Origin of the sequence: Alteromonas sp. OM2203, from assembly GCF_048517045.1 — a bacterium.
Taxonomy (GTDB): domain Bacteria; phylum Pseudomonadota; class Gammaproteobacteria; order Enterobacterales; family Alteromonadaceae; genus Alteromonas; species Alteromonas gracilis.
This window is the reverse complement of sequence record NZ_CP183209.1, coordinates 4,265,721-4,496,406: the sequence shown is the minus strand read 5'-3', so window position 1 is coordinate 4,496,406 and position 230,686 is coordinate 4,265,721. Positions and strand designations below refer to the sequence as shown.

The following is a 230,686-nucleotide window of genomic DNA, read 5'->3' as shown; positions in this document are numbered from 1 at the left end:
CTTGTAGTAGCACTTCGTTGAAATCTTCATTGGGGTTACCAATTTCTGAAAACTTAGCTTGTATATCCTCTTTATATATACCGTAAATGTTGAGAAGCGCTTCGTTATTAAACGATTCCAACATGTCTACATAAGGCGTGTATCGTTTGTAGCTTGCCGCATCTATCCATTGTTTACCCGCTTGAGAATATACGCGGAAATTCTGCTCGGGAGGCGTAAGCAACTGGTGATTAGGGGCCATTTCATCATTGGCTAAATTTGTTACTGATACCACGAAGCGCTGAATAAGTCCTTCGTTTACTAGCATGCGATTTACCGTTTCTTCATCGGCAGAAGAACTCTCAATTAACGAGGCTTTTACTGCAGGATCGCTAGTATCAAGAGGTTCAGGGTCTGGCTCTACAGGTTCTGGAAGTGGCTCTACTTCGTCTTTTTCATCCAACTCCACCGTTGGTGCTGGTTGAGACGGTTCAAAGATTTCTGGTTCTTCGGAAGGGGTTACCTCTGGCTCAGTGATTTCTGGCTCAGGATTGATAACTGTCTCTGGTTCATCCTCGCTGGGCCAAAAAACTACGGCCAGAATTACGATAAGAAGAATGCCAACAATAATAAAATGTGGGCCTAACGATTTCTTTTCTGACGATTCGCTCATAATGACTCCGCTACAAAAAATATCCTTTGGATAATACTACCAGACATAACACTTAAATTTAGAAAATCAATCAAGAGAATTGTTCCCAAACGTTGCAAATTCCTTATTTAGAACATCTTTTTAACGTGAAAAAGTCAGTTTTCGATTTGTTTAAACATAAAATCAGAGAGATTTACTTATTTCGGCAGAGCTTGAGCCTTCTTAATATGTAAACAAGCGCTGTGTTTTAAAAACAATTGTTTAACAAAGCCTATTTATGTACTAATGTGTTGATTCGTAAACCTTAAACGTCGGCTATCTGCGATATTTATAGCGAGGCGACAGAAAAGCGGATGCGAAAGTGTTCAATGTAAGTTGCAGGAAATTAAGTGTGAATAAAATTAAGCAATATCACCCAAAACTCCACTTCGCCGTAAAGCGTTATAGCTTTTTGCAATATTTAATCATGCTTGTTATCACTGCCTATCTACTGGTGAATATGACTAGCTTGAGCGCAGAACATCAATTAATCGCGGTTGTTACTGTGGTGATTATGAGTATTCAAAATGGGTTTATTTTGTTTAGAGCTAAACTCGCGCTTGCAATGGAAGGACCACGATTACTCGTGTTTCCGCTTTTGTGGATAGCCTCTGGAATGGGCATGGCGGCAACACTATACAGCGCGTCATCGATAGTTTCATTGTTTGTTTTAGCGAATGCGGTGCGGCATCGCAACCATAGACGGCCTTTTAACTTATCAAATGAACCCGAAAACATTGCTTAGCGTATATATGAAGCTTTTTTATCGATAGTGTGTTTTTGACGGTGACGTAAAAAAAGATAACGAACTACCGCCGAACAAGATAAAAAGCATAGAGGTAGAAAGCACAAACGTGCAAGCTTTGTTCTAGAGGTAGATAATGCATAAATTTTATTTTCGGGATATAGAAGATACGCCAACGGTTATCGAATACTTAGAAGTTCAATCTTATGAAATGAATGTGTATCTGGTCTATCTGTCAATTGGTAATCAAAGCGGCATGCTTTACGACAAGAAAGATAAACCTATGCGCTTTTTCAGTGCTGGGCACATACGTGAAGCCTTTGCGCACTGTCATGTTCAACACGCAGTAATGAAGCACGATACGCCTTACGATGAGATGATTGGAAATCCTCCGAAAAGTAAAGAGCAGATGGCACTACCTTTCAGTATGGACCTGCCTTATTAGTATGTTCGCCGCTTAGCTTTTAAGCCATATGCTGGCGGCTTTACGCATGTTCACCTGGGCTTTCAGTCGTTTAGCGAGAAGAAACAATCCTCCCAGCTTTCTGTGAATGAACAAAGCGTCTACCGGTGGCGTGTGCCAAAAGTTGTGCTCCATGGTAAGCGTCATTCCTTTTTCGTGAAGTCGAGAAATCAGATCGCTTTGTCCAAAATCGTAGGGGCCTTCATACCTGATAGCTTCACAGGCTTCCATACCAATACTAAGTACAGCGTCTATTTGCCCTTGTGAATGACTGTCATCAATCAAGCCAATTGATAATGCCGCTTGTTGCATGGCAGTTTTATCGCTTTGAGCTGCGCTATTTAACAGAGATTGGTACGCTGTAGAAATCGATTCAGGTATTTCTCGCGTGGCGCCAAAATCTAGCAATACCACTTCCTTGGTGTCGGATTTAAACCGATAGTTGGCTAAATTGGGGTCGCTTTGAAGCAGCTTGAAGTTGAATATTTCATGAAAAAATAATGTCATCAACGCTGTCATAACTGCATTTCTTGTTTCTTGAGACTCTTGCTCCAAAACCTCTAATTTTTGGCTTTCTATAAAATCCATCGCCAATACCGTATCGCTGGTAAGGGGCGAATAGGTTTTTGGAATAACAAAGGCTGAACCAAGCTGCAAATTAGCGTTATGCTCTTGAACCAGTTTACGATAACGGTCTAGCATTTGGGCTTCGCGCTCATAATCCGCTTCTTGATGAAGTTGCTTTTTAGCGTCTTCGAGCAACGGGCCTATATCAAGGGATTTAGGCACTAATCCCGTTAGCTTTATAAGGGAAGCAACATTGTCAACATCACTATCGATACTCTTTCTAACGCCGGGATATTGTACTTTAACCGCTAACATTGTGCCGTCCATGGTAATCACTTTGTGAACCTGACCAATAGACGCGGCAGCAATGGGCGCAAATGAAAAATAGAGTAAATCGTCTTGCCATTTTTCACCCCATGCTTTGCTCAATGTTTCTATCAACTGATCTTTAGGCATGGGGTCGGCGTCTTCTCGCAATCTACCTAGAATAACAGCGAGCTCTTCAGGTAAAAAATCACCGGCATCCATTGATATTAGTTGGCCAAGTTTCATGGCCGCTCCACGCATACTAGCAAGCTGGTCTGCAATGTTTGAAACGTTCTTAGGCGTAAGGAGTAGCGAAGACAGCGCCGGCTTCTCCCCTCGCAAGAGTTGACCCGCACCTTGACTTACAACGTTTCCTGCTATTTTCCCGGCCAAAGCGCCTAAACGACCGATGCGAGAGAGTCGCGACGAAGGGATAGCTTTGCTAGGGCGTGGTGCTGGACTGTCAACAGAATCAGGTTTCTGTGCCATAAACTCACTCTGGTTTGGTTAAGAGGCGAGACAAGAGCATGCATGACTCTATGCATGCAAAAGAAGATATGCTCTTAATTATACCAGTCCGCATAGATAATTACCCATTCAGCGAGAGTTAAAATGTTCGTAATCGCGGCGTGTTACCGCAGGTATAGTGGTTCTACATCAAGGTGACACAACAAAGAGTACGGACATTTTAAACTCGCCCTTCGGGAAGGTCTGGCAAGCTTCCTAGCTTCATTCTGGGAATTTGAAAGGGAGCAGCCATTCCTGCATTCCCACGCTTCGCTAGGAAACTTGCCAGCGCCTTCTGAGTGGGCACTTATCTATGCGGATTGGTATTACAGTATTAATACTCAAAGATTAGCATTCTGGATCGTGGAAGCCGGTGATAGTTTAGTATGATTCACCTTATCGTCAGCACGCGTTGTTATATCCCGAGAGCTATTTGTTTGCTGTTGGTGTGTAAAGCAACCACTGCGAAAAAAGGAAGCAATGGTTACCATGCTCTAGATGATTTGAGAAATGAACTGAATAATTAAGCCAACTACGCTTCCATAAGCGAAACCGGCCCAGCCATTTGCCGCTCTGTATCGCCAAAGCGATGCGCCAAAGAAACCACACCATAGCATCGCCGCATAGGTGGATATAAGGCCGCCGCCCATACCGGTATCTGGCAAAAATAGCATGACGACAAAAGTCAGAGCCATAGCGCCACTGAGTAACACCCACATTACGTTTTTCTTATCCGCAAATGCGTTGCTTTTTGTATTCATTGAACCATTAGCATCTTGTGACAGCTTAGCGTCTTGCACTTGATCGGCACGGAGTGCCGCTTTTGCGGACCGCATTTTTCGCTCACTGCGCTCGCTTCTTGATTGGGTTTTCTTGACCTGTGAAGGCAACGTTGTTGCAGTGCTATTGGTCATGATTTACCTCATTAACTGGTTTTCAGTAATATTTTTATCCACATCCAAGATAGAGCATGATTGCAAAAACCACTATAAGACTTCGGTCTCACATGGAAAGTAGTGGCCATGGTTTTTGGGCTTCTATTTAGCACTCAATTTAAACGAATGAGCATAGATAAAACACAGGGGTAATGGTTAAAACTGCAAACAAAAAAGCCCACCTGCGCTCATAGTTATACAACAATGAAAGCGGGTGGACCTTTTATAACTTAATACTGCTAGGTATCAGTGATGGTCGCTATTCTGGCTTTTGAAGCTTACTTCTAGCAAGTTTACGCTATCAGCAAAAGTCAGGGTTTTAATATCCCCCCTACCTTCTACATTCAGTGTATTCACTTGCTTCGGCCACAAATCGCGTAATGCATCGTGGCGAATTTTTATGCCTTCAAGCACCGGCGGTTCAGCGGTTTCCTGATAAACCCAAAAGTGCTTACCTTCAACTTCAAAGCCCACATCAGCAAGCTTTAACGGCTCACCCGCTGCATTTAAAATTGCGAAGTGATGGGCAACGTAATCAGCAAATTGTTGCTGCGTGTCCACGTCATCCATAATATCGGCATGTTTATCAAACAGCGCCTTAACCGCATGTTCAGCATCATGCAAATTAAAGCGGTGCATCACTTCAATATTTTCTGTTCTAGGATTAAACAGTACTGTAGTAATTGCAGCTTTTATTTGATGTGCGTGGGCGACGTTGCTGTATGAAACAGCGCTAACAAATAGTGCAGCCATGATAGCGAATGCACTTACGCTTGCGAGCAGAGCATTAGCGCTCTGCTGCAAACGGGTCAAAGACAACTTACTCGTCATCTTTGTCCTCGTCGTCGGTTTTCAGTTCGGTCTTTGAGTCGTGCATAAGGTCGCGGTACTCGTAAGTGTTACGCGGCTTATTCTTATACGCTTCAATACGCGAAGGAATGATACGGCGCGGGTAGTGGTTATTTTCCACATCTACGTCTGCGGTTTCCCAGTGCGGATCAACGGTTACGCTTACCAGCTCTTTGTCTTTGTCGGTAACAATAAGCTTGCTTACCGCTTTAGGCGTACGACGCCAGATTTCCGCAGGAATACGCATTTCTTCTTTCGTACCGTCTTCAAAGGTTAGCTCAAGAATGATCGGCATCACCAACCCACCCTTGTTGCTGAAATCTAGCACGTAGTAGTTCTTGTCTTCTTTAACCGCACGCTCAAACGCTTTACGCTCCCAAGGCTCAAGATCTTTCAAGAATTTCTTGTACTTGTTGCGCTCTTTGTTAGTTACGGTGTAACGATCGTTTTCGTCGTAGAAATCACTGATATCTTCAAAGCGATCTACCCAAAGTTTTTTGCCTTCTTCTTTATTACGAAGGTCGGTAAGTGACTTCGGTTTTTCCATTTCTGCTTCGCGTTCGCGAGCAAAATCGATATCTGGATCTTCAGTGTCTAAACGAAGCTTATATACGCTGTCTAGGCTAATATCTACATGGTCTGTGGTGTAAAACCAACCACGCCAGAACCAGTCTAGATCAACGCCTGACGCTTCTTCCATAGTACGGAAGAAATCTGATGGTGTAGGACGTTTAAACATCCAACGCTGCGCGTATTCTTTAAACGCGAAGTCGAAAAGCTCGCGGCCAAGAATAGTTTCACGAAGAATATTAAGCGCTACCGCTGGCTTGGTGTAGGCATTAGGGCCAAGGCGAAGTACCGAATCAGACTGGGTCATAATTGGCACCTGTGTCTGAGATTTCATGTAGCCTGTGATATCACGTGGCTCAACGCCCCAAGGAATCGTAGGATCCCACTCACGACCGGCAACGCCGTCTAGGAAGCTGTTAAGACCTTCATCCATCCATGTCCACTGACGCTCGTCAGAGTTAACCGTCATAGGGAAATAGATATGACCTACTTCGTGAATAACTACGCCAATAAGGAAACGTTTCTCAGCAAGCGAGTAAGTGCGTGAACCATCGTCACGAAGCTCTGTACGCGGTCCGTTGAAGGTGATCATGGGGTATTCCATGCCGCCAACCGGGCCATTTACTGACTGGGCTACTGGGTATGGGTAATCGAAGCTGAAGCGGCTATAAACATCCATGGTGTGGATGATTGATTCTGTAGAATACTTCTGCCATAGCTCGCCACCTTCTTTCGGGTAGAAAGACATGGCCATTACCAATGGTTGAGTGTCACCGCCTTGCTGATAACCACGCGCATCCCACGCAAATTTACGCGAAGAGGCCCATGCAAAGTCACGTACGTTTTCTGCCTTAAAGGTCCAAGTTTTAAGCTTAGTCGTGCCTTCTTTTTCGTTCTCAATCGCTTCTTCTGGTGAAACGATGAATACGATACGGTCAGCTTTTTCTGCCTTTTTCAGACGGTCACGCTGTGTTTTAGTTAACACGTCTTTCGGGTTTTGAAGCACACCCGTTGACGATACGATGTGGTCAGCAGGAACCGTAATATCTACTTCGTAGTTACCGAACTCTAGCGTGAACTCACCACGGCCAATAAATTCTTTATTAGTCCATGCTTCGTAGTCGGTGTATGCAGCTAGGCGTGGGAACCACTGTGCTAGCAAGAAGATGTCGTTACCACCTTCACGTTCGTCATCAGGGAAGTGCTCGTAACCTGCACGTGCTGAAACAGCGTCTTCTTCAACAATGTTAAACGCGAAATCGATATCAAAGGTAACTTTGCTGCCTGGCTTCAACGGTTGAGCAAGGTCAACACGCATAAGCGTACCTACAACGGTATGGCGCAAGTCGTTACCCGCTTTGTCTTCTACGCGGGAAATGGTGTAGCCCAGCTCGTTGTCGTCAACAAACTGCTGACGGCGCAAAGCACCCATGCTTAGCTTCGCCGGCGCATCGCCGCTAGCAGCTTGCGTACCCGGCCCGCGGTTACCGATACCGCCAAACGTGGTAGTAAGCGCAGACATTGAATCGTCGCGGAATTTGTTTTGGTCAAGCTGGATCCACAAGTACTTAAGCGTATCTGGCGCGTTGTTGTGGTAAGTAATGGTTTCGCTTGCTTCAATGCGGCGTTTGTCTTCAAGTAGTTTTACGTCAATATCGTAATCTACTTGTTGTTGCCAATATTGGTGGCCTGGCTCACCAGCGGCGTTACGGTATACGTTTGGAGTAGGAAGAACTTCGTCCAGCTGACGGAATTTATCTTCGAAATCGCCTTTAGTTTGTTTAATAGCGGCGGTACTAGGAAGAGAAATCAGCATAGACAACACTGGCGCTAGCCAGAAAAAGTGTCGTTTTGCGGTGCTCATGCAGTTTCCTTGCAACTTGTAAGTTAGAATTGTTATAAAATAACGCATTCAAGTATATAAGTATGCACGGCACAATCCAATTTTTTGACCGTAAACTAACCATGTTTTAACGCAAAAAAACTGTAACAGAACGTTTTGTTTCCCGCTTTAACTGTCGTATTCTTAACGCCTTGTTTTCTTTTTTCTTCCCCCCTTTATGAACCGTTTTAGTTGGCAACGTGCCGTTATAAAAGTAGGCAGCGCGCTCATTGCGCCAGAAGGTAATGAATGCAGTGGTCGTTATTTACTGTCTCTCGCTCGGTTTATTACCGCCAGTCGTGAAGCTGGAAAAGACGTTATTCTGGTTTCATCTGGAAGCGTCGCGGCTGGCAGAAGTAAAGTGAAGGTTCGTCACAATGCATCTATTGCAGAGAAACAAGCCATGGCAGCCATAGGTCAGAACTTGATGATGGCAAACTGGCAGCGATTTTTCGATTTCCCCTGCGCACAAGTATTGCTCACGGCTGATGACTTACGAGATAGAACGCGCTATGTAAATATCAAAAACACCTTGCGCGAAATTTTGAATCACAATGCGTTACCCATTGTGAATGAGAACGACACCGTAGCGGTGAACGAACTTAAGGTGGGGGATAACGACAACTTGGGTGCCTACACAGCATTGGTAGCACAAGCTGACACCTTAATTATCTGCTCAGACATCGACGGCTTATTTACCGCAGACCCAAGAAAAGACCCAACTGCGACACTCATTCCACAGGTAGATAAAATAGACAGTACAATTTATCGTCTTGCAGGTGGTGCTGGCACTTCGGTGGGTACAGGCGGTATGCGTACGAAAATCGAGGCGGCAGAGAAGTGTACCAGTAGCGGTATTCAAACCCTTATTGTAAATGGTAGAAAAGGGGAAACCTTTGACGCGCTGCTTGAAGGTAAAGTGCCTGGTACGCTTTTCAATGCACGTAGTTCACCGGCAAGCGCTCGTCGCTTATGGCTTACCCATACGCTAAAAACAGCGGGGCAAATTGAAGTCGATAATGGCGCGAAGCAAGCTTTGGTAACTAAGGGGGCGTCTTTATTACCTTCCGGCATTATCAATGTGACGGGACACTTTGAACAAGGTGATGCGGTAGAAGTGATGTGCGAAGGCGTAATCATCGCCAAGGGACTTTGCTTGTATAACGCAAAAGACTTAACCGTTATAAAAGGGAAAAAGTCGAAAGATATCGCCAGTGTGTTAGGTTATGAAACAACGGATGTTGCCATTCACCGTGACGATATGGTGCTTTACTCATAGCGCTACCCAAAAGAATCGCTGCAATAGACTACCGCACATTAAACATTAATTGGCGTTAGTCGTTCATCGATTTTCATTGTTTGCGCCAACAACAAAGCGATACATTTATTCACTAAGGGACGATCATGACTGATATTACACCAACACTCGCAGACTACCCTTACAAAGTCACGATAGCTACGCGATGGCAAGACAATGACGCTTATGGACATGTCAATAATGTTGTGTATTACGGCTTCTTTGATACCGCAGTAAACCGCTTTCTAATTGAGGAAGGTGGGTTAGATATTCACAACGGGCAAACAGTGGCCTATGTGGTGAGCAGTCAATGTCAGTACATCGCGCCGGCAGCGTATCCTGAGGATATTTTTGTGGGGCTGCGCGTTATAAAAATTGGCAGAAGTTCAGTGACATACGGTTTGTCTGTTTATGCAGGAGACAACAAACGCAGGGTAGCACACGGCCAATTTGTGCATGTGTTTGTAGACCGAAAATCTGACAAAGCTATCCCTATTCCAGTGAGCATTAAAGCCGCCCTCGAATCCATCGTTGAAGTCATGTAGGTAGCGCTGTAATGGTTAAAAAAGTTGTCTTTCTTGATGCCGAAACTATGGATTTGTCTAGCCTCGATACAAGCGCGCTCGACAGCCTTAATGCCGATGTTACCCTTTATCATCAGACTCAAATGAAAGACGTGAGTAAGCGTATTCAGAGTGTCGATGCTGTGCTGGTCAATAAGGTCGTGTTGCGAGCAGATGATCTCCGGCAAGCGAAACAGCTTCGCTATATCGGTGTGACAGCCACCGGCATGAACAATATCGATCATGATTATTGCCAACACGCTGGTATTACCGTGCAAAACGTAGAAGGTTACGGCACCGACAGTGTAGCCCAGCACACGTTAACCTTAGCGCTCAATTTGGCCACAAACTTTGTGGTTTACCAGCAAGATGTGCACAAGCAGGCGTGGTCCGCTTCACCTCATTTCTGTTTGTTGAACCATCCTGTGATAGAACTTGCGGGTAAGAACGCGGTGATTGTAGGTCATGGCGAGCTTGGTAAGCGTGTAGAAGCATTGTTCAAAGCTATGGGTATGAAAGTGAGTATTGCTGCTCGTCCCGGCAAAAAAGACGATCCTCGCCCTAGCCTAGTTTCTCTTTTACCCCATGCTGACGTGATAAGCCTTCACTGTCCGCTTACGGAAGATACCGATAAACTCATTGATGCCGATATGTTATCGCTAATGAAGCCAACGGCCTTCCTTATTAATACGGCCCGCGGCGGGCTTATTGATGAAGAAGCGCTTTATCATGCGCTTAAAAACAACCATATTGGTGGCGCGGGCCTAGATGTGCTAAGTGTGGAGCCTCCGCCTGTAGATCATATATTGCTTCAAGAGGCGTTACCTAATTTGCTGGTAACGCCGCATAATGCGTGGATTGGTAATGGCGCTAGGCAAAAACTGCTCGACAGAGCCCTTGCTCATCTAGCCGATTTTTTGGGGTAAAACGCCGCTATGAATAACGCGACCTTATTTGCTCTGTGCTGCCTGATTTGGGGCTCAACCTGGATAGCCATAACGTATCAAATAGGGCACACCTCTGAAACTTTTGCTATTGCACTGCGTTATTTATTAGCGTCGGCCTGTTTAGGAATTTACTGTGTTATTAGGCGTTTGCCGCTAAAGCTGCCGTTGCATGTTCATGTGAAAATGGCCGCGGTGGGGCTTTTTCTATACAGTTTAAACTACACCTTGCTGTATATGGCACAGGCACACATTATCAGCGCGCTGTTAGCGTTGATGAGCTCCTGCATTATTTATATTAACGTGGTGCTTCGTCGCTGGTGGCTGAAAGAGCCTATTAGAAAAGAAGTCGTTATTGGCGCAACGTTTGGTCTAGCAGGCATTATATGCTTGTTTGTACCTGAGTTTTCCAAGGTAACGATGGATGCTGCTCTTGCTACTGGTCTTGCCATAGCGTTTGTGAGTTTTTTCTGCGCTTCAACGGGCAATGTCATTTCAGAACGTATTTTGACTTCGGGAACGCCCGTGATCCAAATGAACTTCTATGCAATGAGTTATGCCATGGTGCTGCTCTTTATCACTTCTTTGGCGATGCCCGGTGAGCTAATTATTCCAACCGATACCGCCTTTTATTTATCACTATTGTACCTAGCGGTCTTTGGCTCAGTATTCGCGTTTGGGGCGTATATGAAGCTTTTAAAACAAATGGGCGCTGACAAGGCTGCCTATGTTGTGCTGGTATACCCTATGGTTGCGCTGGTTATTTCTACCTTTTTTGAAGGCTATACCTGGAGCGTGTTATCTGTGATTGGCGTTATTATTGTACTGGTGGGCAACGCCGTTGCTATGGGAAAAGTGCCCCGCTTTATGCGTCGCCCACCGGTGTCGAGCTAGAGTCTGTAAACCAAAGAACAATAGACCTTGATATAACCTTTTATTTGAGCGCGTTGATTTTCTTGTTTAGCTCATAAGCTGGCTCAGTGACAATAGTTTCTAGGGTTTCAATACGCGCCATCAAAGCGGTAATTTGTGCATCTTTCTCTTCTAAACGCTGCTGCTGTTTATCGGTTACGCTTTTGACAAACGGGTTGCTGCACTCGCCGTTCATCCAGTCGTTTAATCGCCACTGAAATTTTGCGTCTAGGTAGCTTGCCAAAAGCACAAGCGACGTGATGCTGCCAATTAACAATACTAAACTTAGCGTAGACATAATGTTTTCCTCATACAAATCCAAAGATTTTTAAAATTTGCTACTACAGTTGGTGAGCTTTTTGGGCTATGGCATCAAAAAGCGCGTTTATGCATGTTTAATTTAAGTAGTCAGACGCTGTTCAAAAAAATTACAACGTTTAAGAAAAAGTTTGTAATAAAAACGGGTTTGGGCAGACTGATAGAAGTAACATAATAAAATAACAACAATTTTTGCGATTAGGGACGTAACGTTGGTGCAGGAGTTTGAGGATGTTTTTGCGCAATACGGGGCGTTACTTAGCCGCGTAGCCAACAGCTATGAAGCCAACGAGGCAATGCAGCAAGAATTATTACAAGAGATCGCTATTGCCGTTTGGCAGGGATTGTCTCGCTTTAAAGGCGACAGCAGCGTGAAAACTTATATTTTGAAGATAGCCCACAACCGCGCAGTGACTCACGTAGCAAGCCAAGTGAAGCGCCTTGATACACATCAGTATGACCACGATAACATAGGGTCTGATGGATTTTTGAGCACGACCAATTCACCAGAAGAAGTGTCCAGTCAACAACAGTCACTTGAGCGTTTACTGCACGCAGTACGGGCGCTACCTCTGCAGCCACGACAAGTGCTTACCCTTTCTCTTGAAGGCTTAAGTTACGATGAAATTGCAGATGTATGCGGCCTGACTAAAAACCATGTTGGGGTGATATTAAAGCGCGCCAGACACAGTATCATGCAGGAGCAACCGCATGCATAATTCAGATAATGAAAAACTGAATAAACCCTCAGAAGCCGTTAAAAATGAGCCAAACGATGCATTATCTGCGCTATGGCAAGCTCAAACTGTTACCACTATTAATTTAGATGAAGTAAAAGCCAGCCTCGGTAGCGAGCGAACAAAGCAGCGTTGGTACATGGTATTGGACTTATTAATGATTGTTCCTGGTATTTATGTTTTCTTTAAATATTGGGACAACATGTCGTACATCGCGCAAATGATAATTTTGTTTATCTCAATCTCCTCTCTTCCTTTTCTTGCTTACCAACTATGGCTAAGAAGCGAAGCTGCATTTTATAAAAATGCACAAACTGCTGATCATCTCGCAAAACTTACTAAGCAAATTAAGAACAATGTCAGGATCGCTTATATGACTAAACACTCAACGTGGATAGGCATGGCTTTTGGGGCAGGTCTGGCTTTAGAGCGTCTTTTCTCTGGTGAACTTACATCTGAAAAATTAGCGAGAATGGTTGTTGTAATGTCTTCAATAAGCATTGTGATGCTAATGTGGTATGTGTGGGCACACAAAAGACAGAAGCGCTTTGAACGTCAATTCGAAACGCTCAAAAGTATGGCGCAGCAGCGTTAAACGCTGCTGTAGAATTGGCACTTTGTGAGAAACAGGTGTTGCAAACAAGGAGATAGTTAAGAGCGTCTAGTTGTCAGACGCTGTGCTCACCGCTTCATTTTGTTCTGCGCTCTCACTCTTTTCGTCAGCTTCACCGTCGTCTTCATCTTTACGGGTTCTATTATCGCCTAAGAAAAACTCATAGTAGAGGTCTAAGGCGAACTCTGATTGGTCTTCCAACGTGGTTTGGATAGCCTCTAAATAAAGGCTAGGTAACAATTGGTATTTGAGCGCCAGATCAGGGGGAAGTTGTCTGCGCCTTAAAGTGCTATTGGCGTCGTTGTTACTTAGTCCAACGTCCACATTATATTCCACCGATAAACGTTCGTTTATTTGACCAGTAACCGATAACCTATTTTCATTAGTACTTAAGCTGAAGTCATCAATGCCGAGTGCACTGCCTACTTGCCCCGTTAGGGTTTTGGTGTTTGACAGACCAAACCCTAAAAGTAATGCTGCATAGTTGGGGTCGGATGAACCCGAAGCATTGGGGCCTGAGCCTGTTAATAAGTAAGACAACACCCCCTGTTGATCCATCGCGGGTTCAGAAAATAAGTTAATGCTGGGTGAGTCGGCTGCGCCATCTATGCGAATACCTGCAATTACGTCATCATCGGTTTTAGCTGGGTCGCGAATGGCTTCCACCAGCAACAAAGGTTGATCGATAGGGCCGTTAAACTGTACCTCACCGGTTTGGATTATTAACTGTTGACCGTAAGCATTATAGCGGCCATTAATGATCTGTAAGTCACCATAGCCAACTAAAGCTGGCTGCGTATTGACTTTAATTCCACCGAATAAGCTTGCTGTTAACCCAAAGGCTTCAAGCTTTACCTCTTCGGTTTTGTTCTTGTCGATATTCACCATAACCGAGGCGTGAACAATATCTAACGGCTCTTCTCTTTCTGGTTCTCCACGCAAGTGAACGTCTTTTGACGGCGAAACTGCACTTTCAGGCAATGACTCTATTTCAATTCGCGCCCATGGAATATTTACTTCACCTTTTACATCCACTCGCTCTTGGGTAGCGACAATATCAATATCAGGTGACACTCTTAGTCGCACATTAGGTTGCCGGATTTCGAAGCTGTTACCTTTTAGATTGAAGTTGGCACTGGGTTTGGAAGACCAATCTAGCTCACCGGTTAGTGCGCCTTCACCCCCACCCAATACAAAGGTGCCATCTAGCGTGGCGGTTTGGTTATTTAGCGTCACTTTTTGGTTCCAATCTGCTAAAGAAACCGGCGTATCTTGAATATCAATCGCACCGTTTGAAACCGTAAGCTCACCGTTTAACGCAGGGTCGTCAATATAACCACTAAGCGTAATATTGCCGTTGAGCAAACCTGTTAGGGTTCTGATTGCAGGAGAAAGTGGCTTAAGAGGCGCTACATTTAGCCCCTCCATCACCAGCTTACCATCAAGGGGGATTCGCTGGTCAAAAGGGCGCGTATTTAGAGAAAGCGTTGCATCACCAATATCTTGGCTGGAGATAAGAGACGTGGACTCAAGCTGACCTTGCTTAATATTTCCTTTGGTTTCAATGGAGTTTATGGTGAGCGAAAGAGGCCTCGTTTCCCCTAACTGCCAAGCTGCAGAGGTCATTGATGCAGTAAAAGTCGCATCGATAGGGTCTTTAGCGGAGTAGCTGCCTTTAGTTTTAACCGTCAGTGTTGCTTCCGACGGGCTTGAAACGACGGTAGGCGCTAACTCATTTGCCCATAACCCTAGCGGTAGTGCGCTTGCTGTTACATCCCAGCTGGCTTTATCTTCTTGATAGTTTATGTTTGAAATACACAGTTCGCCTTCCTTCCGCGACGTCCAACAGTGCTGTCCAATCTTTGCTGTTGTCGGTGCAGTGCCGATATCAACGCTAAATGGGCTTGATAATGTCCACTGCATATTCGCAAGTTTTAACGCCGTATCGCTAATTTCAGCTACCCAATGGTTGTTCGACCATGCACCTTTGAGTGAAAGCGCTATATGATTGTTTGGTACCGCAAGTTCAATGTCGGCCTTGTGGTCGGAATAGGTTCCGTCAATAGTTATGTCGCCATTTAACGGCCCTTGTTGTGCAGCAGAAGCATTGATATTCGGCGTTACAGTCACACCCGAAAGGGCTAGCGTGCCGTTAGCGCGTGGGTTTTGCCAAGGGCCCGTCGCCTTTATATTGCCATTAATTGCACCAGAAACGTCGGGGTAAAGTCTATCAATGGCATTTACGTTAATCGCGATATCAGCATTTAAGTGCCGTTTATTAAGTACCTGAGCAATTGCACGAATGGCATTTTTTTCCAGTTCGTCTTCTTGAACAATATTGATATTCGTGACAAATAAATCACTGGGACCTGCATATACTGCATTGCCTTTCACTTTAAGTGGCCTACCTTGCAGGACACCAGAGATATTCAAATCTCTTAGGCTCATGTGTAGGCCGCCGGGCTCGGAGTATTGCAAAATACTGTCGATTGCGCCGTTCAGCTTTTCAGGAGCATAGGTGCTGAACTGTCGACCCGACACATTCTTCAGCGTTGTTTTGCCTTCCCAAGCAATACTTTCATTTAAATACAGGGTGCCTGTATTGGTTAAGCTGCCTTCTAATGTTTTCACGTTGGCTTGGTTAACATAAATATTGTTCTTTTTAAGCACCACATCCACAGACACCGGAACATCCCCAATGTCGGGTAAACTTGCCGCGCCATCGCCTTTTAGCGCATAGTCGCCCATTGTGCCGGTAAGGGTTAGTTGACCCTCTTTCAACGTGGCATTTTCCACTGTGGGTATGGCTTGCTTTGGCCAGTTTGCGGTGAATTCTATGGGCAGTTTGCTATCTAGCATATTGGCTATTAAATTAGCATTTGCCGTTATCGCTCCTTCGGAAGTGACTGACAGTGTTAGGTTATCTAGCGCTCCAGAGGCTGCTAGTGTCACTTTTTGTGATGTATCGTTTACCTTCGTTTTCGCATCTACAACAACATCTAACGGGTAGTTGCCGTCAAGTGTGGCGCTCACCTTTCCCTTCACTTCACCTTGGCTGTGTATCACGGCTATTTCATCAATGGCAACGTTGCTTTCTTTGAAGTGGGTTTCTAGCAGTGATATGAGTGAAATTTGCTGTTGGCTGTCTCCCTGAATGATCTGCAGGTCTTCTACAAGCAGCGTACCTAGCGAAAACGGAATAGGCGTAGCGATGGTTGGTAGTTCAGGTACCTCGTAATTTAAAGAGTAAGACGTGGGCAATGCGCTATCAGTATTCGGTGAATCTTCTTCTGCTTTTCCGGTTTTGGGGGCAGGGCTTTGAGACGCTGTCTTAGGGGCTGATTGCTGTGTATTGTTGGCAGAAGCAGTTGACGCGCCTTCCTCTGTATCTTTCGCTAACAAAGCTATACGAATGCCCTTAGTGGCTAGGCTGTCTAATACAAGGGCTTTATTTCCTTCAAAATCAACCAGCTCTAACTCGTCAATCTCAATTGTGGTGGTAAGCAAGGCAAGTTTGATATTTGAAAGCGCTAAGTAGCCAATATCAATGGGTAACGGCAGTTCAAGTTTATCGTTAGGCGATGTTTCGTTTTCGTCTGCGGGGGCGCTTGAACGCTGCGTTAGCGTCGCATTTTCTAATGTTAGTTCATTTAAGCAAACCCTAGGTTCAAATAAACAGCGCCAGGTAATGTCGATAAAGGCGTATTGCGCCTCAACTTTCCACTGAGGGTTCTCCCATTTAAGGTGATGAACTTCAAGGGTATCTGCAAATCCGCCGTCTATTGCGTCTATAGATAAATTATCAACGAACGTATTTGCCAGTAGCTTAACCGTTGGGCCACCTAATGGGCTAATCAGCAGAGCATATATGGCCACTAATAAAAAAATGGGAGAGAGTAAAATAGTAGAGAGCGTACGTTTTCTCATAGCTCAGGCCCTAACATAATGTGGAAGCCCCATGTTTTTTCATCTGGAGAAAAACCTCTGGCGATATAAACACGCACAGGGCCTATGGGAGAAAGCCAGTGAATGCCCGGACCAACGCCGTAAGTGAGCGTGGTGCTGGTATCATTAGTGGCAGTACCCGCATCAACAAAGGCTGCTACCCGCCAATTGTCTGCTACGCGATAAGCGTACTCTACGCTTGTGGTAACTAGATACTTTCCACCGATTGAATCGGGAACAAGATCACCGGTTTCTGGGTCTATAACATCTGCGGTGGGCGATATTTCTCTGTAGTCAAAGCCTCTTACGCTTTGGTCACCACCAGCGTAGAAACGCAGAGATGTAGGGACTTCATTGAAACTATTGGTTTTTATTGCGCCTGCTTCACCCCGTAACGATATTCTATGCACATCGTTGAAAGTGCGGATGAACATTGCTTCTACGACCGCTTTAGCAAAGTCAATATCTGAGCCATAGCCTTCTCTGCCAACTTGCGCCAACATCTGAATATAGCTCCCGTTGCTGATGTTAAGATCGCTGTCTTTTTCGCGATAAGTTAACGAGTAGCCCGGCAAGACAAGTGAAGTGGTGTTGGTATTAAGCTCACCTTGGTCGTAAGTTTCTCTTAAGTACGTTACAGAGCCATCATGCTGCCACGGTGAATCGTTTTTCTGCCAGTAGCGATGTGCAGATAATGAAAGTGTTTCACTTTCAAAAGACGTGTTGCTGTACTCAATAAACTGATAGCCCGCTTCGATACTGGCATAATCGCGAGTGATATTTTTCATGGGAATGCGATAATCTGCAGTAACAGACTGCTCGGGCTCTGAAATAAATATGTCAGATGAAATTGAGTGCCCTTTACTGTTTACCCATGGGCGCTCCCAGCCAAGGCGAACTCTTGGGCCAGTATCTGTGGCCGCACCAAGGGAGACATTAAAAGAGTCGGTAGGCCTGTGTTGAAGCGATACTTCAACCGGCACAAGTAAGCCATCGGCTTCACTCACCACAGGTCTGGCGATAACTCGATTAAAATATCCCGACTGATTCAAACGACGATTAAAATCAGACAGAACAGCAGACGAATAAGCGTCTCCTGATTCAAATGGTTTGAGGCGCTCTATAATCGCTTTTGCTTTGTCTTCACCAACAAACTTAAGCTCGCCAAATTGATATTGAGGGCCACTTTGCGCTATCAACAAAACGTTGGCTTGTTTTTCATCACGAACCAAATCCAGTCGAGTAGCTTGCCAGTGGAAGTCAAAATACCCATTTGAAAGAGCATAATTAAACATGGAGGACTTGAACGACTCATAGATAGTCTGGTTGAGTACATCGCCCTCTTTAAGCTTTAGTGAATTAAAACGCTCTCTAAATGCTTTGTCTTCACGACCAGCACCAATGATCTCACGGGTCACTTTGTTGATAGTTAAAGGCGCGTTTAACGTAATCTTTACCGAGACCTTGTCATCTTTCTCTATAACGACTTTCGTTTCACTATTGTAATATCCATAAGGTTGAACTGCCGTCGCAACGGTTTCACCCACTTCGTCTTGCCAATAAGGGTCGGTAAGTAGCGCCTTTTCTACATCTAGATTATTTAGATGAAGCTGAATATTGTTGCGCAGCTTACCGTTTTCTACGCCTTGTATGTTATAGGCAATCGGCTCTTGAGCATAAGCCACCGGCAACATAAAGCACGTGAAAATACACACAAATCCATATACCGAAAAAGAAATAGATTTGTGCATTCCCGTTATAAATTGTCGGAAAGGTTGGTCTTGCAAATTGGCAAGCCTGCTCCAAATTGAAGGCATGAAAAGGCTAAATCCTTAAGGTAACGCTAGGCTAAGACGCATACCGCTAAATGGTAAAGTCCGTGTACTGTACGCGATTAATAGTATCACAATTGCAATTTGTATCCCCAAAGTACGACGAGAGATCAAATAATTACGGTCACACCCAATGCATGAACGTAATGAAGCACGTTTTTTGTACATTCTTCGCTAAATTTGTATACTCGCTTTTTACCTTAGTTCGAAGCTAACCTTTGAACTAAGTTCCAATAAGAATAAAAAACAACAAGGGAATGTTATGTCTTACAAGAAGACGCAGTTATCTATCTCATTTTTTGCCGCAATTTTGCTTGCTTTGCCTTTGTCCTTAATAGGCGCAGAGCCTAGCGAGGGCAAACCTGCATACGAAGCTTTTAGTTCCTTGCCCACATACTGGACGCCGTCACTTTCGCCTGATGGTACAAAAATCGCGTTTGTGCAGAATGTTGAGCAAGAAGAAGCGTTTGCCATGCTTGCGACCTTTGATTTAGAAAAGGGGGAAAAGCATTACTTGCTTCGCTCTGACAATGAGCGAGTTAAAATAAACTGGTACAACTGGGTGAATAATGAACGCCTGGTGGTCAGCGCTCGCTATGAAACCCGACGCGGCACGACAAAAGTGCACGATACTCGCTTACTAAGTATAAAATTCGACGGCGAGGGTGGCGCATTCAATATGGTTGAATGGGAACGAATAAAGCGCCGCGCTGGAAACCCAAATCACATTCCACAGTTCCATGATGACGTTATCGACTGGCTTCCGGATGACCCAGACCATGTATTAATCGCATTAGATGCTGAGGTATTAGGGTTGCCTTCTGTATATAAAGTTAACGTTAATAACGGTAGTGTAAGTCGCATTATTCGCGGAAAAAAGCGCATTAGAGACTGGCTTACAGACCAACAAAGTAACGTACGTATTGGTATTTCTCTTAACTATGATACTGGCGAACGCGAGGTGTTCTTAAAGGAAGGTGATGATTGGCGAACCTTATTTGCCTATAACGCCATGACCGAAAAAGGTGAGTACCCTGTGGGCTTTGCGAAAGACCCCAATATACTCTATTTCAAAGGCTATAAAGGCGACTATCGCGCATTGTATACGTTAAATCTTAAGACTAATGAGCGAACAGAGGTGTTTGCCGATGACGGGTATGATGTAGACGGGAGTCTTATTTACTCACCCGTTACGCGAGATGCAATCGGTGTACGTCACGACGGCCGTTTTTATTGGGATGAGCGATATGTTGCCTTACAAAATGGTATTGATAGAGGGCTACCCGATTACGATAATACCTTGGTGAGTTTTAGCGACGATGAGCAGCGATATATCGTTTATTCAGAGTCTGACGTATTGCCTGGCGTATATTTATTGGGCGATCGCAAAAAAGGTAAGCTGGACGTGCTGTTTCAGCAATACAGTCAAATAGATTCTACTAAGTTGTCAGAGCATACCCTTATAGAGTACGAGGCGAGGGATGGCATTAAGATTGAAGCATACTTGACCTTACCAAAAGGCGAAGGCCCATTTCCAACGATCATTCACCCTCACGGCGGCCCAGGAGCACGAGACTTCAGCGGCTTCGACTATTGGACTGCGTACTTCACGTCAAAAGGCTATGCGGTCCTTAGACCAAACTTTAGGGGCTCAAGGGGGTATGGATATAGTTTTGCACAAAGCCAAATGAAAGGCTGGGGATTGGCTATGCAAGACGACATCACGGACGCCGCTAACTGGATGGTAAAACAAGGGCATGCTGAACAAGATAATATGTGTATTGTTGGCGCAAGTTACGGCGGTTATGCGGCGTTGATGGCAACGGTCAAAACCCCCGATTTATTTAAGTGCGCCGTAAGTTTTGCAGGTGTAAGCTCACTTAAACATGTCATCATTCACTCTCGCCGCTTCCTCAATAACGAATTTGTTAAAAATCAGATTGGCGATGATTTTGATGATTTGGAAGCGCGCTCGCCCTATTACAATGCAGAAGGCATTAAGACGCCTATTCTACTCGTGCACGGCGAAGAAGATCGCATCGTTCCGCCTCTTCACAGCCGCTACATGGCTGACGAATTAGAAGGCTATGACAAAGTCTTTAAGTATGTAGAACTTGAAAGTGGCGATCATCATCTGTCTATCCAACGTAACCGACACTTATTTTTCAAAGAAATGGATATGTTTTTAGATCAGTATTTGAAACCTGTTTCAAAGGACAATGCGGTGAAAGCTGGTGTTACCGTCGAATGATACCCGTTAAACGTGGCAGTATTTGAGACAAGCAAATCTAAACTGACGGCTTTTTGACCAGGTTTCAGGTATACTTGCTAAGGCGCGATTATTTCGCGCCTTTTTAATTTCCCTCATTCTATTTCATATTCGAGACTTTATGCCCCAGACATCTAATGGCGTATCTGAAGATACGGCAGTTGTGCAAAAGCCCGCCCTTGGCCTTGTTGAATTTGTTGCGTTAATGGCGACCATGACATCGCTAGTTGCTCTTAGTATAGATGCTATGCTGCCCGCACTTATCCAAATTGGTGAGTCACTAAATGTCGAGGAGGCGCATCATACTCATTTAATTGTAACCGTGTTCTTTTTAGGTATGGCGTTTGGACAAATGTTCTTTGGTCCATTCTCGGATAGCCGTGGCCGTCGTCTAACTATTCTGGTGGGCCTGTGTATTTTTGCTCTTGGTACCTTTGTATGTATGCTGGCCACCAACTTAGAGACCATGCTGGTGGGGCGGGTTATTCAAGCGTTTGGTGTTTCTGGTCCTCGTATCGCTTCAATGGCCATTATTCGTGACTTATACGTGGGTGATGCCATGGCAAAGGTCATGTCGTTTATCATGATGGTGTTTATATTGGTCCCTATGTTGGCGCCGATTATCGGCCAAACTGTGATGGAACTAACCTCTTGGTTCCATATATTCACTCTATTTTTGGTAGTCGCTACTATGGCTGGAATTTGGTTCTTCTCTCGCCAGGGGGAAACCCTGCCACGGGCAAGGCGCAGGAAGTTCTCGCGGGCACACTTTGTTAAATCATCAAAATTTATTCTGACCCACCCAGAAGTAATGGGTTACACCTTTGCCATGGGCTGTATTTTTGGGGCGTTTTTAGCGTATTTAAGCGCGTCACAAACCATATTTACCGTGTTTTACGATGTAGGTGAATGGTTCCCCTATATCTTCGCTACCCTTGCCTTTTCTATCGGTCTTGCCTCTTATTTTAACGGTAAAATGGTCATGCGGTTTGGTATGCGAAAGCTCTGTCGATTTGCCCTTAAAGGTGTGAACGCTTTTGCGGTGGTGTATTTAGCGCTGCTGTTTGCCTACGATGGTCTGCCGCCATTAATTCCTACCGTGGCTGTTATGTTTGTTGGCTTTTTCTTTGTGGGTATTTTATTTGGTAATTTAAACGCAATGGCCATGCAGCCGCTAGGGGATATGGCAGGTTTGGGTGCCGCAATTATTGGCTGCTTTTCAAGCTTGTTCTCGGTTCCCGTAGCGCTTGTTGTCGATAGTTTTTTGGATGGGAACTTGATGCCAATAGGTTGGGGCTTTCTGATCTTTTTTGCGCTGGCTTATGCATCAGTTCGTTTCGCTGAGCGCGTTCGCGAAAGTGCGGTCTAGAATATGTTGTAGAGGTTTGCCAATATAATGGTGGTGTGGCTAAAAGCACAAGTAAGAGCTGCGCTCAGTTATTAACAGGCATAAAAAAGCCCGACCAAAATGGTCGGGCAAGAGGGCTTAGTTAAGCACCTAACGACAGAAACTGTCCTAACAACTGTCTTACACTACAATAGCTTTCATGTCAGTCATGTAGCCACGCAAAGTCTTACCTACTGATTCCACACCGTGTGAACGGATGGCTTCGTTAATTTCAACAAGGCGTTTGTTCTCTACTTGATTTGAAGTAGTCGCTAAACCCTTACCGATAACGCTGGTATCAATGCTAGGCATAAATTTCTCACGCAAAATCGGAATTGCTGCGTTAGCAAACAAATAGTTTCCGTACTCTGCTGTATCTGAAATAACCACGTTCATTTCATACAAACGCTTACGTGCGATTGTGTTAGAAATTAGCGGTGTTTCATGCAGTGATTCGTAGTACGCAGACTCAGGCAGGATTCCAGCTTCTACCATCACGTCGAACGCAACTTCAACACCACATTTGATCATGGCAACCAGTAAGATGCCGTGGTCAAAAAATTCTTGTTCGCTGATTTCACCTTCGTAAGCTGGTGCATTTTCAAACGCGGTCTCACCGGTTTCTTCACGCCACTTAAGTAGGTTCGCATCGCCATTTGCCCAGTCTTCCATCATGGTGCGAGAGAACTCACCGCTGATGATGTCGTCTTGGTGCTTTTCAAATAGCGGACGAAGTAAATCAGTTAGCTGCTCAGAAAGCTCAAAAGCCTTTACTTTTGCAGGGTTTGAAAGACGGTCCATCATGTTAGTAACGCCGCCAATCTTAAGTGCTTCAGTAATGGCTTCTAGACCGTACTGGATTAATGCACCTGCGTATCCTGGGTCAATGCCGTCATCAACCATTTTCTCGAACGCAAGTACCGCAGCAACTTGTTGCATACCACATAAGATGGTTTGCTCGCCCATAAGGTCAGATTTAACTTCAGCCACAAATGATGACTCAAGTACGCCTGCGCGGTCACCGCCGGTAGCACTAGCAAGTGCTTTCGCCTGCTCCCAACCTTTACCTTCAGGGTCGTTTTCTGGGTGCACAGCAATTAGTGTTGGTACACCAAAACCACGCTTATATTCTTCACGTACTTCAGAGCCTGGACTTTTCGGCGCACACATAATTACTGTGATATCGCTACGAATTTGCTGGCCTTCTTCAACAATGTTGAAGCCGTGTGAATAACCTAACGTTGCACCTTTTTTCATAAGCGGCATTACTGCCTCTACTACACTTGCGTGCTGCTTATCAGGTGTTAGGTTGTAAACTACATCAGCTTCTGGAATAAGCTGCTGATATGTACCAACAGTAAATCCATTGCTTGAAGCGCGTTTGTAAGAGTCGCGTTGCTCATCGATGGCCGCTTGACGCAGCGCATAAGAAACATCTAACCCTGAGTCACGCATGTTCAGGCCTTGGTTAAGGCCCTGCGCGCCGCAGCCTACAATGACAATTTTCTTGCCTTTTAAGAACTGACAGCCGTCAGCGAATTCATCGCGTGCCATGAAACGGCAGCGGCCAAGCTGGTCTAACTGCTGGCGAAGTGACAGGGTGTTGAAATAATTAGCCATAAAAATTTCCGAACAACATTCATTTTTGTCAATATCAAACACCGACCTTGGCGTTGACAGACCTCGTCTATGACGACTTGGTAGTGAGACTAAAAGATTTCTTTTGTTTTGGAAAATGATATATTTGCAAGATAATATTGCAAATAGTGAAATGTTCATGGATTTTCGTAGCCTTCAACTCTTTAACCACTTGGCCACTAGCCTACATTTTGGTGTTACTGCAGAGGCCATGTATGTATCACCGTCTACCCTTAGCCGTGTGATACAGCGCCTTGAAGACGAGTTGGGCTGTAGCCTATTTAAACGTGATAATCGCAAAGTTGCGCTTACCCATAGCGGCCACAAGCTCCTGTCGTTTTCTAAACAAGCATTGCAAGAATGGCAGCAATTAAAAGTAGATTTAAAAGAAGATAACGACGCACTACAGGGTGAACTCAGCGTATTTTGTTCGGTGACGGCCAGTCAAAGTCATTTGCCCGCTATGCTAAGGCAGTTCAGGCAGCAGCACCCAGGCGTCGATATTCGCCTTATCACTGGCGATCCAGCTCTTGCGATAGAAAAAGTAAAAGGTAAACAGTGCGACCTGTCTATTGCTATCTACACACCTGATATGCCCACGGATTTACATTTTACCGCGTTAGACAATGTACCTTTGGTACTTATAGCCCCGCGAGAGTGGCGATTGACTCAGCTGAATCAGTTAGATTGGACCAAACACCAAGTTATCATGCCTGAAACGGGCCCTACGCGCCGCACTGCCTATCACTGGTTTGCCGAACACGGTATTCGCCCTAACGTTTATGCCTATGTAGGCGGTAACGAAGCTATCGTAAGCATGGTGGCACTAGAATGCGGTGTAGGCTTTGTACCTAAAGTGGTACTTGATCACTCCAGTATGGCCAACGCAGTAACACAAATTCCAGTAGCAGATATAGAGCCTTACGCGCTCGGATTGTGCTGCTTGCAAGATAAACAAAACGAGCCGCTTATTAACGCTTTTATGCAGCTTAACGTTTAATATGCCGTAACCGTAATTAGCTCGTACTTAACTGTTTAATGAGGTTATCAAGCGCGCGATAGCCCAATGCTTCTGCAATATGTGCCCGCGATACCGCTTTTTCATCTTCAAGGTCCGCAATAGTTCTGGCGACTTTTAACGTGCGATGGAATACCCGCATAGACAAATTGAGTTGCTTTGCTGCAGCTTGAAGAAAGCGCAAATCAGCCTCATCAAGAAGGCAGATATCCGCCAGTTCTCCAGCATGCAGCGCACCGTTTGGCTTTCCTTGACGTTGTTCTTGTTTATACCTGGCTGCGATAACCCGTTCTCGCGTGGCGTGCAGGGAGTCATCTGGCCTATTACCACGCTCTGGTAAGTCATAATCAGGCAGCCGAGGCACTTCCACCTGAATATCTATTCTGTCAAGAAGCGGGCCCGATAACCGGTTTAAGTAGTTAAGCTGCTGCTGCGGTGTCAGCCGGTTGTCGTCAATATCGCCTGTGGGGCTTGGGTTCATCGCTGCTACCAACTGAAAATTAGCCGGATACGTCGCACTTCCTGAAGCTCTAGACAAATGCACGTCGCCAGTTTCAAGTGGTTCGCGCAGTACATCCAACGCTTTGCGGCCAAATTCGGGAAGTTCGTCTAAAAATAAAATACCGTTATGGGCCAGCGATATTTCGCCCGGTACAGGATTGGACCCGCCGCCAGTTAACGCCACGGCAGAACTTGTATGGTGTGGCGAGCGCAAGTGGCGTGTGAGAAATCGTTCAGCATGCAGTTTTTCGCCTTTAACTGAATGAATGGCGGCGACTTCCAGCGCTTCTTCCTCGCTCATATCCGGCAGTAGCGACAGCATTCGGCTAGCGAGCAGGCTCTTTCCCGTACCAGGAGGGCCAACCATAAGTAAATTGTGTGCGCCACTTGCTGCAATAATTAGGGCCCGTTTAGCCTGTTCCTGACCGATAATGTCATCCCATCCGGTATTAGAGATACCCGATGAATGTGAGGTAAAAGGCTGACCCTTTGCGAGCTTTTTATTGCCAGTAAGGTGTTCATAAACAGAAAGCAAGTCAAACGCGGGAAAGCGTGTTGCATGGGAAACCAAAGCGGCTTCAACATCATTATCACCTGGATACACCAGCGCGATATCTTCGTTAGCCGCCGCCATTACCACTGGAATAAGGCCATTAACGGGCTTGATTTCACCATTCAAAGCAAGCTCGCCGACAAAGGCGATATTTAATAAGCTGATATCTGAAATATAGCCCGAGGCGGCTAAAATGCCTACGGCGATAGGAAGGTCGAATCGCCCGCCGAATTTGGGAATATCTGCAGGTGCTAAATTTACGGTTATTCGTTTGGCGGGAAATTCAAAGCCACTGTTGATTAAAGCGCTGCGTACCCGCTCTCGTGCTTCTTTTACACTGGTTTCTGCCATCCCGACCAGTTGAAAAGCAGGTAGGCCATTAGCCAGGTGAATTTCTACACTTACCTCTGGTGCAGACACGCCCTGCCCCGCAAAGGTTTTAACCACAGCCATTCCCATAGGTAAGCCACCCTCTTCTGTACGCTTATTGTTAGAGATAATGAAAATTAAAAACGGCAAGGCCAACATGTTTCGCTCTCGCCCGAATTGGGTAAACTCTAGTGAGAGCGCAACAAAGATGTAACTGTACTTACGGCGGGAATGACGAGAGGAAGACGCTAAGCACAGGTCGAAAACACCATACTTAGCAAAGGCAACCTAAGTGCTAGTGATGATCGTTGTAGAAAACAGGAAGCTGCCAGTGCCAACGCATGGCGCCGAGTCTAAACAATACGGTTGTAACAAGGGCGGCGATACCGCACCACTGTGTTGCAAGGTCAAACTGTAAGCCTATGCCGTAAACGATGCCGCCAGCAATACAGGTCATCGCATAAAGCTCGCCGTTTAGTACGAGCGGTACCTCGCGGCAGATAACGTCTCGTAATAAACCACCAAACACGCCCGTAATGGTGCCCATAGCAACTGCCACTGCCATACCTGTGTCGTTGGCTAAGGCTTTTTCTATACCTACGACGTTAAATAACGCGAGCCCAAAAGCGTCGGCTATTAGTAGGTAGTGAAAGGGAAAGCGAGGGCTTATTCGCAGCCATATGATAGGAATAAAAGCGGCAATAAGCGTGGTGTATAAATAATCGGTGTCGGCAATCCAAAATACGGGAACATCTAACATCACATCACGAAGCGTACCTCCGCCAATGGCGGTAGCACTAGCGAGGACCACCACGCCAAACCCATCCATACGCTTTTGATAGGCCATAAGGGTGCCGGAAATTGCACATACAGCAACACCCGCTAAGTTAAGCCAATGAAACCAATCGAACATGTTTTCTACCCTTTTACTGCCCTTAAGAACTCGCTTTTTCTACCGCAAAAACTTGATCGAACCGTACATTTCATGCTATTTCTTTGCCCAATAACAACACGTCGTTTAAACGTGTGTTGATATAAGGGGTAAAGCCATAACCTCTTACGAACAACATTTCATTTTTATAATACCAATGGAAAGCGGTATTGTAAGTCAAATATATTATTAAAAAACAAAGCGCTACCAATAAGTTAGTAGTTATGCTTTGTCGCCCTTCGCTTGAAAGACCTAAGATGATTTAACACATCATCATTATGACACGCAATTACGAGTAAAACAGCGCGTATTGGAACGACCCAACGCAAGGCTGGTTTGCCACTGTTTTTTCAAAGTTTCACAAAAAAGGTCTAGCATTTAAACCTAGACCTTAAATTAACGGGAAGGATTTATGCCCAAGTTACGTTCTGCAACTACCACGCAAGGTAGAAATATGGCCGGCGCTCGCGCGTTATGGCGCGCAACTGGAATGAAAGACTCTGATTTTGGAAAGCCTATTATTGCAATTGCAAACTCATTTACGCAGTTTGTACCGGGGCACGTTCACCTTAAAGACCTCGGTCAGCTAGTCGCGCGCAGCGTCGAGGAGGCCGGTGGTGTAGCGAAAGAGTTCAACACTATTGCGGTGGACGATGGTATCGCCATGGGGCACAGCGGTATGCTGTACAGCCTCCCTTCTCGTGAAATCATCGCTGATGCAGTGGAATATATGGTAAACGCGCACTGCGCTGATGCCATAGTGTGTATCTCTAACTGCGACAAGATCACGCCGGGAATGTTAATGGCGTCTATGCGTCTTAACGTTCCAGTTGTCTTTGTATCGGGCGGCCCGATGGAAGCCGGTAAAACTAAGCTTTCCGATCAGATTATTAAGCTTGATCTAGTAGATGCTATGGTAGCCGCGGCCGACGATAAGGTAAGCGATGCTGATACCGATGAAATTGAGCGCTCGGCCTGCCCTACCTGTGGTTCATGCTCTGGTATGTTCACTGCTAACTCTATGAACTGCTTAACTGAAGCGTTAGGTTTATCACTGCCGGGTAACGGCTCTATGCTGGCTACTCATGCCGACCGCGAAGGCTTGTTCAAACAAGCAGGTAAGCAAATTGTTGAGCTTTGTAAGCGTTATTATGGCGATGATGATGAAAGCGTTTTGCCGCGCAATATTGCAAACTTCAAAGCCTTTGAAAATGCTATGAGCTTAGATATTGCAATGGGTGGTTCAACAAACACCATTTTGCATTTGCTCGCAGCGGCAATGGAAGGTGAAGTGCCTTTTACTATGGCAGACATCGATCGATTGTCTCGTAAAGTGCCTCATTTATGCAAAGTGGCGCCTTCTACGCCAAAATACCACATGGAAGATGTACACCGCGCGGGTGGCGTGCTAGGTATTTTGAACGAGCTAAATAAGGCGGGCCTGCTGAATACTGATGTTAATCACGTTTTAGGTAAACCGCTTACCGACGTTATCAGCGAATGGGACATCACGAACCCAGAAAACAAAGACGCGATTACTTTTTATCGTGCGGGCCCTGCGGGTATTCGCACAACTAAAGCCTTTAGCCAAGATTGTCGCTGGGATGAAGCCGATGACGACCGCGAAAACGGCTGCATCCGCTCTGTAGAGAATGCGTTCAGCCAAGAAGGTGGTCTTGCTGTGCTCTATGGAAACTTGGCCGAAGATGGCTGTATTGTTAAAACCGCAGGTGTGGACGAGTCTATTCTAAAATTCAACGGAACTGCCCGTATTTATGAAAGCCAGGACGATGCGGTAGCAGGTATTTTAGGCGACGAAGTAAAAGCAGGTGATGTGGTTTTTATTCGTTATGAAGGCCCTCGTGGCGGGCCGGGTATGCAAGAAATGTTGTATCCAACGTCATACTTGAAATCTAAAGGACTAGGTAAGCACTGCGCCTTGGTAACCGACGGGCGTTTTAGTGGCGGCACTAGCGGCTTGTCTATCGGGCATTGCTCACCAGAAGCCGCTAGCGGCGGTGGTATTGGTCTTGTCGAAGATGGCGATAAAATCGAAATCGATATTCCTAACCGAAGTATCAATATCGCCATCAGCGATGAAGAACTTGCAGAACGTCGCGCAAAAATGGAAGCAAGCGATAAGCCTTGGAAACCTAAAAACCGCGTGCGTGAAGTTTCCACATCACTTAAAACCTTTGCCGCGTTAGCAACCAGTGCCGATAAGGGTGCAGTGCGCGATGTCAGTAAGCTGGAAAATTTGTAATGACAGCAACACACGTTAGCGATCACGAGTACTTAAAGAAGATTTTGCTTGCCCCCGTTTACGATGTTGCTGTGGCCAGTGAGCTTTCTTATATGTCTTTGCTTTCGGCTGAACTGGGTAATGAAATCTTTCTAAAACGGGAAGATCAGCAGCCAGTAAAAAGCTTTAAACTGCGCGGTGCGTATAATCGTATTTGCTCGTTAAGCGAAAAACAGCTTCAAGCTGGCGTTATTGGCGCATCAGCGGGTAATCATGCCCAAGGCTTAGCGTATAGTGCAAAAATGAAAGGCATTCAGGCGACCATCGTCATGCCGGAAACCACACCCGATATCAAGGTCGACGCAGTACGCCGCTTTGGCGGTGAAAACGTCAATGTGGTATTGCACGGTACCAGCTTTGACCAAGCAAGCAATCACGCCAAAGCACTATGTGAAACCCATGGTTATACCTTCGTACCGCCCTTCGACGACCCTGATGTTATTGCAGGGCAAGGTACGGTTGCACGAGAGCTGCTAGAGCAAAATCCAAATCTTGATATTTTGTTTATTGCCGTTGGCGGCGGTGGCTTAGCCGCGGGTATTGCGGTGTACCTAAAGCAATTAAAGCCAAGCATAAAAATTGTTGCGGTTGAGTCGGAAGAGTCGGCTTGTTTTATTAAGGCAAAAGCACAAGGCGAGCCTACTGAGCTCGAAAGCGTCGGCATCTTTGCCGATGGCGTTGCCGTTAAAATTATGGGTCAAGAGACCTTCCGCCTGTGTAATCGTTTAGTGGATGAAACCATCACCGTTACTAACGATGAAATTTGTGGCGCAATCAAAGATATCTTCGATGATACGCGTGTTATTGCTGAGCCTGCGGGCGCGCTTTCGGTGGCGGCAATTCGCAAATATGCCAAGCAGCACGAGCTCAAGGGTAAAAAGCTAGGCGGTATTCTGTGTGGGGCAAACATAAACTTTCATACACTTCGCTATGTATCTGAACGCTGTGAGCTCGGTGAACAAAAAGAAGCGGTATTTGCGGTTAAAATTCCTGAAACTAAAGGTGCGTTTAAACAGTTTTGCGAGTGCGTTGGGGCTAAAGCGATTACCGAATTTAACTATCGCTATGCAAGTGAAAGCGAAGCGCACATTTTTGTGGGGGTTAAGCTTAAAGGCGGACAGCAAGAGTTTGCTGCGCTGCAAGGTGACCTTGAAAGCAAAGGGTATGACTGCGTTAACTTAACCGACAATGAATTAGCAAAACTTCATGTTCGACATATGGTGGGGGGCCGCCCGCCAACCATACTCAACGAACAAGTGTTTAGCTTTGAGTTTCCAGAGCGACCCGGTGCCTTACTGAATTTCCTAAACACATTGGGCGAACAGTGGAACATTACGCTGTTTCACTATCGCAACCATGGCGCAGCGGAAGGTTTGGTATTGGCTGGATTTGATATTGCCCCTGAGAGCCGTGACGACTTTAATCAGCACGTCGCAGAACTTGGTTACAAGGTAGAAGAGGTAACAGATAATCCGGCTTATCGCTTTTTCTTGTCTCAACCTGCCTAGAAATATTGCTAAGTAAATGCTTGGCTGAACCCGTTTTCGCTTTGCATTGTTTCACGTTAAGCCCAGGCTTACCGAGGAGCGATGCAAAGCGACATTACGCGCAACCTCACCTAATTTAAAAGCCAATGTGTAATCACGCTGGGTACGCTTAGACCTAGGTTTATTTGATGTTGTCACAAAGAAGTCCTCTTTATGTCAACCTATTTCAGGATGGGATATGCCGCATAAAAAAGCCCATGTTTCTACATGGGCTTTTGCTTTTAAAAGCGAATATCCGTCGTGAACAGTACTACTCAGCCGGACCGTTAAGCGCTACGTTTTCTAAGTGCTGCATCATTTCAGGCCAAATGAGGGCCATGACGTCTTGACGAAGGGCCTCACACTCTTCTGAGTATTTGAGACTGCCATCTTTTTCAGAATCTAACCAATGGTTTTCTTTAAGTGCACCAATGAAACTAGACAGTACATTCTTGTCGTAAAACTCTGGTGAGCTTAGCCCGTAAAGCGCAGACAAGCGCTCTGCAACTTGCTTGCTCTCGCGCTCTAGTGCGCTACGGCTTATTACTTTTTCTTTATCAAGAATAGTCAGTACTACGGCATAACGCTGCAATGTTTCCTGCATACAACGGCTCAACAGCCATGCTGAATGGAATTCTTTACAGTGCGCATCCGGAGGAAGAAGCTCTCCTTCTTTTTGACGTAAAAGTCCATTATCTAACAGAGCCGTGACCAGTGCATCGGTATGGGCAAGGGCTTCATCTTGGGTAAGGTGCAAAAACAGTTCTTTTTGCAATAAAGGGTAAAGCGCTGCAATAAGCTGCAGTATTTCGTTCTTCGTTGCCCCTTTCTTCGCGAAAACAGACGCCATAACCAAGCCTGGAATTGCAAACAAGTGCAAAATATTATTTCGATAATAGGTAAGGTAAACCGCTGACTTAGGCTGAGGACTAATTAGCCTGCCATAATCGTCTTCTTTTATATCAAAGCGACCGAGTTTTAGCGTATCGCGCAGCAATTCTTCCGCCGTCGATTCTGGGATTGTTGCATCTTCACTAAAGGGGACTGCCTTAAACAAATCCATAAAATCGCCGATGGCTTGTTTTAACTCAGACTCGCTCATAGTTTGAGTTTTTGAAGACAACAAACACAGCGAGGTTAGCGCCATGCCGTTTAACGCAGCAGCGCGGTTTATGCGAGTCATAACGTTGTTTGCTAATTCATTAACCGCTGGCGTTAACCACGCAGGCTTTTTCTCAGGCTCAGCATCGCGACAGTCACGCCAGTTTGGCACATGAGTTTCGAGAAACTGGTTGAGCGCGATTGGTTCACCAAAGTTAACATAACCGTGGCCGTAGTTTTTTAGTTTACGAATGGCTGAGAACACCTGAAGATTAGACTCTTTTTTCTTCTTAGAGCCTTTAAGTTCATTGAGGTAACTCTTTACTTCCATTACATTTTCGTAGCCAATGTAAACAGGCACGATGCTGACTGGGCGATTAACCCCTTTAAGCATGGCTTGAATGGTCATGGCTAGCATGCCTGTTTTCGGCGGTATCAAACGACCGGTGCGGCTGCGGCCACCTTCTGGGTAATACTTTACTGAATAACCCTTATTGAACAGTAACTCTAAATATTCTCTAAATACGGCAGTGTATAGCTTGTTACCTGCGAAACTGCGGCGTAGGAAGAACGCTCCGCCACGACGAAACATTTTGCCCACAGGCCAAAAATTGAGATTTATGCCCGCTGCAATATGTGGCGTTACCATACCTTCATGATAAATCACGTAAGTCAGCAACAGGTAATCCATATGGCTACGGTGACAGGGCACGTAAATAATCTCGTGGCCGTTTGCGGCTAGCTCACGAATACGGTCTGCATGACCTACGCTAATACCGTTATATATCTTGTTCCAAATGCGGGTGAGCAGCCTATCACCGAACCTGATCAGTCCCTCACGGTAATCTGCAGCGATTTCCGTGATATAGCCTTGAGCTGTCTCTTTTGCTTTCTCGTGAGACACTTTCTTGCTTCGTGATTCTTCAGCAATGGCTCGACGAACTGCATCAGAGCCCAACACACTATTATTTAGTTCTTGCCGCTCTAACAACGTAGGGCCAGTCATACTTTGGCGTTTGCGCTGAAAGTGAGTGCTTGCTACTCGCACTAGTTTGTGAGCAATGCTTTGATCGCTGCCATGTTGGTTAGACATCGCTCGTGCTGACACTGCTTTGGAATAGTTGATGAAGTTATCACGGCCCAAAAATAACACGATGAATAACTTGCGAAGCCAGCTTGGTGCTGCGGCTTCTGTGATCAAGTCACTCAAGCCTGGATTACCACGACCGGGAGCTCTTCCCCACGTTACATATACAGGCACGACCTGCAAATCCAAGTTTTCATGGTCTCTGTGCAAATGAAAAAGGTCAGTAAAAACCTCTTCGATACCCGTATCTTTCGGTGATGAGCGAAAAATGGGTTGGGTTTTTCGCAGAAACAGTGTCGATGAATATTCCCTGCCCGCTAGCGTGAGCGTTTCGGTTGGACTAGGTAAACCTAGCGCTTCGGTCGACATTCTCAATGCGAGCTGGTCTGTCACTGAGTTTGAGGGAAGAAGATAAACAATCGGCTTGCTTTTATCTATTCCAAGTTCGGTCTCAACGTTTACTGGGATACTGTGGGCTTTTACCAGTAACTTAACAGGATAATGAAATACCGACAGGAGGGCTTTTCGCATCCACGACATGAATTGTGTAATCCTATGAAATAAAAACGGGTGAAGTGTAACATAATCGCTTTACGATCTCGCGATATGCCATTTTCATTGCTGTAATGACTAGATCATAGCGCACAAGTTCAAAAACTTGTCCTCCTTTTATTTAGTAAACGTTTTTCACTACTCCGCTTATACTTTTTTACTACCCATAATGCCCCGTATTTTGTTGCTATACCGAGTCACTGTTACTACTTTTTATATAGGTAAAAATTAATGAGCTACACGTAGTGAACGATCAATCTCGTTTAAAAACCATTGACGATTTCATGCTGAACAGTGAATTACCTTTGGACTTAGATGACCTAATGGTGATTCTTGCTGAGGCATATCAAGTTCCGATAGCGCTTATAGGTATTGTAGGTCAATACGAAGAAACGTTTAAAGCCAAATTCGGTACAGATTTAGCTCGTATAAATCGAGAGCATGCTTTTTGCAGCCGCGTGGTAGACGAAAAGAAACAACTTGTCGTGTGCAACGCCAATGAAGATCCCCGTTTTTCAGATAACCCTTTGGTTACTGGCGAACCCAATATTTGTTTTTACGCGGGAACTCCCTTGAAAATAAATAACCAAGTGGTTGGCGCGGTCTGCCTGATTGATAGTAAGCCGCGGGAGATGGACGAGAAGCGTTTGAAGTTATTAGAAAGAGTGGGTGCATTAGTCAGCCAGCACATATCTCTTTCACGAGAACATGAAGTGCTGAAGAGGGAGCATGGCCTAATAGAAAAGTCTCCTATTGTTTTAGCGACATGGCGATACGACACCTCATTACGGTTAGTTCATATATCAAATAACAGTGAACGAGTGTTGGGCATTTCAGCCCACGATTTGCTTGAGGGCTTGGTTGAGCTTAGCGATGTTATAACACAGGAAGCGGATAATGCGTTTACCTTTGCTATGCAGGCACACATGGAAGGGGTTGAATCTCATTCATGTCGTTTACAAATCACTACGCCTAGCAGAACTATTTGGGTGAGTATGATCTCGACTGCGAATTTTAGAGAGGATGGTGCGTTATATTCCGTACAGGCATTTCTATTTGATACGAGTGATCAAAAATACGTCGAAGATAAGCTGAATAAGACAAACCAGAGAATGCGTTTATTGTTAGAAGCTTCGGAGTTAGGTACATGGGATTGGAATTTAGCCGCCGACGTTAATCAAGTAAATAAGCGATGGTGCGATATTGTTGGTATTGAATATGAATATTACGATACCAGCGCGCGTTTTTTTCGGCAGCTTATTCACCCTGCTGACTACGTTAATGTAGAAAAAATGCTTCACGATCATTTGAAAGGCAAAACAAGTATTTTCAATACGACGTTTCGTATGAAACATACTAATGACTCATGGGTTTGGGTGGAAAGCTACGGGAAAACGGTAGAAACCGATGAAAGAGGAAGGCCAGTCCGTATTGCAGGCATTCATCGCGATATTACCGAGAGGATGGAGCGAGAGCTTCACGAGAAGAAAAAGACCCAGCTACTTCAGTTTATCAATAAGACCCGAGCGTCTTACCTACAAAATAATGATTTGACCTTGGCCTGCCAGACAGTACTGCCTGAATTAATTGATATTTCTGACAGTCAATTCGCATTTATAGGTCAAATGAAGGGAGAGGGGGAAACGTCACGGCTTTTCATACATGCCATATCCGAAATAGTGTGGGATAGCAGTAGCTTCACTCAATATAATGAATACAAAAAGCGAAATTTGTATTTTAGTAATTTCAATAATCTTTTCGGAACCACCATTGTGACGGGCGAAGTGACCATTAGCAATGTATCGGGAAGTCACCCTAACTCTAAAGGGGTACCTAAAGGCCATCCGCGAATAAGTCGATTTTTAGGATTGCCGATAAAGATTAAAGACAGAGTGGTGGGAATGATTGGGCTAGCGAACAAGTTTGACGTTTATACCGTCGAAGATGCTGAGTTTTTACAGCCCCTGTTAGACGCCCTTGCAGGGCTTTTCTATGCTGTCGAGCAAGAAGAAGGAAGAGCCATTGCAGAAGAAAAGCTGCGCCGGTTAGCGATGACCGACTCTTTAACAGGGTTGTACAACCGCCGTGCTTTTTTAGATGAATGTGATACGGTGTTACAAAGGCACGGCAGTGGCTGCGTTGCCATCATCGACGTGGATCATTTTAAAAAGGTTAACGACACCTACGGGCACGATGCCGGCGATCAAGCGCTTATCATGATTGCAGGTAAGATTGCTAAACAAAATCAGGCGCCTGGCGTGGTAGCGCGACTTGGTGGGGAGGAGTTTGCGCTCGTCGTTTTTGGTGAAACCAAAGAAGAAATACATGTCCAATTAGAGGCTTTGCGCATCGCTGTTGAGGAAAGCACGCTCACCTATGAATCGGACAAAATAAGCCTAACTATTAGTATAGGGGCTGCATTCATTGAGGACACGTTTGGCATAGACTTTAGCTCGCTTTTATCTGATGCCGATAAATCACTGTATTTAGCGAAAGAAAAAGGAAGAAACAAGGTGGTTTGGGTGAGTTAAGGGCAAAAGACAAGGCAAGTGCTTGTTATTTGTTTTTAGGTGTATATACTTACAGGAACTGTATGAACAGACAGGTCTTTTATGCGCCCACTCACAGCTCGACAAACTGAAGTTTTAGAACTAATCAAGACAACTATGCAAGAAACGGGTATGCCGCCTACCCGTGCTGAAATTGCTCGTCAACTTGGCTTCCGATCTGCTAATGCAGCCGAAGAACATTTAAAGGCGCTGGCGCGAAAAGGCGTGATAGAAATTCTTCCGGGCACGTCCCGAGGCATCAAGCTAAATATTCCTCTTGAGAGTGAAGCGGCTGAGGAAGAAGGTTTGCCGCTTATAGGGCGCGTTGCCGCTGGTGAGCCTATTCTGGCGCAAGAGCATGTCGAATCGCACTATAAGGTAGACCCAGCGTTGTTCAAGCCTCAGGCTGACTTTTTACTTCGTGTAAACGGCATGAGCATGAAGGACATCGGTATTTTAGACGGAGATTTGCTAGCGGTTCATCGCACGACGGATGTTCACAATGGTCAGGTTGTTGTTGCCCGTGTAGACGAAGATGTTACGGTTAAGCGCTTGGAAAGGCGAGGCCGTGAAGTATTGCTACATGCTGAAAATGAAGAGTTTGCGCCAATTAAAGTTGATCTCGCTAACGAGCCGTTTGCCATTGAAGGTATCGCGGTGGGCGTTATTAGAAACGCAGACTGGATGTAAGGTTTTAGCAACTTTGATTAAAAGCGGCGCATTAGCCGCTTTTTTTATGCCTCTTTATCCCCTCCCCACTCATCGTATTGGCAACTTAGGGTTTAATGTCTTGGTAAAAGTACTCAGCATTACTGCTCTATTTTTGATTAATTTCGCCGGTATTGAAATTGCTATTTGTTGCTGAGACAGTCAATTCCGAATTCGAGCGCTGTTTGAAAGTGATGTTTACTCGCTAAATACTTTCCTATTTTTTAGTAATTTAGAATAAAAGTATCGCCGACCCCGTGTTCAAAATGAGCGTTTAATCTCAACGCCCATCAAGTTATGGCGGCCTCAACGTTACTCGCCTTATGTCATGCTATGCAATTCTCAAATGATTAAATTTTGACCGTTTCATTAAATTTTTAATAGAAAAGACTAGACGGCGCGACATTATTGAGCAATTCTTATACAGAGATTAACAAAATAATAACAATGACTCTAAATTTGTTTTACAAGTTGAGGTAAAGGGTCAAGCGTTCGCAATTCATTTGGTAGGGTATCGCGCTCAGAGAAGGCGTCTTCAGTCCTACCATTACGGAGGTGCTGAGTGAAACAACAAACGACCATATTGGCAAAGTGGTGTGCAACCATATCAGCTTTGCTTTTCTCTTCATTGCTTTTCGCACAGGAAACGGCAGAAGAAGTTTCTTCATTGAACTTGAGGCGCGGCGCGACCGATATCAGTGGCCAAGTATATGACCTTCATATGCTGATGTTTTTCATTTGCGTCGGCATTGCGGTAGTGGTTTTTGGCGTAATGTTTGTTTCTATGTATTTACATAGAAAATCTCGAGGCGCCAAGCCAGCAAATTTCCATGAAAATGTAAAAGTGGAAATTGCATGGACAGTTATCCCCTTTCTCATACTTATCTTTATGGCGGTTCCCGCAGCGAACACCCTCATTGCCATGGAGGATACCACTGAACCCGATATGACGGTGCTAGTAACGGGTTCGCAGTGGAAATGGCACTACAAGTACATGGATAGCGACGTGGAATTCTATTCACTTCTAGCTACTCAGCGGGAACAAATCGAAAACAAGTTTGCAAAAACAGATAACTATTTGTTGGAAGTCGATCGCCCGCTTGTCATTCCTACGGGCAAAAAAGTTCGTTTTCTTATTACTTCTGACGACGTGATTCATTCTTGGTGGGTACCTGACTTCGCCGTGAAGAAAGACGCAAATCCCGGGTTCATCAATGAGTCGTGGGCGAAAGTAAACGAACCGGGAATTTACCGCGGACAGTGCGCAGAACTTTGCGGAAAAGATCACGGTTATATGCCGGTTGTAGTTATCGCCAAAGAGCCTGCTGAGTTTGATAAATGGATGGGTGAACAAGAGGAAAAGGTTCGTCGGGCGAAAGAAGAAGAACAGCGATTACTTTCAATGAACATGTCAATGGATGAGTTGATGAAAGAGGGCGAGCGCGTCTATAACGCTACGTGTGCCGCCTGTCATATGCCTAACGGTGAAGGTTTGCCAGGCGTATTTCCTGCGTTAAAGGGCAGCAAAATGGCCCTTGAAGATCAAAAAGGCCATATTGATATCGTGCTTCACGGTAAATCGGGCACGGCGATGCAGGCATTTAACAAAATGCTTAGCCTAAAAGAAATAGCGGCGGTGGTTACCTATGAACGAAATGCATGGGGAAACAATACCGGAGATATGGTTCAGGCCAAAGATGTCAACGCTGTGGCAAACGGAAACTAGGAGCAGATCATGAGCAAAGCAACTGAAGTTATCTCGCCAGATACCTCTGCGCCCCACGCTGGCCACGGGCATGATGAGCATAACCATGAACACCACGATCACATTCCAAAGGGGATAACTCGCTGGCTGTTTACCACTAATCACAAAGACATTGGCACACTCTACCTATGGTTTGCTTTTATTATGTTTTTAGTGGGTGGAGCGATGGCGATGGTCATTCGAGCCGAACTCTTTCAACCAGGTCTACAGATAGTTGAGCCGAACTTCTTTAATCAAATGACCACGGTACATGGGCTTATCATGGTATTTGGGGCGGTGATGCCCGCCTTTACAGGACTGGCTAACTGGTTAATTCCAATGATGATTGGCGCGCCAGATATGGCACTGCCTCGAATGAACAACTGGAGTTTTTGGATATTACCGGGTGCGTTTTTAATCTTGCTTAGCTCGCTCTTTATGGAGGGAGGCGGCCCTGCGTTTGGTTGGACTTTTTACGCTCCACTTTCAACCACTTATAGCGGGGATTCAACGGCGCTTTTCGTGTTTTCTGTTCATATCATGGGTATTTCGTCAATCATGGGAGCGATTAACGTAATCGTTACCATATTTAATATGCGTGCGCCGGGTATGACGTGGATGAAAATGCCCCTGTTCGTGTGGACATGGCTAATAACTGCGTTTTTACTTATAGCGGTTATGCCGGTGCTCGCGGGGGCGGTAACCATGGTATTAACTGATAAGTTCTTTGGCACGAGTTTCTTCGATGCTGCTGGTGGTGGCGACCCTGTTATGTTCCAGCATATATTCTGGTTCTTTGGGCATCCTGAAGTTTATATTATGATTCTGCCAGCGTTTGGCATTATTTCTCAAATAGTCCCTACCTTCTCTAGAAAGCAGCTCTTTGGCTATGCGTCGATGGTTTATGCTACCGCGTCGATAGCTCTGCTATCGTTTATTGTATGGGCTCACCATATGTTTACGACAGGGATGCCGGTGTACATGGAAATGTTCTTCATGTTTGCCACCATGCTTATTTCTGTGCCAACAGGTGTGAAAGTGTTCAACTGGGTTGCGACAATGTGGCGGGGCTCTCTAAGCTTTGAAATGCCGATGATGTTCGCTATCGCTTTTATTGTGCTTTTCACTATTGGCGGTTTATCAGGGTTAATGCTTGCGATTACGCCCGTTGACTTCCAATACCACGACACGTATTTCGTTGTGGCTCATTTCCACTATGTTTTGGTTACAGGTGCTGTCTTTTCCATTATGGCTGCTGTCTATTATTGGCTGCCTAAATGGACAGGGAAAATGTACGACACCACACTTGCAAAGTGGCATTTCTGGTGCTCGCTCATTTCAGTAAATGTTCTGTTCTTCCCCATGCATTTTGTTGGTTTGGCAGGTATGCCTCGCCGTATTCCAGATTATGCACTGCAGTTCGCCGACTTCAATAAATGGATAAGCTTGGGCGGCTTTGCATTTGGCCTTTCTCAACTGATCTTCTTGGCGCTACTTATCAAGGCGTGTAAGAAGCAGGGGGAGGCCGTGTCATCACAAGTATGGGATGGCGCAGAAGGTCTAGAATGGGAGATTCCATCGCCTGCTCCTTATCACACATTCGAAACACCGCCCGTTGTGAAATAAGCAGGCAGTTGTTGCTATGAATGTGGACAGTGTGGATAACAATCCACACTGTCTAGATGGTGGAGTAATTAGATTTTTTTTTCACACGTCTAATTGCCCTCACCTTTGGATTTAACCGGAGGTAGCGTGATGTCACAACAAAGTGCAAATAACAAAATGGTGATCAAGCTAGTTGCGATTGTCATCGGCATGTTTGGCTTCGGCTTCGCCCTGGTGCCCCTTTACGATGTGTTTTGCGACGTTACAGGGATTAACGGCAAGACAGAGGGAAGCGCAGCGGTTTACCAATCAGTAGAAATTGATGAATCCAGGGAAGTCACGGTCGAGTTTATAACCCGAACCAACTCTGGAATGCCTTGGGTATTTCGTGCTGAAACCAAACGCGTAAAAGTTCATCCTGGTGAACTCAATACTGTCTCTTTCTACGTGAGAAACCCAGCGTCGAGTAATATTGTGGCGCAAGCAATTCCTTCTGTATCTCCTGGTATGGCAGCGCTCTACTTAAACAAAACCGAATGCTTCTGCTTTAACCAGCAGCCTCTGGATGCAGGGAGTGAAGCGTATATGCCCATGCAGTTTTACGTCGACCCTCAGCTACCAAAAGATATTACATTTTTTACATTGCAGTACACACTCTATGACGTCACAGCGCGAGCAAGTGACCTAACGACAACACCGAATCCCTTTATGACTTCAGCACCGTCTGCCGGTGAATAGACGCAAGGGGTAAGGAGAAAAAAATGCAGTCCGAAATTCAGAATAACGACTATCAAAAATATTATGTACCCGCGCAAAGCCCTTGGCCAATTGTAGGAGCTGTTGCTTTATTCCTCATCGCCGTAGGCGCAGGCAACTTTGTGGTTGAAGCAACGAGAGGTGAAGCCGGCTATGGAGGTTATATTCTTTTAGCTGGTATTGCTGTTTTACTCGTGATGTTGATTGGCTGGTTTAAAAATCAAATCGATGAATCGATGGCGGGGCTTTATAGCGATCAGTTGGGCCGTTCCTATCGACAGGGAATGAGCTGGTTTATTTTCTCAGAAGTCATGTTCTTTGCCGCGTTCTTCGGTGCACTTTATTACGCGAGATTCATTGCTGTGCCATGGCTGGGTGGGGCATCAAACAACGCCATGACCAACGAGGTGTTATGGCCAACCTTTGAGGCGATGTGGCCCCTTGTTACTACGCCTGGTGGCATTACCACACAAGAGATGAGTGCCGCAGGTCTTCCAACTATAAATACTGTCATTCTGCTTATTTCTTCAATTACCCTGCATTTTGCGCACGTAGGGTTGGAGCAAAATAAGCGTAAGCAATTAACTTTGATGCTTGGCATAACGATTTTACTTGGGTGTGGGTTCTTGTTCCTTCAGGTGGAGGAATATATCCATGCTTATCGCGATTTAGGGCTAACACTTCAGTCAGGCATTTACGGAAACACCTTTTTTATGCTCACTGGGTTTCATGGTATGCACGTCACCTTGGGTACCATCATTCTGATCGTACTATTTTTCAGAGTGTTAAAAGGGCACTTTTCGCCAGACAACCATTTCGCGTTTCAAGCGGGGAGCTGGTACTGGCACTTCGTAGACGTAGTGTGGGTAATGCTCTACATCTTTGTCTACGTGCTATAAAAAAAGCCCCCAGACTCAATAAGGTCTTGGGTTTGGGGTAATCAAGCCTGTACCAATAGCGATAAGGATAAGAATGACAATGATGGCAGAAGTGAGGACACGTCGACCAATATATTTACTCATGGGGCCTTTTGTCGTGTCATTTTTAATCATAACTCGCATTGCCATGAACAAGTTCACAATCATAAATAGCACTAAAGCAATAAGGACGATTTTTATTAGCATACGGACCTCTATTTTTATTCTAATGTGCCACGGAGCCAGATAATCATGTTTTCTCGCCCACGCCATTTTATACCCTGGTTACTTACGGGTATTAGTGTGGCAGCTATGTGCGGCTTGGGATACTGGCAACTTGAGCGCATGGTCCAAAAGCAGCAACGTTTAGCTAGCATAGCGCAAAAGCAAAGTAATGGAACCTTGAGTTTAGAAGCAGCGCTGACGCATTCAGACCCTCGTGACATTATTGTATCGGTAAAGGGGCAGCTCGATGGTAATCACGTTCTTCTTTTAGATAATCAGATACACAATCAGCGCGTTGGCTTTGATGTTTTGGCACCGGTTTATACAAACGCGGGATGGTTGCTCGTCAACTTTGGCTGGTTACCAGCGCCAGATCTAGTAAGAACCCTACCGAACATAAGTTTATCGAGCGAAACACGGGCGTTCGAAGGCGTTATTAGTGTGCCTGGCGAAAACCCGCTGGTGAGAGAAACGAATATGTCGCTTTCTACCAGCCCAACACTTATTCAACACATAGACTTTTCTGCACTTGGCAGTGCGCTAGAGCGAAAGTTTTTACCGTTTATTCTTCACCTTACAACGCCTGATCCCACCTATGTGCGCGAATACAAAGCCGTTGTAATGTCTCCAGAAAAGCACCTTGGTTACGCCGTTCAATGGTTTGGGTTAGCCATCGCGGCAGCGGCCATCGGCGGCTATGCAATTAGTAAGAAAGGACGAAGTTATGAGTAATACTGCTTCAAAGAAAACCTTAATAATTATGGTGGCAGTGTTTGTTTTGCCGGTGGTATTGGCAAAGCTAGCACTTGAAAATGACTGGTTTACCAAAGGCGCTACCAATAAGGGGCAACTGTTGTCGCCCACTATTGATATGGGGGCTTTACTTGACGACGCAGATCCAAAATGGCGTTTACTCTACGTTATGCCAGACGAGTGTGATGCCGTATGTGAGAATGCACTGTTTAGCATTAATCAAGTGTGGCTGGCACTGGGAAAAGAATCTGACCGCGCTCAAGCACTAGTTGTCACCACATCCTCCAGTGATAAACGTGCAGTAGCTGCCCTACGTGAATACCCTTTCGTTGAGACAATGAGGGTTACCACACCCACCTCTCTTGCCTCAAGCAGTGTTTACATTGTAGATACGCAGAATAATGCCATGCTCTTTTACGAGATTAGGGATGATAGAAAAGATGCTGTGATGGAAAGTCGCAATATGCTGGCCGACATGAGAAAGCTCTTGAAATTATCACGCATAGGGTAATCGCTATGAAAAAGTTAACACTATTTAGTATTTTCCTTGCAGCGGTTGTCATAATTTTAGGTGCCTATACACGTTTGACCGATGCGGGCCTTGGTTGTCCCGACTGGCCTGGATGTTACGGCAACCTTACCGTGCCCTTAAGTGAAGAGAAAGTGGCTCAGGCAAACGCAGCCTATCCAGAGCGTCCTGTCGAGGCATTCAAAGCGTGGAATGAGATGATTCATCGTTACTTCGCTGGGACCCTAGGGCTTTGTGTGTTGGCTATTGCTATCATTGCGGTAAGACAGCGTCATAAAGGTACGCCGGTGAAGCTTCCTCTGCTTCTACTTGGATTAATAATTTTTCAAGCTGCCCTTGGCATGTGGACAGTAACGCTCAACTTACTCCCTGTCGTCGTAATGGGGCATCTACTGGGAGGCTTTTCGGTTCTATCCTGTCTTTTTGTGCTTTATTTACGTTTACGCAATCGCACTTACGAAGCATACCATTTGGGTCTAAACGATGTCCCAATCGAAAAGGCAGCCTCAGATACGTCACAGAAAGCTAATTCATTTCAGTCATCCCTTAAACTTGCAGCTTTTATTGGCGCAGGCGTTCTAATAACGCAGATTGCGCTTGGGGGTTGGACCTCTGCTAACTACGCCGCACTTGCGTGCACAGAGATGCCTGTTTGTGAGAGTGGTTGGCAAGACCGTATTGATATCCCCGGAGCCTTTAGCGTTCCTGATGCACAAAACTATGAATTTGGCGCTCATGATTATGGTGAGCGAGTCACTATGCATATTGTTCATAGGTTAGGTGCTCTCATTACCTTTGTGTATTTACTCGCCTTGGGGATTAGTGTTTTAGTAAGCCGCTACGCTACATCAAAACAAAAACATGTAAGTGCATTTATGATACTAGCGCTATTCACACAGGTGGCTTTAGGTATCAGTAATGTAGTCTTCATGTTGCCACTCGCCGTGGCCGTTTTGCACAACGCGGTGGCTGCGATACTGCTTCTATCGTTGATAAATCTAATTTTTACGCTAGTGACAAGGACACAGCATACGCGTGCCCTCAACAATGATAGACAAAATAGTCATGCATTATCAGGTTCACGTCCATTGCATAGTGCTGGCGCATTCAGAACGGACGCTTCGACACCTAACGCTATTGCTGGGTCAACGTCTTCTCATATTCTCCCTAGAGCTCCAGGAGGTTTCTATGGCTAAATCGGTTTCGCTACACGCTCGTTCATCTCGCCAACATCAGGTCGTAACGTGGCGTGATTATTATGAAATGACTAAGCCTAATGTGGTTATGCTGCTCCTATTAACCGCCCTTGTGGGTATGTGCTTAGCCACGCCATACTGGGTCAATGCAAAAATTCTGATAGGTGGTTTGTTAGGCATTGGCATGCTGTCAGCTTCTGCAGCAGTTATTAATCATGTTGTAGATCATAAGATTGATAGTGTTATGGCGCGTACCTTTAACCGACCGGTAGCTAAAGGCAAGGTGAGTATTAACCACGCGCTATGGTTTGCTGGCACCTTGGGAGTATTGGGCTTTGTTGTGCTTGCTCTTTTCGTAAACATGCTAACAGCGTGGTTAACCTTGGCCAGTTTGGTTGGCTATGCGTTCATATACACAATGTACCTAAAGCGCGCTACGCCACAAAATATCGTTATTGGTGGGTTAGCGGGGGCTGCTCCTCCTCTTTTGGGGTGGACCGCGGTAACAGGAGAAGTTCACTCTCACGCATTGCTGCTCGTACTCATCATTTTTACATGGACTCCACCCCATTTCTGGGCGCTGGCCATTCACAGAGAGAAAGACTACGCCAAAGCCAAGGTGCCTATGTTGCCGGTAACCCATGGCGTTGCCTTTACTAAAACTTCTGTTCTGCTGTATACCGTATTGTTAGGGCTCGTTTGTTTACTTCCTTATCTGACAGGAATGAGCGACCTTATATACTTGATAGGCTCAAGTCTTCTCAATATTGGTTTTTTGTATTATGCGTTAAAACTTAAATTCGATGCGCAACCTGAAACTGCAATGAAAACTTTTAGGTTTTCAATTATTCATCTCATGGTATTGTTTGTTGTACTACTCTTAGATCACTATGTACCATTGAGTTTATGAATCAACGAACTATCGTCGGCCTTGTTGCATTTTTAGCACTATGTGCGGGCATCGTCGGGGCGCTTTATATCGCGCCCCCATCGGTTGAAAGCCAACCTGAATACTTTCAAGCCTATCCTGAACCTCGTGAAATCACGCCGTTCGAATTAACATCACATGATGGCGACGTTTTCAATAACGCATCGTTGAAAGGGCAATGGAGTCTTGTGTTTGTGGGCTATACCTTTTGCCCTGATATCTGCCCTACCACCATGGCTGAATTGAACGGTATATACCCTGAACTAAAAGCCCTAGAGAGTGTCCAACCTATTAGAGTTGTTTTTGTGTCGGTGGATCCAAAACGCGATTCAGTAAAACGACTCGCAGAGTACGTAAACTATTTTAATGAGGAATTTATCGCCATAACCGGTGAGCATAAGGCGCTTTTTCCCTTCGTTCGCAATTTGGGAATGATGTATGCTATCGCAGAAAGCACCTATAACCCCAATTATTTAGTTGATCACAGTGCTTCTGTTGTACTTGTCGACCCTGAAGCTAGGGTGATAGGAAGATTTAAACCGAAAAGAGAGCCAGGGAAGCTATCGGTAAGTGATCCTCAGCAAATATTGGCAGACATGCCAGTAATTATTTCGAAGCAGTAATATGGAAATCAAAATCAGGCAAGGCATAGCATCTGATGCGGCGCAAACTACGCCGCTTATATTAAACGCGGCACAGTCATTGTTAACGTCTATTTTCGGACACAATAAAAATAAAACAGCCGATGGCTATCTTGCTCACGCTTGGGAGTTAGGTGGTGGCCAGTACGGTTTCAAGAACCACTGGGTAGCGAGTAAAGGCAACGAAGTACTGGGTGTTGTCACTTCATGGCATAGTAAGCTAGGAGCTGCGTTCGATAGAGCGACGCTTGATAGTATCACGTCATATTTCACTCTTGACGAAGCCATGGCGGTTCTAATGCGCAATCAAACGGTTGCTGTAAATCTTACTCCTCCCACAACCAGTGAGTTAATGATAGGGCACCTTTCTGTTGCCGAAAGCGCGAAGCGCAGCAAAGTAGGCTCTCGATTAGTCGATACCATGCATAAGAGGGCGGAAAAGCTGAAAAAGCGTAAGCTGGTGCTAGATGTTGAAGTGTCGAACATTCCGGCTATTCGCTTTTACCAGCATCATAACTTCCAAGAAGAGTCGATAAACAAAGGCTTTATACGGTTTGCAAAGCCTGTATAGGTAAACGTTTTCTTATATAAGTGCGGGCTTAATAATACTCGCTCGCACCTAGCCTGAGTCTCGCTAATAATTGCGCCCTAGTCAGGATAATTACCCTTTTCGTCTGCCACAAAAAAAGGTGTTGAGTACCAATAATAGCGCCCTGCTTGTGTTTTTGACGGCGCCGTACAGTTCACCCGTGAACGTCCCACCGGAAGTGTTTCACTCAGATTAAAAGAAAGCACGCTGCCTTCAACGCTTGTCTTTATGGTATCGCCACCAAAAAAACAGTTCACTTGGGCAAGGCGCACGTCGTCACTGTTTATCGTTAAGCTGATAGGTGATGATAGCTTTCGTGTTGTCATGCGAGGGTTTTCATGTGAACTGTGCGTTACCGGCATAGCAAGGCTATTTAACTTAGTTTTTAGTGTCGCTAGATTGGCATATGGGCCTGCCGCCGGAAAACGCGGAAGCGCCTGCATGTTACTCGTTGGGCCTACTGCCCCTGAGTGTTGGCCGAACCCAATGTAACCTTCCGTTTTAAGCTTGTTAGCGAGTGCCGTATTGTACTCTCCAAACGGATACGCTAGATATTTAAGGCTAATATCCAATTTGTCTTCTATTTTCTTCTCAGCGCTCTCTACGTTTTGCCATACTTTGTCGAGCCATGCACGTTCGTCCATTGCTTGCTCACCGTTAAGCATATGCAAATGATCTAGGGTGTGATTGGCAAAAACGACACCGTCGTTATGCATAGCAATCACCTGTTCCCATGTTAGTTGCTTCGGGCCTACGCCAATTTCATCAGGGTTTATGAAGATGGTATACGGAAAGCCCAAGTCAGCGAGTATGGGATGCGCATTGCTTAAAATGTTTGCGTATCCATCGTCAAAGGTAATAGCCACCGCTTTCTCTGGCAGTGTAGTATTGTGTTGTATCGCTGAAACAACATCTTGCAGTGGCACAACTGTGTGGTGAGCGTCTAAGTATTCCATGTGAGATTTAAAAGCCTCAGGTGAAATACTGGTACTGGCTGGCGTGGAAGAAGAAACGTGGTGATAAAGTAAAATAGCTGCGTTAGGTACGGTTCTTATACTAGGCTTGCTGCTCGTCCCTCCCTCATCCTGCATATTGGATGTAATAGATGAAACAGGATTTGCAGCAGTATGTGGGGCAGCACCTGAAGCAAAGCTAGACCCGAAGAACAGCGTGCTGAAAACCCCCACTAACATCGAAGATAAGACGTTTAGATTAATGCGATTCTTCGCTTTATTTTGAATCAAGGTGTTGGTTTTCATATCATCATCCACTGAGTGCCCGATTAAATTCGATAGCATGGTAAACTTCCAAACAAGGCGACTTGCCAGTCTTTTTTGTTTGGTCAAACAAGTACGCCTTTCACTTATGCTGTTGCATAGGTTGATAGTATATAGCGAAACCAACCCCTACTGAGATCATTTATGTCCCGTGCCCCAGTAACTCAGCGCTCATTTTTTGATGATCATACTCGTCTTTTGGCTTTAGCGCTTCCCATGATCCTAGCGAATATTACCACGCCACTTTTAGGGTTAGTGGATACCGCAGTATTGGGCCATATGTCGCTACCTGCAATGCTTGCGGGAGCGTCGGTAGGCGCGCTTATCTTAACGCAAATATACTGGGTTTGCGGTTTTCTTCGCATGTCTTCGACAGGGCTTAGTGCACAGGCTAAGGGCTCGCCGAACAACACCCTTGAATCAGCAAAAGTATTGTGGCAAACGGTTGCAGTAGCCGTACTATTGGGGGGGGCCGTACTTGCTCTTCAATCTCCAATTCTTTCTTTAGGCTTAACGTTAACTCAACCCAACAGTGAAGTTGCCCTTCACCTTCAAAGTTATTTTTCAGCGCGAGTATGGGGCGCGCCGGCTGCCATGCTTAATCTTGCATTGGTGGGATGGTTGGTTGGCCAGCAGAAAACGCGCAGCGTTATGGCAATACAAATAGTGGGAAATTTGTTAAACGCCGCACTCGATGTGGTGTTTGTGTTCGGGTTCAACCTGTCGGTGGCTGGCGTTGCGCTGGCGAGTGTAATCGCTGAATATACCATGGCAATAATGGCGTTAGCAGTAGCGTTCAAGCAGGTTGGCGGTGTGACGGTAAGTGCGTCATGGTTCAACCGTGCAGCTCGAAAAGTACTGATGAAGCTAAACGGTGACATGCTGCTAAGGAATTTAGCATTGCAAGGCTGCTTAGCGTTTCTTACCATTCAAGGTGCTCGCTATGGCGAAACGTCGGCGGCGGTTAATGCCATACTCATGCAGTTTTTTGTTTTAATTGCGCTGGGGCTTGATGGTATTGCCTATGGCGTTGAAGCGCTGGTGGGGGAAGCTAAGGGGGCGTCTGACAGCAGCGAAGTGAAACGACGCACCTACCAAGGGTTAGTCTGGTCGAGTATTTTTTCCCTCATTTATAGCTTGATATTTTTCGTAGGCGGTGAGGCCATTATCGCGCTGCTTACCGAACATAGTGACATTGTAAAAGCTGCGCTACCTTATCTTGGTCTTATGGTATTACTTCCTCTATTAGCGCATTGGTGTTTTTTGTACGATGGCGTATTTGTTGGTCTTACCCGAGCCAGCGCAATGAGAAATACCATGATAATAAGTGCGTTAGGGGTGTATTTCCCCGTTTGGTATCTTACGCAAGATCAGGGTAACGTCAGCCTTTGGTATGCTCTCCTTGCCTTTTTACTCGCTCGCGGTGTGACATTGGCCTGGAGCTTTCATCGTTTAGATAAACGCGGTGAGCTAGCGACACCGCAAAGCTAGTGTTTTATACGCTTCGCTGACCTTACTTAGGGAAGGCGTGCTGAGCACGCTGACTCTCTCAGTTTTTCTAGGGCATCATTCAGTATTATTTTTTTTTGCTACTGTGTTTTTTGCGCGGTTCTTTTTTGCACAATGATAATAGTGTGTAGTTCAGGGTGCTGATCGAATTCAACGTGACGAACAAACCCGCCTGCTTCTATCAATATTTCTATGTATCTATGTAGCCCCAGCGAGGCGTAGTACACTTCTGGGCCCATCACTTCGTTTGTGTGTTGGCCGCTTTCATCTGTACCCCCACAGCTAAAAAGCAACACTCCGTCATCGTTTAAATGATCCACTAGCTTCTTAAGCAAAGGCTCTTGCTGCGTTAGGGGAATATGCCAAAAGCTATCCCAAGCGCTAATAAACGAATAGTGCTTGGGGATAGTGAATGTACACACGTCGGCGCAATAGAAGGTATGAGCGGGTAATTGGGACGTCGCAATGGCCAGCATATCTTTGGAAACATCAATGCCTTCGTAAGCTAGCCCTGCGCTTTCGATAATCGGAACAAAACGATTGGTGCATCCGCAACCTATGTCTAGTGCGTAACCTCGTTTCTTTGGTTTGTCTTTATTGCTCGCTTCACCCTTACCAAGCGCTTCGCTAGGCACTGTATCAGGCTCTTGTGATGGGGTGTCCGCTAAAAATGACAATGCTTTTTGGTAGGCGGTTAACCCATTTTTCTGATTAAATTCAGGACGAGTCCAAAGGTGTGTAATGGTGTCGTAGGCCTTGCCAGTTTTTTCAGGTGTCATATTCCCTCTGTTAGCTACGCTTTTACTGGTTCAAGGTTAATTCATCTAGCAACAATGTATAGTGCAAAGTGCAAAGTGCAAAGTGCAAAGTGCAAAGTGCAAAGACAAGAAAAGGCGAAGCCCGTTTAGGATATTGAGCGGCCAGACAGTAACACCTATGCAGTTTCGTTTGGTTAGGGCTTATATGTAGACTTAACTAGGCATTACCCAAAGCGCTATTACTCAAAGGGCTTTGGCCCAAATAGAAAGCTAAAAGCGAATAGCCTGCAAAAAGAGCGTGAGCATTTAAGCAGGCAGCACTACAGCTATTTTCTTACGATGTGCGTTGCACAGAGCTTGTTGCCCGCGGGGTCTCGCAGATAAGCAAGATACAGTTGGCGTTCACCATTGCCTCGAATACCCGGTGGGTCCTCGCATGGCACGCCCCCATTCTCGCTTCCCACTTTATGCCATTCATCAACGATGTCTGGTGTTCGAGCGGCAAGGCCGAGCGTGGTGCCATTACCGTGTGTGGCAGTCTCTCCGTTAATCGGCTTTGTTAGCGCTAAAATACCTTTCGGCGTATAGTAAAATACCCGTCCGTACTCGTCAAAAACGCCTGGCTCGTATCCTAATACTCCTAAAATAGCATCATAGAATTTCTTTGAAGCTTCAAGGTCGTTCGCACCTAACATAACGTGGCTAAACATAGTTGTGTCCTCTGAAAATGGTAGGGGCAAAACCCCTTTATCAAAATTAAGTTACACGCGATTTAGTCGGCTAGCGCAAAATCTACTGCCGCTGAAGCATGGATAGCCGTCGTATCGTACAACCTAACATTGGTGTCTTTTTGTTGAACTAATAACGCGATTTCAGTACAGCCTAGAATAATACCTTCAGCACCCTTAGCAGCAAGCGCGTTAATCACTTCAATATACGCGTTACGAGAGTCAACACAAATCACGCCCTTGCATAATTGTTCATAAATAATGTTATGAACCGTGTTTCTTTGCTGATCATCAGGAACAACAACTTGAATGCCAAAAAGCGTTTCAAGACGAGAAGTATAAAAGGCTTGCTCCATGGTAAAGCGCGTACCTAACAGCCCAACTTTTTTAACCTTGTTTTGCTTTAACACGCGCCCTGTGGCGTCAGCAATGTGAATAAGAGGAACAGAGATATTTTGCTCAATATCAGCTGCAACTTTGTGCATGGTATTGGTACAAATTAATATGGCCCTTGCACCCGCCGTTTCTAAATGCTTTGCCTCGCGAATTAGAATGTCAGCAGTTTTATCCCATTCTCCTTTATGCTGAAGCTGTTCTATTTGTGCAAAATCAACGCTGCTTATCACAAGCGGTGCACTATGCAGGCCGCCAAGTCGCGCATTTACGCCGCGGTTTATCGCTTGATAATAACTTACTGTAGATTCCCAACTCATACCGCCGAGTAGGCCAAGTTTCTTTATCGTCTTCACCACAGGTCACCTTCCATTTTTAGATACTTAGCACGACCTCTAATCTAACGTTTACATCCATTTTTGACTACTGGCGCGATGAGGTAGATTGTGGATTGAACAAACGTAGAGAACGTGATTTTAGGGGGGGCTACACAAATTTAGCGTTATACGCGGCACAAAAGTTGACGTCGTTAATCTCCGTTTTTCGTACGTATTTACGGGAGGCAGGCAGGTAAAGCGAACGTGAAGTCAGAATTTGGGGGGCGGCTTTTTGTTTTTCAAAGAGGAAAAACGCGCTAGAAAAATGCCGATATAGCCAAACATGGCAATGACAAAACCACCAAATAGCACAGTCATACTGAGAACATATAGCGATATGTGTAAATGGCTTAATGTAAATAGTAGCAAGACGCCGACAACGAAAATAGTTAAGCCTATTTTGAATCGTTGCCAGCTTTTATGAATGTCTTGCGTCTGCATAGGTTAAGATACCTAGAGGGGCCTAGCTAAACTCTACTTAGTAGTATGAATGCTCGCCAGCTTGGTGTTCAGTTGCATCGCGCACGCCCTTGAGCTCGCCAGCAAACTGTTCAACCATTTGCTTTTCAATGCCTTCTTTAAGCGTTACGTCAACCATTGAACAGCCGTTACAACCGCCACCAAATTGCAGTATGGCGTAACCATCTTCGGTTAGTTCAGTAAGCACAACGTTGCCTCCATGGCTTGCTAGCTGTGGATTGATTTCCGACTCAATCATATAGTTGATTCTTTCAATCAACGGTGCATCGTCTGCTACTTTACGCGCTTTTGCGTTAGGCGCTTTAAGCGTTAGCTGAGAGCCCATTTGATCGGTAACGTAGTCAATTTCTGCTTCATCTAGATACGGCGCGCTTTCTTCATCGATTACGGCATCAAATCCATTAAATGGCAAACGGGTGTCCGTCTCTTCAACAGCGTCTGGCGGGCAATAGGACACGCCACACTCTGCCGATGAAGTGCCTGGGTTTACGACGAATACACGAATATTCGTGCCAGACTCTTGTTTACTCAACAGTTTTACGAAGTGAGCCTGGGCTTCTTCTGATATAGTTATCATCAGCAAGTCCTACATATTTTGAAATTTGGATGATTGTATCAAATTTACCTGAGTAAAACAGTCAGGTATTAATTAAATAAATTATTCCAGTAAATCGAATTTGTTGGGAAAGTTGCAAAGCGCAACGTATTTTCAACCATAACAACAAGACGGGAAGCGCTATGTTAGCGAAATTGCAAAACTCCGCCAGAAACCACCCACTATCACTTACTTCATTGTTAGCCCTAGGCACTATTGCATTCGGAGCAACTACCAGTCACCAAGCTGTAGCCCAACCAGCGTTAGCATCAGCTGTTAGTATTGCACCTGATGTAGGCGGGCAGCCGGTGACAGCATACTTACCTGACACGGTATCCTACAACCCAGCTATTCCCACGCCTGAATCGATACTAGGCGCCAACATTGGCGAGTGGCATGTGCGTCACGACCAAGTCGTCAATTATATGAAGCTACTTGCCGAGAAGTCTGACCGTATCACCATTGAAGAAACCGGCCGTACTCACGAAAACCGCCCACTTCTGTTACTGACAATCACAGCGCCCTCAAATAGAAACAATATTGAAGCTATGAGACAGCAACACATTGATGCCATGGAAAGCGGCAAGAAAGTAGGTAGCGATGCTCCCCTTATTTTCTACATGGGCTACAGTATTCACGGTAACGAGCCTTCTGGTACCAATGCTTCCCTAGCGCTGGCTTATTTTTTAGCCGCCGCCGAAGGTGAAGAAATCGATGCCTTGTTAAGTAATAATATTGTGCTATTTGACCCGTCTTTCAACCCTGATGGACTTTCCCGTTTTGCTCAATGGGCTAACATGCACAAGGGTAAGCAGCTGGTTTCTGACAGCCGTCACCGTGAACATGATGAGGGGTGGCCTTCAGGCCGCACAAATCATTATTGGTTCGATTTGAATCGCGATTGGCTATTACTGGCGCACCCAGAATCCCAAGCACGCATAAAACAGTTTCACAAGTGGCGCCCGCATGTACTGACCGATTTTCATGAAATGGGCACAGACAGTACCTATTTTTTTCAGCCTGGCGTACGCTCGCGTAAAAATCCGCTAACGCCGGACGAGAACGTCACCCTTACTGAGGCACTGGCGCAATATCATGCTGCTGCGTTCGATGAACAGGGCGAGCTATATTTCACCCAAGAAGGATTTGACGACTTTTATGCAGGAAAAGGGTCTACATATCCAGATTTACACGGCAGCATAGGTATTTTGTTTGAGCAAGCCAGTTCACGAGGTCACCTGCAGGACTCTATTAATGGCAAGCTTGCCTTCAAAGACACCATCGCAAATCAAATTACTACGTCTTTGAGCACTTTTAGAGGCGCATTGGCAAATAAAGCTGCTATTCTCGATTATCAATCGGGTTTTGTTAAGAGCACACAGTCACTGGCTGAAAAGGATGAGCAGGTAGGTTTTGTTGTTAGTGCATCGAATGATACTGCTCGCTTTAATGCTTTTATCGCGCTACTAGAACAACATCACATTGAATATAATGTATTAACAAAAAACTTTGAGGCTGACAAAGTTCGTTACGGTGCAGGAAAGGCGATATATATTCCTACTAGCCAGTCTCAATACCGCTTAGTTAAATCTATTTTTTCAACCCAAACGTCGTTTGAAAACAACACGTTTTACGATGTTTCAACGTGGAATTTAGCGCTCGCTTTCAATTTAGATTACGCGCCCTTAGACAAGAGCGATGTGCGAAGCCTTGAGTTAAGTGGCACCTCCGCACTAGCCCAAATAGCACCCAACGATATTCATCCTGACGCTTATGCTTACGCATTCTCTTGGCAGCATTATTATGCCCCAGCCATGCTGCAAACCTTATTGGAAGCAGGTGTAAAAGTGCGAAGCAGTGAAGAAGCGTTCTCTGCCATTAAATATGACGGGAAAAACGTTGAGCTTCAGCCAGGCAGTATTGTTGTACCGAAAGGCTTGGGTCAGCCTGAAAACTTAGCGTCCATTTTGCGTGAAGCGCAACAGCAACTTCAGGTACCTGTGTTTAGTTTACGCAGTGGGTTAACTCCCACAGGGAATGACTTAGGCAGCCGAAGCATGGCACCAGTGGCGTTGCCGCAAGTGTTGATCGTAGGCGGTGAAGGTACCAGCGAATACGAAGCCGGTGAAATGTGGCATTACTTCGACACAAAGGTGGGCCTAGCGCCTAGTATCGTAGAGCAACAACACCTGACAAGGGCGCTCAGTGATCCAAGCGCAACTTACACTCATCTACTATTTCCAAGCGGTAGCTATCGTTTTACGGAGAGCGAGAGAGCACAAATTGAAGAGTGGGTGAAAGCGGGTGGCGTGATTGTCGGTCAGAAATCCGCGCTGCGTTATTTTGCTCAGCATAAATGGTTAGATGCAGAAGTGGTTAGCCGAGAAAGTATTGATAACGCTTTCGATGAAAGTGAATTAAGTTACAAAGACGGCGCATCGTTATACGCCAGAAAGCTCGTGGCAGGTGCCGTATTTGAAGCGAACATCGATAATTCTCATCCACTGTTTTACGGGTATGACGATGACACGCTGCCCATGTTTAAAACTAACAATATGATAATAGAAGCAAGTAGTTCACCTTTTGTGACGCCAGCGCGTTACACCGACGAGCCTTTGATGGCTGGGTTTAGTGATAATGCAATGGTAGCGCTAATGGCGGAATCAACCGCTGTAACTACACAAAAAATGGGGCGTGGTGTGGTCATTGGCTTTACCGACAATACGCAGTTTAGAGGGTATTGGTACGGTACCAACAAGATGCTGGCCAATGCGATTTATCAGTCACATTTTATTCGCTAAATCAGTTTTAAGAGCGCGGTGAATGCCGCGCTTTTGAAACTAGTTCTCGCCATTGCGTTTTCCAAGGCCTACACCCTGTTAACTTCAGGCTGTCTGATAAAGGCTGCTTTTGGGCGGCGGAGTAAATGCCGCTACCCATACTTGAATGGCTATATTGGGGTAGCGCTGCTTAAGCCTTTTGCTAAGGGTATTTACGGTCACGCCGGTGGTAAGAACATCATCAACTATCGCGACGGTGAAACCGCCTCCATCTGCTTTACTTTCCGCTGCTGCTATCTGTTCATCAATACACCATTTCGTTAAGCCAAATGCACGGCTTGCGTTTTCCGCTCTGGCTGCTTTGGATAAATGGTGCTGCACGCTAAAGCCTTTTCGTCTAGCCCATGTTTGATTAACCGGTATGTTTAGCTCACGACTTGTGCTTTCACAAAGTAGGGTCGCCTGATTGTAGTGTCGCGTTGCAAGGCGCCATGCACTAATTGGAACCGGAAGCAGTAAATCGGGCACTGATAAAGTGCACTGTCGCTTTTTATGGACAAACCAGTTACTTAATACTTTTCCTGCTGTAAGGGAATGCGTAAACTTCAACTGGTGAACCAGCGATGACATGGGCCAAGTATGAAGCCCTAATACACTCAACGCATCATAGTGGCTATGCTTGACGTGGCCTGCTACCGGTCCGTATTGAAGTAGATTACTTCCATGCAAAGTGGTATCGAAAAAAAACATGTCATCTTCACACCAGTGACATACTGGCGTAGGACTTGCCTGATAACATAGTAAACATGAAAGGTTCATAATGTTGATTCCATCAACTTCCTTGAATTGTCGAACGTTGACCTATTTTCATCATTTCGTGTTGCCTCAAAAACACGTCACTGCCTAAGGAGGTGTAAATGGAAATGTTGCATACAAACGGCGAGCTTGTCACCCGTACTCAAGGTACAGGCGTAGATGTGGTATTTCTTCATGGATGGGGGATGAACAGCGGGGCGTTCACATCTTTCATTCCTTACCTTAGCGATAATTTTCGCGTCACTACCATTGATCTTCCCGGGTTTGGAGAAAACGCTGAGACTATTCCTTCACCTTATAACGTTGAAACCCTTGCTCAATTTATTGTTGATTCATTGCCCGACCAATGTGTATTAGTTGGGTGGTCGTTAGGCGGTTTGGTAGCACAGAAATTAGCGCTTTTGGTCCCAGAAAAACTTACTGGGCTGGTGACCATTGCTTCAACACCTCGTTTTATTGCGGGGCCTTGTTGGCCGGGTATAGCTGCCGATTTACTTACTATGTTCGAGTCCCAGCTTGAAAAGAATTACCAAAAGACACTGGAGCGTTTTTTAGCAATTCAAGCCATGGGGAGTGAAACGGCCAAGCAAGATATTAAAGCAATTAGAGAGCAGGTTACCCAATACCCAGACCCTGCTGAAGAAGCGCTCAAGAAAGGCTTACGTATATTGTCGACTGAAGACATGCGTCAAGAAGTCGGGCGGATAACCACACCAACTTTACGACTGTATGGCCGATTAGATAGCCTTGTACCAACTAGTGGTATCGATAGAATTTGCGAGCTACACCCACAGGCTGATACGGTTGTTTTGCCTCATGCGTCGCATGCTCCGTTTATTTCCCACCCTCAGCAAACTGCCGACATTCTTTTTCGTTTCGCCGCCGGTGTTTATCAGCGAAAAGCGTCTTAACCTTTTCTTTAAATAAAGCTTCAATCCAATGTTTACCTTTGGTTTGAAGCTTTTTAGCAGCATCTCCCGTCATTAAAAATCGACTGCTTACAAGTAGTTACTGCCGGGCAGTAATACACGACTTTTCATTTATGCAAAATTGGTCAATAATTGCACATGAGAGGTTAGAGGTAGTGTATGACAGGTATTGATGGTGTAGGCTCTGCGTTTGCAGCCGCCCAATATGGTTTACAAAGTGCAAGCGATGGCATTTCGCAAGCGGCATCGAATATTGCTCAGCGTACCGCTGAGGATGCGGTTGCGCCCGCTCAACCTATCGCAGCTAACACTGACATAAATAACGCGACACCTAATTCAACATCTTCCACCTCACGTTTAACTGACGATTTAATTGCGCTAAATGTAAGCGAGCGCAATGCACAGGCTTCCGCCAAAGTGCTCGGTGTTGCCGACGAGATGCTCGGCACTATTATTGACGTGCTGGCGTAGACGGAGAAGTCGCAGTGAACATCGTCACACCAATTCTAAACACCATTGCATACCCTACTGCAAATATAAATACAGAATCTGCGCGCAGAGATAACGTGCAGCGGGAAACTATTCCCCAAACCTCAGATTCACAACAGGGTGCCTCTCAGAAAGGCTTAGGGTCTGAAGCCGATAAGGCAAAAGCCCCTGGGCAGCCGCCAGCACCAGTTACTTATGAACGTCCTCAGGTACAAACTGAGCTTCAAGCTGCTTTTCAAAACGTGTTTGGTCAAGAAAAAGACAACGCGCAGGATGAGAGTGCAGGCAAACAGGACGCGCAAGATAAGCAACAAGAGCAGCAAGAAAAACAAGACGCCGCTGAGATTGAACAGTTAAAAGCCCGGGATCAGGAAGTAAGAGTTCACGAGCAAGCGCATGCGGCAACAGGCGGTCAATACGCTGGTGCACCTCAGTATGAGTACACTACGGGCCCTGATAATAGGCGTTACGTCACCGATGGTCAGGTATCCATCGATGTTTCAGAAGAAAAAACACCTGAAGAAACGCTGAAAAAAATGGAACAAGTGCGCGCAGCCGCGCTCGCGCCAGCGGAACCATCCTCACAAGATTTAAAGGTAGCTGCTGAAGCCTCTCAGAAGGCCACCGAAGCTCGAAGCGAAATTGCAAAAGGTCAGGCTGAAGGTTTTTCTACCGAGCAGATTTCAGTAGAAGGTGTTTCTACTGAGAGTGCTAATAACGTTTCGGGCAATGGAACGATCGCACAGCCAGAAGCGAGCCCAGGTACCGTTGGTGACGCGGTGCTAGAGGCCCAGTCTAGGTTCTCAGACACTACAACTTCACAGGGGCTTGGGGCCAACGAATCTGATTTTATGCAGGCGCGAATTGGCCGAATTCAAAGCGCTTATTTACAAGCCTATACGCCATCAAGAGAAGGCTTATCGCTTCAAGCGTAAAGGCTTGTAATGTTTTTAGCTGGGTTTAATAGTCAAGTATCGCCTTCGTAAAGGGGTACTTGGGTGAATCGCCAGTAATGTCTGAAAGCACCGAGTTCATGGTGTCTACATCGCTGTCGAACCCGCCATGAGATGTTGCAGCCGTAGCATCGCCTTCTTTCCCTTCGCTATATTTAAATGTCACGTTATCAATCGGCTGATTAAATATGGCCATACCTAACAGCGGCATCTCCGGTTTAGATTCAAATGCATTTGAGACTAAATAAAGCAGCGATTTTTGGTAAATGCGCGCCACATGATCATCCTTTTCCAACGCTTCAGATAAATTGTAAATTGTGGTCGACTCAATACTTTTTCCCTCTATAAGAGCAGAGAGCCTTTCACTAAATAAGGGAGTGCTAATGGCGGGTGCCAGTAAATGAAGGCTTTTAACTTTTATATTTTCGTCAATTTTAAACAGCCTTGATAGGCTGTGCGCATGAAAGATAGAGCCAGCTGAATGACCCACAACGTGCAGCTGAATATCCGGGTTATCTCTTAAATAGGCGGCTAACTGCGTAAGAAAGTATGTACCATCTGACGTGGTACGGGTAAAAGGCGTGCACGCATCCGATTTCATTTCACGCCACAATGCGCCGCCTACTTTACGTGTTGCCCATTCCAGAATTCTGTCAGTATAGTCGGTGAAGGCGCCTACTTTATTGCTAATCTCTTTATTTTTGAAACCTAAAATATCCTTTAACTCTTCTAGCATGCCAGTGTCATACATGAAGTGAATAGGGAAAACATCGTTTTTGAGAAACGTATCTTTCATAGCGGCGATGCGCTTAGCTGAGGCTTTTATGCTATTTAAGCCCCCGTGAGCATATAGCATCACATGGCGATGGTTACTGTCAGATAGTTTCTCAATAATAGTATCTACGTGGTTTTTGTTGCTCCAATATTTGCTTCTTGTATCGAAGTGCCCGTCGTCGAAATGAACAAAGTGATCTTGAATACTCACGCGCGGCGTCGAACGGGTGAATAGCCCTTGTGCAATAGAGCGTGTCGCTTGATGGTAGGTACCGGTACCTGAGATAGGCAGCGCAAGCTGGACAACCCAGGCATCCATAACATTTAATGCCCAGTCATCGTAGCGCCAGAGGGCCAGCCCTGATTTTTTCCAATCCGTACCCCACGAGTTTTGGATCCAAAAGCCTTCGTCGTTATAGCCGACAATGGCGAACGCATGGCCCCCTATGGGTTCTGGTCTTAAGTTTATTTTGTCCCCTTCACTGTCTTTCCAGCCTTCATGAATTCTGGCAGACACAAAGATAACGCCCACTTCGTTAAGGGCTGCATGAAAATCACTAATTTCCCGTTCAATACGGTAGTAGGCCCCTAGTCTGTGATTGCTAGCGTTATTAGCAATGGCAAGGGTCATTTCGAATTCGTTGCTGTGCTCTATATCTTGTGTTAGTGAGTAATTACATACCCCACTGTTGTACCAGCCTTTAATTGCTCCGCGGCAACTCGAACCCTCGTAGGCTTCGTCCAACCATTCATCGTGACGCTTGGCCATAGCATAAAGCATCCACGGACTGACAGTCTGTTTTCGGCCCTGCTGACGATAAATGAAGTTAATGGTTGCCGCCAACGCAAAGCCCGTACAGGCACCATCTTTACCTTGGTCCAAAATGACCAGGTTACCAGGTGGGTCGATAAAAGGCTTAAGTGGAGTGAGGTTTGGTTGATAATAACGGTCCCGAAGGTCGGGGTAGTCGGCGCTGACATTCAGCATGTCTTTTGAAACAGGTAAATTCATAACATCATCCTTTGATTAGGGCTGATGAACCTTGTTGCACGATTAGATAAAAATTCGTACACCAAAGGTCAATGGCTCCAGTTCACTATAGTCGTCCGAAAGTGCTACCTTGAAAAAGATTGGGGTCAAAAGAGCGACATTACGTTCGTTAAACGTTACGAAATTTCATAAACATCAACTGACTCGCTAAACAAGAACAACAAACAAACTTTCGTTTCGGTATGACCAATACCTTTTCACTGTTTCGGTTTCTAATTTGACACTCTTTATTCTGGGAATTTGAAAGGGAACAGCCATTCCTGTATTCCCACGCTTCGCTAAAAAACTTGCCAGCGCCTTCTGAGTGGGCACTTATCTATGCGGATTGGTATAATGTAGCAAAAACGAGCAGTCAAATGGAAGTGCGAAAAAAAGGGCCTGTCTAATTGACAGGCCCTTTATAAGATAGGATAAGCAATCGATAAACAGCTAACGTTTATTTTTTCGCTTTAGCAAACGCATCGGCAAAAGCATTACCCATGGCGCTGTTTTGCGGCTGGCTATTGCGGTTGCCGCCACCTTGATTTGAACGTGGATTGGCGTTGGAACGGCTAGACGCTTTGTGCTGCGCTTTGCCTGCACCTTGGTTATTAGCCCCTTTACCTGAACCTGATTTTCCGCCAGCATTGTGGCCTTGCGATGGCGTATCGTCTAAACGCATAGTGAAGGATATACGCTTGCGCGGTACATCTACTTCAAGCACCTTTACTTTAACGATATCGCCCGCTTTAACCACCTCGCGAGGGTCTGAGATAAACTTGTTAGTCAGTGCGGAAATATGCACGAGTCCATCTTGATGCACGCCCACGTCAACAAATGCACCAAAGTTAGCCACATTGCTGACCACACCTTCTAAGATCATACCTGGCTTGAGGTCGTTTATGGTTTCAACGCCTTCTTTAAACGCGGCAGTTTTAAACTCTGGGCGAGGATCACGCCCTGGTTTATCCAGCTCTTTTAGAATGTCTTTAACGGTGGGTAAACCGAATGCATCGTTGGTAAAGGTTTCTGGCGACAGACTTTTCAGTAACTCTGTGTTGCCAATGATGTCGTTTACCGCAACAGCGGTAGTATCTACAATTCTATCTACCACTGGGTAAGCTTCCGGGTGAACCGCAGATGCGTCAAGTGGGTTTGAGCCGTTTACAATGCGAAGGAAGCCTGCCGCTTGCTCAAAAGCTTTTGGACCCAAGCGCTCTACTTTCAATAGTGCTTTGCGGTCTGGGAACGCACCGTTGGTATCTCTGAAATTAACAATATTGTGGGCTAATGTCTTGTTGAGGCCTGACACATAGCTTAACAGTGCCGGCGATGCGGTATTTAAATCAACACCCACCGCGTTCACACAGTCTTCGATAACACGGTCAAGGGATTTGCCCAACTGACTTTGGCTAACATCGTGCTGATATTGACCCACACCGATGGCTTTAGGCTCAATCTTAACCAGCTCTGCAAGCGGGTCTTGCAGGCGTCGCGCAATTGAAACCGCCCCACGAATTGACACGTCTAGGTCAGGCAATTCTTTTGAAGCAAGCTCAGAAGCAGAATATACCGATGCGCCCGCTTCGCTAACCATAATTTTCTGTGCGGTCAACTCGCTGTTGTTTTTAAGCATTTCGCCAACCAGTTTGTCGGTTTCGCGAGAGCCTGTACCGTTGCCAATGCTGATTAAATCGACTTTGTACTGCTTACACAGTGTGGTAAGCGTGCGAATAGACTTATCCCACTGATTTTGTGGCGCGTGTGGGAATATGGTATTGGTTGCGACTACCTTACCTGTGCTGTCTACCACAGCCACTTTAACGCCGGTTCTCAAACCCGGATCGAGACCCATAGTGGTTTTTGCACCTGCAGGCGCTGCCATTAGCAGGTCGTTCAGGTTTTTGGCAAACACTTCAATAGCTTCTTCTTCAGCGCGCTCTCTAAGTGCGCTGAATAGTTCTGTTTCCATATGTAAACCAATCTTTATTTTCCACGTCCACTGTACTACCTGAGCGAGGAAGTCGTCTGCACCACGACCGCGGTGCATAATATCGTAGTGGCTCGCAATAATATGTTCGCAGTGCGACGGGCCTTTTTCTTCTGACTGGGGGTCGGCATCCAACTGAATGTGAAGCATACCTTCATTACGGCCCCTGAACATGGCAAGAGCGCGGTGAGAAGGTACCGTTTTATATTTCTCACTGTGCTCGAAGTAGTCTTTATATTTCGCAGCTTCCTGTTCTTTACCTGGTGCAACCGTACTTTTCACATGTGCGTTTTCGATAAGATAATGACGTACTTTTGCAAGGAGTGAGGCGTCTTCTGCAAACCGTTCCATGAGGATGTAGCGAGCGCCCTCCAGTGCTGCTTTTGTATCTGCGATACCACCGTCAGCATTTACGTATTCACTTGCTGCACTTTCAGCATCAGTGTTTGGGTCGTTAAATAACGTATCTGCAAGAGGCTCTAGGCCGGCTTCTATCGCTATTTGACCTTTTGTGCGTCGACGAGGCTTGTAAGGTAAGTACAAATCTTCAAGCGTCGTTTTACTGTCTGCACTGCCAATACTTTTTTTCAGCACATCGGTAAGCTTGCCTTGTTCTTCAATCGATTTGAGAATGACGTCGCGGCGCTCTTCCAACTCACGTAAGTAGGTTAAGCGTTGTTCGAGAGTACGTAGCTGCGTGTCATCAAGACCTTGAGTCACTTCTTTTCTATAGCGAGCAATAAACGGTACGGTAGCCCCTTCATCAAGAAGCTTTACGGCGGCGGTTACTTGCGAAGGTTGAACGCTAAGTTCATCTGCAATTTTATTGATAATCATAAGTCGCTCTAAGATACTAAAAATTCGCGCAAGGCGCTGGCGAATAAACGGTGTGTGAAAGGCTTATATACACAGCGTCGGTAGTGAAAATAGGAGCGGTGAGTATATCACCGCCGTGTATGGGAAGTCGTCTGATCATTGGGGTTTAAAGGGTAAACAAGTGGCGTTTGTCATTGGTTAGAGTTTGTCTGTTGCATCGTACCAAATTCGATTGATCCACCATTCTTTTACTCCCGCTTCTGTTTTAACAGTAAACTCATCGTCTTCTTCTTTTCCAAGAAGCGCGCGGGCCATAGGAGAATCGATAGAAATGTAGTCCTTGCGGCCAAATATTTCATCATAACCGACTAACCGAAGCTCCATTACTTTTCCTGCCTCATTCTCAATTTCAACCCACGCACCAAAGAAAACTTTCCCTTCTTGCTGCGGATCGTAGTCCACAACTTTAAGGTTTTCCAAGCATTTGCGAAGGTAGCGAACACGGCGGTCAATTTCACGCAGTTTTTTTTTGTTGTACTGGTAATCGGCATTCTCGCTTCTGTCCCCGAGGCTTGCAGCCCACGTCACTTTGCGAGTAATTTCTGGCCTTTCTTCACGCCACAAGAAGTCTAATTCTTGTTTAAGCTTTAAGTAGCCCTTTCGAGTGATAAGCGGTGTTTTCACAATGTTCTTTACGTATCCCTGCTAGTTACCCCTACTTTATGTGGGTAATGCGGTAAAACGCAATCTTTGGCTGTCGGAAAAAGTGACAAAATGGGTAGTTTGAATAATTATTGAACATAAACCTTTTAACGAATGTCACAGTATAAATAAATGTCAAACCTGTAGGGGAAGCGAATGCGCAATGAGACACCTGTGTTGTACCGCCGAAGGTCGGGAAAAGAACCTCTTCAAATTAGCGGTACTATCATTGGTTTTATGCTGTTTTTAAGCGGCGCGCTGTTATTGCTGTATGCGTTACTTGATATTGTTGTTCGCTTAAACAGCTTGAGAACCGTGTTATACCTAATTCTGGGCTGTACTATGTATAAAGTGGGGCAGTCTTTGTTAAACCACTTTGCCACATTTAAAGTGCACACCGAAAGGCGGCGTGCTCCTCAGCGTTAAAACCTTTAGTTGTAAGCTGTGATTTTTAAGTCGAATTTGTTACAAGAAAATTGCAGTTTGGCCGTGAATAAATGGCATTTTAGACTAAACTTAATAGTGTAATTCGAGGCACCAAGCATATTGAATAACCCACTTTATTATTTGGGTACGCGCGTGGTGAAAATCCACTGGCTCGTAGGGAAAAGGTAAGCAAGGATCACGCTGACTCACTAAAACAAAAAAGCCGACGCTATGCGTCGGCTTTCTCTTTTCTAAAGCGGTTGCTTATTCCGCTGGTGCTTCTGCTTCAGGTTTAACTACTTCTAATAGCTCAACATCAAAGATTAGCGTTGAGTTAGGAGTGATAGCGCCAGTAGAGCGCTGACCGTAGGCAAGTTCAGATGGAATGTGGAAGCGATATTTCGCGCCTTCTTTCATCAACTGCACGCCTTCGGTCCAACCAGCTATAACACGGTTAAGTGGGAATTCAGCAGGTTCGCCACGCTTGTATGAAGAGTCGAACTCTGTACCGTCGAGCAAAGTACCACGGTAGTGAACTTTTACCATGTCTGTCGCTTCTGGGCTTGCGCCTTCGCCTTCTTCAAGTACTTCGTACTGAAGACCAGACTCTGTAGTCACTACGCCTTCCTTCTTACCGTTTTCTTCTAGGTAAGCTAGGCCTGCTTCAATGTTTTTCTCAGCGGCTTGCGCAGCCATTTCTTGCTGCTTAGCTCGAAGTACTTCTTCGCCTTGTTGAGCGATTTGCTGAATTTGCTCTGGCGTAAACTTAAGGGTGTCGTTAAGGCCGTCTTTAAAGCCTAGTTGCAGCGCATCTTGGTCTAAAGTTAAACCTAGCTGTTCTTGCTGCTCCGCACGGTTGCTAACAAATAAACCCATGCTTGCGCCCATTGCATAAGCTTGCTTTTGTGTATCTGTCATTTCTTCTGCTGCAACAGCAGTGGTTTTTGCACTATCAGCGCTAGTAGAAGCGGCCTCATCAGATGTATTTGGCTGGCAAGCGAAAAGGCCTAGCGCAGCGATAGTAGATAAGGCAACGAGCGACTTCTGCATAAAAACGTCTCCATTAATTATTATCATCATGCGTCTATGTCTATACTGCTGCATCTAAGGCAGTGTGCACGATAGTTAAAGATGCGTGATCCATGCTATGTTAAACCTAGCGTTTACAAAGCGAAACCCATTTGATTATGTTTAGGCCTCAAATGTTCCAGAGAATAGTGTTACTCATCTTACTTATTGGCAATTCCATGGGATGTTCTGTCCCTGATACTACGCCAATACAGCAGTGGCGTCATGTAGAAGAAGGTGCTTATGCTGCCGATATTTCAACGGATGGCACCTTGGCCGTGGTATCTGGCGTAAATAATGGAATAAATGTATGGCGAATAGGACAAAGCGAACCCTTGTTTCATTGGAGCCATCAGGGTGAAGGCAACAATTTAGTTATGTCGGTTCACATCAGTGCAGATAAACGCTATGTAGTTACTGCCGATAGAGAGGCATTTGCCCTATGGAGCTTAGAGACTGGAGAACCAGAAGGCTTCTGGCGTATCGATGAAGCGTCTATTCGAGATGTTGCTGTGACTAACAATGGCAACGGGATATTAGTAGCCCGTTCAAATGGTAAGGTTATGTATTTCGAACCTCGCACTTCCCGACGCCTAGAGTTCTTTGGGCATCAAGAAAAAGTCAATTCAATTGATATTTCTCCTAATGGAAAGTACGCCCTTACTGGCGGCAATGACTATATTGCATACTTATGGAGTACCGACACGGGCCAGATAATTCATACGTTTACTCACCCAACCCGCGTCACTAAAGTAGCGCTAGATGATGAAGGGCGGTACGCGTTTACCGCAGACAGTCAAAGTAAATCCCAAGTATGGGACGTACAAACAGGGCAGCCAGTGACGGCCCTTAAATTTGCTTCTCGGCAAAAAATATTTACAGACGTTGAATTTTCAAAAGACGGTCGTTACTTACTTACTGGCTCTCCCGCGAGAAAAGTCTATTTGTGGGATTTGAAAAGTGGAGAGCAAATTCAGTCAATCCAAGTTGCCTCTAGAGAGTCTATTTCGCCACCTACCGCAGTTGTGTATGGCGTCGCCTTCCTCCCCAATGATAATATAGTGTCTATTAGCAGTAGTGGTCTCGCCGAAGAATGGCAGCGAGAGAGATAGAGAATATTCATGACAGACAAAAGTGCTGAACAGTTACAGCAGCAAATTGACAGTGCCAATGGGTACATTGAAGAGCTGCAAACCAAACTTGCGTTTCAAGAGCATACAATAGAAGCGTTAAACGATGCATTGTCCTCGCAACAAAAGCAGCTAGATGAATTAGCCTTTAAAGTACGTCACTTGATTGACCGTATTAGATCCATAGAACCTTCTAATATTGCCAAACAGTCGGAAGAAACACCGCCTCCGCACTATTGATAAAGGGGTAATGTATTCAATGCATTAAAGACGCAGGGGCTAGTCTATCTCGTTATGACTTAGGCTAACTCTTCATTTTGGCTATTTACTATTATGCAATACACTGCGTCCATCATTTACAAGGCTCCGCTTAAGGAGTTGTTTTCAGAAAATTTAAAGAGTTAGTTATGAGCGATTTTGATATGGATGCATTTGACAGCATCGACTTTGATTCATTAGAACAGTCAGTAGCCGAAAAGCAGGCTGAAAAAGAGAAACAAGAAAGCCAAGAGATTGAAAGCATGCGCGATGGTGCAAATGATTGTGGTGATAGCTGCACCATATGACTGTTTGATTTACATCATCCAGCCTATTCCCTTAGGACTGGGTGTCGCGAGAACACCGCTTTTGCTACCCCTCAGCGGTGTTGTCTACCTCTTCTAATCGCTCAAGCTCTATACTTTCTTCCACATTTCCCTGAAACGCTTTTACAAATGCGTTTTTCAAGATGGCAGTAAACGCTTCCCAGGTCTCTGTGTCTGGGCTAGATAAATCCCCTTCGATAGGAATACGGGTAGCGACCTGATCTTCACTTTGATTTTCAAAAAGCTCGGTGACAAACGCTGATAGGGCTTCGATACTGCCTTCAATTAAACCGTCGCCATCACGCTCAATATCGCCTTTCCAAGAAAACACTTCCACGTTGTGTAATATAGGTTTGATATAGCCTTTAACCTTACCCTCGTTGGAAGCAACTTCTGCCGCAAGGGTAAGAGTACCTGCTTCTAAATCGAAGGGTGCATACGTATCGAGAAGGTTTTTAAAATTAACTAAGCCCACGTTATCTGCTTGTATATCGATATCAAAAGTAGGGGCTTTGGTGTCCGGGTTAAGTTTAGCATCAAGTGAAATAGTGCCCTGTTCGGCGGTTTGACCGGTAGCTTTAGCGGTAGCAACTCGTGTATCGGATAGATTATCGCTGTTTACCAAGTTATTAATTTCAAGCTGAATATCGTGAAGGGCGATATCAATCACAGGCGACGTATCAGGATTATAAAAAGCAATTTTCCCGTCATTAATAGCCAGCTTGTCTATTCGTAGTGGGAAAAGTTGGTCGGCGATAGATAGCCAATTTTCATCTTTTCCTGATTGACTGGATTCACTGGTGTTGCCATCTACAAAATTGATCTCGGGCCCATTGACGACGACCCGGCCGACTGCTGCTCCTTTCATAAGCTGTGACCAAGAAAGTGTAAATTCCACATAGTCTGCTTTAAATAAGGGCCTTTCAACTTCGCCGTTTGCTTTATAAAGCAACACATATTCTAAACTGTAAGCACCGCGCCACAGCATAAGGTCAACATCACCAACACGCCCGTCGTACTTGTCTGACTGACTTAGCGTCGTGTTGATATAATTGGCTGCGGCGTAAGGTAGATATAAACGAACGGCGATAAGTGCCAGTAATAACCCCGCTAAACTATATCCAATACGTTTTTTTACCTGCTTCATAATTCACTCCTTGTGACCTGTGGATACAAAAAGTATACCCAAAGTGCCGATGGTGAATGAGAAGTAGCAAAAGCCCTATTGGCGTGCTATCAAGTAAATAATAACGCTAGTGCGGCGCGTTGATAGCGCACGCAAGAAGGTTTAAGAGGTAAGATTTACCGAATAACAGGTAAGAACGCTAGTGAGGTTTAAAGACACCTATCACATTTTCGTTTGAGCGAGTTGCAGCACTCACTTTCTCGTCGGTTTGGGCTTCGTTGTAGCCACACGCTACGCACTCTAACTTTTCAACATTATTTTCATAATAAAGTGAAATAGTGTCTTGCTCTTGGCATTTTGGGCAGGTTGCTCCAGCAACAAAGCGGCGTTTTACACGATTTGACATACATACACCTTTAAGAAATTTCGTCGTTATTATACCGTGAAATACTATGCGTTGATCAGCTTTTACCTTAAGTTTTTGATATTATACGCGCCCTTGTTTGTTCCATCACAGGTTACTCATGATTAAGCTTTCTAACGTATCGTTACTGCGCGGTCGTAAAATGCTGCTAGAAGACGCGTCTGCGCAGGTTTTTCCGGGCCATAAAGTGGCGCTAATTGGCAGTAATGGTTGCGGGAAATCCACCCTTTTTGCGCTATTACGCAATGAGTTAAGCGTAGATGCGGGTGATTGCAGCGTGCCGAGTGACTGGCGTATTGTGAGTGTGGCACAGGAAACACCGGCTACTAACAGAACTGCGATAGACTATGTTGTTGATGGCGACAAACATTTACGTTCATTACAGGCTAACCTAGAGGCCGCTGAAAAAAGCGGTGATGGCGTTCAAATTGGCCAAATACACGGTCAATTAGAGCAAGCTGGCGCGTACGATGTTGAATCCCGAGCGGCGACGATCTTGTCAGGCCTAGGATTTACCAATACCCAGTTGAGTGCGCCTGTAACAGACTTTTCCGGCGGGTGGAGAATGCGCTTAAATCTGGCGCAGGCACTACTTTGCCCGTCAGACCTTCTGCTGCTGGATGAACCAACAAACCACTTAGATTTAGACGCCGTTATATGGTTAGAGAAGTGGTTACAACGCTATGCTGGCACTCTCCTGTTGATATCTCACGACAAAGCTTTCATTGATAACACCGTTGCTCAAATTATTAGTGTAGAGCAGCAAAAATTGATTACTTATACGGGTAACTACTCAGCCTATGAGACCCAGCGTGCAGAGCGTATTCGCTTGCAGAATCTAGAGTATGAAAAGCAGCAGCAAAAAGTAGCACACTTGAATTCGTTTATTACGCGATTTAAAGCGAAGGCGAGTAAAGCAAAGCAGGCGCAAAGTCGTATTAAGCAGTTGGAAAAAATGGAAACTTTATTGCCTGCGCATATGGCTAGCCCCTTTAGCTTCTCTTTTGCCCCACCTACTGCGTTGCCCAACCCGCTCGTGCAAATGGAAAAGATCCAGCTGGGGTATGATGATCATATCGTACTGCAGCAGGTGAAATTAAACTTGGTGCCAGGCAGCCGGATTGGGCTTCTAGGGCGCAATGGACAAGGTAAATCGACGCTTATTAAACTACTTGCTGGTGTACACTCGCCTAAGCAAGGTATTTTCAATACTGCTAAGGGTCTAAAAATTGGCTACTTTGCACAGCACCAATTAGAAACATTGGATGCGAATGCCACGCCGCTTTTGCATTTGCAGCGTATTGATGAAAAAGCAACAGAGCAACAATTACGCGACTATTTGGGCGGTTTTGGATTTAACGGTGATGAAGCGTTAGCCCCTGTAGCACCCATGTCGGGCGGTGAAAAAGCGCGTCTTGTGCTGGCATTAATTGTTTATCAAAAGCCAAACTTGCTGTTGCTGGATGAGCCTACAAACCATTTAGACCTAGAAATGCGCCATGCGCTTAATATCGCCCTTCAAGGTTTTGAGGGTGCCATGGTACTGGTATCGCATGACCGCTTCTTGCTTTCATCGGTGTGTGAAGATTTCTACTTGGTAGATAGCGGCGAAGTAGAGCCCTTTACAGGTGATTTAGATGATTATCGAGATTGGATTTTAAAGCAGCAAGCAGCAGAAAAAGCTAAAGCTAACAGCGAAGCGAAAATTGCAAACAGCGATGATAAAAAAGCAGCGCAGCAAGAAAACGGCGTGCAAAATAAGCCGGAACGTAAAGTAGACCGTAAGGAAGAAAAACGTCGGGAAGCCGAGTTTAGGCAAAGTGTCGCGCCGCTTAAAAAAGCCATTGAGAAACACGAGAAGGCGATGGAAAAATACAGTGCAGCACTTGCGGAAGTCGAACAGTCTTTAAGCGATACATCCCTTTACAGCGATGATAAAAAAGCAGAGCTTTTAGCCTTGCTCGACAAGCAAACTCAACTCAAGCAGCAGCTTGAAGAGGAAGAGATGGCCTGGTTAGATGCCCAAGAACAAATTGAGCTAAAGCGAGAAGAGTATGACAATGCAATCGCTTAATCTCGAACCTGGTGTGTTTTGGGACTACAGTGTGTCCCGCTACACCAAGGGAAATATGGCGCCACTTGCAATATTACTGCAAGATAATCACAACGTTAATGTAAACGTATTACTGCTAGTAGGCTGGTGTCTTGAGAACAACTTCATTATAAACCTGCCTCAACTTAAGGCGGTAATAGAGGCCTCAAGTTCCGTTGAAGAAAAACTTAAGGTTCATAGAGCCAAACGTAAAGCGGCTCACCCTGACAAGGGGGCAGGCCCGGCCGTTTACGCTGCGCTGAAAGCTGAAGAGCTTGAGCTTGAGCGCGAGCAGCAGCGCGATATCGTAGCTGCTTTTAATGAACAATCAGTGGTTCATCTAGGGCAAGCTCAGTTGACGACAGGGTCGGTATTTAATGCGTCTGTGGCCGCGTTTATCAATGCATATGGTCTTCGCGATAATGCTGAAGCCCGTCGTCTTGTCAGCCTAGTGATTAAAGAATTATCGTAAAAGAATAAGAAAATAGAATGAGTAAATCAGCGCTTTCACATGGAAAGATTGTAAAAAGTAGCTTTAAGGTGCCTGGATGGGCCAAGAACCGCCATGTGCAGACGATTTGGCCGCGCTTCATTCAAAAGCGTTTACCTTTGTCTTACCACATGGAGCGATTAACACTACCTGACGATGATTTTGTCGATGTTGCTTGGGGGCCTAAGCCACAAGAAACCTCGGGGATCGTTGTTATGTTTCACGGTCTCGAAGGCAGTATAAGGTCGCATTACGCTAACGATATGATGGCTCAGCTATCAGTCAATGGGTGGCAGGTGGTGATGATGCACTATCGTGGCTGCAGCGGCGTACCGAATCTTAAAGCAAGAGCGTATCACAGTGGTGAAACGGAAGACCCGAGCTTTTTCTTAGAGTGGCTGCACGAGAAATTCCCACGAATCCCAAAAGTGGCTATTGGTTTTTCTCTTGGCGGAAACATGTTGCTGAAGTTACTCGGTGAGCATCCAGCTCAAAAATGGCTAAAGGCCGCTGTTGCTATATCTTCTCCGCTCAAGCTTTCCGAGTGTGCAAAGTCTATTAACCAAGGCTTTTCAAGGGTATATCAGAAGTATCTGCTTACCAGTATGAAAGACACACTGCGCAAAAAGATGGAGTACATCGACTATCGCAAACTCATTCAGCTAACGAAAAGCGATGTAAATAATATTACCAGCTTTACCCAGTTTGATGAAAAAATCACGGCACCCCTTCACGGTTTTGCTGACGCCCAAGATTATTATGAAAAGTGTAGCGCTTATCATTTCTTAAGTGCAATTCACTGTCCCACGTTAGTACTGCACAGCATTGATGATCCGTTTATGAACCATCTTATTGTGCCCAAAGAAGAAGAGCTTGCCCGCAATGTAACGGTAGAGCTGAGCGAGCGTGGTGGACATGTAGGGTTTATGCAAGGCTCTATACTGAACCCGAAAGTGTGGCTGCATGAGCGTGTGAAACGCTTTGTCAGCGAAGCGTTGCCCGTTAATTCCACCTGTAGTTATGTAAGCCGCTAAATCGCGATGTTTTTGTCGTAAAAATTGCAATCTACGTTCTTAACGAGGAGTTTTAATGATAGTTCCCATCGACGCGCTAGAAGCCGATACGCTTTACAGCTTGGCCGAATCTTTTGTACTGCGCGAAGGAACCGACTATGGCGAAGAAGAAGTGTCTTTAGACGTTAAAGTCCAACAAGTCTTAGAGAGACTTAAGTCAGGTGAAGCCGTGCTAGTTTACTCAGAACTTCATGAAAGCGTGGACATAAAAAGAAAAGAAGATATTCAGCCGAGTGACGAGACTGAATAAACAAAAAAGCCGGGTCGAGCAACCCGGCAACCTTCCTGAGGAGAGGGAGGCTTAAAACGCGTATCGTGCAGTGACCTGCATAATATCCAAATCATCAATAATGCGGTAATTCGCACCGACTGCCCATTGAGGGGTGATATAGTAGTTAGCGCCTACTCTGAATGTAGCTTCGCCGTCGTCAACATCGTAGTAACCCACTTCACCCGCTAGCTCTACTTGCTCTGTAATCATTGAGCGAAGACCTGCGTTAATGCTGTAGCCTGTTTCGTCGTTTACATCACCGTCAATGCGCTCTAAGTTTGCGCCGAAATACGCGTCGGTAGTGGCATTTACAGGTAAACGATAGCCGGCGCCAAGGGTTAACATATCGAAGTCGAAGTTACCCTCTTCAAAGAAGCTGTATTCACCGTTAAGGTACCAGTTGCTGTTTAAAAGGTACTTACCGTTAACGGTCAAACCATCTGGCTCGAATGACTCGTTGTCATCAAAGTCCATCTTAGTGTAACCACCTTCCACATAACGCCAGTCTGGTTTGTCTGCCATAGCTGAAAGAGGAAGTGTAGCTGCAGTCAGTGCTGCCGTGATAAGTGTGATTGCTTTGCGCATGTGATAACTCCTTAAATGTTCAGCAGCCCGCTTAATATTAAAAAGCGTGTTTAGCACGCCCTAAACCGGACGTTGCGAACTGCCGGATTGATGAACACAAAAAACAAATTTCCTTTTGTGACATCGTTATTCTTTCCATAAAGAACTCGCATCAGATTTGATCATCAAGATGACGTTCACTAGAAACTTTGCAAAGGCTTTGCCAACAGCAGCATGTTGCTCAGAATTTTTTGTGTGAATTTCTCATAAGTAATTGATTAAAAAATAAAAAACACCCTGTGGTTTAAAGGGGTACCCCATTGATTTATGTAAGGAAGCTAAGAGATTGTGCATTCTCTAAACATTTTGGCATGACTAACTGTCTCTAAAAAACAACAGTTATCCTTTTGTCTAGGTCATCGGACGTTCTTACACACTGGTAATAGGGCCAGGTTTAAAATAAGTTTTTTCGCAAATTGTTGTAAGTAAAAGCAAAAAATCACTCCTGGCGCTCACACTATCGTGTTGGAACGCCTTTTGCTGATATGCCTACGAGTTATCCAATTTTCACCTTTGCCATTTCGGCATGGAATTCGTGGGAATTCGTGATTAAAAAGCAGGTAATCACGAGGGTGGAAGGAAAGTAGTAGAGCACCTTTTCGAGTTTGAGCAGAAGTAACCACGTTGGTTTTGTGCACTTATCCGCTGGGAAGCGACGAACCACACTTATGTTCACCATCACTTGGATGACTATTGTTTTCAAAAGGAGAGGACAAATGGCTAAGCCAGTTTTATTTTTCGACCACGTTTCACAAAAGAGTGCAAAGCATTCACGTAAACACGTGCTATCACGCATTCTTTTAGCGATGACCAGTGTTATCGCACTCGTTAATTTTCAGCAAGTCATGGCAATCGAGGTTAACGACAGCAATCAGCCTCAAAAAACGTCACCGGTTTTACAGTCAATTATCGATGCTGCGCGCGATTCGGCAACGCAAAGCTATGAGCAGGATGATCATGGATTAAACAGTAAGTTAAAAGAGATAGATTACACCACCTATCGGTCGATCCGCTTTAAGCCAGAACAGAGTTTATGGCACGGCGAGAACGACTATGAACTGCAGTTTTTTCACCCTGGCTTTTTATATGAATACCCAGTCACTATTCACACTATTGGTGGGGATAACAAACCAGAGCGACTTGCGTTTAATAGTGAGATGTTTAACTACGATGGTTCTGCATCGAACTTGGCTGGATTGACCGACGAAAAGTCTGGTTTTGCGGGATTTCGCGTTCATTATCCAATTAAGAGCGAAGGGTACAAAGATGAATTCGCGGTATTTCTAGGTGCGTCATACTTTCGCCTTGTGGGGAAAAATCAGGTTTATGGCATTTCAGCTCGAGGCTTGGCTATTGATACGGCGTTGGCGAAAGGCGAAGAATTCCCTCATTTCACCGAGTTTTGGATAATTGAGCCTAGCGAAGGTAAGCCGATAACAATTTATGCACGTCTTGAAAGCCCCTCAGTAGCTGGCGCGTATAAATTTGTCATTCAGCCAGATATTGACACTAGTGTAAAAGTGGAAAGCTGGCTATTTGCTAGAGATGATGTGAGTAAGCTTGGTATTGCACCGTTTACCAGTATGTTCTTGTATGGCGAGAACACTGAAAAGCGTCATGATGACTATCGCCCCGAAGTACACGATAGCGATGGTGTGCTTATGGTCACTCACGCAGATGAAGAAATTTGGCGACCGCTTACTAACCCAGCCCGCTTGCAGGTTACCTCTTTGAGCGATGCAAATCCTAAGGGGTTTGGCATGCTTCAACGCGATGATGAATGGGATAATTATCTAGATGCCGAAGCCAATTATCATCTACGTCCAGGCCTTTGGGTAACACCTGAAGCTGGTTTTGAGAAAGGCCGGTTAGAAGTGGTAGAAATTCCCACTAAGTCTGAGATTCACGATAATATCGTCGCCTTTTGGACCCCCGAAAAGCCGTTTAAGTCAGGAGAGTCCCTCTACTTCGCTTATGAATTGAAGACCGTAGAGCAGAATCCATTTGTAAGTAAACTCGCGTCTGTAGTACGTACCCGTCAGGGCAAAGCTGTGCTACCCGGCGACGAGTTCAAAAACGACAGTTTAAATACTACTAGACAGTTCAGTGTAGACTTCAGCGCTCCTTCTTCAGTGTCTTTTGATGACAAGTCAATGAAGCTTATTGTGCAGGGCACTAACGGCACAATTTCAAAGCAGCGTCTTTATCCTGTTGCTGATGGTCAAGAATGGCGTGCCACGTTTTTCGTAAAACCTAAAGAGAAGCAAACCGTTGATATGCGTGCATATATTGAGCACGACGGTAAACGTGTAAGCGAGGTTTGGAACTATGTCTATCAACCAAAATAACCCCGTGAACACATCATCTAACGAGGCTAAAGCCGTACCTCAGGTTAAAAGTGACGGCGCGGTGCGTCAATCACATTTCATCTTAAAAGGAGAGCATATGCGTTTGTTCATCATGGCAATGCTGGTTATTCCAAGTACGGCGCTGGCCGGTTGGAGTTTGTACGAAATATTTTTACCTAATGGGCTGACTAATTTAGAAATTGCGCAGTTAGGATTAGGGCTTACCCTGTTTGCATGGCTATGTATGGCTTTTTGGACCGGTATAATCGGTTTCTTTCTACAACTTTTTAATATCGACCCGCTTAGCTTACGGAAAAAACAAGCGCAGCCTAGTGCTGATATGCCACTGACGCAGAAACACGCTATCGTAATGCCGGTGTATAATGAAGATACCCGTCGTATTATGGTGGGGTTCGAGGCCTGTATTCGCGAGCTGATGGAAAGCAAAAATAGCGCTCAGTTTGATTTTTACATGCTAAGTGATACCCGTGATATGGAAAAGGCCGATGCTGAACTGCGCGCTTTTACCCGTCTAAAGAAACGCTTAGGTGCGTTCTCAAATCAGGTTTTTTACCGTCGCCGCGAGCAAAATCTTCATAGAAAAGTGGGCAATCTAAAAGAGTTTTGCGAACGCTGGGGGGCTAATTACGAGTCAATGATTGTGCTTGACGCGGACAGCGTTATGACCGGAGAGCGGATGCAAGATCTTGCTCGTCGTATAGAAAAAAATCCAGATACCGCGCTAGTGCAAACTATTCCAATGCCGGTGCGCCAGAACACATTTTTTGGTCGCTTTGTACAGTTTGCGGCCCATTTATATAGCCCAATGCTTGCCACTGGATTGTCATTCTGGCAGACCGATAGCGCCAACTATTGGGGGCACAATGCCATCATTCGTATTGCGCCTTTTATGCAGCATTGCGGGCTTCCTACACTTGAAGGGCGAGCCCCATTTGGTGGCGAAATATTAAGTCATGACTTTGTAGAAGCCGCTTTATTGCGCCGTGCTGGGTGGCAGGCCTACTTGCTTACCGATACAACAGGCAGCTACGAAGAAGTACCAAGCAATATTGTTGATTACGCCATTCGCGACCGTCGCTGGGTGCAGGGCAATATACAGCATTTGGGGCTGCTTAATGTGAAAGGCCTTAAAATGGCGAACCGTCTGCACTTTTTATTTGGTGCTTTCGCTTATATTTCTTCACTCATTTTATTTTGCATGTTGGCGTTGGGCACGGCCGATGCGTTAATACGTGCAACGTCAGTACCGGAGTTTTTCGTCTCTGAGTATCAACTTTTCCCAAGTTGGCAAGTGGCTCGTCAAGACATGATGATGGTGACGATGTGGGGAACCGCAGCGCTTCTGTTTTTACCGAAAGTGCTGGGTATTGCATTAGCGTTAATTAAGCGTCGCAGCGAGTTTGGCGGAGCGTGGTCATTGATCAAAGGCGCCGTTGTTGAACTGGCCATGGCTGTGCTTATTGCTCCCCTTATGATGTTCTACCACAGCTATTTTGTGATCAGTGTTTTTGTTGGTCATTCCGTTAAGTGGGAAGCGCAAGAGCGTGAAGGACGTAAGGTACCTTGGAGCGTTGCAATTAAACATACGCAAATCATGAGTTGTCTAGCAGTAGCGTGGGGAGTCACCACATTCTACTTTACGCCCTCGCTGTTTATGTGGCTGCTACCTGTGTTAGTAGGCATGGTATTGGCCGCGCCTGTTATTCGTTTAACAAGCAGTGACAAGCTAGGCGTAATTATGCGGAAGTGGGGAGTATTCGTTATCGATCAAGAGGTTTACGAGTGCAAAGCCCTCAAGCGTCTACGCGTAGCGATGCACTATTTTGCAATTACACAGCATAAAGCAGAGGTGCCCACACTGCCAGATAATGTATGGCAAAGTATGCCGGTGCAGGCGCTTGGTGAAAAGCCTTTACCTATGCGTTACAGATTGCCAAATAGCGCCCACTAAGTATTGAGTAATACGAGCATAAAAAAACCGCACTCAATGTGCGGTTTTTTATCTATGCGGACTGGTATCAGGGAACAACAACCTTAACTGAAAGTAGTGCAGGCAAAAGCTGGGTTTCTTCCCCCAATTTGCCAACCTGTTACTGTTCAAATGTTACTGAAAATGTCACAGGAACCGTTGTTGTGATGCTTTTAAGGCCAGCAATTTTTTGAAGTGCAGCTACGCCATCAGCAAGACCGAAAGATTCAGCTTTGATAAGCGTAGGTGCTGTGGTTGATACTGATAACATATCGTCACTGACCTTACTGGCTTGCACAGAAAATGAAGTAGGTACCGCTTTACCATGTAGCGTTAGTATACCGTTCACTTTTCCATTAACTACATCACCTGTCTGAAGATTCATCATCGATTCAGGTAAGCTTGCTTCAAAGGTCGCTTGTGCAAATTTCGTTACGTTAAACAGCATCTCCTGCATCCGCTCGTTACGAATATCAATTGCCGTATTAACCGACGACAAATCCACAGCGACGCTGAGTTTACCGCTATCAGACAACGATCCCTCGAAGCTATCAAATTTATGAATTTCTGTAACTTGGGCGTTTTTCGTTGATAAAAAATGTAGCACACTGGTTTCGCCGTCAATTGACCAATCGGCTGCAGCAGGGAACGCTAGCCCACAAGTCAGCAATGCTGCCGATAACGTGCGAATACGTGTAATAATCATAGGTTACTCCTTCTACTATTGGGTTCCATCTGGCTTGATTTAACCACGACCAGAGTAATGAGGCCCAGCAACATTACCACGCTATTATACGTTGGTTAGCACGCTGCGCTATCAGTTTGATACGCGCTAATGCCGATGCGGGTTTACAAAATCATTATACTGGACAACATCTTGCCATGGCACTCGTTGATCGCCCATTACCACAAAATCTGGGTTCTCTAGCGAATGACGTTGGTTATAGGTGAGAGGTTCAAAATTTGCAGCTGCAATACTGCCGCCTGCTTCAGAAACAATACACTGAGATGCCCCCGTGTCCCATTCGCCAGTGATGCCAATACGCATAAACACGTCTGCTTTACCTTCTGCGATAAAGCACGCTTTCAGCGAACAACTTCCAAGAGGGAGGGTTTGATATACCCGTTTTGCGCACATTCTACTTAGTACTTTTTCTCGCGACTGACGACGACTGATAGCGATCATAACAACGCTATTTTTAGGGTCGTCTAACTTACGCACTTTGATCGGGTGATCACCATCTGGCGATGATTTAAATGCGCCCTGGCCTTTTTGAGCGTAATACAGTGATTGTCCGGGAGGCCAAAATATAACGCCAATGGTTGGTTCGTTATTTTCGATCAAGGCAATATTTACGGCAAAGTCGCCGCTTCGTGCAATAAACTCTTGAGTGCCGTCGATCGGGTCTATGAGCCAATATCGCGGCCAATGCTTTCGCTCTTCTAAACTTGCGTGTTTATTTTCTTCAGAAAGAATGGGGATATCAGGTGTAGCGGCTTTTAGGCGCTTGTTAATGATATCGTTTGCCAGGTAGTCTGCGCTGGTGACAGGGGATTCGTCTTCTTTCTGGTAAGCGTCAAACTCACCTTTGTCGTACACTTCTAATACGGCTTCGCCAGCTTCAACGGCAATTTTTTTTGCAAGTTCTAGTAGGTCGGCATGGGCGTCATCGGGCATAGTTTATTGTTCCTTAAACCACTTTTGAGCTAAAAACAGCGCAGCTATGCAGCGTGCTTCTATAAAGTCTTCTCTAGCAAGTAAAGCATCTGCTTCATCTAAAGGCCAATGAATCACCTCGAGAGGTTCAGGCTCATCACCTTCTAGTTGCTTAGGATACAAGTCGCGGGCTAGTACGATGGTCATGTTGGCATTAAAGAAGGTTGGTGCCATACTCACTTTATGAAGCTCAATAAGGTCGTTGGCAGCAAAGCCTGCTTCTTCTTGAAGCTCGCGATTAGCTGCTTCAATGGCGGTTTCGCCTGGGTCAATTAAACCTTTCGGAAAACCAAGTTGATACGAGTGCGTTCCAGCGGCATATTCACGAATTAACACCATGGTGTTTTCATCTAGCATTGGCACAATCATCACCGCGCCTCTGTTACCCCCAGCCATGCGCTCAAACTCACGGGTGGCACCATTGGAAAACTCTAAGTCTAGGCGCTCTACCCTAAAGAGTTTACTCTGGGCAACGATTTCACGAGAATGAATTTGTGGTAACGGTTTGTTCGGATCAATTTTCGGCATGTCTCTCGCTACAACTTTGTTATCATACTTGTATACAATTTATTAGCTTACTTCATTATAAGGAAAATCGCTTGCCCTTTCTGCCCTGGAATGAAATAGATACTGTACTACTCGATATGGATGGAACTCTGTTGGACCTCCATTATGATAATCAGTTCTGGCTGCACCATTTACCTAAGCGTTTAGCGGAGTTGCGAGGCATTTCAGAAGCACAAAGCCAACAGGAAATGTCAGAGCGTTATGAAGCAGTGTTTGGTCAAATACAGTGGTATTGCTTAGATTATTGGGCTGAGTCACTGGCTTTAGACTTAGAAAATGAATTTATGCCGTTGAAACGGGAGCTCGCTCATTTACTTGCACTTCGAGAAGATACCATCCCTTTTCTAGATGCTCTGCATGCATCTGGTAGAGAAGTCGTGCTGGTAACTAATGCCCATCCCAATAGTTTGGCTCTCAAGATAGAGCATACTCAGCTTGACGCCCACATTGATAATCTGATTTCTACCCATGAGTTTGGGGTTACCAAAGAGTCTCAGCTGTTATGGGAACGTTTACAAAAGCGGGTGAAGTTTGATGCCAACAGAACGTTATTTGTTGATGATTCACTGCCGATATTGAATGCGGCAAAAACCTACGGAATTAAACATTTATTGGCCGTTGATAATCCTGACAGCACCCTGCCAAATAGAAACATTAGTGAGTTCCCTGCGGTGCGCGATTATCGTTTGATGCTTGAAGATATCGAAGCAAATCCAGTGAGTAATGCTGCAAAAAAACGTTTTTAAAGGAAGAAAGTAAATGGTCTCCGATACAATTTATGTTGGCTCAATAAACCCTGTTAAGATTAATGCTGCATTAAATACCCTATCTGACACCCTAGAACATGATTTCGATGCGCAAGGTATGGCAGTTCCAAGTGGCGTGCCAGACCAGCCAATGAGTGAGGACGAAACCCGTTTGGGGGCGATAAATCGGGTTAAAGCTATGCTAGCTCATCACCAAGGTGGGTTGACCGATGCCTGGTATGTGGCTATCGAAGGGGGAGTGGATGTTTTTGAAGATGGCCCTGCAACATTCGCTTATGTCGCTATATACCATGAGGGTCATTGGTCAGTAACAAGAAGTGCCAGTTTGCCCCTTCCGGTTAGCGTTTATCAGGCGCTTCAGCGAGGCGAAGAACTAGGGTCGGTAATGGACAAACTGTTTGATATGACGAATGTTAAGCAAAAAGGTGGTGCAATCGGTCTGCTTACGTTGAATCACGCCACACGCCAAAGTGTGTATGAAGTCGCATTAACGTTGGCCATGGCTAAATTTCACTTTCCCGATCTCTACACCGATTAGTCGCTGCATCATAACTTTGTTATGCAATTGCCATCTTATAGCTAAGTACTGAGCGCTCACAAAGGATAGCGATTTATTGTGAGCCTTGATCGAAATATTTGACTAACTTACCTTGTTGTACCAGTACGCCTAGATAATCACCCACCCAGCGAGACTTAACGTGTTCGTAATCGCGGCGTGTTACCGCATGTATTGATACTAATATTGTCTACTGCGTCGCTCTGAAATCTTTACCGCGTTAAGTAATCTTTTCTGATCTACGGTGTTATTTTTTTACCATCAGTTTGTTTTTATCTCTGCAAGGTATTGAATTAATTTGAAAATAATTCAATTGTCACCTTGGCTTTCTAGTTGCACCACTCTCATTCCAAAAGGATTAAGGAGAGTGACAATGAGTGAGACAATTAATACCTACAACCCTGCTACAGGTGAAAAAATCGATCATTATCATTTGATGTCAGCTGAAGACGCAGAGCAAGCCGTAACGCGTTCGCAAGAAGCGTATTTGAACTGGCGTCGTACATCATTTGAAACCCGTGCAGACTTGTTAAACAACCTTGCTGACTTAATGGAAGAGCGAATTGATGATTTAGCCAGCCTAATGACAAGGGAAATGGGTAAAGTAACGGCTCAAGGTAAGCAAGAAGTGCAGCTGTGTGCGGAAATATGTCGCTACACTGCCGAGCACGGTGCATCTATTTTAGAAGATGAACATCGTATTTTTGAGGGTGGTCGCGCCATTATCACTTATCAGCCAATCGGCGTGATTCTAGGTATTCAGCCTTGGAACTTCCCGCTTTATCAAGTTATTCGTTATAGCGTTTCAAATATTATGGCAGGCAACACGACTGTACTTAAGCACGCTAAAAACGTATTCGGTATGGCGCAGGCTATCCAACAAATGTATGAAGATGCAGGATTCCCGAAAAATGTATACCAGTCGCTGTTAATAGATGGCAGTACGGCAAGCGATTTGATTAAACATAAGCATGTTCGCGGCGTAACCTTTACTGGTAGTGATGAAGTAGGTAAACAAGTAGCGAAAGAAGCAGCAAGCTTATCGAAAAAAACGGTAATGGAACTTGGCAGCAACGACGCCTTTGTCGTACTTGAAGATGCGGATATCGATAACGCGGTAGAAATGTGTATTCAAGGTCGAGTAATAAATAATGGCGAAACTTGCGTAGCAGCCAAGCGTTTTGTTGTAGTTGATAGCGTGTATGATGAATTTAGAGATAAATTTGTTGCGCAGTGTAAGAAGTTGAAAGTGGGTGACCCTACTGACGAAAACACAGATTTAGGCCCAATGGCGCGCGAAGACCTACGTGACGAATTACATGAACAGGTAAAAAAATCACTGGAAGCCGGTGCTACACTGACCCTAGGTGGAGAAGTACCAGATTCAAACGGTTATTTTTATCCTGTAACTATTCTTGAAGATGTATCGCCTGGTATGCCTGCTTATGATGATGAACTATTTGGCCCAGTAGCGTCTTTGATTAGAGCTCGAGATGACAAGCAGGCGATGGAAGTAGCGAATGATTCGCGCTATGGATTGGGCGGCGGTATTTTCAGTACCGACACTGATAAAGCCATTGCGCTTGCGAAAGATGAGTTTGATACAGGTATGGTAAATATTAACGGTTATTCGTTAGCACAGCCTAATCTACCGTTTGGTGGAGTCAAAGATAGCGGCTATGGTCGTGAACACGGTGGTTATGGCATGCGAGAATTCGTTAACATCAAAACCATTATGGTAGCGGAAAATACTGCAGACTAATCACCAGCAAGCTACTTAGCGTTAAAAGGCGGGCAATTGCCCGCCTTTTTTGTGTCTAAAATGCAAAGGCTAGCCCCCTCATTTTTGCAGTTATCATTAAGCGCGTCTTTCATCATACATTTCTGGGCGATGCTTGGTGTAATCGGCTCATCTTTTTACCCTTTATGGCAATTCAGGCAATTGTTCTGATCTTGCTGAATTAATTTCATTACTGTGACGGTCCTTTCGTAAAACAATTGTGTATAAAGAATTGGGCGTCAAAACAAGGAGAATGTGATGAAGGCTCTAACTAGACAAAAAGAGACATTGAGTGTTGGTTTGAATAATCGACCGGTTATTCGCCGTTTCGCGTTACGTACTTTTTTAACTGCGGTCGTGCTCTCCCTTCCACTTCCATCTGTTGCCCACGCAAACTCTGCTTCGCATGAAGAGCGTAACAATGCCAATAATACGACGAGCGCTGAGGTATCCCCGCGTTTGTGTAAAGACGTATCGCTTCAAGTATTAGGCTCTGGCGGCCCCGAACTCGATGACGGCCGAAGCTCTAGCGCTTATCTTATTTGGATAGACGAAAAGGCGCGGGTTTTGATTGATGCGGGAAGCGGAAGTAGCGTGCAGTTTGGTGCTTCTGGCGCTCAATTTGAAACGCTGAATGCCATCTTGCTTTCTCATTTACATACTGATCATGCGGCGGATTTGCCTAGCTTTATCAAAGGGGGGTACTTCACAGACCGAAATACCGATTTATTAGTAATAGGGCCTGATGGAAACGACGTTATGCCATCAACCGAGGATTACATCGACTCATTATTGGGAAAAGAAGGCGCCTTTAGCTATCTATCTTCTTACACCGTTAAAGGGCAAGACGACTACGCTATTTTGCCAAAATCTGTCAATAATGCGTTTCTTGAGACGCCTTTCGACCACAAGATTGATAATGAGGCTAGTATTGAAGCCATTGCGGTAAATCATGGTCCCATTCCAGCGCTTGCTTGGAAAGTAAATGCAAAAGGCTGTGAGCTCGTGTTTTCGGGAGACACTAACGATGAAGAGGGCCACCTTGCAAAGTTTGCGAAAAACGCTGACCTGCTTGTGCTGCATAACGCAATTGACGATTCTGCTCCTCAAGCAGCAAAAAATCTTCACATGACGCCTACTCAACTCATAGACATTGCAAAGCGCTCTGAAGCTAAGCGAATAGTATTGTCGCACTTTATGCAACGAAGTGAACCTGGTATCGATGCACTCACTGAGGCGATGACGGTCATTGCCCCCGGTCGTGTGTATGCGGCTCAGGATTTAATGAATATTACGCTTGACGAGTGAGGGCTACAAAGGTAACTCGCGGGCGTTACCCCTCGCTAGGAAACTTGCCACTGCCTTCTGAGTGGGCAATTATCTATGCGGATTGGTATAAGGCTAATACTGTCGCGACAAATAAAAATGCAGAGCATGCGGCTCTGCATTTTTTATTTGATTCTGTTGCTAATATGTTACTGCGGGGCAAAAGGCAGCGGAATAGGTGTCCCGTTTACGCTGGCTTCTCCATTTTTTAACGTTATTTTAGTTTCATAACCACTCTCAGTTTCTTTTATTAAACCCTGTTGCGCAAATGTACTCAACATCATGGGTGTTTGCTGGTCTACCGCAGCTTGAAGTTCTTCTTCTGTCATGTTCTGCGCCTGTGGCGTGGCTAAAAGCTGGCCCATCATGTAGCCAGATGCCATGCTCTCTGCAAAGGCTTTGTCGGCAGTAATTTGTGCGTCTGCTAGCAAATGGGTTACCCAGTAAGCTACATCTTCCATGGTGCCTGGCAGCGCATCAATGCCAACTAACTTCGTACTAGCATGAGCATTAAATGACCCTTCTGGTAATGTTGCTTTCAGTTTTGTTATGTTTAATTCAGGCTCAGCTTTAAGTTGGGGGAGTAAGTTTGCTTCGACAAACTCCATCATTTTGGCTGGTACTTCTTCAGCAGGCAAAAGCAATGAGGTATTGCTGAATTCTTGATAGGCTTTGATGAAATCTATGTCTAGATTATTGATAGCAACACCAAGCACCATATCGGTGGCCTCAATCTCAGGGCCAACGACTTTATCAATCCCATACTCCACATACACATCAGCAGTATTTTCATCTTCGTTTACATTGGTATCTGTAATAAGTGCGATGTTGTCTAACTGAACTTTTGTGCCTGGTTCTATACCAGTGATTTCCATGCTTTCAATAAGCGCTTTTACTTTGGACTCAAACAGGTCGCCTTTTAACGCTTCTACAATACTGCCGTGATAGCTTACGTCCATTGATAGATTAGACAATGTCATTGAAACATCATCAGCATTAATGCTAAGTGATTCACCAAAAGAGGTATATACCGTCTCACTACCTTCGGGCTCGGCTTCGCCTTTGTAACCCGAGAATAGCAGGGTGAAACCCTCTTCTTCACTGGTTGCGCTAAGGGCAGGAATAACATCTGCGTAGTGCAAGCCACCGAATAAGCCCACTACCCCGTCATTTTGATAAATTGGTTTTTGACCGTCCCACTGTACGTACTCTCTTAGTTCATCGCCATCAACAGAGGCGGAGTATTGGATGCGGCCTAGACCAACGCCGTCGCCAAAATAGACTGGTCCGTGATGTGCAACAAGCGTTGCAACAACACTGGGGTTTTCTTCAAAAGCCATTTCACTAGGCGCAGCATTCTGCGCATTTATCAATGCTTGAAAATCAACGGCGAGCTTTATTTCAGCGGTGGTAGAAAACCAGCCCTTTTTATAAGACAGAACGTTGGCAGAATACATTGCCTGCTGATTTATTTCGTCGATAGCTAACATGACGTTGTCTTGTACGCTATTTCCAATGAAATAAGGGGCAACGCCGAGCGCAACTAATGTGGCGCCGACGCCGGCTAGAAGAGGTTTGTTCATTTTACAATCCTTTGTTGAGTGTGTGTTCCAGTTGGCCCTGATAGGTCGATACCAAGACGTATACGTTGCTGTAGTTACTATCACTATTGAGCGGGGGGAAGCTGTATAGCAATGTAGCCGTTGTTGTTAGGTGCGCCAAATAAACGGGATGCCTGCTGTACCTCATCAGGTAAGCTTTCATCTGGTTTAAATTTACCACTAACACGAATATTCTTCATGCTGGTGGGAATAATGGCATCCATAGACAAATTAAGTAGATTAGGCTCGCTCACCGTTATACCAATATGCTCGCCCTCGCAGCGCAGTTTCGCAGAGTAGGTGCCAAAATCAATAGGCCCTTGGGTTCCCGCTACTGTCGCATTTAGCCAGTCTCCAGAGCCGCTTAACGACCGACACGTGGGACCGAACGTTAAATCGTCCAGCGTTACTTTAAAGCGTCCACCAGCGTTTACTGGTAACGGCAAGCGAACTTGAGCAATCACCCTGTCTACTGGTAGATAAAGAGTGAAATTCTCGGTGCTTACCGTATTCTGGCTTAACAGGCCTGTTGTAACAGGCCCTTCAAACGCTACCTCGTTTTTATCGCGAATGTTTCCCGCTTTGAGATCTAATTTAATTTTCCCCACCAACATGTGCAGAGGGCTTAGTTCCCATCTAACGTTATAAATTGCTAAGCCATTGGCTACCACAGTTTGCGCTTTGCCTGAAAACAGAGTGCCGGTTACGCCACTAATTTCAATATTACTCGGCAACGATACGCGGCCTATTACCTGAGTAGCAGGCATGTAGGCTACAGCAAACAATAAGAAGGCGATAACGCCGCCTATAATCCAACTAACTTTCGACTTCATGCTTTACCTAACTGTAGTCGGCGAATTTTGATATAGCCTGGCGCATCGGCCTCGGCAATATCGGCTTGAAGGATAACCACTCCCATGTTTTCCATGGCCTTAAGCCAATCTAGAACACTGTTGAATGGGGCTTGATCGACCCATACTTGCAGCTCGTCGCCCTGTGGCTGCATACGTGAAATGGCAATGTCGTGCTGTGCAGTAGTGCGGTTTACCGCTTGTGGTAATGAACCAGAAAAGGCGCGCTTACCGCCACTTACGCGGCGCAACTGCTGTGCTCTTGCCGCACTGTCTTTTACCCAAACCAATAAGGATTGCTGGTTATCAAGCAGTTGCTTTTGCTTGTCTAATGCGGCGTTAAGCGGAGACCAAATTACAAAATAAAATAGCGCTATCACAATCATAACCGCTGAAATTAACACAAGCTTCTGCTCGCGTTCAGTCAGCGCTTTATACTTTTCTAAAAGTGCGTTCATAAGGTACTCCTTACCGACACAGTTCCGACAACACCATCGTCTCGATTGTTTATAGCACCTTGTTCAACTACAAACCCCGCGTTTTCTGCGGTACGTTTAAATTGTTCTAGCGCTTCAAAGTTTTTACCTTGAGCCTGAATGCGAATTTCAGTGCGCGCCGCGTCGAACCTCAGTGTTTGCGGCTTCACATTAGTGGCTGAAAACGCAGGCGCTAGCTGATCGAGCATAACGAGCATTGAGGCATCGCCGCCACCTTGTTCTAACTTAGCTAATTCACTTTGAAGCTTTAACTTCACGTTGCGATAGGTACCAATATTGGGGAACCCTGCTTTTACCGCCGCATTGATTTCGCTGCTTAGCGCCTGATTTTGCGCTTTAAGATGGTAGAGAGAAACGCCTTTGTCAATCAGGCTGGTACATAAGGCCAGCACAGCAAGAACGGCCGCCACTCGCCACTGACTTAATACTCCGCTGCGCTTGCGTTTAATCTTGTACTCGCCTTGGCACAGGTTAAAGCTACTTTGCATTGCTTCTTTAGCCAAAACCTGCATAGGTAGTTCTAGCGGCGCTTGTGCTTCTTCAATATTTGGCAAGCTGCTCAAATCTATGCCGGCGTAATTAGTAATTACCACAGGACTGTCTTGCTGAGCGGTAAAGTGGATAAGCGTTGGCAATAACCATGCTTGTTCGCCCTGCACACCTTTAAAGGTATCTTGGCGTACTAAAAGTTGTTCCCCAAGAGTTAATACTGACCATCCGTCTTGCGTCACTGGAACGGCAAGGACGTCAGGAATAATGGTGTCGCAAAATAGACCTGCTTCGCTTAGCCATGATTGCCACATTTGCATTTTTTCATGACTGACCACCGCTACCGCTTGCCTGTCGACTCGCCTTGGGCCAATGGCAAAAAACTGTTGGCTTATGTCGGTTGCAAGCTCGTCTTCAAGCATAAACGGAATAGCAGAAATGATTTTACGGCCCGCTTTCGGCGGAAGCTCAACCCACTTGAGCAAGATGTCGCTACTAGGCGCTAATGCAATAACGCCTCGCTGGCCAGCGCGTTCAGTGAGCGTAGATAGGTCTTCTGCATTGGGAAGTTCGCCAGAAGCAATGATTTCATCTTCTGTTTTCGAATAAACGAGCCAGCTTATCGGGTCGGTGTGGTTGGCGCCTAAACGCACCAGTAATTGTTCCATTAATAGGTTCCCCCAAACTCGCGGTTCACTACACGTACGCCACTATCGGCGCTGGCGTGAAACACGGTGGAAAGCTTAAAGGTTGCTTTGTTGTACTGTGTTTTTGTGTGCAACATAAAATATTCGGTTTTAACTGAAAACCATGCTTGTCGAGTACTTGTCAAATTAAGCGCTTGAATAGAAGGCTCGCTTAAAAAAGCATTGGTATCGTCCCATCCGTTTTGCGGGCGGCTGCTTATCAAACTGGCGGCTTGTTGCATATCTAGCCCCGTCAATCCTGCTAATAATGGCGCATCTTCTTCTTCTAACGTATTGACGTTAATTTTCAACTCATTGTAATCCGGTATAACGCAAACCAAAGGTAACACTTCATCGAGCCATTCTGGCGATGCACCGTTAATAATACGCAATTCACTTTTCGATGCCAGCGGCCCGTTAGCGGCAAGATAAGGAAACTCTCTGGACTCGTATTCACTATCTTCAGCACCGTAAGGTCGCATACTGTCATCCTCATCTACCCAGTCGGCCAAACTGTCTCGAAGTGTATCTGCTGTAAAGTTATCTAGCCCATCTACGCTAAGCGATAGCAGCATAGTGTGGAAGGCTTCCATAGCTTCGGTGGTGTTACTGGAGCCGTTACTATTTGTGTTTCCTGACGCGCTACCAGAAACAATAGCGTTAAGATTGAAGCACGCCTGCAAATCTTCTAAGTTAGCGGTGAGGCCACCGTTTTCCAACGGATATGTAAATTCTTGCGCCCAGGGTTGGTCAATGGAAATAACCTCTTCACTTTCCTTCATTAACGACTGAATAGATTTTCGTGCAAAAGCTTCTGCGCCCATGGCGTACCAATAGGCTTGGTTATTATCTTTTAGGTTCATTGTGCGCTGAACCTGAAGTTGTAAGCGTGTGCCCATTTCAGTAGCGAGTACTGCCACTAGTGCAACGATCATAAGCACAATCATCAGCGCCACGCCTTTCTGCTTACTTGGCGGCGAGCGAAAAGCACTAACAACCGCTTTGCGGTTGACACTTTTAGGCATGGGATGGCGGAATGAAGCCATGTGAATCTTCTTCATGACGCTCCCCCTGTGGTCAAGGTGAATTCTCTGCGAATTTTTCCGAAGTCTTTACTGACAAACTCTATTGCCACGGCGCGAGGAAGCGCGGTTCCTTTATAACTTTCATTCCAAGAAAGGTCTTCATCTTCGTCTAAGGATTCGTTACTAGATGTAGCAAGAAACTCTATCTTAAGACTTTCTATGTCCTCTAACAGTACGCGTACCTTCGGCTCATAGCCAATGACGTTATCAACATAGTTGCTGTATAACCGTTCTAGCCTGTTTTCATTAAGGCGGTAGGCAACATATTGAAGCGTACTTCGTGGCAGCATAAGCTGAGGGTTGTGCCAGCCTCCCCGCACGAAGCCGACGCCGTCATCGTCACTATTATCAACCTCGCCACCGGCCATCACAACATCTTGCTTTTCACCGTTCACCCGAGCTGCTCGAGGTACGGCTTGCTGCAGATCTCGCTCAATTGTGATCATCGCGCGCTGCAATAGTTGAAGCTTTGCAAAGCGCTCTTCTGAAATATCGTTACTGTCAATAACCGTAGTGAGCAAACCGGTAGACGCAAGGCCAATGAGCGTGAAAATGGCCATGGCGATCAATATTTCTATAAGCGTAAAGCCGCGCTGCATACTAATTGTCCGCCGTTGGCTTAGCCACAAATGTGGTGACGGAAGTGACCGAGCTACCGTAGCTTTCGTCTTCACCTACAGAAACAGTAACGGCCCGTAAGTCGTTATCATTTGTTTTGGCTACCGTTTGTTGCCAATACCAAGTACGGTCGGCCATTTCCATGGTGCCTTTTAAATTGTTTTTGGGTGGCCATGTAGTATCTAGCTGAAGCTGATTCAGGCGGTTACTCGCCACCCAGTTGGCAAACGTGACAGCTTCAATTTGACCTACGCTCGAGAGATGCTCTCCTGCCGCTTTGAGTACTGCCGTACCTGTGAGCGCGAAAATAAGCAGGGCCACCATGACTTCAAGTAGGGTTAATCCGCGTTGGTGACGAAGTGCACTAGACACGTTTGAAGTGGGCGCGTTCATAGTGGGCGCTCCGCCGGTCCTTCAAGTACCAAAGGTGGTAGATCTTGGTTTTGCACGCTGTAATAGACAGGGTCGTCGCCGTCATCGCCTTCATAATTAAACGATAAGGTAAATGGCGTGATTTCGCCGCTCGACATGATAAGTATTTGCGGGGGAGGTAGCTTTTTCTCTTCTTCCTTACCTATCTCAACGCCCTCGTTAGCAACACTTAAATTTTCGTCAAAGATGTCTCTGTCAAATAGCCGGTCTTCAACATCCCAAGGTAGGTCGTCTAAATTTAATGTGAAAGTAAATGGTTCGGGCAAAGTATAGGGCTCATAGGTTTTTTCACCCTCGATACGCTGCCATTCATCATCGTCATCCAAGTAAACAAAGTAATACTGGTTTTTATCAGCTTCGAAGCGCACGCCAAGCTGCTGCTGATTCAGCACGGCAAAGTCGCTAGCCATATCGACGATAACTTGCAGACGCTGTGCTTGGCTTTTTAATAAATCAGCCTTGCTTGCGCCGAAGGCGTTGAACATAACGTACCCGGCTGCCAAGCCCATAAGCAGCAGTACAAGCATGACTTCCAATAGGGTAAAGCCTGCGTCATTAAACGATGTACTGCTGCGGTAGCGCATAAAGGCTAGTTCAGGTATTCGTTAATGTTCCAGTTACCGATGTCATCATCAGTACCTGGTTCACCGTCTGGACCGTTTGAGAAAATATCAACTACGCCTAGCTCTCCTGGGCTGATAAGCGCGTATGGATTGCCCCACGGATCTTCAGGCAGGCGCTTAATAAAACCACCTTCAGGGTAGTTACGAGGAATAGGATCAATCGTAGGCGCGGTAACTAGCGCATCTAAACCTTGTTCGGTGGTTGGGAAGCGATTGTTACGCAGCTTGTACATCTCAAGTGCGCTTTCCATTTGTTGAATATCGACAGCAGCCTTTTTAAGCTGCGCTTCTTCTTGGTTACCTAAAATCTGAGGCGCTACCATAGAGGCCATAATACCGATGATCAGAAGTACGACCATGACTTCAATCAAACTGAAACCAGAACTGCGATTAAGTGTTTTCATTAAATATTCACCATGTTGTTCAATGCTAAAATTGGCTGCAATATTGCCATAACGATAAACAGAACAATGCCTGCCATCGATACGATAAGTAAGGGTTCAAATACCTTAAGTGAGACACCAATAAGCGCTTCAAATTCCCTATCTTGATTATCTGCGGCTCGAGCTAGCATTTGCTGAAGCTCGCCCGACTTTTCACCTGATGCAATCATATGCATCATCATGGGTGGAAACATTTTTGTATTGTCCAGCGCTGCACGTAAGCTGCTACCTTCTTTCACGTTAATGGCTGCGTCGGCCACTTGGTTCTTAATATGTTGATTTTCAAGCACATCGCCAGAGATTCGCATCGCTTCAAGCAAAGGAACAGCGCTGGCGCTCAATATACTCAAGGTGCGAGCAAATCGTGCTGTGTTCAAGCCTCTCGATACTCGGCCTATCAACGGCAGCGTTAATAGCGCTTTGTGATAGCGCAGTTTCATAAGCTTTTGCTGCAATACGCGCTGAATGATAACGATAAGCACGCCTATGCCGATTAGCATAAATAAGCCGTAGTTCTGAAGCCATGTGCTTACAGATATGAGAAACTGGGTGATGCCCGGCAGGTCTTGCCCCATGTGGTCGAATTGACCCACAATTTTAGGCACAACCACGGTTAACAGCAGTATCACGATCCCCATCGCAAAAAACAGCATTAACAACGGGTAAACCATCGCCTGTGTTATTTGGCTACGGGTTTGCTGTCTACGTTCGGTATAGTCGGCTAAACGATTAAGTACTGTATCAAGGTGGCCTGACTTTTCACCTGCAGCTACCATTGCGCGGTAAAGCTCGTCGAATACACTTGGAAACTGACCTAATGCATCGGCAAGCCCGTGACCTTCGACGACTTTACTGCGCACCGCCATCATCATGTTTTTCTGACGAGGCTTTTCGCATTGTTCTGCTACCGCTAGCAGCGCCTCTTCGACAGGAAGAGCCGATTCTACAAGGGTAGCCATTTGCCGAGTAAGTAGCGCTAAATCGGAAGCTGAAATACGAGGTTTAAACAGAGAAAATGAAAGCCCTTTGCCTTCGCTTTGTGTGCGCTCGGCAACTTGCTCGACTTCTAAAGGGATTAAACCCTTTTCGCGCAGCTGTTGACGCACCTGACGGGCATTATCACCTTCAAGTACGCCGTTTGTATTTTTACCGCGGGCATTAACCGCCTTATAAGCGAAGGCCGCCATTTAGTCTTCCCTCGTAACTCGAAGCACTTCTTCAAGTGAGGTAACACCCAAAAGAACTTTGCGGCAGCCGTCTTCACGAATGCTTGGTGTGGACGTTCGGATGTAGCGTTCAATGGCTTGTTCACCGACACCTTCGTGCATCATTTCACGCACTTTCTCGTCTACTAACAATAGCTCGTGGATACCAGTACGACCGCGATAGCCGGTTTGATTACAGGCGGCGCAGCCGTGAGGCTTGTAAATCGTTGTGCTGCTGGTGGCCTCTTGTCCCAAAACTTCTTGTTCTGAGGCATCCGGTGTATGAGGCTTCTTACATTCCGGACACAAAGTTCGCACCAAGCGCTGTGACAATACCGCTAATAAACTTGAAGACAACAAGAAAGGCTCAATGCCCATATCTTCTAGACGCGTTATGGCGCCGGCAGCGGTATTGGTATGCAGAGTAGAAAGTACCAAGTGACCGGTTAAACTGGCTTGAACGGCGATTTGTGCTGTTTCGATATCTCGGATCTCACCGACCATTACCACGTCTGGGTCTTGGCGCAAAATAGCGCGAAGGCCGCGGGCAAACGTCATATCAACGCGCGGATTGACTTGGGTTTGGCCAATGCCTGGGAGGTCGAATTCAATCGGATCTTCAACGGTTAGAATATTTCTGTCTCGCGAGTTTATTTCAGAAAGCCCAGCGTACAAGGTAGTACTTTTACCTGAACCTGTGGGCCCGGTAACCAAAATAATGCCATGAGGCTTGCGAATAAGGGTGGAAAAGTGATTGCGATTTTGCAGCGTCATGCCCAAATCTTCTAGATTCAGGCGGGCATTATTTTTATCCAGAAGACGCAGTACGACACGCTCGCCATGACTCGATGGCATGGTAGAAACACGCACATCTACTGCTCGCCCAGCAATACGCAGCGTTATACGACCATCTTGCGGAACCCGTTTTTCAGCAATGTCTAACTTCGCCATTACTTTAATGCGCGATACCAACATGGAAGAAAGCTTGCGGTTAGGGCGCAGAATTTCTCGCAATACACCGTCTACACGAAAGCGAACCACAAGCTGGTTTTCAAAGGTTTCAATGTGGATGTCTGACGCACCTTCTTTAATCGCTTCACCAAGCATGGCATTAATAAGCTTGATAATTGGGGCGTCATCTTCACTATCTAACAGGTCTTCAGTGTCTGGGAGGTCTTCAGCTAACGCAAACAAGTCGCTTTCGTTACCAAGATCTTCCATAAGCTGTTTCGCCGCTGAACTGTCACGTTGAAACGCGCTAGTCAGAAGGCTTTCAAATTCATCAGCGGGTATGGTTTTTGGCACAAAAGGCTCGCCGTAGAAACGGCGAACTTCTGCAAACACATCAAAAGGTGTGTTTTCGGTAAAGTAGAGCACAGCAGGGGTTTCATTGGTTTCAAGTAACACCTGGTTGCGCTTGGCAAAACTAAATGAAAGCTGCCTAGGGCCAGCCTCAGCTTCAGGTAAACCCGCGTCTTCACCCATGGCTTCCAAGGCTTCTTCTTGCGCCTCTAATGCTTGAGTAAGTTGTTCGTCCTGCCCAGCCATTCTACTCGTTACCTTCTTTTAGCTTCTCTTTTTCAGTGAGGTACTCTTCAAACGACGGCGGTAGAGAAAGTTCGTCATCCCATTGAGGCATACTTGGTGTTTCGGCTGACGGCATCAAAGATACACCATCCTGCTGACGCTTAAGTTGAAGCGCACGGATATAGTTGTACTTGCGATGACTAATGGCATTCATGGTCGCACCATCTCGAACAATTGTGGGCTTTAAGAAGACCATTAGGTTGCGCTTGCGCTTACTTGTTGATGTGCTCTTAAACAGGTGACCAAGAATAGGAATATCACCAAGCAGCGGTACTTTAGATACGCTTTCCTGAACGTCTTCATCTATAAGGCCGCCAAGAACGATAGTACCGCCGTCATCGACAATTACTGTGGTTTTGATTTCACGCTTGTTAATTGAGATATCTACCGAGGTTGCACCGCTCACGCTCGACACTTCTTGTTCGATAAGAAGCTGTACTGCATCGCCTTCATTAATTTGCGGCGTCACCTTCAGTTTGATACCCACTTCTTGACGATCAACCGTTTGGAACGGGTTCGAGTTATTCGCACCGGTTGTTGTGCCCGTGATAATAGGTACTTCCTGACCTACGATGAAAAACGCTTCTTCGTTGTCCATGGTGGTTAGGTGTGGCGTGGCAAGAATATTAGAGTTGGTATCCGTGCTTACCGCTTGAACCACTGCGCCCCAGCCGTTTTCAATAACGCCAGCTATCATGCCGTTAGCGCCACCAAGCAAGCTGGCAAGCGCGGTAAAATCACCTTCAATTGTGTCTGTGGTCTCTACTACTTCGCCGTTGGCTGTGATATTCGTTTGCGTGGTTTCTCGGTCTTCGGCTTGACGTAGTGCAACCGCCAACGACCCAACACCTATAACGCCGTTATTAAATTGTGTGCCGCCACCCTCTTCTGAGACCCACTGTACACCTAAGGTTGCGCCGTCGCCTTCAAAGACTTCAACAATAATGGCTTCAACCTGCACCTGCGCGCGACGAATATCAAGCTGTCGTACCACTTCTTCCAACGAGCGCATCATATCGGGCTCTGCAGTGATAACGATAGCGTTCGAATCTTCATGTGCATCAATACTAATTTCGCGATTTGAGCCCGCACGGCGGTTTGTGCTGGTACTGCCTTGCTCTTCTGCCTGAATACTGGCTGAAACGCCCTGTAAGACTTTAACTAAGTCTTCCGCTTTTGCGTAATTTAAAAACATAACGCGAGTGTTGCCATTAGACTCAAGTTCTTGGTCCATGCGCTGAATAAGGTTAATAAGACGCTGACGTGCTTTAACATCGCCACTTACAATGACAGAGTTTGTTCTGTCGTCTGCAACCGCGCGCGGCTCAGACTTACCACCTGTATTTGCTTTGCCCTGAGACTTGTTGATGCTGTCGATAATGCGCACCATTTCTGATGCAGAAGCATAACGCAGCTTTACAATTTCAACTTCTTCGTCACCAGCGCGGTCTACACGTTCAATGATCTCTACCAAGCGGTTAACCACCGCAGCGCGGCCTGTCAGCATCATCACGTTTGATGGGTCGTGGCTTACCACGTTACCGCCGCCCGCTTGATCATTCAACTGCCGTAAAATTGGAGCAAGTTCACGTACCGGTACGTTATATACAGGAACTACGCGGGTAATAAACTCATCACCGTCTTGCTCTGCACCTTCCACAACCGGAATGTTTGAGGTTTTCGCGTCTTTAGAACGCACAACTTTTAAAATACCGCTTGGCATTTCTACAACGGCGAAATCGTAAACTTGGAGTACGTTAAGGAAAAATTGGTAATACTGATCTTCATTGAGCATGTCATAGCTGCGTACGCTTATTTTTCCACGTACGTTAGGGTCGACAATAATGGTGCGCTCAAGATTTTTACCAACAATATTAATAAACTCATTGATATCGGTATCTTTGAAATTAGGCATGTACTCAGCGGCCGTCACCGAGAAACACAGAAGCGCTGTACACATGGCTGTGCCTAAGCGAGATAATAGTTTATGGCTAGTGCGCCTTTTCATTCTAACTTCCTTCATTTCCTAACCTGTCGATGGCTTAATGGCTTCGTAATAGTCAGTGCATGCCTAATCTAATAAGGACGAGTCGTTACCGTTTTAGTTGTTGTTACGCCTCGGGTAAATCTAGATATAGCGTGGTTAAGCTGCCATCTCGAATAATCGTTAATTCTATATTTTGTGCATTGCGTAGCTCAGACAGTGCCTCTTGCGATTGTTGCAAGTCGGTAAGGTCTAGCCCATTAATTTGGGTAATAACATCGCCTGCCTGAAGGCCCGCTGACTTAAATAACTCAGGCTCTTTTCCGGGGCTTACCTGATAACCGATAAGCTGGCCTTCTTCCGTTTTCGGCGATATTGAAATGAAATCAGTGAAGCTTGCAGGGCGCTCTCTAAGTGCAGCAGTTGCCTCTAGCGCCTCGTCACTCAACTCAACCTCTGCATCTTCGTCGTCTTCTGGCGCTGGTCGGTTTCTTGCCTGCGCTTCACGGCGTCGGTTTGCTTCTTCATAATCAATGCCGTCAAGCATCAAGGTTTCGTTTCTCGCCCCGTTTTTGATGATTACGCGGTCGTTATACACTTTTTGGAGCGTGGCATTAGTGCCCTCAATTTTTTCGCCCAGCCCATAAACAGCTTGGCTGCCGCGGTTTTCTATAATAGCGGTACCCGCTTCTTGCTCTGAGCTTGCGACCACACCAGTAAGGGTTAAGTTTAGTCGTGTTTCTGGCGCGTCGGTTACTTCGGCAACCGGTTCGGCAGGTTTAGCCGCCGCGTTACCAAATAAGTTTAGCTGTTGTATTTTGGTAATATTGACCCCACCTTTGCCAGATGACGAAGAAATCACCGGAGCTCGGCTTGCTGTGGGTGTCGCAGATAATTGAGGTTCGGGTATAATTTGCCACACGAGTTTGGCAGCAAAAGCAATTAAATACAGGCTAAGCAGAACCACTACTATTGTATGTAGCTGTTTTTGGTGCTGGTTTAGATAAACAACCAGAGAATGTGGATTGGGTTTATTGAATGTCATGCTGCCACTGATGGTACTGCTTTATTATAATATAGTGAATTTTTGGTTAACCGTGCTTTAGCAAACCCATAATAGCCTAGTAAAGGTGAGGGTCACAACACTAAAGCTACACCATTACGAAATTATTACATGAGCCAATTGGAAAGTAACAATACAACACAAAATGTCAGGCTGGACAAGTGGCTATGGGCTGCAAGGTTCTTTAAAACCCGTGCGGTAGCCAGAGACATGGTGCAGTCGGGAAAGGTCCAGTACAACGGGCAACGAGCCAAACCTGGTAAGCATGTAGAGCTTGGCGCCACGATTAAAGTTCCCGCCGGATGGGATATTCGTGAAATTAAGGTGCTAGGCTTAAGTGATAAGCGCTTGAGCGCGCCTCTTGCACAAACACTTTTTGAAGAAACTGACGAAAGTGTAACAAAACGTGAAGAAAACCAAGCTGCCCGTAAAATGAATGCATTTCACAGTCCTAAACCAGATCATAGGCCTGACAAAAAGCAGCGACGACAGATTATTAAATTCAAGCAGCAATAATGCGCTGCTCAACAGGATTATTTATGAGCGATTTCGATCAATTACACCGCTTCTTATTTACGCAAGCTAACGTTCGTGGCGAGTTAGTGCGCCTTGACGAGAGCTTAAAGCAAATTGTGCACAGCTATGAGTACCCTGTCCAAATTCAAACTTTGCTAAGTGAAATGGCAGCGGCAACATCATTGTTAACGGCAACCCTAAAGTTCAAAGGTGAAATTTCACTGCAAATTCAAAGCAAGGGGCCTGTGAGCTATGCGGTGTTAAACGCTACTCATGAACAAACGCTTCGCGGCGTAGCACGTTGGGATGAAACGTTGGAAAGTTTGCCTGAAACCTTTTCAGAACTTTTGTCGCAGGCAGTACTAGTTATTACCATTACACCAGATGAAGGCGAACGCTATCAGGGTGTTGTAGCGCTAGACAAGCCTTCTCTTGCTGAATGTATTGAAGGCTATTTTGCTCAGTCTGAGCAACTCGCGACCAGCGTTCACCTTATGACGGATATGAGCGACCCTAAAAACGCAAAAGCGTCAGGCGTGCTTCTTCAGGTACTGCCTACCGATGCTAGCGCTACCGATGTGTCGCAAGCGAATGAGTTTGCTCATATCTCTAAACTTACTCAAACACTCACAAAAGAAGAGATGTTTTCTTTATCAGTTGAAGACATTTTATATCGTCTTTACCATCAGGAAGACGTGGAAGTGTATCCAGCAAAAGACGTTACGTTTGCGTGCTCGTGTTCAAAAGAGCGCAGCGCAGAGGCGCTCCGTCATGTGGAAAAGTCTGAGCTTCACGCAATTATCGCTGAAGAAGGGGCGATAAAAATGAATTGTCAGTACTGCCATACTGAATACAGTTTTGACAGTATCGACGTTGAAGCCATTCATAGCGGTAATTTTGATGTGTCATCATCTAACCAGTAAACCTTAACTGTTTAAGCGGTGGCAAAAAGAACACGCCAGAAGCACCTAATTCACTAGGTGCTTTTTTATTTCACTTTAGAATTTCTTCGCAAACCTAATTTACAAGATAAGAGGCGAAACAATACTTAACTCATGGTTAAAAATTAACCAGCGGTAATGGTTCCCCTTATCGTCTCTCAATGTCATTTCATAGGATTTCAAATATTTGAAAGTTTTTAAAAATACTTTCTTCGTTTTTTATTTCTTTTTATTTTGAAATTCATCGATCAATCACGTGCTCTTAACCACAAATATCGCATATATACCGAAGGAAAACGCTTTTCCTGTAATTAATTTACAATATTTGTGAAAATGGCATGCCGAATATAGTGATTATACTTTTTAAAAATGCGCGTTAGGCCTTGTTTACATTACAATCGAAGAGGTGATACTTTTTTGAAAGTGCTTTTGAAAAATTACATATAGGGTAACAGCCATGACCGCAGCAGCCTCAATTCAAACGGAACTGAAAGTAACGCCACTCACTGATCTGCCTAACGCAGAACTTATCGAACGCGCTGTATTGCGCGGCGAAGGTGTATTAGATAAAAACGGCGCCCTTGTCGTCGAAACCGGCAAACGTACTGGTCGCTCTCCAAACGATCGTTTTATCGTGAAAGAGCCAACGACCGAAAACGATATCGATTGGGGCAAGGTAAACAAGCCTTTTGATGCTGACAAGTTCGATGCGCTGTGGGACAGAGTAGAGGCTTATCTTTCTACCCAAGAACACTTTCTTTCACACCTTCAGGTGGGTTCAGACCCTGAGCACGCGTTATCTCTTGAAGTAAGAACGCAAACTGCTTGGCAGCACGTGTTTGCTCGTAATCTATTTATTATTCCAGAACAGTGGAACGTGAAAAGCGACCAGCCTTGGCAAATCTTAAACGTTCCTGGTTTCACTTGCGAACCAGAGCGTGACGGTACAAACAGCGACGGCACAGTTATCATTAATTTCGCTAAAAAGCGTGTATTGCTTGCGGGCATGCGTTACGCAGGTGAAATGAAAAAAGCCATGTTCTCAGTGCAAAACTTCCTGCTTCCAGCAAAAGATGTGCTACCTATGCACTGCTCTGCCAACGTGGGCGAAGAAGGCGATGTGACCTTGTTCTTTGGCCTTTCAGGCACAGGTAAAACTACGCTTTCAGCCGATCCTAAGCGTTTCTTGATTGGTGATGACGAGCACGGCTGGGCACCAGGTAGCGTATTTAATATCGAAGGCGGTTGTTACGCTAAATGTATCGATCTTTCTCAAAAGAACGAGCCAGTAATTTGGAATGCCATTAAGTTTGGTACCATCCTAGAAAACGTAGTGCTTGATGAAACACGCACGCCAGATTATACCGACACGTCGCTAACTCAAAACTCACGTGCGGCCTACCCGCTTTCTCATATCGAAAAGCGCGTTGCTGAAAACCGTGGCGGCGAACCTCGCTCAGTGGTATTTCTAACATGTGACGTAAGTGGCGTATTGCCTCCTGTTTCTGTACTTACTGAAGAAGCTGCGGCGTATCACTTCCTAAGTGGTTACACAGCGAAAGTAGGCTCTACTGAAATTGGTTCTACTAGCGATATCGAATCAACCTTCTCAACCTGTTTTGGTGCGCCTTTCTTCCCGCGTCCAGCAGGCGTATATGCAGAACTTCTGATTAAGCGCGTGAAAGCGTTTGGTGCAAAGGTTTACTTAGTTAATACCGGTTGGACTGGTGGCCCTTACGGCACAGGTAACCGTTTTGATATCCCTACTACGCGCGCCATCATTGATGCCATTGTATCGGGTAACTTGGCCGATGTTGAAACCCAGCACATTGACGCGTTAAACCTAGATGTGCCAGTGGCAATAGACGGTGTAGACAGCAATTTGCTTGTGCCTCAAAACACGTGGGCAGACAAAGAGAAGTACAACGAATACGCCGCTAACTTAGTTAACGACTTTAAACAGAACTTTGAAAAATACGACGTTAGCGACGCTATCGTTAAAGCCGGGCCGGGTAACTAATACTCGGTCCGCCCCTTCCCAACGTTCATCACACTCAACGTGATTGATGTTTTGCCCGCACCCTGTTGCGGGCTTTTTTTGTATTGTTGTTAACAAATTTAACATTATGAATACGTATGTTTATTTAAGTTGAGCAATGCACTAGCTATCATTCACCGTACACAAGTAGGCTTTAATTAAGCGCGCTTCGTTAATTAAGCGCGGTTCGCTAATTAGGTGCGCTTCGCTATGAAGCATAAAGAAGGTTTTGAGCATGATAGACAGGAAACAGCGTATAGCACTTGCATGTGCTGGTTTGGCATTTTTCTCGGTAAATACGGTAGCCGAAGTTCAAACAGCGACACTCGAAAAAGCAACGCTAAATATTGATACGGATACCAATGACTTCACGATAAGCGCGTTGCACGATAGTGGCTTTCAAGTAACGTATCTTACTGATGATAATGGCACTCCTTACGCAAATCTACCGTCTATGGCGCTTCCCGAGCCCGCGTTGACTGATGTTACAAACAAAAAAGCTAATGATGTAGAGCTAGTTGAAACTGCGACGACCCTAATCTTAAAACTCAATAATATTGCAGCGCATGTTGATAAGGCGACGCACGCTATCAGCTATTCTATTAACGGCAAAATTGTCGCGAAAGAGCAAGGTGGACTAAGTATTTCCAGTAACGGCGTTAGCCTGTCGTTTGCGCTAGATGAAAACGAAAAGCTCTATGGCGGTGGGCAGCGTGTGTTGGGTATGGATCGTCGTGGTAACACTATGCCGCTTTATAACAAGGCCCATTATGGTTACACCACCTCATCGAATCAGATGTATTTTGGCTTATCCGCGGTGATGTCTTCTAAACACTACAGCGTGCTTTTTGATAACACTGCCTCCGGTCAGCTTGATATAGGCAGCAGCACACCTGATGAACTTTTATTTAGTGCACAGGGTGGTCGTGCCAGCTACATCATGGTATTAGGTGAAAGCTTAGCTGACACTGTGCAATCTACTGTTGCGGTAACGGGCAAACAGCCTCTACCTCCGCGCTGGCTGCTGGGTAACTTCGCGTCTCGTTTCGGTTATAAATCGCAAGATGAAGTCATAAGCGTAGTCGATGCCTTTAATACGCAAGATATTCCCGTTGACGCTGTAGTGCTGGATTTATACTGGTTTGGTAAAGACATTCAGGGCCATATGGGTAACTTGAATTGGGACAGTGAGACGTTTCCCGAGCCAGAGAAAATGATTAGTGAACTTCGCAATCAAGACGTAAAAACCGTGCTTATAACAGAGCCGTTTATTCTGACAACGTCAAAGCAATGGGAAAGCGCCGTTGCCAATAATGCTCTTGCTCAAAACGACAATGGTACGCCTTATACCTTCGACTTTTACTTTGGCAATACCGGCCTTGTTGATGTGTTCAATGAAGCGGGCCAAGACTGGTTTTGGCAATATTATGAAAAGCTAGCCGCACAGGGCGTTGCTGGCTGGTGGGGCGACTTGGGTGAGCCTGAGGTTCACCCTGATGATATTCAGCACACCTGGAGCAACGCAGGTCTAGGTAATAAGACGGTGAGCGGTGCTGAAGTACATAACGGTTATGGTCATCAGTGGGCGAAAACCGTGTATAAAAATTTAACCGAGCTTCAACCTGATACACGCCCGTTTGTTCTCATGCGTTCAGGATTTTTGGGCAGTCAACGATACGGTATGGTGCCGTGGACGGGCGATGTAAGTCGAAGCTGGGGCGGGCTAAAGCCTCAGGTAGAGTTGGCACTTCAAATGAGTGTTTTTGGAATGGCCTATACCCATTCCGATTTAGGCGGGTTTGCTGGAGGTGAAATTTTTGATGCCGAGCTTTATACAAGATGGCTTCAGTTCGGTACTTTTTCACCGGTATTTAGGCCTCATGCTCAAGATAATATTGCGCCAGAGCCGATTTTCCATGCTGACCCAGTAAAGTCGATTGCGCGTAAGTTTATCCAGCTTCGCTACGACATGCTGCCGTATAACTATTCACTGGCCTTTGAAAATGCGCTTTACGGTACGCCTTTAATGCGTCCATTAGCCATGAAGTACGGTGAAAGCGATTGGTTTGAAAATACAGAGAGTTATTTGTGGGGTGATGCACTGTTAGTTTCGCCTGTTACTAGCCCAAACCAAGTTGCGTGGTCAACAGCCCTTCCCGAAGGCGTGTGGTTCGACTTTTTCTCTGACACGCGCTACCAAGGAGAGCAAACCGTTGATTACCCATTAACCCAAGATAACTTTCCTGTGTGGGTAAAAGCGGGCAGCTTAATGCCAATGACTAAAGGGCTTAGCCGCACAGAGCAGTTTGATACACGTAAAATAGAAATGCATTACTGGCATGACAATTCAGTAAATTCATCTTCATATACTTATTACGAGGATGATGGCAAAAATCCAGCGTCTGTTGAAAAAGGCTTGTACACAAAGCTACATGTTCGTTCGTCTGTAGATGAAAACGCTGCTTTAACCCTAACGCTTGATAGCGAGGGCAGCTATATTGGTATGCCCAAACAACGAAATATCACCTACGTAATACATGGTTTGAGGGATAAACCACAAAGCGTTTCAATTGATGGTAACAGTGTACCGGTAACGTGGGATGATAAAGGGAAAACGCTTTCACTTGCATTTTCATGCGACTATCAGCAATCTGTAGAGGTACTGATCATGTGATAATAGAGGGTACTGACGAGGTTATATAAAAAGTCAGTTTCCCTAAGGGTTCACGTTGTGGTTAAGGGCGCACCTCTACGCTGTGCCCTTTCGTCTATATCCGATGTATTCGCACTGATATCAACCATGGAGCCTAAATGAGCCGACTTCCCGCCACTATTGTTATCTTTGCCGGTTTTTTCTTAATCGGTAAATTATTTTTGCTATGGGGAATTCTGCTACCTGATATAGCGGCCGACCTTCAAATGTCTGAGGTAGTCAGTGGTGCGCTTTTCTCCCTCTTCTCTGTGGGCATGATGTTAGGTGCGGTGATTGGCGGTAAATATGTCAGTCGCTTCGAGTACATGCCTCTTTTAGCCACCCTGTTCAGTATAAACACTGTGCTTCTGCTGATGGTGTCGGTTCTATCATCATGGCAATGGTTTTTAGTGCTTGCCGTACTTATTGGCGTGGTGAGTTCGACCATTTTTACCATTGGGCACACGCTTATAGCCCGAATGTATGCCGAAAAACGTTTCACTATGATGGGACTGATGGATTTCATGTTTAGCCTTGGAACCTTTGCTGCTTCATTTTTCGTAACGCTGTTATACCTGGTCGACCAAAACTGGCGACTTCCCATTCAGGTTCTAGCTGGAGTAATGGTGCTACTGGCTTGCTATACTTTTATAGCCGCCCGCTCACAGGCCAAGGTGCTTAAAGGCCAGCCTAAGGCCCCGAAAAAGACGTTGGCATTTGGCGTTATTATTAAACAGCCGGTTTTTATTTTTATGGCCCTGCTTTCTTTTGGTTATGGTGCAGTAGAGTTCGGTAATGCCAACTGGTTTGTTAGCTACGCACAAAATGGTTTAGGATTCACCGGTGAGCAATCACGTAACCTTCTGGCTTGCTTCACCGCAGGCATGGTATTAAGTCGCTTAACGTTCCCTTTTTTGCTTCGCTTTGTCTCTGTGCACCGCTTAATCGTATTCATGGCGACTGCCTCGTTAGCAGGGGTATTTGCTCTTAAGCTAATGCCTAGCATGTACGGCATTGGCGCGGGTAATCTTCTACTAGGGCTTGGCTTAGGCGGGCTGTTTCCTCTAATGCTATCTGCCGCTATGAATATCGACAGTGATAACGGCCCTGTACTGTCCGGGATTGCTATTATTGGCAACTCTACCGGCGTACAGGTAGCGTCATTTTCAACGGGGCTGTGGGCGAATTTTGTACCGCTCACCACGGCGTTCTGGGTTATTCCTATTGGTGGATGTTTGTTATGGCTAGCCTCGTATGGCTACAGCCGCAAAATTAAGTACCACGATAGGCCCGCTTAAAATCTATTATCATTAAATAAGCGAGTATTAAGCGCTCTACTTTTTGTCGGGCAGTTCAGCCAAATAGGGCAGATAGAACTCGGCAACCAAGCCTTGTTGAGGGTGATTTCTCAAGGTTACTTCCCCATCATGGGCTTCAACAATACGCCTAATGATAGCGAGACCTAAGCCAGAGCCAGAAGAATTTCTGGCTTTGTCACCTTGAGCGAAAGGCATGAAAAGCGATGTTAATTGATCATCTGGAATGCCCGGGCCGAAATCTCGAACCTTGCAATATACGCGTTTTTCATGGCGATTGTAAAAGCTGCTGATAGCGATATTGTCCGAGCCATACTTAAACGCATTTTCTATCAGGTTATCAATCACTCGCTTCATCGCAATGCGTTTTAGTGACAAGGGAGGAATGGCATTTAGTTTCAGTTCAATATGATGCTTATCATCTAGGTGCCTTGCTTGAACAAGCTCTGCGATAATGGCGTTTAAATCGGTTTCTTGAGTCGCTTCTTCGGTATCGTAACGCGCATAATCAATGAACTGATCGATAATAGCGTTCATGTCTTCTATGTCGTTCACAATACCGTCTTTTATCCAATCTTGGTCTTCGGGCAGCATTTCTGAGGCAAGGCGGATACGAGTGAGCGGCGTGCGCAAGTCGTGGGAAATACCTGCTGTCATGATATTTCTGTCATTCTCAAGCTGCTTAATGCCCTGATTCATTCGGTTGAAGGCGCGAGTCACTTGAATCATTTCAGTGCTGCCTTGTTCGCGAAGAGGGGCTGGATGCTCACCTTTACCCACAGAAATTGCCGCTTTTTGAAGTGCAGATAAAGGGCGAGTCATACGTCTTACAAACAACCATCCGCCTGCCACACTCAATATGCCAATAACCATAAGATACATAGTCAGTGGGGAGATATTCGCTTCGTTTAGCCCTGAAATGGGGATAGAAATCCAGGTGTCTGGATAACGGTTTAGCGATATCCAGACAATGTAGGGGGCATTTTCGTCGCTGGCTTGCCCTGTGGTGCTGATACGTACGTCCGCAAGTTGATTGAGCCGCTCGCTCACTTGCGACGAAATATAATTGTAGTAAACAGCGCTCTCTAAACCATTTCTTCTCGCTATGCTTTCATCGAACACTTGTACCTGCGTTTTTTCAAAATAGCGATCACGGGTTTCTTGGTTGGTCACTAGCAAGTCGTTAGCGAGTACGGACTTAACTTGCGTTGCCAGTAAGCTATTGATTTGCTGATAACTTGGCTGGATAAAATAATAGGTAACCGAGATGTAGGACACTATCTGGTTAATAAGCAGCAGCACGCCAATAAGCATGACGGTTTGGCCGAATGCACTTTTAGGAATTAAACGCATTACACACCGCCGCTTTGAGTCATGGGCCAGCGTTTGCAATGGCTATATGCACGCACGCAATCACACGTCATGAGTAAACATACTTTAAAAACAAATAGTCCAAGATAGTCGTTCCCGCCGTATCGGTCACGAGGCTAGACTTGTTCGCCATCAGGCACGAAAACGTAGCCTAGTCCCCATACGGTTTGTATATAGCGAGGGTTGGCAGGGTCTTCTTCAAGCATTCTTCGCAAGCGGGAAACCTGGACATCGATACTGCGCTCTAACGCACTGTAGTCGCGTCCACGGGCTAAGTTCATTAGCTTATCTCGGGATAACGGCTCACGGGGGTGGGTAACCAAAGATTTTAATACTGCAAACTCACCGCTCGTTAGGGTTAAGGGTGTATCGCCAGCGCTCATTTCTCGGGTGGCAAGGTTAAGTTTGTAATTGCCAAACTCCACAATTTGTACATCTTTAGACGGCGCGCCGGGCGCTTCGCTGCTTCGTCTGCGCAATACCGCTTTCGCTCGGGCAAGCAGTTCTCGCGGGTTAAAAGGCTTAGGCAAATAGTCATCTGCACCCATTTCAAGGCCAATAATACGGTCTACTTCATCGCCTTTAGCGGTAAGCATAATAATGGGCATATCGTTTTCATGCTGGCGCAAACGGCGGCAAATAGACAACCCGTCCTCGCCCGGTAACATAAGGTCCAAAACCATCAAGTGGAAGTTCTCGCGTTCAAGTAATCTATCCATTTGTTCTGCGTTTGCTGCACTTCGAACTTGGTAGCCTTGCTCTAAAAGATAACGCTCTAACAGGCTGCGTAAGCGCATGTCATCATCAACAACGAGAATTTTAGAGGTTTCCTGACCCATACTCATACCTTTCGTTTTACTTTTGTTTCACTATAACCATTAGATGTGAAATACAAAAGCGAGAAAAGCGTAAAAGGCCGGGGATGTTTGTTACAAATAGTGTCTAGACAGAGAGGGACCGATGAGTAACTCGGCCTCCGAGCTCATTATCTTAATTTAGTACAAACCCTCAAAAACGAGGGTGTACTATTTATTGCGTGTTAATTGAACGTCACTACATTGAGCGCTTTGGCTTGTGCCGTACCGTTGAGTGTTTCTTGGTATAACCTTGTTATGGACTCGGAACCACAGTGAGTTTGTTCAATAAACTGATCACTAACTTTTGCGGCGAAGCGCTGCCATGCGGTGGCGTATTTAGCTAAGAAAGCTTCATGGCCCCATTCGCCTTGACGAAGCTTTACGCGCGCAGGCGCAAAGAAAATTTCTGCATTAAGCAGCTTCGGATTTGGTTTTTCCTGAGCCTGCCAGTCGGTAGCACCTATTAGCGTTACTTCCCTTAAACTGTCACCAAGCTGCTTGGCGAGGTTATTAATAAGCGTACCGTTGGCAGCAAAATCAAGCAGCCAAACGTTTTCTTCGCCGCCAACATCTTTACTAAACTCTGCGAGTTCGTCATAGCTGTATACAGCGTCGTAGCAGCCTGAATTGCTAACTGTATCAACATTGTTTGTGGAAGTTAGCCCCACTACGCGGTAGGTGGCTTTGCGAGAATGTTTTTGATCTTTAAGTAACTGGGCAGTGCCCAGCGCGGTTTTACTTGAGGCGCTCGATAGAAGCAATATTTTGTTGTCCGCTTTTTCGGCAACATAGTCATCGAGCACAAACGACGTCATATAAAGCGGTCTAAAATTGAGCTGCCATGCTTCACGGTTTTTATCGTATCCAGGGTCGGCAGCACAGCGAAGGTACTGGTCGTAAACCGGGCTAATACTTTTACGTGCTTCATGCACATCAGAGAAACAGTGAGGTGCAACTTTACCGGCTTTTATCACCCAGTGGCTTGCCATGGGCAGATACCCAAACACTTTTTCACCCACTTCAATATCGCTATGGCGCGAAGCTTTTACTGTGGCGAAACCCCATACTGGGACTATTCCAAACCCAGTATCGCTGCTGTCATTATTGTATTTAGCAGGAAAGAAGCCCCAGTAGCCCATTTTAAAACCCAGTGCTGCATAGGTAATGTTGTTGGCTGAAAAACCAAAGCTGTCTGTTTCAAGCAGTACTTCATCCTGTTGTAAGTCGTTGGTGTCTATATCGAGGTTAACCACTTTAGTGGCGGCGAGGTTTTGCTGGTCTACCCAAATTTGTTGGCTTTTTATTGTGGTCATAATAGGGCCTGCTGTGGTTTTATTAGGAACTAGGTCGAAACGCATTAATTATCTATGCGGATTGGTATTAACTACCTAGATTGGCGCAGGGATTCAGCCATTACGACTTACTGTTTTAAATATATGCCTATAGAAGGGATGTATATTGAACTTTATTCGTCGCTATTTAGCCAGTCCATCTGATGGCCTGCTCTGCGTTTCTTGTTTAAGATATCTTCAAGGAGCGGCGTTAAGATAAGCTCCATGGCTAAGCCCATTTTTCCGCCGGGTACAACCAGCGTGTTGATGCGAGACATAAATGCGCCGTCGATCATTTGCAGTAGATAAGGGAAGTCTACGGTTTTCATTTCCCGTCTAAACCTTACAACCACAAAGCTTTCATCTTGAGTTGGAATTTCACGTGCGCTAAACGGGTTTGAAGTATCAACCGTAGGGACGCGTTGGAAATTGACGTGAGTGCGCGAAAACTGAGGTGTAATGTAATGAAAGTAGTCGTCCAGACCTCGCACAATACTGCTCATTACTGCTTCACGAGAATGACCTCTGTCTGTGGTGTCGCGAACAATTTTTTGGATCCATTCCAAGTTCACAATAGGCACCATGCCCACAAGTAAATCTACATGTTTGGCAACGTCATTTTCTTCGGTTTTAACGCCGCCATGTAACCCCTCATAAAACAGTAAGTCGGTGTTCTTAGGCAAGTCTTGCCACGGAGTAAAAGTTCCAGGCATTTGATTGAACGGCACGGCTTCATCAAATGTATGAAGATATTGCCTAAATTGGCCAGTACCCGAACTTCCGTATTCTCTAAACAGCGTCTCAAGTAGTTCGAAATCGTTGGCTTTAGGACCAAAATAACTAATGTGTCTGCCTTGTTCTTGCGCTTTACGGATTTCAACTTCCATTTCCGGGCGAGTAAATCGGTGGAAACTATCACCGCCGACTACTGCAGCATTAACGTTTAAGTTCCTGAAAATATGGCGAATAGCGTTGGTCGTGGTTGTAGTACCCGCACCAGAAGAACCTGTTATAGCAATAATAGGGTGTTTGACAGACATAGGATTTCTTTTTGGAAATGACGGGTACTAGTTATAAGCTGATGTGCGCTAAGAATCAAGGGGGCATCTTGGTGCGAACTGCTTAGTTTTTGTAAGCGCTCTTGTGTAATCTTGCTAGGCTCATTTGTCTAGGCTTTTATGATGATGTTGCAATAGGCGCACAATCAATTTTGCCTCTTCTTCGTCTAAATCGAGCAAAGCTCGCACGTGTTCCAAGTGGTGCACGTCACGCTCACTAAGTTCCCCATCATCAAGGACACTGCGCACGGTGTCTTTAAAACGGTCTCGTTTTAGCTGCATTTGGGTGGTATAGCTTGAAGACAAAATGCCCGCAGGTAAGGCATAAAAGCATATGCCCATGATGGTAATTAGCCCGCCAAATACTTTTCCTAGCGCGGTAACTGGAACAGCGTCGCCATAGCCTACCGTAGTCAGCGTGACCAGTGCCCACCATAAAGATGCGGGTATACTGCTGAATACGTTGGGCTGTGCTGTGTGCTCGATATAATAAATGCAGGTGGCAGCGATAACCGTAAATAGCAAAAGCACGCTGATAGCAGCAATAAGACTATGAGATTCGTTGCGCAATACAGTAGTAAGGGTTTGCATTGAACGTGAATAGCGGCCAATTTTTAAGATTCGCATTACCCGAAAAACTCGTAATATGCGCAAATCAAACGCTACAAATACGCTTAAGTAAAAAGGCAAAATAGCCATTAAGTCGATTAAAGCCATGGGGCTTTTAATGTAGGCCCAGCGCTTTTGCCATGTTGTTGTTTGGGCACGGGTAGGGCGGTTAGGGGCTGATGCGCTACTGTATACGCGAAGGAAGTACTCTGCGGTAAAAATAAGTACAGAAGCCACTTCGATAATATGAAGTTCGTATCGCCAAATAGCAGGGATACCCGGTACCGTTTCCAGCATCATGGCAACGACATTTACAATAATTAACGCGATCAGGAATATATCAAAAAGCTTGCTAAGCTTTTTGTATTCGTGGGCTTCGCTAGCGGGAGCCAGGATGTGATAGCACGCGTTTCTAAATGACATAGCCAAAATGGTAAGAGAACGAATGACCTTGTTATACCAATTACTGCACCAAATTGGTAATGCTTCTAACTAAGGTGCGTTGCATCGTACTATTTCAAGCGCAGCTGGGCGCGAAACGTGGTAGTTTAAATCGCAAGTAACCTAACAAAGAGCGTATTCAATTGAAAAGTAAACAACCCCTAGTTACTTCACTGGCTTTAGCACTGTTTATGACGTCATCTATTCCCGCGGCATTAGCGAAGTCTGATAGCGTACGCTTTACTTCAACGCCCCCCGTAATCGATGGCGTAGCCAACGACGCAGTATGGGAAGAGGGCGATTGGCACGGTATGACCTCACTCATGTGGGGGACTGCGCCTGAATCCAGCGACTTTTCCGGTAGATATAAACTTCGATGGAACAAGGATGCATTGTATCTGTTAGCCGAAATACAAGACGACCACCTTTCAGATACCTATGCCAACCCGCTTGAGCGTTATTGGGATGATGATTGCCTAGAAATTTTTATTGATGCGGACGCCTCTGGTGGCGATCACCTCAATAACTACAATGCGTTTGCCTATCACTTGGCGCTTGATAACCAGGTTATTGATATTGGCCCAAATGAAGCAGGTGAGGCGGTACCACAACGCTACAACGACCATGTAAAGAACAAATGGCAGCGTGATACACAAGCGCCCTACAAGATTTACTGGGAAGCGGCGGTGCATGTATTTGATGATAGCTATCAGCACGGAAAAGATAACTCGCCGGTTACCTTAAAAGAAGGGATGACACTGGGCTTTATGCTTGCCTACTGTGATGCTGATGGCTACGACAGAGAGCATTTTTTGGGTTCGCATGAGATCACCCCAGTAAATGGCGATAAAAACTTGGGGTATAAGGATGCGTCGGTGTTTGGGAAAGTGACTTTAACTAAATAGTGTCGGCGATATATTTGCCACCACTTTTAAATAATTAACGAGTATTTATAAAAAAACGCGGCATTGCGCCGCGCTTTTTGTGAATTGTGTTTATGTTCTATTTATTTCGCTTCAGCTTCACGTGCAATAGCACGATGCGCAATATCAGTACGGTAGTACACATCTTTAAACTGGATGGTTTTTAGCAGCTCGTAGGCTTTTTGCTGGGCTTCGGTAACGTTGTTACCTAACGCGGTTGCGCAAAGTACGCGGCCACCTGCGGTAACAACTTCGCCATCTTGAAGTGCAGTACCAGCATGAAATACTTTTCCTTCTAGCTTCGCTGCATCTTCAAAACCGGTAATCACATCGCCTTTATCATAGCTGCCTGGGTAGCCACCTGCGGCAAGCACAACACCTACCGATGCGCGCTCGTCGAACTCAATGGTTTTGCCTGCAAGCTCACCTTTACACGCCGCTTGGCAAAGTGGAACCAAGTCTGATTTTAAGCGAAGCATGATAGGCTGAGTTTCTGGGTCGCCAAAGCGGCAGTTGTACTCAATGACCTTTGGCGTGCCGTCAGCCATAATCATTAGGCCAGCATATAAAAAGCCAACATAATCGTTACCTTCAGCGGCCATGCCATCAACCGTTGGCATGATCACTTCTTGCATAATACGGTCGTGGATTTCTGGTGTTACAACCGGAGCCGGTGAATAAGCCCCCATACCACCCGTGTTTGGGCCTTTGTCGCCGTCAGCCGCACGCTTGTGATCTTGGCTGGTGGCAAAAGGCAGTACGTTCTTACCGTCTACCATAACAATAAACGACGCTTCTTCACCGTCTAGGAACTCTTCAATAACTACGCGGCTGCCCGCTTCGCCAAACGCGTTGCCCGCTAGCATATCGCGAATAGCTTCTTCAGCCTCTTCAAGAGTCATCGCAACGATAACGCCTTTACCGGCAGCTAGACCGTCAGCTTTTACTACGATAGGCGCGCCTTTCTCACGAACATAGGCAATAGCTGGGTCAATTTCCGTGAAGTTTTGGTACTCAGCGGTAGGAATTTCGTGGCGAGCCAAGAAGTCTTTAGTGAACGCTTTCGAACCCTCAAGCTGCGCTGCAGCTTGAGTGGGACCAAATATCATTAAACCCGCATTTGTGAACGCATCTACTACACCTGCAACTAGCGGCGCTTCTGGACCTACAATAGTAAGCGCAACATCATTACCTTGAGCAAAAGAAACTAAGCCGGCGATGTCGTTTACATCAATTGCTACGTTCTCAAGCTTAGGCTCTGTAGCGGTACCGGCATTGCCAGGCGCTACAAATACTGTTGAAACATCAGAAGACTGCGCTGCTTTAAACGCTAACGCGTGTTCGCGGCCACCGCCGCCAATTACAAGTACGTTCATTAACTGTTCCGTTTTAAGTGTTTAATTTTATGATTTTGGTTTGGTGAATTTTAGCGTCATGCGATTGCTCTCGCCAATCGCCATGTATTTTTCTCTGTCTTGATCATCTAGCGCCAAGCGTGGAGGTAGCGTCCACACACCTTTCGGGTGATCTGCCGTGTCCATTGGGTTCGCGTTTACATCGCTACTTGCTTCAAGTACAAAACCTGCTTTTTCAGCGGCGGCTACAACATAAGAACGCTTCATGTAGCCACTTTTCTTCATCGCTGCATCGTCTGCACTTTCAGGTAGCTCATGTTCCACTACGCCAAGTACGCCACCTGGCTTAAGTGCTTTAAAGAAAGCGCCAAACGCGTTGTCGATGCCTTCGTCACCGTGGCGCATATACCAGTTGTGTACGTTGCGGAAGGTTAGCACCATATCAGCACTGCCAGCTTCGCCAATATTTAACGCTTTGATTGGGTCAAATGCCGTAAGCTCTGCATTTTCATATTTCATGCCCGGCTTCATTTGTTCTTTGAAACCTTCAACCGACTTTTTGTAGTAGTCGCTGGTTTCTTCATCAACATAGAAATGCGCAGCAACGTATTTGCCGTTTTCTTTTACCACCGAGTAAAGAATGTCGGCATACCAGCCGCCGCCTGGTGAAATTTCAACAACAGTCATGTCTGGCTTTAGGCCAAAAAAGCGTAATGTTTGTTGCGGGTTGCGGTATTCGTCGCGCACTTTGGCTTTATCAGAACGGATATCGCTCATGGCGGCGTCTGAAATAGCATCAGCACTGGCATAAGTTGCTGTTACACCGAGTGTTGCGGCTAACACAAGTTGGGCTAACTTTTTCATTCTTATTTCCTTTTTCTGTCGAGGGTAATTATCTATGCGGACTGGAATAACATAACATTTATTAGTAACACTATTACTACAAATTACCACAGGTCAGATCAAGCCTATCAGCAAACCCTAATTTGCACTTACGACTTAGCAGAATAATTCCTAACTATATCGTTTAGCTTTAGTGTCACTTTAGCCATGCAAATGAGATAGAACATGCGTAATAAAAAAGGGATTAAAGGAAAACAACAAACACGCAATAAAGTAGCAAAATGCCACTTTACTGCGTGGTTAACTTAGCTGTTGGTTTCCCTCACTAAGCCTGCACTATAAGTTGTTGTGCAAATACTTATTAGTGACGGAAGTGGCGCATACCGGTGAACACCATAGCAATATCGTGTTCGTCAGCTGCATCAATCACTTCTTGATCACGCATAGAGCCGCCAGGCTGGATGACCGCTTTAATACCCGCCTCAGCAGCAGCGTCAATGCCGTCACGGAATGGGAAGAATGCGTCAGATGCCATGACAGAGCCTGCCACTTCAAGGTTCTCGTCGGCAGCTTTAATACCCGCAATCTTTGCAGAGTAAACGCGGCTCATTTGGCCTGCGCCTACGCCTACTGTCATGCCGTCTTTGCAGTAAACAATTGCGTTAGACTTCACGTATTTTGCTACCTTCCAGCAGAACATAAGATCGCGCAGTTCTTCTTCGCTTGGCTTACGCTTAGTCACAACTTCTAGGTCTTCCATTTCAACCATGCCGAAGTCGCGCTCTTGTACTAGTAAACCGCCGTTTACACGCTTAAAGTCATAACCTTCAGTAAGCTGGCCAGCCCAATCGCCACACGCAAGAAGACGTACGTTTTTCTTTGCGCTTACTACGTCCTTCGCTTCGTCGCTTACGGTTGGTGCAATGATCACTTCCACAAATTGACGGTCAACAATCGCTTGTGCTGTTTTCGCATCAAGCTCGCGGTTAAACGCAATAATGCCGCCAAATGCTGATGTTGGGTCAGTTTTAAATGCGCGGTCATAGGCACTCAAAATATCGTCGCCAATTGCAACGCCGCACGGGTTAGCGTGCTTAACGATTACACATGCTGGCTCTTCGAATTCTTTCACGCATTCTAGCGCTGCATCGGTATCAGCGATGTTGTTGAACGACAACTCTTTACCTTGCAGCTGAGTCGCTGTAGCAACCGACGCTTCCTGAATGTTGTTTTCAACGTAGAACGCCGCTTCTTGGTGGCTGTTTTCACCGTAGCGAAGATCTTGTTTCTTAGTTAGCTGCATGTTGTAAGTACGTGGGAATTCACTGTGCTGGTGGTCACAGTCTGCTTCACAACCAGTGCTGTCTAAACGGGCACCAAAATAGTTTGCGATCATGCCGTCATATTCAGCCGTGTGCTCGAACGCTTTAATGGCAAGATCAAAACGCGTGTTGTACGTTAGCGATCCATTGTTGTCGTTCATTTCAGCAAGTACGCGTGAGTAGTCTGACGCGTTAACCACAATAGTCACGTCTTTGTGGTTTTTGGCTGCCGCGCGAACCATGGTAGGGCCACCGATATCAATATTTTCAATGGCATCTTCAAGCGTGCAGTCTTCATTTGCCACAGTTGCAGCAAACGGATAGAGGTTTACAACTACTAGGTCGATAGGCGCAATGTTGTTTTCTTCCATCACCGCTTCGTCAACACCGCGGCGAGCAAGAATACCGCCGTGAATTTTCGGATGAAGGGTTTTAACACGACCGGCCATTATTTCTGGATGACCTGTGTGATCAGAGACTTCTTTCACAGGTAAGCCAGCTTCAGCTAAAAGTTTTGCGGTACCACCTGTCGACAGAAGTTCTACGCCAGCGTTATGCAGCGCTGTTGCGAAATCAAGGATACCTGTTTTATCAGAGACACTAAGGAGAGCACGTTTAATGGGTTTTGGTGTTTGCATAAATTTTAGTTTCTAATGTTGTAGTGTTGAAACAAAAAGAGCACCGATTGGTGCTCTTTGGTGGGCAAAGCCCTTGGAATCTTAGTTCATGCCGTATTGCTTTAGCTTCTTGCGAAGTGTGCCACGGTTGATGCCCATCATGATGGCCGCGCGGGTTTGATTGCCGCGAGTGTAAGTCATGACTTCTTCTAGAAGCGGCGCTTCTACTTCAGCCAGTACCATTTCGTACAGGTTGTCGATGTTTGCGTTATCCAGTTGCTTAAGGTACTTATTAACCGCTTGCTTTACAGAGTCACGCAAAGGCTTTTGCGCTTGCGTTTGTGAAGGCGTAGTTACTGTAGTAGTAAAAGGTGAAGTCACGTTTTGATCGAACATAATACTGTGTTGCTCTTAAGTTAGTCATCACTATGCTGCGGGAGAAATCTGTCGGGTTTCTCGTGTCTGCAGCGCTTGAAAATATGCATTTAGTGCATCGAGTTGCTCATTCGCATCATCGATAGCGTTAAACGTTTTACGAAACTGACGATCCGTATCGTGCTCCGCGAGATACCAGCCCACGTGCTTACGGGCAATTCTTACACCGGCTATATCACCATAAAAGTCCTGCACATTGGCTACATGCTCGTGCAAAAGCTTATACAGCTCTGACAGCGGCGGTGGTGCTAGGTTCTCGCCCGTTTCAAGATAATGTTGGATTTGTTTAAATATCCAAGGTTTACCTTGCGCGCCGCGGCCTATCATTACGCCATCTGCACCGGTGTAATTCAGCACCTCTTGTGCTTTCTCTGGGGAAGTAATGTCACCATTTGCAATAACAGGAATTGATATTGCCGCCTTTATCTGACGTATGGTGTCGTATTCTGCTTCCCCTCTATACATACAAGCTCGAGTTCTGCCGTGAACCGCAAGCGACTGTATGCCGTTTTGCTCTGCAATGCGGGCAATGTCTACCCCATTGCGATTTTCTGGGTTCCAGCCGGTACGAATTTTCAGTGTCACGGGTACGTCCACAGCATTAACTACTGCTTTAATAATCGCTTCCACTGTGTCTGGGTATTGAAGCAACGCAGAACCTGCAAGCTTCTTGTTGACCTTCTTGGCAGGACAACCCATGTTGATATCGATGATTTGCGCACCGTTCTCAACATTAAATTGTGCTGCTTGAGCCATAAGCTCAGGATCAGCCCCAGCAATCTGTACAGAGCGAATGCCTTCTTCACCCTCATGGTTCATGCGCGCTTGTGATTTTGCTGTATTCCAAACTTTCGGATTACTCGAAAGCATCTCAGAAACAACAAGCCCAGCGCCCAAGCGCTTACAGAGTTGACGAAACGGTCTATCTGTTACGCCAGCCATAGGGGCTAACATCAAATTGTTTTCTAACTCGTAAGGTCCAATTCGCATTGTAAAATGTATAGCTCGCCATCTAAAACTGCACAGAAATTATACACCCGGCTAAAACGGGGCGCTAAGTGTACGTGTTTTCGCAATGCTTGAAAAGGCTAAAAATCACACAAAATTTCACTTCCTGGTATTGACAGTGAAAAAAAACTGTCACATTAGTAAGCTAGCACTACTTTTTAGTATGATTATTGTACGAAAGTCTTACAGGCCCCGTGTTAAAAGGGCTGTATTGTGAAAAATTTTAACATTTATTTAGAGGGCTACTTGTCGAGTGCACGTTTCTTTATCAGCTTTGTGCACTAGACAAGCAGAATATTTTGCATGCCTAGCCGGTTAATTCGTCAACTTAGCGTTTTCTACCGGAAACTCTCGCCCACTCACCATCAATAGCACTTGGTTCAAGTTCTATGTCTTTCGAATACGCTTCTTCTATTCGGGTGACTTGTTCAGCAAGAATGCCGGAAAGGACTAACAAACCGTCTGATTTGCAGTAGTCTGTGATAACGCTTTGAAGTTCTAATAAAGGGCCTGACAATATATTCGCCATTACCACATCAGCTTCAAGTTCAGGTTGATCTTCAGGAAGGTACACATCTAAGCGGTCTTCAACACCGTTGCGGCGCGCATTTTCTTTTGTCGCTTGAAGTGCTTGCGGATCGATATCAATACCGATAACGCGCGTAGCGCCAAGCTTTAATGCAGCCAATGCTAAAATCCCTGAGCCACAGCCAAAATCGACGACGGTTTTATCCGTCATATCTATGCCGTCTAGCCAGCGTAAACATAGCGCTGTAGTTGGGTGAGTCCCTGTTCCGAAGGCAAGACCTGGATCTAGCATGACATTAACGGCGTTCGGGTCTGGAACATCGCGCCAGCTTGGGCAAATCCACAAGCGCTCCCCAAACTGCATAGGATGAAAGTTGTCCATCCACTCCCGCTCCCAGTCTTTGTCTTCAAGTGGTTCAAGCTTGTATTTAAAATTTTCCCCCAACACCTTAGCTTTACCTAACCGCTTTAGGATGCTTTTCATGTCGGCATCAGCTTCAAATAACCCTACCACTTGTGTATCTGGCCACAGCAGTACCTCACCAGGTTTCGGTTCGTACATAGGAGTATCTTTCGCATCAACGTATGTGACGGCCTGAGAGCCGTTAGCGGTAAGCATATCGCCAATAGATTCAGCGTGTTCAGAAGGTGTGTCGATTCGAAGTTGTAGCCAAGCCATATTTATCATTCGTTGTGGTCTTTGTACGTATTGTACCTTTCGTTGGCGTGAAACAAAATGAAGACAAACGAAAAGCCACAGTATTAAACCTTGTGAGTTTGACTGTTAACGTCTTACTTTAATATAAAAAAGCAATTAAAATATTAACCTTTTGTCGACTGGTGCGATTTAGAGAAACGCTTATAGTAGGCGGTGGTTGTTTGTTTTTTAATCTAACAGAGGCCTTATGCGCTTTTTTTCCCTTGTTTTGAGCTTTTTGTTGGTACCTTTTTCAGTTTCATCTGAGGAAATTGACGTTGTAGTAGGGTGGAATAAGCCACCTTATGTTATTTCACAAGAAAATTCTGGTTTTGAAGTGGATGTGGCGCGCGCTATTTTGGCAGATATGGGGCATGATTTGTCGCCTATTTACGTGCCATTTGGGCGAACAGCAAGATTACTAGAAGATAACTTGATTGACCTTGGTTTGACGCAAAATTCAGCTCACGTCCTTGATCCAGCTATCTTGTCGGACCCTTATGTTGTCTATCAAAACGTTGCGGTGACTCGCGCTGAAAGTAAGTTTGAAATTAATAGTATTGAAGATTTACGTGGCAAAAGCATTATTGCGTTTCAAACGGCTGATGTGGTGCTAGGTGAAGCATTCCGCCAAATCGTTGCGGACCAGGCCACATATATGGAGATGGCAAGGCAAGATAGACAGGTTGATATGTTGATGCTCGGCCATGTAGATGTGGTTATACTCGACAGGAATATTTTCAACTATTTTAAGTCAAATAATACGGCTTACTCGGGCGATGAAATTGTCTTCCATGAGCTATTCCCTATTTCGCCATACAGTGCAGCTATTCCCGACCCTGAATTAAGAGTGACGTTTAATAATAAGCTTCGCACGTTTATTGAAAATGGGCGTTATCAGCAGCTGCTAGATAAATACAAACTCGAGAGTCTCCTTCACCTGCTGCCACATGCAACAACACCATAAATACAGATTTTAATGTATAGACAGTGAACTATTTCTGATACAAGGTATATGAAACTATCAGTACTTTGACGTCTGAAACTTGCCGCTTTTATAAAGCGGTAATGCTAGACACTGGAATTATCTGTTAAGGAAAGATTTATGTTGAAGCAGTGGTCTTTTTTATTGGTCACGGTGGTTGTTTGCTCGGCCTGTGTCTCTCATTCAACCCCTTCGGAAGCACAACAAGAAAATACGCTTGAGCGTTACTTGGACATGCCTGCTTACCAGCAAGCCCAAGCGATTGCCAACGGAGAGATTACATCGGCGGCGCTGGTTAAAGGCTATTTATCACGTGTTGAAAAGCTAGACAATCAAGTAAACAGCGTTCTTGCGTTAAACCCAAATATATTAAACGAAGCACAGGCAGTCGATAGACAAATAGCCAATAAGCAAGCGCTCGGCCCTTTAGCCGGTATCCCTGTATTGTTAAAAGATAATATTGAAAGTGATGAAATGCCTACAACAGCAGGTTCGATGGCGCTTCTTAACAATAATACAGGTCGCAATGCGCCCATTGTGGCGAAGCTAAAAGCTGCTGGAGCCATTGTCCTAGGTAAAACTAACTTGTCTGAGTGGGCCAACTTTCGTTCAGAGTCTTCAATCAGCGGATGGAGCGCCGTCGGTGGGCTTACTCGCAATCCTCATATACTAGCGCGAAGCGCGTGTGGCTCGTCGTCAGGCTCAGGCGCAGCAATGTCACTTCGTTTGGCATCGCTCGCTGTAGGAACTGAAACTAACGGTTCAATTATCTGCCCAGCTTCGATAAACGGTGTGGTTGGCTTTAAGCCTACGGTAGGCCTTCTGTCTCGAACGCATATTGTGCCGATTTCGTTTAGCCAAGATACGGCAGGGCCAATGACAGCGAATGTGCACGATGCATGGTTGATGACCGCAATCATGGCGGGTGTTGATGAAGAAGATAACGCAACAAAAGATGCCCAATCCCATGTTCCAAAGCTACCTTCCGCCTCAATGCTCGCAACAGACTTAAAAGGTAAGAGAATAGGCGTGGTAAGGTACAGACAAGGAGATAATCCACACGTCCTCGCCGTTTACGAAAAAGCGTTAGCGCAGCTTAAAGCATCGGGAGCAACCTTGGTGGATATCAGTGACTTTTCTCAGCCGGATTCTTTCTGGGCCGATTCTTACAATGTCTTACTTAGTGAATTCCATCACAGCATCAACGACTATTTAGCTGGCTCTCCGGCAGAGCTACCTGCAAGGAACCTTGATGAACTTATTGCGTTCAATAAGAAAACCGAGCGAGAGCTATCACTCTTTGATCAGAACATTTTTGAAAAGTCTTTGGCTTCAGCGACAATTGAAAGCGACGAATACAAAAAAGCACTTAGCCTTATTAAAGATACTGCGGGCAAAAATGGCATTGATGCACTGATGGCAAAGCATAACGTTGAGGTACTCGTGGCACCATCAAATAGCCCATCCTTTCTTATAGATGGCGTATATGGAGACCACTCTCCGGTAGGCTTTATTGGTATTGGGTATTTAGCGGCAATAGCTGGCTATCCTCATCTGACGGTACCGGCTGGGCAAGTGAAAGACCTTCCTGTTGGCATCAGCTTTATTGGGGGTAAGTGGCAAGATGAAGAAGTGCTTGAAGTCGGGCGTATATTTGAAGCTAAACATGGCTTTTATATCAAGCCGGGATTGCTGCCCACACGCTTTGACAACCCAAAGTTCAAGGGAATTGAAAAAGGACTAGATGCCGCGCTATAACAGGCTCAACAAAAAAGCCCTCGATTTCAAATCAAGGGCTTTAACTTTCTCAAAACGCTCGTTGCGAAATACAACATTAACCAGGCTTTTTAACCCAAGCGCTACACCAGCCGTCAGCATTAACCAGTTTGTTAGGGAAAATGTTACAAGGGCGGTATTGCTCGCCATCGGCGCCCTGCACGTACATGCAGTTAGCACATTTTGCACCTTCAACCGTTGAAGACGGTGTGTAGTTTAATGCTTTTGCTGTTGGGTCGTCGGCGCTAAGCTGCTCTTGAGCTTGTGCACGTAACGCAACTCCGCCTAGCGTAAGACCGATAACTGTAGAGCCCGATAGCTTTAAGAAGTCACGGCGATTTACAGATTTCATAACATTCTCCTTAAGAGATAGAAACGATAATGATTCTTTTTTATTCAGTGCCTTAAACGCAAAAACCTGCCCCAAGAGGCAGGTTTTGTTTCATATCTAGATACTATCTCTTTTTGAAAAAAGATCGACTGAATTTTCGAATTTTCGCTTGATCCAGATTAAATAAACTTCACAGTACCATGTCTGTCAGACACACAATGACACTGTAGGTTCACTTTTTTGTTAGTGCAACATCTGGCTTAGCGTATGAGAACTGCGCTATTCGCTTTGTACTGTGATAGCTGTCTAAACCTGAAATACAAGCCGTCTTCGCTTGCTCAATGTCGACATACCCATCTTCATCAACAATGTCTTCTGGCATATAAAGTTCTTGAATCTCGCCAATTACCATTTCAGTCTCATTTAGTAAGGTAAAGTGCTGAGCAACCTTGAGCCCCATTTTAATATCGCTTTCTGCCACATAAGGGGCACTAAATGATCCGCTGAATTGCGGCGTTAAGCCTACGGCATCAAATTCGCTTTCATCTGGTGCATAGCGCGCTGATGTTTGATGCGCCTTGTCTACCCAATCGGTGGAAACGTGATTCAATGTGTAGAACCCTTGCTGTTTGATATTACCAAGGGTATCGCGCGTCACAGTATGTGGGCGCATGATCATACCAATTAGTGGAGGATTTGCACCCACATGGACAATAGAACTAACGATTGCAAGATTGTTTGTCTTGCCGTCGGTCGTACCCACTAAAGTGGCAGATTTAAACCCTGATAGGCTGTTGATTAAATTAGCGCGATATCGCTGTGCAAGGGCGTCAATATCGGCCCGAGTAAATTGTTTAGTCATTCTCTCTTTCAGCCTCAATCTGTATGTCGTCACCATGTTGATAGGTCGTCAGTTCAATAGGTTGGCAGCACACTTGGCAATCAAGTACCTGAACTTGCCCTACATCATTGACTTCATCTATCTCTACGTCGTTCGGTGCCATACAGTATGGGCATGAAAAGTCCATAGAACGGGTTAAGCTCATAAAAGTTCGCCTTCGTAATCACAATTGCTGTTTGTTACGTAATGTAAAGAAGACTGGATTTACCCATTGTTGAAAGAAGCAAAAGCTAAGAGACAAGATTTGGTTGGGCCAAAATAAACAGACATAAAGGTTGAGAAGTGACAAATAAAGTAGGCGAATGCCCTTGCTGCAAAAGAGACACACGCCTTACGTTTCATCATTTGATCCCACGAAAAATGCACCGTCGTAACTTCTTTAAAAAGCATTTCACCAAATCAGAATTGCAAACCGGTATTTATATTTGTAGGCAATGTCATAGTGGCATCCATCGATTTTATGATGAGATGACGTTAGCTAAACACTTTTATACTTTGCCGCTTTTGCTTGAAGACGAGCAGCTAGCCACGTTTTTTCGTTGGGTCGCGAAGCAGAGAGTACGAGTTTAAAGTGCGGATGGGAGAAGCAGAACCTTGTGTAGGCGCTGTATTTAATTTGATTAAATGGGCTGTATAAATATACACTATCAAAGATTTTACAGCCAAAGATGCACCATGCGAAAAGATTTACCGCCCCGTTATTATCTAACACACTTTCACGAATTCCTTGGGTTCTTCGAGGGAGCGAACCGTGCGCTGTTAAGCGATGAAGCTACTGATTTTATAGAACGCTTCAGGGCATTGGATGACGACAAGCAATGCATTGTGGTGAGAGCTGCCAATCGCAAGTACGCGGTAATAGATAGAAGTCAGTTTAATTACAGCGAAGTTAGCACGCCGCAGGAGCAGATAGACTGGTTAAAGGTAAATGGTTGGTTTGGTGACCTGTCTCATGCTTCGTTAAATGATATTGCGGGTGTATTAACAAAAGACGCACTGCTTGCGTTACTCGCCGAGTATGGCAGTACACAGGGTCTTTCTTCATTGACCAAACCAAAGTTGGTCACAAGACTGAAAGAGCACATTTCAACCCACGGTTGGCCTGAGCAGTTATCACTTGAAAATTATTTAGTGTGTCTCTTTGATAGTGCGCTTCGTTTTCTACTTTTTATATATTTCGGCAACACAAAAAGCCGCCTGAATCAATTTTCTATGCGCGATCTTGGCGTAATGAGAACGCGCTCTGATTCTGTTACCGACACGGCCCGTTTTGATACCAAGGAAGACGCTCTAGCAGCATGGTTCTACGCTAACCACTACAGTCAGTTGGCGTCTTATAACGATGATATGCTTCTTGCAACCGCAGAGGCAGACTTTCCAGAAACAGAAGGCGTATCGGCAAGTTTTTATCGCGATCAATGTCTTTATGCGCTTGGACTCAAACTATTGGGAATAGACCGCCAAAAAGGGTTAGCTGTTCTGCAACAAGCACAAAGCGACAAAGCAAAGGAAAAGTGGTTAAGGGAAAGTTACAAAGACGGTAACCAGGATGGCGTAAAGCAGGTGCTTGAAGACATCATAGATAATCCCCAGTCGGATACACTGCTGGCTTTTGCTGAAGATTTTTATGCTCGCAAATATCATAAAAAGCGCACCAGTACGGTGACTGACATGCTCAGAAACGCAAGCCGAACGCTTGATATTGATGTGAGTCAAAATCAGCAGGTAGAGCGAGGTGTTTTAGCCCACTACGCAAGGCAAGGAATTGAGGGCTGGCGCACAGAGAATCGGTTGTGGCGTAGTCTGTTTGGCCTTACGTTCTGGAAGCAGCTTTACGAAGAGGATACGTTGGTTACTGAATTTGATCGCAGGCCACTTTCGCTAAAGCAAAACAACTTTTATGCAAAGTTTGAACTTAGTATTGAAGACCTACTGCGCAAGCTCGATACTAAAGAAAAGTTGCGATTCCACCTTCATAAAATGGCGACCCAGCATTATGGCAAAGTAAACAGTTTGTTTATGTGGTCAAGCTATTTGCTAACGCCGATTGAAGCACTAATAAAGCATGGTTCACTTGAGGTAATTTACACCTTACTACGAATGATGTGTAAAGACTTCGCCAACCTGAGGGACGGATTCCCCGACATTATGGTGTTTGATAACACCCTTCGCTTTGAAGAGATAAAGGCCCCTGGCGATCAACTTCGACGTAACCAACTTGTGTCTATCCAGCGTTTGCAGCAAGCGGGGTTTGATGTAGCCGTTACGACTGTTAATTGGATACGGGATCCTGAACAACCTTATGTTGTCGTAGACATCGAAACAACAGGTGGCAATAACAGTTACAACCGCATTACGGAAATAGGTATGGTGAAGCTTGTGGCTGGACAGGAGGTAGACAGGTTTCAAACCCTTCTTAATCCTCAGCGCCGTATCCCCAGCAATATTACCAAGCTTACCGGTATTTCAGACGACATGGTGGCCGACGCGCCGCTGTTTTCTGAAGTCGCGGATCATATCGCAAGTTTTACTCAGGATGCCGTGTTTGTTGCACATAACGTTAACTTTGATTATGGATTCATTAAACAAGAGTTTGCTCGATTAGAACAATCGTTTAGAAGACCTAAAATGTGTACTGTGCGCGAGATGCGTCGAACTTACCCTGGCCTACCGTCCTATTCGCTAGCCAACTTGACCAAACATTTCCATATCGAAATGGAGCGGCATCACCGGGCACTGAGTGATGCCGTAGCAGCAGCAGAGCTTTTAAAGCTAGCGTTTGAAAAAGAGGATGAGGCTATTATTGCTAACGTTAGCGAGTAATTTAGCGAGTAAGTTAGCAACACGGAATTTATGGTTTTTACTGAACGAAATCGTTCCCTATAGAGTAAATATTGAAGTTAAAAAAGTACTTATTGAGATGTTTGAGATGGCACTTACTGAAGAGCAAGAATCACGAGTCATAGAAATGGCATGGGAAGACCGCACCCCATTTGAAGCTATTGAGCGTTTGTTTGGACTACCCGAGAAAGACGTAATAAAGCTCATGCGTAAAAACCTTAAACAAAAAACCTTCAAAAACTGGCGTGAGAGAGTATCGGGTAGGAAGACAAAGCATGCGAGCTTGCGACCAGAAGGCGTGGATAGAGGTTACTGCCCTTCTCAGTACAAATATAAAGGTGCTAACAAGTAAATATCAACAATCATATCGTCACCCACCGCTCGGGTCATGGTGGGCTGAGCGGCAATCAGCGCATGTAATTAAGGCTCTTGGGTCACTTCTTAGGCGGTGATATTGCAGAAATTGGCAAGAGAAAAGCAGTGAGCTGTTGTCGCAATGGCGTTGGAAATACGAAGGTGTTGTCTGATAACAAAATGCTTTTAGCGTGGTGGACTTGGCGAAGGAGATTTGAATAGGTGTCGTTGTTATTTTGAATGTCCTCCACTTTTGTCATCATAAGTTCAATAAACTCTCCAGGCGTTAAGTTATCTTGTTTCTTTATCTCAAGGGCTAACGCTTTTACGACATACGTTTCCCATTCTTTTCGGTAGCTCTCATTTAACCGTTCGGGGTAAAGAGCTAAGTCGGCTATGTCTTGAGCGAGGTCGACAATGTCGAGTGGATCATCAAATAACACTCTAAACGCGAGGAGCGTTTCATCTGAAAGACGAGAAATTGGTAGTTGTTCTTTAAATTGGGCGTAACGACTAGACACAAACACACCTTGATATTTCTTCAGGGCAAATAATGAGTACATCGATAAGAAAGAATAAGCTCTCTTATTGGTCTAAAGTCTAATAAATCTGCCGAGGACTTTAAAGCGTCTGAAATTAAAAATAAGTAATTAAGCATAACTGAACTCCTAGCAGTCTACCCCCGTAATCTATTATGCACTGTTAAAGTGTGTACGCGTTCTTGCTGTTTGGCCCATCGTTTGATGGGCCTTTTTTTGAATGGCGTTGTGCTTGGCCGTCAGCCCTCGAAAGACAGCTTGATACCTGCTAACAGTCGGCTTACGCTTTCAACAAAGTCTGTTCTCACAAACCATTCAACATCATGTTTTTTCGAAAGAACACCACTGAATTCCAACGAACCTCCATGGCCTGTACCTAAAAAGTCTTCTATGAGTTCGGCACGCTCGCCGAAACGACTATCTATGTAAGAGTAATATGCAAAATATTCGATAGGATAAGAAGTGTTAAGAACGCCTGTTGCAAGCTCACCACTTGTCCCAACTACAAACTTAGCAGCGCTTTCGTCAGTTCGCTGAACAAGTTCTACAAAAGCGGTATCTTCATCATTGATTCGAAAGCGATATTCAGCCCGTACAAACGTTCCATTGAGCATTTTTTCAAAACTTGCTTCATAACTGTGACGCTGCCCCATTTTTGCCGAGTACTCAATTTCAAAATAATCGTCTTCTTCGCCAATATTGAATGCTTCATTCGCCTGTGCATTTACTAATTGCCCCACCACTATTTCAATGGCCGTATCGTTTTTGAGCTGTCGGACGTGTCGAACCCCCGTTATCCAGCCATCTTTAGAAAGTCCTGTAGATGAAACCCTGCCTTTGTAGGTTGGAATAACGCCAACCTCAGTCTTACCGAAGTCATTTTTGTGTCTTACATATAAACGCCGTGGATAAAGGTAATCTGTGGTATCGCTACCGAATGTATTATGGCTAGAAGAAAAGTCCTCTCCGGTAACAATAAAGCTATGAACAGACAGAGATGGCGAGAGTGCGATAGAGGGATAGTAACGCAAACGGTATTGCTCTCTGCTAGGCCTGTTGGAGCGATCGTCATAGCGTATCTGTACATCAAGTTTATGTGAAAAAGATGGGGAAAACCCATTCGCATAAGCATTGGTTAACGCGCAAGACAAAAGCGGTGTGATAAGCAGTATAAAAAAACGCACTCGTAAACTCTTAAGCAGTGAATTTATCTACGTTTATACATTAAATCCTGTTAATTGGGTAACGAGTTGGTATTGATGAAAAATAAAAAAAGCCGACAGGGATGCCGGCACAAGTGGAGTGGGACTCCAATTAAACACACAAAATTTCAAAACCTAGGGAGATGTCTTAAAACTTGTACCTAGTTTAAATTGGTGTGTTGAATAGTAAAATCGTTAAAATTTGATTGTGCTAATCGTAAAATTAGAAGACGCTGAATAGCGAATAGCGAATAGCGAATAGCGAATAGCGAATAGCGAATAGCGAATAGCGAATAGCGAATAGCGAATAGCGAAAAGAAAATTGGGCTACACAAAAAACACCGTGTAGCCCAAAGGGGGGATTAGGCTAGGCCTAGCTTCTTCTCAAGGTAGTGGATGTTGGTTCCACCTGCGAAGAAGTTTTCATCAGCCATAATGGCACGCTGAAGCGGGATATTCGTTTTAATTCCTTCAACTACAATCTCTTCAAGCGCGTGACGCATACGAGCGATTGCTTCGTCTCGGCTTTCGCCATAAGTGATAAGCTTACCGATCATAGAGTCGTAGTAAGGCGGTACGTGGTAGCCCGCGTAAATGTGCGACTCCCAGCGAATACCTAAGCCACCTGGCGCGTGGAACATGGTGATAGGACCAGGGCTTGGAATGAAGGTTTTTGGATCTTCTGCATTAATTCGGCATTCAATGGCGTGGCCACGAATTTGAATTTGCGACTGGTCGATAGACAGTGGCTGACCAGCAGCAATGCGAAGCTGTTCTTTAATGAGATCAACGCCAGTAATCATTTCAGATACAGGGTGCTCTACCTGAATACGAGTATTCATTTCAATGAAATAGAATTCGCCGTTTTCATACAAGAACTCGAACGTACCTGCGCCGCGGTAGCCAATTTCAACACAGGCTCTGCGGCAGCGATCGCCAATTTTGGTGCGCATTTGCTCAGAGATACCTGGTGCCGGAGCTTCTTCAACGACCTTCTGGTGACGACGCTGCATTGAACAGTCGCGCTCACCTAAGTGGATGGCGTTGCCTTGTCCATCGGCTAGTACCTGAATTTCAACGTGACGTGGGTTCTCAAGGAATTTTTCCATGTAAACCGTTGAGTTACCAAAGGCAGCGCCAGCTTCAGCCTGCGTTGTTTCAATGGCTTTAATCAATTCAGCTTCGCTGCGAACCACGCGCATACCACGTCCACCGCCGCCGCCCGCAGCTTTAACGATGATAGGGTAGCCAATGCGCTTAGCAATGGCTTTGTTGCGCTCTACGTCATCCGTTAGCGGGCCGTCAGAGCCTGGCACACAGGGTACCCCGGCTTTTTTCATTGCATTAATAGCTGAAACTTTGTCACCCATTAGGTTAATAGTTTCGGGTTTAGGGCCAATGAAAATAAAGCCGCTTTTTTCTACCGCCTCAGCAAAGTCTGCGTTTTCCGCTAGGAAACCGTAACCTGGGTGAATAGCGATTGAATTTGTGACCTCGGCGGCAGCGATGATGCGCGGTATATTAAGGTAGCTTTCGGTTGCCGATGCTTTACCAATACAAATTGATTCATCAGCTAGCAACACGTGCTTCAAGTTTTTATCCGCAGTAGAGTGCACGGCTACGGTTTTGATGCCTAGTTCTTTACAGGCTCTCAAAATACGTAGGGCAATCTCGCCACGGTTAGCAATAAGTACTTTATCTAGCATAGTTAAGCACTCGCTTATTCAATGATGAACATTGGCTGGTCGAATTCGACAGGGTCTTGGTTTTCCACCAAGATTGCCTTAACCACACCTGCTTTATCTGCTTCAATTTGGTTCATCATCTTCATGGCTTCAACGATACAAAGCGTGTCGCCAACTTTTACTTGCTGACCCACTTCTGCAAAGGCTTTTGCAGTAGGAGAAGATGCACGGTAGAAAGTACCTACCATAGGAGACTTAACAACGTGACCTTCTGGCTGTGCAGGCTCCGCTGGCGCTTCTGATGCGGTGGTGGCTGCCGCTGCTGGAGCAGGAGCCATTTGCGGTGCTGCAGGCGCTGCAAAACTGTAGTTCATTGGCGCTTGAACACCTGTAGGTCCACGGTGGATGCGTACAGACTCTTCGCCTTCAGTGATCTCTAGCTCGGCAATGCCAGATTCTTCCACTAATTCGATGAGTTTTTTAATCTTTCTAATATCCATGTTCTGTCTCTGCGTTATTTTAACGATTTCGGTAAATTGATTGCTGCAGTTAGCGCGAGCGAATAACCCATGGCACCAAGGCCAACAATGACGCCAGCTGCAACATCAGAAAAATAAGAATGGTGACGAAACGGTTCGCGGGCATGAACGTTCGACAAATGCACTTCAATAAACGGAATACTGACACTCAACAATGCATCGCGAAGGGCGACGCTGGTGTGCGTGAAAGCAGCAGGATTAATAATAATGGCATCAACTGTACCCATAGCAGCGTGCACGCGTTCAATCAGTTCAAACTCTGCGTTCGACTGAAAATGCGTTAAGGTCACGTCGCTCGAGGCAGCCTGCGCCTGCAAATCATCAACGATGTCTTGCAAGGTTTGTGTGCCGTACTTTTCGGGTTCTCGTTGGCCTAACATATTTAAGTTAGGGCCGTTCAGTAACAAAATGTTCATCTAGTTTGCTGCTATCTTCGGGAAAAAATCACTGTTTTCGTCATTTCAACAAATTTTTGTGACAGTTGCACGAAAAAACGCCAATTTATTTTCTCATTTATTGTGTTAACTAATGATTATAGTGATAGATAAAGTTTTCGCAGCAAAATACTGGTCTAATCAGGTGTTTTCGCCGCAAAGTTTAAGTGGTAATTTTGGGCGTGAACCCGCAGCACGCTGTGTGATTCAATGGTATTGGTTACACGAGTTAGAGAGAGGTGCCGCCAAGAGAAAAGGGAACGCTAACGTATTTACCGTGAAACTTAGCCACATAAACAGCGAAGTGGAGGTGGGGTAAGGAAGAGAATCCCGTGTTGCCGGTATAGCCGATTAGTTGTCCCCGCTGCACGGTTTGCCCTCGTGTTACTGCCGCTCCTTTGTGCTTAAGATGATAGTATTCACCGGTTGTGCCGTCACTATGAAGAACAACAACATAATTAGCATATTTAGCAAGTTCGGGCGATGGCCCGCCTTTATCGCCATCGTCTTTGGTGTCTATGACCACACCCTCGCGCGCTGCTAGAACAGGAGTGCCCACAGGCGCGGCAAAGTCGAGCGCAAATCTCGATGCTCCAGAATGGGTAAAGGTACCATTGAAACCCTGAACAATACTGTATTTACTGGCAGGCTGCAGGGGAGAAAGGTAGGTATAAGTATCGTCATGCTTCGCATCTATTCGCCCCACCGTCCATTTAACGCGCATGGTTTCCCAAAATGTTTCAGGTTCTTCTATTACACCTAAAGGTATAGCGTTGTCTGTATTCAAAAACGCGTTGGCATGAAATAGTGGCTTTCGTGACTTTTCTTGAGACGGTATTTGTAACAGTTCATCGGAATACAGCGTGAGCGCTACGGGAAAAGAGACTTTTCGTTGAACAGAGACAAGATAAAGGGAAGTCGATGAAGGGGTGAGTTCGAAGCAAAACCGCTTATTATCAAAACAGCCTGTCGTTTTCGCTAAGACAGGCGAGGAAAGCAAACAACAAAAACTAACAATGATTACAATTAAGAGTAGCCATATGAGGCGACCCTTAACAAAATTGATAAGGGCCGTGCTTCCTGTAGGGAAATCCGATGATTTAGTCAGGGCTAATATTCCCACGGCTACTGTCATCGAGTGTTTGGTTTAGCCATTCATCAGCATGACTAGCAAAGGCTTTTGCTTTCATAAACCCGGTTACGCGAGCTTTTTCTATTTCATTACCATTATTATCAAAGAATAAAATAGTAGGGAGACCAAGGACGTTGAAGGTATCGAAAATCTCCTGGCGTTCTGGTGTGTTATCGGTAAGGTCCATTTGCATCCACACCGTGTTGCTAAGCGCTGTAACCACTTTCTGGTCAGGGAAGGTGTATTTTTCGAATTCCTTACAGGCCACACACCAGTCTGCGTAAAGGTCAACCATTACGGTTTTTCCATTGGCGTTGGCGGCATCTATTTTATTGCGTAAATCCGCTAAATCTCTTGCAATAACAAAGTCTGGGTGACCCACATGTTTACCGTCGGTACTTTCGCCCCACAACCCAGTGTTAAGCCCCGCTTGATAGGTAAGACCTGCGCTGCCCATGATACCTACTGCAACCAACACAGCGCGCAGTAGCTTCATCAACGAATTTTTACTAGCGCGATTAAGTGCCCAGTAATAACCAAATAGACCAAAGCCTAACAAGCCCCAAAGAAAGCCAGTGGCAGGGCTGTTGTAGAGACGCTCAATAAACACAATAGCCACCGCAAGCATCATAAAGCCGAAGGTTACTTTGACCACATTCATCCAGTTACCAGCTTTTGGAAGCAGTTTTCCGCCAGTCATACCAAAGAGAATGAGCGGAACGCCCATGCCTATACTTAACAGATAAAGGGAAATAAAGCCGAGCGTCATATCACCCGTTTGGGCAATAAATAATAAAATACCGGTGAGCGGTGCAGTAGTGCAGGGCGATGCAATAAGGCCAGACAATACGCCCATAACAAACACACCTGCGAAACTGCCGGGTGTTTGGTTGTTACTCATGTGAGTTAGCTTTTCTTGATACTTTGCGGGAAGCTGAATTTCAAAACCACCAAATAGGGCAACGGCAAGCGCCACAAACAGTACAATGAACACGCCCAGCACCACAGGATGTTGCAACGCAGCCTGAAACTGGGCACCTGCTACAGCAACCACCAAACCAAGCAATGAGTACGTGATCGCCATACCCTGAACGTAAACAAAGGTTAACCAGAACGAATGCGATGCGGTTTTAGGCTTGCCCCGACCAATAACGATACCCGAGACAATGGGGTACATAGGAAACACACAAGGGGTAAAAGCCAGTCCTACACCCAGAGCGAAAAATAAAGCAAGCGTAAGGGCAATATTATCTTTATCGATAAGCTGTTGGGCTAGGTCAAACTGTTCGCTTTGCGAAGAGGTTGAGGTGTTATTTGATCCCGACGCCGCATCTATACTAGCCGGCGCGCTGCGTCCTACTTCATTTAGGTATACAACTTTAACCGTAGGGGGGTAACAAAGCCCGGCGTCAGCGCAGCCCTGATACCGAACTTTAACTACGCCGTTACTGCCCGCCGATTCGATAGGCAAAGTAATAGATACGCCGTCGTAAAATACTTCAGACTCGCCAAAAAACTCATCTTCAATCATTACCCCGCTTGGGAATGCGGGTTCGCCAATTTCAGCTTCTTTAGCCACGAACTTGAATTGCTTTCGGTACAGATAATAGCCGTCTGCAATATCGAAGGTGAGCCTTAACGTGTTCTCTTTTTGATTAAAGTCGAAAGCAAACGCTTGTTCTACATCTAAAAATTGTGGTTCGTCTGCAAAGGGATCATCGAATGCACTGGGTACCTGCGCAAAAGAAACTGCACTAAACATCGACATTAAACAAAGCACTAAAATGACATGTGCTGTAAACCGGCGGTACAGTGGCGCTACTGGCAGATTTGTGGACATGAGAAACGTAGTCATAAGGTCAAATTTCATTATTATCTATTTTTCTTTTTGATTATTTTTGTTCAGTTAACGTTGCAGAGTAGCTTGTAACCAATGCCCGTAAGCGCTGCTTGCTTCGGCATTAAGTTCTAACCACTCAGGAACATCGTACGGATGAAGTTCGCTTACCCTATCAAATGCCTGAAGAACATTTTGTGTGTTGGTTTTGATGAGAAGCTGGCATTCCCTGTCGCTTTCTATCTTTCCCTGCCATTCATACACTGACTCGATCCCCTTAATAATATTTACGCAGGCGGCGAGTTTTTCTTCAACAAGTGCGCGAGCAATTAACTGTGCCGTCGAATCATCTGGCGCAGTGCACAATACAAGCTTAATTGTCATGGCATCTTCTACCTATATGCATGTTTTACGTGGTCGTTATGGCGTAGCTAAACAGACCTAAATAGGGCCATCATTCTTTCACAAACAAAGTATATCACGGTCGCAATCGGTCGCTTTAAGTGACTATTTAAGCGAAATGATGGGCACCTTTTCTTGTTATTACGTACAAAGTCACTATAACGGGTTATGAATACATGAAAGAGGAAAAGTTTTGCGGGTTTTATTTTTATTGTTTGCCCTATTACCTATTTTAGAGATTGCGCTGCTAATTAATGTGGGAAGCGTGATTGGCGGTTGGAATACCGTAGGCTTGGTTATTTTGTCAGCATTTATCGGTGCGTACTTTGTTAAACGCGAAGGTGTAAGTACGTTGCAGACTGCACAAGAAAAAATGCAGCGAAACGAAGTGCCTGGAAAGGAACTCGTTGAAGGTCTTATGCTTGTTGTCGCCGGTATTTTATTAGTCACGCCGGGATTTATCACGGATATTTTTGGTTTCTTGTTAGCCATGCCGGGCTCCCGTCATTTCTTTGCGGCACAAGTTAGCAAGCACATGAAAATGCGCGTCGTTACGCCAAGCATGGGGCCTGGTTTTGGGCAAGGCCAATCACCTTTCGGGCAGAGTCCGTTTGGCGAGAGACCCGGACAACGTCAAAGCGGTGACGATATCATCGAAGGCGAATACACCGATCACACCACTAACGACCCTGATAAACGATTGAAATAGGCTTTTCTTACTGCCAACGTGTTTGATTTATTTCACTTGTACGCCGTTTAGCACAATAAACGGCGTTTATATTTTGCCTTCCAAGTAAAATCTTCTTAGAAAAATAAATATTTAGCGAAAAAACCAATTTTTTTACATTTTTTTGCTTAAAAACCCTTGAAGTTATCTGGGTACTACCCCATCTATCCGTGCAGAAACGATTTTAACTGCTCAGCAATGAGCAACCCAAGCACACAACATTCAGACAGTCTGGGTGTTGGTAACTACATAACTTTGAATAGTGGAATTTTCAGGAGACTTGAAAATGGCAATTCGTCCTTTACACGACCGCGTAATCCTTAAGCGCGCAGAGCAAGAAAGCAAATCTGCAGGCGGTATCGTTCTGACTGGTTCTGCAGCAGAAAAATCTACACGTGGTGAAGTAATCGCAGTAGGTAACGGTCGCATCCTTGAGAACGGTGAAGTAAAAGCGCTAGACGTTAAAGTTGGCGACACCGTTATTTTCAACGACGGTTACGGCGTAAAAACAGAAAAGCTGGATGGTGAAGAAGTACTTATCCTAAGCGAAAGCGACATTCTAGCGATTGTTGAGTAATTACAACTAACGTTAAAACGAATTTTAGAGGAATTTAATCATGGCAGCTAAAGAAGTACGTTTTGGTGATGACGCTCGCAGTAAAATGCTTAAAGGCGTAAACATTCTAGCGAACGCAGTAAAAGTAACACTTGGTCCTAAAGGCCGTAACGTTGTTCTAGACAAGTCATTTGGTGCTCCAACTATCACTAAAGATGGTGTATCTGTAGCGAAAGAAATCGAACTTGAAGACAAGTTCGAGAATATGGGCGCGCAGATGGTTAAAGAAGTAGCGTCTAAAGCGAACGACGAAGCGGGTGACGGTACTACTACTGCAACTGTACTAGCGCAAGCAATCGTAACTGAAGGCCTTAAGAGCGTTGCAGCGGGTATGAACCCAATGGACCTTAAGCGCGGTATCGACAAAGCAGTTATTGCCGCAGTTGAAGAGCTAAAAGCCCTTTCTACTGACTGTGCAGACAGCAAGTCTATCGCTCAAGTAGGTACTATCTCTGCAAACTCTGATTCAGAAGTGGGCGACATCATTGCACAAGCAATGGAAAAAGTAGGTAAAGAAGGTGTTATCACTGTAGAAGAAGGTCAGGCACTTCAAAACGAACTAGACGTTGTTGAAGGTATGCAGTTCGACCGCGGTTACCTGTCTCCATACTTCATCAACAATCAAGAAAACGGTACTGTTGAACTAGACAACCCGTTCATCCTATTGGTTGACAAGAAGATTTCTAACATCCGCGAACTACTTCCTACCCTTGAAGGCGTAGCGAAAGCTGGTAAGCCGCTAATGATCATCGCTGAAGATGTTGAAGGCGAAGCGCTAGCTACACTAGTAGTAAACAACATGCGCGGTATTGTTAAAGTTGCAGCGGTTAAAGCACCTGGTTTTGGTGACCGTCGTAAAGCAATGCTTCAAGACATCGCTATCCTAACTGGCGGTACAGTAATCTCTGAAGAGATTGGTCTAGACCTTGAAAAAGTTCAGCTTGAAGACCTAGGTACTGCTAAGCGCGTAGTTATCAACAAAGACAACACAACTGTTGTTGACGGTAACGGCGACCAAGAAGCGATTGAAGGCCGTTGTGCTCAAATCAAGGGTCAAATTGAAGAGTCTTCGTCTGACTACGACAAAGAAAAGCTTCAAGAGCGTCTAGCTAAGCTTTCAGGCGGTGTTGCAGTAATTAAAGTTGGTGCAGCAACTGAAGTTGAAATGAAAGAGAAGAAAGACCGCGTAGAAGATGCACTACACGCAACGCGCGCAGCGGTTGAAGAAGGTGTGGTACCTGGTGGTGGTGTGGCACTAGTTCGCGCAGCAGCTAAACTTGCTGACCTAACTGGTGACAACGAAGACCAAACAGTAGGTATCAAGCTTGCACTACGTGCAATGGAAGCGCCTCTACGTCAAATCTCTATCAACTCAGGTGCAGAAGCATCTGTAGTAGTTAACGAAGTGAAGAACGGCGAAGGTAACTACGGTTACAACGCAGGTAACGATACTTACGGCGACATGCTAGAGATGGGTATCCTTGACCCAACTAAAGTAACGCGCTCTGCACTACAGTTCGCATCATCGATTGCTTCACTAATGATCACGACTGAAGCAATGGTAGCTGAACTACCTAAAGATGACGCTCCAGGAATGCCTGACATGGGCGGAATGGGCGGCATGGGCGGCATGATGTAATCAATTGCTGTCTCTTTAAGTCCTTTCAAATCAATGGTTTACGCGCAATGTATACAGTTGAGTATACGCAAATGTAGACAATGATGTAGGACGAAAAGAAGCTTTAAGAAAGGCGTTGGGTTGAGACTCAGCGCCTTTTTTGTTTGTAAGTAACCAATTAGTTTAGTAGCTTATTTATCGATATTAGGTTGATAGCCAAGGAGGCATTAATGGGCGATGTAGTAGGTGGGATTTTATTGTTGTTTTCTATCTTGCTGGCTGTGATTGCTATTACAGAATTGCTTGGCTTTCACACCTTCTTCAACTCGCTTTTAAAGATAGGCCACGCTCCCCTTTTTAAAATAAAACTTTTTTGGGTGGCTACTTTATTCCCATTAGCAATTGCGCTTGTACTTTCAATACCAATGTTCTCCTCTACTAAGTTTGATTTTAGTCAGCAAGGGTATTCAAAATTCGTAGAGCTATTCTCGTTCCCCCTCTGGGTAGCTTCTGGTTCCATAATTTTTGGTGTACTGGTTGGGCGGTTTCACGGTTCTGTTCAGCGATATGAGGCTCTTTGTCAAACAGAGAGTAACAATAATTTCAGTAACTTTATCGAACATAAAAAGCTTTTTTTTGAGAAGTTAGATTTTGACGGCATGACTTTTAAGGCAGTGCTTACTGTAGAAAATGATGAAGGGAATCTTAATTTAAGCGATTACATTATGGACTTTCGCTTAGATAAAGAGCGACTGTACAAGTTTTTCTTCCCACAGAATTCTTATAAAAATTTTGATATAAGCAAGCGGGTTAATTTAATTGAAATGTCAGAGATAGATATTCCAGAAGATGTGAAAAAACTTGATGAAAAAGCGCATAAGATACTCAATACTTTGTCTGGCATTACGGGTATTACGTTAAAGAAAGGCCTCAACGAAGAGCTATTTTGGAGTTACGAACAAACCAGCTATCCATACGAACATGCTTATTATAAATTCGCCAACTTACAATGCTTTAGCTTAGTCTTGAAACACCTCGATGATATATTATTACCATTGTCTGATTCGGCATTGAGTGATGATTCCTGCGAATCGGATTTATTTTCAGTTAAGCCTTTTGAGCCTTGCGAAATGAGTTTTAGCCTCCTTAAGCACTACTGCCACGCAGAAGAAAGTAGCTTAGAAGCGGCCCTGAGGAATACGGCTTTTGTGAGCAACAGGAGCAACTAAAGGAGGCCTAAAAAAAGTATTAATAGCAAATATGCGCAAGCTTTATGAGTTTGTAGTCTCAAAAGGAAGACGTCCTTCTAATAGGAGTTAAACACTCTTATTTTGAATGGAGTACCGCAGCTTTAGCCGCTAAGTTATCTGCAAGTTCATTGCCGTAGATACCGCTATGACCTCGAACCCACTTAACGACAACTGTAGGCTTCTCGTGCTTTAATTTGTCGATAAGTTGCCACAGGTCTTGATTAGCTATTGGCTTCTTACTTGCGTTCTTCCAGCCTTTTAGCTTCCACCCTTCAAGCCACTCGTTGTAGCCTTTGGAAACCATTTCGTTGTCTGTGTGTATAGTGTCTTCAGTCTCTGCCAGTTCAAGAGCTTTGATGACTGCCAGCATTTCACAACGGACATTGGTTGTTGTCGCTTGGCCTTTCTCTGGCTTTACTTGTGCTGTGTAGGTGTCGAGAACTTCGCCTTGCTCGTTAAGTATTACAATTGCAAGCCCTCCGAGTTTACAGCCAAACTGATTATTGGGTGCTGCTCCGTCAGTATAGATATGTCTTCTGTTGGTATTCATAAATGAAACTCTCCTATTGGTTTATTCTTAAAAGCTTCGAGATAACACTGGCTCGAAGTTAGTTATTCTCCAGTAAGCTTCGCTCATCGCGTCATGCAGGATGCCCTCGCTACTGGCTGGTACGATAAAGCTGTCGTGTACTGGAAGGGTTGGAGTACCAAAGGTGGTCATAGTGTCTAGAACATGGTTGGCAATGAGGCTGTCTTGATGTTGTAACGACTTCCACTGCTCCTGATAGAACATTTGGCTAATACAGCTGTGCCTTGTCTCAAAAAGGGAGAGCGCGTTATCTGCATCCTCATAAGTCATGCTCAAATGAAAAGCCGTTGAACGTATAGCCTGTAGTCTGCTGCTGGTGCTAGTAGCAATTAATGCTAATTTCTTCACTACATCTCTGTCGATGCCTTCGATGTCGTAGCAGTCACTTGGAGCTTCTACACCAGCCAAATGATAAAGAAGACGAGGGTGCATCGACTTGTAGTCAAGCTCAACACAAGGCTCTCCATTAATTGTGATAGTGCTTCTGACAACTTGAGGTAGGTTCTGCGCATCACAGTAAAACCTGCCACCAATGCACCATTGCCCTTTGAATATCCGTCTGCATGAGAGGTCAGACTGCGATAGTTGAATGGTTCTGTTGTCTTCAGATTTATATACCCAGTTGTAACTTGTGCGTACCTCATTATGTTCCATTATCGACTTTCTCATGCGAAGAGTGCTTGGTTCGTCGCTGTAGTTAACGTAATCATAAGGATTGTTGCGAAGAATGAGCGGGTCAATAGGAACAGAGATGTCAGTTACCTCATGTGCTTCCAGAAGGCGAGCTTGATTGATACAGGTCTCAGTGGGGAGAATAAGTGACGGAATGCCAGACGTGTAGTTCTCGCTTTTGAATCCTCGCTCAATCTTAATCAAGCCTAGCTGTTCTCCTTGCGTCAGTAAGGCGTTCATCGTGTCTCTGCTGTACGGCTCCCTACGAAATCTCTTCGGTATAGCTTTTAGGCGCTTACCTAGCGAGTGTACGAAACCCGTATCAGTGCCTAAGTTCATCGCACAGGCAAGATTGATAGCTATACACTTAACCGCTTGGCTTGTTGGCTTGGTAATACGTTGTCGCCCTTGTGTCAGCTGTTCAGTGAGCCAGTCGGTAAACTGTGAATCTACTCCCTTATGGGTTCTTAGTGGAAAGGTGAATATTGGGTTTGCATTAGTTGTATTGGACTTTCCCTTGAGGGCTTGTGTCCACTGGAAGTTTTCTTGTGGTGTAACCATAAGTTGGTTCATAAGCGTTCTCCTTGTCTTATTCCCCCCTATAGTGCTGCTGGTGGTCTCCTCGTCTGTCGCTAAGTCGCTTCTGGGTTGTATTTACCAATAACTAACCAAGTTATCGTTACAGGTTAATTAATGGATGGATGCACCTCAGACACGTCTAAGGCAGGACTACGAGACAGAAAAGATAGTCAGGGGAAGTTGAATTGATTGAATTAAAGGTGATAACTGATTGATAGTCAGTCACCGAATAGTTTGGATTGACAAAACAGGGTATGAGAAACGAACGGCTAAACACAAAATAAGTGATAGTGTTAACTTTTCGCTTCCCCCTCCCATGGTCAGGGAGTCGTGTATCTCTTGAATTTACAGGGCTTGCGATATATTGGCTAATTCTTATTTTTTAGAGGGATTTTATGGTCATTGAGTCTAACCAACCGATAAGCGAGAAGTGCGGATACAAAGCCTCATCACAGATCGACAACGGCTTTCTACGAGCTTTTCTGGGTACAATTAATACGATTGCATTAGGTGAGATAACTCGATCTTAGAGGGCTTTACAGAGCCTCAAACAGTTAAGCGTGAGACTCCGTTGTGATAGTGCTGAAGATGTCTAACAGAGGATTAGCAGACCACATGAATCCTTGGCTTTATAATTCGAATTTACTCGGTTTATTATTTTGACTAATGAACTCATTGATTATCTTATGCACCGCTCCCTTACTACAGCTTAATTCTTCAGCAATCTTAGCCATGCTCAAGCCTTCCTCTCGTAGTTGGTGGACTCTCTCACGGTCTACAGACTTCTTACGCCCAAACTTAACGCCTTTCTCTTGCGCCTTAGCGATACCTTCCATCTGTCTTTCGTAGCGTAGAGACAACTCGAACTCAGCTACAGCAGCAATCATGTGGAACATTAGTTTACCGTGTGGTGTTGTTGTATCGATGCCTTGGTCAATTACAATGAGACCTACGCCTTTATCATCGAGTAACTTCGAGATATTCGCTAGGTCAGCCACAGAACGACCTAAACGGTCTAACTTGGTCACAACAATAGCTTCACCTTCACGCACGTAATCAAGCATCTTCTCTAGCTCTGGGCGGTCTGCTGTCTTACCTGAGCGTTTCTCTTGGTAAATCTTTGTGCAGCCTTTCGCCTTCAGTGCGTCTAACTGAACGTCTAGCTTCTGGCCTGTGGTTGATACTCGTGCGTAACCGATAAGTTGACCTGTCATGATAAATCCATCCTGTTCAATAAAGTCTAAAGGTTAAGTGACCAATAAGATAATGAACGGTAAGTGAACGGTCAATAGGTAAGTTCAAAAAAGTTTATTTTGGTGGACGATTGTGAAACCGGAAATTTACGGGTACAAAGTCTGGATATTTCCCGACTAAACCTCACGCCTGCAATGATGCAGTCATGTAGTCAACCTTTTCGGACTGCAATTGTGCGTGCCGAATAATATGTAAAAGCTCAGTTATTTACCAGCCTGCAATAATGCGGTCTGGCTTAAAGAGCCACCAGCAGAGCCTGTGCGTTGTCTTGGTGTTTGGTCAAGATGAACGTTGCGGCTTGCTTGAAGATTGTCTTAGCGGTGTTCCTGTGGTGCGTAGAGGCACCCTATGGGGGGGGAGTTGAGGCTTCATCATTGTCGATTTGGCCTCTCAGATTTTTGTGGTGAAACTTTCTCTACAACTTTTTTGTAAAATAAGTTTGGTCATAAATTCTTGTTATTGACTTTTTTTTGCACTACTGTAGTATGCGCGCACCTCGAAAAAACCGATAAGAATGTTATTTCGTAACTATACTTAGGTGGTGAGGATAGAGGAGATTGTTTTATGGCTAGAATCAGAAAAAATAAAGACTCCGGAGTTCAAATGGATAGTATCCTTGAAGTCTTGGAAGGTCTTTCATTAAGCGATGAATATTATGCCAGAGCTCGCGTGGCGAGAAGAAAGACTGCGAAAAAGTCACTCAATGAGCGATTCAGAGATGCTTTTTTGAAGGCGCACTCTGAAAAGGTTGAAGCTTAGGCGTTATATTTCATTAAACAGGGACGTGAGTGGATTAGAAGTTGAACAATAATAAGAAGTGGGTTTATGAATGTCTTGTCGAAAGCGAAACAGACCCAGTTGGTCTTATCGCGTATGCGTTTTACAAGAAGTCAAAACACGAAATAGCCTCCAAGCTTAGGGACGAAAATGTAGATGAGCTTGAAATCGAACAGAAAGTAAAAGCTCACCACGATACAGTGCTGCAAAGCACCGATCTTCTTGAAAGTTTCAACTTAAAGGCTGAGCTCTTCTTAAAAGAAGTATATCAACGAATAGAGAACAAAGTTGAGAACGAGCTTAAGAAAGAGCACAAAAAGAAAGTTGAAGAATTAGAGAAAGAAAAAAAGAAGGCTTACGACAAGGCGGCTCTAGCCCTTAAAAATGTCGCAAAAAGACATAATGAGCCGCATTGGTCTCTCCGTTCCGCTGGATGGTTGTGGAATGGTTTCGCTGGTATTTTTGCTGCTTTAATTATGACATTCTTGGTCGGTGGTGTTGTTTACGCATTGTCACCTGAGGCAAAGCAGGCCGAGTCTAAACAAGAAGTTGTTTCTGAAATTCTCAATTACATATTCAAATAGGCAGAAGCAACTCTGCCTTATTTACCGCCTCTTTGAGCCTTTGTAGCTCATGCCCCTTCGAGTAGTACCCATAAGACATCGTTTTACCTCGCTCATGACCAACTATTTGAGCGGTAACGTTCTCCTCAATGCCTGCTCGTTCCATCGCAGTAATGTACATATGCCTGAACGAGTGGAAGCCTTTGAGCTTGTTGTCAGTCACGTGCTTTACCTTAAAGTTTGAAAACGTCCGGCTAGCTGTCTTGCTTCCAATACCAATAACAAAGTCGTCATCTTCCTTGTTCTCAATATGAGCTAGTAGCCTCTCACCTATTGCATCGGGTAGCGGTACAGTGCGCGTTGCTGCTTTCGTTTTACCTTTCTCTATGTTTATCGCAATGATTCCGTCATCTACAACAACATGCTTCTTCTTTAAGTTGCATAGTTCGCTGATGCGACAGCCTGAGTAAATGCCTAAGTCCACCAGCAAGCTATAAACAGGCTTTTCCCAAGAATGGCTTCGTATCTTAGCAACTTCCTCTTTTGTGAATTGTTCACGTTTTTCAGTTTGGTGTTCTTCGGCTGACGAGTACTTGTGACCAGTAAACGGGTTAACTCCAGATACTTCCTCCATAGTCTCAGCGAAATCCCAAACAACTTTGAGTCTGCTTATCTTGGCTTGTACTGTTGCTTTCTTGTAAGTCTTCTCAAGGTGCTTAATGTACTGATACACCATCTTTTTCGATATGTCTTCAACAGCAATATTTCCTTGGTCAATCCAATCGAAGGTCTTAAAGCAATATTTGCTGAAGTCCTTAACGGCTGTTTCAACTTTCTGGATAGTGTCCTCAGTTTTTCCTTTGCCCCAATCGTCTTGCCACATCTTCAGTGCTTCAGACATACGAAGCTTGTATTTGTTGCTGAAGTCTTTAGCGCCAGTTACCGTCATGTAGGCTTCTAGCTCTACCTTTCGACCTTGAGATTCAAGCTTTTCTGGATAGATACCCAAATCCCATTCTTCAGGGTAGTTCTTTTGGTCACGCCTCATTTCTCGAACTATTTCTCTGAATTGAGCGCTTTCTGTGCTTGAAGAGCAGCGGAGCGCTTTAGACTCTAACTCTCCATTGAGAATGTCACGCTTACGTCTGGCCTGCCGTATGTCAGCAGTATCAAGACTAACTTGGATGAATGATTGATTAGGGTATTGGTTAGTTAAGTGCTTAGGGATTCTGCGTTGATACCACCAGATATTCCCACGTAACTTTAGGTGTTTTGTGTCTGTCTTCTTGCTCATATCATTGCGTAATGTAGCCAATAATGTAGACAGTATTGTTTCCATAACTAACTGAAAGTCAATAGAAATAAGGTCTGCGTGATAGTTCTCTCGGCATGATGTAATCATTCCCCAAGCTTAACGCTTAAAAAGGCGCTACTTCACGAGGTCACTTCACTTCAGAGTTAGCGCCTTTTTTGTATCTACTGCTTCTCGGTTAACTTTGCCCCTAACCACCTAATTTCTAGCGAAAATGTATCAGGTACCGCACTGGTGTGATCGCTATCTGAAATTACGTTTAGTTGTCCTAAACTTTATGAGATTCTTGATGACATAAGTACAAATATTTATGTCTAGTGGTACTTAATCATCAAAACTTTCTCGAGCAGTTTGTTCTTGGCTCGCCCTTTCGTTCATAGAATCATCTGTTACTGAATTGCTTCAATCAAAAAAGCTATCCCAAGTATTTTCTATAGGGCTTAATACTCTATCCTTACCTACAACTCGAACATTAACTGCTTTAACAGATTCTTCAAATCGAGCTTCTGCTGGCATCCTAACCGCTTGAGAGCGGTGCTCATAAAAATTTTAGCTGTCTTCATTTTTACACCCCTTAGTTGGTATATAGCAAAGGCATATGCCATAAAGTGTTGCACGTGCTCTAGCGTATTGGGAGCATCCCGATAGCCAACTAAAAAAAGCCTTGTGTGTTTCATCTTATTTATCGGAAGCTTAACGCATCATAAACTTTCCTGCGTTCTATGTTTTGCTTAGTTTTTATAAACGAAAAATTTACAATACTTTCTTTCAAGAAGAAGCAAGTTTCACGTTAAATGATCATGAAATGACTAAAAACAAAGGGTACAGCGTAAGTAAAGCAGACTGCATAATTTGGAAGAGTAATCCTCACATGTTAAATAAATGGAAAATTTTTCATTTAAATGCAAAGAGAATAGTTTGAGAGTAATCAACGAGTGACTTGTGCTCGATAAAAATTGCCTTTAACCTGCCACGCCTGCTTCATCTTTGAAGTAGGAAACTAGTGCATTTTTTATAAGGCATACTACCTACTATGGCACCACGTTCTTTCGCTTTTTTAAGCGAATTGAATTCATTAATTAGACCCGCAGTAAACTACACCAATGGTGTAGGCGCTATGCTGTGGTTGGCTAATATGGTGCTGTTGCTGAATGTTGCGCTAGTTATTAGTGGCACCATGGCCGACGCTACAGAGTTTGTTAGTGCATTTAATGAAAGCTTGGTTTTTGAGCCTTTCGTTATTGCACTTGCTAATCACACGCTTTCACAATTTATCGTTCCCACTATCGCGTTGGTATTAGTCGGTTTATTGGTTAAAGCCACGGCTATAGCAAAGGCGCAAATAACAAAACAGCGCCAGCCTATCCCTTACCTTTGCCCTACATTTCCTCAGCCTTTTGTTCAAACGGTTGGCAGCCGAGCGCCCCCGCTTTTTAGTTAAACGTCTCCAATTTTTTAGACACCATGAGTGCTGCGCTTTAAGCGTGATAACGCCACTTTTGGTGGTTTTTTCGATGCTGTAAACCCGTAGTTCCGTTAGGAACTGCTCAGTCATCGCCGTTTAACTTGTAGGTTATAGGAACTTGTTTTGTCTATTCGTAACCTTTTTACTTTGATTGTTGCTGGTGCTGGGCTTACGTTAGCCGGTTGCAGCGGTGGCGTGCTTGACCCCAAAGGGCAAGTGGGCATGGATGAAAAGAATCTTATTATTCTTTGTACCATCCTAATGCTGATTGTTGTTGTTCCCGTAATTGTTCTAACGCTTTACTTCGCATGGAAGTATCGTGCTAGTCGCGACTTTGAAATTTACACCCCGAAGTGGGCGCACTCTACAAAGATAGAAGCCGTTGTATGGTCAATTCCTATCTTAATTGTCATTTCGTTAAGCGTGATCACATGGCGTTCTACTCACGCACTCGACCCTTATTCACCACTAGAAGGCAAAGGAGAACACCTTACTGTTGAAGTGGTATCGCTCAACTGGAAGTGGCTGTTTATTTACCCTGAGCAAGGCATTGCTACCGTCAATGAATTAGTGTTTCCGGCTAATAAGCCTGTGGCATTTAAAATCACTTCCGAAAGCACTATGAATTCGTTTTTCATTCCTCAGTTGGGAAGCCAGATTTATTCTATGGCGGGAATGGAAACTAAGCTTCACCTTATTGCCAACGAGCCAGGTACCTACAAGGGTATTTCGTCAAACTACAGTGGCGCAGGCTTTACGGGAATGAAATTCAACGCTATTGCCACACCTACTGAAGGCGACTTTAACGATTGGGTTGCAAGCGTAAAACAAGCCCAAACACCGTTAACTTCCGCTTCTTATGAGCAGCTTGCCAAGCCAAGTGAAAACAACCCGGTAACTTACTACAGCGAAGTGAGTGAAGGTCTCTTTCACGACATCGTGATGAAGTACATGAAAGATCACGGCTCTATGGACTTTTATAGCAAGCCAGAAAATGCCGCAACTGGCGAGCATCACACAATGCCTCAAATGCAACACCGTCATCATCAAGAGGATGCACAATAATCATGTCTTTTTTAGGTAAATTATCTATAGAGGCCGTGCCCTATCACGAGCCTATTATTATGGTGACACTTGCCGTAGTGGCACTGGTTGGTGTGGTTATAGCCATGCTCATCACCAAACACAAACAGTGGGGTACCCTGTGGTTTGACTGGATCACGTCTGTCGACCACAAACGTCTTGGTATTATGTACATTGTGCTGGCTATGATCATGCTGCTGCGCGGCTTTGCCGACGCTATTATGATGCGTACTCAGCTTGCAATGGCAACCAATGGTGCGCCCGGGTATCTCCCGCCAGAGCACTACGACCAAATTTTCACAGCTCATGGCGTTATCATGATTATCTTCATGGCGATGCCGTTTATGATTGGCCTAATGAACATCATTCTGCCACTGCAAATTGGTGCCCGTGATGTGGCATTTCCTTTTTTAAATAATTTGAGTTTTTGGTTAACCGCAGGTGGCGCAATTCTAGTAAATGTGTCTTTGGGGTTAGGTGAATTCGCAAAAACAGGGTGGGTTGCTTATCCGCCGCTAGCCGGGTTGGAGTTTAGTCCCGGGGTTGGCGTCGACTATTACATATGGGCCCTGCAGATATCCGGGCTCGGTACCCTGTTAACTGCCGTAAACTTCTTGGTTACTGTGTTTAAAATGCGTGCACCAGGCATGAAGCTAATGCAAATGCCTATTTTCACCTGGACCTGCACATGGGCGAATATTCTTATCGCCGCATCGTTCCCTATTCTTACCGCTGTGTTAGCCATGCTAACGCTAGACCGCTATATGGATTTTCACTTCTTCACTAACGAAGCAGGTGGTAACTCCATGATGTATATCAACCTGTTTTGGGCATGGGGACACCCTGAAGTTTATATTTTAGTATTGCCTGCATTTGGTATTTTCTCAGAGGTTATATCTACGTTTACCGCTAAGCGTTTGTTTGGCTACAAGTCGATGGTTTATGCATCGGGCGCTATTGCCATTCTAGGCTTTATTGTATGGCTGCATCACTTCTTTACCATGGGGTCGAGCGCCAATGTGAATGCTTTCTTCGGCATTATGACCATGGTTATTGCTATACCCACGGGGGTAAAACTATTTAACTGGCTGTTCACCATGTATCGAGGTCGTCTTGTACTGAGTGTGCCTGTGCTATGGACGTTAGGTTTTATGGTGACTTTCACCATCGGCGGTATGACGGGCGTACTGTTAGCTATACCTGGCGCAGATTACGTACTCCACAATAGCTTGTTCCTTATTGCTCACTTTCATAACACCATTATTGGTGGTGCGGTTTTTGGCTACCTGGCGGGCTTTGCCTTTTGGTTCCCGAAAGCCATGGGCTTTAAGCTTGACGAAAAAACCGGAAAAGCAGCCTTTTGGTGCTGGCAAATTGGTTTCCTTTTGGCGTTCATGCCCCTATATGTGCTTGGCTTTTTGGGTATGACACGCCGCTTAAATCACACCGACAACCCTGACTGGAATATCTGGTTATACATTGCTGCATTTGGTGCGTTTGTTATAGCAATTGGTATTTTCTTCCAGCTACTTCAGCTGTTTGTAAGCTTCAAAAACAAAGAGAAGCTTAACGATACAACGGGCGATCCGTGGAATGGTCACACGTTAGAGTGGTCAACGGCGTCACCGCCTCAATTTTACAATTTTGCCAAGATTCCTCACATCAAAGACATTGATGCATGGACGGATATGAAAGAACGCGGCGAGTCGTATCAACGCCCTGAAAAATACACACCTATTCATATGCCAAAAAATACTTCAGCCGGAGTTTTCATGAGCATGAGCTTTACCCTAATGGGCTTTGCGCTTATCTGGCATATTTGGTGGCTTGCAGTTGTCGGTTTAGTGGCAGGAATAGGAGTATTTATTAAGCGTTGCTATACCTCGGATGTTGATTATTACGTGCAGGTAGATGAGGTTGAACGAGTTGAAGCTACGCACTTAAGTGCCAATACAGTGGGAGGTCGCTCATGAGTACTATTGCAACATCAAGCGCCGCATCAATGCCGCATGAACACGCACACGAAGAACATCATGAAAACAACACCATGTTTGGTTTCTGGTTGTATTTAATGACCGACTGTTTGTTGTTTGCTTCTTTCTTTGCCACCTATGCCGTGCTGTTTATGAATACGGCAGGCGGTGTGTCTGGCAAAGATATTTTCGAGCTCAACTTTGTTGCAGTTGAAACCGCCGCTCTGCTTTTAAGCAGCATTACCTTTGGCTTTGCCATGATTTGCGCGCACCGACAAAACAAGTCAGGCGCCCTTGCTTGGCTGGCGGTGACATGGGCACTGGGTGCGTGTTTTATTGGTATGGAGGTGTACGAATTTCATCACCTTATTGAGCATGGCAACGGGCCGCAGCAAAGTGCGTTTCTAACGGCGTTTTTCTCATTAGTGGGACTGCACGGACTACACGTTACAGCGGGCCTTATTTGGATGACAATCATGTTTATTGAAGTAACCCGCCGAGGTCTAGGTGGGCAAACTGTTACCCGACTTAGCTGCTTAAGCTTGTTTTGGCACTTCCTCGATATCGTATGGATATGTGTATTTACCGTAGTGTACTTAATGGGGGCAATGTAATGGCGTTACACGATGCAAAATTAGCTTCAAATACGGACGGTCGCGCTTCATCAACTCACAATAGTGATGACGCACATGGCGATGTGAAGTCTTATGTTATTGGCTTCATTCTATCTGTGGTACTCACCGCTATTCCGTTCACTCTAGTGATGAATGGCGACCTATCTAAAGTTACCACGATTTGGAGCGTGGTAACCCTTGGCTTGGTTCAAATTTGGGTGCACCTTAAGTACTTTTTGCACCTTAACTTTGTTACTGAAGAAGGCAGAGCCAATACGTTTTCATTCTTATTCAGTGCTCTTATTATTTTCATGGTGGTGGGTTTATCCGTTTGGATCATCTACGAATCAAACGCCATGATGATGTATTAGCAAATCTCTGTATTTGCGTGGTCTAGCTTGACGATTACGCCAGGCTTTTCAATGTGTTTACTTCATCGCGGTCAGTACGATAAGCCCTCATGTTTTGCCCTTCTATTGGGGCAACCTATTTGGGGGGCAACATTGGGGCTTCTCGGTACACCTTGATACGCGTCTAAATGGGCGCGTTTTAAATTTGGATTTTACCCATGACCTCTACTTATAAACGTTACCTGTCAGTCACCAAGCCCGGCATTATTATGGGCAATGCTATTTCGGTAACGGGCGGTTTCTTGCTCGCGTCCCGTGGCGATATAGATTACTGGCTGCTGCTCGCTGCGCTCATCGGTTTATCGCTGGTGGTGGCTTCAGGTTGTGTCATTAATAACTGCATTGACCGAGATATCGACGGCAAAATGCAGCGCACGGCCAACCGGGTTACGGTAACAGGCGAGTTGCCATTACTTACTGCGATGTTGCACGGTGCTGTGCTAGGCATTTCGGGGTTCGGCTTGTTAGCAGCTTACACCAACCTTACCGCGGTATTTTTTGCTGTTTTTGGCTACGTTATTTATGTGGGTGTTTACAGCCTGTATATGAAGCGGAACTCGGTATACGGCACATTTGTTGGCAGTTTGTCAGGTGCGGTGCCGCCAGTGGTCGGTTATTGCGCGGTAAGTGGTCAGTTTGATATGGCCGCAGCTATTTTGTTGGGTATGTTCAGCATTTGGCAAATGCCCCATTCTTATGCCATCGCTATCTTCAGATATAACGACTATAAGGCGGCTGGAATTCCTGTGTTGCCCGTATCGCAGGGTATTGCGAAAGCGAAACGCCATATCGTCCTTCATATTGCGTTATTTGCTTTAGTTGTAATGCTGCTTCCACTTAGCGGTTATACGGGCATTGGGTTTTTAACCGTGGCCTTTGCAACCAGCCTTTGGTGGCTGTTAATGGCACTTCGCGGATATAGACCCGACATCAACGTAGAAGGCTGGGCAAAACGTGTTTTTGGTTTCTCCATTGTGAATATAACGCTGTTATCCGTCGCTATGTCACTGGACTATCATACGTCAGTAACGAGTCTGTTTGCGCTCTCGTTCTAATTGACGTGTTTCGACTCACTCGACGTGGTTGGCTTGAAAGCTTCCAATGCAGTGTGCGTATAGCAACGCATTCACTTTGGGCAATCAGGCCTGACCGAGTGCTTTTTGCCCTCTGTACAAGCGAATAATGGTGAAACTATTAACTGCCAGTAGCGTAGCTTCAAGCAGGGTGCCGCCAATAGAACCGACAATAATATTGTTGGTTAGCCAACATATAGCGCCGCACAAAAACGCTAAACGCATGCGTATTCCTGACAAACAAAATAAGGCATAAGTGCCTATGCACGTGCCCAAAACAGGTAATAAATCGTACCAAACTTCGGCCAAATACAGCCCGGCTGCTGCGATATTAATATAAACAGGTAGGCGACACTGCGGGAGCGGGTTTTAATTGAAAATGCCTGTTCTTACCACTGAAAGCAAGGCACTTAAGCATGCGGTTACGGCACCAAGTAGCGCAAAATGCAGGGCGTGATTTAAATTCATCACCACCATCATTATTCGCAGGTGCTGATCATCACGCTGATAAAAGCACAAAATGCCAAGCGCAAAACTCAGCATGCCTATCGCTTGGGCCAAGTCAAATTCTGGTAACAAAAGGGAAGGCCCGTCAATCATTGATAAAGGTTAACGATACGCAGTTTTTAAACAGCAGAGTAGCCTTTACATCGCTTTTTAGCCCAACACATCACATTGACTAATGGCAGGCGAGTTGTTCACTAGGGTATACTTAGCGTACACGATATTATTCTTAAACCCCCGAGACAAATTAGGTCCTTTCCATGGCAACGGCATCCGCACTTCACATTTTGGTTAAAACAGAGAAAGAAGCGCTTTCTATTTTAGAGCAGCTTAAAAAGGGTAAGGATTTCGCGACGTTAGCAAAGCGTCATTCTAAATGCCCGTCGGGCAAGCGTGGTGGCGATCTTGGTGAATTTCGTAGAGGCCAAATGGTAAAAGCCTTCGACGATGTGGTATTTAAAAAAGACGTGCTCAAAGTACACGGGCCGGTGAAGACCCGTTTCGGCTACCACCTTATTAAAACGCTTTATCGTAGTAATTAAAACCAGAGCCCTTTAAAACCAAAGCCGCAATAGCCGAAGCAAGCCCGGTACATTTAACAAGCGTTAAAGTATGTCCTAGCTAATTACCTTGTTAATTGCCGGGCTCCCACTTTTCACCGCATACTGAATTTTTGGTAAATATGGCGTACGGGCTGTTGGTGTCGTGTAGTGAATTGCGTAGCGCTGCGCCGTGATCTACCGTAATAAAAGGTGTGTCAGAGGCCTTACCTTGTTCATTTAGCATAAAATAGTCGCTGGAGTAGCTTGTTAGCATCATGCGATTGTCGTAACCCATATCGCTTAAGCGAACCCGGGTTATGGCTTTAAATTTAGCGCCGGGGTTAGAAAGGCCTACTATTTTCTTAAAAAAGTAACCTTTATCAGTTTGAAGCTGTGAAAAGCCGTTTAAGGTATTTATTAACGCTTTTACGTCGATGGCTTCGCGCTGTAGCATAAAGTCGTGATGAATAGCATTGCCATCTTTTCTTAAGCTTTCTTCTGAAGACATTTTACCCGCGGTGTACGCTTGTTCAGACTCCAGTGATGAAAGGTATGCTTGTCCCTCTTCCCCATAGTGGAGTAGCGCTTTGGTGTTCACGTTCACGTAGTAATCGCTAATTCCAGCAGGCACTACTTCAAATAGCATAACATCGGGAGTTATAGCGCCTCGCTCTTCTGGCGTTTGAGGCCCTTTGGCTACGCACTTGTCAGAAATAAAATAGTAATATTGGCCCGCTTCAATGGCGAAAGCTGTGTTAGATAGCACCGTGCAGATGGTCAGAAATAGTAGTCTAGAAGTGAACTGTTTAAATGCCGTGACAGCACTGCCAATTTGCATATCAAAGAAGCCTTATTGTTTGATGCATTAATATATAATACCAACGCATGCGAACTGATATAAGGCGTCATTGTAAGGGGTAGTGGGTCAAAGCGCGAGTTAAGCTTTGAAACGCGCTTTGGATTTAGTTTGTAGCCCAATAAAACTAAGTATGCCCTTAAGACTCAAGTACCCCGTTAACGGGGGCGAAGGACAATGGTGTCGCTAGAGTAGTCTGTAGATATCTGTAAATTGTCGGCAAGGGCGGCAATAAGCGCGTCTACATCATTGGTGTTGAATAGCCCTGCAACTTGCATATTGGCAAGCGCAGCATCACCTAAAACGACGGTTTTGTCCGTATATCGGCTTACTTCTTCAATTACGTCAATTAATGGCTCGCCGCGAAATACAATCTTGCCTTCCCGCCAGCTTAAATCATTCGCGATATCTTCATCTGACACTGTCTCAACGGTGCTGTTAGGCAAAGATAAAAGCGATTTTTCACCTTGAACTAACGTCAGTGGCTGAGCCTGCGGTTTAATAATTGGATCAGTAATGCTTTCGCCATTCGCTTTGTTAAGTGTATAGCTGGCGACTTCTACCACGCCTTCGGTAACTACCAGTTCAAGGTCGCCGCGGTGATATTGCACATTAAAAGCAGTACCAACCGCCTGTATAGCTTTACCTGCTGCAAGTACATTGAGCGGGCGGGATTTGTCTTTCGCCACTTCGATATGAAGCTCACCTTTGACAAGCTGAATAATCCGTGAGGTTTCAGTAAAAGCAATGTTCACTTGAGAGTTGGTATTAAGCCATAGTGTACTGCCGTCCTCTAAGCTAATACTCTTGTGCTCGCCCGGTTTGGTCGAGGCTTGTAACGAGTAGCTTGCCATTTGAGCAACAGGTTCGGTTTGATTAGACGGCGAGAATAAATCTAGCCCCTGATAACTTAACAGCCCAACCATTAAAAACGAGGCAGCAATGGCCAGCGGGCGCTTCCAAGTCACGGTGTTGTTTGCTTTGTGTTTGACGCTAGGCTCAGGTGTATGAGGTACGATCTCAGCCAGTTCGCTAAGCACCGACATCTTGTCCCATAATGCTACCATCTCTAGGAAAGTGTCTCGATGCACAGGTGTTGCAAGCCATGCTTTTAGTGCTTGTTTTTCATCGTCATCAAGCCCCTCGTCGAGTTTCACAAGCCACTCACTGGCAGTATCAAGCACGCGCTCATCACTGTTGAATTGAACAACGTTGCTAGAGGTGTCGGTATTGGTCTCGCTCTTCGAGCTATTCATGGGCGTCTCTCTTTACTTCCGCCGTGCTTTGTTGCCCGCTACGTTGATAAGTAGTAGGCCGTGTATGCGATGCTGATTGTCTTCGCATAAATAACGTGCATCGTTTTATACCTTCAGCAATGTGCTTTTCCACGGTTTTTTCACTTATCTCTAATTCTTGGGCGATCTCTTTTAGAGAGTAGCCATACACTTTCTTTAACACAAATGCGCGCCTGCATTGCTTAGGAAGGCCGCGTACTGCATCACAAAACAATTTAAATTCTTGTTGTGTCGCGTTGCTGTTAAACGTCTCGTCTTCAGCGCCATTTATGGCACTTTCAAGGGCGGCTTTAACCTCTACGCTATCATCTACCATGCGCGTTTCAGCGCGTTTAAGATGGTCGTAAGCCAAATTTTTTGCCGTCCTGAACAAAAACGACTTGGGCTCTTTAATATGCTCAGTAGATTTCGCCTGACACAAGCGCACATAGGTGTCTTGTAGTATGTCATCCACTTCTTTAGGCGGCACAAGACGAGATAGCATTTTGGCCATCGAACCGCGCGCCGACATATAGGCATTATGTATAGCTGTTTCTATGGGCATATTATTATTTATTATCGTTGTTACTTACTAAGACGAAAGCCACGTGATTTTCCCCCAGCTATTTTCAGCATTATCACTAAAAAATTAAATTTGTTAATAGGTTGTATTAAATGCGTTGCTGGTTTAAAACAACACCATCCAATTGAGTTGAGAGTGAGGCTCACGCATCACAACTCCCGATAAAACATAATAACAACAGCGTAAACACAACTATGCCTGCGGCAACCACTCTGCACGATTCAATCACCTTGTTACCTTTCAAGCCTAGCGCTTTAACGGTGGCGCTTTGCATGGTGTCGTTAGGGGTGAACCACGTTGCTTATGCTGAGTCGGTAGAGCCTGATCAGCAAGCAGAGGTGCTCGTGCAAAATGCGTTGCCCCTTCCTGCTATAGATTTTGCTATTCCTGCACAGAGAGCAGACGAGGCGATTATTACTTTTGCTAATCAAGCCGAGCTAACTGTTGTTTTTCCATATAACAAAGTAAGGCATATCTCAGCGAATGAAGTAAGTGGTAACTATACACCTCAGCTCGCAATTAAAAAGCTTTTAGAAGGAACAGGGCTGAGTGCTCACATTGTGGACAACACGCGCATAAAAATAGTGCCTATTGGTGAGAGAGATAAGAGTAATTATTTACTTGGGCGCTTGTTTGACACCGTTACCGCACAAGGTGAGAGCCTAGTAACCGTGCCAGACGAGCAAGGCAACTATAATATTGAATATATTGAAGTAAGAGGCTTAAGGGCGCGTATCGCTCAATCAGTTGCTATTAAACGCAATGCCAGCGTTATTATGGACACAATTCAGTCGGTGGACATGGGTAAGTTTCCTGATCAAAACCTTGCAGAGGCATTACAGCGGGTGTCTGGAGTATCTATCGACCGCGCCGAGGGAGAAGGGCAGCTTGTCACAGTGCGAGGTTTTGGACCTGAATTTAATAGCGTTTTGCTCAACGGTAGACCAATGGCAACTGATAAGCTTGGGCGCGAATTTAGCTTCGATACTCTAGCCTCTGAGATTGTCAGTAGTGTGGTCGTACATAAGCAAAGCCAAGCAAGTATGCAATCGGGCGGAATTGGCGCAACGATAGATGTTCAAACAGCTAAACCTTTGTCCTTCAAGGGAATGCGAGCGGCTGGCAGCGTCAAAATGCAATACGATACCAACTCGCAGCAATACGCGCCTTCAACGTCTGCTATGTTCAGCAACACCTATTTAAATAACTCGTTGGGTGTTTTAGCCTCCTTTACTCAACACCAACGTCAAGCCAGACTAGAAGAAGCGCAAATCGATGGCTGGTTGGTAAATACGAACGTACCTGAAAGTGAGCTTTCTAAAGACACTGATACGTTATACGTTCCCAGAAATTACGATCAGAGAGTGCGTTTTGACGATAGAACCCGTACAGGGTCTGCGCTCGTTTTACAGTATCGACCTAACAACAAGCTGGAGCTTACTGCCGACTATTTGGGGTCGACATTCGACGTCGAGACCTCTGCAACCTCAATGGGACATTGGTTCACCTCAAGTAATCTTGAAGATGTCACGGTGGATGAAAACGGCACGGCGGTGGCTTTCTCACAAATCAGTGGCCATGCCACCGACTTTCACGCTCGCACATTTAATCGTTCATCCACCTCACAGAGCTTTGGCGTTTCAGCAAGTTATCTTGCAAGCGATAGTATTATAGTCGATGCTGACTTGTCTTATTCGAAAGCCAATGTCGACGACAATAATGGAGAAGGTAACGCACTTTCACTTATCGGTTATCTTAACCGCTCTTCCTTCGATCACACCCAGCAAAATGTCCTACCCGCGATATCGGGTTTTGAGCAAGCCAACCCAGGCCAAGTAAATGCGTTTGGTGAGCCAGTAGGCGTATCGCATTACTTAGACCCTTCAAACGGTCGCGCTCACGTTATGTTACGTAGAGGGTGGAGTATTGATGACGATATAGGGCAGGCGAAGGTGAATATCAGCGTATTGGGCGACGATAACTGGTTTAGCAAAATTGACGTTGGTGCAGCCTTAACTCAGCGAGAAAAAGCCAACCAAAGAAGAGACAACGAAGCAGATGCAAGACACTGTAGTTTTTGTGGCTATTTCGATACGCCGGATATTCCAGATAGCTTTCAAACCATATTTGATGCGGGCGATGATTTTCTTGGTTCGATAAGTGGGCATGAAAATATTCCTCATCAATGGTTGAGGCACGACGGCAGTAGATTGTTCACTTACTTGGAAAACACAGGGGGTGTTAGTCTCGCCGCTGAAACAAGAGGAAGTTCTTTTGCCGTTAAAGAAACAGTGTATGCGGGGTATATTCAGGCCGCCATTGAAAAGGATTACGCGCCTTGGTTTATCGATATTCATGTAGGGCTTCGGGCTGAATATACAGATGTGCAGGTAAGTGGCGTCGACGAGCAGCTATCAGCGCTTGTCATTTTAGATCAAACCGAACTCGGGCAGGAATTTGGTGCGTCGGTAAATATCAATGAGTCCACAAATTATACCAACTTACTTCCAAGTTTGAGTTTGAAAGCCAGCTGGCTTGATAATTGGGTGCTACGCGTGGCTTATAACCACAGTATTACTCGCCCAACTTTGGAGCAGATGGCCCCAGGCGTGACTTATACCACCACGCGGCAAGGAGGCGATTTAAGGGCACGTATTGGAAATTCACAGCTACTGCCCTTTGAGGCAATTAATACTGATTTTGCCATTGAGCACTATTACCAAGAAAACAGCTATGTATCAGCAGGCTATTTCAGAAAAACAGTCGATAACTTCATCGTGAATGAGAGCAATACGCAAGCATTCAATAACGTAACTGACCCTAGTACCGGCGATGATCCAAACGCAGTTGATGATGCCGACGCTTTAGCCTTGTTTACAGTAATTTCGCCTAACAACGGTGAATCTGCAACCGTCGAAGGTGTAGAGATAGCGATGCAACACTTTTTCGGTGAGTCAGGGTGGGGATTACAGGCCAATGCAAGTTTCGTAGACAGCAACGCAGAGCTGGATGCGGCCAATGTTCGCTCAACCTTTGCGCTTACCGGGCTATCTGGCGCAAAGAATGTGGTGCTGTTTTATGAAAAAGACGCCTTACAATGGCGCGTGGCTTGGAACCAGCGAGAAGGCTTTCTGCAATCGCTCAACCAAACTCAAAGTACTGAGCCAACCTTTGTCAGCCCATATCAACAGTGGGATATGAGTCTTTCATATCAAATTAGCCCTCGCGTCGCCATATCCTTTGAGGGTATCAATATTACTAATGAAACTGTGCATAAACGCGGCCGTTTCAGTAATCATTTATTACTTGTACAAGATGCAGGCGCCCGCTATGCATTAGGGGTTAACATCATTTACTAATCGTTCTGGTTATTTTGGCGCATAGCACTCTACGACTTTGGCTTACCTTGCTCTAATGCTTCTATTTCTTTCCAAAGCTGCTCAGATTGTGCGGTGAGCAATGAGTAGGTTTTTATGTCGCCGTTTCTTTGAGCATGCATGGCTTTTTCAAGCAAAGCGTCATACTGCTTTCGCATCTTTTTCGTTGGGTTACTTTTGAAAAGTCCAAACATGGTAAACATCCTATATGATTATTTAGCGAGGAAACGTTTGAAAACAAACTTTCGATCACCTTTTGTATGTGAATAAACCTTCATGAATGTTTTGCACAAAGTACACACTGTGGTCGTAGCATGCTTTTAGCTGCTAAACTAATGTAAAGTTATGATCGGTAAAGAGCGCATCAAAAAACAATACTGGCGTTTGCGGTTAGCCTGCCTTCTTTCACATCAACAGAGTTCGAAATATCGTTAGGTAAACAGCCGCTGTGCAGCAAGTTGGCAGGATACAATAAAGCGCGGTTGAATTTTGGTTCTACTCGGGCTATTTGAGTAAACATGTCGGTATCACCATTGATGTAAGCTTTTGGCGGAAGCCCTACGCTGGTGGCCTGCCGTTTTAGCGTTCTGAAATAGTTTTCATACTGGGCTGAGTCTACGCGCTCTAATTCGGTTTCAATATGTCGATAAAAAGCCGTGCCGCCCAAAGGTTCACTAAACAGGTAGTGCACGAATGCCCATTCATTATCACTTTGTGTATCAATGTGTGGAATACATTGAATGGGCGATAAACTTTTCGGCGCTTGATTGGCGATGGAAAGCTGCACAAGTGGTATTTGAAGTGGTTTTTCCACGCCAAAGCTTTGCATACTTTCGTGCAAAGCAAGTTGGCAAAACAGTTTATGTAGCGAGGTATGTAGGTGTGCTTCATACCCTTTAGGCGCGTGACTTCTAACACCGGGGTAAAAGTCGCCATCTTGTTTTGTAAATCGGTGGTGTTGAGCAATTGTTTCTACTAAACTCTGCGGGTCTGGTATGAAATCATCAATAACAACAACCGGCGTGGCTTTTTCGCCAACTTTAATTAATTCGTAGTTTGAAACCATGCGTCTGCGTTTTTATTTGCCTTGTTCTTTTTGTCGATAAGGGCATAAATTTGTGCGTTTGACGCTATGAGCGTGTAAATGCTTTGCAACATGTTTTGTGCATGCAAATCAGCAATCGCGTCAGCGCTAAGCGCCGCTAGCTTATCCTCATCAATAGTATATAACCCTGTTATAGACGTTTTGCTTTCGTTTTCAAAGGTAATATTTAACGTAAATGGTGTAATAAGGTTGTGCTGTTGCAGCACGGCAATAAAACGCTGATTTTGCGTTTCACCGTCAAGAAGCTGAGCAAGGATCTGCTGCTTCTCTAACAGGTAGCTGCTAGGCTCTCCTGTGTTATCAAAAAGCGGCGTACCTTTTTCTTCGCTTACTGAAGCGTTATCCATATCGATGCACAGCAAGCGGTTACTGCTGTCAGCGCTTTGCGCTTCCGTTCCTACATAAAAAGGCAAGCGTTCAAACTGTGCGGGAATATACACCGCATCCCATTCACCTTGTTGCCAAAATAGGTTTTCTTTTTCTTCAAAACCAAGCAAGGCAGATAAGCCAAATTGTCCAGAATCGTCAAACTTGGTGATCACCACGGGGTAATGTACCACAAGCTTGTTGAGTTCAGAGACCACCACAGAAACAAGGTGCTGATTGGCGCTTAGTGACAATGCATCGTCGGTTACTTTCAAATCTGCATGCTGTTTATTATTAATGGCAACCATGTGAGTCATACGTAGGTCCTGCTTATTGATTTACGTTAAACGGCCTGCAGGCCGAATTGGTGAATTTTATTAATAAGTTCGCGATGTTTAGGCAGCTTCTCCACCGCCATGTCGCGTGCTTTCCTGTTCTGCATCAATTGCTGCTTGGCAAAGTCGACGTTTACCCAATGCTGATGTGTAGCTAAATCTGAGGTAAACCCCATTCCGTACAGCACATACTGATAGCTTGCCGCGGGGAATACCTCGTTGTTGCTGGTAAAGTCTTTGTCACTAGGCGGGTGGTATTGCCACAGTGCGAGTAATTCTTTTAATGAATCGGGAATAGTATGACTATCGCGATTGTCCCGCCAAAATGCGCTGTCTTCTCGCTTACTCAACATGTAATGCAGCTTTAAGAAGTCGATAATTCGCTGCCAACGATAAGAAAAGGTGTCATTAAAGCGCTTCGCCATAATATCCATCACGGCTCGGTTTGCTGGCAATTGTTCGGCAATCATTGAGGCCGATAATTCAACCAGTACAAGGGCCGAGGCTTCTAACGGCTCTAGAAAGCCCGCCGCTAGCCCAACAGCCACGCAGTTATTTTGCCAAAAGCGCTGCCTGTGTCCGCTTTGAATAGTAATGTCTTTTACGTTTATCCCTTCTATGCCATTCAATGAGCTAGTTTGGCGAACGTAGGCATCTAACCGAGCATAGGCGTCATCTTTACTCTGATGCCTACTGGAATAGACGTGGCCTACACCTCGGCGTGACTGCAATCCGATATCCCAAATCCAACCGGCGTCTTGTGCGGTGGAGATAGTGTGGGATGCAATAGGGCTTTGTGGGGTGTCATAAGGCACGTGTACTGCTAATGCTCGGTCGATAAAAAGCACATCGTCACAGGGAATAAACGGCACCTTGTAGTGTTCGCCGAGCAGCATAGATTTGAAGCCGGTACAGTCAACAAACAGATCGCCTTCTACTGTTACCCCTTGCTCGGTATGAAGGGCTTTGATATCGCCGTTATTGCTGCTTTCGACGCGGTTAACGTCGGCCAGCACATGGTGTACACCTAGTTTTTCAGTGCAGTGTTTGGTTAAAAAGGCGGTAAATTTTCCTGCATCTAGGTGATAAGCATAGTTTGCGGTGCCTGCAAACTCTGCGTGGCGTATGCTTTTAGGTGCACAACCTGCTTCGCATATAGCTTCCTGAACACATACTGCCTGGGAAAAAGACTCGTTTAATTCTGGTGCTACAGTCTGCCAGTAAGGACCTAAATTTGTTTGCGAAAACCCTTGGGGCAGCATGAGAGGGTGGTAGTAAAAATCGCTCTCTTCACCTGTAGTCCACTTAGCGAACTTTGCACCCTGTTTAAATGTAGCGTCACATTCTTTGATAAAAGTGGTTTCGCTAATACCTAATGCAATCAATGTAGAGCGCATGGTAGGCCAGGTGCCTTCCCCCACGCCAATAATAGGTACATTGGGGCTTTCTACTAAGGTAACTTTAATGTCTTTGCGGGTAGCGCATTGATGTTGCGCTGCAATACGACCAGCCGTAAGCCACCCTGCGCTGCCGCCACCGACTACTACAATGTGCGTTATGGGAGTTGCTGTTGCCATACTGTATTCCTGAATAAAAACTGTGGCTACCAAAGGGTAGCCACGAATGTAGGGCCAACAAATGCCGGCCCCAATTACGCGAAACTAAAAGTTTCCGCGCACACCGAGAGCCCAACGTCTGCCGCTGTCTTCAACTAACAGCAAGTGATTAGAGAAGCGACCGCGTTTATGTACAAACTCTTCGGTAAGGTTAATACCTTCAAAGAAGATTTCTACATTGTCTGTCACGCTGTAGCTACCGCTAATGTCAAGCTGTTGGTAAGACTCAACAATGGTTGGGCCGTCACCCTGCCCTTGTGTTAACGACTGAACAAACTCATCACGCCAGTTATAGGCAAGTCGAATTTGATAGTCGTCAGTTTCATAAAATGCCACTAAGTTGTATGAATCACTCAACCCAGTTAGCGCAAATACTTGATTAATATCGAACGGGTCTAGTTCGGCGTCACTGTCAACGATGGTTCCGTTGGCAAGTACCCCAAAGCCGTTGTCAAACGTATGTTGAATTGCAAGCTCGAATCCGTCTACTGTTGCGTCTTCCCCGTTATTTGGCAGTGTATTGGTAAACACAGCCACCTCGTCACCCGCATCTGGCGCGCTAGTATTTGCTCCTGTAGAAGGGTCGGTTAGCAGGCCGCCGTCAGCAAGCTCAAACGTTTTGTCTTCTTGACTATTAACAATAAAGTTCGATACCAGCTTTCTGAAGTAACCAATCGATGCATAGCTTGCTTCGTCGTAGTAATACTCAAGGGATAAGTCCAGGTTATCCGATTTGAATGGTTCTAGTGCAGGGTTACCACTTGTGGACGTTAAGTCACCACCTTGGCGAGTGGTCGTAATGACTGTTACCGGCGACATGCTGTTAAGCGTGGGGCGAGTAATAGTTGAACTTGCCGCAAAGCGCGCAATTAAGTCGTCGGTAATTTCCAAACGTACACTGAAGTTTGGCAATAGCACGTCGTAATCAGACTCTGTGGCAATACTTTGCGCGTCGCCAAAACCCGCGAGCATTTCGGTTTGATCTAGAATCGTTAAGCCCGTTATGGGCGCCTGCGTTCCGTTAACCGTTACATCCGTCATTTCATAACGCACACCAGCGGTTGCGCTTAAGAACATGTCTGCTACTTCGCCTTCAAAATCGAATTCTACGTAGGTAGAGAGAATATCTTCTTCAACTTCAAAGCTATTGTTGCGACGTACCGCATCAAAGCTAATAGATTCGCCATTTACGCTTTGATAATAAGATTCTAGAAACGCAAAGTTCGCTTCGCCATCATGGGCAAGCCAAGAGGTGGGCATACGACCGCTACCACTTACGTCAGAAAGGAAATCGCTGCCCGCATCAAAAACGTATTGGCTGCCTGCTGGGATCTCAGGTAAGTCAGGGTAACCACAGTAAGTACAGTGAATACCTACGCCTTCATTGTCCCAGCGGGTGAGTGATTTGGTTTCGGTACTGTACTGTGTGCCAAAGCGAATTTCAGTTAGGCCGCTGCCATCTGTTACGTATTCGCCGTCAAAGCGCAGTTGGCTTACTTCGTCTTCTACAGCCCATCCGCGGCGCAGCATTACGTGAGCCCGGCTGTTAGCTTCATCAAGATGATTGCTCACACCATCAGGTGTCAGTGCAGGGTTGTATATAGGGAATCCGTCAGGACCCGTAACAATCGCGCCATCTAGTTCTTGTTGTCCGCTATAAACATTGTCATTAGGCGAAGCAAACATGCTGGCAACAGGTAAAATATTGTCATCTACCTGGAATCGTACACGGTTGGCATAACCAATAAGTGATAGCTGATCGCCGCCGCCGTTATTGGCTTCGCGCTCGGCTCCTGAGTGGCTTAAATCAAACGATAAATTCAGATTGTCAGAGTACTGGTAATCAAAGTTGAGGCCTATGGCATAGGTATCGGTTAAACGGTCGAACGTTTTGGCGTGCATATCTGTCGCCAAACCGACTTCTTGGTATAAGTCGACAATAGTACCGTTTGCGTCTACCGTTGGGCTGCGGCGATTGCCGTTTTCATCAAACAAGCTACCGTCATCGCCTACACCCTGAATATTTGGTGCAGTAAACCAGTGGCCGTAAGACGTTGCTTCAGATTCTACGTCAAAATCTGAGTACAGTGCGTCAGCAGTTACAACCAGTTTGTCGTTAGGCGCATATTGGAATACAAGATTAGCGTTTGTGCGGGTGCGTTCTTCAAAGGTGACTTTGTGATCGTAGTTTCGCGGCGAAAATACATTGCCTGTCCAGGCTTCGCCTGATTGTGTAACAGGGTTCGGCACACCAACGTTTTCTAGCCAACCGTCCATTTGAGCTTGGTTAAGGCGAGTCTCTCGCTCTTGGTGTGAAACGGCAAGTAATACACCGAACGTGTCGTCATTGAACGTGTTGCTAATAAGGCCAGAAAATTGCGGCGTAGTTTCTTCGCTATTTTCGTCGTACACGCCTTTTACCGAGCCCGCCATTTTAAAACCGTTTAATGCGAACGGGCGCGCGGTATTAATGTTAATGGTAGAGCCTACACCACCAGACTGCATTGTGGCCGTTGACGTTTTATGCACATCAAGGCTGCTTACTAACTCAGAAGCAATCGTGTCGAAACTGAACGCACGCGAATCGTTTTCAGACGCCATTTGACGGCCGTTCACCAACACGGTGTTAAACTGAGGTCCAAAACCACGTACGGTAATTAGCTGTCCTTCACCGCCTGAACGGTCGATAGATACGCCGGTAATACGCTGTAGTGATTCAGCTAAGTTGGTATCGGGAAAATCACCGATGTCTTCTGCGCTAATGGCGTCGACTACGCCAGCAGAGCTGCGTTTAACATCCATCGATTTTGCAACCGATGAACGGATACCACTTACCTCAATCACTTCTACGTCTTTATTGGGTTGCGCCTCTTGGGCAAATGCACTATTTGCAGAAATAGCGGATGCTAAAACTGCTGCCACTGAGCATGCAAGCTTTGTTTTCCTGTACATGATGGTGTGTGTCCTAATCGTTAATTTTAATTCGCTTTGTGGTGTGCACCCCACTCGGCTTTTTCTTACAGCATTACGCTGTCAATTTGTAAAGACGACACCATTTGTAAAATCCCCCAATTAATTTAACAATTTTTTAAATTAATTGGCTCGAGGTGATGAGATTGCACGGTTTTATTTGAATAACGGTAAACATCTTTCACCTTTACGGCTGTATAAAAAATGCACACTTTTCATTTCATTCATAAAATGAATGCGAATTTATCTACTCCATTTATCTTCTCTATGCCATCTCTATATAAATATTAGTTATGACTCGTAAGTAAAAGATACTAGTGATGTATGCCCTGATAGCGTAGCTTTGCCGCAGTTTTGCTTGAAAATTGAGCGGGGGAAAGGTGTTGCTAAAACTGAAATCACTACAGAGATTGACGTCTCTATTTTGAATTTCGCTAGGGAATGCTAGGCATAAGTGAATAAAATGGCTTGATACTGTTTAAAAAGTGTCATTCTCGAATAGCCGGAATGTAAGGAGAAGCGTGTGGAAATCATAGTTTTAAATGAGTCAAAAGCGCCAGATCCGCTAGATAATGTGGAGAAGCGATGTGCAGCTACACCAAGTAGTGCACAACGACTGGTAAAGAAAGGTGCGAACTTGCTACTTGAAGCAGGGGCGGGCTTACACTCAGGGTATTCAGATAAAGAATATGAAGATGTAGGTGTAACTGTCATCGATGATGTGAATGAAGCATTATCAACCGCAGATATGGTAGTTACGGTTAATAAACCCTCGGATGCACAGCTGGCGTTGATGAAAAAAGGGGCCGTTGTGGTTGGCCATCTTGACCCTTTCTTTCAGCAACCGCTAATTGAATCTATTGCCGAGAGAGGGTTAACCGCCATTTCTGTGGAAATGATCCCCCGTTCTTCACGTGCTCAGAAAATGGATGCGCTAAGTTCACAAGCAAGTCTTGCTGGCTATGTCATGGTAATGCAGGCTGCGAACAAGCTGCCATCAATATTACCTATGATGATGACGCCCTCTGGAACAATAAAACCAGCGAAGGTATTTATCATTGGCGCAGGCGTAGCGGGTTTACAGGCTATTGCAACCGCGAAGCGCTTAGGGGCAAATGTGCTTGCTTACGACACCCGAGCGGTTGTTGCCGAGCAGGTAGAGTCGCTGGGTGGGAAATTTTTAAAAATTGATATTGGCGAAACCGGTCAAACTAAAGACGGTTACGCGAAAGAACTTACCGACGAGCAAAAAGCGAAGCAGCAAGAAGCACAGCGCGACGCTATAGCCGACTCTGACATCGTTATTACTACGGCACAGCTATTTGGTCGCAAACCACCGGTACTTATTTCGAAAGACACGCTAGCGCTCATGAAGCCTGGCAGTGTGGTAGTTGATATGGCTGCAACATCGGGCGGAAACGTAGAGGGCTCAGTGGCGGGCGAAACCGTTGAAATTAGTGGTGTGACCGTTATTGGTAACGGCTATTGGAGTCAGTTTGTTGCCAGAGCTGCAACTGATATGTATGCCAACAATATCTACAATTTGGTTGATGAATTCTTTGATGATGAAACCAAAACCTTTGGTTTGAACTTAGAAGACGACATTCTTGCCGGCTGTGTGATTACTCACGATGGAAAGATTATCAACGAGATGCTTAACAACGCATACAAAGGGGCCTAATTATGGAAATCATCTACTTACTTTTCATCGTATTGTTGGCGGCTTTTTTAGGCTTTGAATTAATTCGAAAAGTACCTGCCACGTTACACACGCCGTTGATGTCTGGTTCTAATGCGATATCGGGCATTACGCTAGTGGGGGCATTGGTTGCTTCGGGTAGCGATAACAATTTACTGACAACCATTTTAGGTACTGCTGCGGTCGCGCTGGCAAGTATTAATGTCGTTGGCGGTTATCTCGTTACCGACCGTATGCTCGGTATGTTCAAGAAAAAAGATAAATAAGGAGTACGCAAGTGAGTGATATCGTAACCGTAATAAACCTTGCGTACGTAGTAGCAGCAGCACTATTTATTCTTGGACTTAAATTACTTAGTCATCCAGATACGGCGAAAAAAGGTAACTTCATATCAGCTATCGGTATGCTGATAGCCGTAGTGGTTACTCTGCTTGATCAGCAGATTATTAGCTATCACTACATCCTTTTGGGTTTTGTTATCGGCGGTGCGTTTGGCGCATGGAAGGCCAAAACCGTTGAAATGACAGCAATGCCAGAGATGGTGTCGTTGTTTAACGGTTTTGGTGGTGCAGCATCTTTGCTTTTGGGGTGGGCAACATTAGCCGGAATGAGCCTAATCACCCTTAAAACCGAAAGTGCATTTACTTTTATAACACTGTTTTTCACTATTTTAGTAGGCGGTATTACGTTCTCAGGCTCGGTTGTTGCCTGGGGGAAACTGTCGGGAAAAATGAGCTCGAAAGCGGTTATTTTCACAGGGCTTCGCGAGCTTAGCATTTTGCACATAATTGGGATGGTGGTCATTGGCTACTTCTTTACTACTGACCCAAGCAATCCACTTTGGATATACTGTGCAATAGCGTTGTCTTTAAGCTTTGGCTTGTGGGCTACTATTTCAATCGGTGGCGCAGACATGCCGGTGGTTATCGCACTACTAAACAGTTATTCAGGTGTAGCAGCGTCTGCTGCAGGGCTTGCCACTGGCAATACTATACTTATTGTAACTGGCTTATTGGTTGGCGCTTCAGGGCTTATACTTACCAACATTATGTGTAAGGCCATGAACCGCTCATTGATGAACGTGCTTTTGTCTGGCTTTGCGAAGCCAGTAGAAGCGGGTGAAAAAATAGAGGGCGAAATTAAAATACTGTCAGCGCAAGATGCATTTTATGTATTAGAAGCAGCGCAAGCAGTCCTAGTGGTGCCCGGTTACGGTATGGCGGTTGCGCAAGCACAGCATGCAGTAAGAGAACTTCAGTCACTGCTAGAAGAAAACGGCTGTACGGTTGATTATGCTATCCACGCAGTGGCGGGGCGCATGCCGGGGCATATGAACGTGCTGCTGGCAGAAGCTGACGTGCCTTATGACCAACTATACGAGATGGATGACGTTAACCCTCGTATGGAAAACTATGACGTGGTTATTGTTATTGGGGCGAACGACGTGGTTAACCCTGCGGCCAAAGAGATGAAGGGTAGCCCTATCTACGGTATGCCGGTTATTGAGGCTTATCGTGCGAAAACAGTCTTTGTGCTTAAGCGCTCTACAAATGCTGGTTTTGCAGGTGTAGATAACCCCCTATTTTTCAAAGACAATACGCGTATGGTACTAGGTGACGCAAAAGACACCATTAATAGTATTATTCGAGAGTTTGGCGACGACTAGAACTAAGTTTTTACAACACTAGTAAGCGGATTTAAAAGGCCTGTTTAAACACAGGTCTTTTCTTTTTGAAAAGAGTATTAAATTTAACTGTAAGAGCCCGTCTTTATTTGAGATCCACACCTTTCATCTCTAGTATATTATTTCAGAACTACCAAAATCATTTACAGAGTCAAAGAGATTTACGAATAGATGCATATAGCGCCCTTTCACATAGAGCTGTTCAGAAATTGTATGTTGGTCACTCTTCGCGGCAAGTGGACGATGTCTACCAATATTCAATATCTAGGCAAACTCTCCGAAAGCTTAAAAGCGCGGCAAGGTAAGCCTTTTCATTTATTTGTAGACATGCGCGGCTGGCAAATTCCTAAATCAGATAATTTTAATCAAATTAAATCATCCATAACCCTAGACAGGCGGAACCAGCTAAGTGAGCTGTGGTTAGAAAATGAAGAAACAGACGCAGAGCATATCGCTGAAAAGTTTTTTAATTCGTCTTCGACTAAACTGGGATTTACACTTATACGTACTCACAACGTTACAGATTTTATAACCCATTGTGAGGATAAAGCTGATGACGTGGCTATGGAGTACGTTCGAACATGGATAGGCGTTTAAACGCGAATGTTCGATTAACAAAATTAGTCGCGACAATAGATATTTTACGTCGCAACTACTATCGCGTTCAGTTCTGTGTTGTCTATAATACGCAGCTTATTTTCGCACTTTCTTTGCTAGGTATTAGCCTAGCCCACTTACAAACAGGTGAATAAATTGTCAGATTGGAGCATCGAAGAAGCGGAGCGCGTCTATGGCGTGTCTCAATGGGGTGGTGGCTATTTTCAAATTGGTGAAAACGGTAATGTCCATATAACCCCTGTTCCTGAAGATCCTAGCATTCAAATCGACTTTAATTCGGTGATTGAAGATATCCGTAAAGAAGGCGTTCAATTTCCAGTCGTTGTTCGTTTCCACGATATATTGCGTTCGCAAGTTGCAGGCTTAAATAAAGCATTCAGAAGTTCTATCGAAGAAGCTGAATACCAGGGCCAATATCAAGGCGTATACCCGGTTAAAGTTAACCAAATGCGTGAAGTCGTTGAAGAAATCGTCGATGCCGGTAAACCTTTTAACTACGGTTTAGAAGCGGGTTCAAAAGCCGAGTTGCTCACTGTGCTCGCTATGAACACTAACGAAGAGTCGCTGACGATATTAAATGGCTATAAAGACGATGAAGTAATGCGTCTTGCCCTATTAGGCAGAAAGCTAGGCCGCCGGGTTGTCGTGGTTGTCGAGAAGTACACCGAGCTTCTTCTGCTGGTAAAAATAGCAAAAGAGCTAGACATCGATCCTATCATTGGTGTGCGCTCGAAAATGACAGTGAAAGGTCGTGGTAAATGGGAAAGTTCTGGTGGCGAACGTGCGAAATTTGGTTTGACTATCACGGAAATTATCAACGCAGCGCGCTACTTAGAAGAGCAAGGCATGGCGCATTGCTTGAAGCTTCTTCACTTCCATATTGGTAGCCAGTTGACTGATATCCGCGCGGTAAAAGAAGCGATCACCGAAGGTGCGCGTATTTATGCCGACCTACATAAAATGGGCTTCGAGTTAGATTATGTTGATGTTGGTGGTGGTTTAGGTATCGACTACGACGGCAGTAATTCTACTAACGAGTCTTCCCGTAACTACAGCATGCAAGAATATGTAGCAGATGTGGTCTACGGTATGAAAGAAATGTGTGATTTAGAAGGCGTACCACATCCACACCTTGTGAGTGAGAGCGGTCGAGCCATCACTGCGCATCATAGCTGTGTTATTACTGAGATTGTGGGTGAGATTAAATCTAATGCGTCTCACATGGACACATCGGCAGCCGAGGGAGAGCACTTCTTCCTGAAAAACATGCGTGAACTGGCTGATACGTTTGATGAACAAACAAATATGCATGAGATTTATAACGACGCGTCTCAGTATAAAGAGCAAGCGCTTGATGCGTTTAAGCTGCGAGTGTTATCGCTAGAAGAACTCGGAAAAATAGAAACCTTGTACTGGCAAATTATGGGTCGGTTACAGCAGTGGTATCGCAACGCAGAGTACGTACCAGAAGAGTTGCAAGAACTAGACTACAGCCTGTCGTCTCAGTATTTGTGTAATTTCTCTGTCTTTCAGTCGGCGGCGGATACATGGGCTATCGACCAGCTTCTACCTGTAGTGCCGCTAACGCGCATGAATGAAGAGCCAACGATTAACTGCTCCTTGGTGGATATTACCTGTGACAGTGACGGTAAGATTGACCAGTTTACCATCGGTCGTGAAATTACCGACATACTGCCTATGCACCCGCTCAACAAAGACGAACCATACTATGTGGGGCTTTTCTTGACAGGTGCGTATCAAGACGTAATGGGTGATATGCACAACTTATTCGGTCGTTTAAACGAAGTGCATATTTACAGCTATGATGACGACCCAGAAGACTTTTATATAGAAGAAGTAGTGAAAGGCTCGTCGGTAGAAGATGTATTGAACATCATGCAGTACAACCCACGCGCAATGGCGTCAGACGTAAAACGCTTAATCGACAAGCAAGTGTGGGATGGAAAGTTGAACCCTCGTGAAGGGGTACGATGGACTGACTTCTACGAAAATTGTTTAGCTGGTTACACTTACCTTAAACAATAGTCGTAGCGAGAATAAAGATTGGTCTGTTAATGCTTAAATGGTTAACAGACTTATTGAGCCGATACCGATATTACTTATCTGTGTCGGCTTTTTTCAAATAGCGTTTCCATAGCTCAGCAGTGGTTGAGTTAATCATATTAGACTCTGCATTCATTAGCATTACGTAACCGACTTTGTGTTCAGGTGAAAACGCTACGTCGGCGCGGTAACCCTTTACCCAGCCACCGTGGTAATTTAGCTTCACGCCATTTAAGTCATAAACACGCCAGCCCAATCCATAGTGAGCATCATCAATCATGCCTCGCCAGCCTCTTCTGTAGGTTTCCCTTTTTGTCTTAACTCGCTCGGTTGTGACATAGTCGATCATCTCTTCAGAAATAACGGTAGGAAACTCTCCAAGCAATGCCTGCAAATATATGGTCATATCTGAAATGCTGGCATTGACGCCTGCCGCCGGAGAAAACCGGTAATAGTTGCTTTCCACTTTACCTTCGCGCCATTTATTTCTAGAAATGGCGATATGAGGATGAGCCCAAGAGTCTGAGGCCAGTAAACCACCTTTCCCTACGCTTGCGGTTTTCATCCCTAGCGGCGCAAACAAGTTGGCTTGAAGTTGACGAGAATAGGAGGTGTTGTTGTTGCTAAAGTAATACTCTAGTGCACCAAATAGGGCGTTTTGATAGGTATAGCATTCACCTGGTTTGCATAGAGGTTCAAGTTCACCTAATGACTTGAGAACCCGCTCTAGCGAGTAGTCTGCTTCGATAAGGTTATCGTAAGCGTTTGGCATGAAGCCACTAGACTGACCAACGATATGCTGTAATTGTAGTGCCCCCATGCCTTTTCCTTTGAAAGGAATATCTGGTAGCAATGTGGAGATGGGCGTTTCCCAGCTTAGCTGCTTTTTTTCAACAAGCTTTGCTGAAAGTAATGCCGTAAACGTCTTTGAGACAGAGGCTAAACGAAATACGGTATCTTGTGTTACCTTCTCGCCTCCTTTCTTTTGAGTCTTCCCATATACATATACACGTGGGGCTTTACCCTGCTCATAAAAAACAAAAGCATAACCTGGCACATTGTATTTGGCGGCTTCTTTTTGCACAAAACTAGCGTAATCGTCCAGCCAGTCAGCGGTTACACTTTGTGAAGTAACCAGTAGCATAGCTACTAACCAGCATTGAGATAGGCGCAGCATCAAGAAGCGCAGAGAGTTCAGCATACAGTCACTCGTTATGCCTGCGGTCTAAAACGAAATCCATCAGGCGCTCATTATTATTGTCGTGTTATTATGCGTTCAGCCGCTCTAATGATCAAATATCGCTATTGGTGGTCAATATTTCGTTTTTATTGAGTTCTGATTTTGTCGCACTTAAGCTGTTAATTGACGATACACTTATCTGCATTCACTAACCTGTAACCACACGTGGCAAGTTTATGGCAGGCAGTGCTGCTCCAATAAAACCCCTGTTAGACGAAAGTGTTTTTTCAAAAGCCAGGCTTAGTCGCGACCCTCGCTTTGATGGCCGCTTTTTTGTTGCAGTAAAAACAACCGGCATTTTTTGCAGGCCTATCTGCCCAGCACGTTTACCCCTTGAAGAGAACGTCACTTACTATCAATACGCCTCGCAGGCGATGAAAGAAGGATATCGCCCTTGCTTTCGTTGCAGGCCTGATAGCGCGCCAAACTCGCCCGCCTGGAAAGGAGTAGGAGCCACGATAACTCGTTCGTTGTCGCTGTTGTCATCAATACCAATTCAACCTGTGGCTGAAATAGCTTCCCGCCTTGGCATTAGTGAGCGCTATCTCAACAAACTTGTGGTAAATGCCATCGGTATCTCTCCTAAACAATTTCAAAATATGCAGCGCGCTTTGTTTGCAAAGCAGCTAATACAGCAAACTCAACTGTCTATGACCGATGTGGCAGTGACAGCAGGCTTTCAATCGCTTAGACAATTACAGCGTTCAGTAGAGCAATACTGTAATACCTCACCAACGCAATTGAGAAAAAAGAGAGTGACTACACAAAAAAATATAACATTGTTTCTTTCTTATCGGCCTCCTTATAACTGGCCCTATGTCAGAGCGTTTTTAGCTGCCCGAGCAGTGGAGGGCGTAGAGAAGGTAACTGAAAACAGCTATGCGCGATATTTTTCTGAAAACGGGAATCCCGGTGCCTTCAAAGCCGAGCATATCCCAGCGCGACACGGTTTTGAGGTACAAATCGATATGTCGGATTTGAACTGTCTTTATAGAATAATCGACAATATAAAGATGGTGTTAGACCTACATGCCGACCCATTACTCATCGAGGAAAGCCTTTTGCAAGCTGGTTTGCCTGAACACTTACTAACAGAAGGTTTGCGTTTACCTAGCGCCTGGAGCGTGTTTGAAAGTGGCTGTCGCGCTATAGTAGGGCAGCAGGTAAGTGTTAAAGCTGCCATTGGACAAGTGACGTTGCTCTGCCATCAACTCGGCAGCAAAGCATCTGATAACGTGTTCTCGATAGATCAAAACATGAACAGGCAAAAAAGCTATTGCTTTCCCACACCGGAAGCAGTGGCAACTAATAGCCTTGAATTTTTACGTATGCCGAAAGCGAGAAAAGAAGCGGTACGCCACTTCGCAGGTTTATTTTTAGACGGCAATAATCCAAGCCACGAAGCGATACTAGCAATCAAGGGCGTTGGGCAATGGACTCTCGATTATTTAAAAATGCGGGGTGAGCGAAACCCTGATATTTATCTCAATGGTGATCTGATCGTACGTAAAATGGCAGCTCAGTATCCAATAGAACCGGATAAAGCGGCGCCATGGCGCAGCTATTTAACCCTTCAATTGTGGCAACTAAGTAACCAGCAAAAAGAATCATAACTATGATATTTACAAGTTTTATAAGCAGTCCCGAAGGGCCGATTAGAGTAGATGCCAATAGCTCGGGGGTAACCGGCGTTCAATTTGCAGCGCCACATAAAGACGAAGGCGTAGCTTGCGGTACCGAAGAGAATAGTAACGCCATAACGAAAGAGGCATGTAAGCAACTTAACGCTTATTTTGAAAAAAGGTTACGTGAGTTTGACTTGCCTCTGGCTCCTGACGGAACCCGTTTTCAGCATTCAGTGTGGAAGGCGCTACAGTCAGTACCTTATGGGGAAACAGCCAGTTACCTAGATATTGCGAATGCCATAGGTAATCCAAAAGCGGTGCGTGCCGTTGGTATGGCAAATGGTCGCAATCCTATTGCGATTATAGTGCCTTGCCATCGTATAATTGGTAGCAACAAAACCCTAACCGGCTACGCAGGTGGTCTACCGCGAAAGCAATACTTATTGAATTTAGAAGGGGCCCAAGGGGTGCTCTGGTCATAAAAGAATGGTGATAAAAGAATGGCAGTAAGAGACATTATCTCGCTTTTAGTATTAGCTGGGATTTGGGGCGGCTCATTTATTTTTATGCGCGTTGCAGCGCCAGAGTTTGGCATTTATGTGTTGGTGGCAATACGTACCCTGCTAGCAACAGCGGTTTTATTACCTTTACTATTGATACGCGGCTCGGTGCGAGAGATAAAGCACCACTGGTTTGCCATAGCGCTTGTAGGGATGGCAAATACCGCCGTTCCCTTCGTGTTATTCAATTACAGCAGCCTTCATTTAGAGGCTGGCGTAAACGCTATATTGAATGCTACAGCGCCTATGTTTGGCGCAATTGTGGCGTGGCTTTGGCTTGGTGACAAACTGAATAAATCAGCAATAGCTGGCCTTTTTGTGGGGTTTATCGGTGTTACTGTGATCAGCCAGCAAAAGCTAGGCGAGGGAGAAGTCAGCTTTCTACCTATTCTTACCGCACTCCTCGCTACCACAGGATACGGTATTGCGGCTTGTATGATGAAAAAATGGCTGCAAGGGGTAAAACCTTTAGTGGTGGCAACGGGAAGTCAGGCCATGGCCAGCGTAATGCTCGCGCCTTTTGCACTAGCTACCCTACCTGAAGCTATGCCAAGCGCTAATGCATGGATGAATGCCGTAGCATTGGCGGTTGGTGGAACAGGCATTGCCTATATTTTATACTTTAAACTTATCGCTGACATTGGCCCAGCCAAAGCCATTACGGTGGCTTACTTAGTACCGCTATTTGGCATTATCTGGGGCGTACTTTTTTTACAAGAACATCTGTCTTTGCAGACCATTGTGGGCGGTTTAATGATTTTATTTGGCGTCGCATTAACAACAGGCGTCCTCAAACGAAAACGCCTTAAAGTTAAGCCTGCGTGAGCTAGTCGATGAGTTGCATTCTTACTAAATTGCTTCCGTCGCGTTTTGCCTGATACAGCGCGTCTTCGGCATGAGCCGTGACCTCGTGCATAGCCCGGGTTGATGCGGTAAAGGAAAGGCCGATAGACGCAGTTATCACGAGTTCAGGCAATTCTTGCAATGGTGGCAGTGTCGCTATGCCGTGGCGAAGGTTTTGAGCTATATCAAACGCCACATGAGGACCTGTTTGCGGCAGTAAAATAAGAAACTCAGCGCTGCTCCACCTGCCTAATATATCCTGTTCTCTTAAATGTTCTGCCAAGTAAGAGACTAGCTTGTCGAGAATATCATCGCCTACGCTGCGTCCATGGGCATCAACGATATCTGAAAATTCATCTATGCTAATCAGCATTACGCTCAATGACTTGTGCTCAGCTAACAGGGTTTTATAAATAAGCTGTAAGTTGTCTTTTTCTGGCAGGCGGTTGTTGTGGCGAACTACCAGATCTGGCTGCATATCCTTTCTAAAGTAATAGAGCAAGTTGTAAATCAGCAAGAATAATGAAAATACAACAACCAATAAGGTAACAACACTGAAAATAAAGGCTTGAGAAATTTCTGCTTGGCGGTCTTCAAGTGGACTTAATAGAAATACTGTCCAACCAAACTGGTTGAGTTTTACCTCTGCAATAAGGAAATCTTTTTGGTCGATAGTGACGAGCTTATTGTTTAAGGCTTGTTCATTTTGAATAACAAGCGGAAGGCTCGCATACCAAGGTAATTCAGATAAATTGGTAAAGTCTGAATAGGAGGCGATTAGGCTAGGGTCGGAGGACAACATGATGTCTCCCTTACCGTCAACGAACAAAAAGTCATAGCCATACTCTTGCTTATAAGTATCGAATATTTCGATAAAGCTACGTAAGCTTTTTCCCACGCCGAAAAAGCCTAAGAATCTGCCATCTTCATCGTGAATTTTTATATCGATGTAAAAGTGAGTGTCTTCCCACTTTCCTATGTCGGCCACTGCATCAGCAGGGTAGTCGCGATATTTAAAATACCAGCTAACTTCACCTTCAATAAGATTGATAATGCTACCGTCAGAATTGTACTGCTTTCTGTCTGCTTCCGTAGCGATAAAAAACGATAAACCAAACTCATTTTCCAGGCGGTCTAATGTTTTAAACACTGCGTCTTTATCAATGGTTTCCCCATTCATGAGCTCTACCAACTCGGTAGAGTGACCAAGGGCGTCTGATATATGCAGAGGTTTCAGCAATTGCTCTACAATTAATGAAATTGCAGGCGACAACGACTGCTGTTGCGCGCGGCTTTGCTCGGCAACAATTTTTGAAATACTGAAATGGACAAGTGTTACGATTGCGATAACCACTACCGCAAATAACACCAAAATACTTCTATGTAGTGTACGAAATGTGTTCACAGACTGCGCATGCTCCCTTGCCTGACTGAACCTTACCTAAGAGTGCGAGTATACCCGTTGCAATTATGAACTACTAGGTGGCTCACCGTAAGTTTAGACTAAATAACGAAGCACCTGAGCACAATCTCATGGTGTCCATACAGTTATTTTCCTAATCAGTCGCTGACTTCTTATTTTAGCTTAGCTACACTAAGCGCCGTTTTCATTCTCTTTGCGAAATAAAGGAATTATATGGCTTTCTCAGTGGTTGTTTTAGCGGCGGGTAAAGGTACTCGCATGAAGTCTTCGTTACCTAAGGTTTTACACAAGGTAGGCGGCGTACCTATGGTACAGCGCATTATCAATACGGTTAAGTCGCTCGGCGTTGATAACATTCATTTAGTATACGGTCATGGAGGCGACCAGCTAAAGGCAACGGTCGTTGAGAAGAATCTGAACTGGTGCTTGCAGGCCGAGCAGTTAGGAACAGGCCATGCAGTGCAGCAAGCGGCGCCGCATATCAAAGACAATGAAGATGTATTGATTCTTGTGGGAGATGCACCACTTATTCGAGAAGAAACCCTGAGTGCGTTGAAGGCTGTAAAAGAAAACTGCGATTTAGCGCTGCTCACCGTGAACTTAGATGATCCCACAGGTATGGGCCGCATCATTCGTGAAAACGACAATATAACGGCTATCGTAGAACACAAAGACGCGACTGATGAACAGCGTGAAATCAAAGAAATCAACACGGGCATGATGATGATGTCCGGAGCAGACCTCAAACGTTGGTTAGGTGAATTAAGCAATGATAATGCGCAAGGCGAGTACTATCTCACCGACGTAATTGCAATGGCAGCATCAGAAGGCAAGCGTATCCAGTCTGCTCAGCCTCAATCTGCAGTTGAAGTGGAAGGTGTGAACAACCGGTTACAGCTGGCAAACCTGGAACGTGCACTTCAACGTCGCCAAGCTGACGAATTAATGACTAATGGTGTAACACTCTTAGATCCAGCTCGTTTTGATTTGCGCGGGCAGTTAGATAACGGCAACGATGTTGTTATAGATGTGAACGTTATTGTTGAAGGTAAGGTAACCCTTGGCAATAACGTCATCATTGGCGCTAATTGTATTCTACGCAACTGCACTATCGCCGATAACGCTGTTATAGAGCCAAATTCCATAGTTGAAGAAGCGAGCGTTGGAGAGGGGTGTACAGTAGGGCCATACGCCAGACTACGACCAGGCGCCGTTATGCAAAAAAATGCCAAAGTAGGCAACTTTGTTGAAATGAAAAAAGCGGTATTAGGTGAAGGCGCAAAAGCTAATCATCTGACCTATTTGGGCGATGCCGAAGTAGGTGCTAAAGCGAATATCGGTGCAGGCACCATCACCTGTAATTATGATGGCGTGAATAAATCAAAGACAGTGATCGGTGAAAATGCTTTCATCGGCTCGAACTCGTCACTTGTAGCGCCTGTAAACATTGGCAAAGGAGCAACAGTGGGGGCGGGGTCTGTCATCACCTCAACGGTAGACGAAGACGCTTTGGCTGTTGCACGTGGTAAACAGCGCAATATTCCGAACTGGCCGCGTCCGACGAAAAAATAAAAGCCCCCTCGCTTTTTAATGGGCTTAGCAGAAGTACAAAACATTCTGTTAGCCCATTTCCCCAGCAGTGTTATTTAAAAACAAACTGGTTTAGCCCGCAATTCAGTCAAAACTATCGTTCCCTCTAGTTTTCACAAGCATTCGCAAGTGCGGTGATGAGAAATAGTGAACCTATGGCTGATGTATCACTCTATCTTTTTTATAGTGTGTATTCACTTACCTTAAAATCTCACATGGAGCTGCAATGATATCTACTTTACTGGTTGGCTTTGGATTTTCTGCAACCACCTTTCATCTACCCTTTCTCAATTATCTGCCACAGTTTTCTATTGATGTGGTTATTTCATCAAAGCCGGATGCGGTTAAAGCAGTGTTGCCCCACGCAGAAGTCTACAGTTCGTTAGAAGAAGCATTAAAAATTCACGATGTTGATTTAGTGATCATTACCACACCTAATCATCTTCATGGCCAGCAAGCGAGGATGGCGTTAGAGCACAGTTGTCATGTGTTAGTAGAAAAACCCTTCACATTAAACAGTGAAGAAGCAGAAGCCTTGGTTGACCTTGCTAACGCGCAGAATAAACAGCTGTGCGTGTATCATAACAGGCGCTTTGATGGTGATTTTCTTACTATTAAAAAGCTAATTGATGATGGACGTCTTGGTGAAATTAAACGTCTTGAAAGCCGTTTTGATCGTTTTCGCCCCATTCCACGCAACAGGTGGCGTGAAAATGCAGGACCTGGCAGCGGCATCTTCTGGGATTTGGGCCCCCACTTAATCGACCAAGCTCTGCAGCTTTTTGGCGAGCCGAAAGAAGTGTCGGCAAGCATACAGACATTGCGCGAAAACGGGCAATCAGATGATACATTCGATTTAACGCTTCATTACAGTGACAAAGTTGTGAAGCTAGGTAGCTCAGCTTTCCAGGCGGGGGCAACACTGCGTTACGATTTGCAAGGTACAAAAGGCAGCTTTCGAAAATTCTATTTAGATCCACAAGAGGATCAGCTGCGAGCAGGTCTGTCTTTTGACGATGAGAATTGGGCCCTAACTAATGACAGGGAACATGGCGAATTAGCTGTTGTCAACGAAAGCGGCAAGCTAATTGAAGAGACGGTTACAACACTTAAAGGCGAATACCTGACGTTTTTCAATCGCCTTGCTCACGCTATTGAAGACGGCAAATTCTCGCCCGCAGACGCGAGCACGGTTGTACCTGTTATCAAAGTCATTGAGCTAGCCATAAAAGCGAGTGCTCAAAAGGCATCGCTGACGTTTAATTAAACAATTACCTTGACCAATATTTCGATTTAACTTACGATGCTTTCACTTTAAAATTTAAAGCTTTCGTTTTGAAAGTTTTGAGTTGAGAATAGAAAGCTCTTTGTGGACTATTTTACAAACTTTTTCCTTAGCTTGTGCACAATTAGGGCAACGCTAACAGGAAGGCTAAATAAGTAGCCCGCACAAGCTCGGGGTTGTATTGAAAAGCAGTAAATCAGTTGAACAGCGCCGCCAGCAGATAGTGGCGTGGGTAACAGAACATGGCCAATCACAAGTTGAAGATTTGGCTATGCGTTTTGCTACGTCTGAAGTGACCATTCGAAAAGATCTCGCTGCTCTTTCGGAGCAAGGTTTACTGATTCGACAGTTTGGTGGCGCAGTGCCTGTGCCATCCACTACGAACTCAAATGCCGGACCATCTCAATTTATTACCAATGACCCTTTCACGAATTCAACTACTAGCCCAGCAATTAACGCTATAGGCCAACTCGCAGTAAGCTTGGTGAAACCAGGCAACAAGTTAGTTATAGATTGCGGCTCTACAACCGCATCAGTGTTGCCCCATCTATCAAATATCGATGACTTGGTGGTGATGACCAATACCCTGTCTACTGCCAATTTTCTTACCCAGTGCGAGAATGAACCTACTGTCCTAATGGTAGGTGGAACCTGGGATGCACAGTCTCAGTCTTTTCAGGGTGCCATGGCTGAACAGCTAGTTAGCGCCTATAGTTTTGATGTTGCGTTTATTGGCGCTGCAGGCATAGATGTAAGCAGAGGCACTACCACCTTTAACGAGCTAATAGGTGTTACTCGCGCGATGGCCGCGGGGGCCAGTAAGGTGGTGGTATTAGCCAGCTCAAAAAAACTAACCCATAAAATGCCTAATCTAGAGCTGAGCTGGAAAAACATATCTGTTTTGATCACCGATGAAGGCATTAGTGATGAAGACAAACTTAATATTGAAAATCAGGGCGTGACCGTGCTTATTGCAGCGCCGAGTGGAGAATAATTATGTGTGGAATTGTTGGCGCAGTTGCTGAGCGTAACGTAGTTGAAATCCTACTAGAAGGTTTAAAAAGGCTAGAGTATCGCGGCTATGATTCAGCCGGTGTGGCGCTGCTTCAAAACGATGGTACGCTGACGCGTATTCGCCGTACAGGCAAAGTGCAAGAGCTTGCTGATGCGGTAGCAGCAGGCGAAGCTTTGGGAACAACCGGTATTGCACACACCCGTTGGGCGACCCATGGTGGTGTAACTGAAGCAAACGCTCACCCCCATTTCTCTACCGAACGCGTGGCCGTGGTTCACAACGGCATTATTGAAAACTACGTAAGTTTAAAAGCGCAGCTAAAAGATAAAGGCTACACCTTTACCAGCGACACCGACACTGAAACTATTGCGCATACGGTGCATGAAGAGCTTAAATCGGGAAGTACACTCTTAGACGCAGTACAAAGTGCGGTTAAGACATTCCACGGTGCTTACGGCACAGTAATTATGGATAAAGAAGACCCTAGCCGCGTAGTGGTTGCACGTTCTGGCAGCCCGTTAGTCATTGGGCTTGGGCTTGGCGAAAACTTTATTGCGTCAGACCAAATGGCGCTATTGCCAGTAACACGCCGCTTTATCTTTTTAGAAGAGGGCGATGTAGCCGAGATTACACGTCGCGACGTTAAAATCTTTGATAAAGACGGCAATGCCGTTGAGCGCGAAATCATTGAATCGAACATCGAGCACGACGCGGGTGACAAAGCGGGTTACCGCCACTACATGCTTAAGGAAATTCACGAGCAGCCAACGGTTGTGCGTAACGCATTAAAAAACCGTATTGATGAAAACGGACTTACCGCTGATGTATTTGGAAAAGGTGCTGACGAAGTATTTAAAAAGGTTAAACACGTTCAAATCATTGCCTGTGGAACTAGCTACCATGCAGGTATGACGGCGCGCTATTGGTTAGAGCAGTACGCCAATGTGTCGTGTAACGTAGAAATTGCATCAGAGTTTCGTTATCGCAAGTCGGTAGTGCATCCAAACAGCCTACTCATTACTATTTCTCAATCAGGCGAGACAGCCGATACATTGGCAGCTCTTCGTTTGGCGAAAGAGTTGGGCTATATGTCTAGTTTGACCATATGTAATGTTCAGGGCTCGTCATTAGTACGTGAATCTGACTTGGCATTTATGACTCGCGCGGGCGCAGAAATAGGTGTGGCATCTACCAAAGCCTTTACTACACAGCTTGCAGCTTTCCTTATGCTAACCCTTGCATTGGGCAAAGAAAACGGCATGACTGAGTCCGACAGCAAGGCCATTGTTTCTGCACTTCACAGCTTGCCTGCCAAACTTGAAGAGACCCTAGCTATTACAGGCGGTATCGAAGATTTAGCGGAAGAGTTTGCAGACAAAAACCACAGCTTGTTCTTAGGTCGTGGCGACCAATATCCCATTGCTATGGAAGGCGCGCTAAAACTTAAAGAGATTTCTTATATTCACGCTGAAGCCTATGCCTCAGGTGAATTGAAGCACGGCCCTCTTGCGCTGATTGACGACGAAATGCCGGTTATTGTTGTGGCGCCAAATAACGAACTGCTTGAAAAGCTAAAATCGAACGTTGAAGAAGTGCGCGCTCGTGGCGGTATCATGTATGTATTTGCTGACAAAGATGCGGCTTTTGCAGGGGATGAAACCATGCGCGTTATTGACGTACCGCACTGCGAAGCGGCTATTGCACCTATCATTTATACCTTGCCGCTACAGCTATTGAGCTACTACGTGGCGTTAATTAAGGGCACCGACGTTGACCAGCCTAGAAACTTAGCAAAGTCAGTTACAGTGGAATAGCGATAAGTTTGAGTACTTTCTAAATTGTCGGGGGACATTAAAGATTAGAACAACGACACTAAAGTTTGAAACTATGACATTAAAGTTCGAGGCTTTTTACTTAGTCTGCATTTCGCTCTAACAAAATTTTACCCCAAACGAGCTTAAGCGGGTCGTAAATGAGCGATAACAAGACATCAGCAATTTGGCATGTAGGCGTCCGCTCAAGACAAACAACGGACCTTCAGGCTTTAGGTTTTGTGCTACTTATATACATATTCTTTATCACTCGATGGGTGAAAGCGGAGTATGTTGCACATCTTGAAAACTTATTGAGTGACTAGTTGCATGGTTTCTAATTGGGTACTCAAAGTTTTAATGTAAGAACGGCTTACCGGCAATTTTAAACCGTTGACTAAGGTTATAATGCCTTCTCTCCCTGTTCTCTTGAATGACGCAATAGCTTCAAAGGCAACCCAATGCGATCGGTGAACCTGCATCCCTTTGTCATGCGGCACCTCTAAAATAGCGTCCTTGAGCGCATATAGAATGAGTTGCTTACCATTGGCTGTAACCACCTCAAGATAGTGTAACTGCGACGAAATACACAACAAATCATCGCCCATATCCTGGCGCAGATGTGACATAAATGGATAGTTGCAAACCGGCTTTACCTCCTTGCTTTCTTTGAGCTGACTATCTGCAGATGTGCGTTTCACAAACTGCATATCTAAAATCCATGGTGTATTGATTAACATCCAAACCAAAATTGCGGGAAAAAACACGCCGAGCCATTCTCCCGCAAGCTCTTCTGCAAATGACTGAGGCCATCCTTCATTGGCGTAGAATATGTCAATCAGTAACGCAAGAGGGGAAAAGAGGCTAGCGCCTACAGCACCTGACATAAACACTTTCTGCCAGACCGATAATCGGTTAAACGATGACAAGAATGACAAGCCAATATGGGTACCGACCATCAGCGCCATAGGGAGTAGACTCTGCAGCTGCCATTGCACTAAACGGGGTAAAAAGGGCTCGTTATTAGTCGAAGAGATAAAAGCAAACACCAGCCCAACGATGACTGCAATGCCAAAAAAATACCGAAAAGGATTAATATCACCAAGAGGAAACAGCCCATTCATTCAAAAACTTGCCCATTCATACATAAGCGCCCTCAGCGTGTGTGCCAATTTGTTGCTCTTCAGTAAGAATAAGAGAAACTCACACATTTAGGAACACATGACATGAAATTAATCTCGCTATTCGTTGCGACAGCTTTGGCATTAACTGCTTTTCACGCAAGCGCTGAATCTTCTTGGTATATAAAACCGACTTTTGGCATAAGTATGCTGTCTGATCAGGATGGGCAAGTAACCGATGTATTAGCGCAAACTGGCAGCGTAGATATTAAATTGGATGGAGGTTTTAATGCTGGCATAGCCGCAGGCTATTTTGTTAACAATAACTGGGCAGTGGAATTGTATTGGGAATATAGAAGCAATGACTCAGAAACCACTCTACCTGGTGGTATAGAGTTTACTGACGGAAATTTTGCATCGAGTGTGATTGCTATAAACGCCTACCATTACTTTGAAAGTGACACCGATTGGCGCTGGTTTGCAGGCGCTGGGCTCGCCTTTACTCAGGAAATAGATATCGATCTCGAAGATGCTTCTGGTGAACGATCTTTTTCGGGCAGCGGAGACACCGGCTTTCAACTTATGTTCGGTGCCGATTACACTTTAAGCAAACGCCTATCTGCCCAAGCTGAATTGCGATATACGATCATTTCTGGTGTAGATATGGATGCAGAGGAAAATGTTACCATTGGTACGTTTGAAAATATCGACTACACACCGCTTAGCTTTCAGTTAAACCTTAAATATCGGTTTTAAACTCCCTGTGCAGGCTGTATTGTTGTTGTACAGTCTGCAAGTTTGTGTGACTTCGAACAGTAAACATTGGCGAATATCGAACGACAGATATTGGTTGCCACCTCACGTTTTTTTAGCAATTGCATTATGCAATCGCCACTTAAAATTATGGCGTTGCCTATCTACTGTGGCTGTGGAGCAGTCGTCTAACTGAGGTCTGGTTAGATTCCGCTATTCGCTCATAGTTGAAATTGAATAACTAAGACGTGAAGGTCCGGAATACGTACGGGGCTGCCTAATAGCGTCATAGGCACCTTGAGTCAATCAGCAGAAATTCACACATAAATAAAATTGAAGCTATCCTCTGAATTCAAAGTAAGATTGAGCAGTAATGCTTACAAGGATAATTCTGAAAGGTAGGATTGCATCCATTGCGCATCACTTATTAGCTTTGATTCAGGGAGTCGGAATGCAGGACCACTAATACCTATTACGGCTTCCAACTGTCCCTCTTTAAAATAGGGAATAGCTACACAGTTTAGACCTTTTTCCGCTTTTCCAACATCAAGTGCAAATCCTCTTGCGCGAGTTATTTCAAGTGCCTTTTCGACATCTTCACCAATAGCCATACGATGCTCCGGTTTTATCCAGTCAAAGATATCTGGTATCCATGCCATTAACACAAGCCCGGCTGCTGAACCTGGCATCGGTGTTCTCAATCCTTCAGGAGAGGTATGTTTTATTGCTTTATCACATTCGATACCAGCCAGAAAAAATACTTCACCCCCACTGGGTACCGCGATAAAACTCGTTTCGCCTGTTTTTTTCGTAATGTCAGCCAGAAAAGGCATCAGTGATTCGCGGAGTTGATAATCATTTCCGGAAACCCTGGAAAGGTTAGACATACGCCGACTGAGGAAATAACCCGTACTTCCTTGATTTCTGAAAACATAACCAAGCTGACATAGCGTCTTTAGCAAATTATGTGCTGTCGTTTGTTTAATTCCAGAAACCCTGGCTATTTCTTGGAGTTTTGCTTCTCCCCCGTTTCTCGCAATAATTTCTAAAATCGCAAATGTTCTTGATACCGACTGAATCATATAAGTCCTGAAAAGCGCGAAAATTCAACAATGATGAATATTTTATGTTTTTCGACGAATAAATCCACTTTATTGATTTATTAATGAACCTGCCAATGCATCGCTCCGTTTCAGGATCAGAATCTGCGTGGCTGCCGACATGACAACGAGGTCGCTCCCCCCAGATATTTATCACCACCGACTTTTATCAGCGACATGTAACTACCATTTGGAGAACATGATATGAAAACAATGATTGCAACAGCAACAGCGCTTGAGGGGAAAGAAGACGTCCTTGCCTCACTTATCGACGAACTAGCAAACAATGTTCGTAAAGAACCCGGAAATATAGATTTTAGTGTTTTTCATGACAAAGCAGAGCCTTCTACATTCAGGATGCTGGAAAAGTACATCAGCGAAGATGCATTTTCTGAACACCTTAACTCTAAGCATGTAATCAGTTTCAATAATGCCCTTAAGAATCTTGTTGAGGGAGGCGCATCATCGGTTGTTCAACTGGAAACCCTATCTGCACCACATTTTGCTCACCAACACATCAGAGGTATTGATCACGTTGGTCTATGTGTACCAGATTTAAATGCGGCTACAACATTTTTCACTCAGGCGTTCGGCGCGAGTATTGTTTATGATGTTCAGTCACCGCATGAGCCAGCCATGGCGGGAAAAGAGGTTGAGCAACAGCTCGGAATCCCTTCTGGTGCAAAAATAGTTCACATGCGATTACTAAGAATTGGAGACAGTGCGACTATCGAAATGTTCCAGTTTGAGGATACCAAACAGCGTGAGGCTACCTCACTGAACGATTTCGGCCTAAACCATTTGGCACTCTATGTCGATGATATCAAGGCTACCGCAGACAGTTTCGAGGCAGCAGGTGGAGAATTATTATCGGCAATTCACCCTCTTTCAGGAGTGGAAGGGAGTGAAAACAACGCAGGCGTATATGGCAAAGCCCCATGGGGAACCTACATTGAGTTGATTACCACACCAGACGGTATTGATTACTCCCCTGAAGCAACAGTGGCTAGATGGAAGCCATCCCCCTCGACCAGCGTATCTCCAGTCAGTCATGCTATCCACCGTCAAGAGGCATCGGAAGTACTGACTGAGCAAGGTGTGGTGAAAATGACAATGTTTTTAAAGCGCAAAAAAGGCATGTCACATGAGGACTTCGTTGAGCATCATATTAAGAAACATGGCCCACTGTTTCGTCAAATCCCTGGTGTTCAGGACCATGTTCTAAGGTACATTCAAACCCATCCAGTAGAACTAAAAGATCTAGATTCTGATAATGCAAAGTTCGACGGCACAGCGGAACTATGGTTCAAGTCGCAATCTTCACTGAATAAGGTTATGGACTCAAATTTTTATAAAGATGTAGTTTTTGAAGATGAAAAAACGTTTCTTGATCATGAAAATACGCTAATCCAGCTGGGCAGCCAGGTGAATATTATAGGTTAAATAGCAAAGAAAGAGCCGCCCTGAGCGGCTCATGTAATAGTTGAAATATAGATAAATTGAATTGAATGGCTACTTGTTTTTTATCAATGGCTGCTTTACGTACAGTGCTGCCTGTCGGTTTTGTAACTTTGTTATGCACAAATAAGTTTCGAACTTTATTGGCATACTTTCTTTGGATAACCACTTTGATGGGTTCTAAATTTCAATATTTATTGTCACACTAAGCTTCTGCTTGCTATGTGAGAATCGAAATGCGGGAGTGAAAAAGTTTCAAACTTTGATGTCCTTCCACACTAAAAAAATCGTGAGCCTTCAACTCTTAATTTAATTTTTTATAGCTGGGCTCATATGCAAATGATTGAAAAGGCTTGATATCGATAATATGTCGAAATCAGGCCTTTTTGCTTTTCATGCTTAAGTTTGTATACATCCTTTTAGTTTAGCTTTTTATCCTTTCGTCGCTATCGCTTCCCAATTCAGCTTACTTTACTTATGTAAATGGTTGTAAAGCAGCCGCTGGGTTCATATGTAACTCTTCTAAAGATTTAACACGTTAGCGAGGCACCATGGCTATTCCGTACTCACTGCTAGATTTAGCGCCTATTTCAGAAGGTTTTGGCGTAAAAGACGCATTAAATAACTCAACGCTGATGGCTAAGGAAGCTGAGCGTAGTGGTTATGAACGAGTGTGGTTAGCCGAGCACCACGGTATGCAAGGCGTAGCCAGTTCAGCGACCTCGGTAGTGTTAACGCATATTGCTAATGCTACCTCTACTATCAAAGTGGGTGCCGGTGGCATTATGCTGCCTAACCATGCGCCTTTGGTCATTGCTGAACAATTTGGCACCTTGGCTGAATTATTTCCCAATCGGATAGAGCTTGGACTAGGTCGCGCACCAGGTACTGATATGGCAACCGCACGAGCGCTTCGTCGTAACCTACAGAGCGATGTAGATAGCTATCCAGAAGATATTCGGGAACTTCAGCATTACCTTGGTACCCCGAAAGAAGGGCAGCCAATTGTTGCAGTGCCTGGGGCGAATACCCACGTACCTTTATGGTTACTTGGCTCAAGCTTGTACAGTGCACAGGTGGCGGCAAAAATGGGGCTGCCTTATTCATTTGCTTCCCACTTTGCGCCCGATGCCTTATTTGATGCTCTCCATGTGTACCGCAGTATGTTTCAACCTTCAGCGCAATTATCAACACCAAAAGCGATGGCGGGCATAATGGTGGTGATTGCTGAAACTGACGAGGAGGCAGAATGGCTATTCACGTCGGTAAAACAGCAATTTATGAACATGCGACGTGGCCTTAACAAGCCGTTTGCCAAACCTATGCATAACTTCAACGAGTACTGCACGGCGACGGATGAAGCTATGCTATCAAGTGTATTGAGATATGCGTTAGTAGGCTCAAAGGAAACGGTAAAAACAAAGCTCAACAAGTTTATAGAAGCGACACAAATTGATGAAATTATCGTGTCTATGCCAATTTACGACATAAATGCTCGATTGCTTAGCGTTAAGACTTTTGCGGAGTTAGCTGGCTAGGACGTGATATCACCAGTTCAGAACAATTGGCTATAACTTCTTCTATGCATTGCTGTCGAATAACCTTATGATACTACTTTAGTATTAATTTCTCGGGTAGTTATAGCAGGACGTAGAGAATGACAAGGATCATAGCTTTCACTTTATATGCTTTTTTTTCATTGTCGCTGAGCACGGGCTTAGTAATGGCAAAAGAAGTTTATAACGTTGTTATAGTTGAGACTTTACCTGTTCCTATTGTTACCGAGTCACGCATTGAGTTTGAAAAAGAGTTGGCCCGTATTATGCCCAACCATGACATTAACGTGACGACCTACGACGCAGAGGGCTCCGAGCTTCGCGCAAGGGCAATACTCGCCGATTTAGCTAAAGAGCCTACCCCCGACTTAATGGTGTCGGTCGCTACGCTCGCTACCCGGGCGCTTAATGCGTCTAGCGAATTTCTTGAAGTACCAAAACTCTTTATGGCGGTTTCTTCACCTGTTGAAGAAGGTATTGTGCCGGCAATTGGCGCAAGCAGCGATCGCAATATAACAGGTGAGTCACACGTACTCGACGCAAAAGTAAAGCTGGATATGCTGGAGGGGGTGCTTAGAGCCTCTGATCAAAATAAGCCTTTAACCATTGGGCTAATTCACTCAATGTATCCATCTTCAAGCAACTTGGTAAATCAACTGCTTGCGCTTAACGGAAACTATAAGCACATTAATTTGGTCGCTGTCAGCACCCCTTATTTAGAGGGCGATGAAGGGCTCGTGGCGATGACCGATAATATTGTTGAAAAATTGCAGCAAAGCGAAGACAAATTAGACGGCTATTGGCTCTCTTCAGGGCCACTCGCTGAAGCAAATGGACTGGTGGCTAAAGTAAAAGAAAGAACAGGTTTATTCCCTTTATTTGCAGAGAGTATTTCATCTGTGAAAGAGGGTGCGCTCATTGGGGTCGTATCCGAGCCAGTTAGTATAGGGAAATCAGCGGCAAGAAAAGCAAAGTTAATACTTGAGAACAGTTCGGCGAAAGATATGCCTGTCGGAAAAATGGATACGTATACGGTGGCAGTAAATGTTTCCACAGCAATAAAACTACAGCTACCGATCCCTTCAAATTACCTCAAACTCGCGAAAAAACATGTCTATCAGTAGGGTCAAATAAAAAGTTAATATGCGGATTAAAACGAAACTATTGATGATATACATTCCAATATTGCTAATTGGAATGGCAGTGACAGGCTACTGGGCTTACTTAACAGCCTATGATTCAGTTCGTGAACGAGAGTATCAGCTTCTTACTCAAACACTCACATTGAACGTAATGGAAATCATAAACGAACGACGTGAATTGCTTATTGAGTCAGGTCTTGAAAACGTGCCTGTGTTCAGGGATGCCTATCAAAAAGAGGTATTTGAAGAGCTTAAGTCCTTACAGCAGGCAACCAACCGACACTTTGCGATAAGTGATAGAAGCACCGAAACCCTTGTTTTTAGCACGATGAAGGCCCCTGTATTGCTAAATGTCGAGGGCGCCAGCATGGCCACCATTGCCAATCGCACCGTGGCGTTTGGAGAGTCTAACGTTAATGACATAGATGTACTTTTTGCGTGTTCGGAGTTCAATCCGTGGAACTGGAAGGTGACGGTTTTACAGCCAGCTGAACCTTTGCAGTCTTCTTTGTTTACTATAGCGTGGCTCACTGTTCTCGTTACGCTGTTTGCCGTTGTCACTGTAAGCCTTCTTATGGGGCGCGTAACCCAGATTTTAGTTGTATCGCCCATTGAAAAAATTAAGTCGGCCGCTAGCCGAATTGCAGTAGACCATAAAAAGGTCACCATCGATTTACAGCAAAACGATGAACTCGGAGGCCTTGCGCGGGATGTTGAGGCAATGTCTGGTGAAATAGAGCAGTATGTTGCTCAAGCCCAGCAGGCGAATAGAGCAAAAACCGATTTTCTTGCTGTGATGAGTCACGAGATTCGTACTCCACTAAACGGCATTCAAGGGTTAGCAGCATTGCTGTTAGAAACGCCGCTTTCAGATAAGCAACATCAATATGCAAGTGATTTGAAGTCTTCGGCATCTATTCTCGCAACGGTCATAAACGATGTACTGGATTTGTCTAAAATTGAGTCTGGTATGTCGGAAGTGGACGTTACTGAGTTTGACCTCAACGTTATGCTTAACGAACTCATCACGTTACTTGGGACTAATGCCAGCAGTAACAATACCCGTTTGGTGTATACAAGTAAGAACCTTGAGTCTGTGGCGGTAACGAGCGATATCACCAAGCTTCGTCAAATTATTATTAATCTTGTAAGCAATGCCATCAAGTTCACACATAAAGGTACGGTGAGGATTACCGCAAAGCTTAAACAGCCGTCAACGGAAACTGTGGGCGAGAACCGTTTGGTTATTGCGGTAAAAGATAGTGGTATTGGCATCGAGCCAGATAGGTTAGAACACATTTTTGATAAGTTCACACAATCTGATTCATCGATTACCCGAGAATACGGGGGTACTGGTCTTGGGCTTGCCATAGCAAGACAGCTTGCTCAGCTACTAGGTGGCGACATCAAAGTCGTAAGCAAGGTAGGCGAAGGCTCGTGTTTTACCGTTACAGCCAATGTACAGTCTCGCTTAAAAGTTGAGTCTTCAACTGATTCCGTGTTGGTAAAGAAGGCTCGTGATGCAAGCTTGCCATCGGGATTAAAAATCTTACTGGCAGAAGATAACGCGATCAATGCAGTAGTAGCACAAGCGCTTCTAGAGCAACTCAATTGTATTGTAGAGCACGTTGACAATGGGCTGAAAGCGACTGCACGGGTTGAAGAAGGTGGCATTGACGTAGTCTTTATGGATGTTCACATGCCAGTGATGGATGGAATAGAAGCCACAAAGCGCATTCGCAAATTAAATGGCGACTTAGGCCAAACGCCGGTGATAGGTTTGACCGCAGAAGCGTTCAAAGAGCGCCATATAGTATTTAAGGCGGCAGGAATGGACGACATTGTAACCAAACCTGTCACTGTTGAAGCGTTACAAGAAAGCTTGGTAAAACTGGCGCTTAAGCAAGAAGTCACTGATAATAAGTAGAGTTACTGAGTGTCTTTGTAGATTTCATAAGTGAATGAACGCTTAGTGAAAAGAGCGCTTAGGTCTACATTCAATCTTGATGCATAGGATGGCGTGTGCAATTTAATAAACCAAGTGAATTGAGGCGTCTGCGAATTGCGCTCATAATCGGCGCTGTACTCGTGCTCGTCTTCATGGCCGCTGACTTGTTGTTATTGCCAAGCTCCATGTATCAATTGTACATTTTTGACCGTTTACTTATCCAATTTCCAATCATACTTACAGTCATAGCAATATCCTATTGGCGCAAGTTTATTCAACACAGGGCTATTGTCTTTGCAACGTTGCTTGTCGCTCTTTCATACAGCAATTATTGGCTCATTTGGGTATGTTGGACTGAGCATGATTTTATTTTTCCCTACGAGGGGACTATCTTATATGCCTTCTTTTGTGTTTTTGCGCTCGGTATTCCCTTTAAACTGGCGATAACCGTTAACCTCATTAATATCCTGGGTTTCCTTGGCCTAATGTGGGTAGCGCCTGTTTACGGCGATAGAGTGCCAATTTCTGCGGCATTCGTATCGGGGTCGCTATTTATTTGTGTATATGCTCGCTACCGTTTAGACCGAAGTGTGCAAATGCTAAAACAAACGAACGATAGACTGCTCAAGCTAAGTAAATACGACCCGCTCTCTGACTTACTGAATCGACGTGCTTTAAGAGAGCAAAGCGAAAAACTGTTGGCATTAAGTAAACGGCATAAGGTTTCAATGGCAGTATTGATGCTCGACTTGGACGATTTCAAAAAGTACAACGATGCTTTTGGCCATCAGCAGGGTGATGAAGCAATAAAAATACAGGCGCGCATCATGAAGCAGGTATTTAAGCGGGAAACCGATATACTGGGGCGATATGGCGGCGAAGAGTTTATTATCGTGCTAAGCGATATCAAAAAAGACCAAGTGGCGAAGCACTGTCAGGCGCTTTTAAATGAATGGGAAGAAGCAGCGTTGCAACACGCACAAGATGCGAAGCACCCGCTTGTAAGTTGTTCGATTGGTGTGGTGTTTGCGAAGTCTGTTAATAATTGCTCCATCGACTGGCTTATTGATGAAGCGGATAAAGCGCTTTATGACGCTAAGGAAAGAGGTAAAGCCCAGTTCGTGTTAAAAGAGGCCTAGTTTTACAGAATGAGGGGCGAAACGACGTGCGCCACGCCCACCAATTCTATTGCCCGTGCTTACTAAAGTTTTACAATCATTTTGCCGGTATTTTTACCTTCAAAAAGCATGTTTAAGCCTTTCTCAGCATTTTCTAAACCTTCTATCGTATGTGCGCGGTACTTAATTTTACCTTGCTGTACGTAGGGCGTGAGCTTTTGTAATAGCTGAGGAATTTCACCCCAGTGATCAGGCATAGCAAACCCGCGAATATTGATACGTTTTTTAATTAATGGGATCCAGTTTGGACCCGGTGAAGGTTCTTCGGACTGATAATCAGCAATCATGCCGCACACAACAATACGGCCATGAGCGTTCATTCTGTTAAAGATGTGATGTTGAATAGGGCCGCCCGTGTTTTCAAAGAAAACATCAATTTTATCAGGAGTCAGTTCGGCTAGCTTTTCTTCCAGATCATCTTTCTTGTAGTTAACCGCGCCGTCAAAGCCTAACTCATTTACAATCCAGTCCGCTTTTTCATCACTACCGACTACACCTATAACACGTAAGCCGTCAGCTTTTGCAAGCTGTCCTACCATCGAACCAACCGAGCCTGCTGCTCCTGTAACTATAAGTGTTTCGCCTTCTTTAGGCTCGCCAAAATTATAAAGCCCTGTGGTGGCAGTTAAACCCGGCAATGCAAACACACATAGCGCCATTTCTTCTGTCACACCATCCTGTAGCTTATTGAATCCAGAACCGTCACTGAGTACATACTCGCTCCAGCCTGTCATACCCATAACTTTATCGCCAACAGAGAAATCAGAGTTTTTCGACTCTACAACTTCACCCACGCCGCTCGAACGCATTACATCGCCAAGTTCTACTGGAGGAATATAGCTTTCTCTGTCTTCGCTCATCCAACCAAGCATTGCGGGGTCTAACGACATGTGCGTTTGCTTTATCAGAATTTGCCCGTCCTTCACAGAAGGAACGTCTAACTCTTTGGTTTCAAAAAGGTGAGGGCCAATCTTCTGGTCGTTGGGACGTTGAACCAGCGTTATTGCTTTGTACGTTGACATTGTATCCTCCAGTAACAATTAAAAAGTGTCTGCCTTCTTGGCATGTTAAGTTACACCGCCGCAGTTTTTTGGCGCTATCACTTACTTAGTAAAAGGTGGGGCTTGCTGGAACTAACTCAACCGATCAAGCCACTTTTCTATGAATTTGAATTAAATATTAGATTAGTTCCAATGGTTGATAGTGATAATTGCAAAAAACTATTAACAATATTGTGATCTTGTATTAACTGTGAGTTTTCAATTTTGTTTATAAATGCGGCGAAAGTGTCGCTATAATTGTAAAAAATGCGATAAAAGTGCGTAAATAACGTTTACTTGCATTGAACAAAACTATCCAGATCCGTAGAATGCCTGCTGCAATTTTCCCCTATTACAATGAGTATCTTATGAAGCAACAGTTTTCTTTACGTGCCTCAGTTTGCCTAGCGCTTGCTACTTTAGCCTCTTCTTCAGCGCTGGCAGCTGGTTTCCAAGTCAATGAACACAGCGCAAACGGTCTAGGCCGCGCAATGGCTGGTCAGGCGGCAAAGCCAGAGAATGCATCGATTTTAGCGACCAACCCTGCGGCAATTGGTGTATTTAAAGAAGCTGAATTCAGTGCATCGGCAAGCTTTATCGACCCGAATGTAGATATCAATGGTGCGGTTACCTATAACCTCGGCGGCAACATCGTCGGCGGCGGTGCAGCGCAAGAAGACAACATCGCTGATACAGCAATTGTTCCTGGTTTCTTCTATGTCTCGCCTATCAACGATAAACTTTCTGCAGGTGTTGGAGTTTTCACTACTTATGGTCTTCGTTCAGATTACTCAGATGACTTCGGAGCCCTTCATTTTGCCGACACAGCAGAAGTGAAAACTGTAACGGTGAACCCAGCTGTTTCATATAAAGTAAACAAGCAACTTATGGTTGGCTTTGGTTTGAATATTACATATGCGGAAGCCGAAATTGGCTCTGGCGTTTCAAACACCCTTGTTGACACCTTGGTTGATTTAGCGCCAAGCGCTGAGGCACTTGGCGTTACCTTGCCACAACTTACGGCTGGTAATTCGTTGTTTAGCATGGAAGGTGATGATATTGGCTTCGGTTGGAACGCCGGTGTTTTCTGGCAGCCAACTGACATGACTAATATCGCGCTTTCATACCGTGCTGAAACAAAATTAGAGCTTGAAGGTGCAGTATCTTCAGAAACGCCTATTTTTCCTATTAATCTTAACCAGCCTGGTAGCCTTGATCTGAATCTTGCTGCTATTACTGAATTAGCGGTTGACCAGAAAATCGATAACCAATGGTCTGTGCAAGCGAGCTTAACGTTTACCGATTGGAGTACGTTCGAAAAGCTTGAAGCCAACCTAGAAGATGACGTTGACTTCTTAATAAAAGAAGAAAACTTCGATGACTCATGGCGCGCAGCGCTTGGTGTTACCTACATTCTAAACGATGAAATTACCCTTCGTGCTGGCTATGCTTACGACGATGGAGTGGTTTCGGTAGAGAACCGCTCGCTGAGTATTCCAGATACTGACCGTCACTGGTTCTCTGGTGGTATGACTTACACCATGAGTGAAGACACTTCAATTGATGTGGCTTACGTATTTATTGATGGCCGTGAAGCAAACATCAATAAAGACAGAACTATTTTGAGCAACGTTCTTCCTGGTACAGACTTCACCACTAACTTCACAGGTACACAGTCTGCGACTGCTCATATTCTTAGTGTTCAGCTTAATACACGTTTCTAATTAGAAACGTTGTTCATAAAAATGGCAGCTTGAACGCTGCCATTTTTGTTTGAGCTATCAGGCTAACCCTTGCAATAGCTTATCGAAGTAATTAAAACTGATGCTTAAATTTGCGCAAACAAGTCTTGTAGACAAGTAATTGCAGCACTGATTTTTGCAGGCATTAAATCTCGCTTTGGCGTTACTGCATACACCGTGTAATCAGGCAGCGTCCAATCAGCAAAGAGTTGTTTCATATCGCCAGATTTCAAAAGATGCCTCACTTCTGGTTCTGGCAGTACTGCATAACCTAATCCATCTTGAGTGAGCTTAATCAGCGTTTGCATCGAGTTTACATCAATACGCTGTGTATCGAGTTCATAGTCGCCATTGTCTTTGTGAACCATCACGTAATCTTCGATATGTCGATGAGCAATATAAGCGTGACTAACGAGTTGCTCAGGGTTTGAAAGATTAGTGTTCGCTAACGGATGCTCTGCAGATACGCATAAAATACGCTTCCACGTAGCTAGCTCTAAACTACTGAAATTAGTGTCAGAAACAGGGGCGAAGCAAAGAACTAGATCGGCGCTTGACGCAATAATATCTTTGGGTTCATCGGTGACGGTAAGCGAGATGGTTATTTTCGGAAATTCTTCGCAAAGCTTCTTCAGCGGCTCACTGAGCAGACCGCCACCAAAACCTTCTGGCGCAATAATATTGATTTTACCAGTAGGGTCGTCTTGAAGGCTTTCTATCTTTTGCTGGGCAAGTTCTGCGGTTTGCAGCATTTTCTTGCTAGTCTCGTAGTAGATGCGCCCCGCTTCGGTTAGGCTCAAACTTCGCGTATTTCTATTGAACAGGCTAAGGCCAATATCATGCTCTAGCTTTCTTAATTGCTGGCTAATTGCAGAGACCGTCATGTGAAGTTCTCGCGCGGCGACACTCATGCTTCCGCTGTCTGTTACTGCGGTAAATACCTGAAGGGAGCGAAGTAATTTAGTATTCATGGCGCAGTTTAATCCTTTCGATTGGCCGTAAACTTATGAGTGAACATTTGTAGCAAATTAACGATATAAGAGGGCGAATTCTATCTTATTTAATGGTTAATGATCGTTTTTACGTAAGTTTTTACTCAAAACTTACGTTTAAAACTTCAGCGCTTCACAGCGAAGTAAGCAATAACACTCCACATAACAAAGAGGCGGGTTCAGACAATAAACCCGCTTATCTGCCCGGCCTTTTACTTATTCTATAATCACCAGTTTTTAATTGTGGGCAGTAATATTATCGAATGGTCCTGACCATGTTAATAGTGTTTGTTGCTAGCTTTACTTCAACGAGGAAAACGATAAGTGCACTGATTAGAAACATCATTGCCAAAATGAACAAAACAATAACGGGTGTTTTAAGATCAACCACCCAAAGCGATCCTGAGAACAAGGCCATGATCACGGTGCACACTAAGAGCGCTGAAGCTACACAAAGGCCAATAGCCCAGTTAATGACTTTCACCCTGCGCCACAGTACTTTAATTTCTTTTTTAGAGCGGTCTACAATGTGTGGGTCTGACAGGGTATGAATTTGTCGCTCTGCCACTCTGACCCGGTCAGATATGCGCCCCAATCGCGAAGACATGACGTTAAGAAAACCCGCAATACCGGTAAGCAAAAACACAGGCGCCACGGCAAATTCGATAAGTTGTGAAAGGCTAGGTATAAGTGTGTCCAACAATTTCTCCAGTCAGCTAGGCAAATTAAAATTGATAAGAGTTAACAAACGTTTTTGCCTCTGCCCAATCGTAAAGTCATATGAAAGTTTCATTTCAATGCACTTGTTGAAGAACAGCTTATGTAGAGGCAAACCAATTATCGAAAATTAAAGTAAAAGCAAAGTGTAAGCCAATGCTTATACCAGATAACGGCTGCTAAACTTAACACTTTGCCTAAGTTTAGTGCTTTTTAACTCACTCACGGCTTGATTCACAGTAGAATAGTGTTTCTGACTTACGACACATCTCTTTTGCATAAGGATTCATAATGCGCGTTTTCCCTCTGTTTTCCCTGTCATTGTTAACTATTTCTCTCTTACCAATGTTAGCAGGGGCGCAGGAGATGTCAGATGTAGAAAGAATAGAAACCACGTCTTCTCGTATTCAAGGAAAAGTGAATGCCTCTGGTTACGCTGTTTCTTCAGTTTCAGAAGAAACATTATCACTGCTCTCTTTTCAGCACATCCAAGAGTCGCTTAACTACATTGCTGGTGCTGGCGTTCAGCGAGGAAATGGGCAAGAGTATTTACCTGCCCTTCGCTCGCCTGTTCTTACGGGTGCTGGCGCCTGCGGAGGAATATTAGCAGCAGAAGACGGAATACCCCTGCGTGCTGCGGGTTTTTGTAATATTAATGAACTGTTTGAAGCCCATGGCGAGATGGCACAGCGTATTGACGTCATCAAAGGGCCAGCTTCTGCGTTATATGGTTCAAATGCAATTCACGGAGTTATTAACGTCATCACCCCAGATACAACACAAGGTGATGGAATACTGGGGTTTGATTATGGCTCATACGGTTTTCATCGAGTTAAGCTTCAGGAAGGAAAGGATTTTGGCGGCAGTGGCGTAGGTATAGCGGCTAGCTTAACCCGTGATACGGGCTACAGAGATGACGAAGGTGTCGACCAGGAAAAAGTGTCTTTACGTCATAGATTAGAGTGGGATAACACCATTATCACCAGCGGGATGACATATACACACTTAGATCTGGAAACGGCGGGCTATATAGAGGGGTTTGAAAGCTATAAAGATACGCAGATAGCACGAAGTAATCCCAACCCCGAAGCGTTTAGAAACGCTCGAAGTTTTAGGCTATGGAGCAAATTCGATACAACGTTTGAGGGAGGTCATGCACTATCAGTGACCCCCTACATACGTAATCAAGATATGCGTTTTCGCATGCACTTTTTACCGGGAAAACCCCTTGAAGAGAACGCCCAAAAGGGCGTGGGCGTGTTGTCACAGTTTAACTATGTGGTAAACGACAGGATATCGTTAGATGTTGGCGTTGATGCTGAATACACAGAGGGGGAATTGACGCAATCTCAACAAGGCCCTACCGAAGGCTCGGCCTTTTTAGTTGAAACCATACCGGCCGGTAAACACTACGATTATGACGTTGATGCAACGTTGCTCGCGCCGTTTTTTGCGTTGAATTGGCAGGATGATAAGTGGGCTATTCAGTTAGGCGGACGCTTTGAAACTATGCGGTACGACTACGCCAATAACATGAACACAGGTCGTGTACGAGAAAATGGAACTGAATGTGGATTTGGTGGCTGCCGCTATTCTCGACCGGCAGACAGTGAAAATGATTATAACAATTTCAGCCCTAAGCTCTCATTGCGCTATCAGCTTAGCCCCCAAATTCAACTTTTCGGTGGGGTAGCCCGCGGCTATCGCGCGCCCCAAGCTACTGAACTCTATCGTTTACAGCGTGCTCAAACGGTGACCGAGCTTGAATCAGTCACGGCTGATAACGTTGAACTAGGTATTACGGGTTCATTACTTTCAGGTGGCTATACGCTGTCGTTTTATAGCTTGGAAAAAGATAATGTAATTTATCGCGATAGCGACTTTTTTAACGTTAGCAACGGAGAGACGTGGCACCGAGGTGTTGAACTCACTTTTGACCAGCAACTGAGTGACGTTTTACGCGTTGATTTTGCAGGCACTTATGCAAGGCATACTTACGAGCACAGTCAACTTTCAGGTGAGCTGGACATTAAGGGCAACGACATTGATACGGCACCTAAAGTTTTATTCAATACCCGTTTAAGCTATGACGTTACAGAGGAAATACAGGCTCAGTTGGAATGGCAACATGTGTCTAGCTACTATACCGACGCTGAAAATCTCAATGAGTATGATGGTCATGACTTGGTTCATGGTCGAATAAGCTGGGATGTAACAAATAGCATTACCCTATATGCGCGCATCAACAATATGCTAGATACTGAGTACGCCGAACGCGCTGACTACACGAGTTTTTCTGGCCCGCGTTACTTCCCTGGCAGACCCCGTAATTTTATGCTTTCCGCATCGTTTATTCTGTAAAGAAAATAAAAACTCCTGATAATTATCTATGCGGACTGGTATAACTATTAATCTTGAAAATACAGGCTATGGACGCGATTTGCTTGTGCATAATGGGCGACGGGCGTAGTCTGTAATAATCAGCATGGGTCGCAGTTACGCCATGTATAGCGCTTTTTCTCTTAACGAAGCAGGCGATATACGTGGAATGATTGTTAATAGGTATACCCATGCAAAAAATAGTAATTGTTGGTGGCGGTGCTGGTGGTCTTGAATTAGCCAGTCGCTTAAGCCGCACCCTCGGGAGAAAAAAGCAAGCCGAAATCACCCTCGTCGACCGAAGTCGAACCCATATTTGGAAGCCGCTACTTCATGAGGTAGCCGCCGGTGTTATAGATAAGCATTCAGACGGTGTGGACTATGCAATCCATGCTGCAGCTCATCATTACCGTTTTCAGCTTGGTGAAATGTGTTCACTTAATGCGAATGAAAAAACCATAACCTTGTTGCCATTGATTGACGAAGAGGGTACGCAGGTCCTACCTGAGCGTGAAATTCATTATGACCAGCTGGTACTGGCCATTGGAAGTGTAAGCAACGATTTTGGTACACCGGGCGTAGCAGACTACTGCTATTTTCTCGACTCTCTAAAGCAAGCCGAGCGCTTTCACCGCGCGCTGCTCAATCAGCTTATTCGCATAAACCAGCAAGAAGACAAAGATGCAAGAATTGATGTTGCCATTGTGGGAGCGGGTGCCACGGGGACTGAACTTGCTGCTCAACTTCACCATGTGGCTAACTTGTCGAAAGCCTATGGAATGCCTGATATGTCTGCATCACGATTGAAAATTACGATCGTAGAGGCCGGCGAGCGTATATTACCTGCATTGCCCGAGCGCATTGCTAATTCAGCCAGAAAAGCGCTACACAAGTTGGGTGTAGATATAAAAGAGCAAACCATGGTGGCTGAGGCAGATTCAAATGGATTAATCACCAAGGACGGCAGCCGTATTGATGCCGATCTAATGGTGTGGGCTGCGGGTGTTAAAGCACCAGACTTCATTACAAAATTAGATCTGTTTGAAACTAATCGCGCCAATCAAATTTTGGTTGATAAGCAACTGCGAAGCTCTACGCACAAAAATATATGGGTGCTAGGCGATTGCTGCGGCTTTCAGCAAGACAATGGTAAATGGGTGCCACCCCGTGCCCAGTCGGCACATCAAATGGCCGATATCGTCGCTCATAACATAACGTCGTTATTTAACCAGAAAGAGGCCAAAGATTTCACGTATCAAGATTATGGCTCGCTGGTTCATTTAAGTAAGTACAGTACGGTAGGAAGCTTAATGGGCTCGCTATCAAATAGTAGTATGTTTATTGAGGGGCGATTAGCCAAGCTAGTTTATGTCTCTTTGTATAACATGCATCAGTTTGCGGTTCACGGAAAAATGAAAGGGGCGCTTAAGCTAATTGTGAAAAAGTTGAGTCAGGCAATAAGCCCGAAACTGAAACTTCACTAGTCTCTATATAACGAAAAGCCCTTCAAATAAGACGCCTCCCAAAGACCGAATAGTTGAGGTCTTAGGGAGGCGCTTTGTAAACGGTTTTTCGTTTACGTCAAAAAATATCTGCACGCTCTATTACTGCTTCACACCTTCAACGTGAAGCTCGAGTTCCACGGTTTGAGACGCTGGCCCTAAGTCGTAATCGATACCATAGTCTTTAAGGGCAATTGTAGTAGTACCCATGAAGCCCGCGCGATAGCCTCCCCATGGATCTTTGCCTTCACCAATTTTCTTGGCTTCAATAGTAATTGGCTTAGTTACACCATGTAATGTGAAATCGCCCATCACATCCATCATGCCATTGCCTTTATCAACAATCTTTGTACTTACAAATTTTGCTTGGGGAAAATCGTCCACATTTAAAAAGTCATCGCTTTTCAGGTGCTTGTCACGTTCTGCATGGTTTGAATCGATACTGTCTGTATCAATGGTTACCATAATTTTTGCTGCACTTGGTGCGCTATCATCGTAGCTAAAGTTGCCTTTGAAATCGTTAAAGCGACCCGTTAGCCATGAGTAACCTAAATGCTGAATTTTAAAATTGATAGATGCATGTGCGCCCTTACTATCAATCACATAATCCGCGGCCTGAGCAGTGCTTAAAGATAGCGCAGCGGCTAGGGCAAGTGTTAACTTCTTCATAATTTCTCCTTTTCCTTAATGTCATCGAAGCCGTAACATCTGCTTCATTGTGTCGTCTTTGTTTATGAAATGGTGCTTTAAGGCTGCAAGCATGTGTATCACTGACATTGTTATCACTGACCATGCAATATAAAAATGTGCATCTCCGGCACGATCTTCTTGGTTGTTAAATAGCTCGCCAACGGCAGGAACTGCAAACCAGTTAAATACATCGATGGCTCTTCCGTCGGCGGTTGAAATCAAATAGCCACTGGCAAACAGCGCAATCATTAACGTGTATAGAAGCGTATGGCCAAGATGACTAAGCTTCTTTTCTGTGGCAGTGCCTAATGAAGGAGGACGTGAAGTAAAAGCCCGAGTAGCTAACCGAAGAACAGTAACCGCTAGCAACAGCAAGCCAACACTTTTATGCCAATGAGGAGCGGTTTTATACCAGTCGCTGTAATAAGTAAGGTCTACCATCCACAAGCCCGATGCAAACATGCCAATAACAGCAAATGCGGTTATCCAATGAAGAAACACAACAAGTCGGGGCCACCTAGATTTCATTTCGTTTCCATATAACGAGTGTTAACGCTAGTGTAATTTCAATTTCTTCGACCAAACATCACTTTTAATGAGAGCATTTGTTCTTTTTTATAGAATAAAGAATGGCGTAAGCGACCACAGCGACGGTTCATAATTTACTAAATTCAGATTATGTGTCGTTTAATGGAGGATAAAATGCGCCAAGTGCCTCTATTAAACGTGCAAAATACACTTATAGTTTAAATAGGGAGCCACAAAGGTGGCTGACCACCCAAAGAATTAGTCTTTACAGTTGAGGTTTCACGCTTTGCGCGTTTCATACGTTTTGTTGGCAGTCATATTGCCAGCGCTATTTTCATCACTGGTTACCGTCTCTGCATTGGGAGAGAGCCGAGGTGTGCAAAATAGTGCCAACGAGCTCAGCAAAACCACAGCACTAGCAACCCTTGCTGAAGAGTGGGAACGGTCAGTTCATGATGTTGATGACGACCTGGATGACGGTTTAGCGTCTCTCCACGTTAATGTTGGTGTAGAAAAGTATATTTTTTGCACTGGCAATATAGCTGAGGCAAAATCTTACGCTAAGCTGCGCGCTAATATCATCAGAGGACCACCTTCTTATACTTAATCACTTTAAAAACCATATTTTTTATTTTTGATTAAGAGAGAAGGTATGCACGCCTTAAATCTATATAAAACCGAAGCTATCGACACGTTGGCATGGCCGGTTGTTGAAAACACCATTACTCTAAACTCGTCTGCAATGGCGGTATTTACGGACTTCAAGCAACACTTGCCGCACGTTATCGATGCGCGTACCCCGGCAACAAAAGTTGAGTCTATTATGCGTCAATCTCATGTGCGAATGATGCTGGTGGTTAACAGTCACAATCGTTTCATTGGTATTGTTACAAGTCATGACGTTAGTGAGCAAAGCATTATCCAGCGTTTAAGTGAGCTTAAAATAAAGCGCGATGAATTGACTGTTTATGACTTTATGCGGCCGAAGACCTCTTTAATGTCTTTTGACTTTACCGAACTGACTCACTCATCGGTGGGTGATGTGATTGAAACGTTGAAAGACTACGGCCAGCATCACTGCCTTGTTATGGACAGAGATAGTCACGAAATCCGCGGCGTCATCAGCGTTAGTGACATTGCTAGAGAGCTGCGCGTTCCGCTTGATATTCAGGGGCGCCCGACCTTTGCAGAACTCATCACTATTCTCGCTGCTTAATTTTTAATTCCGCCAATTTTGAACCATACTTTTACTGCGCATTGTCATAAAGCAATGCGCAGTGAAAAGCTTACACAGGCGTATGCCTATGGATGATCTAAATATCGTTATAGAAGGCTAGATGGTTTTATGCAGTATGCTCACGGCGAATTTATTGTTACTCGATGTGGAAGCGCGATTGTTACGCAGGCTTATGGTCCTTGGAATAGAGAGTGCGTCACACTTTTCGCAAAGGAATATCGCGAGAAAGCTGAGAGCCTATTTGGTCAGACATGGTGTAATATCGTTTGCTTATCTGGGGAGTCCTTACTTGTTCCTGATGCCGAGGCTTCGTTGCGAGAGCGCACGGCTGCTATGCATCCACTCGGCCTTACTCACGTTGCTCTGGTGATGGGAGATTCCAGCGCTAAAGCGACCACCAAAGCTCAACTGAAGCGGGTTTATCGAGACCTTAATATCGACACAATTTTTGTAGATTTTATTGCTCAAGCTGTGGAATGGCTAACAGACAAAGGGTTTTCAATCGAACATGAGAATATGTCTGAACACTTGGAAAAAGTGGCATTAAAATGAAAGAGTAAAAGTGGTACGCATTTCGCAACTAGTTAACACATCAACGTAATATTGTGCATTGAAACGAGGCGATACCATGAACAGATCACTATTTCCAACCAGTGTTGTGACCAAAGCATTTACTTGGGCATACCAAGAACTGGGTTTAAGTATTAAGCAAGCCTCTGAAATATTAGGTATTTCCCCATCTTCTCTTGCTCAAACTACATTACTAGGGTTTGAAAGCGGAACCATAGAGTATCGGAAACAGCTTGCGTTCATTCGTATGTATCATTTACTCATCACGCTGTCAGAAGGGGATACTGACCAAATGCGGGTGTGGTTCACCAGCTACAATGTAAGCCTTGAGATGTCACCATTGAAGATGTGTAAAGAGTATGACGGTGTAGAACGAGTTGCTGACCAACTTCGCAAATTAAAGCAATCTTGTTCAGGACGCCAGAGTGCACTTGCTACCGTTGAATTTGCCCATCAAGAACGAAAAGTTAGAACAGGCGCAAGAGTTCACTAGATTTCCCGATATTTAAATGACATCGTTAGAATCGATATCGCAGATAAAATCTGCACAAGCCTGAACTTGAGTTATTGGGATCATGTGGCCCGCATTAGGAATAATATCGCTTTTAGCATTAGGGATTGCATTTGTAACGGCGTTCATATGGTCAGTAGGCTTTAATATCTCATCATTTTCACCATACAGTACGCCTACTGGGCAAGTGATTTCGCTGTATCTAGACTGTTGTCTGAACAAACTGCCCTGCGCAGATACTGTATCCCTACTACCTTCATAGAAGCTGCGTGAATGAAGCGCCAAAATACCTCCACCTTCTACTGAAAAAGAAGGCGGAACAGCCTCAGGATGGAATATTTGCGCAAGTTGCTTTCGGCCGAATCTTGCTCTTAGCGGGCTAGCGATGGTTTTTGAGACGCTCTTACGCACAAACTCGTTAGGTATGTAAAGCACGGACAATGGGCCTGCACCGCCTTTTAAAGGAGTAGTAAGCGGGCATAAAAGCGATATTGAAGCAATTTTTTCAGGCGCATCGATAGCCATTCGAAGCGCAATCCCTCCACCCATTGAATGTCCGGCAATACTAGCGTTTGTAATGTTTTCTTTCTCCATCCACTCTAAAATCATCTTACTTTGCTGTTCAAAACTTGCAGAGGTGCGTTTGTAACGTGTGGAGAATCCGCTTCCTGGCCGGTCAATAAAGTAAACCGTATAGCGGTGAGCAAGCGTTTTTGCTAACGCATTAAAATTGTTACTATTGCCTAGTAAACCGTGAATAAGTATCAGGGCAGGCCCATTACCTTGTTTTTGCCAATGAATAATTCCACCTGATACAGGAGTAAGTTTTCCCGCCGGTGTGAATGCTGATTCAATATTGTTGTCCATTTTTGAAGTAAACCAAATTAGTCCAACAATGATACAAATCAAGAGTACCAGAACAACAATCATCGAGCGCTTCCTATGTGAGAGTGAAATTTAACCTAGCGGTTAACGCAATAATGGTCAAGTAAGCCTTGGTGATAATGATTTATAGCGTAGATGCATACGGTTGCACGTAGCTATATAAAGCGAGCGATAATTAGGAACTAAGATGGAATTACAAATAACGCGAAGTATCACAATAGATGATAGTGAAGCGGATTTACAGGCTATTCGAGCCCAAGGCAGTGGAGGGCAGAATGTCAATAAAGTGAGCAGTGCCATCCATTTACGATTTGATATTTACGGTTCTTCTTTACCTGAAAGATTGAAAGAGAAGTTACTTCAGTTAAACGACAAGCGTGTTACCAATGCGGGTGTGTTTGTATTAAAAGCTCAGAATTACCGCACACAGGAACAAAATAGAGAAGATGCGTTGGCGCGACTTGTCGCTTGGATAAAAGCAGCAACGATTGAGCAAAAGCCGCGTATAAAAACCAAGGTAAGCCGAGCGGCAAAAGCACGTCGGGTTGATGTAAAAAAACAACAGGGCGTTAAAAAATCTATGCGTAAGAAAGTGGAATTTTAATCAAAACTAATCTAAAGTATGAGGCTTATAAAAGGTCATTTCGCAAGACAACGGAAAATTCTTAAAACAACAAATGAATGTGTCTTGTGTTCATGCTAAATATTGGAACTTAGGGAAGCATAAAAAGTGACGCGTTCGAACGTAATTCCTATGGTGCTATTTGCAGCCATAGTGGTTTCGCTTGGGATTAACACACCGCAAGCCGCAAACGAGATCATCGCTCGTTTGTTCAATAAATCAATTTCAAATTCTGAACTTCAGCCATCACAGGCTGACGTCGATCGTTTTCAGTCTATTTTAACTGATAAGTCTGAAAAGGAAGTGCGGTCAATTCTCGCTCAGCGTGCATTGGGTAATAAAATTACAGAGTCTGTACTTTCTGACTTTGCTCATAAAAATGATATAGAGCCTGATGACGGAGAGGTTCAATCCGCTTATTCTGTTATCAAGCAGTGGACCGTTGAACTAGACGATAAAAGCGAGTTTAAAGGTGACGAACTTGAACGCTACCGTCTGGCCATGGCACACGGGATGGCGAAAAGCTGGAAAGTGTCCAAAGCATTGTATGACGCCTATGGCGGCGATGTAGTTTTTCAGCAAGATAACCCACTCACTCCGGTTGGGGCATACCAGCAGTTATTTGAACAGTATCGAGAAAAAGGTGAGTTTGTTATTTACGACCCAGCCTTTAAAGCGGCGTTTTGGAGTTCAGTTAAAATGAAATATGCCAAAACTTATGACCCGGAAAACATAGACTTCTCACTTCCTTGGTGGGAAAAGAGCATGACCGCTTCAGAAAAATAGTCAAAAAAGGCCCTGTTATTACAGGGCTTTTTTATTCTTTGCGAAAAAATAACTCCTCAGCGGAATAAAACCTTTCATCTAATCGTTATCTCAGTGTCCTTTATGAAAAACGGAGATAATCGGATGAAAAAGTTAAATATTGTAATTGCATTGGCTTTAGGTATCGCGTCAACGTCGGTGTTGGCTCAAGAAGCAACCTTTTCGGCTAATACTTCAGCTGATGCTTCAACGTCTACATCAGTTTCTCTAACAAACGGTGCAAACGCCCAAGCTGCAGCTCAATCAAGTATGCAGGCATCGGCACAGGGCGACACAGTCACTCAAAGCCAAATGTCTACCGAAAGTTCTGCTAATGCTAGTGGACAGCTATTGGCAAGCCAAACAGGCAATGACTTATCAAGCGGGCAAGAATTGAATCAAGCCCCTGAAGTCAATACCGAAGCCGATACCGAAGAAAGCACAGATCAAGCAGCGGCAAATGAAGTAGCACAAACGACTACTTTAAACGCTAACCTCTTCGCAAATAGCGCTCAACAGCTGTCTACAAACACAGCATCTTCACTGGTTTCTAATTCGCAGGCTTCCCTTGAAGGCGTTGTTTCAGCGACATCAGACACGGCGAATTCAATGACAGCATCGGTGGCAGGAACGCTTGCGGGTAATGTTTCTGGTTCAACTTCAGTTTTGTCGTCAGCATTAGGATCTGTTGAACCGAATACACAGCCAGAAGGTGAAGTGGAAAATTCTGCAGCAAGCACGGCTTCGGGAGCCGCTCAAAGTGCAGTAGAGGGAACCGTGGCCAACACAGTAACGGGTACGGTGACCAATACTGTAACTGGCACTGTTGCTATCGCCGTCGACGGGGTGATTGCTGCAACGGTAGCAAGCAATGTAGGCAGTACCGTCGAGAGCACGGTAGGAAATACGGTAGAGAGCACCGCGGAGAGCACGGTAGAGGCATCGGTTGCAAACACTGTGGAGAGCACAGTAAACGATCACGTTGCTTCAAATATCTCGGGTGCATTGGGCCTTTAACGTATGGACTTCAACGGTTAGGAGGAGGGAGAGCTCTCCCTCCTAACTTCCTCGCACAACCCATTCATAGTTGAAGACACCGATTTCACTTTCTCTGTAGTAGGTAGCAATAATGAAAACCCCACCATTTAAACGTTCACTCAAGAAAATTATTTTCGTCCAAGAGAGTCGCAAATACCTTGCTTTTGCTGCGGCTACCGCATTATTAGCAAGCAGTACAGCCTATGCAAGCAACAACAGTCAGTCAAAAGTAACTAATGATGCAAGAAGTACAGATGAAGAGAAGCAAGCGATCTCGTTTTCAGGTTCTGGTTACGTTGGCTATCGCCACGATAGTAACGTGAGTGTGAGTGAGCTCGACACAAATTCTAATGTGGACGACAGCGCCGTGCAGGCAGAAGCACAGTTAAGAGTTTCAGTGAAGCCAACGGATAATTGGAAAAACGAGCTCTCGATAAGTCAGGCAAATACTAAATATCAAACCCTCAACGAGTTTGATCTTGGCCTTACCACCTTTTCTGCAAGCACTAAGTATGCGTTAGACTTTGCAAAACTAGGTGCGCATTACTATCACGCCAGCGCTACGCTTGATGGGCGCGATTTTCTTACTTATCAACAATATGGTTTATCTGCGGGGAAACTGGTAGGACAGCGAGCTTATTTGCGCATTAGTAGCGACCTTATCGACAAGAAGTTTGAGAACAGGCCTGAGGACGCGCCAATTCGTGATAGTGAAGCTGTTGCCGTACGCAGTGACCTGTTTTACTTTTTTGAAGGGGAAGATTTTTTTCAAATTGCCCTTAAATACCAAAATGAAGATGCGCAGGGCAATGCGTTCGATTTTACAGGAAAGGGAATTGACCTTGCCTACACTTATCCATTTGCGGTGTTTAGTAAGCCGCTTGAGCTCAAGGTTGCTTACCAGCTAGATATGCGTGATTACGCTTCAGAACAAGATGGAGGTATAGGCAGGGAAGACGACAGGCACCTTGTCGAAATGAGCGTAGACTACGCCGTGTACGACCATGTAGATATAAGATTGTCTACCCAATACGGAGACTTTGCTTCTACAGTCGATGGAGCAAATTACCAAGAAACTATTGCCGAGTTAGGCATTAACGTTCATTTCTAGTGAACGTTAATGCCAATATGAATACGGCTGTATTTTAAGGCAGTACGCCGAAGCCGAACACCTTGTCCCGTCCGGGGCTACCAGCATCTAAAGCTATTTTCTGCATTTTTAATAAGGCGGCGTGTCTTTGCTGCTTTGTGCGGAAAAAGCAGGCGTACAGCGCAGTGGCACGAGGGGAGGCCATTGAGGTTCCTGTTTGCCTAACCGTTTTTCCATTAGGGTGTGCGGCATCAACCGATACGCCAAATGCAGCGAAATCCACATAGTCACCTTGGTTGGCCCACCTGTATATTGCATGTGATTTATCCACTGCGGTTATGCCAAGTGTCTCGGGGTAGGCTGCAGGGTATAAGGGTAAAGATGCTGGCCCTTCGTTACCTACAGCTGCAATGACTTGTATGCCGTTTGTGTCTAACTCTTGTATAACACGCGCTAAAATAGGATTGTCGGGCCCTGCAAGGCTCATGTTTATGGCATCAACCTGCTGTGATGCTAAATAGTTAAGGCCTTCAATTAACGACATCAGTGTTGCACCTTGGCTAACACTATTGCGCGAGTAAAATACACTAGCGTTAAATACCTGGCTTGATTCAGGTAGCGATGCCGCTATTAAGCTTGCTACTGCTGTGCCGTGATCTGAGGAAAAGGCTACGGTATTTTCTTGGGAAGTTGGCTGCCCTATAACTTTTCCATCACCCTCACTGCTCATATTGCTTTCTTGACCATTCTCACTCTTCTGACTTTGACCAACAATAAAAGAGGCTTGTTTTAGGCTAATGTGCGACAGCATCGGGTGAGTATGCACAACATGGGTATCAACCATCCCGATGCGCAAGGGTATCAAACAAGATTCAAATTTTTGCGATGATGCTTTTGACTTATGCTTAGTCTCTGGTTTGCTTGCGTTCGTAGCCACTTCGCTTTGCGATAAGTAAATATGATTACGTCCTAGTTGAGACTGTAGGTTTTTGGGTAAGATGTTGCGAATATGCGACACTTCATCCTTATCCCCCGTTACCTTTACTTTATAAAGCCACTGAGAGAGTGCGGGTAAAAACTGTTCCTCTTGTATTTCCATATTCTTACCATTGAAATATGCTTTATCGGCTTCTTCACCTATAAAAAGCCACTCTTTTTCAACGGCAAGAAAACCATTTTCCACACTAACTTCTTTGATAATTTTCTGACCCGATGCCGATAATATTGTTGTGGCTTTAGGGGCAACAAATTGGGGGGCGGGAACATTGCTAACTACACCTGAAGCCAATGTAGATAGGTCTCTAGCACCTTCGACAGACGTCTTCACCTTTCGTCTTGCCTCCTCTCGAATGCTCTTCAATTCAGAGGGCGCTCTATCAATTATCGGTCGCACCGGTGGGACCACTTGATTTAATGTGCCTGTAAGCTGGGCATGAGAGATAGATGCGGCAAACAAACCTACTATCCCCACAAAGAATGTGTACTTCATTTTACAACCTTACTATTTTTATGGGAGCGGTTCAGTGCCTTGAGAAGGAATGGCATAAATTGTGCCATGGTTATAAATAGAGTCTAAGTCACTGCTGCCATTTTATGTAGTGACGAATAGAAAGAAGAAAAATTCCGCTGAGTGTCGAAGAAGGGCTGCCAACCTAAAAACACAAAGCCCAAAATAAATTTTTTATTCAGCGGAATAAAAATACTCGTGGCTCGTTAATAGAGTTTTGATAACGGAAATCTTCACGAAGGTACATGAAAATGAAAGATGAGTTGACCGAACTCGTCCCGTCATTGAGAAAGTTTGCATACTCATTGACGGGTAACATACATGATGCTGATGATTTGCTTCAGAACACGCTAGAACGATTATTGAGTAAACCCATTCCTGAGCAAGTTACACTAATGGCATGGGCATTTAGAGTGTGCCGAAATTGCTGGATAGACGAATACAGGGCGAAGAAAGTGAGAACTAACGCTAGCGATACCCTTTCATATGAAGTTCAATCAGCGAATGACCATGTAGATATGGATGAAACGGTAACCCACTCAATAACATTGAAGCAGGTTTCAAGCGCTATGGATGAACTGCCCTGTGAGCAAAGAGAAACTCTCTCTTTAGTAGCAGTGCAGGGAATGAGTTACGCCGACGCTTCTGAAGTTTTACAGGTGCCAGCAGGGACCATCATGAGCCGTCTTGCCAGAGCCAGAACAAAGATATCCAACTTACTGAACGGGCAAAATGAGGTGCTATCGTGATCTTATCTGACGAAAAACTCTCTGCTTTTTTAGATGGAGAGTTAGATGCTGTAGAAATGGATACGGTTCGCGATGCTATAGCACATGACGTAAATGTTTCTGACCGTCTTGCCGCACTTGCAGATGTAGACAGAGTAGTAAAAGTGGCTGCAGAAAAGGCGACTGCGGTTGCGCTCCCTAAAGAAATCGTCGCGCTTTTGAGTGATGAAAGTCGCTTAAGAGAGAAAAGCGTAGTACAGGATTGTAGTGAGCGTTTAAATGGGGAGAGTTCAGCAAACCCGTTCTCAGCAAATCCGAACTCAGCAAATCAAAACACAGCGGAAAATGTGAGGCCGTTTCCTCAAAAAGTGGATACCGCTGATGGCGAACGCGTTGAAAAAGCAAAGTGGAAAGGAGTTTCTTCAACTGCCGCCATAGCTGCAAGTGTGGCGGTTTTAGCCGGCTTGGTTTTCTTTAATCAACAAGGTGCAGATATCTCACAACCTTCTCATTGGGCTAATGTGTCGTCTGTGCTCGACAGTAATTTGAGTGGAGAGACTACCTCGTTTGAAACTAGCATAACAGTAACGCCTACACTGTCTTTTTTAAATACTGATCTTAACTTTTGCCGACAAGCTGAAGTGAAGTCTCAAGATGAGCTAAATGTGATGATTGCTTGTAAAGACAAGCATGGCGGCTGGCGACTTGCCGCCAGTAAACTGGATGAGTTAGGCGCAAATACAGGTCAATATCAGACTGCTACGAGTGCCAAATTGTTAGAAGATAAGTTAGATGTGATGATGGCGTCTGCGCCATTAAACCGAGAGCAAGAGAAAAACGCAATTGAAGCAACTTGGCTAGCTGAGAAAGCCGAAGGAGTAGATGATGAAAACTAAAATTATGTTAGTACTTGCGGTATTGATTATGGCGGGCTGTGCAAGTCAACCTGATTATAGACAAGCAGATAAAGGCGGTTTCGGTTACAACGAAAGTAAGTTAAGTGATACACAATACCGCGTACATTTTAAGGCAAAAGGAACCGATAAAGGCAAAGCCATGGATTATGCTATGTTACGCGCTGCTGAGCTTACCCTACTGGAAGGTTATGACTGGTTTGTCGTTACCGACCGCGAAACCTTAGTAGACAAAGAAACGGTGCAGACCACGCCAACTGCCGGCTTTAGCCAGCGTTACGCACGAGTCACTGACTGCGGTGTACTTACTTGCCGTACGTCTTATCACCCCACTAGCCAATTTGAAACCGGAGTGTTCGTCGGGGGCTCTCAAAAAAGCGAAATCGAGAGTATATTAAGCATAGAGCTAGGTAAAGGCCCCCGTCCTACTTCGGCAACCAGTTTTGATTCAAGGGAAGTACGTGAAAATCTACAGCCGAAGGTAGAAGAGTAATGTTTTTCATTGGCTGTTCCTGAAATTCGGGTGATGATTAGGCGAAATTGCTCTCCTAGTACATCAGTGCTATATAGCAATGGGCTTAACCAACAAAAAGGGACGCAACGCAAAGTTTCGTCCCTTTTTAATTTTACATTTAGCAAATGATAACGCTTGCTAGAAAAGTACTCTCGCGTTAAAGCACTGTAGAATACCTAATATATTAATTGAAGTAAGCGTCTACTTCTTTTTCAGCTTCGTCACGGCTTTTGCCGTATTCTTTCTGAATTTTACCGACTAATTCTTCACGGCGACCATCAATTACGTCTAGGTCATCATCGGTAAGTTTACCCCATTTCTGTTGTACCTTACCTTTCATTTCTTTCCAATTACCTTCAATACGATCATTGTTCATGGTGCTCTCCTTAACTAAACAATTGGTTTTCAAACTGGACATAAAAACCGGCCAGTTAATTAAATAGGAGCAAACGGCATTCCAATGTGTAGGCTTATGAAAAATAGAGGGTTATTCAGGTGTTAGTAAATTATGTCATGGGTTTTCATGCAGGATTTACAAGTCGTTGCAAACCCTACATGGGTAATAGTTAGTTTAAGGATTGGGCAAATGCTTCACTATCCTGTCTCTTTTCTATTTTATGCTGATCTTCGCTGCGACCTTTCTTCCAGTAGCTACTAATATAGATATTCTCGTGTGCTACGTTTTTTTCATCTTTCAGCCATGTCCTGATCGCTCGCATATCTGAAAATTCGCACGCTACCCAAACCGCGGGCGTACCCTCTTGCCAATTAAGCTGAGTTAGGCGGTGTGGTAAGCTGTTTTTGAATTCCCATATCACCTCAATACCCTCAGGTTTTTTAAGTACCACCGCGTCTTTTTCGTCTTCAACCCGGATTACGGCATAGCCCTTGGCATGGAAAGGAAGCTCTGTGAGGTGATTTCTAATGCTGGGTAGAGCAGTCATGTCGCCTGCCATCAGCACCCAATCATAATGTTCATTTAATCCTTTGCTAGAGCCAGGACCCGCAAGCGTAATGATATCACCAGGTTTAGTACTAATTGCCCATGCTGACGCGGGGCCCGTTTTACCGTTGTTGGCATGAATTACCATATCTAGCACTAACTCTGGTTTATGCGCATCGAATTGGGCTACCGTATAGGTGCGCATCGCCACTTGGCTCATGTCAGTGGGTTTTGAAAGCGGATTTCCGTTTTTATCGAACATTAGCTTTACGTAAGCACCGGCAGTTACGGTAGGAAAAGTGCGGAGATCGTCGCCACCTAAATAAACACGTTGCATAGTAGGGGTTATACGAACCGAGCGAGTAACAACGGCATGACGAGGTTGTGGTCTGGACATAAGCTTCTCCTAAAAAATTCGATAATCATTTTATATGATAATGATTCTCATTGCTATTAGTTGTTTTGAAACGATCTGTCTTTTAGAATTCTATTTTTTAGGACGAGAAGTAGGGCTTTAACAGCGTTGAGCAGGCTAGATAGATTTAACAGTCGAGAAAGAAAGAGTTTATATAACACTGAAAAGTAGCGAGCAAAAGAAAAGGGGCTAAAAGCCCCTTAAAAAACCACAACATAACTTGGAAAACACATTTACACACCACAAAGACGCACACTCAACGACTTCATGTATAAAGTAAGATAGCCTAATTCACAAAAGGTTCCGCTTTTTTTAAAAATAAAACGTAAAAATTTAAATACCTTTTATTTGGCCTTTTTAAATGCCTTACTTCTGCTGTTTTACACACGTGTTTTGGCCTGATTTTTTAGCTGGTGAAGCGTTATAAAAATAATGCAGGTGGTAATAGCGAGGAGTGCTGATGCAGTCGCGAAAGGAAGGGCGATATCATATTGATAAATCGACGCGGCGAGCGGTGGCCCCACAATGTAGCCCATCGCTGTTGTTGCCGTGATAAGACCGGTAATGGATGGTTGCTGAGAAGGTGTGCAATAAGTTGTTGCGGCAGCGGCTAGAGAAGGATAAGCCATTCCCATACCTAGCCCCATTAGCGTCATTGCGATATATAACGTAAACAAAGACGCTTGCAGAAATAATAGCAGATAGGCCAACCCTAAGAGTGGTAACGCCATCATGATCATGGTCTCTTTACTAACGCGGCCTTTCTGAACCCATCCAAATTGAGCGGTGAGTGATGCGGCTGCACTCACCATCATTGCAAAGCCAACTTGTCTAGCAGCTTCCACGGGCGTGTAGTTGTAAAAATCAATAAAGAAAAAGCCTAGTGTTTGCTGCATCATCGCCATAGCGCAAAAAACACATATGCAAGCGCCAACAAAGATGTAAGGTGATTTTGTTTTTGAATGCTTATCAGTATTCACGGATTGGGCGGCGTGTTGCTGAGCCGAAGGAGCGAGAATCGGCAGCTTTATGTACACCAGTGTTAAGGCCATTAAGGTTAGTATCACAACACTATAAAGCGGCGCGAGTAAGCCGAAGCCTACGAGCAAACCTGCGTAGGCAGGACCAATGATTTGGCCCACATTACTTGCTGATGTTACCTTGCTTATTGCGCTTACTCGTCCCTGCGACGAACTTATCGCGACGGCATAACCTACCGCCGAAGGAGGTGTTGCTGACATAATCGTGGACTGCATACTGCGGCTAATCAGTAAGGCCAGGAATAAATTAGTTCCGCTAATTATACCGGAAAAGCCGGCCATCCAAGCGCTCGCAAAGGCAAAGGTTCCCACACTATAGCCTGCCAAGCCCACCATAAGAGTGCGTTTGAATCCAGCGTGCTTTGCTACTTTACTCCACACATTGGTACCTATCGCGAATATAAGCGCAGAGCTAGACATAATTGTCGCAATATGGAATTCAGAAAGGTTGGCCTGCCGCCCCATAGAGGGAAGTGTGGTGAGCATAACACTTTGACCAACCGACGTAGCAAGCAAGGCGCAGAAAAGAATTCTAAACACGGTGGTAGAAGCAGAAGACGTAAGCACAGGCTTGGCTCTTAAACGGGCAAAAAAGTCATTGGAATTTTAACACAAGTGGAGATAAAAAAATGCCCGCCAGAGGCGGGCCAAAATCAGAGGTATGTAAAGGCCGGGATGGGCCTTTGAGGGGAGAGGAATGTCGTCGGGTGACAACTCACTAATAACATCGACGACATTACCAGTGTCCTCACTATGGTTCTGTCGAAACAACACACATGTATTTCAACAAATCCAAAAAGGGTCAACAATCCCTTGCTGCACGAGACATCACTGTCAGTGCTTGCGATGTAGGTACTCGGTGCCTGCTTGCAATCCTTATGAAACAAGGCCTTTGCATCCTGCGAGTTTAATTAGGTTGTCTTTTTCCTAACCTCATCATCGACCAGCAATTTAACGAACCTTCTCCAGCTACCCTTCAATCTTAAATACTGATGCTTCCATTCATCCTTGGTGACTGATCCTTGTACATCCTGTGTCGTCACCTTCAGTATATTCAATCTACGCAGTTTGGCCTCTCCGTCGCTAAAGCTATCCTAGCTACAATCTGCGTTCTGGTGTTATCCGTTAGTCTAGATTATGCTTTAAATGTGCCAGTTAAGTTTTTGTTGCGTAATTTTATTTAAAGTATTTGATTTTTATAGATTATTTTTTATTTTTAGACCTAAAGTACGATGTCAGTCTTTTAGTGCTGAGAAATGGCAATGTAGTTTTTTCCCATTGGTATGTAGCAAATTACAAACATTTAAATATTACGGTTTGATCTCTTCCTGATTCCTTCGCTTCATAAAGTGCTTTATCCGCATCTTCCAAACAAGCGGTAGTAGTATGAGGTGAATTTATCTCTTTCAAGCCAGCAGAAAACGTCAAACTAATCTCTTCAGATAGCTGATCACATGCAGCCGTTTTTAGCAGCTTGCGAAAGTCATCGAGCAGTTCAACGCACTGGCGTTCGGTAGATTTATGAAATATGAACAAAAACTCCTCACCACCTAGCCTACCCATGTCAACGTGGTCCGGGAAGATTTGTCGTGCAATATATGAGAAAAGGCGTAGCGCATCATCTCCCATTTTGTGGCCATGGTTATCATTGATAGATTTGAAAAAGTCGATGTCTATCATTGCTATGCAAAATTCATTGGAAGAACTTTCGAGGGTTTCTAATTTCGCATTTAGCGATTCCAGAATTTTGGCTTTTAACAATTTTGCTCGTTGCTGAATTAGGCTACTAGCGTAGACATCATTTATACAGATCTCTGCGAGTGTTAAAGCCTCATTGTATTCGCCCCGTTTTTCTTTCCCCAAGGCATAAAGGTATAACCATTCGTGACGTTTGGCCGCTTATTTATTTTCATCGAGCAGCGATTTCAATCTGGCCATTTCTTTTTCAGGAGATCGATGAAGGGCTTTGATGCCCGCTATAACGTCGTCATTTGGCGCTGCATTCAGCTGGTTGGTAGAGGGGAAAACGGGTCTTGATGTTAAAACGGTGGCAACAAAAATCGCGACTATCAATACGAGTTTAGACATTCAACTCTATATCCTTTGCAGAATAACTCCATTAGCAAAACTATAGTCGCTATTTACGAACTTCGACAATATTGAGTTAACTTCCTGCTGATGAAGTGCTCAATTAACAATGTGAGTAGATAAACGTAAAGCTTCGCCTCTTGTTTTACGATATGTTATAACGTGATTATTCAAAAATTTGGTGGGTCATTTTTGTGAAACTTTCTGCTACGCTTTCTAACGTTAAATTCGGTTTAATTGCGGCGCTACTGATTTCGTTTGGCGCGTTAAATCCAATTCTAGCTGCCGATTACGAAGAAATTGACTGGGTCGCGCTTATGCCCGAGGATGATTTGAGCGCGCTTTTAAATAGGCCTGAGTTTTTAAACGATATTGCCGATGGCTCTGCCGCCGAATCTATCGATGACTTTGCTTCAAAGCAGCTAGAAGATGAACAAGCGCAGCGATACCAACAAGCGTTAGTGTCGACGCGAGTGATAGAGGCGTTTGACGGGAAGGCGATTCGCATCCCTGGATTTATTGTGCCTTTAGAACAAAACGATGAGCAAAAAGCGACGGCTTTTTTCGTCGTTCCTTATTTTGGGGCTTGCTTACACATGCCACCACCGCCGCCAAATCAAATTTTGTATGTTGAATACAAAGAAGGCATTGCAGTTGAGAACTTGTACGACCCTTATTGGTTTGAAGGCACGGTAAAAATAGACAACCACGAAAGCGCACTAGGTACATCTTCCTATTCGTTAGTGCTAGACAGCTTCGCGCTTTACGAGGAGTAACTGATATGAAAAAAACAGTCGTTGCAGCTACCGTTTTATCAAGTCTTATTTCATTTCATAGTACTGCGTGTGAACTACACGCAGGTATGGGAAACATGCAGTTTGGCTTTCAGCACCCCATGATGCAACAGCATTTAGCGGCAGCTAAGGAGCCACTTATTTCGCTCAATATCGACAGAAAGCGAGAAGTGGCTAAGCTTGAGGCGTCAGCCGTTCCGCTGCGATTTACCATTCCTTCGAACTACAAAGAAGTTAGCGTAGATGTGATGGCAAGTGATGGCGTAACGCTACTCTCGCCGCAGCGCTTTTCTCTGCCGTCTACAAAGGGCGAACAAGCCATTAGCTTTCAGGCACAAGAAGAAGGCACGCACGAACTTGTTCTAAAAGTCTATGCGCTTAAAAAGAATGTGCCGGTAACTTACACCCGCAAAGTCAAAATTTTAGCGAGCTAATTGCTAGGGGAAAGTATGAAGCGCAGCCACTTCATTTTACTGGCTTCTGTTATTGCTTTCACTGCATTGGGCGCGCTGGTGGGGCTCGGCCTGAGGGATAAGTTAGGCGGTAAGCTTGATAGCGTAATTGAGCGTTTTTTTGAGAATAACACGGCGATTTATCAAGACAGCCACAGATTAACTAGCGTTCAACAGTTCCAACCCTTATCGTGGGACGCGCTGTTACCCGATGCCGAAAAAGCGCTGTTGGGCAAGACCCAATCGACTCAAAATCCTCAGCAGAATTTACCCCTTCACGAACAGGTATTTCAGTCTATTCAACGCACATTTGACGATGAATACCAGCAAGCGCTAATCTCAGTGAATACGGTTGATACATTTAACGGCAAGTACGTCGAACTCAGCGGGTTTATTGTGCCTGTAGAAGCCAATGCACAGCGTGAAATAACGGCGTTCTTCATTGTGCCTTATTTCGGCGCGTGCATTCATTACCCACCACCGCCACCAAATCAAATTGTGTTTGTTTCGTTGAATAATGCCCACGAGCAAGGCGGTATTAGAGGAATAGACATCCAGCAGGCGTACACGTTCTCGGGTGAGTTTTCTACCGGGTTGTATGAAGACCCTCAGGGCACATCTGCTTACTTACTGGACGTGGTAGAAATAAAGCCCTATTCAGGGCTGGGAAATGGCATTAACAGTGACAACGCTAATTTAACGAACGGCGCGTTCCATATAGAAAGCGACATTCGTTGATTTTACTTTATCAATGGTCTACCAAGAACCGTACATGGGGTTTGGCAGAATAAAAATCTCTGTGCCCACTCGTGGCATGAGCAACTCAACGTTGGCAGATTCTTGGGTTACGCCGCCCACATCTTCAATGTTGTCGCCAATTTGCATGATGATAGTGTGAGGCACAGCCCACGTAGACGTTGCGTCTTTAGACGTATTCGAACATGCGATCTTGCCCTGGGTAAGCTGCATTCTGCGCAAGTCTTTGTCATTAACCATACCTTTCTGGCCTACCGCTTCTTTGTCTTCAGTAGTGCGGCCAACAACACAGGTATTACTCGTGGTAAGCGGCAAACCTTGCGCCAAAAGGTTATTCCACGTGTGACTATCAAGCGCTTTATTGCGATTCGTAATAAGCGCCACCTTGCCATTTCGCGCAACAACTTCATCGATGAAAGCGGCTACACCAGGCACCAGTGTAGCTTCTTCACGTTTTACCCATTCGGCCCAGCTTTGTGAAGAATATCCCAAGCCAGCACTTTCCCGTTCTTTTTGATAGGTGCTATTGTCTAGCACGGTTTCATCAACATCCATCACCACAACATCGCCATCAGCAAAACGCGTAGGTAGCGCTGAAATAGCTTGGCCATACACAAAACTTGAAAGAACAGGGTACTCTTTGCTGCTGGTTTGGTATATCACGGCATTTGACAGAGTGTGTGATTTTACACCAGCAAGCGGGGTTGAGGGCGCAGACGAGCACGCCGCAATAGCTGATACTGCAGCGCCTATGCACGCAGCTTTGCTGATGTAAGAGAGCTTGTTAAGAGATAACAATGTTATTTTCCTTTTATTGTTTCTTCTGCCTACTGGTTTCAACACCCAAATTGTGTCTGAATTTATCGATGAACTGGGCCTGATAATTCAGCAATGGCGTCGTGTGCATGCAGACTTTCTTGATGTTCTACTTTTACACGAAAATAGGTAGCTTGGTAATACGTACTTAACGCTTCATGCAGTCGCCTTACCGAATCTTCTACAAACATTAGGTTTTCAGCATTACGCTTGGCAAAGGCGTGTTCATCTTCACGCTTAACTGCGGTTTGAAGCGGTGTGCCTAACGCGTTTTCTATCAGGTCAATAATACCAATAAAATCGGGGATCTCGTTGTCGCTTAAATCTAGGGTTATATCGGCAAAGGAACGCTGTGCATGCGCCGTGGCGATGCTGGCTTGTTTAGAAGCGAGCCAAGCGCCCATTTCTTCTACGGATAAACCTGTTCCTTCGAATTGCTGCACAAATACTTCTGATAACGCCTTGCGAGAGAGGGAGGCCGAACAAGGACAAGTACTAGAGTACGGTACTCTTAACTTAAGCTGTGCCTCATAACGTTCAGGTGAACGCCTTATACAAAGTGAAGTGGGGTACGATTGATATCCTGACATCCTACTTATGAGCGCCGGACGCGACACGGTGAGGTCAAAGTGTAGATTAAGCTGGGCGTTGTTACTCAGCCCATCTTGAGACTCGATAAGCGCGTTCATTAACGACACAAGTGCCGACTTATGTAAGTCTTGGTTACTCAAATATCTCTGCAGTAGATTGTACAAACGAGACATGTGAATGCCCTTGGCATTGGGGTGATCTAAACTTACCGTTACATCAACCGTTGCTTGGCTGGCTAATCGCTCACCGCGCTTACCTAGCACGTGCAGAGGGATAGCAATGCCCTGCATGCCTACACTATCAATAACAGGAAGTTGCGCAGTGGAATGCTCTGTAGTGACATCGGGAAGTACCGTGTCGGAATGATTAAAACTAGACAAAATAACCTCTGAATGAGACCTCAAAAACGGCTTACATCACTAATAATGCGAGCGTCGCTCGATAAGAATTACCCGCTTTTGAGGTTATGATGAAACTAATAGGGTTGTGATTGGGTGATCTCGCGCTCTTCGCAAATAGGCTTCTGCACGGTCGACCTCAGCCTATAGTTAACCAGGTGCGCACCAACGATAATAAACGACGCGATTACCGTGATTGTTACTTCACCATATTCACCAAGCACTTCGTGTCCTAAGCCTATCCACTCAACAAGCAGCGGACTACTTAAAAGTGTTAGGCCAAAAACGCCAACAAACACTACCCACTTATTTTTGTGATGTAGGTAGCCTAGTGAGAGCGCAAAAACCCCGATGGGCAACACAAAGAACAGCAATATTTGATGGAAGGTTTCATCATTGAGAATTGACACACCTGCCAATGCAGGTATGGAAACTAATAAAATAGGCGTTAATAAACAATGTATTACGCAAAGGGATGAAAGGAGCATAGCGAGCCTGTCTGAAATAAACTGCACTTTTGGCATTGCGCTGCTTCCTTGATATATCGAATTCATAATATGTCCGAAAATTGCTATGGCGCAGCTATAATGGGTGAAGCTTGCGCCTGAGAAAGTAAAAAATATAACTAGCTGCTTATCAGTAACGTTGGCTGACTTGAAGTTATCTCCAGTGCGCCTTGTCCTTTGTTGGTTACCCAAATTGCATTAACATGCTGCAGGCTTGGCCAATGGGGAAACCCTGTCATCTCAATACGCTTTACGGGGCCTTGGCAACTAAGCAAATATGCGACACGAAAATCAGAATGCGTGTTGCGATGCGCATGGCCTTCGTGTTCACTTTCATGCTCGTCATGCTCGTCATGCTCGTCATGCTCGTCATGCTCGTCATGCTCGTCATGCTCGTCATGCTCGTCATGCTCGTCATGCTCGTCATGCTCGTCATGCTCGTCATGCTCGTCATGCTCGTCATGCTCGTCATGCTCGTCGGCGATCTCCCATGGGCTTTCAAGTGTGGTATCGAGTAATTCACACGTATTGCTTAGGGTAAAAATGTCGTCAAAGCGCTGAAAAACCTTTTGCGTTTCTTCATAACGTTTTTTCTCGCTAGCCGTGGATGGCGCGTATTCAAACCCAAGAACATCAGCAGCAGGCAGCTGCAGCACAAACTGCCACTCACTTCCCGCTTGTAGGATTTGTAGTTTGCCTTCGCCGTGAGTATGAGGCGCAGCATGAACAGCGTTGATATCCATCCCAGCCAAGTTTAGTCCGACAAAAGTACTTACCTTAAGAAAAGTTGAAGAGGCGCGTAGCGCTTTTTGTGAATTCTTCCACGTAATAGAAATGGTTTTCATTTTTACCTCTTGCGTAAGCGTTACAATATAACATACCATAAAAATAGATTTGATACATTATCACATTACACAAATTCAGAGGTTAGAATAATGAAACTGTCTCGATTGGCGTTAAGCTTATCGCTTTCAGCGCCTGCGTTGCTATTAGCATCTCCGTCAGTACTGGCACAAACACTTTCTGGCACGGTAACTAATGCAGCCGGAAAGCCGCTCGCCAATGCCACTGTTGAAATTGAGGCGCTAAAGCGTGTTACCAGCACTAACGAGCTGGGGGAGTTTACTTTCTCTGACGTAAAGGAGGGCGACTATACGCTTCACATATTCGCCTCTGGCTTCGCTCACTTACATGAGCACACGCAAGTTCAATCTGACAACGCGGATGGCGCTAACTTTGTCTTGGCGCGCAGTGCTATCGAGGTCATTGACGTGCACGCCACGCCTATGCATTTATCGGTGATGGAATCGGCCACACCAGTAAGCGTGTTATCTGGCGAAACCTTGCGTCGGCAACAAGCAGCCACGCTGGGCGATACGCTAGAAAAATTACCCGGCGTACAGTCTAACTTCCATGGCAATGTTGCGAGCACGCCAATTATTCGTGGACTTAGTGGGCCACGGGTACTGATTACTCAAAATGGCTTGGATGTGAGCGACGTTTCCCGTGTTGGTCCCGACCACGCAGTAGCAAGTGAAGCCTCAACCGCTAAACAAATTGAAGTGCTGCGTGGGCCAGCAACCCTGTTCTTCGGAAGCGGTGCGATAGGCGGTGTTGTGAACGTAGTGGACCAACGTGTGCCCACGTCCACTGAAACGCGCGGTGAATTTGTATTAGAAACGCAAACCGTTAACGACCAGAAGCTTGGAACGTTTAACGTGACTACTGGCGTGGACAACATGGCCTTCTATGCTGACGGTTTTTATCGCGATTCAAATGATTATGAAACACCTGTTGCCCCTGACATTGACGACTCGGATGGCGCCCATGTGGTTGAAAACAGTAACGAAGAATCGAGTGGGTTTACGTTAGGGACCAGCTACTTATTCGACCAAGGCTATGTTGGCGTAGCGGTTGAGCGGTTTGAGCGAGAGTATGGCGTGCCTGGGCACAGCCACGGCGGAGATACTTCGGTATTCGCTGATCTTGAGCAAACGAAGTATCAGCTTTTAGGTGAGTACAACTTTACCAATGACTTTTTGCAAAGTGTTCACTTTAAAGCGGGTTATACCGATTATGAACATGCTGAAGTTGAGGGCGGTTTAGTAGGTACCACTTTTAGTAATGAAACCGAAGAACTTCGCGTAGAGTTATTGCATAAACCCATGGCTGGCTGGCGCGGTGGTATCAGCCTTCATTACAAAGGGAGCGATGTATTTGCTCAAGGCGAAGAAGCCTTCACACCGCCTTCAAAAATGGAGATGTTTGCTGTAGCACTAATGGAAGAGCGTCACTTTGGTGATTTTCTGGTTCAATTAGGGGCGCGAGCTGAAAGCGTAACATTAGACGCATCAAGTGTGCTGTTGCCTGAGCTTGACGCTCACGAGCACGATGATGAACATGATCATGATGAGCATGCCCACGACGAGCATGCTCACGACGAACATGAACATGAAGGCAGCGAGTTCTTACGACAGTTTGAGGTAGAGCAAGAGTTTACACCTATAACGCTATCAGCGGGTGTGGTTTACACTATCAATGAAAGCTATAACGTAGGCGTTTCACTTTCCCGTTCAGAGCGTGCGCCTTCAGCGTCTGAGCTCCTTTCTTTTGGCCCGCATATTGGCACCCGTACCTATGAAGTTGGCGCGCTGTTTGATTTGTCAGAGGAAGACACATTTGTACTTTCTCAATCGCCTATTGATTTGGAGACTGCCAACAATATCGACCTAACCTTCAGAAAAACACAAGGTGATGTTGGTTTTGTATTTAATGCCTTTTATAACCAAGTAGATAACTATTATTTCCAAGAAGAAACTGGCCTATTCGCTGAAAGCGGTCATGACCATGCTCACGATGAAGAAAGCCATGGTGAGGAAGGGCACGATCATGAAAACCACAGCGAAGAAGGGCATGGCGAGCATAGTGACGAATTACCTGTCTACCTGTTTGGTTCGGCTGACGCCATCCTTCATGGTTTTGAGTTACAAGTTGCGTGGCAAACCACTGACAACCTAAAACTCGATTTCTTCGCCGACTACGTTAAAGCTCGTCTTAAAGACGGCGGCGCACTGCCGCGCACTTCGCCCATGCGATTGGGCTCACACGTTGCATACACGTTAGATAACATTCGCGCAGATTTAGACATCACATATTTTGCAAAACAAGACGATATCTCGACGTTCGAGACTGAAACGGACGGCTACACCCTTGTTGATGCTTCAATCACGTACGACATTTCTTTGGGAGATGTTGACTTATCGGTTTACCTGAGCGGTGAAAACCTAACCGACGAAGAAGCGCGCGTTCACACCTCATTTTTGAAAGATATTGCACCACGTCCGGGTAGAAACTTTGCCTTCGGCGTACGCGCTTATTTTTAAGTTCAGCTTATAAAAAAGAATTACTGAAAGGGATACACACATGAAAAATAGATTAGTACTAAGCGCTATAGCCAGTGCACTTTTGCTAGCGGGCTGTGGTGATGCAGAAACCAATATTGTAGAGCTGGACCCTATTGAAGTGCCAGAGGATGATCACGACGACGACCACGACGATCACGATCACGACTCAGATTATGAAATTGAAAGTGAAGGCAGATTGGTTGTTGCCGATGCTGCTTCAAATACGCTCACTGTCTTTGATCTAGATGATAATTCAGTACTTGATACGTTTGCTGCAACCTTTGATGGAAGTAGTGTAAGCGCCTCTGCAGACTATCGCTTTGCAGTAATCAACAGCCGAGCAAACGGATTAACTGAGTTTCTTGATGGTGGATTATGGCGAGAAGATCACGTAGAGCACCTGCACGACTATGAAGAAGCCCCAAGTCTGTCTGGTTTCACACTTGAAGGTAGTCAACCAACTCACGTAGTAACACATGACGGTCAGCTTGCTGTGTTTTATGACGGAAATGCCGACACCAGCATGCCGGCAGCGGTAAAAGTGGTAACTGATACCCAAATTGCCAGTGAAATTACAGAAGTACCTACTTTAGAATTTACTGTAAATATGCACGGTGTCGCGGAACCGCGTGGAGACATGCTAATTAGTACTGTACGTCGTGATGATGCAGAGTCTCGTTCTGCTAACCCAATCTTGCCAGACAGTGTTGCGGTATATCACTGGCATGATGGCGAGTACGAAGAAGAGCAACGCTTTGATGGTGAGTGTGCTGATTTACATGGCGTCGCTCAAAACGAAATCGCTGTGGCATTTGGCTGTAGCGACGGCGTATTAATTCTCAACGAAGATGATGAGGTATTTACCAGCGCGTTTATTGACAACATTGATGGGCTTGGCGATCTGCGCATTGGCACAATGTACGGACATGAACACGCAGAAGCGTTTATTGGTATTGCTTCACAGCACGGCGGTGGCAGCGCCATCTTGGCCAATGTGTCGCCTGTAACTAGCACAATGAGCGTGATTGACTGGCAGCCAGAGACTGACGCTCATGCAGTGTCATACGGTTTCTCAATGGGCGGTGAATTCTTTGTTATTTTAGATGACAAAGGTTTTGTAACACTGCTAGAAGCGCATGAAGAAGACGGTGACACTCATTGGGAATTTGCGCATAAAATTGATGTGGCCAGTGCCAGCGCCGCAAACCTAGCAGAAGGTCAGTCATTTAGCATGGCTGCATCGCAACACGAAGAAGCCTTGTTTGTTGTTGACCCTGTTGCGCAAGCTATCCTTGCTGTTGATTTGGAAACCGAGACCACGGAAACCTTGCTTGAACTGGATTTTGAGCCTGCAGGTGCAGTTTGGCTAGGTATTGCTGAAGAACACGAGCACGACGGTCACGACCACTAATCAGATGTAGTGCTCTGCAAAATGCTAACAAGCATTTAGATCGTAAATGAAGACTAGGGGCATAGCAATATGCCCCTATTTTTGTGAATCTTTCATACCCATTTTACACTCACTCAATTTTTGTTTAGCTGAACTCTCACTCCTTCTGTACCTTATTTAAGAAATCGTCTGGCCCCATTACCTACTTCCGCTTTTAACTCTGAACTCGTGGATTAAAGAGATTCACGCAAAATCTAACAAGTCAGTACCGAAGAAGTTATCGATTACACAGCGCCATTCTCCACTTGCATCTCTTTGCAGAACATAAACGGCGCGCTTACCCTCGCAGGGTAGGGCGTTGGGTGTTGCTTTGGGAACAAGGTAAAGCTTTGCGACGACTAGCGCTACGTCACCGGCTTGTATAACCCGTTCATCTCCGGTTGTTACAAAATGGTCGGGCATGAATTTCTTTTGAAATTTTAGTAAGGCGTCAACACAGTCGCGTTGCGTGGAACTGTCTTCAGTGGTTTGGTTTCGCGTTGAACTAGACATAGGGGTCGCGACCACAGTTGCATCGCTCGCATAACATTGGGATAAGGCGTCTTGATCGCCGCGGTTTACTGCGTCGTGCAACTGTTGTAATACCTGAGATATTGGGTTGTTCATGGCTGTCGTTCCGTTTTTTATTACCGCAAGACGAGCCAATAAAAAACCCGCCTTTGCGGCGGGTTTAGTGAATTCTATATACGCACTATCAAACCCGCCCATTCCTTAGAATAGCGAGAATAATAATCAGCGCAGAGGCTGAAAAAGCAGTATGTGTACTCGTGTTTTTAGGCATAGTATTTAAAAACAGTGTGCTGCTAGTGAGTATTTAATGACCCGAGTATCCTGTGCACAATGAAGAAAGTCAATGGGTTTTTTAGGCGAACAAGTTAGCCACATATGGTCTGGAGGGTTAGCGGTGATAATTGGGCTTGTTGCTAGTTTAGGCTTCAAATATGGTTATGCGAATAGTCGAGCCCTGTTTCAAACATTCATAGATGTCTTCATCAGTAAAGCCACTGTTATGGAGAATTTGTCTAGCAACAAGCTTGGCATCTTTTGTACTATTCCTGTCACTTAATATTTGAAGTGCTTTGTTTAAGTAATTAACTGAAGACATGATAAAAGTCTCATGTGCCATACTTTATTGCTGTTTATTATTTGAACGAATGAAGGTGGGGTTGTGATCACTGAAACGTCGTAAAGGCATCATAAAATATGGTGGAGTTTCAATCTTGAATTTACTTTATAGTTGGTTAACGGCCAATGATGCGTTGTCGATGTCAACATCCATGGTGCTTGTTGTCACATCATTCTTTACGTCTATGATGACAGCAACATTGGGTATTGGCGGCGGGGTATTATTACTTGCTGTAATGGCAGGTACTATGCCGGTTAGTGCGTTGATCCCAGTACACGGTCTGGTGCAACTTGGTTCAAACGGGAACCGTGCACTAATGACGGCAAAGCATATCGACTGGAATATGCTGAAATATTTTTCTCTAGGCGCAATCGTCGGCGCTTTCTTAGCGTCGTTTATTGTGGTTCAGCTGCCGCTCGTTATCATTCAGTTTGCGGTTGCCGCATTTATTTTATTTTTAGTGTGGGGCAGTAAACCCAAGGTACAAGAAATAAGGCCCGAGGGTAGAACATTGGCGGGGTTGGTGACCACATTGGTTTCAATGTTTGTAGGTGCCACGGGGCCTTTGGTGGCGGCATTTGTACACCGAAATAATTACAGCAAAATGCAGATAACCGGCACATTTGCCAGCTGCATGACTCTTCAGCACGGCCTTAAAGCGTTTATTTTTACCTTTGTAGGGTTTTCGTTTGCGCAGTGGGCAGGGCTTATCATCATCATGATTGCCAGTGGTGCGCTCGGCACGTTTTTCGGCTTGAAGGTATTAAGGCGTATACCAGCGGAAAAATTTATGCTGACGTTCAAAATTGTGGTGACACTGCTAGCTCTTCGCCTTTTATGGCAAGCTATAGCATCGTTATAAAAAGGCACTCTTTTTACTTCAGAGTGCCTTTCCAATAGGCTTTATTTAGAATTTAGCGCGTAGTTGAATGCCAAAGTATCGATCAGCATCTCGTGGTATTTGATAACGGAAATTATCACCGCTATAGGTAGTAACGAAACTTTCGTCAGTTAAGTTTTTACCTATTAAGCTAATACGATATGCATCATCGCTGAAAGAGAATGCAACACTTGCGTTTATTATGCCGTAGTCAGGCAATACAGCTGGGTCATTTTCAGTAGCAAAGGCTCCCGGGGCACCAACAAACATTTCGTCCGTGTAGACATATGAACCGTTGAAGATCACGTCCATATTGTCGAGCTCCCAAAAGTACTCCCCAGTTACTGAGTACTTAAGGTCAGGTGAAAAAGGTAGGTCTGCGCCAGCTCCACCTACACAATCAACATCTGGACAATTGAATTTGTCTACTTCTGCGTCTACTTTCGATAACCCACCAGTCAGTGAAAAATTATCGTTTACTTGCCACATGAAGTCGAATTCGTAGCCCTCAGTTGTTACCGAGCCTGCGTTTGTTAGTCGTGTAATGGTTACACCATCAAGGAGTTCTGAGTTATTGGCTTGAAACCCATCGATATCAGTTCTAAAAATTGCCGCGTTAAATACAATATTACTGCTAGCGTATTTATAACCAAGTTCGTAGGCGTCTGAAGACTCTTTTCCAATTGGCAGTGTGTCTGTGTCTGACATGTTATAAAACACATTAAATGCGGGACCTTTATAACCTTGAGAAAAGGTAAAATAAGCCATACTGTTGTCGGTTAAATCGTATTGAACCCCAAGTTTTCCAGAGAGGTCAGTTTCACTGGTTTTTCCACTGTAATCTGTTTCAAACCCACGAACACCAACACCTGTTCGTTTGTATTGGTCATTACTGCGACGATCATGAGAATAACTTACTTCGTCATCGGTATAACGAAGTCCGAACAGCAAGCGGAAGTCTTCAGTAAAGTGATACTTACCATCAGCAAACAGAGCCCAGTTATCGAATTGTGTTTCCATGTAAGCGGTTGCGCTAACAATGTCATTTGAGTTACACGACAAACCTTCGTTAGCAATGAACTCATCAACCTGTTCAGAGGTAGGGTTCTCTACCCCAAGCGTATCTGTTAGGTACGCGCTAATTGCAGCTGGAAATTGGCCAGCATTATTTTGGCAACTAGCATCGCGAGTAAAATTACGCTCTGATTTTTGTGTCCACCAGAATGCACCAACCTGATAATCAAAGTCATTGCCAAGAGGTGAGGCTATGCGAAATTCTTGAGATGTCTGCTTCCAATTTTGAGCGCCAATATCATGAAGTTGGAAGGGTTCGCCGAATACTGGGAACGGTCTGGTACCGGCAATTGAAGTGAAGTCACCTTCCCTGAACTCGGTGTTATCCCAACTTCTGTATGCAGTAATAGAGGTGAACTCATGATCGCCTAACATAGTGTCCACTTGCATAGAGAAACCTGTTGTTTCGTCAAGTGTTCGCGTTTCAAAGTCGTGATCTATTAAGCGCTGTTCTAAATCTAAATCACCTGTGCCGGTGCTATCAGGCGCTGCGGCTGAATTTGGATTGCGACCGCTTGGTGAAAGTTCTAAATCGGCACAACAGCTATCATCAGATTTCATGTTCTCGAAAATAAGAAGAATATCAGTGTCGTTGCTTGCTTCGATGTTTAGTTTTGCGCGAACCCCTTCTTTGTCGTAACCGTTAGTATCTTCGTTGGTAAATACATTTTTGATATAACCATCAAACTCAGACTTTAATACGGTAAGACTGCCGCTTACATTATCAGTAAGCCCGCCGGAAACACTCGTTTTTAAGCGATATTCGTTATCTTGAAACAGCGATATTTCAGCTGTACCTTCAAATTCGTCCGATGGTCGTTTTGTGGTGATATTAACTACACCCGCTGATGCATTTTTACCAAATAGCGTGCCTTGTGGACCGCGAAGTACTTCAATTCGTTCAAGATCATAAAGGTCAACGAATGCCTGACCAGAGCGACCCATAACAACGCCATCGACAACCGTAGATACGCTTGGTTCAGCAGCAACACTAAAAGAAATTGTTCCTATACCGCGAACAGTAATGGCTGAGTTCCGTGTTGTGTTCCCTTTACGAAAACTTACAGATGGTACTAAAGCTTGCAAGCTTTCAATATTATTGGCAAAAGCAGAATTTATCTGGTCTTCTCTTAACACTGATACTGCTACAGGTACTTCGTTTAGTCTTTCAACACGCTTTTGTGATGTAACTGTAATTTGTTCAATCAGATTTTTTTCTTTTTTTTCGCTTACTTCCTGAGCATGTACTGCTGCGCTTAGGCCTACGCATGTGGTAAGTGTAAGTGCTTGAATTATACCTTTATGTACGCGGCTATATTTCAATGACATGATGTTCTCCACTGTTGTATTTGTTGTGTTCAAGTCATGTGTAAGTGTGGTAAATCGAGACGGCAAAGCAGGGCGTGTGTCTCTATCTGGTATCTTATATAAGACATCGGACAGTCAAAATTTAACCAGAAAGTAAAATAAATGCAACGCATTTGTTAAATTTGTGGGGCTGGGGAGTTTTTGCTTGGATTTTTTATTATACAAAACAGTTAATTAAGTTACTTTTTTAATTATCTAATTTTCGCAATAACTCAACTTTATAATAGTTGTTAAGACTATGTTATTTGCCTAACAAAGAAAGTAAGTAATATCTTGTTAGGTCTTATATATGACTAATAAGGCGTAATATTATGACGGGAACGGTTCGTTCAAGAAGCGTTGTAGGGTTTATTGTTTGTATTGCCACAGTGCTTTCTGTGAATACTAGTTTTGCCAGAAATGACATTGATACTCAAAGACCAGATGCTCCTGCTTTGTCTGCATATGGAAAGTACGAGGTAGGTGTTAAAACACTTAACCTTTCCTTCGCCGACCAAATTGATATATTGAGTTTGTTAGAAGCTAAAGGTAAACCTTCACCGCTTCCTCATAAAGATCGCAAGTTAACCGTGGAAATATGGTACCCAGCTGAGAATAGACATTCTCAAGAAATTAAGACGGAAGCGCGAGCTCTAAACGCCTACCTTAGAGACGGTAAGACTCAGGTTCAACTTTTTGGTAAAGCTGTGCGTAATGCCACAGCTATAAATACGGAAACGTCGTTCCCTTTTGTGGTGGTCTCCCATGGATATCCAGGTAACCGATATCTTCTAGCGCATTTAGCGGAAAATATCGCATCTAAAGGTTATGTTGTAGCGTCGATAGATCACACAGACTCAACGTACAGAACTAAAGCTGCGTTTGCGTCCACACTCTACAATAGACCGCTTGACCAAATGTTAGTGCTCGATGAATTCGAAAGAATGTCCCACGACAAGGGCTCGTTTTTGCACGG

208 protein-coding genes and 1 pseudogene (2 of these 209 only partly in view) are annotated in these 230,686 nt (G+C 45.0%); 108 read left to right on the top strand and 101 right to left on the bottom strand.

The window, feature by feature from the left end:
- Positions 1-652, bottom strand: partial view of a DUF3014 domain-containing protein gene (locus tag ACM0P2_RS19685; RefSeq protein WP_419227055.1) — the 5' portion only. The gene continues 209 nt to the left of window position 1, outside the view; the window shows 652 of its 861 coding nt (coding positions 1-652); it begins with the start codon at positions 650-652; the stop codon falls past the left edge of the window.
- A 370-nt stretch (positions 653-1,022) separates the two neighbouring features.
- Here ACM0P2_RS19685 and ACM0P2_RS19680 point away from each other — a divergent pair, with 370 nt between their 5' ends.
- Both ACM0P2_RS19680 and ACM0P2_RS19675 read left to right on the top strand, forming a co-directional pair.
- On the top strand, positions 1,023-1,415 hold the full coding sequence (locus tag ACM0P2_RS19680) for a hypothetical protein (protein WP_419227054.1): 393 nt from the start codon (positions 1,023-1,025) through the stop codon (positions 1,413-1,415).
- A 136-nt stretch (positions 1,416-1,551) separates the two neighbouring features.
- Positions 1,552-1,860, top strand: a complete 309-nt coding sequence (locus tag ACM0P2_RS19675) for a DUF6482 family protein (protein WP_105932425.1) — start codon at positions 1,552-1,554, stop codon at positions 1,858-1,860.
- A 12-nt stretch (positions 1,861-1,872) separates the two neighbouring features.
- On the opposite strand, the gene ACM0P2_RS19670 is transcribed toward ACM0P2_RS19675, so the two are convergent.
- From ACM0P2_RS19670 to ACM0P2_RS19655, 4 genes are all read right to left on the bottom strand, one after another.
- Positions 1,873-3,240, bottom strand: a complete 1,368-nt coding sequence (locus ACM0P2_RS19670; protein WP_419227053.1) for an ABC1 kinase family protein — start codon at positions 3,238-3,240, stop codon at positions 1,873-1,875.
- A 512-nt stretch (positions 3,241-3,752) separates the two neighbouring features.
- Positions 3,753-4,172: a hypothetical protein gene (locus ACM0P2_RS19665; RefSeq protein ID WP_159118686.1), complete on the bottom strand. Its 420-nt coding sequence runs from the start codon at positions 4,170-4,172 to the stop codon at positions 3,753-3,755.
- 267 nt (positions 4,173-4,439) lie between these two features.
- A complete protein-coding gene (locus ACM0P2_RS19660) occupies positions 4,440-5,024 on the bottom strand; it encodes a DUF6702 family protein (protein WP_159118684.1) in 585 nt (194 codons plus the stop codon).
- The gene (locus tag ACM0P2_RS19655; protein ID WP_014980757.1) at positions 5,014-7,476 is read right to left on the bottom strand and encodes a M1 family aminopeptidase; all 2,463 of its coding nucleotides are present in this window, start codon (positions 7,474-7,476) and stop codon (positions 5,014-5,016) included. Before ACM0P2_RS19655 ends, ACM0P2_RS19660 begins: the two co-directional genes overlap by 11 nt.
- Positions 7,477-7,672: 196 nt before the next feature.
- Here ACM0P2_RS19655 and proB point away from each other — a divergent pair, with 196 nt between their 5' ends.
- The 4 genes from proB (at position 7,673) to ACM0P2_RS19635 (ending at position 11,192) form a co-directional block, all read left to right on the top strand.
- Positions 7,673-8,773 (top strand): glutamate 5-kinase, encoded by a 1,101-nt coding sequence (gene proB, locus ACM0P2_RS19650; RefSeq protein WP_419227052.1) that lies wholly within the window; start codon positions 7,673-7,675, stop codon positions 8,771-8,773.
- A 125-nt stretch (positions 8,774-8,898) separates the two neighbouring features.
- Positions 8,899-9,336, top strand: a complete 438-nt coding sequence (locus ACM0P2_RS19645; protein ID WP_419227051.1) for an acyl-CoA thioesterase — start codon at positions 8,899-8,901, stop codon at positions 9,334-9,336.
- An 11-nt stretch (positions 9,337-9,347) separates the two neighbouring features.
- The gene (locus tag ACM0P2_RS19640) at positions 9,348-10,280 is read left to right on the top strand and encodes a D-2-hydroxyacid dehydrogenase (protein WP_159118678.1); all 933 of its coding nucleotides are present in this window, start codon (positions 9,348-9,350) and stop codon (positions 10,278-10,280) included.
- A gap of 9 nt (positions 10,281-10,289) precedes the next feature.
- Positions 10,290-11,192: a DMT family transporter gene (locus ACM0P2_RS19635; RefSeq protein WP_159118676.1), complete on the top strand. Its 903-nt coding sequence runs from the start codon at positions 10,290-10,292 to the stop codon at positions 11,190-11,192.
- Positions 11,193-11,232: 40 nt separating this feature from the next.
- Here the strand turns inward: ACM0P2_RS19635 and ACM0P2_RS19630 are convergent, their stop codons facing one another.
- Positions 11,233-11,508, bottom strand: coding sequence for a hypothetical protein (locus ACM0P2_RS19630; RefSeq protein WP_105932434.1), 276 nt, complete (start codon positions 11,506-11,508; stop codon positions 11,233-11,235).
- 232 nt (positions 11,509-11,740) lie between these two features.
- On the opposite strand from ACM0P2_RS19630, the gene ACM0P2_RS19625 reads away from it, so the two are divergent.
- A complete protein-coding gene (locus ACM0P2_RS19625) occupies positions 11,741-12,247 on the top strand; it encodes an RNA polymerase sigma factor (RefSeq protein ID WP_159118674.1) in 507 nt (168 codons plus the stop codon).
- Positions 12,240-12,860: a hypothetical protein gene (locus tag ACM0P2_RS19620; protein WP_159118672.1), complete on the top strand. Its 621-nt coding sequence runs from the start codon at positions 12,240-12,242 to the stop codon at positions 12,858-12,860. Before ACM0P2_RS19625 ends, ACM0P2_RS19620 begins: the two co-directional genes overlap by 8 nt.
- Before the next feature lie 66 nt (positions 12,861-12,926).
- Here the strand turns inward: ACM0P2_RS19620 and ACM0P2_RS19615 are convergent, their stop codons facing one another.
- Together ACM0P2_RS19615 and ACM0P2_RS19610 are read right to left on the bottom strand one after the other, a co-directional pair.
- The gene (locus ACM0P2_RS19615; RefSeq protein WP_419227050.1) at positions 12,927-16,805 is read right to left on the bottom strand and encodes a translocation/assembly module TamB domain-containing protein; all 3,879 of its coding nucleotides are present in this window, start codon (positions 16,803-16,805) and stop codon (positions 12,927-12,929) included.
- On the bottom strand, positions 16,802-18,517 hold the full coding sequence (locus ACM0P2_RS19610) for an autotransporter assembly complex protein TamA (RefSeq protein WP_419227721.1): 1,716 nt from the start codon (positions 18,515-18,517) through the stop codon (positions 16,802-16,804). The genes ACM0P2_RS19615 and ACM0P2_RS19610 overlap by 4 nt, the downstream gene beginning before the upstream one ends.
- Before the next feature lie 400 nt (positions 18,518-18,917).
- Here ACM0P2_RS19610 and ACM0P2_RS19605 point away from each other — a divergent pair, with 400 nt between their 5' ends.
- Entirely contained in the window at positions 18,918-20,906 is a 1,989-nt protein-coding gene (locus tag ACM0P2_RS19605; RefSeq protein ID WP_236547113.1) for an alpha/beta hydrolase family protein, read from the top strand.
- Positions 20,907-21,045: 139 nt separating this feature from the next.
- Entirely contained in the window at positions 21,046-22,293 is a 1,248-nt protein-coding gene (locus ACM0P2_RS19600) for a multidrug effflux MFS transporter (protein ID WP_173359255.1), read from the top strand.
- Between the two features lie 159 nt (positions 22,294-22,452).
- On the opposite strand, the gene ilvC is transcribed toward ACM0P2_RS19600, so the two are convergent.
- Positions 22,453-23,931 (bottom strand): ketol-acid reductoisomerase, encoded by a 1,479-nt coding sequence (gene ilvC / locus ACM0P2_RS19595; protein ID WP_159118666.1) that lies wholly within the window; start codon positions 23,929-23,931, stop codon positions 22,453-22,455.
- 157 nt (positions 23,932-24,088) lie between these two features.
- Between ilvC and ilvY the strand changes: the two genes are divergently transcribed.
- Positions 24,089-24,949, top strand: a complete 861-nt coding sequence (gene ilvY, locus ACM0P2_RS19590) for an HTH-type transcriptional activator IlvY (RefSeq protein WP_105932706.1) — start codon at positions 24,089-24,091, stop codon at positions 24,947-24,949.
- A 16-nt stretch (positions 24,950-24,965) separates the two neighbouring features.
- Here the strand turns inward: ilvY and ACM0P2_RS19585 are convergent, their stop codons facing one another.
- Positions 24,966-26,480 carry a YifB family Mg chelatase-like AAA ATPase gene (locus ACM0P2_RS19585; protein ID WP_159118699.1) on the bottom strand — a complete coding sequence of 505 codons (1,515 nt, stop codon included), beginning with the start codon at positions 26,478-26,480 and terminating at the stop codon, positions 24,966-24,968.
- 205 nt (positions 26,481-26,685) lie between these two features.
- Entirely contained in the window at positions 26,686-27,303 is a 618-nt protein-coding gene (locus ACM0P2_RS19580) for a trimeric intracellular cation channel family protein (RefSeq protein ID WP_105932441.1), read from the bottom strand.
- A 430-nt stretch (positions 27,304-27,733) separates the two neighbouring features.
- Here ACM0P2_RS19580 and ilvD point away from each other — a divergent pair, with 430 nt between their 5' ends.
- Together ilvD and ilvA are read left to right on the top strand one after the other, a co-directional pair.
- A complete protein-coding gene (ilvD, locus tag ACM0P2_RS19575; protein WP_173359254.1) occupies positions 27,734-29,584 on the top strand; it encodes a dihydroxy-acid dehydratase in 1,851 nt (616 codons plus the stop codon).
- Complete coding sequence (gene ilvA, locus ACM0P2_RS19570; protein ID WP_419227049.1) at positions 29,584-31,131, top strand: threonine ammonia-lyase, biosynthetic; 1,548 nt, start codon at positions 29,584-29,586, stop codon at positions 31,129-31,131. The genes ilvD and ilvA overlap by 1 nt, the downstream gene beginning before the upstream one ends.
- A gap of 289 nt (positions 31,132-31,420) precedes the next feature.
- On the opposite strand, the gene plsB is transcribed toward ilvA, so the two are convergent.
- Positions 31,421-33,877: a glycerol-3-phosphate 1-O-acyltransferase PlsB gene (gene plsB, locus ACM0P2_RS19565; RefSeq protein ID WP_419227048.1), complete on the bottom strand. Its 2,457-nt coding sequence runs from the start codon at positions 33,875-33,877 to the stop codon at positions 31,421-31,423.
- Positions 33,878-34,134: 257 nt separating this feature from the next.
- On the opposite strand from plsB, the gene ACM0P2_RS19560 reads away from it, so the two are divergent.
- The 6 genes from ACM0P2_RS19560 (at position 34,135) to ACM0P2_RS19535 (ending at position 42,150) form a co-directional block, all read left to right on the top strand.
- On the top strand, positions 34,135-36,420 hold the full coding sequence (locus tag ACM0P2_RS19560) for a diguanylate cyclase (RefSeq protein ID WP_159118659.1): 2,286 nt from the start codon (positions 34,135-34,137) through the stop codon (positions 36,418-36,420).
- A gap of 81 nt (positions 36,421-36,501) precedes the next feature.
- Complete coding sequence (gene lexA, locus ACM0P2_RS19555) at positions 36,502-37,128, top strand: transcriptional repressor LexA (protein WP_105932446.1); 627 nt, start codon at positions 36,502-36,504, stop codon at positions 37,126-37,128.
- 580 nt (positions 37,129-37,708) lie between these two features.
- Positions 37,709-38,872: a cytochrome c oxidase subunit II gene (gene coxB, locus ACM0P2_RS19550; RefSeq protein WP_159118657.1), complete on the top strand. Its 1,164-nt coding sequence runs from the start codon at positions 37,709-37,711 to the stop codon at positions 38,870-38,872.
- A 9-nt stretch (positions 38,873-38,881) separates the two neighbouring features.
- On the top strand, positions 38,882-40,516 hold the full coding sequence (ctaD, locus tag ACM0P2_RS19545; protein ID WP_159118656.1) for a cytochrome c oxidase subunit I: 1,635 nt from the start codon (positions 38,882-38,884) through the stop codon (positions 40,514-40,516).
- Positions 40,517-40,645: 129 nt separating this feature from the next.
- A complete protein-coding gene (locus ACM0P2_RS19540; protein WP_159118696.1) occupies positions 40,646-41,233 on the top strand; it encodes a cytochrome c oxidase assembly protein in 588 nt (195 codons plus the stop codon).
- A 23-nt stretch (positions 41,234-41,256) separates the two neighbouring features.
- Positions 41,257-42,150, top strand: a complete 894-nt coding sequence (locus ACM0P2_RS19535; RefSeq protein ID WP_173359251.1) for a cytochrome c oxidase subunit 3 — start codon at positions 41,257-41,259, stop codon at positions 42,148-42,150.
- A gap of 15 nt (positions 42,151-42,165) precedes the next feature.
- Here ACM0P2_RS19535 and ACM0P2_RS19530 read toward each other — a convergent pair whose 3' ends face one another.
- The gene (locus tag ACM0P2_RS19530) at positions 42,166-42,375 is read right to left on the bottom strand and encodes a DUF2909 domain-containing protein (protein ID WP_105932450.1); all 210 of its coding nucleotides are present in this window, start codon (positions 42,373-42,375) and stop codon (positions 42,166-42,168) included.
- Between the two features lie 45 nt (positions 42,376-42,420).
- On the opposite strand from ACM0P2_RS19530, the gene ACM0P2_RS19525 reads away from it, so the two are divergent.
- From ACM0P2_RS19525 to ACM0P2_RS19500, 6 genes are read left to right on the top strand one after another with little or no spacing between them, the layout of a single operon-like run.
- Positions 42,421-43,125: an SURF1 family protein gene (locus tag ACM0P2_RS19525; protein ID WP_159118654.1), complete on the top strand. Its 705-nt coding sequence runs from the start codon at positions 42,421-42,423 to the stop codon at positions 43,123-43,125.
- Positions 43,118-43,657 (top strand): hypothetical protein, encoded by a 540-nt coding sequence (locus ACM0P2_RS19520; RefSeq protein ID WP_419227047.1) that lies wholly within the window; start codon positions 43,118-43,120, stop codon positions 43,655-43,657. The genes ACM0P2_RS19525 and ACM0P2_RS19520 overlap by 8 nt, the downstream gene beginning before the upstream one ends.
- A 5-nt stretch (positions 43,658-43,662) precedes the next feature.
- Positions 43,663-44,871 (top strand): COX15/CtaA family protein, encoded by a 1,209-nt coding sequence (locus ACM0P2_RS19515; protein WP_173359250.1) that lies wholly within the window; start codon positions 43,663-43,665, stop codon positions 44,869-44,871.
- The gene (gene cyoE, locus ACM0P2_RS19510) at positions 44,864-45,781 is read left to right on the top strand and encodes a heme o synthase (protein WP_159118649.1); all 918 of its coding nucleotides are present in this window, start codon (positions 44,864-44,866) and stop codon (positions 45,779-45,781) included. Before ACM0P2_RS19515 ends, cyoE (ACM0P2_RS19510) begins: the two co-directional genes overlap by 8 nt.
- Positions 45,778-46,422, top strand: coding sequence for an SCO family protein (locus ACM0P2_RS19505; RefSeq protein WP_419227046.1), 645 nt, complete (start codon positions 45,778-45,780; stop codon positions 46,420-46,422). The genes cyoE (ACM0P2_RS19510) and ACM0P2_RS19505 overlap by 4 nt, the downstream gene beginning before the upstream one ends.
- 1 nt (position 46,423) lies before the next feature.
- Positions 46,424-47,011, top strand: a complete 588-nt coding sequence (locus tag ACM0P2_RS19500) for a GNAT family N-acetyltransferase (RefSeq protein WP_159118646.1) — start codon at positions 46,424-46,426, stop codon at positions 47,009-47,011.
- A gap of 77 nt (positions 47,012-47,088) precedes the next feature.
- Here ACM0P2_RS19500 and ACM0P2_RS19495 read toward each other — a convergent pair whose 3' ends face one another.
- The gene (locus tag ACM0P2_RS19495; RefSeq protein WP_159118694.1) at positions 47,089-48,327 is read right to left on the bottom strand and encodes a polysaccharide deacetylase family protein; all 1,239 of its coding nucleotides are present in this window, start codon (positions 48,325-48,327) and stop codon (positions 47,089-47,091) included.
- A 123-nt stretch (positions 48,328-48,450) separates the two neighbouring features.
- Between ACM0P2_RS19495 and ACM0P2_RS19490 the strand changes: the two genes are divergently transcribed.
- The gene (locus tag ACM0P2_RS19490) at positions 48,451-49,797 is read left to right on the top strand and encodes an MATE family efflux transporter (RefSeq protein ID WP_419227045.1); all 1,347 of its coding nucleotides are present in this window, start codon (positions 48,451-48,453) and stop codon (positions 49,795-49,797) included.
- Positions 49,798-49,895: 98 nt separating this feature from the next.
- Here the strand turns inward: ACM0P2_RS19490 and ACM0P2_RS19485 are convergent, their stop codons facing one another.
- The 4 genes from ACM0P2_RS19485 to nfuA form a co-directional block, all read right to left on the bottom strand.
- Positions 49,896-50,594 (bottom strand): class I SAM-dependent DNA methyltransferase, encoded by a 699-nt coding sequence (locus tag ACM0P2_RS19485; protein WP_419227044.1) that lies wholly within the window; start codon positions 50,592-50,594, stop codon positions 49,896-49,898.
- A 305-nt stretch (positions 50,595-50,899) separates the two neighbouring features.
- Complete coding sequence (locus ACM0P2_RS19480) at positions 50,900-51,283, bottom strand: VOC family protein (RefSeq protein ID WP_419227043.1); 384 nt, start codon at positions 51,281-51,283, stop codon at positions 50,900-50,902.
- Positions 51,284-51,345: 62 nt separating this feature from the next.
- Positions 51,346-52,050, bottom strand: a complete 705-nt coding sequence (locus ACM0P2_RS19475) for an aspartate/glutamate racemase family protein (RefSeq protein ID WP_159118641.1) — start codon at positions 52,048-52,050, stop codon at positions 51,346-51,348.
- 499 nt (positions 52,051-52,549) lie between these two features.
- The gene (nfuA, locus tag ACM0P2_RS19470; protein WP_159118639.1) at positions 52,550-53,128 is read right to left on the bottom strand and encodes a Fe-S biogenesis protein NfuA; all 579 of its coding nucleotides are present in this window, start codon (positions 53,126-53,128) and stop codon (positions 52,550-52,552) included.
- A 161-nt stretch (positions 53,129-53,289) separates the two neighbouring features.
- Here nfuA and ACM0P2_RS19465 point away from each other — a divergent pair, with 161 nt between their 5' ends.
- Positions 53,290-55,947, top strand: a complete 2,658-nt coding sequence (locus ACM0P2_RS19465) for a M14 family zinc carboxypeptidase (protein WP_419227042.1) — start codon at positions 53,290-53,292, stop codon at positions 55,945-55,947.
- 84 nt (positions 55,948-56,031) lie between these two features.
- Here ACM0P2_RS19465 and ACM0P2_RS19460 read toward each other — a convergent pair whose 3' ends face one another.
- The gene (locus ACM0P2_RS19460; RefSeq protein WP_159118637.1) at positions 56,032-56,745 is read right to left on the bottom strand and encodes a ComF family protein; all 714 of its coding nucleotides are present in this window, start codon (positions 56,743-56,745) and stop codon (positions 56,032-56,034) included.
- 98 nt (positions 56,746-56,843) lie between these two features.
- On the opposite strand from ACM0P2_RS19460, the gene bioH reads away from it, so the two are divergent.
- The 3 genes from bioH to ACM0P2_RS19445 all read left to right on the top strand — a co-directional run bounded on the left by bioH (position 56,844) and on the right by ACM0P2_RS19445 (position 59,095).
- Positions 56,844-57,653 (top strand): pimeloyl-ACP methyl ester esterase BioH, encoded by an 810-nt coding sequence (gene bioH / locus ACM0P2_RS19455; RefSeq protein ID WP_159118636.1) that lies wholly within the window; start codon positions 56,844-56,846, stop codon positions 57,651-57,653.
- A gap of 177 nt (positions 57,654-57,830) precedes the next feature.
- Positions 57,831-58,142: a hypothetical protein gene (locus tag ACM0P2_RS19450; RefSeq protein ID WP_419227041.1), complete on the top strand. Its 312-nt coding sequence runs from the start codon at positions 57,831-57,833 to the stop codon at positions 58,140-58,142.
- A 14-nt stretch (positions 58,143-58,156) separates the two neighbouring features.
- Positions 58,157-59,095, top strand: coding sequence for a putative metalloprotease CJM1_0395 family protein (locus tag ACM0P2_RS19445; protein WP_419227040.1), 939 nt, complete (start codon positions 58,157-58,159; stop codon positions 59,093-59,095).
- Positions 59,096-59,120: 25 nt separating this feature from the next.
- Here the strand turns inward: ACM0P2_RS19445 and ACM0P2_RS19440 are convergent, their stop codons facing one another.
- From ACM0P2_RS19440 to greB, 3 genes are all read right to left on the bottom strand, one after another.
- On the bottom strand, positions 59,121-60,899 hold the full coding sequence (locus tag ACM0P2_RS19440; RefSeq protein WP_419227039.1) for a C1 family peptidase: 1,779 nt from the start codon (positions 60,897-60,899) through the stop codon (positions 59,121-59,123).
- Positions 60,900-61,374: 475 nt separating this feature from the next.
- Positions 61,375-63,744, bottom strand: a complete 2,370-nt coding sequence (locus tag ACM0P2_RS19435) for a Tex family protein (protein WP_159118632.1) — start codon at positions 63,742-63,744, stop codon at positions 61,375-61,377.
- Positions 63,745-63,921: 177 nt separating this feature from the next.
- Positions 63,922-64,407, bottom strand: a complete 486-nt coding sequence (gene greB / locus ACM0P2_RS19430) for a transcription elongation factor GreB (protein WP_105932470.1) — start codon at positions 64,405-64,407, stop codon at positions 63,922-63,924.
- 174 nt (positions 64,408-64,581) lie between these two features.
- On the opposite strand from greB, the gene ACM0P2_RS19425 reads away from it, so the two are divergent.
- Positions 64,582-64,851: a hypothetical protein gene (locus ACM0P2_RS19425; RefSeq protein WP_183043327.1), complete on the top strand. Its 270-nt coding sequence runs from the start codon at positions 64,582-64,584 to the stop codon at positions 64,849-64,851.
- A 264-nt stretch (positions 64,852-65,115) separates the two neighbouring features.
- Here the strand turns inward: ACM0P2_RS19425 and fkpA are convergent, their stop codons facing one another.
- A complete protein-coding gene (fkpA, locus tag ACM0P2_RS19420; protein ID WP_419227038.1) occupies positions 65,116-65,901 on the bottom strand; it encodes an FKBP-type peptidyl-prolyl cis-trans isomerase in 786 nt (261 codons plus the stop codon).
- A gap of 197 nt (positions 65,902-66,098) precedes the next feature.
- On the opposite strand from fkpA, the gene ACM0P2_RS19415 reads away from it, so the two are divergent.
- The 3 genes from ACM0P2_RS19415 (at position 66,099) to ACM0P2_RS19405 (ending at position 67,615) form a co-directional block, all read left to right on the top strand.
- Entirely contained in the window at positions 66,099-67,031 is a 933-nt protein-coding gene (locus ACM0P2_RS19415) for a WD40 repeat domain-containing protein (protein ID WP_419227720.1), read from the top strand.
- A 9-nt stretch (positions 67,032-67,040) separates the two neighbouring features.
- Entirely contained in the window at positions 67,041-67,289 is a 249-nt protein-coding gene (locus ACM0P2_RS19410; RefSeq protein ID WP_159118631.1) for a SlyX family protein, read from the top strand.
- Positions 67,290-67,456: 167 nt separating this feature from the next.
- Complete coding sequence (locus tag ACM0P2_RS19405; protein ID WP_173359242.1) at positions 67,457-67,615, top strand: hypothetical protein; 159 nt, start codon at positions 67,457-67,459, stop codon at positions 67,613-67,615.
- Positions 67,616-67,679: 64 nt separating this feature from the next.
- Here the strand turns inward: ACM0P2_RS19405 and ACM0P2_RS19400 are convergent, their stop codons facing one another.
- Complete coding sequence (locus ACM0P2_RS19400; protein ID WP_419227037.1) at positions 67,680-68,780, bottom strand: DUF748 domain-containing protein; 1,101 nt, start codon at positions 68,778-68,780, stop codon at positions 67,680-67,682.
- Positions 68,781-68,958: 178 nt separating this feature from the next.
- Entirely contained in the window at positions 68,959-69,165 is a 207-nt protein-coding gene (locus tag ACM0P2_RS19395; RefSeq protein ID WP_105932473.1) for a YheV family putative zinc ribbon protein, read from the bottom strand.
- A gap of 118 nt (positions 69,166-69,283) precedes the next feature.
- On the opposite strand from ACM0P2_RS19395, the gene ACM0P2_RS19390 reads away from it, so the two are divergent.
- From ACM0P2_RS19390 to ACM0P2_RS19375, 4 genes are read left to right on the top strand one after another with little or no spacing between them, the layout of a single operon-like run.
- Positions 69,284-71,257, top strand: coding sequence for an ATP-binding cassette domain-containing protein (locus ACM0P2_RS19390; RefSeq protein WP_159118629.1), 1,974 nt, complete (start codon positions 69,284-69,286; stop codon positions 71,255-71,257).
- Positions 71,244-71,747 (top strand): TIGR02444 family protein, encoded by a 504-nt coding sequence (locus tag ACM0P2_RS19385; protein WP_159118628.1) that lies wholly within the window; start codon positions 71,244-71,246, stop codon positions 71,745-71,747. The genes ACM0P2_RS19390 and ACM0P2_RS19385 overlap by 14 nt, the downstream gene beginning before the upstream one ends.
- Before the next feature lie 17 nt (positions 71,748-71,764).
- A complete protein-coding gene (locus ACM0P2_RS19380; protein ID WP_173359241.1) occupies positions 71,765-72,799 on the top strand; it encodes a hydrolase in 1,035 nt (344 codons plus the stop codon).
- A gap of 55 nt (positions 72,800-72,854) precedes the next feature.
- Entirely contained in the window at positions 72,855-73,088 is a 234-nt protein-coding gene (locus ACM0P2_RS19375; protein ID WP_105932476.1) for a YheU family protein, read from the top strand.
- Positions 73,089-73,139: 51 nt separating this feature from the next.
- Here ACM0P2_RS19375 and ACM0P2_RS19370 read toward each other — a convergent pair whose 3' ends face one another.
- Entirely contained in the window at positions 73,140-73,694 is a 555-nt protein-coding gene (locus ACM0P2_RS19370) for an outer membrane beta-barrel protein (RefSeq protein WP_120962413.1), read from the bottom strand.
- A gap of 755 nt (positions 73,695-74,449) precedes the next feature.
- Between ACM0P2_RS19370 and ACM0P2_RS19365 the strand changes: the two genes are divergently transcribed.
- Together ACM0P2_RS19365 and mdoH are read left to right on the top strand one after the other, a co-directional pair.
- Positions 74,450-76,081 (top strand): glucan biosynthesis protein, encoded by a 1,632-nt coding sequence (locus ACM0P2_RS19365; protein WP_173359240.1) that lies wholly within the window; start codon positions 74,450-74,452, stop codon positions 76,079-76,081.
- Positions 76,062-78,053 (top strand): glucans biosynthesis glucosyltransferase MdoH, encoded by a 1,992-nt coding sequence (gene mdoH / locus ACM0P2_RS19360; RefSeq protein WP_173359239.1) that lies wholly within the window; start codon positions 76,062-76,064, stop codon positions 78,051-78,053. The genes ACM0P2_RS19365 and mdoH overlap by 20 nt, the downstream gene beginning before the upstream one ends.
- A 139-nt stretch (positions 78,054-78,192) precedes the next feature.
- Here mdoH and ACM0P2_RS19355 read toward each other — a convergent pair whose 3' ends face one another.
- From ACM0P2_RS19355 to nudE, 3 genes are all read right to left on the bottom strand, one after another.
- Positions 78,193-78,777 carry a YceI family protein gene (locus tag ACM0P2_RS19355; RefSeq protein WP_159118623.1) on the bottom strand — a complete coding sequence of 195 codons (585 nt, stop codon included), beginning with the start codon at positions 78,775-78,777 and terminating at the stop codon, positions 78,193-78,195.
- Between the two features lie 126 nt (positions 78,778-78,903).
- Positions 78,904-79,749, bottom strand: coding sequence for a 3'(2'),5'-bisphosphate nucleotidase CysQ (cysQ, locus tag ACM0P2_RS19350; RefSeq protein ID WP_159118622.1), 846 nt, complete (start codon positions 79,747-79,749; stop codon positions 78,904-78,906).
- Between the two features lie 3 nt (positions 79,750-79,752).
- Complete coding sequence (gene nudE, locus ACM0P2_RS19345) at positions 79,753-80,316, bottom strand: ADP compounds hydrolase NudE (protein WP_105932482.1); 564 nt, start codon at positions 80,314-80,316, stop codon at positions 79,753-79,755.
- A gap of 71 nt (positions 80,317-80,387) precedes the next feature.
- On the opposite strand from nudE, the gene yrfG reads away from it, so the two are divergent.
- From yrfG to ACM0P2_RS19325, 4 genes are all read left to right on the top strand, one after another.
- Positions 80,388-81,101 (top strand): GMP/IMP nucleotidase, encoded by a 714-nt coding sequence (gene yrfG, locus ACM0P2_RS19340; protein ID WP_105932483.1) that lies wholly within the window; start codon positions 80,388-80,390, stop codon positions 81,099-81,101.
- A gap of 13 nt (positions 81,102-81,114) precedes the next feature.
- Positions 81,115-81,660: an inosine/xanthosine triphosphatase gene (gene yjjX / locus ACM0P2_RS19335; RefSeq protein WP_419227036.1), complete on the top strand. Its 546-nt coding sequence runs from the start codon at positions 81,115-81,117 to the stop codon at positions 81,658-81,660.
- A gap of 391 nt (positions 81,661-82,051) precedes the next feature.
- Positions 82,052-83,440 (top strand): NAD-dependent succinate-semialdehyde dehydrogenase, encoded by a 1,389-nt coding sequence (locus ACM0P2_RS19330; RefSeq protein ID WP_105932485.1) that lies wholly within the window; start codon positions 82,052-82,054, stop codon positions 83,438-83,440.
- Positions 83,441-83,716: 276 nt separating this feature from the next.
- Positions 83,717-84,766, top strand: coding sequence for an MBL fold metallo-hydrolase (locus ACM0P2_RS19325; RefSeq protein ID WP_173359238.1), 1,050 nt, complete (start codon positions 83,717-83,719; stop codon positions 84,764-84,766).
- 167 nt (positions 84,767-84,933) lie between these two features.
- Here the strand turns inward: ACM0P2_RS19325 and ACM0P2_RS19320 are convergent, their stop codons facing one another.
- From ACM0P2_RS19320 to gspC, 13 genes are all read right to left on the bottom strand, one after another.
- Positions 84,934-86,367: a YdgA family protein gene (locus ACM0P2_RS19320; protein WP_419227035.1), complete on the bottom strand. Its 1,434-nt coding sequence runs from the start codon at positions 86,365-86,367 to the stop codon at positions 84,934-84,936.
- Positions 86,368-86,450: 83 nt separating this feature from the next.
- Positions 86,451-87,218 (bottom strand): type II secretion system protein N, encoded by a 768-nt coding sequence (locus ACM0P2_RS19315; RefSeq protein ID WP_173359236.1) that lies wholly within the window; start codon positions 87,216-87,218, stop codon positions 86,451-86,453.
- Positions 87,215-87,694, bottom strand: coding sequence for a type II secretion system protein GspM (gene gspM / locus ACM0P2_RS19310; protein ID WP_105932489.1), 480 nt, complete (start codon positions 87,692-87,694; stop codon positions 87,215-87,217). Before gspM ends, ACM0P2_RS19315 begins: the two co-directional genes overlap by 4 nt.
- The gene (gene gspL, locus ACM0P2_RS19305; RefSeq protein WP_159118615.1) at positions 87,691-88,890 is read right to left on the bottom strand and encodes a type II secretion system protein GspL; all 1,200 of its coding nucleotides are present in this window, start codon (positions 88,888-88,890) and stop codon (positions 87,691-87,693) included. The genes gspM and gspL overlap by 4 nt, the downstream gene beginning before the upstream one ends.
- The gene (gspK, locus tag ACM0P2_RS19300; protein WP_159118690.1) at positions 88,890-89,933 is read right to left on the bottom strand and encodes a type II secretion system minor pseudopilin GspK; all 1,044 of its coding nucleotides are present in this window, start codon (positions 89,931-89,933) and stop codon (positions 88,890-88,892) included. Before gspK ends, gspL begins: the two co-directional genes overlap by 1 nt.
- A gap of 32 nt (positions 89,934-89,965) precedes the next feature.
- Positions 89,966-90,592, bottom strand: a complete 627-nt coding sequence (gene gspJ, locus ACM0P2_RS19295; protein WP_159118614.1) for a type II secretion system minor pseudopilin GspJ — start codon at positions 90,590-90,592, stop codon at positions 89,966-89,968.
- Between the two features lies 1 nt (position 90,593).
- Positions 90,594-91,004 (bottom strand): type II secretion system minor pseudopilin GspI, encoded by a 411-nt coding sequence (gspI, locus tag ACM0P2_RS19290; RefSeq protein ID WP_419227034.1) that lies wholly within the window; start codon positions 91,002-91,004, stop codon positions 90,594-90,596.
- The gene (gspH, locus tag ACM0P2_RS19285) at positions 91,001-91,627 is read right to left on the bottom strand and encodes a type II secretion system minor pseudopilin GspH (protein ID WP_173359235.1); all 627 of its coding nucleotides are present in this window, start codon (positions 91,625-91,627) and stop codon (positions 91,001-91,003) included. Before gspH ends, gspI begins: the two co-directional genes overlap by 4 nt.
- A 5-nt stretch (positions 91,628-91,632) precedes the next feature.
- Positions 91,633-92,070 carry a type II secretion system major pseudopilin GspG gene (gspG, locus tag ACM0P2_RS19280; RefSeq protein ID WP_012520130.1) on the bottom strand — a complete coding sequence of 146 codons (438 nt, stop codon included), beginning with the start codon at positions 92,068-92,070 and terminating at the stop codon, positions 91,633-91,635.
- Complete coding sequence (gspF, locus tag ACM0P2_RS19275) at positions 92,070-93,296, bottom strand: type II secretion system inner membrane protein GspF (RefSeq protein ID WP_159118612.1); 1,227 nt, start codon at positions 93,294-93,296, stop codon at positions 92,070-92,072. Before gspF ends, gspG begins: the two co-directional genes overlap by 1 nt.
- The gene (gspE, locus tag ACM0P2_RS19270) at positions 93,297-94,862 is read right to left on the bottom strand and encodes a type II secretion system ATPase GspE (RefSeq protein WP_419227033.1); all 1,566 of its coding nucleotides are present in this window, start codon (positions 94,860-94,862) and stop codon (positions 93,297-93,299) included. It abuts the gene before it with no gap.
- Between the two features lies 1 nt (position 94,863).
- Positions 94,864-96,909, bottom strand: coding sequence for a type II secretion system secretin GspD (gene gspD / locus ACM0P2_RS19265; protein ID WP_159118610.1), 2,046 nt, complete (start codon positions 96,907-96,909; stop codon positions 94,864-94,866).
- Between the two features lie 103 nt (positions 96,910-97,012).
- On the bottom strand, positions 97,013-97,930 hold the full coding sequence (gene gspC, locus ACM0P2_RS19260) for a type II secretion system protein GspC (protein ID WP_419227032.1): 918 nt from the start codon (positions 97,928-97,930) through the stop codon (positions 97,013-97,015).
- 129 nt (positions 97,931-98,059) lie between these two features.
- Between gspC and hslR the strand changes: the two genes are divergently transcribed.
- The 5 genes from hslR to ACM0P2_RS19235 all read left to right on the top strand — a co-directional run bounded on the left by hslR (position 98,060) and on the right by ACM0P2_RS19235 (position 105,433).
- Entirely contained in the window at positions 98,060-98,464 is a 405-nt protein-coding gene (gene hslR / locus ACM0P2_RS19255; RefSeq protein WP_105932498.1) for a ribosome-associated heat shock protein Hsp15, read from the top strand.
- A gap of 23 nt (positions 98,465-98,487) precedes the next feature.
- Entirely contained in the window at positions 98,488-99,387 is a 900-nt protein-coding gene (gene hslO / locus ACM0P2_RS19250) for an Hsp33 family molecular chaperone HslO (protein ID WP_105932499.1), read from the top strand.
- Between the two features lie 475 nt (positions 99,388-99,862).
- Positions 99,863-101,425 (top strand): phosphoenolpyruvate carboxykinase, encoded by a 1,563-nt coding sequence (locus ACM0P2_RS19245; protein WP_419227031.1) that lies wholly within the window; start codon positions 99,863-99,865, stop codon positions 101,423-101,425.
- A gap of 253 nt (positions 101,426-101,678) precedes the next feature.
- Complete coding sequence (locus ACM0P2_RS19240) at positions 101,679-104,117, top strand: TIM-barrel domain-containing protein (RefSeq protein WP_419227030.1); 2,439 nt, start codon at positions 101,679-101,681, stop codon at positions 104,115-104,117.
- Positions 104,118-104,254: 137 nt separating this feature from the next.
- Positions 104,255-105,433 (top strand): MFS transporter, encoded by a 1,179-nt coding sequence (locus ACM0P2_RS19235; protein ID WP_159118605.1) that lies wholly within the window; start codon positions 104,255-104,257, stop codon positions 105,431-105,433.
- A 36-nt stretch (positions 105,434-105,469) separates the two neighbouring features.
- On the opposite strand, the gene envZ is transcribed toward ACM0P2_RS19235, so the two are convergent.
- From envZ to ACM0P2_RS19210, 5 genes are all read right to left on the bottom strand, one after another.
- Entirely contained in the window at positions 105,470-106,804 is a 1,335-nt protein-coding gene (gene envZ / locus ACM0P2_RS19230; protein ID WP_159118604.1) for a two-component system sensor histidine kinase EnvZ, read from the bottom strand.
- Positions 106,805-106,938: 134 nt separating this feature from the next.
- The gene (gene ompR, locus ACM0P2_RS19225; RefSeq protein WP_105932714.1) at positions 106,939-107,661 is read right to left on the bottom strand and encodes a two-component system response regulator OmpR; all 723 of its coding nucleotides are present in this window, start codon (positions 107,659-107,661) and stop codon (positions 106,939-106,941) included.
- Between the two features lie 200 nt (positions 107,662-107,861).
- Positions 107,862-108,992 (bottom strand): DUF2855 family protein, encoded by a 1,131-nt coding sequence (locus tag ACM0P2_RS19220; RefSeq protein ID WP_159118688.1) that lies wholly within the window; start codon positions 108,990-108,992, stop codon positions 107,862-107,864.
- A gap of 152 nt (positions 108,993-109,144) precedes the next feature.
- Positions 109,145-110,050: a phosphoribulokinase gene (locus ACM0P2_RS19215; protein ID WP_105932506.1), complete on the bottom strand. Its 906-nt coding sequence runs from the start codon at positions 110,048-110,050 to the stop codon at positions 109,145-109,147.
- A 120-nt stretch (positions 110,051-110,170) separates the two neighbouring features.
- Complete coding sequence (locus ACM0P2_RS19210; RefSeq protein ID WP_159118603.1) at positions 110,171-111,106, bottom strand: ion transporter; 936 nt, start codon at positions 111,104-111,106, stop codon at positions 110,171-110,173.
- Between the two features lie 203 nt (positions 111,107-111,309).
- On the opposite strand from ACM0P2_RS19210, the gene ACM0P2_RS19205 reads away from it, so the two are divergent.
- Complete coding sequence (locus tag ACM0P2_RS19205) at positions 111,310-112,023, top strand: sugar-binding protein (RefSeq protein ID WP_373996016.1); 714 nt, start codon at positions 111,310-111,312, stop codon at positions 112,021-112,023.
- A 101-nt stretch (positions 112,024-112,124) separates the two neighbouring features.
- Here the strand turns inward: ACM0P2_RS19205 and purD are convergent, their stop codons facing one another.
- The 6 genes from purD to prmA all read right to left on the bottom strand — a co-directional run bounded on the left by purD (position 112,125) and on the right by prmA (position 118,828).
- Complete coding sequence (purD, locus tag ACM0P2_RS19200) at positions 112,125-113,417, bottom strand: phosphoribosylamine--glycine ligase (protein WP_159118601.1); 1,293 nt, start codon at positions 113,415-113,417, stop codon at positions 112,125-112,127.
- 27 nt (positions 113,418-113,444) lie between these two features.
- On the bottom strand, positions 113,445-114,260 hold the full coding sequence (locus tag ACM0P2_RS19195) for a class I SAM-dependent methyltransferase (RefSeq protein ID WP_419227029.1): 816 nt from the start codon (positions 114,258-114,260) through the stop codon (positions 113,445-113,447).
- 340 nt (positions 114,261-114,600) lie between these two features.
- The gene (purH, locus tag ACM0P2_RS19190; RefSeq protein ID WP_105932525.1) at positions 114,601-116,199 is read right to left on the bottom strand and encodes a bifunctional phosphoribosylaminoimidazolecarboxamide formyltransferase/IMP cyclohydrolase; all 1,599 of its coding nucleotides are present in this window, start codon (positions 116,197-116,199) and stop codon (positions 114,601-114,603) included.
- An 81-nt stretch (positions 116,200-116,280) separates the two neighbouring features.
- Positions 116,281-116,574, bottom strand: a complete 294-nt coding sequence (gene fis / locus ACM0P2_RS19185) for a DNA-binding transcriptional regulator Fis (RefSeq protein WP_012520109.1) — start codon at positions 116,572-116,574, stop codon at positions 116,281-116,283.
- A 30-nt stretch (positions 116,575-116,604) separates the two neighbouring features.
- The gene (gene dusB / locus ACM0P2_RS19180) at positions 116,605-117,603 is read right to left on the bottom strand and encodes a tRNA dihydrouridine synthase DusB (RefSeq protein WP_105932526.1); all 999 of its coding nucleotides are present in this window, start codon (positions 117,601-117,603) and stop codon (positions 116,605-116,607) included.
- A gap of 346 nt (positions 117,604-117,949) precedes the next feature.
- Positions 117,950-118,828, bottom strand: a complete 879-nt coding sequence (prmA, locus tag ACM0P2_RS19175) for a 50S ribosomal protein L11 methyltransferase (protein ID WP_419227028.1) — start codon at positions 118,826-118,828, stop codon at positions 117,950-117,952.
- A gap of 226 nt (positions 118,829-119,054) precedes the next feature.
- Here prmA and ACM0P2_RS19170 point away from each other — a divergent pair, with 226 nt between their 5' ends.
- Together ACM0P2_RS19170 and ACM0P2_RS19165 are read left to right on the top strand one after the other, a co-directional pair.
- Positions 119,055-119,813, top strand: coding sequence for a substrate-binding periplasmic protein (locus tag ACM0P2_RS19170; protein ID WP_419227027.1), 759 nt, complete (start codon positions 119,055-119,057; stop codon positions 119,811-119,813).
- Positions 119,814-119,951: 138 nt separating this feature from the next.
- Entirely contained in the window at positions 119,952-121,589 is a 1,638-nt protein-coding gene (locus ACM0P2_RS19165) for an amidase (RefSeq protein WP_419227026.1), read from the top strand.
- Positions 121,590-121,665: 76 nt separating this feature from the next.
- Here the strand turns inward: ACM0P2_RS19165 and ACM0P2_RS19160 are convergent, their stop codons facing one another.
- The 3 genes from ACM0P2_RS19160 to ACM0P2_RS19150 all read right to left on the bottom strand — a co-directional run bounded on the left by ACM0P2_RS19160 (position 121,666) and on the right by ACM0P2_RS19150 (position 122,984).
- Positions 121,666-121,959: a high-potential iron-sulfur protein gene (locus ACM0P2_RS19160; RefSeq protein WP_118491294.1), complete on the bottom strand. Its 294-nt coding sequence runs from the start codon at positions 121,957-121,959 to the stop codon at positions 121,666-121,668.
- 211 nt (positions 121,960-122,170) lie between these two features.
- Positions 122,171-122,800: a flavin reductase family protein gene (locus ACM0P2_RS19155; protein WP_173359232.1), complete on the bottom strand. Its 630-nt coding sequence runs from the start codon at positions 122,798-122,800 to the stop codon at positions 122,171-122,173.
- The gene (locus ACM0P2_RS19150) at positions 122,793-122,984 is read right to left on the bottom strand and encodes a CPXCG motif-containing cysteine-rich protein (protein WP_159118595.1); all 192 of its coding nucleotides are present in this window, start codon (positions 122,982-122,984) and stop codon (positions 122,793-122,795) included. The genes ACM0P2_RS19155 and ACM0P2_RS19150 overlap by 8 nt, the downstream gene beginning before the upstream one ends.
- Before the next feature lie 530 nt (positions 122,985-123,514).
- On the opposite strand from ACM0P2_RS19150, the gene ACM0P2_RS19145 reads away from it, so the two are divergent.
- Positions 123,515-125,662 (top strand): exonuclease domain-containing protein, encoded by a 2,148-nt coding sequence (locus ACM0P2_RS19145; RefSeq protein WP_419227025.1) that lies wholly within the window; start codon positions 123,515-123,517, stop codon positions 125,660-125,662.
- A gap of 106 nt (positions 125,663-125,768) precedes the next feature.
- Positions 125,769-126,032 (top strand): TIGR03643 family protein, encoded by a 264-nt coding sequence (locus tag ACM0P2_RS19140; RefSeq protein WP_105932719.1) that lies wholly within the window; start codon positions 125,769-125,771, stop codon positions 126,030-126,032.
- A gap of 82 nt (positions 126,033-126,114) precedes the next feature.
- On the opposite strand, the gene ACM0P2_RS19135 is transcribed toward ACM0P2_RS19140, so the two are convergent.
- From ACM0P2_RS19135 to cutA, 8 genes are all read right to left on the bottom strand, one after another.
- A complete protein-coding gene (locus tag ACM0P2_RS19135) occupies positions 126,115-126,555 on the bottom strand; it encodes a hypothetical protein (RefSeq protein WP_159118593.1) in 441 nt (146 codons plus the stop codon).
- Between the two features lie 257 nt (positions 126,556-126,812).
- A complete protein-coding gene (locus tag ACM0P2_RS19130) occupies positions 126,813-127,742 on the bottom strand; it encodes a hypothetical protein (protein WP_419227719.1) in 930 nt (309 codons plus the stop codon).
- Between the two features lie 395 nt (positions 127,743-128,137).
- Positions 128,138-129,481, bottom strand: coding sequence for an acetyl-CoA carboxylase biotin carboxylase subunit (accC, locus tag ACM0P2_RS19125; RefSeq protein WP_105932537.1), 1,344 nt, complete (start codon positions 129,479-129,481; stop codon positions 128,138-128,140).
- A 14-nt stretch (positions 129,482-129,495) separates the two neighbouring features.
- Positions 129,496-129,960, bottom strand: coding sequence for an acetyl-CoA carboxylase biotin carboxyl carrier protein (gene accB / locus ACM0P2_RS19120; protein ID WP_014951276.1), 465 nt, complete (start codon positions 129,958-129,960; stop codon positions 129,496-129,498).
- Between the two features lie 14 nt (positions 129,961-129,974).
- Entirely contained in the window at positions 129,975-130,415 is a 441-nt protein-coding gene (aroQ, locus tag ACM0P2_RS19115; protein WP_159118591.1) for a type II 3-dehydroquinate dehydratase, read from the bottom strand.
- Positions 130,416-130,662: 247 nt separating this feature from the next.
- Positions 130,663-131,568 carry a M23 family metallopeptidase gene (locus tag ACM0P2_RS19110; protein ID WP_159118590.1) on the bottom strand — a complete coding sequence of 302 codons (906 nt, stop codon included), beginning with the start codon at positions 131,566-131,568 and terminating at the stop codon, positions 130,663-130,665.
- A complete protein-coding gene (locus ACM0P2_RS19105) occupies positions 131,534-133,435 on the bottom strand; it encodes a protein-disulfide reductase DsbD (RefSeq protein ID WP_419227024.1) in 1,902 nt (633 codons plus the stop codon). The genes ACM0P2_RS19110 and ACM0P2_RS19105 overlap by 35 nt, the downstream gene beginning before the upstream one ends.
- A gap of 36 nt (positions 133,436-133,471) precedes the next feature.
- A complete protein-coding gene (cutA, locus tag ACM0P2_RS19100; RefSeq protein WP_159118588.1) occupies positions 133,472-133,786 on the bottom strand; it encodes a divalent-cation tolerance protein CutA in 315 nt (104 codons plus the stop codon).
- Between the two features lie 211 nt (positions 133,787-133,997).
- Between cutA and ACM0P2_RS19095 the strand changes: the two genes are divergently transcribed.
- The 4 genes from ACM0P2_RS19095 (at position 133,998) to ACM0P2_RS19080 (ending at position 137,994) form a co-directional block, all read left to right on the top strand.
- Positions 133,998-134,513 (top strand): FxsA family protein, encoded by a 516-nt coding sequence (locus tag ACM0P2_RS19095; RefSeq protein ID WP_159118587.1) that lies wholly within the window; start codon positions 133,998-134,000, stop codon positions 134,511-134,513.
- Positions 134,514-134,817: 304 nt separating this feature from the next.
- A complete protein-coding gene (locus tag ACM0P2_RS19090) occupies positions 134,818-135,108 on the top strand; it encodes a co-chaperone GroES (RefSeq protein WP_012520088.1) in 291 nt (96 codons plus the stop codon).
- Between the two features lie 40 nt (positions 135,109-135,148).
- A complete protein-coding gene (groL, locus tag ACM0P2_RS19085; RefSeq protein WP_159118586.1) occupies positions 135,149-136,786 on the top strand; it encodes a chaperonin GroEL in 1,638 nt (545 codons plus the stop codon).
- Between the two features lie 209 nt (positions 136,787-136,995).
- On the top strand, positions 136,996-137,994 hold the full coding sequence (locus tag ACM0P2_RS19080; RefSeq protein ID WP_419227023.1) for a hypothetical protein: 999 nt from the start codon (positions 136,996-136,998) through the stop codon (positions 137,992-137,994).
- Between the two features lie 97 nt (positions 137,995-138,091).
- Here the strand turns inward: ACM0P2_RS19080 and ACM0P2_RS19075 are convergent, their stop codons facing one another.
- From ACM0P2_RS19075 to ACM0P2_RS19065, 3 genes are all read right to left on the bottom strand, one after another.
- Complete coding sequence (locus ACM0P2_RS19075; protein WP_419227022.1) at positions 138,092-138,565, bottom strand: RNase H family protein; 474 nt, start codon at positions 138,563-138,565, stop codon at positions 138,092-138,094.
- A 27-nt stretch (positions 138,566-138,592) separates the two neighbouring features.
- Entirely contained in the window at positions 138,593-139,849 is a 1,257-nt protein-coding gene (locus ACM0P2_RS19070) for a hypothetical protein (RefSeq protein WP_419227021.1), read from the bottom strand.
- Between the two features lie 635 nt (positions 139,850-140,484).
- On the bottom strand, positions 140,485-141,069 hold the full coding sequence (locus tag ACM0P2_RS19065) for a recombinase family protein (protein ID WP_419227020.1): 585 nt from the start codon (positions 141,067-141,069) through the stop codon (positions 140,485-140,487).
- 604 nt (positions 141,070-141,673) lie between these two features.
- Here ACM0P2_RS19065 and ACM0P2_RS19060 point away from each other — a divergent pair.
- Positions 141,674-141,868, top strand: a complete 195-nt coding sequence (locus ACM0P2_RS19060) for a hypothetical protein (RefSeq protein WP_419227019.1) — start codon at positions 141,674-141,676, stop codon at positions 141,866-141,868.
- A 41-nt stretch (positions 141,869-141,909) separates the two neighbouring features.
- Positions 141,910-142,470, top strand: a complete 561-nt coding sequence (locus ACM0P2_RS19055) for a hypothetical protein (protein WP_419227018.1) — start codon at positions 141,910-141,912, stop codon at positions 142,468-142,470.
- On the opposite strand, the gene ACM0P2_RS19050 is transcribed toward ACM0P2_RS19055, so the two are convergent.
- Positions 142,463-143,851 (bottom strand): tyrosine-type recombinase/integrase, encoded by a 1,389-nt coding sequence (locus ACM0P2_RS19050; protein WP_419227017.1) that lies wholly within the window; start codon positions 143,849-143,851, stop codon positions 142,463-142,465. The two genes, ACM0P2_RS19055 and ACM0P2_RS19050, sit on opposite strands and share 8 nt — an antisense overlap.
- 312 nt (positions 143,852-144,163) lie before the next feature.
- Positions 144,164-144,277: a hypothetical protein gene (locus ACM0P2_RS19045; RefSeq protein ID WP_419227016.1), complete on the bottom strand. Its 114-nt coding sequence runs from the start codon at positions 144,275-144,277 to the stop codon at positions 144,164-144,166.
- Between the two features lie 517 nt (positions 144,278-144,794).
- Between ACM0P2_RS19045 and ACM0P2_RS19040 the strand changes: the two genes are divergently transcribed.
- The 6 genes from ACM0P2_RS19040 (at position 144,795) to cyoE (ACM0P2_RS19015) (ending at position 150,361) form a co-directional block, all read left to right on the top strand.
- Positions 144,795-145,202 carry a hypothetical protein gene (locus tag ACM0P2_RS19040; protein ID WP_159118584.1) on the top strand — a complete coding sequence of 136 codons (408 nt, stop codon included), beginning with the start codon at positions 144,795-144,797 and terminating at the stop codon, positions 145,200-145,202.
- Between the two features lie 147 nt (positions 145,203-145,349).
- Positions 145,350-146,291, top strand: coding sequence for a ubiquinol oxidase subunit II (gene cyoA, locus ACM0P2_RS19035; protein ID WP_173359219.1), 942 nt, complete (start codon positions 145,350-145,352; stop codon positions 146,289-146,291).
- Between the two features lie 2 nt (positions 146,292-146,293).
- Complete coding sequence (gene cyoB / locus ACM0P2_RS19030) at positions 146,294-148,282, top strand: cytochrome o ubiquinol oxidase subunit I (protein WP_159118582.1); 1,989 nt, start codon at positions 146,294-146,296, stop codon at positions 148,280-148,282.
- Positions 148,279-148,896 carry a cytochrome o ubiquinol oxidase subunit III gene (gene cyoC / locus ACM0P2_RS19025; protein ID WP_159118581.1) on the top strand — a complete coding sequence of 206 codons (618 nt, stop codon included), beginning with the start codon at positions 148,279-148,281 and terminating at the stop codon, positions 148,894-148,896. Before cyoB ends, cyoC begins: the two co-directional genes overlap by 4 nt.
- Positions 148,896-149,267 carry a cytochrome o ubiquinol oxidase subunit IV gene (gene cyoD, locus ACM0P2_RS19020; RefSeq protein WP_159118580.1) on the top strand — a complete coding sequence of 124 codons (372 nt, stop codon included), beginning with the start codon at positions 148,896-148,898 and terminating at the stop codon, positions 149,265-149,267. The genes cyoC and cyoD overlap by 1 nt, the downstream gene beginning before the upstream one ends.
- A gap of 197 nt (positions 149,268-149,464) precedes the next feature.
- A complete protein-coding gene (gene cyoE / locus ACM0P2_RS19015; RefSeq protein WP_159118579.1) occupies positions 149,465-150,361 on the top strand; it encodes a heme o synthase in 897 nt (298 codons plus the stop codon).
- An 84-nt stretch (positions 150,362-150,445) separates the two neighbouring features.
- Here the strand turns inward: cyoE (ACM0P2_RS19015) and ACM0P2_RS19010 are convergent.
- Positions 150,446-150,922: pseudogene (locus tag ACM0P2_RS19010) on the bottom strand (YgjV family protein).
- A gap of 221 nt (positions 150,923-151,143) precedes the next feature.
- On the opposite strand from ACM0P2_RS19010, the gene ppiC reads away from it, so the two are divergent.
- Positions 151,144-151,425 carry a peptidylprolyl isomerase PpiC gene (gene ppiC, locus ACM0P2_RS19005; RefSeq protein ID WP_012520075.1) on the top strand — a complete coding sequence of 94 codons (282 nt, stop codon included), beginning with the start codon at positions 151,144-151,146 and terminating at the stop codon, positions 151,423-151,425.
- A gap of 91 nt (positions 151,426-151,516) precedes the next feature.
- On the opposite strand, the gene ACM0P2_RS19000 is transcribed toward ppiC, so the two are convergent.
- From ACM0P2_RS19000 to ACM0P2_RS18990, 3 genes are all read right to left on the bottom strand, one after another.
- A complete protein-coding gene (locus ACM0P2_RS19000) occupies positions 151,517-152,263 on the bottom strand; it encodes a hypothetical protein (protein WP_173359215.1) in 747 nt (248 codons plus the stop codon).
- Positions 152,264-152,439: 176 nt separating this feature from the next.
- Positions 152,440-153,537 (bottom strand): FecR family protein, encoded by a 1,098-nt coding sequence (locus ACM0P2_RS18995; protein ID WP_173359214.1) that lies wholly within the window; start codon positions 153,535-153,537, stop codon positions 152,440-152,442.
- The gene (locus tag ACM0P2_RS18990) at positions 153,530-154,120 is read right to left on the bottom strand and encodes a sigma-70 family RNA polymerase sigma factor (RefSeq protein WP_173359213.1); all 591 of its coding nucleotides are present in this window, start codon (positions 154,118-154,120) and stop codon (positions 153,530-153,532) included. The genes ACM0P2_RS18995 and ACM0P2_RS18990 overlap by 8 nt, the downstream gene beginning before the upstream one ends.
- Before the next feature lie 290 nt (positions 154,121-154,410).
- Here ACM0P2_RS18990 and ACM0P2_RS18985 point away from each other — a divergent pair, with 290 nt between their 5' ends.
- Entirely contained in the window at positions 154,411-157,497 is a 3,087-nt protein-coding gene (locus ACM0P2_RS18985; protein ID WP_419227718.1) for a TonB-dependent receptor, read from the top strand.
- A 29-nt stretch (positions 157,498-157,526) separates the two neighbouring features.
- Here ACM0P2_RS18985 and ACM0P2_RS18980 read toward each other — a convergent pair whose 3' ends face one another.
- The 5 genes from ACM0P2_RS18980 to ACM0P2_RS18960 form a co-directional block, all read right to left on the bottom strand.
- Complete coding sequence (locus tag ACM0P2_RS18980; RefSeq protein ID WP_105932721.1) at positions 157,527-157,709, bottom strand: DUF6435 family protein; 183 nt, start codon at positions 157,707-157,709, stop codon at positions 157,527-157,529.
- A 170-nt stretch (positions 157,710-157,879) separates the two neighbouring features.
- On the bottom strand, positions 157,880-158,581 hold the full coding sequence (locus ACM0P2_RS18975) for a DUF6445 family protein (protein ID WP_159118574.1): 702 nt from the start codon (positions 158,579-158,581) through the stop codon (positions 157,880-157,882).
- The gene (locus ACM0P2_RS18970; RefSeq protein WP_173359211.1) at positions 158,560-159,303 is read right to left on the bottom strand and encodes a SapC family protein; all 744 of its coding nucleotides are present in this window, start codon (positions 159,301-159,303) and stop codon (positions 158,560-158,562) included. Before ACM0P2_RS18970 ends, ACM0P2_RS18975 begins: the two co-directional genes overlap by 22 nt.
- Before the next feature lie 26 nt (positions 159,304-159,329).
- Complete coding sequence (locus ACM0P2_RS18965) at positions 159,330-160,898, bottom strand: tryptophan halogenase family protein (protein WP_419227015.1); 1,569 nt, start codon at positions 160,896-160,898, stop codon at positions 159,330-159,332.
- A gap of 84 nt (positions 160,899-160,982) precedes the next feature.
- Entirely contained in the window at positions 160,983-163,889 is a 2,907-nt protein-coding gene (locus ACM0P2_RS18960; protein WP_419227014.1) for a TonB-dependent receptor, read from the bottom strand.
- Between the two features lie 541 nt (positions 163,890-164,430).
- On the opposite strand from ACM0P2_RS18960, the gene ACM0P2_RS18955 reads away from it, so the two are divergent.
- The 6 genes from ACM0P2_RS18955 (at position 164,431) to speA (ending at position 169,954) form a co-directional block, all read left to right on the top strand.
- On the top strand, positions 164,431-165,588 hold the full coding sequence (locus ACM0P2_RS18955) for an NAD(P) transhydrogenase subunit alpha (protein WP_419227013.1): 1,158 nt from the start codon (positions 164,431-164,433) through the stop codon (positions 165,586-165,588).
- Between the two features lie 2 nt (positions 165,589-165,590).
- Entirely contained in the window at positions 165,591-165,872 is a 282-nt protein-coding gene (locus tag ACM0P2_RS18950; protein ID WP_014951245.1) for an NAD(P) transhydrogenase subunit alpha, read from the top strand.
- 11 nt (positions 165,873-165,883) lie between these two features.
- Positions 165,884-167,272, top strand: coding sequence for an NAD(P)(+) transhydrogenase (Re/Si-specific) subunit beta (locus ACM0P2_RS18945; protein WP_419227012.1), 1,389 nt, complete (start codon positions 165,884-165,886; stop codon positions 167,270-167,272).
- A 189-nt stretch (positions 167,273-167,461) separates the two neighbouring features.
- Complete coding sequence (locus ACM0P2_RS18940; RefSeq protein WP_419227011.1) at positions 167,462-167,887, top strand: arginine decarboxylase; 426 nt, start codon at positions 167,462-167,464, stop codon at positions 167,885-167,887.
- Positions 167,872-168,042, top strand: a complete 171-nt coding sequence (locus tag ACM0P2_RS18935; RefSeq protein WP_419227010.1) for a hypothetical protein — start codon at positions 167,872-167,874, stop codon at positions 168,040-168,042. The genes ACM0P2_RS18940 and ACM0P2_RS18935 overlap by 16 nt, the downstream gene beginning before the upstream one ends.
- Before the next feature lies 1 nt (position 168,043).
- Positions 168,044-169,954, top strand: coding sequence for a biosynthetic arginine decarboxylase (gene speA / locus ACM0P2_RS18930; protein ID WP_419227009.1), 1,911 nt, complete (start codon positions 168,044-168,046; stop codon positions 169,952-169,954).
- 70 nt (positions 169,955-170,024) lie between these two features.
- Here the strand turns inward: speA and ACM0P2_RS18925 are convergent, their stop codons facing one another.
- On the bottom strand, positions 170,025-171,173 hold the full coding sequence (locus ACM0P2_RS18925) for a serine hydrolase domain-containing protein (RefSeq protein WP_419227008.1): 1,149 nt from the start codon (positions 171,171-171,173) through the stop codon (positions 170,025-170,027).
- A 215-nt stretch (positions 171,174-171,388) separates the two neighbouring features.
- On the opposite strand from ACM0P2_RS18925, the gene ACM0P2_RS18920 reads away from it, so the two are divergent.
- Genes ACM0P2_RS18920 through ACM0P2_RS18910 form a run of 3 tightly spaced genes read left to right on the top strand, consistent with a single transcriptional unit; the run spans position 171,389 to position 174,222 of the window.
- On the top strand, positions 171,389-172,825 hold the full coding sequence (locus ACM0P2_RS18920) for an Ada metal-binding domain-containing protein (RefSeq protein WP_419227007.1): 1,437 nt from the start codon (positions 171,389-171,391) through the stop codon (positions 172,823-172,825).
- Positions 172,826-172,827: 2 nt separating this feature from the next.
- Positions 172,828-173,319, top strand: coding sequence for a methylated-DNA--[protein]-cysteine S-methyltransferase (locus ACM0P2_RS18915; RefSeq protein ID WP_419227006.1), 492 nt, complete (start codon positions 172,828-172,830; stop codon positions 173,317-173,319).
- Between the two features lie 18 nt (positions 173,320-173,337).
- Positions 173,338-174,222, top strand: coding sequence for a DMT family transporter (locus tag ACM0P2_RS18910; protein ID WP_105932560.1), 885 nt, complete (start codon positions 173,338-173,340; stop codon positions 174,220-174,222).
- Position 174,223: 1 nt separating this feature from the next.
- Here ACM0P2_RS18910 and ACM0P2_RS18905 read toward each other — a convergent pair whose 3' ends face one another.
- Complete coding sequence (locus ACM0P2_RS18905; protein ID WP_419227005.1) at positions 174,224-175,645, bottom strand: diguanylate cyclase domain-containing protein; 1,422 nt, start codon at positions 175,643-175,645, stop codon at positions 174,224-174,226.
- Positions 175,646-175,876: 231 nt separating this feature from the next.
- Here ACM0P2_RS18905 and glmU point away from each other — a divergent pair, with 231 nt between their 5' ends.
- The 4 genes from glmU (at position 175,877) to glmS (ending at position 181,367) form a co-directional block, all read left to right on the top strand.
- On the top strand, positions 175,877-177,235 hold the full coding sequence (glmU, locus tag ACM0P2_RS18900) for a bifunctional UDP-N-acetylglucosamine diphosphorylase/glucosamine-1-phosphate N-acetyltransferase GlmU (protein WP_419227004.1): 1,359 nt from the start codon (positions 175,877-175,879) through the stop codon (positions 177,233-177,235).
- A 244-nt stretch (positions 177,236-177,479) separates the two neighbouring features.
- Complete coding sequence (locus ACM0P2_RS18895; RefSeq protein WP_419227003.1) at positions 177,480-178,520, top strand: Gfo/Idh/MocA family oxidoreductase; 1,041 nt, start codon at positions 177,480-177,482, stop codon at positions 178,518-178,520.
- A gap of 199 nt (positions 178,521-178,719) precedes the next feature.
- On the top strand, positions 178,720-179,532 hold the full coding sequence (locus tag ACM0P2_RS18890) for a DeoR/GlpR family DNA-binding transcription regulator (protein WP_419227002.1): 813 nt from the start codon (positions 178,720-178,722) through the stop codon (positions 179,530-179,532).
- Positions 179,533-179,534: 2 nt separating this feature from the next.
- On the top strand, positions 179,535-181,367 hold the full coding sequence (glmS, locus tag ACM0P2_RS18885; RefSeq protein WP_419227001.1) for a glutamine--fructose-6-phosphate transaminase (isomerizing): 1,833 nt from the start codon (positions 179,535-179,537) through the stop codon (positions 181,365-181,367).
- A gap of 308 nt (positions 181,368-181,675) precedes the next feature.
- Here the strand turns inward: glmS and ACM0P2_RS18880 are convergent, their stop codons facing one another.
- Positions 181,676-182,488, bottom strand: a complete 813-nt coding sequence (locus ACM0P2_RS18880; protein WP_419227000.1) for a LytTR family DNA-binding domain-containing protein — start codon at positions 182,486-182,488, stop codon at positions 181,676-181,678.
- 102 nt (positions 182,489-182,590) lie between these two features.
- On the opposite strand from ACM0P2_RS18880, the gene ACM0P2_RS18875 reads away from it, so the two are divergent.
- Positions 182,591-183,241 (top strand): outer membrane beta-barrel protein, encoded by a 651-nt coding sequence (locus ACM0P2_RS18875; RefSeq protein WP_419226999.1) that lies wholly within the window; start codon positions 182,591-182,593, stop codon positions 183,239-183,241.
- Positions 183,242-183,615: 374 nt separating this feature from the next.
- Here ACM0P2_RS18875 and ACM0P2_RS18870 read toward each other — a convergent pair whose 3' ends face one another.
- Positions 183,616-184,320: an IclR family transcriptional regulator gene (locus tag ACM0P2_RS18870; RefSeq protein WP_419226998.1), complete on the bottom strand. Its 705-nt coding sequence runs from the start codon at positions 184,318-184,320 to the stop codon at positions 183,616-183,618.
- Between the two features lie 222 nt (positions 184,321-184,542).
- Between ACM0P2_RS18870 and ACM0P2_RS18865 the strand changes: the two genes are divergently transcribed.
- The 5 genes from ACM0P2_RS18865 to ACM0P2_RS18845 all read left to right on the top strand — a co-directional run bounded on the left by ACM0P2_RS18865 (position 184,543) and on the right by ACM0P2_RS18845 (position 191,581).
- Positions 184,543-185,781, top strand: coding sequence for an EthD family reductase (locus ACM0P2_RS18865; protein WP_419226997.1), 1,239 nt, complete (start codon positions 184,543-184,545; stop codon positions 185,779-185,781).
- A gap of 566 nt (positions 185,782-186,347) precedes the next feature.
- Entirely contained in the window at positions 186,348-187,334 is a 987-nt protein-coding gene (locus ACM0P2_RS18860; RefSeq protein ID WP_419226996.1) for an LLM class flavin-dependent oxidoreductase, read from the top strand.
- A 185-nt stretch (positions 187,335-187,519) separates the two neighbouring features.
- Positions 187,520-188,476 (top strand): ABC transporter substrate-binding protein, encoded by a 957-nt coding sequence (locus ACM0P2_RS18855; protein WP_236547168.1) that lies wholly within the window; start codon positions 187,520-187,522, stop codon positions 188,474-188,476.
- Positions 188,477-188,495: 19 nt separating this feature from the next.
- Entirely contained in the window at positions 188,496-190,421 is a 1,926-nt protein-coding gene (locus tag ACM0P2_RS18850; RefSeq protein ID WP_419226995.1) for an ATP-binding protein, read from the top strand.
- A 95-nt stretch (positions 190,422-190,516) separates the two neighbouring features.
- Entirely contained in the window at positions 190,517-191,581 is a 1,065-nt protein-coding gene (locus tag ACM0P2_RS18845) for a diguanylate cyclase domain-containing protein (protein ID WP_419226994.1), read from the top strand.
- Positions 191,582-191,643: 62 nt separating this feature from the next.
- Here the strand turns inward: ACM0P2_RS18845 and ACM0P2_RS18840 are convergent, their stop codons facing one another.
- Complete coding sequence (locus ACM0P2_RS18840; protein ID WP_159119813.1) at positions 191,644-192,642, bottom strand: NADP-dependent oxidoreductase; 999 nt, start codon at positions 192,640-192,642, stop codon at positions 191,644-191,646.
- A gap of 386 nt (positions 192,643-193,028) precedes the next feature.
- On the opposite strand from ACM0P2_RS18840, the gene ACM0P2_RS18835 reads away from it, so the two are divergent.
- Positions 193,029-194,384 carry an OmpP1/FadL family transporter gene (locus ACM0P2_RS18835; RefSeq protein WP_159119812.1) on the top strand — a complete coding sequence of 452 codons (1,356 nt, stop codon included), beginning with the start codon at positions 193,029-193,031 and terminating at the stop codon, positions 194,382-194,384.
- Positions 194,385-194,488: 104 nt separating this feature from the next.
- Here the strand turns inward: ACM0P2_RS18835 and ACM0P2_RS18830 are convergent, their stop codons facing one another.
- Together ACM0P2_RS18830 and ACM0P2_RS18825 are read right to left on the bottom strand one after the other, a co-directional pair.
- A complete protein-coding gene (locus ACM0P2_RS18830) occupies positions 194,489-195,373 on the bottom strand; it encodes a LysR family transcriptional regulator (protein ID WP_159119811.1) in 885 nt (294 codons plus the stop codon).
- 277 nt (positions 195,374-195,650) lie between these two features.
- Positions 195,651-196,094 (bottom strand): DUF2721 domain-containing protein, encoded by a 444-nt coding sequence (locus ACM0P2_RS18825; RefSeq protein WP_159119810.1) that lies wholly within the window; start codon positions 196,092-196,094, stop codon positions 195,651-195,653.
- Between the two features lie 308 nt (positions 196,095-196,402).
- Here ACM0P2_RS18825 and ACM0P2_RS18820 point away from each other — a divergent pair, with 308 nt between their 5' ends.
- Together ACM0P2_RS18820 and ACM0P2_RS18815 are read left to right on the top strand one after the other, a co-directional pair.
- Positions 196,403-198,472 carry a TonB-dependent receptor gene (locus ACM0P2_RS18820; protein WP_159119809.1) on the top strand — a complete coding sequence of 690 codons (2,070 nt, stop codon included), beginning with the start codon at positions 196,403-196,405 and terminating at the stop codon, positions 198,470-198,472.
- A 209-nt stretch (positions 198,473-198,681) separates the two neighbouring features.
- Entirely contained in the window at positions 198,682-199,974 is a 1,293-nt protein-coding gene (locus tag ACM0P2_RS18815) for an NAD(P)/FAD-dependent oxidoreductase (protein WP_159119808.1), read from the top strand.
- Positions 199,975-200,094: 120 nt separating this feature from the next.
- Here ACM0P2_RS18815 and ACM0P2_RS18810 read toward each other — a convergent pair whose 3' ends face one another.
- Both ACM0P2_RS18810 and ACM0P2_RS18805 read right to left on the bottom strand, forming a co-directional pair.
- Positions 200,095-200,661 carry a YceI family protein gene (locus ACM0P2_RS18810; protein WP_105932575.1) on the bottom strand — a complete coding sequence of 189 codons (567 nt, stop codon included), beginning with the start codon at positions 200,659-200,661 and terminating at the stop codon, positions 200,095-200,097.
- 21 nt (positions 200,662-200,682) lie between these two features.
- Entirely contained in the window at positions 200,683-201,210 is a 528-nt protein-coding gene (locus ACM0P2_RS18805) for a cytochrome b (protein ID WP_159119807.1), read from the bottom strand.
- Between the two features lie 286 nt (positions 201,211-201,496).
- On the opposite strand from ACM0P2_RS18805, the gene ACM0P2_RS18800 reads away from it, so the two are divergent.
- The 4 genes from ACM0P2_RS18800 to ACM0P2_RS18785 all read left to right on the top strand — a co-directional run bounded on the left by ACM0P2_RS18800 (position 201,497) and on the right by ACM0P2_RS18785 (position 203,510).
- Complete coding sequence (locus ACM0P2_RS18800; RefSeq protein ID WP_201282663.1) at positions 201,497-201,817, top strand: hypothetical protein; 321 nt, start codon at positions 201,497-201,499, stop codon at positions 201,815-201,817.
- Positions 201,818-201,862: 45 nt separating this feature from the next.
- A complete protein-coding gene (locus tag ACM0P2_RS18795) occupies positions 201,863-202,426 on the top strand; it encodes a CBS domain-containing protein (protein WP_120962556.1) in 564 nt (187 codons plus the stop codon).
- A gap of 129 nt (positions 202,427-202,555) precedes the next feature.
- The gene (locus tag ACM0P2_RS18790) at positions 202,556-202,999 is read left to right on the top strand and encodes a hypothetical protein (RefSeq protein ID WP_159119806.1); all 444 of its coding nucleotides are present in this window, start codon (positions 202,556-202,558) and stop codon (positions 202,997-202,999) included.
- Between the two features lie 76 nt (positions 203,000-203,075).
- Positions 203,076-203,510: a hypothetical protein gene (locus ACM0P2_RS18785; protein ID WP_159119805.1), complete on the top strand. Its 435-nt coding sequence runs from the start codon at positions 203,076-203,078 to the stop codon at positions 203,508-203,510.
- Between the two features lie 12 nt (positions 203,511-203,522).
- Here the strand turns inward: ACM0P2_RS18785 and ACM0P2_RS18780 are convergent, their stop codons facing one another.
- Entirely contained in the window at positions 203,523-204,458 is a 936-nt protein-coding gene (locus ACM0P2_RS18780) for an alpha/beta fold hydrolase (protein ID WP_159119804.1), read from the bottom strand.
- 142 nt (positions 204,459-204,600) lie between these two features.
- Between ACM0P2_RS18780 and arfB the strand changes: the two genes are divergently transcribed.
- The 4 genes from arfB (at position 204,601) to ACM0P2_RS18760 (ending at position 207,988) form a co-directional block, all read left to right on the top strand.
- Complete coding sequence (gene arfB, locus ACM0P2_RS18775; protein ID WP_419226993.1) at positions 204,601-205,017, top strand: alternative ribosome rescue aminoacyl-tRNA hydrolase ArfB; 417 nt, start codon at positions 204,601-204,603, stop codon at positions 205,015-205,017.
- A 126-nt stretch (positions 205,018-205,143) separates the two neighbouring features.
- Positions 205,144-205,821, top strand: a complete 678-nt coding sequence (locus tag ACM0P2_RS18770; RefSeq protein WP_159119802.1) for a hypothetical protein — start codon at positions 205,144-205,146, stop codon at positions 205,819-205,821.
- A 123-nt stretch (positions 205,822-205,944) separates the two neighbouring features.
- On the top strand, positions 205,945-206,856 hold the full coding sequence (locus ACM0P2_RS18765; protein ID WP_419226992.1) for a hypothetical protein: 912 nt from the start codon (positions 205,945-205,947) through the stop codon (positions 206,854-206,856).
- 112 nt (positions 206,857-206,968) lie between these two features.
- Complete coding sequence (locus tag ACM0P2_RS18760; RefSeq protein WP_159119800.1) at positions 206,969-207,988, top strand: hypothetical protein; 1,020 nt, start codon at positions 206,969-206,971, stop codon at positions 207,986-207,988.
- A 34-nt stretch (positions 207,989-208,022) separates the two neighbouring features.
- On the opposite strand, the gene ACM0P2_RS18755 is transcribed toward ACM0P2_RS18760, so the two are convergent.
- On the bottom strand, positions 208,023-209,456 hold the full coding sequence (locus tag ACM0P2_RS18755) for a S8 family serine peptidase (protein WP_159119799.1): 1,434 nt from the start codon (positions 209,454-209,456) through the stop codon (positions 208,023-208,025).
- Between the two features lie 269 nt (positions 209,457-209,725).
- On the opposite strand from ACM0P2_RS18755, the gene ACM0P2_RS18750 reads away from it, so the two are divergent.
- From ACM0P2_RS18750 to ACM0P2_RS18740, 3 genes are read left to right on the top strand one after another with little or no spacing between them, the layout of a single operon-like run.
- Positions 209,726-210,223: an RNA polymerase sigma factor gene (locus ACM0P2_RS18750; protein WP_159119798.1), complete on the top strand. Its 498-nt coding sequence runs from the start codon at positions 209,726-209,728 to the stop codon at positions 210,221-210,223.
- Positions 210,220-211,098, top strand: a complete 879-nt coding sequence (locus ACM0P2_RS18745) for an anti-sigma factor (RefSeq protein WP_159119797.1) — start codon at positions 210,220-210,222, stop codon at positions 211,096-211,098. The genes ACM0P2_RS18750 and ACM0P2_RS18745 overlap by 4 nt, the downstream gene beginning before the upstream one ends.
- Positions 211,088-211,609 carry a CC0125/CC1285 family lipoprotein gene (locus tag ACM0P2_RS18740; RefSeq protein WP_159119796.1) on the top strand — a complete coding sequence of 174 codons (522 nt, stop codon included), beginning with the start codon at positions 211,088-211,090 and terminating at the stop codon, positions 211,607-211,609. Before ACM0P2_RS18745 ends, ACM0P2_RS18740 begins: the two co-directional genes overlap by 11 nt.
- Before the next feature lie 205 nt (positions 211,610-211,814).
- Here the strand turns inward: ACM0P2_RS18740 and ACM0P2_RS18735 are convergent, their stop codons facing one another.
- From ACM0P2_RS18735 to ACM0P2_RS18715, 5 genes are all read right to left on the bottom strand, one after another.
- On the bottom strand, positions 211,815-212,006 hold the full coding sequence (locus ACM0P2_RS18735) for a CsbD family protein (protein ID WP_105932589.1): 192 nt from the start codon (positions 212,004-212,006) through the stop codon (positions 211,815-211,817).
- A gap of 190 nt (positions 212,007-212,196) precedes the next feature.
- A complete protein-coding gene (locus tag ACM0P2_RS18730; protein WP_419226991.1) occupies positions 212,197-212,970 on the bottom strand; it encodes a siderophore-interacting protein in 774 nt (257 codons plus the stop codon).
- A 398-nt stretch (positions 212,971-213,368) separates the two neighbouring features.
- Complete coding sequence (locus ACM0P2_RS18725; protein ID WP_419226990.1) at positions 213,369-214,595, bottom strand: MFS transporter; 1,227 nt, start codon at positions 214,593-214,595, stop codon at positions 213,369-213,371.
- A 726-nt stretch (positions 214,596-215,321) separates the two neighbouring features.
- A complete protein-coding gene (locus tag ACM0P2_RS18720; protein ID WP_419226989.1) occupies positions 215,322-215,789 on the bottom strand; it encodes a GGDEF domain-containing protein in 468 nt (155 codons plus the stop codon).
- A 138-nt stretch (positions 215,790-215,927) separates the two neighbouring features.
- Entirely contained in the window at positions 215,928-216,116 is a 189-nt protein-coding gene (locus ACM0P2_RS18715) for a hypothetical protein (protein WP_419226988.1), read from the bottom strand.
- A gap of 194 nt (positions 216,117-216,310) precedes the next feature.
- Between ACM0P2_RS18715 and ACM0P2_RS18710 the strand changes: the two genes are divergently transcribed.
- Genes ACM0P2_RS18710 through ACM0P2_RS18700 form a run of 3 tightly spaced genes read left to right on the top strand, consistent with a single transcriptional unit; the run spans position 216,311 to position 218,100 of the window.
- Entirely contained in the window at positions 216,311-216,892 is a 582-nt protein-coding gene (locus tag ACM0P2_RS18710) for a DUF3299 domain-containing protein (protein ID WP_419226987.1), read from the top strand.
- 5 nt (positions 216,893-216,897) lie between these two features.
- Positions 216,898-217,344, top strand: coding sequence for a hypothetical protein (locus tag ACM0P2_RS18705; protein WP_159119791.1), 447 nt, complete (start codon positions 216,898-216,900; stop codon positions 217,342-217,344).
- Positions 217,345-217,359: 15 nt separating this feature from the next.
- Complete coding sequence (locus ACM0P2_RS18700; protein ID WP_159119790.1) at positions 217,360-218,100, top strand: DUF3299 domain-containing protein; 741 nt, start codon at positions 217,360-217,362, stop codon at positions 218,098-218,100.
- An 18-nt stretch (positions 218,101-218,118) separates the two neighbouring features.
- On the opposite strand, the gene ACM0P2_RS18695 is transcribed toward ACM0P2_RS18700, so the two are convergent.
- From ACM0P2_RS18695 to ACM0P2_RS18680, 4 genes are all read right to left on the bottom strand, one after another.
- On the bottom strand, positions 218,119-218,916 hold the full coding sequence (locus tag ACM0P2_RS18695; RefSeq protein ID WP_419226986.1) for a 5'-nucleotidase, lipoprotein e(P4) family: 798 nt from the start codon (positions 218,914-218,916) through the stop codon (positions 218,119-218,121).
- A 62-nt stretch (positions 218,917-218,978) separates the two neighbouring features.
- Positions 218,979-219,905, bottom strand: coding sequence for a GTP cyclohydrolase FolE2 (folE2, locus tag ACM0P2_RS18690; protein ID WP_419226985.1), 927 nt, complete (start codon positions 219,903-219,905; stop codon positions 218,979-218,981).
- Positions 219,906-220,000: 95 nt separating this feature from the next.
- Entirely contained in the window at positions 220,001-220,477 is a 477-nt protein-coding gene (locus tag ACM0P2_RS18685) for a MerC domain-containing protein (protein ID WP_419226984.1), read from the bottom strand.
- Positions 220,478-220,548: 71 nt separating this feature from the next.
- Positions 220,549-221,274: a ZrgA family zinc uptake protein gene (locus ACM0P2_RS18680; protein ID WP_419226983.1), complete on the bottom strand. Its 726-nt coding sequence runs from the start codon at positions 221,272-221,274 to the stop codon at positions 220,549-220,551.
- A gap of 90 nt (positions 221,275-221,364) precedes the next feature.
- On the opposite strand from ACM0P2_RS18680, the gene ACM0P2_RS18675 reads away from it, so the two are divergent.
- Both ACM0P2_RS18675 and ACM0P2_RS18670 read left to right on the top strand, forming a co-directional pair.
- Positions 221,365-223,812: a TonB-dependent receptor gene (locus tag ACM0P2_RS18675; protein WP_419226982.1), complete on the top strand. Its 2,448-nt coding sequence runs from the start codon at positions 221,365-221,367 to the stop codon at positions 223,810-223,812.
- A gap of 40 nt (positions 223,813-223,852) precedes the next feature.
- Positions 223,853-225,244 carry a 5-methyltetrahydrofolate--homocysteine methyltransferase gene (locus ACM0P2_RS18670; RefSeq protein ID WP_159119786.1) on the top strand — a complete coding sequence of 464 codons (1,392 nt, stop codon included), beginning with the start codon at positions 223,853-223,855 and terminating at the stop codon, positions 225,242-225,244.
- Between the two features lie 222 nt (positions 225,245-225,466).
- Here the strand turns inward: ACM0P2_RS18670 and ACM0P2_RS18665 are convergent, their stop codons facing one another.
- The gene (locus ACM0P2_RS18665) at positions 225,467-225,889 is read right to left on the bottom strand and encodes a YybH family protein (RefSeq protein WP_419226981.1); all 423 of its coding nucleotides are present in this window, start codon (positions 225,887-225,889) and stop codon (positions 225,467-225,469) included.
- A 322-nt stretch (positions 225,890-226,211) separates the two neighbouring features.
- Positions 226,212-226,409, bottom strand: coding sequence for a hypothetical protein (locus tag ACM0P2_RS18660; RefSeq protein ID WP_419226980.1), 198 nt, complete (start codon positions 226,407-226,409; stop codon positions 226,212-226,214).
- A gap of 94 nt (positions 226,410-226,503) precedes the next feature.
- Between ACM0P2_RS18660 and ACM0P2_RS18655 the strand changes: the two genes are divergently transcribed.
- The gene (locus ACM0P2_RS18655) at positions 226,504-227,271 is read left to right on the top strand and encodes a sulfite exporter TauE/SafE family protein (protein ID WP_419226979.1); all 768 of its coding nucleotides are present in this window, start codon (positions 226,504-226,506) and stop codon (positions 227,269-227,271) included.
- Positions 227,272-227,316: 45 nt separating this feature from the next.
- On the opposite strand, the gene ACM0P2_RS18650 is transcribed toward ACM0P2_RS18655, so the two are convergent.
- Positions 227,317-229,692 (bottom strand): TonB-dependent receptor, encoded by a 2,376-nt coding sequence (locus tag ACM0P2_RS18650; RefSeq protein ID WP_159119783.1) that lies wholly within the window; start codon positions 229,690-229,692, stop codon positions 227,317-227,319.
- A 350-nt stretch (positions 229,693-230,042) separates the two neighbouring features.
- Between ACM0P2_RS18650 and ACM0P2_RS18645 the strand changes: the two genes are divergently transcribed.
- A protein-coding gene (locus ACM0P2_RS18645; protein WP_159119782.1) for an alpha/beta hydrolase family protein crosses the window boundary here: on the top strand, positions 230,043-230,686 show its beginning. 712 nt of this gene lie beyond the right edge of the window; only the first 644 of its 1,356 coding nucleotides appear in the window; the start codon lies at positions 230,043-230,045; its stop codon lies off the right edge, out of view.

Bases quoted from the DNA above. Each gene is read 5' to 3' on its own strand.
- ACM0P2_RS19355 (WP_159118623.1), bottom strand. From the start codon at position 78,777: ATGATTATTACACGTATTCGCACGTTATCGGCAGCATTGCTGACTTGT.
- ACM0P2_RS19370 (WP_120962413.1), bottom strand. From the start codon at position 73,694: ATGCGCAAAGCAATCACACTTATCACGGCAGCACTGACTGCAGCTACA.
- ilvC (WP_159118666.1), bottom strand. From the start codon at position 23,931: ATGGCTAATTATTTCAACACCCTGTCACTTCGCCAGCAGTTAGACCAG.
- ACM0P2_RS18965 (WP_419227015.1), bottom strand. From the start codon at position 160,898: ATGGCAACAGCAACTCCCATAACGCACATTGTAGTAGTCGGTGGCGGC.
- ACM0P2_RS18805 (WP_159119807.1), bottom strand. From the start codon at position 201,210: ATGAAATCTAGGTGGCCCCGACTTGTTGTGTTTCTTCATTGGATAACC.
- hslO (WP_105932499.1), top strand. From the start codon at position 98,488: ATGAGCGATTTCGATCAATTACACCGCTTCTTATTTACGCAAGCTAAC.
- ACM0P2_RS19450 (WP_419227041.1), top strand. From the start codon at position 57,831: ATGACAGGTATTGATGGTGTAGGCTCTGCGTTTGCAGCCGCCCAATAT.
- ACM0P2_RS19495 (WP_159118694.1), bottom strand. From the start codon at position 48,327: ATGCTATCGAATTTAATCGGGCACTCAGTGGATGATGATATGAAAACC.
- ilvY (WP_105932706.1), top strand. From the start codon at position 24,089: ATGGATTTTCGTAGCCTTCAACTCTTTAACCACTTGGCCACTAGCCTA.
- ACM0P2_RS19090 (WP_012520088.1), top strand. From the start codon at position 134,818: ATGGCAATTCGTCCTTTACACGACCGCGTAATCCTTAAGCGCGCAGAG.
- ACM0P2_RS19440 (WP_419227039.1), bottom strand. From the start codon at position 60,899: ATGAATTTACCTGTTTCAAAAGACATGCTGAATGTCAGCGCCGACTAC.
- ompR (WP_105932714.1), bottom strand. From the start codon at position 107,661: ATGGGTCAGGAAACCTCTAAAATTCTCGTTGTTGATGATGACATGCGC.
- ACM0P2_RS19045 (WP_419227016.1), bottom strand. From the start codon at position 144,277: ATGCCAGCAGAAGCTCGATTTGAAGAATCTGTTAAAGCAGTTAATGTT.
- ACM0P2_RS19610 (WP_419227721.1), bottom strand. From the start codon at position 18,517: ATGTTGCCGGTGGCTTATGCTCAAGAGCCGATTGCCTATAACATACAA.
- cyoB (WP_159118582.1), top strand. From the start codon at position 146,294: ATGTCTTTTTTAGGTAAATTATCTATAGAGGCCGTGCCCTATCACGAG.
- ACM0P2_RS19105 (WP_419227024.1), bottom strand. From the start codon at position 133,435: ATGAAATTTGACCTTATGACTACGTTTCTCATGTCCACAAATCTGCCA.
- ACM0P2_RS19605 (WP_236547113.1), top strand. From the start codon at position 18,918: ATGTCTTACAAGAAGACGCAGTTATCTATCTCATTTTTTGCCGCAATT.
- ACM0P2_RS18855 (WP_236547168.1), top strand. From the start codon at position 187,520: ATGGCAAAAGAAGTTTATAACGTTGTTATAGTTGAGACTTTACCTGTT.
- groL (WP_159118586.1), top strand. From the start codon at position 135,149: ATGGCAGCTAAAGAAGTACGTTTTGGTGATGACGCTCGCAGTAAAATG.
- gspF (WP_159118612.1), bottom strand. From the start codon at position 93,296: ATGGCGGCCTTCGCTTATAAGGCGGTTAATGCCCGCGGTAAAAATACA.
- ACM0P2_RS19215 (WP_105932506.1), bottom strand. From the start codon at position 110,050: ATGTCTGTCAAACACCCTATTATTGCTATAACAGGTTCTTCTGGTGCG.
- ACM0P2_RS19070 (WP_419227021.1), bottom strand. From the start codon at position 139,849: ATGAACCAACTTATGGTTACACCACAAGAAAACTTCCAGTGGACACAA.
- ACM0P2_RS18985 (WP_419227718.1), top strand. From the start codon at position 154,411: ATGGTGTCGTTAGGGGTGAACCACGTTGCTTATGCTGAGTCGGTAGAG.
- ACM0P2_RS19530 (WP_105932450.1), bottom strand. From the start codon at position 42,375: ATGCTAATAAAAATCGTCCTTATTGCTTTAGTGCTATTTATGATTGTG.
- gspM (WP_105932489.1), bottom strand. From the start codon at position 87,694: ATGAACGCACTTTTAGAAAAGTATAAAGCGCTGACTGAACGCGAGCAG.
- ACM0P2_RS18970 (WP_173359211.1), bottom strand. From the start codon at position 159,303: ATGACTCACATGGTTGCCATTAATAATAAACAGCATGCAGATTTGAAA.
- ACM0P2_RS19065 (WP_419227020.1), bottom strand. From the start codon at position 141,069: ATGACAGGTCAACTTATCGGTTACGCACGAGTATCAACCACAGGCCAG.
- ACM0P2_RS19145 (WP_419227025.1), top strand. From the start codon at position 123,515: ATGCGAAAAGATTTACCGCCCCGTTATTATCTAACACACTTTCACGAA.
- gspC (WP_419227032.1), bottom strand. From the start codon at position 97,930: ATGACATTCAATAAACCCAATCCACATTCTCTGGTTGTTTATCTAAAC.
- cyoE (WP_159118649.1), top strand. From the start codon at position 44,864: ATGGCTAAATCGGTTTCGCTACACGCTCGTTCATCTCGCCAACATCAG.
- ilvA (WP_419227049.1), top strand. From the start codon at position 29,584: ATGACAGCAACACACGTTAGCGATCACGAGTACTTAAAGAAGATTTTG.
- ACM0P2_RS18860 (WP_419226996.1), top strand. From the start codon at position 186,348: ATGGCTATTCCGTACTCACTGCTAGATTTAGCGCCTATTTCAGAAGGT.
- ACM0P2_RS18735 (WP_105932589.1), bottom strand. From the start codon at position 212,006: ATGAACAATGATCGTATTGAAGGTAATTGGAAAGAAATGAAAGGTAAG.
- ACM0P2_RS18785 (WP_159119805.1), top strand. From the start codon at position 203,076: ATGAACAGATCACTATTTCCAACCAGTGTTGTGACCAAAGCATTTACT.
- prmA (WP_419227028.1), bottom strand. From the start codon at position 118,828: ATGGCTTGGCTACAACTTCGAATCGACACACCTTCTGAACACGCTGAA.
- ACM0P2_RS19670 (WP_419227053.1), bottom strand. From the start codon at position 3,240: ATGGCACAGAAACCTGATTCTGTTGACAGTCCAGCACCACGCCCTAGC.
- ACM0P2_RS19640 (WP_159118678.1), top strand. From the start codon at position 9,348: ATGGTTAAAAAAGTTGTCTTTCTTGATGCCGAAACTATGGATTTGTCT.
- ACM0P2_RS19535 (WP_173359251.1), top strand. From the start codon at position 41,257: ATGCAGTCCGAAATTCAGAATAACGACTATCAAAAATATTATGTACCC.
- hslR (WP_105932498.1), top strand. From the start codon at position 98,060: ATGAGCCAATTGGAAAGTAACAATACAACACAAAATGTCAGGCTGGAC.
- cutA (WP_159118588.1), bottom strand. From the start codon at position 133,786: ATGACAATTAAGCTTGTATTGTGCACTGCGCCAGATGATTCGACGGCA.
- ACM0P2_RS19395 (WP_105932473.1), bottom strand. From the start codon at position 69,165: ATGTCAAATCGTGTAAAACGCCGCTTTGTTGCTGGAGCAACCTGCCCA.
- ACM0P2_RS19405 (WP_173359242.1), top strand. From the start codon at position 67,457: ATGAGCGATTTTGATATGGATGCATTTGACAGCATCGACTTTGATTCA.
- cyoC (WP_159118581.1), top strand. From the start codon at position 148,279: ATGAGTACTATTGCAACATCAAGCGCCGCATCAATGCCGCATGAACAC.
- ACM0P2_RS18650 (WP_159119783.1), bottom strand. From the start codon at position 229,692: ATGTCATTGAAATATAGCCGCGTACATAAAGGTATAATTCAAGCACTT.
- ACM0P2_RS18870 (WP_419226998.1), bottom strand. From the start codon at position 184,320: ATGATTCAGTCGGTATCAAGAACATTTGCGATTTTAGAAATTATTGCG.
- ACM0P2_RS19060 (WP_419227019.1), top strand. From the start codon at position 141,674: ATGGCTAGAATCAGAAAAAATAAAGACTCCGGAGTTCAAATGGATAGT.
- ACM0P2_RS18740 (WP_159119796.1), top strand. From the start codon at position 211,088: ATGAAAACTAAAATTATGTTAGTACTTGCGGTATTGATTATGGCGGGC.
- ACM0P2_RS18940 (WP_419227011.1), top strand. From the start codon at position 167,462: ATGCATATAGCGCCCTTTCACATAGAGCTGTTCAGAAATTGTATGTTG.
- nfuA (WP_159118639.1), bottom strand. From the start codon at position 53,128: ATGATAACTATATCAGAAGAAGCCCAGGCTCACTTCGTAAAACTGTTG.
- ACM0P2_RS18935 (WP_419227010.1), top strand. From the start codon at position 167,872: ATGGATAGGCGTTTAAACGCGAATGTTCGATTAACAAAATTAGTCGCG.
- ACM0P2_RS19165 (WP_419227026.1), top strand. From the start codon at position 119,952: ATGTTGAAGCAGTGGTCTTTTTTATTGGTCACGGTGGTTGTTTGCTCG.
- ACM0P2_RS19195 (WP_419227029.1), bottom strand. From the start codon at position 114,260: ATGAAAAAGTTAGCCCAACTTGTGTTAGCCGCAACACTCGGTGTAACA.
- gspI (WP_419227034.1), bottom strand. From the start codon at position 91,004: ATGAACGCGCCCACTTCAAACGTGTCTAGTGCACTTCGTCACCAACGC.
- ACM0P2_RS19375 (WP_105932476.1), top strand. From the start codon at position 72,855: ATGATAGTTCCCATCGACGCGCTAGAAGCCGATACGCTTTACAGCTTG.
- ACM0P2_RS19160 (WP_118491294.1), bottom strand. From the start codon at position 121,959: ATGAAATCTGTAAATCGCCGTGACTTCTTAAAGCTATCGGGCTCTACA.
- glmS (WP_419227001.1), top strand. From the start codon at position 179,535: ATGTGTGGAATTGTTGGCGCAGTTGCTGAGCGTAACGTAGTTGAAATC.
- cyoE (WP_159118579.1), top strand. From the start codon at position 149,465: ATGACCTCTACTTATAAACGTTACCTGTCAGTCACCAAGCCCGGCATT.
- ACM0P2_RS18995 (WP_173359214.1), bottom strand. From the start codon at position 153,537: ATGAATAGCTCGAAGAGCGAGACCAATACCGACACCTCTAGCAACGTT.
- ACM0P2_RS19655 (WP_014980757.1), bottom strand. From the start codon at position 7,476: ATGAGCACCGCAAAACGACACTTTTTCTGGCTAGCGCCAGTGTTGTCT.
- ACM0P2_RS19380 (WP_173359241.1), top strand. From the start codon at position 71,765: ATGAGTAAATCAGCGCTTTCACATGGAAAGATTGTAAAAAGTAGCTTT.
- ACM0P2_RS19480 (WP_419227043.1), bottom strand. From the start codon at position 51,283: ATGTTTAGCCACGTTATGTTAGGTGCGAACGACCTTGAAGCTTCAAAG.
- plsB (WP_419227048.1), bottom strand. From the start codon at position 33,877: ATGTCGTGGATGCGAAAAGCCCTCCTGTCGGTATTTCATTATCCTGTT.
- fis (WP_012520109.1), bottom strand. From the start codon at position 116,574: ATGTTCGATCAAAACGTGACTTCACCTTTTACTACTACAGTAACTACG.
- gspD (WP_159118610.1), bottom strand. From the start codon at position 96,909: ATGAAAAGGCGCACTAGCCATAAACTATTATCTCGCTTAGGCACAGCC.
- ACM0P2_RS19675 (WP_105932425.1), top strand. From the start codon at position 1,552: ATGCATAAATTTTATTTTCGGGATATAGAAGATACGCCAACGGTTATC.
- ilvD (WP_173359254.1), top strand. From the start codon at position 27,734: ATGCCCAAGTTACGTTCTGCAACTACCACGCAAGGTAGAAATATGGCC.
- accC (WP_105932537.1), bottom strand. From the start codon at position 129,481: ATGCTAGATAAAGTACTTATTGCTAACCGTGGCGAGATTGCCCTACGT.
- ACM0P2_RS18755 (WP_159119799.1), bottom strand. From the start codon at position 209,456: ATGAAGTACACATTCTTTGTGGGGATAGTAGGTTTGTTTGCCGCATCT.
- ACM0P2_RS18795 (WP_120962556.1), top strand. From the start codon at position 201,863: ATGCACGCCTTAAATCTATATAAAACCGAAGCTATCGACACGTTGGCA.
- ACM0P2_RS19040 (WP_159118584.1), top strand. From the start codon at position 144,795: ATGGCACCACGTTCTTTCGCTTTTTTAAGCGAATTGAATTCATTAATT.
- lexA (WP_105932446.1), top strand. From the start codon at position 36,502: ATGCGCCCACTCACAGCTCGACAAACTGAAGTTTTAGAACTAATCAAG.
- ACM0P2_RS19330 (WP_105932485.1), top strand. From the start codon at position 82,052: ATGAGTGAGACAATTAATACCTACAACCCTGCTACAGGTGAAAAAATC.
- ACM0P2_RS19630 (WP_105932434.1), bottom strand. From the start codon at position 11,508: ATGTCTACGCTAAGTTTAGTATTGTTAATTGGCAGCATCACGTCGCTT.
- ACM0P2_RS19155 (WP_173359232.1), bottom strand. From the start codon at position 122,800: ATGACTAAACAATTTACTCGGGCCGATATTGACGCCCTTGCACAGCGA.
- ACM0P2_RS18810 (WP_105932575.1), bottom strand. From the start codon at position 200,661: ATGAAGAAGTTAACACTTGCCCTAGCCGCTGCGCTATCTTTAAGCACT.
- accB (WP_014951276.1), bottom strand. From the start codon at position 129,960: ATGGATATTAGAAAGATTAAAAAACTCATCGAATTAGTGGAAGAATCT.
- ACM0P2_RS19460 (WP_159118637.1), bottom strand. From the start codon at position 56,745: ATGAACCTTTCATGTTTACTATGTTATCAGGCAAGTCCTACGCCAGTA.
- ACM0P2_RS19385 (WP_159118628.1), top strand. From the start codon at position 71,244: ATGCAATCGCTTAATCTCGAACCTGGTGTGTTTTGGGACTACAGTGTG.
- ACM0P2_RS19485 (WP_419227044.1), bottom strand. From the start codon at position 50,594: ATGACACCTGAAAAAACTGGCAAGGCCTACGACACCATTACACACCTT.
- envZ (WP_159118604.1), bottom strand. From the start codon at position 106,804: ATGCGTTTAATTCCTAAAAGTGCATTCGGCCAAACCGTCATGCTTATT.
- ppiC (WP_012520075.1), top strand. From the start codon at position 151,144: ATGGCAACGGCATCCGCACTTCACATTTTGGTTAAAACAGAGAAAGAA.
- proB (WP_419227052.1), top strand. From the start codon at position 7,673: ATGAACCGTTTTAGTTGGCAACGTGCCGTTATAAAAGTAGGCAGCGCG.
- ACM0P2_RS19635 (WP_159118676.1), top strand. From the start codon at position 10,290: ATGAATAACGCGACCTTATTTGCTCTGTGCTGCCTGATTTGGGGCTCA.
- ACM0P2_RS19220 (WP_159118688.1), bottom strand. From the start codon at position 108,992: ATGACCACAATAAAAAGCCAACAAATTTGGGTAGACCAGCAAAACCTC.
- ACM0P2_RS19050 (WP_419227017.1), bottom strand. From the start codon at position 143,851: ATGATTACATCATGCCGAGAGAACTATCACGCAGACCTTATTTCTATT.
- ACM0P2_RS19465 (WP_419227042.1), top strand. From the start codon at position 53,290: ATGTTAGCGAAATTGCAAAACTCCGCCAGAAACCACCCACTATCACTT.
- ACM0P2_RS19410 (WP_159118631.1), top strand. From the start codon at position 67,041: ATGACAGACAAAAGTGCTGAACAGTTACAGCAGCAAATTGACAGTGCC.
- ACM0P2_RS19580 (WP_105932441.1), bottom strand. From the start codon at position 27,303: ATGTTCGATTGGTTTCATTGGCTTAACTTAGCGGGTGTTGCTGTATGT.
- ACM0P2_RS18820 (WP_159119809.1), top strand. From the start codon at position 196,403: ATGCGCGTTTTCCCTCTGTTTTCCCTGTCATTGTTAACTATTTCTCTC.
- ACM0P2_RS19325 (WP_173359238.1), top strand. From the start codon at position 83,717: ATGAAGGCTCTAACTAGACAAAAAGAGACATTGAGTGTTGGTTTGAAT.
- ACM0P2_RS19660 (WP_159118684.1), bottom strand. From the start codon at position 5,024: ATGACGAGTAAGTTGTCTTTGACCCGTTTGCAGCAGAGCGCTAATGCT.
- ACM0P2_RS18915 (WP_419227006.1), top strand. From the start codon at position 172,828: ATGATATTTACAAGTTTTATAAGCAGTCCCGAAGGGCCGATTAGAGTA.
- ACM0P2_RS19490 (WP_419227045.1), top strand. From the start codon at position 48,451: ATGTCCCGTGCCCCAGTAACTCAGCGCTCATTTTTTGATGATCATACT.
- ACM0P2_RS19080 (WP_419227023.1), top strand. From the start codon at position 136,996: ATGGGCGATGTAGTAGGTGGGATTTTATTGTTGTTTTCTATCTTGCTG.
- ACM0P2_RS19205 (WP_373996016.1), top strand. From the start codon at position 111,310: ATGACGTCATCTATTCCCGCGGCATTAGCGAAGTCTGATAGCGTACGC.
- ACM0P2_RS19425 (WP_183043327.1), top strand. From the start codon at position 64,582: ATGCGCAATGAGACACCTGTGTTGTACCGCCGAAGGTCGGGAAAAGAA.
- ACM0P2_RS19170 (WP_419227027.1), top strand. From the start codon at position 119,055: ATGCGCTTTTTTTCCCTTGTTTTGAGCTTTTTGTTGGTACCTTTTTCA.
- ACM0P2_RS18975 (WP_159118574.1), bottom strand. From the start codon at position 158,581: ATGGTTTCAAACTACGAATTAATTAAAGTTGGCGAAAAAGCCACGCCG.
- fkpA (WP_419227038.1), bottom strand. From the start codon at position 65,901: ATGCAGAAGTCGCTCGTTGCCTTATCTACTATCGCTGCGCTAGGCCTT.
- ACM0P2_RS19520 (WP_419227047.1), top strand. From the start codon at position 43,118: ATGAGTAATACTGCTTCAAAGAAAACCTTAATAATTATGGTGGCAGTG.
- ACM0P2_RS18750 (WP_159119798.1), top strand. From the start codon at position 209,726: ATGAAAGATGAGTTGACCGAACTCGTCCCGTCATTGAGAAAGTTTGCA.
- glmU (WP_419227004.1), top strand. From the start codon at position 175,877: ATGGCTTTCTCAGTGGTTGTTTTAGCGGCGGGTAAAGGTACTCGCATG.
- ACM0P2_RS19505 (WP_419227046.1), top strand. From the start codon at position 45,778: ATGAATCAACGAACTATCGTCGGCCTTGTTGCATTTTTAGCACTATGT.
- ctaD (WP_159118656.1), top strand. From the start codon at position 38,882: ATGAGCAAAGCAACTGAAGTTATCTCGCCAGATACCTCTGCGCCCCAC.
- ACM0P2_RS18950 (WP_014951245.1), top strand. From the start codon at position 165,591: ATGGAAATCATCTACTTACTTTTCATCGTATTGTTGGCGGCTTTTTTA.
- gspE (WP_419227033.1), bottom strand. From the start codon at position 94,862: ATGGCTGGGCAGGACGAACAACTTACTCAAGCATTAGAGGCGCAAGAA.
- ACM0P2_RS18830 (WP_159119811.1), bottom strand. From the start codon at position 195,373: ATGAATACTAAATTACTTCGCTCCCTTCAGGTATTTACCGCAGTAACA.
- ACM0P2_RS19315 (WP_173359236.1), bottom strand. From the start codon at position 87,218: ATGAAGTCGAAAGTTAGTTGGATTATAGGCGGCGTTATCGCCTTCTTA.
- cysQ (WP_159118622.1), bottom strand. From the start codon at position 79,749: ATGCCCGATGACGCCCATGCCGACCTACTAGAACTTGCAAAAAAAATT.
- ACM0P2_RS18685 (WP_419226984.1), bottom strand. From the start codon at position 220,477: ATGAATTCGATATATCAAGGAAGCAGCGCAATGCCAAAAGTGCAGTTT.
- gspJ (WP_159118614.1), bottom strand. From the start codon at position 90,592: ATGCAGCGCGGCTTTACGCTTATAGAAATATTGATCGCCATGGCCATT.
- gspG (WP_012520130.1), bottom strand. From the start codon at position 92,070: ATGAAAACACTTAATCGCAGTTCTGGTTTCAGTTTGATTGAAGTCATG.
- ACM0P2_RS19140 (WP_105932719.1), top strand. From the start codon at position 125,769: ATGGCACTTACTGAAGAGCAAGAATCACGAGTCATAGAAATGGCATGG.
- ACM0P2_RS19435 (WP_159118632.1), bottom strand. From the start codon at position 63,744: ATGATTATCAATAAAATTGCAGATGAACTTAGCGTTCAACCTTCGCAA.
- ACM0P2_RS18715 (WP_419226988.1), bottom strand. From the start codon at position 216,116: ATGTCTAAACTCGTATTGATAGTCGCGATTTTTGTTGCCACCGTTTTA.
- ACM0P2_RS19540 (WP_159118696.1), top strand. From the start codon at position 40,646: ATGTCACAACAAAGTGCAAATAACAAAATGGTGATCAAGCTAGTTGCG.
- ACM0P2_RS18660 (WP_419226980.1), bottom strand. From the start codon at position 226,409: ATGGCACATGAGACTTTTATCATGTCTTCAGTTAATTACTTAAACAAA.
- ACM0P2_RS19320 (WP_419227035.1), bottom strand. From the start codon at position 86,367: ATGAACAAACCTCTTCTAGCCGGCGTCGGCGCCACATTAGTTGCGCTC.
- ACM0P2_RS18895 (WP_419227003.1), top strand. From the start codon at position 177,480: ATGATATCTACTTTACTGGTTGGCTTTGGATTTTCTGCAACCACCTTT.
- ACM0P2_RS19665 (WP_159118686.1), bottom strand. From the start codon at position 4,172: ATGACCAATAGCACTGCAACAACGTTGCCTTCACAGGTCAAGAAAACC.
- ACM0P2_RS19245 (WP_419227031.1), top strand. From the start codon at position 99,863: ATGACCGCAGCAGCCTCAATTCAAACGGAACTGAAAGTAACGCCACTC.
- ACM0P2_RS18850 (WP_419226995.1), top strand. From the start codon at position 188,496: ATGCGGATTAAAACGAAACTATTGATGATATACATTCCAATATTGCTA.
- ACM0P2_RS18765 (WP_419226992.1), top strand. From the start codon at position 205,945: ATGAAAAAGTTAAATATTGTAATTGCATTGGCTTTAGGTATCGCGTCA.
- purD (WP_159118601.1), bottom strand. From the start codon at position 113,417: ATGAACGTACTTGTAATTGGCGGCGGTGGCCGCGAACACGCGTTAGCG.
- ACM0P2_RS18875 (WP_419226999.1), top strand. From the start codon at position 182,591: ATGAAATTAATCTCGCTATTCGTTGCGACAGCTTTGGCATTAACTGCT.
- ACM0P2_RS18960 (WP_419227014.1), bottom strand. From the start codon at position 163,889: ATGTACAGGAAAACAAAGCTTGCATGCTCAGTGGCAGCAGTTTTAGCA.
- ACM0P2_RS19235 (WP_159118605.1), top strand. From the start codon at position 104,255: ATGAGCCGACTTCCCGCCACTATTGTTATCTTTGCCGGTTTTTTCTTA.
- ACM0P2_RS18865 (WP_419226997.1), top strand. From the start codon at position 184,543: ATGAAAACAATGATTGCAACAGCAACAGCGCTTGAGGGGAAAGAAGAC.
- ACM0P2_RS18700 (WP_159119790.1), top strand. From the start codon at position 217,360: ATGAAGCGCAGCCACTTCATTTTACTGGCTTCTGTTATTGCTTTCACT.
- gspL (WP_159118615.1), bottom strand. From the start codon at position 88,890: ATGGAACAATTACTGGTGCGTTTAGGCGCCAACCACACCGACCCGATA.
- ACM0P2_RS19000 (WP_173359215.1), bottom strand. From the start codon at position 152,263: ATGCAAATTGGCAGTGCTGTCACGGCATTTAAACAGTTCACTTCTAGA.
- ACM0P2_RS18910 (WP_105932560.1), top strand. From the start codon at position 173,338: ATGGCAGTAAGAGACATTATCTCGCTTTTAGTATTAGCTGGGATTTGG.
- ACM0P2_RS18920 (WP_419227007.1), top strand. From the start codon at position 171,389: ATGGCAGGCAGTGCTGCTCCAATAAAACCCCTGTTAGACGAAAGTGTT.
- purH (WP_105932525.1), bottom strand. From the start codon at position 116,199: ATGCAAACACCAAAACCCATTAAACGTGCTCTCCTTAGTGTCTCTGAT.
- ACM0P2_RS18665 (WP_419226981.1), bottom strand. From the start codon at position 225,889: ATGAACAACCCAATATCTCAGGTATTACAACAGTTGCACGACGCAGTA.
- ACM0P2_RS19415 (WP_419227720.1), top strand. From the start codon at position 66,099: ATGGGATGTTCTGTCCCTGATACTACGCCAATACAGCAGTGGCGTCAT.
- ACM0P2_RS19500 (WP_159118646.1), top strand. From the start codon at position 46,424: ATGGAAATCAAAATCAGGCAAGGCATAGCATCTGATGCGGCGCAAACT.
- ACM0P2_RS19600 (WP_173359255.1), top strand. From the start codon at position 21,046: ATGCCCCAGACATCTAATGGCGTATCTGAAGATACGGCAGTTGTGCAA.
- ACM0P2_RS18680 (WP_419226983.1), bottom strand. From the start codon at position 221,274: ATGAAAACCATTTCTATTACGTGGAAGAATTCACAAAAAGCGCTACGC.
- ACM0P2_RS19585 (WP_159118699.1), bottom strand. From the start codon at position 26,480: ATGGGAATGGCTGTGGTTAAAACCTTTGCGGGGCAGGGCGTGTCTGCA.
- cyoD (WP_159118580.1), top strand. From the start codon at position 148,896: ATGGCGTTACACGATGCAAAATTAGCTTCAAATACGGACGGTCGCGCT.
- ACM0P2_RS18840 (WP_159119813.1), bottom strand. From the start codon at position 192,642: ATGTCAACGTACAAAGCAATAACGCTGGTTCAACGTCCCAACGACCAG.
- ACM0P2_RS18730 (WP_419226991.1), bottom strand. From the start codon at position 212,970: ATGTCCAGACCACAACCTCGTCATGCCGTTGTTACTCGCTCGGTTCGT.
- gspK (WP_159118690.1), bottom strand. From the start codon at position 89,933: ATGCCTAAAAGTGTCAACCGCAAAGCGGTTGTTAGTGCTTTTCGCTCG.
- ACM0P2_RS19240 (WP_419227030.1), top strand. From the start codon at position 101,679: ATGATAGACAGGAAACAGCGTATAGCACTTGCATGTGCTGGTTTGGCA.
- mdoH (WP_173359239.1), top strand. From the start codon at position 76,062: ATGTCTATCAACCAAAATAACCCCGTGAACACATCATCTAACGAGGCT.
- ACM0P2_RS19365 (WP_173359240.1), top strand. From the start codon at position 74,450: ATGGCTAAGCCAGTTTTATTTTTCGACCACGTTTCACAAAAGAGTGCA.
- ACM0P2_RS19525 (WP_159118654.1), top strand. From the start codon at position 42,421: ATGTTTTCTCGCCCACGCCATTTTATACCCTGGTTACTTACGGGTATT.
- ACM0P2_RS19515 (WP_173359250.1), top strand. From the start codon at position 43,663: ATGAAAAAGTTAACACTATTTAGTATTTTCCTTGCAGCGGTTGTCATA.
- ACM0P2_RS18705 (WP_159119791.1), top strand. From the start codon at position 216,898: ATGAAAAAAACAGTCGTTGCAGCTACCGTTTTATCAAGTCTTATTTCA.
- ACM0P2_RS18790 (WP_159119806.1), top strand. From the start codon at position 202,556: ATGCAGTATGCTCACGGCGAATTTATTGTTACTCGATGTGGAAGCGCG.
- ACM0P2_RS19615 (WP_419227050.1), bottom strand. From the start codon at position 16,805: ATGAGAAAACGTACGCTCTCTACTATTTTACTCTCTCCCATTTTTTTA.
- ACM0P2_RS19110 (WP_159118590.1), bottom strand. From the start codon at position 131,568: ATGACAGTAGCCGTGGGAATATTAGCCCTGACTAAATCATCGGATTTC.
- gspH (WP_173359235.1), bottom strand. From the start codon at position 91,627: ATGCGCTACCGCAGCAGTACATCGTTTAATGACGCAGGCTTTACCCTA.
- ACM0P2_RS18990 (WP_173359213.1), bottom strand. From the start codon at position 154,120: ATGCCCATAGAAACAGCTATACATAATGCCTATATGTCGGCGCGCGGT.
- ACM0P2_RS18670 (WP_159119786.1), top strand. From the start codon at position 223,853: ATGAAAAATAGATTAGTACTAAGCGCTATAGCCAGTGCACTTTTGCTA.
- ACM0P2_RS18980 (WP_105932721.1), bottom strand. From the start codon at position 157,709: ATGTTTGGACTTTTCAAAAGTAACCCAACGAAAAAGATGCGAAAGCAG.
- ACM0P2_RS19390 (WP_159118629.1), top strand. From the start codon at position 69,284: ATGATTAAGCTTTCTAACGTATCGTTACTGCGCGGTCGTAAAATGCTG.
- ACM0P2_RS18835 (WP_159119812.1), top strand. From the start codon at position 193,029: ATGAAGCAACAGTTTTCTTTACGTGCCTCAGTTTGCCTAGCGCTTGCT.
- ACM0P2_RS19620 (WP_159118672.1), top strand. From the start codon at position 12,240: ATGCATAATTCAGATAATGAAAAACTGAATAAACCCTCAGAAGCCGTT.
- ACM0P2_RS18880 (WP_419227000.1), bottom strand. From the start codon at position 182,488: ATGAATGGGCTGTTTCCTCTTGGTGATATTAATCCTTTTCGGTATTTT.
- bioH (WP_159118636.1), top strand. From the start codon at position 56,844: ATGGAAATGTTGCATACAAACGGCGAGCTTGTCACCCGTACTCAAGGT.
- dusB (WP_105932526.1), bottom strand. From the start codon at position 117,603: ATGCGAATTGGACCTTACGAGTTAGAAAACAATTTGATGTTAGCCCCT.
- aroQ (WP_159118591.1), bottom strand. From the start codon at position 130,415: ATGAACATTTTGTTACTGAACGGCCCTAACTTAAATATGTTAGGCCAA.
- ACM0P2_RS18675 (WP_419226982.1), top strand. From the start codon at position 221,365: ATGAAACTGTCTCGATTGGCGTTAAGCTTATCGCTTTCAGCGCCTGCG.
- ACM0P2_RS18780 (WP_159119804.1), bottom strand. From the start codon at position 204,458: ATGATTGTTGTTCTGGTACTCTTGATTTGTATCATTGTTGGACTAATT.
- yjjX (WP_419227036.1), top strand. From the start codon at position 81,115: ATGGTCTCCGATACAATTTATGTTGGCTCAATAAACCCTGTTAAGATT.
- ACM0P2_RS19645 (WP_419227051.1), top strand. From the start codon at position 8,899: ATGACTGATATTACACCAACACTCGCAGACTACCCTTACAAAGTCACG.
- arfB (WP_419226993.1), top strand. From the start codon at position 204,601: ATGGAATTACAAATAACGCGAAGTATCACAATAGATGATAGTGAAGCG.
- nudE (WP_105932482.1), bottom strand. From the start codon at position 80,316: ATGCCGAAAATTGATCCGAACAAACCGTTACCACAAATTCATTCTCGT.
- ACM0P2_RS18815 (WP_159119808.1), top strand. From the start codon at position 198,682: ATGCAAAAAATAGTAATTGTTGGTGGCGGTGCTGGTGGTCTTGAATTA.
- ACM0P2_RS18925 (WP_419227008.1), bottom strand. From the start codon at position 171,173: ATGCTGAACTCTCTGCGCTTCTTGATGCTGCGCCTATCTCAATGCTGG.
- ACM0P2_RS19075 (WP_419227022.1), bottom strand. From the start codon at position 138,565: ATGAATACCAACAGAAGACATATCTATACTGACGGAGCAGCACCCAAT.
- ACM0P2_RS19400 (WP_419227037.1), bottom strand. From the start codon at position 68,780: ATGAAGCAGGTAAAAAAACGTATTGGATATAGTTTAGCGGGGTTATTA.
- ACM0P2_RS18760 (WP_159119800.1), top strand. From the start codon at position 206,969: ATGAAAACCCCACCATTTAAACGTTCACTCAAGAAAATTATTTTCGTC.
- ACM0P2_RS19150 (WP_159118595.1), bottom strand. From the start codon at position 122,984: ATGAGCTTAACCCGTTCTATGGACTTTTCATGCCCATACTGTATGGCA.